The sequence below is a fragment of the Williamsia sterculiae genome, assembly GCF_900156495.1.
GTDB classification, from domain to species: domain Bacteria; phylum Actinomycetota; class Actinomycetes; order Mycobacteriales; family Mycobacteriaceae; genus Williamsia_B; species Williamsia_B sterculiae.
The window spans coordinates 1-230,686 of sequence record NZ_FTNT01000002.1; the positions used below are offsets into that span (position 1 = coordinate 1).

216 protein-coding genes and 2 tRNA genes (1 of these 218 cut by a window edge) are annotated in these 230,686 nt (G+C 67.3%); 126 read left to right on the forward strand and 92 right to left on the reverse strand.

Annotation, left to right across the window (positions count from 1 at the left end; genetic code table 11):
- Window positions 1–180: 180 nt before the first annotated feature.
- Window positions 181–1,059 (reverse strand): 5-oxoprolinase subunit C family protein, encoded by an 879-nt coding sequence (locus tag BW971_RS02795; protein ID WP_076476461.1) that lies wholly within the window; start codon window positions 1,057–1,059, stop codon window positions 181–183.
- On the reverse strand, window positions 1,056–1,727 hold the full coding sequence (locus tag BW971_RS02800; protein WP_076476463.1) for a 5-oxoprolinase subunit B family protein: 672 nt from the start codon (window positions 1,725–1,727) through the stop codon (window positions 1,056–1,058). The genes BW971_RS02795 and BW971_RS02800 overlap by 4 nt, the downstream gene beginning before the upstream one ends.
- A 29-nt stretch (window positions 1,728–1,756) precedes the next feature.
- Here BW971_RS02800 and BW971_RS02805 point away from each other — a divergent pair, with 29 nt between their 5' ends.
- The 4 genes from BW971_RS02805 to BW971_RS02820 all read left to right on the forward strand — a co-directional run bounded on the left by BW971_RS02805 (window position 1,757) and on the right by BW971_RS02820 (window position 5,533).
- On the forward strand, window positions 1,757–2,707 hold the full coding sequence (locus tag BW971_RS02805; RefSeq protein ID WP_083709225.1) for an aldose 1-epimerase family protein: 951 nt from the start codon (window positions 1,757–1,759) through the stop codon (window positions 2,705–2,707).
- Window positions 2,708–2,711: 4 nt separating this feature from the next.
- Window positions 2,712–3,671, forward strand: a complete 960-nt coding sequence (locus tag BW971_RS02810; RefSeq protein ID WP_076476465.1) for a carbohydrate kinase family protein — start codon at window positions 2,712–2,714, stop codon at window positions 3,669–3,671.
- 103 nt (window positions 3,672–3,774) lie between these two features.
- Window positions 3,775–5,106: a citrate synthase gene (locus tag BW971_RS02815; RefSeq protein WP_076476467.1), complete on the forward strand. Its 1,332-nt coding sequence runs from the start codon at window positions 3,775–3,777 to the stop codon at window positions 5,104–5,106.
- Between the two features lie 52 nt (window positions 5,107–5,158).
- A complete protein-coding gene (locus BW971_RS02820) occupies window positions 5,159–5,533 on the forward strand; it encodes an FKBP-type peptidyl-prolyl cis-trans isomerase (RefSeq protein WP_076476469.1) in 375 nt (124 codons plus the stop codon).
- A 40-nt stretch (window positions 5,534–5,573) separates the two neighbouring features.
- Here BW971_RS02820 and BW971_RS02825 read toward each other — a convergent pair whose 3' ends face one another.
- From BW971_RS02825 to BW971_RS02845, 5 genes are all read right to left on the reverse strand, one after another.
- On the reverse strand, window positions 5,574–6,149 hold the full coding sequence (locus BW971_RS02825) for a TetR/AcrR family transcriptional regulator (RefSeq protein WP_076476471.1): 576 nt from the start codon (window positions 6,147–6,149) through the stop codon (window positions 5,574–5,576).
- A gap of 119 nt (window positions 6,150–6,268) precedes the next feature.
- Window positions 6,269–9,064, reverse strand: a complete 2,796-nt coding sequence (locus tag BW971_RS02830; protein WP_076477262.1) for an MMPL/RND family transporter — start codon at window positions 9,062–9,064, stop codon at window positions 6,269–6,271.
- Between the two features lie 77 nt (window positions 9,065–9,141).
- The gene (locus BW971_RS02835; RefSeq protein WP_143690180.1) at window positions 9,142–9,591 is read right to left on the reverse strand and encodes an MmpS family transport accessory protein; all 450 of its coding nucleotides are present in this window, start codon (window positions 9,589–9,591) and stop codon (window positions 9,142–9,144) included.
- A 105-nt stretch (window positions 9,592–9,696) separates the two neighbouring features.
- Window positions 9,697–11,046 (reverse strand): sensor histidine kinase, encoded by a 1,350-nt coding sequence (locus BW971_RS02840; RefSeq protein WP_083709228.1) that lies wholly within the window; start codon window positions 11,044–11,046, stop codon window positions 9,697–9,699.
- Window positions 11,043–11,762 carry a response regulator transcription factor gene (locus BW971_RS02845; RefSeq protein WP_076476475.1) on the reverse strand — a complete coding sequence of 240 codons (720 nt, stop codon included), beginning with the start codon at window positions 11,760–11,762 and terminating at the stop codon, window positions 11,043–11,045. The genes BW971_RS02840 and BW971_RS02845 overlap by 4 nt, the downstream gene beginning before the upstream one ends.
- 157 nt (window positions 11,763–11,919) lie before the next feature.
- On the opposite strand from BW971_RS02845, the gene BW971_RS02850 reads away from it, so the two are divergent.
- Complete coding sequence (locus tag BW971_RS02850) at window positions 11,920–13,281, forward strand: cryptochrome/photolyase family protein (protein WP_076476477.1); 1,362 nt, start codon at window positions 11,920–11,922, stop codon at window positions 13,279–13,281.
- A 102-nt stretch (window positions 13,282–13,383) separates the two neighbouring features.
- Window positions 13,384–14,652 carry an Nramp family divalent metal transporter gene (locus BW971_RS02855; RefSeq protein WP_076476479.1) on the forward strand — a complete coding sequence of 423 codons (1,269 nt, stop codon included), beginning with the start codon at window positions 13,384–13,386 and terminating at the stop codon, window positions 14,650–14,652.
- Window positions 14,653–14,659: 7 nt separating this feature from the next.
- Here BW971_RS02855 and BW971_RS02860 read toward each other — a convergent pair whose 3' ends face one another.
- From BW971_RS02860 to BW971_RS02900, 9 genes are all read right to left on the reverse strand, one after another.
- Window positions 14,660–15,718 (reverse strand): ABC transporter substrate-binding protein, encoded by a 1,059-nt coding sequence (locus tag BW971_RS02860; RefSeq protein ID WP_076476481.1) that lies wholly within the window; start codon window positions 15,716–15,718, stop codon window positions 14,660–14,662.
- A gap of 71 nt (window positions 15,719–15,789) precedes the next feature.
- Window positions 15,790–16,572, reverse strand: coding sequence for an ABC transporter permease (locus BW971_RS02865; protein ID WP_076476483.1), 783 nt, complete (start codon window positions 16,570–16,572; stop codon window positions 15,790–15,792).
- Window positions 16,569–17,351 (reverse strand): ABC transporter permease, encoded by a 783-nt coding sequence (locus tag BW971_RS02870; protein WP_076476485.1) that lies wholly within the window; start codon window positions 17,349–17,351, stop codon window positions 16,569–16,571. Before BW971_RS02870 ends, BW971_RS02865 begins: the two co-directional genes overlap by 4 nt.
- Complete coding sequence (locus BW971_RS02875; protein ID WP_076476487.1) at window positions 17,348–18,196, reverse strand: ABC transporter ATP-binding protein; 849 nt, start codon at window positions 18,194–18,196, stop codon at window positions 17,348–17,350. The genes BW971_RS02870 and BW971_RS02875 overlap by 4 nt, the downstream gene beginning before the upstream one ends.
- Before the next feature lie 56 nt (window positions 18,197–18,252).
- Entirely contained in the window at window positions 18,253–19,494 is a 1,242-nt protein-coding gene (locus BW971_RS02880; RefSeq protein ID WP_076476489.1) for an ABC transporter permease, read from the reverse strand.
- Window positions 19,491–20,408, reverse strand: a complete 918-nt coding sequence (locus BW971_RS02885) for an ABC transporter ATP-binding protein (protein WP_076476491.1) — start codon at window positions 20,406–20,408, stop codon at window positions 19,491–19,493. The genes BW971_RS02880 and BW971_RS02885 overlap by 4 nt, the downstream gene beginning before the upstream one ends.
- A 35-nt stretch (window positions 20,409–20,443) precedes the next feature.
- The gene (locus BW971_RS02890; RefSeq protein ID WP_076476493.1) at window positions 20,444–21,079 is read right to left on the reverse strand and encodes a hypothetical protein; all 636 of its coding nucleotides are present in this window, start codon (window positions 21,077–21,079) and stop codon (window positions 20,444–20,446) included.
- Window positions 21,079–21,369, reverse strand: a complete 291-nt coding sequence (locus BW971_RS02895; RefSeq protein WP_076476495.1) for a helix-turn-helix transcriptional regulator — start codon at window positions 21,367–21,369, stop codon at window positions 21,079–21,081. Before BW971_RS02895 ends, BW971_RS02890 begins: the two co-directional genes overlap by 1 nt.
- 64 nt (window positions 21,370–21,433) lie before the next feature.
- Window positions 21,434–22,531 carry an NAD(P)-binding domain-containing protein gene (locus tag BW971_RS02900; protein ID WP_076477266.1) on the reverse strand — a complete coding sequence of 366 codons (1,098 nt, stop codon included), beginning with the start codon at window positions 22,529–22,531 and terminating at the stop codon, window positions 21,434–21,436.
- Window positions 22,532–22,580: 49 nt separating this feature from the next.
- On the opposite strand from BW971_RS02900, the gene BW971_RS02905 reads away from it, so the two are divergent.
- A complete protein-coding gene (locus BW971_RS02905; RefSeq protein WP_076476497.1) occupies window positions 22,581–23,312 on the forward strand; it encodes an enoyl-CoA hydratase in 732 nt (243 codons plus the stop codon).
- Window positions 23,313–23,456: 144 nt separating this feature from the next.
- A complete protein-coding gene (locus BW971_RS02910; protein WP_076476499.1) occupies window positions 23,457–25,148 on the forward strand; it encodes a purine-cytosine permease family protein in 1,692 nt (563 codons plus the stop codon).
- A 294-nt stretch (window positions 25,149–25,442) separates the two neighbouring features.
- Here BW971_RS02910 and BW971_RS21440 read toward each other — a convergent pair whose 3' ends face one another.
- Window positions 25,443–25,643, reverse strand: coding sequence for a hypothetical protein (locus BW971_RS21440; RefSeq protein ID WP_159441824.1), 201 nt, complete (start codon window positions 25,641–25,643; stop codon window positions 25,443–25,445).
- Between the two features lie 10 nt (window positions 25,644–25,653).
- Here BW971_RS21440 and BW971_RS02915 point away from each other — a divergent pair, with 10 nt between their 5' ends.
- Together BW971_RS02915 and BW971_RS22210 are read left to right on the forward strand one after the other, a co-directional pair.
- On the forward strand, window positions 25,654–26,505 hold the full coding sequence (locus tag BW971_RS02915; protein ID WP_159441825.1) for a DUF222 domain-containing protein: 852 nt from the start codon (window positions 25,654–25,656) through the stop codon (window positions 26,503–26,505).
- Window positions 26,506–26,515: 10 nt separating this feature from the next.
- Window positions 26,516–26,785, forward strand: a complete 270-nt coding sequence (locus tag BW971_RS22210) for an HNH endonuclease (RefSeq protein WP_407701185.1) — start codon at window positions 26,516–26,518, stop codon at window positions 26,783–26,785.
- 65 nt (window positions 26,786–26,850) lie between these two features.
- On the opposite strand, the gene BW971_RS02925 is transcribed toward BW971_RS22210, so the two are convergent.
- Together BW971_RS02925 and BW971_RS02930 are read right to left on the reverse strand one after the other, a co-directional pair.
- The gene (locus BW971_RS02925; protein ID WP_076476505.1) at window positions 26,851–27,711 is read right to left on the reverse strand and encodes an exodeoxyribonuclease III; all 861 of its coding nucleotides are present in this window, start codon (window positions 27,709–27,711) and stop codon (window positions 26,851–26,853) included.
- Window positions 27,712–27,734: 23 nt separating this feature from the next.
- On the reverse strand, window positions 27,735–28,802 hold the full coding sequence (locus tag BW971_RS02930; RefSeq protein WP_143690208.1) for an XdhC family protein: 1,068 nt from the start codon (window positions 28,800–28,802) through the stop codon (window positions 27,735–27,737).
- 152 nt (window positions 28,803–28,954) lie between these two features.
- Here BW971_RS02930 and BW971_RS02935 point away from each other — a divergent pair, with 152 nt between their 5' ends.
- The 5 genes from BW971_RS02935 to BW971_RS02955 all read left to right on the forward strand — a co-directional run bounded on the left by BW971_RS02935 (window position 28,955) and on the right by BW971_RS02955 (window position 34,974).
- Entirely contained in the window at window positions 28,955–29,413 is a 459-nt protein-coding gene (locus BW971_RS02935) for a MarR family winged helix-turn-helix transcriptional regulator (RefSeq protein ID WP_076476509.1), read from the forward strand.
- Between the two features lie 50 nt (window positions 29,414–29,463).
- Window positions 29,464–30,267, forward strand: coding sequence for a carboxypeptidase-like regulatory domain-containing protein (locus tag BW971_RS02940; protein ID WP_076477267.1), 804 nt, complete (start codon window positions 29,464–29,466; stop codon window positions 30,265–30,267).
- A gap of 195 nt (window positions 30,268–30,462) precedes the next feature.
- A complete protein-coding gene (locus tag BW971_RS22120) occupies window positions 30,463–32,970 on the forward strand; it encodes an MFS transporter (protein WP_327200571.1) in 2,508 nt (835 codons plus the stop codon).
- Window positions 32,971–33,032: 62 nt separating this feature from the next.
- The gene (locus tag BW971_RS02950; RefSeq protein WP_076476511.1) at window positions 33,033–34,526 is read left to right on the forward strand and encodes a carboxyl transferase domain-containing protein; all 1,494 of its coding nucleotides are present in this window, start codon (window positions 33,033–33,035) and stop codon (window positions 34,524–34,526) included.
- On the forward strand, window positions 34,513–34,974 hold the full coding sequence (locus BW971_RS02955; RefSeq protein ID WP_076476513.1) for an NUDIX hydrolase: 462 nt from the start codon (window positions 34,513–34,515) through the stop codon (window positions 34,972–34,974). Before BW971_RS02950 ends, BW971_RS02955 begins: the two co-directional genes overlap by 14 nt.
- A 10-nt stretch (window positions 34,975–34,984) precedes the next feature.
- Here BW971_RS02955 and BW971_RS22310 read toward each other — a convergent pair whose 3' ends face one another.
- The 3 genes from BW971_RS22310 to BW971_RS02970 form a co-directional block, all read right to left on the reverse strand.
- Complete coding sequence (locus BW971_RS22310; RefSeq protein WP_076477269.1) at window positions 34,985–35,179, reverse strand: WhiB family transcriptional regulator; 195 nt, start codon at window positions 35,177–35,179, stop codon at window positions 34,985–34,987.
- A 163-nt stretch (window positions 35,180–35,342) separates the two neighbouring features.
- Complete coding sequence (locus tag BW971_RS02965; RefSeq protein ID WP_083709234.1) at window positions 35,343–36,029, reverse strand: hypothetical protein; 687 nt, start codon at window positions 36,027–36,029, stop codon at window positions 35,343–35,345.
- A complete protein-coding gene (locus BW971_RS02970) occupies window positions 36,026–36,583 on the reverse strand; it encodes a TetR/AcrR family transcriptional regulator (RefSeq protein WP_076476515.1) in 558 nt (185 codons plus the stop codon). Before BW971_RS02970 ends, BW971_RS02965 begins: the two co-directional genes overlap by 4 nt.
- A gap of 140 nt (window positions 36,584–36,723) precedes the next feature.
- On the opposite strand from BW971_RS02970, the gene BW971_RS02975 reads away from it, so the two are divergent.
- From BW971_RS02975 to BW971_RS02985, 3 genes are read left to right on the forward strand one after another with little or no spacing between them, the layout of a single operon-like run.
- Window positions 36,724–37,542, forward strand: a complete 819-nt coding sequence (locus BW971_RS02975; protein ID WP_076476517.1) for an SDR family oxidoreductase — start codon at window positions 36,724–36,726, stop codon at window positions 37,540–37,542.
- Window positions 37,539–38,786, forward strand: coding sequence for an acyl-CoA dehydrogenase family protein (locus BW971_RS02980; protein ID WP_234974209.1), 1,248 nt, complete (start codon window positions 37,539–37,541; stop codon window positions 38,784–38,786). The genes BW971_RS02975 and BW971_RS02980 overlap by 4 nt, the downstream gene beginning before the upstream one ends.
- Window positions 38,779–39,834: a phosphotransferase family protein gene (locus BW971_RS02985; protein WP_076476522.1), complete on the forward strand. Its 1,056-nt coding sequence runs from the start codon at window positions 38,779–38,781 to the stop codon at window positions 39,832–39,834. The genes BW971_RS02980 and BW971_RS02985 overlap by 8 nt, the downstream gene beginning before the upstream one ends.
- A 20-nt stretch (window positions 39,835–39,854) precedes the next feature.
- Here the strand turns inward: BW971_RS02985 and BW971_RS02990 are convergent, their stop codons facing one another.
- Entirely contained in the window at window positions 39,855–40,958 is a 1,104-nt protein-coding gene (locus BW971_RS02990; RefSeq protein ID WP_076477272.1) for a zinc-binding dehydrogenase, read from the reverse strand.
- A gap of 94 nt (window positions 40,959–41,052) precedes the next feature.
- Between BW971_RS02990 and BW971_RS02995 the strand changes: the two genes are divergently transcribed.
- The gene (locus BW971_RS02995) at window positions 41,053–41,511 is read left to right on the forward strand and encodes an acyl-CoA thioesterase (protein ID WP_076476524.1); all 459 of its coding nucleotides are present in this window, start codon (window positions 41,053–41,055) and stop codon (window positions 41,509–41,511) included.
- Here the strand turns inward: BW971_RS02995 and BW971_RS03000 are convergent.
- The 4 genes from BW971_RS03000 to BW971_RS03015 all read right to left on the reverse strand — a co-directional run bounded on the left by BW971_RS03000 (window position 41,493) and on the right by BW971_RS03015 (window position 45,949).
- Window positions 41,493–41,702, reverse strand: coding sequence for a YbdD/YjiX family protein (locus tag BW971_RS03000; RefSeq protein WP_076476526.1), 210 nt, complete (start codon window positions 41,700–41,702; stop codon window positions 41,493–41,495). The genes BW971_RS02995 and BW971_RS03000 overlap by 19 nt on opposite strands.
- On the reverse strand, window positions 41,699–43,972 hold the full coding sequence (locus BW971_RS03005) for a carbon starvation CstA family protein (RefSeq protein WP_076477274.1): 2,274 nt from the start codon (window positions 43,970–43,972) through the stop codon (window positions 41,699–41,701). Before BW971_RS03005 ends, BW971_RS03000 begins: the two co-directional genes overlap by 4 nt.
- A 97-nt stretch (window positions 43,973–44,069) precedes the next feature.
- On the reverse strand, window positions 44,070–44,915 hold the full coding sequence (locus BW971_RS03010) for a patatin-like phospholipase family protein (protein WP_076476527.1): 846 nt from the start codon (window positions 44,913–44,915) through the stop codon (window positions 44,070–44,072).
- 68 nt (window positions 44,916–44,983) lie between these two features.
- Window positions 44,984–45,949, reverse strand: coding sequence for an aldo/keto reductase (locus BW971_RS03015; RefSeq protein ID WP_076476529.1), 966 nt, complete (start codon window positions 45,947–45,949; stop codon window positions 44,984–44,986).
- 53 nt (window positions 45,950–46,002) lie between these two features.
- On the opposite strand from BW971_RS03015, the gene BW971_RS03020 reads away from it, so the two are divergent.
- The 3 genes from BW971_RS03020 (at window position 46,003) to BW971_RS03030 (ending at window position 48,500) form a co-directional block, all read left to right on the forward strand.
- The gene (locus BW971_RS03020) at window positions 46,003–46,779 is read left to right on the forward strand and encodes an SDR family oxidoreductase (RefSeq protein WP_076476530.1); all 777 of its coding nucleotides are present in this window, start codon (window positions 46,003–46,005) and stop codon (window positions 46,777–46,779) included.
- Window positions 46,780–46,965: 186 nt separating this feature from the next.
- Window positions 46,966–47,409 carry a hypothetical protein gene (locus BW971_RS03025; protein ID WP_076477276.1) on the forward strand — a complete coding sequence of 148 codons (444 nt, stop codon included), beginning with the start codon at window positions 46,966–46,968 and terminating at the stop codon, window positions 47,407–47,409.
- Window positions 47,410–47,513: 104 nt separating this feature from the next.
- Window positions 47,514–48,500: a cation diffusion facilitator family transporter gene (locus BW971_RS03030; protein WP_083709290.1), complete on the forward strand. Its 987-nt coding sequence runs from the start codon at window positions 47,514–47,516 to the stop codon at window positions 48,498–48,500.
- A 315-nt stretch (window positions 48,501–48,815) separates the two neighbouring features.
- Here the strand turns inward: BW971_RS03030 and BW971_RS03035 are convergent, their stop codons facing one another.
- The 4 genes from BW971_RS03035 to BW971_RS03050 all read right to left on the reverse strand — a co-directional run bounded on the left by BW971_RS03035 (window position 48,816) and on the right by BW971_RS03050 (window position 52,225).
- Window positions 48,816–49,676, reverse strand: a complete 861-nt coding sequence (locus tag BW971_RS03035; protein WP_076476532.1) for an aldo/keto reductase — start codon at window positions 49,674–49,676, stop codon at window positions 48,816–48,818.
- Window positions 49,677–49,722: 46 nt separating this feature from the next.
- Window positions 49,723–50,217, reverse strand: a complete 495-nt coding sequence (locus tag BW971_RS03040) for an NADPH-dependent FMN reductase (RefSeq protein WP_200799356.1) — start codon at window positions 50,215–50,217, stop codon at window positions 49,723–49,725.
- 140 nt (window positions 50,218–50,357) lie between these two features.
- A complete protein-coding gene (locus tag BW971_RS03045) occupies window positions 50,358–51,050 on the reverse strand; it encodes a phosphonatase-like hydrolase (protein ID WP_076477280.1) in 693 nt (230 codons plus the stop codon).
- A 47-nt stretch (window positions 51,051–51,097) separates the two neighbouring features.
- Complete coding sequence (locus BW971_RS03050) at window positions 51,098–52,225, reverse strand: TIGR03364 family FAD-dependent oxidoreductase (protein WP_076476534.1); 1,128 nt, start codon at window positions 52,223–52,225, stop codon at window positions 51,098–51,100.
- 96 nt (window positions 52,226–52,321) lie between these two features.
- On the opposite strand from BW971_RS03050, the gene BW971_RS03055 reads away from it, so the two are divergent.
- The 11 genes from BW971_RS03055 (at window position 52,322) to BW971_RS03105 (ending at window position 61,982) form a co-directional block, all read left to right on the forward strand.
- Window positions 52,322–52,840, forward strand: coding sequence for an HD family phosphohydrolase (locus tag BW971_RS03055; RefSeq protein ID WP_076476536.1), 519 nt, complete (start codon window positions 52,322–52,324; stop codon window positions 52,838–52,840).
- A 62-nt stretch (window positions 52,841–52,902) separates the two neighbouring features.
- On the forward strand, window positions 52,903–53,544 hold the full coding sequence (locus tag BW971_RS03060) for a GntR family transcriptional regulator (protein ID WP_143690209.1): 642 nt from the start codon (window positions 52,903–52,905) through the stop codon (window positions 53,542–53,544).
- Window positions 53,545–53,628: 84 nt separating this feature from the next.
- Window positions 53,629–54,015: a DUF6188 family protein gene (locus tag BW971_RS03065; protein ID WP_143690181.1), complete on the forward strand. Its 387-nt coding sequence runs from the start codon at window positions 53,629–53,631 to the stop codon at window positions 54,013–54,015.
- On the forward strand, window positions 54,012–54,536 hold the full coding sequence (locus tag BW971_RS03070; RefSeq protein WP_076476540.1) for an O-acetyl-ADP-ribose deacetylase: 525 nt from the start codon (window positions 54,012–54,014) through the stop codon (window positions 54,534–54,536). Before BW971_RS03065 ends, BW971_RS03070 begins: the two co-directional genes overlap by 4 nt.
- A 102-nt stretch (window positions 54,537–54,638) precedes the next feature.
- Window positions 54,639–56,345 carry a metallophosphoesterase gene (locus BW971_RS03075; RefSeq protein ID WP_076476542.1) on the forward strand — a complete coding sequence of 569 codons (1,707 nt, stop codon included), beginning with the start codon at window positions 54,639–54,641 and terminating at the stop codon, window positions 56,343–56,345.
- 25 nt (window positions 56,346–56,370) lie between these two features.
- Window positions 56,371–56,994, forward strand: coding sequence for a nitroreductase family protein (locus tag BW971_RS03080; RefSeq protein WP_076476543.1), 624 nt, complete (start codon window positions 56,371–56,373; stop codon window positions 56,992–56,994).
- Window positions 56,995–57,062: 68 nt separating this feature from the next.
- On the forward strand, window positions 57,063–58,196 hold the full coding sequence (locus tag BW971_RS03085) for an MBL fold metallo-hydrolase (protein ID WP_234974210.1): 1,134 nt from the start codon (window positions 57,063–57,065) through the stop codon (window positions 58,194–58,196).
- Window positions 58,197–58,290: 94 nt separating this feature from the next.
- The gene (locus tag BW971_RS21040) at window positions 58,291–58,506 is read left to right on the forward strand and encodes an antitoxin (RefSeq protein WP_076476546.1); all 216 of its coding nucleotides are present in this window, start codon (window positions 58,291–58,293) and stop codon (window positions 58,504–58,506) included.
- 17 nt (window positions 58,507–58,523) lie between these two features.
- Window positions 58,524–59,723 (forward strand): alpha/beta hydrolase family protein, encoded by a 1,200-nt coding sequence (locus tag BW971_RS03095; protein WP_143690182.1) that lies wholly within the window; start codon window positions 58,524–58,526, stop codon window positions 59,721–59,723.
- Between the two features lie 52 nt (window positions 59,724–59,775).
- Window positions 59,776–60,213, forward strand: a complete 438-nt coding sequence (locus tag BW971_RS03100; RefSeq protein WP_076476548.1) for a type II toxin-antitoxin system Rv0910 family toxin — start codon at window positions 59,776–59,778, stop codon at window positions 60,211–60,213.
- A gap of 71 nt (window positions 60,214–60,284) precedes the next feature.
- Window positions 60,285–61,982: a substrate-binding domain-containing protein gene (locus BW971_RS03105; protein ID WP_234974211.1), complete on the forward strand. Its 1,698-nt coding sequence runs from the start codon at window positions 60,285–60,287 to the stop codon at window positions 61,980–61,982.
- Window positions 61,983–61,999: 17 nt separating this feature from the next.
- On the opposite strand, the gene BW971_RS03110 is transcribed toward BW971_RS03105, so the two are convergent.
- Window positions 62,000–62,947 carry a proline dehydrogenase family protein gene (locus BW971_RS03110; protein ID WP_076476549.1) on the reverse strand — a complete coding sequence of 316 codons (948 nt, stop codon included), beginning with the start codon at window positions 62,945–62,947 and terminating at the stop codon, window positions 62,000–62,002.
- A gap of 1 nt (window position 62,948) precedes the next feature.
- Window positions 62,949–64,583: an L-glutamate gamma-semialdehyde dehydrogenase gene (gene pruA, locus BW971_RS03115; protein WP_076476551.1), complete on the reverse strand. Its 1,635-nt coding sequence runs from the start codon at window positions 64,581–64,583 to the stop codon at window positions 62,949–62,951.
- Between the two features lie 75 nt (window positions 64,584–64,658).
- On the opposite strand from pruA, the gene BW971_RS03120 reads away from it, so the two are divergent.
- Entirely contained in the window at window positions 64,659–66,284 is a 1,626-nt protein-coding gene (locus BW971_RS03120; RefSeq protein WP_076476553.1) for a PucR family transcriptional regulator, read from the forward strand.
- 27 nt (window positions 66,285–66,311) lie between these two features.
- Here BW971_RS03120 and BW971_RS03125 read toward each other — a convergent pair whose 3' ends face one another.
- Both BW971_RS03125 and BW971_RS03130 read right to left on the reverse strand, forming a co-directional pair.
- A complete protein-coding gene (locus tag BW971_RS03125) occupies window positions 66,312–67,679 on the reverse strand; it encodes a lipase family protein (RefSeq protein WP_234974212.1) in 1,368 nt (455 codons plus the stop codon).
- Between the two features lie 183 nt (window positions 67,680–67,862).
- Complete coding sequence (locus tag BW971_RS03130; RefSeq protein WP_143690183.1) at window positions 67,863–70,034, reverse strand: glutamine synthetase III family protein; 2,172 nt, start codon at window positions 70,032–70,034, stop codon at window positions 67,863–67,865.
- A 177-nt stretch (window positions 70,035–70,211) separates the two neighbouring features.
- Between BW971_RS03130 and BW971_RS03135 the strand changes: the two genes are divergently transcribed.
- Together BW971_RS03135 and BW971_RS03140 are read left to right on the forward strand one after the other, a co-directional pair.
- Window positions 70,212–70,284 (forward strand) — tRNA-Arg (locus BW971_RS03135).
- Window positions 70,285–70,429: 145 nt separating this feature from the next.
- Window positions 70,430–71,251 carry a DUF1707 SHOCT-like domain-containing protein gene (locus BW971_RS03140; RefSeq protein ID WP_076476558.1) on the forward strand — a complete coding sequence of 274 codons (822 nt, stop codon included), beginning with the start codon at window positions 70,430–70,432 and terminating at the stop codon, window positions 71,249–71,251.
- Between the two features lie 25 nt (window positions 71,252–71,276).
- Here BW971_RS03140 and BW971_RS03145 read toward each other — a convergent pair whose 3' ends face one another.
- Window positions 71,277–72,296 carry a hypothetical protein gene (locus tag BW971_RS03145; protein WP_076476560.1) on the reverse strand — a complete coding sequence of 340 codons (1,020 nt, stop codon included), beginning with the start codon at window positions 72,294–72,296 and terminating at the stop codon, window positions 71,277–71,279.
- A 202-nt stretch (window positions 72,297–72,498) separates the two neighbouring features.
- Here BW971_RS03145 and cobF point away from each other — a divergent pair, with 202 nt between their 5' ends.
- A complete protein-coding gene (gene cobF, locus BW971_RS03150) occupies window positions 72,499–73,260 on the forward strand; it encodes a precorrin-6A synthase (deacetylating) (RefSeq protein ID WP_076476561.1) in 762 nt (253 codons plus the stop codon).
- Window positions 73,261–73,311: 51 nt separating this feature from the next.
- On the opposite strand, the gene BW971_RS03155 is transcribed toward cobF, so the two are convergent.
- Window positions 73,312–74,079: a 3'(2'),5'-bisphosphate nucleotidase CysQ gene (locus BW971_RS03155; RefSeq protein ID WP_200799349.1), complete on the reverse strand. Its 768-nt coding sequence runs from the start codon at window positions 74,077–74,079 to the stop codon at window positions 73,312–73,314.
- Between the two features lie 110 nt (window positions 74,080–74,189).
- Here BW971_RS03155 and BW971_RS03160 point away from each other — a divergent pair, with 110 nt between their 5' ends.
- From BW971_RS03160 to BW971_RS03170, 3 genes are read left to right on the forward strand one after another with little or no spacing between them, the layout of a single operon-like run.
- A complete protein-coding gene (locus tag BW971_RS03160) occupies window positions 74,190–75,074 on the forward strand; it encodes a DNA-formamidopyrimidine glycosylase family protein (protein WP_076477288.1) in 885 nt (294 codons plus the stop codon).
- 55 nt (window positions 75,075–75,129) lie between these two features.
- Entirely contained in the window at window positions 75,130–76,107 is a 978-nt protein-coding gene (locus BW971_RS03165) for an ABC transporter substrate-binding protein (RefSeq protein WP_076476563.1), read from the forward strand.
- Between the two features lie 30 nt (window positions 76,108–76,137).
- Entirely contained in the window at window positions 76,138–77,040 is a 903-nt protein-coding gene (locus BW971_RS03170; RefSeq protein ID WP_076476565.1) for a siderophore-interacting protein, read from the forward strand.
- An 11-nt stretch (window positions 77,041–77,051) separates the two neighbouring features.
- On the opposite strand, the gene BW971_RS03175 is transcribed toward BW971_RS03170, so the two are convergent.
- The 4 genes from BW971_RS03175 to BW971_RS03190 form a co-directional block, all read right to left on the reverse strand.
- On the reverse strand, window positions 77,052–77,747 hold the full coding sequence (locus tag BW971_RS03175; RefSeq protein WP_234974213.1) for a hypothetical protein: 696 nt from the start codon (window positions 77,745–77,747) through the stop codon (window positions 77,052–77,054).
- A 55-nt stretch (window positions 77,748–77,802) separates the two neighbouring features.
- Window positions 77,803–79,086, reverse strand: a complete 1,284-nt coding sequence (locus BW971_RS03180) for a hypothetical protein (RefSeq protein ID WP_076476567.1) — start codon at window positions 79,084–79,086, stop codon at window positions 77,803–77,805.
- 3 nt (window positions 79,087–79,089) lie between these two features.
- Window positions 79,090–80,790, reverse strand: a complete 1,701-nt coding sequence (gene pgi, locus BW971_RS03185; protein ID WP_076476569.1) for a glucose-6-phosphate isomerase — start codon at window positions 80,788–80,790, stop codon at window positions 79,090–79,092.
- A 117-nt stretch (window positions 80,791–80,907) separates the two neighbouring features.
- Window positions 80,908–81,210 carry a chorismate mutase gene (locus tag BW971_RS03190; RefSeq protein ID WP_234974247.1) on the reverse strand — a complete coding sequence of 101 codons (303 nt, stop codon included), beginning with the start codon at window positions 81,208–81,210 and terminating at the stop codon, window positions 80,908–80,910.
- 35 nt (window positions 81,211–81,245) lie between these two features.
- On the opposite strand from BW971_RS03190, the gene BW971_RS03195 reads away from it, so the two are divergent.
- Together BW971_RS03195 and BW971_RS03200 are read left to right on the forward strand one after the other, a co-directional pair.
- Window positions 81,246–83,036 carry a hypothetical protein gene (locus BW971_RS03195; protein WP_076477292.1) on the forward strand — a complete coding sequence of 597 codons (1,791 nt, stop codon included), beginning with the start codon at window positions 81,246–81,248 and terminating at the stop codon, window positions 83,034–83,036.
- A gap of 91 nt (window positions 83,037–83,127) precedes the next feature.
- Complete coding sequence (locus BW971_RS03200; protein WP_143690184.1) at window positions 83,128–85,653, forward strand: UvrD-helicase domain-containing protein; 2,526 nt, start codon at window positions 83,128–83,130, stop codon at window positions 85,651–85,653.
- A 25-nt stretch (window positions 85,654–85,678) separates the two neighbouring features.
- Here BW971_RS03200 and BW971_RS03205 read toward each other — a convergent pair whose 3' ends face one another.
- Window positions 85,679–86,734: a M23 family metallopeptidase gene (locus tag BW971_RS03205; protein ID WP_083709239.1), complete on the reverse strand. Its 1,056-nt coding sequence runs from the start codon at window positions 86,732–86,734 to the stop codon at window positions 85,679–85,681.
- A gap of 424 nt (window positions 86,735–87,158) precedes the next feature.
- On the opposite strand from BW971_RS03205, the gene sucC reads away from it, so the two are divergent.
- The 5 genes from sucC to BW971_RS03230 all read left to right on the forward strand — a co-directional run bounded on the left by sucC (window position 87,159) and on the right by BW971_RS03230 (window position 91,602).
- Window positions 87,159–88,322 (forward strand): ADP-forming succinate--CoA ligase subunit beta, encoded by a 1,164-nt coding sequence (gene sucC, locus BW971_RS03210; protein ID WP_076476573.1) that lies wholly within the window; start codon window positions 87,159–87,161, stop codon window positions 88,320–88,322.
- Window positions 88,323–88,337: 15 nt separating this feature from the next.
- Window positions 88,338–89,240: a succinate--CoA ligase subunit alpha gene (gene sucD / locus BW971_RS03215; protein ID WP_076476575.1), complete on the forward strand. Its 903-nt coding sequence runs from the start codon at window positions 88,338–88,340 to the stop codon at window positions 89,238–89,240.
- A 108-nt stretch (window positions 89,241–89,348) separates the two neighbouring features.
- Window positions 89,349–89,972: a TetR/AcrR family transcriptional regulator gene (locus BW971_RS03220; RefSeq protein ID WP_076476576.1), complete on the forward strand. Its 624-nt coding sequence runs from the start codon at window positions 89,349–89,351 to the stop codon at window positions 89,970–89,972.
- A gap of 218 nt (window positions 89,973–90,190) precedes the next feature.
- Window positions 90,191–90,883, forward strand: coding sequence for an MspA family porin (locus BW971_RS03225; RefSeq protein WP_076476578.1), 693 nt, complete (start codon window positions 90,191–90,193; stop codon window positions 90,881–90,883).
- A 32-nt stretch (window positions 90,884–90,915) separates the two neighbouring features.
- On the forward strand, window positions 90,916–91,602 hold the full coding sequence (locus BW971_RS03230; protein WP_076476579.1) for an MspA family porin: 687 nt from the start codon (window positions 90,916–90,918) through the stop codon (window positions 91,600–91,602).
- 86 nt (window positions 91,603–91,688) lie between these two features.
- Here the strand turns inward: BW971_RS03230 and BW971_RS03235 are convergent, their stop codons facing one another.
- Window positions 91,689–95,264, reverse strand: coding sequence for an indolepyruvate ferredoxin oxidoreductase family protein (locus BW971_RS03235; protein ID WP_076476581.1), 3,576 nt, complete (start codon window positions 95,262–95,264; stop codon window positions 91,689–91,691).
- Window positions 95,265–95,502: 238 nt separating this feature from the next.
- Here BW971_RS03235 and BW971_RS03240 point away from each other — a divergent pair, with 238 nt between their 5' ends.
- The 13 genes from BW971_RS03240 to BW971_RS03300 all read left to right on the forward strand — a co-directional run bounded on the left by BW971_RS03240 (window position 95,503) and on the right by BW971_RS03300 (window position 112,773).
- A complete protein-coding gene (locus BW971_RS03240; protein WP_407701186.1) occupies window positions 95,503–97,134 on the forward strand; it encodes a carboxyl transferase domain-containing protein in 1,632 nt (543 codons plus the stop codon).
- A 6-nt stretch (window positions 97,135–97,140) separates the two neighbouring features.
- Window positions 97,141–99,213, forward strand: a complete 2,073-nt coding sequence (locus BW971_RS03245; protein WP_076476582.1) for an acetyl/propionyl/methylcrotonyl-CoA carboxylase subunit alpha — start codon at window positions 97,141–97,143, stop codon at window positions 99,211–99,213.
- Complete coding sequence (locus tag BW971_RS03250) at window positions 99,210–100,367, forward strand: acyl-CoA dehydrogenase family protein (protein ID WP_076476584.1); 1,158 nt, start codon at window positions 99,210–99,212, stop codon at window positions 100,365–100,367. The genes BW971_RS03245 and BW971_RS03250 overlap by 4 nt, the downstream gene beginning before the upstream one ends.
- Complete coding sequence (locus tag BW971_RS03255; RefSeq protein ID WP_076476586.1) at window positions 100,364–100,882, forward strand: MaoC family dehydratase; 519 nt, start codon at window positions 100,364–100,366, stop codon at window positions 100,880–100,882. The genes BW971_RS03250 and BW971_RS03255 overlap by 4 nt, the downstream gene beginning before the upstream one ends.
- Window positions 100,879–101,784: an HpcH/HpaI aldolase/citrate lyase family protein gene (locus tag BW971_RS03260; RefSeq protein WP_083709240.1), complete on the forward strand. Its 906-nt coding sequence runs from the start codon at window positions 100,879–100,881 to the stop codon at window positions 101,782–101,784. The genes BW971_RS03255 and BW971_RS03260 overlap by 4 nt, the downstream gene beginning before the upstream one ends.
- Window positions 101,781–103,433 (forward strand): AMP-binding protein, encoded by a 1,653-nt coding sequence (locus BW971_RS03265; protein ID WP_076476587.1) that lies wholly within the window; start codon window positions 101,781–101,783, stop codon window positions 103,431–103,433. Before BW971_RS03260 ends, BW971_RS03265 begins: the two co-directional genes overlap by 4 nt.
- Before the next feature lie 20 nt (window positions 103,434–103,453).
- Window positions 103,454–105,343, forward strand: coding sequence for an acetoacetate--CoA ligase (locus BW971_RS03270; protein WP_076477298.1), 1,890 nt, complete (start codon window positions 103,454–103,456; stop codon window positions 105,341–105,343).
- Between the two features lie 136 nt (window positions 105,344–105,479).
- Complete coding sequence (locus tag BW971_RS22070; protein WP_143690185.1) at window positions 105,480–107,186, forward strand: DUF5336 domain-containing protein; 1,707 nt, start codon at window positions 105,480–105,482, stop codon at window positions 107,184–107,186.
- A gap of 74 nt (window positions 107,187–107,260) precedes the next feature.
- Window positions 107,261–108,697 (forward strand): cell division protein PerM, encoded by a 1,437-nt coding sequence (locus tag BW971_RS03280; RefSeq protein ID WP_143690186.1) that lies wholly within the window; start codon window positions 107,261–107,263, stop codon window positions 108,695–108,697.
- A 137-nt stretch (window positions 108,698–108,834) separates the two neighbouring features.
- Entirely contained in the window at window positions 108,835–109,503 is a 669-nt protein-coding gene (purN, locus tag BW971_RS03285; RefSeq protein WP_407701187.1) for a phosphoribosylglycinamide formyltransferase, read from the forward strand.
- Window positions 109,500–111,080, forward strand: a complete 1,581-nt coding sequence (gene purH / locus BW971_RS03290; protein ID WP_076476592.1) for a bifunctional phosphoribosylaminoimidazolecarboxamide formyltransferase/IMP cyclohydrolase — start codon at window positions 109,500–109,502, stop codon at window positions 111,078–111,080. The genes purN and purH overlap by 4 nt, the downstream gene beginning before the upstream one ends.
- A gap of 77 nt (window positions 111,081–111,157) precedes the next feature.
- Complete coding sequence (locus tag BW971_RS03295) at window positions 111,158–111,811, forward strand: TetR/AcrR family transcriptional regulator (protein ID WP_076477302.1); 654 nt, start codon at window positions 111,158–111,160, stop codon at window positions 111,809–111,811.
- Window positions 111,812–111,906: 95 nt separating this feature from the next.
- On the forward strand, window positions 111,907–112,773 hold the full coding sequence (locus BW971_RS03300; RefSeq protein ID WP_076476594.1) for an LLM class flavin-dependent oxidoreductase: 867 nt from the start codon (window positions 111,907–111,909) through the stop codon (window positions 112,771–112,773).
- 25 nt (window positions 112,774–112,798) lie between these two features.
- Here BW971_RS03300 and BW971_RS03305 read toward each other — a convergent pair whose 3' ends face one another.
- Both BW971_RS03305 and BW971_RS03310 read right to left on the reverse strand, forming a co-directional pair.
- Entirely contained in the window at window positions 112,799–115,054 is a 2,256-nt protein-coding gene (locus BW971_RS03305; RefSeq protein ID WP_076476595.1) for an ArnT family glycosyltransferase, read from the reverse strand.
- A 61-nt stretch (window positions 115,055–115,115) separates the two neighbouring features.
- The gene (locus BW971_RS03310) at window positions 115,116–115,604 is read right to left on the reverse strand and encodes an SLOG cluster 4 domain-containing protein (RefSeq protein WP_076476597.1); all 489 of its coding nucleotides are present in this window, start codon (window positions 115,602–115,604) and stop codon (window positions 115,116–115,118) included.
- A 98-nt stretch (window positions 115,605–115,702) separates the two neighbouring features.
- Between BW971_RS03310 and BW971_RS03315 the strand changes: the two genes are divergently transcribed.
- From BW971_RS03315 to BW971_RS03325, 3 genes are all read left to right on the forward strand, one after another.
- Complete coding sequence (locus BW971_RS03315; RefSeq protein ID WP_076476598.1) at window positions 115,703–117,139, forward strand: sigma 54-interacting transcriptional regulator; 1,437 nt, start codon at window positions 115,703–115,705, stop codon at window positions 117,137–117,139.
- An 80-nt stretch (window positions 117,140–117,219) separates the two neighbouring features.
- Window positions 117,220–119,211: a vWA domain-containing protein gene (locus BW971_RS03320; protein WP_076476600.1), complete on the forward strand. Its 1,992-nt coding sequence runs from the start codon at window positions 117,220–117,222 to the stop codon at window positions 119,209–119,211.
- Between the two features lie 10 nt (window positions 119,212–119,221).
- The gene (locus tag BW971_RS03325) at window positions 119,222–120,028 is read left to right on the forward strand and encodes a DUF72 domain-containing protein (protein ID WP_076477306.1); all 807 of its coding nucleotides are present in this window, start codon (window positions 119,222–119,224) and stop codon (window positions 120,026–120,028) included.
- A gap of 5 nt (window positions 120,029–120,033) precedes the next feature.
- On the opposite strand, the gene BW971_RS03330 is transcribed toward BW971_RS03325, so the two are convergent.
- On the reverse strand, window positions 120,034–120,603 hold the full coding sequence (locus BW971_RS03330; protein ID WP_076477304.1) for a TetR/AcrR family transcriptional regulator: 570 nt from the start codon (window positions 120,601–120,603) through the stop codon (window positions 120,034–120,036).
- Window positions 120,604–120,700: 97 nt separating this feature from the next.
- Between BW971_RS03330 and BW971_RS03335 the strand changes: the two genes are divergently transcribed.
- Window positions 120,701–121,150 (forward strand): DUF4267 domain-containing protein, encoded by a 450-nt coding sequence (locus tag BW971_RS03335; protein WP_083709244.1) that lies wholly within the window; start codon window positions 120,701–120,703, stop codon window positions 121,148–121,150.
- A 37-nt stretch (window positions 121,151–121,187) separates the two neighbouring features.
- Here BW971_RS03335 and BW971_RS03340 read toward each other — a convergent pair whose 3' ends face one another.
- The 10 genes from BW971_RS03340 to rpmB form a co-directional block, all read right to left on the reverse strand.
- Window positions 121,188–123,281: an MMPL family transporter gene (locus BW971_RS03340; protein WP_076476601.1), complete on the reverse strand. Its 2,094-nt coding sequence runs from the start codon at window positions 123,279–123,281 to the stop codon at window positions 121,188–121,190.
- Between the two features lie 45 nt (window positions 123,282–123,326).
- Window positions 123,327–123,776 (reverse strand): MarR family winged helix-turn-helix transcriptional regulator, encoded by a 450-nt coding sequence (locus BW971_RS03345; RefSeq protein WP_076476603.1) that lies wholly within the window; start codon window positions 123,774–123,776, stop codon window positions 123,327–123,329.
- Between the two features lie 48 nt (window positions 123,777–123,824).
- Window positions 123,825–124,760, reverse strand: coding sequence for an AEC family transporter (locus BW971_RS03350; protein ID WP_076476604.1), 936 nt, complete (start codon window positions 124,758–124,760; stop codon window positions 123,825–123,827).
- A gap of 88 nt (window positions 124,761–124,848) precedes the next feature.
- Window positions 124,849–125,760 carry a MetQ/NlpA family ABC transporter substrate-binding protein gene (locus BW971_RS03355; RefSeq protein WP_076476606.1) on the reverse strand — a complete coding sequence of 304 codons (912 nt, stop codon included), beginning with the start codon at window positions 125,758–125,760 and terminating at the stop codon, window positions 124,849–124,851.
- Window positions 125,761–125,832: 72 nt separating this feature from the next.
- On the reverse strand, window positions 125,833–126,549 hold the full coding sequence (locus BW971_RS03360) for a methionine ABC transporter permease (protein WP_076476608.1): 717 nt from the start codon (window positions 126,547–126,549) through the stop codon (window positions 125,833–125,835).
- Window positions 126,546–127,547, reverse strand: coding sequence for a methionine ABC transporter ATP-binding protein (locus tag BW971_RS03365; protein ID WP_076476610.1), 1,002 nt, complete (start codon window positions 127,545–127,547; stop codon window positions 126,546–126,548). The genes BW971_RS03360 and BW971_RS03365 overlap by 4 nt, the downstream gene beginning before the upstream one ends.
- 79 nt (window positions 127,548–127,626) lie before the next feature.
- Window positions 127,627–127,896: a 30S ribosomal protein S18 gene (gene rpsR / locus BW971_RS03370; RefSeq protein WP_076476612.1), complete on the reverse strand. Its 270-nt coding sequence runs from the start codon at window positions 127,894–127,896 to the stop codon at window positions 127,627–127,629.
- Window positions 127,897–127,908: 12 nt separating this feature from the next.
- Window positions 127,909–128,214: a 30S ribosomal protein S14 gene (gene rpsN / locus BW971_RS03375; RefSeq protein ID WP_076476614.1), complete on the reverse strand. Its 306-nt coding sequence runs from the start codon at window positions 128,212–128,214 to the stop codon at window positions 127,909–127,911.
- Window positions 128,214–128,378 carry a 50S ribosomal protein L33 gene (gene rpmG / locus BW971_RS03380; RefSeq protein ID WP_076476616.1) on the reverse strand — a complete coding sequence of 55 codons (165 nt, stop codon included), beginning with the start codon at window positions 128,376–128,378 and terminating at the stop codon, window positions 128,214–128,216. Before rpmG ends, rpsN begins: the two co-directional genes overlap by 1 nt.
- Window positions 128,378–128,614, reverse strand: coding sequence for a 50S ribosomal protein L28 (gene rpmB, locus BW971_RS03385; RefSeq protein WP_076476619.1), 237 nt, complete (start codon window positions 128,612–128,614; stop codon window positions 128,378–128,380). The genes rpmG and rpmB overlap by 1 nt, the downstream gene beginning before the upstream one ends.
- 118 nt (window positions 128,615–128,732) lie before the next feature.
- Between rpmB and mrf the strand changes: the two genes are divergently transcribed.
- From mrf to BW971_RS03435, 9 genes are all read left to right on the forward strand, one after another.
- A complete protein-coding gene (gene mrf / locus BW971_RS03390) occupies window positions 128,733–130,034 on the forward strand; it encodes a ribosome hibernation factor-recruiting GTPase MRF (protein ID WP_076476621.1) in 1,302 nt (433 codons plus the stop codon).
- A 16-nt stretch (window positions 130,035–130,050) separates the two neighbouring features.
- Window positions 130,051–130,314 (forward strand): type B 50S ribosomal protein L31, encoded by a 264-nt coding sequence (locus tag BW971_RS03395; RefSeq protein WP_076476623.1) that lies wholly within the window; start codon window positions 130,051–130,053, stop codon window positions 130,312–130,314.
- A gap of 64 nt (window positions 130,315–130,378) precedes the next feature.
- Entirely contained in the window at window positions 130,379–130,552 is a 174-nt protein-coding gene (gene rpmF, locus BW971_RS03400) for a 50S ribosomal protein L32 (protein ID WP_076476625.1), read from the forward strand.
- Between the two features lie 150 nt (window positions 130,553–130,702).
- Complete coding sequence (locus BW971_RS03405; protein WP_076476627.1) at window positions 130,703–131,389, forward strand: response regulator transcription factor; 687 nt, start codon at window positions 130,703–130,705, stop codon at window positions 131,387–131,389.
- Between the two features lie 125 nt (window positions 131,390–131,514).
- Window positions 131,515–132,927, forward strand: a complete 1,413-nt coding sequence (locus BW971_RS03410) for a HAMP domain-containing sensor histidine kinase (protein ID WP_083709293.1) — start codon at window positions 131,515–131,517, stop codon at window positions 132,925–132,927.
- A 165-nt stretch (window positions 132,928–133,092) separates the two neighbouring features.
- Window positions 133,093–134,742 (forward strand): S1C family serine protease, encoded by a 1,650-nt coding sequence (locus BW971_RS03415; RefSeq protein ID WP_076476629.1) that lies wholly within the window; start codon window positions 133,093–133,095, stop codon window positions 134,740–134,742.
- 15 nt (window positions 134,743–134,757) lie between these two features.
- Window positions 134,758–135,393 carry a MogA/MoaB family molybdenum cofactor biosynthesis protein gene (locus tag BW971_RS03420; protein WP_076476631.1) on the forward strand — a complete coding sequence of 212 codons (636 nt, stop codon included), beginning with the start codon at window positions 134,758–134,760 and terminating at the stop codon, window positions 135,391–135,393.
- Between the two features lie 656 nt (window positions 135,394–136,049).
- Entirely contained in the window at window positions 136,050–136,655 is a 606-nt protein-coding gene (locus BW971_RS03430; protein WP_076476633.1) for an MspA family porin, read from the forward strand.
- A 70-nt stretch (window positions 136,656–136,725) separates the two neighbouring features.
- Window positions 136,726–137,394, forward strand: a complete 669-nt coding sequence (locus BW971_RS03435; protein WP_076477314.1) for an MspA family porin — start codon at window positions 136,726–136,728, stop codon at window positions 137,392–137,394.
- 357 nt (window positions 137,395–137,751) lie between these two features.
- On the opposite strand, the gene BW971_RS03440 is transcribed toward BW971_RS03435, so the two are convergent.
- A complete protein-coding gene (locus tag BW971_RS03440) occupies window positions 137,752–138,414 on the reverse strand; it encodes a TetR/AcrR family transcriptional regulator (protein WP_076476635.1) in 663 nt (220 codons plus the stop codon).
- A 246-nt stretch (window positions 138,415–138,660) separates the two neighbouring features.
- Between BW971_RS03440 and BW971_RS03445 the strand changes: the two genes are divergently transcribed.
- A complete protein-coding gene (locus BW971_RS03445) occupies window positions 138,661–140,037 on the forward strand; it encodes a lipase family protein (RefSeq protein WP_076476636.1) in 1,377 nt (458 codons plus the stop codon).
- Here BW971_RS03445 and BW971_RS03450 read toward each other — a convergent pair.
- Window positions 140,030–140,566: a hypothetical protein gene (locus BW971_RS03450; protein WP_234974215.1), complete on the reverse strand. Its 537-nt coding sequence runs from the start codon at window positions 140,564–140,566 to the stop codon at window positions 140,030–140,032. The two genes, BW971_RS03445 and BW971_RS03450, sit on opposite strands and share 8 nt — an antisense overlap.
- Before the next feature lie 67 nt (window positions 140,567–140,633).
- The gene (locus BW971_RS03455; protein WP_143690187.1) at window positions 140,634–142,076 is read right to left on the reverse strand and encodes an alpha/beta hydrolase; all 1,443 of its coding nucleotides are present in this window, start codon (window positions 142,074–142,076) and stop codon (window positions 140,634–140,636) included.
- 111 nt (window positions 142,077–142,187) lie between these two features.
- Between BW971_RS03455 and BW971_RS03460 the strand changes: the two genes are divergently transcribed.
- From BW971_RS03460 to BW971_RS03470, 3 genes are read left to right on the forward strand one after another with little or no spacing between them, the layout of a single operon-like run.
- Entirely contained in the window at window positions 142,188–142,559 is a 372-nt protein-coding gene (locus tag BW971_RS03460; RefSeq protein WP_076476638.1) for a gamma-glutamylcyclotransferase family protein, read from the forward strand.
- A 35-nt stretch (window positions 142,560–142,594) separates the two neighbouring features.
- Window positions 142,595–143,260, forward strand: a complete 666-nt coding sequence (locus tag BW971_RS03465) for an HAD family hydrolase (RefSeq protein WP_076476639.1) — start codon at window positions 142,595–142,597, stop codon at window positions 143,258–143,260.
- A gap of 19 nt (window positions 143,261–143,279) precedes the next feature.
- Window positions 143,280–143,495: a hypothetical protein gene (locus BW971_RS03470; protein ID WP_076477319.1), complete on the forward strand. Its 216-nt coding sequence runs from the start codon at window positions 143,280–143,282 to the stop codon at window positions 143,493–143,495.
- 15 nt (window positions 143,496–143,510) lie between these two features.
- Here the strand turns inward: BW971_RS03470 and BW971_RS03475 are convergent, their stop codons facing one another.
- Window positions 143,511–144,242, reverse strand: a complete 732-nt coding sequence (locus BW971_RS03475) for a Clp protease N-terminal domain-containing protein (RefSeq protein WP_076476641.1) — start codon at window positions 144,240–144,242, stop codon at window positions 143,511–143,513.
- A 135-nt stretch (window positions 144,243–144,377) separates the two neighbouring features.
- Between BW971_RS03475 and BW971_RS03480 the strand changes: the two genes are divergently transcribed.
- The 7 genes from BW971_RS03480 to BW971_RS03510 all read left to right on the forward strand — a co-directional run bounded on the left by BW971_RS03480 (window position 144,378) and on the right by BW971_RS03510 (window position 154,386).
- Window positions 144,378–146,012: a sigma-54-dependent Fis family transcriptional regulator gene (locus tag BW971_RS03480; RefSeq protein ID WP_076476642.1), complete on the forward strand. Its 1,635-nt coding sequence runs from the start codon at window positions 144,378–144,380 to the stop codon at window positions 146,010–146,012.
- A 158-nt stretch (window positions 146,013–146,170) separates the two neighbouring features.
- A complete protein-coding gene (locus BW971_RS03485) occupies window positions 146,171–147,613 on the forward strand; it encodes an aldehyde dehydrogenase family protein (RefSeq protein ID WP_076476644.1) in 1,443 nt (480 codons plus the stop codon).
- Between the two features lie 7 nt (window positions 147,614–147,620).
- On the forward strand, window positions 147,621–149,159 hold the full coding sequence (locus BW971_RS03490) for a class I adenylate-forming enzyme family protein (RefSeq protein WP_076476646.1): 1,539 nt from the start codon (window positions 147,621–147,623) through the stop codon (window positions 149,157–149,159).
- Window positions 149,160–149,291: 132 nt separating this feature from the next.
- The gene (locus BW971_RS03495) at window positions 149,292–149,705 is read left to right on the forward strand and encodes a PEP-utilizing enzyme (RefSeq protein ID WP_076476648.1); all 414 of its coding nucleotides are present in this window, start codon (window positions 149,292–149,294) and stop codon (window positions 149,703–149,705) included.
- A 19-nt stretch (window positions 149,706–149,724) separates the two neighbouring features.
- Window positions 149,725–151,161: a hypothetical protein gene (locus BW971_RS03500; protein ID WP_076476650.1), complete on the forward strand. Its 1,437-nt coding sequence runs from the start codon at window positions 149,725–149,727 to the stop codon at window positions 151,159–151,161.
- A gap of 97 nt (window positions 151,162–151,258) precedes the next feature.
- A complete protein-coding gene (locus tag BW971_RS03505; protein ID WP_076476652.1) occupies window positions 151,259–151,879 on the forward strand; it encodes a hypothetical protein in 621 nt (206 codons plus the stop codon).
- 5 nt (window positions 151,880–151,884) lie between these two features.
- Window positions 151,885–154,386: a pyruvate, phosphate dikinase gene (locus tag BW971_RS03510; protein WP_083709294.1), complete on the forward strand. Its 2,502-nt coding sequence runs from the start codon at window positions 151,885–151,887 to the stop codon at window positions 154,384–154,386.
- A 60-nt stretch (window positions 154,387–154,446) separates the two neighbouring features.
- On the opposite strand, the gene BW971_RS03515 is transcribed toward BW971_RS03510, so the two are convergent.
- Genes BW971_RS03515 through BW971_RS03525 form a run of 3 tightly spaced genes read right to left on the reverse strand, consistent with a single transcriptional unit; the run spans window position 154,447 to window position 156,717 of the window.
- A complete protein-coding gene (locus BW971_RS03515; RefSeq protein WP_143690188.1) occupies window positions 154,447–154,728 on the reverse strand; it encodes a BMC domain-containing protein in 282 nt (93 codons plus the stop codon).
- A 13-nt stretch (window positions 154,729–154,741) separates the two neighbouring features.
- Window positions 154,742–155,677, reverse strand: a complete 936-nt coding sequence (locus BW971_RS03520; protein WP_076476655.1) for an HAD family hydrolase — start codon at window positions 155,675–155,677, stop codon at window positions 154,742–154,744.
- Between the two features lie 11 nt (window positions 155,678–155,688).
- Window positions 155,689–156,717 (reverse strand): DUF7064 domain-containing protein, encoded by a 1,029-nt coding sequence (locus BW971_RS03525; RefSeq protein ID WP_076476656.1) that lies wholly within the window; start codon window positions 156,715–156,717, stop codon window positions 155,689–155,691.
- Window positions 156,718–156,941: 224 nt separating this feature from the next.
- Between BW971_RS03525 and BW971_RS03530 the strand changes: the two genes are divergently transcribed.
- The 6 genes from BW971_RS03530 (at window position 156,942) to BW971_RS03555 (ending at window position 162,111) form a co-directional block, all read left to right on the forward strand.
- Window positions 156,942–157,238 (forward strand): EutN/CcmL family microcompartment protein, encoded by a 297-nt coding sequence (locus tag BW971_RS03530; RefSeq protein ID WP_076476658.1) that lies wholly within the window; start codon window positions 156,942–156,944, stop codon window positions 157,236–157,238.
- An 86-nt stretch (window positions 157,239–157,324) separates the two neighbouring features.
- Window positions 157,325–157,642 carry a BMC domain-containing protein gene (locus tag BW971_RS03535; RefSeq protein WP_076477323.1) on the forward strand — a complete coding sequence of 106 codons (318 nt, stop codon included), beginning with the start codon at window positions 157,325–157,327 and terminating at the stop codon, window positions 157,640–157,642.
- A 66-nt stretch (window positions 157,643–157,708) separates the two neighbouring features.
- Window positions 157,709–159,085, forward strand: coding sequence for an aldehyde dehydrogenase family protein (locus tag BW971_RS03540; RefSeq protein ID WP_076477325.1), 1,377 nt, complete (start codon window positions 157,709–157,711; stop codon window positions 159,083–159,085).
- Between the two features lie 70 nt (window positions 159,086–159,155).
- Window positions 159,156–159,791 carry a hypothetical protein gene (locus BW971_RS03545; RefSeq protein ID WP_076476660.1) on the forward strand — a complete coding sequence of 212 codons (636 nt, stop codon included), beginning with the start codon at window positions 159,156–159,158 and terminating at the stop codon, window positions 159,789–159,791.
- Complete coding sequence (locus tag BW971_RS03550; protein WP_076476662.1) at window positions 159,788–161,077, forward strand: malate dehydrogenase; 1,290 nt, start codon at window positions 159,788–159,790, stop codon at window positions 161,075–161,077. The genes BW971_RS03545 and BW971_RS03550 overlap by 4 nt, the downstream gene beginning before the upstream one ends.
- Window positions 161,074–162,111, forward strand: coding sequence for an alcohol dehydrogenase catalytic domain-containing protein (locus BW971_RS03555; RefSeq protein ID WP_076476664.1), 1,038 nt, complete (start codon window positions 161,074–161,076; stop codon window positions 162,109–162,111). Before BW971_RS03550 ends, BW971_RS03555 begins: the two co-directional genes overlap by 4 nt.
- Before the next feature lie 7 nt (window positions 162,112–162,118).
- Here the strand turns inward: BW971_RS03555 and BW971_RS03560 are convergent, their stop codons facing one another.
- From BW971_RS03560 to BW971_RS03580, 5 genes are all read right to left on the reverse strand, one after another.
- Complete coding sequence (locus BW971_RS03560) at window positions 162,119–164,299, reverse strand: helix-turn-helix domain-containing protein (protein WP_076476666.1); 2,181 nt, start codon at window positions 164,297–164,299, stop codon at window positions 162,119–162,121.
- Window positions 164,300–164,330: 31 nt separating this feature from the next.
- Window positions 164,331–165,191, reverse strand: coding sequence for an ethanolamine utilization protein EutJ (eutJ, locus tag BW971_RS03565; RefSeq protein ID WP_076476668.1), 861 nt, complete (start codon window positions 165,189–165,191; stop codon window positions 164,331–164,333).
- A gap of 101 nt (window positions 165,192–165,292) precedes the next feature.
- Window positions 165,293–166,399: an NAD(P)-dependent alcohol dehydrogenase gene (locus tag BW971_RS03570; RefSeq protein ID WP_076476670.1), complete on the reverse strand. Its 1,107-nt coding sequence runs from the start codon at window positions 166,397–166,399 to the stop codon at window positions 165,293–165,295.
- Window positions 166,400–166,684: 285 nt separating this feature from the next.
- Window positions 166,685–167,368, reverse strand: a complete 684-nt coding sequence (locus BW971_RS03575) for a haloacid dehalogenase type II (protein ID WP_076477327.1) — start codon at window positions 167,366–167,368, stop codon at window positions 166,685–166,687.
- 50 nt (window positions 167,369–167,418) lie between these two features.
- Window positions 167,419–168,150, reverse strand: a complete 732-nt coding sequence (locus BW971_RS03580) for a trypsin-like serine peptidase (protein ID WP_083709247.1) — start codon at window positions 168,148–168,150, stop codon at window positions 167,419–167,421.
- A gap of 65 nt (window positions 168,151–168,215) precedes the next feature.
- Between BW971_RS03580 and BW971_RS03585 the strand changes: the two genes are divergently transcribed.
- From BW971_RS03585 to BW971_RS03595, 3 genes are all read left to right on the forward strand, one after another.
- The gene (locus BW971_RS03585) at window positions 168,216–168,923 is read left to right on the forward strand and encodes a hypothetical protein (RefSeq protein ID WP_076477331.1); all 708 of its coding nucleotides are present in this window, start codon (window positions 168,216–168,218) and stop codon (window positions 168,921–168,923) included.
- A 63-nt stretch (window positions 168,924–168,986) separates the two neighbouring features.
- Window positions 168,987–170,522 (forward strand): flavin-containing monooxygenase, encoded by a 1,536-nt coding sequence (locus BW971_RS03590; protein ID WP_076476672.1) that lies wholly within the window; start codon window positions 168,987–168,989, stop codon window positions 170,520–170,522.
- Window positions 170,519–171,109: a TetR/AcrR family transcriptional regulator gene (locus BW971_RS03595; protein ID WP_076476674.1), complete on the forward strand. Its 591-nt coding sequence runs from the start codon at window positions 170,519–170,521 to the stop codon at window positions 171,107–171,109. Before BW971_RS03590 ends, BW971_RS03595 begins: the two co-directional genes overlap by 4 nt.
- Before the next feature lie 68 nt (window positions 171,110–171,177).
- On the opposite strand, the gene mscL is transcribed toward BW971_RS03595, so the two are convergent.
- From mscL to BW971_RS03615, 4 genes are all read right to left on the reverse strand, one after another.
- Entirely contained in the window at window positions 171,178–172,128 is a 951-nt protein-coding gene (gene mscL / locus BW971_RS03600; protein WP_076476676.1) for a large conductance mechanosensitive channel protein MscL, read from the reverse strand.
- 194 nt (window positions 172,129–172,322) lie between these two features.
- Window positions 172,323–172,994 carry an SAF domain-containing protein gene (locus tag BW971_RS03605; RefSeq protein ID WP_076476678.1) on the reverse strand — a complete coding sequence of 224 codons (672 nt, stop codon included), beginning with the start codon at window positions 172,992–172,994 and terminating at the stop codon, window positions 172,323–172,325.
- A gap of 96 nt (window positions 172,995–173,090) precedes the next feature.
- Entirely contained in the window at window positions 173,091–173,459 is a 369-nt protein-coding gene (locus BW971_RS03610; RefSeq protein WP_083709248.1) for an FmdB family zinc ribbon protein, read from the reverse strand.
- Between the two features lie 149 nt (window positions 173,460–173,608).
- Complete coding sequence (locus BW971_RS03615; protein WP_327200370.1) at window positions 173,609–174,211, reverse strand: 5-formyltetrahydrofolate cyclo-ligase; 603 nt, start codon at window positions 174,209–174,211, stop codon at window positions 173,609–173,611.
- Window positions 174,212–174,319: 108 nt separating this feature from the next.
- Here BW971_RS03615 and BW971_RS03620 point away from each other — a divergent pair, with 108 nt between their 5' ends.
- From BW971_RS03620 to BW971_RS03645, 6 genes are all read left to right on the forward strand, one after another.
- Window positions 174,320–175,297 (forward strand): UTP--glucose-1-phosphate uridylyltransferase, encoded by a 978-nt coding sequence (locus BW971_RS03620; RefSeq protein ID WP_234974217.1) that lies wholly within the window; start codon window positions 174,320–174,322, stop codon window positions 175,295–175,297.
- Window positions 175,298–175,422: 125 nt separating this feature from the next.
- Entirely contained in the window at window positions 175,423–176,694 is a 1,272-nt protein-coding gene (gene glp / locus BW971_RS03625) for a molybdotransferase-like divisome protein Glp (RefSeq protein ID WP_076476681.1), read from the forward strand.
- A 65-nt stretch (window positions 176,695–176,759) separates the two neighbouring features.
- Entirely contained in the window at window positions 176,760–177,413 is a 654-nt protein-coding gene (locus BW971_RS03630) for a GNAT family N-acetyltransferase (RefSeq protein WP_407701188.1), read from the forward strand.
- A 199-nt stretch (window positions 177,414–177,612) separates the two neighbouring features.
- Window positions 177,613–178,827, forward strand: coding sequence for a divisome protein SepX/GlpR (sepX, locus tag BW971_RS03635; RefSeq protein ID WP_076477335.1), 1,215 nt, complete (start codon window positions 177,613–177,615; stop codon window positions 178,825–178,827).
- Window positions 178,828–178,882: 55 nt separating this feature from the next.
- A tRNA-Ala gene (locus BW971_RS03640) sits at window positions 178,883–178,958 on the forward strand.
- 313 nt (window positions 178,959–179,271) lie between these two features.
- Window positions 179,272–179,844, forward strand: a complete 573-nt coding sequence (locus tag BW971_RS03645; protein ID WP_234974218.1) for a DUF6328 family protein — start codon at window positions 179,272–179,274, stop codon at window positions 179,842–179,844.
- 43 nt (window positions 179,845–179,887) lie between these two features.
- Here BW971_RS03645 and BW971_RS03650 read toward each other — a convergent pair whose 3' ends face one another.
- On the reverse strand, window positions 179,888–180,274 hold the full coding sequence (locus tag BW971_RS03650; protein ID WP_407701189.1) for a hypothetical protein: 387 nt from the start codon (window positions 180,272–180,274) through the stop codon (window positions 179,888–179,890).
- Window positions 180,275–180,419: 145 nt separating this feature from the next.
- On the opposite strand from BW971_RS03650, the gene BW971_RS22125 reads away from it, so the two are divergent.
- The 6 genes from BW971_RS22125 (at window position 180,420) to BW971_RS03680 (ending at window position 185,225) form a co-directional block, all read left to right on the forward strand.
- Window positions 180,420–181,244, forward strand: coding sequence for a cytochrome b/b6 domain-containing protein (locus tag BW971_RS22125; RefSeq protein WP_200799350.1), 825 nt, complete (start codon window positions 180,420–180,422; stop codon window positions 181,242–181,244).
- Window positions 181,241–181,972 carry a molybdopterin-dependent oxidoreductase gene (locus BW971_RS03660; protein WP_076476687.1) on the forward strand — a complete coding sequence of 244 codons (732 nt, stop codon included), beginning with the start codon at window positions 181,241–181,243 and terminating at the stop codon, window positions 181,970–181,972. Before BW971_RS22125 ends, BW971_RS03660 begins: the two co-directional genes overlap by 4 nt.
- A complete protein-coding gene (locus BW971_RS03665) occupies window positions 181,969–182,394 on the forward strand; it encodes a hypothetical protein (RefSeq protein ID WP_076476689.1) in 426 nt (141 codons plus the stop codon). The genes BW971_RS03660 and BW971_RS03665 overlap by 4 nt, the downstream gene beginning before the upstream one ends.
- 59 nt (window positions 182,395–182,453) lie before the next feature.
- A complete protein-coding gene (locus tag BW971_RS03670; RefSeq protein WP_076476691.1) occupies window positions 182,454–183,620 on the forward strand; it encodes a MalY/PatB family protein in 1,167 nt (388 codons plus the stop codon).
- A 426-nt stretch (window positions 183,621–184,046) separates the two neighbouring features.
- Window positions 184,047–184,262 carry an HNH endonuclease gene (locus BW971_RS22130; protein ID WP_327200577.1) on the forward strand — a complete coding sequence of 72 codons (216 nt, stop codon included), beginning with the start codon at window positions 184,047–184,049 and terminating at the stop codon, window positions 184,260–184,262.
- Between the two features lie 183 nt (window positions 184,263–184,445).
- Entirely contained in the window at window positions 184,446–185,225 is a 780-nt protein-coding gene (locus tag BW971_RS03680) for a thioesterase family protein (protein ID WP_076476695.1), read from the forward strand.
- A 36-nt stretch (window positions 185,226–185,261) separates the two neighbouring features.
- Here the strand turns inward: BW971_RS03680 and BW971_RS03685 are convergent, their stop codons facing one another.
- Window positions 185,262–186,407, reverse strand: coding sequence for a GmrSD restriction endonuclease domain-containing protein (locus BW971_RS03685; RefSeq protein WP_076476697.1), 1,146 nt, complete (start codon window positions 186,405–186,407; stop codon window positions 185,262–185,264).
- A gap of 233 nt (window positions 186,408–186,640) precedes the next feature.
- Between BW971_RS03685 and BW971_RS03690 the strand changes: the two genes are divergently transcribed.
- Entirely contained in the window at window positions 186,641–187,744 is a 1,104-nt protein-coding gene (locus BW971_RS03690; RefSeq protein ID WP_076476699.1) for a glycosyltransferase, read from the forward strand.
- Window positions 187,745–187,749: 5 nt separating this feature from the next.
- Here the strand turns inward: BW971_RS03690 and BW971_RS03695 are convergent, their stop codons facing one another.
- Window positions 187,750–188,691 carry a DMT family transporter gene (locus BW971_RS03695; protein WP_076476701.1) on the reverse strand — a complete coding sequence of 314 codons (942 nt, stop codon included), beginning with the start codon at window positions 188,689–188,691 and terminating at the stop codon, window positions 187,750–187,752.
- Here BW971_RS03695 and BW971_RS03700 point away from each other — a divergent pair.
- Complete coding sequence (locus BW971_RS03700) at window positions 188,690–190,096, forward strand: aminotransferase-like domain-containing protein (RefSeq protein WP_076476703.1); 1,407 nt, start codon at window positions 188,690–188,692, stop codon at window positions 190,094–190,096. The genes BW971_RS03695 and BW971_RS03700 overlap by 2 nt on opposite strands.
- Window positions 190,097–190,102: 6 nt before the next feature.
- On the opposite strand, the gene BW971_RS03705 is transcribed toward BW971_RS03700, so the two are convergent.
- Window positions 190,103–190,399, reverse strand: a complete 297-nt coding sequence (locus BW971_RS03705; protein WP_083709250.1) for a hypothetical protein — start codon at window positions 190,397–190,399, stop codon at window positions 190,103–190,105.
- A gap of 215 nt (window positions 190,400–190,614) precedes the next feature.
- On the opposite strand from BW971_RS03705, the gene BW971_RS03710 reads away from it, so the two are divergent.
- Together BW971_RS03710 and BW971_RS03715 are read left to right on the forward strand one after the other, a co-directional pair.
- Window positions 190,615–191,502: a universal stress protein gene (locus BW971_RS03710; RefSeq protein WP_076476705.1), complete on the forward strand. Its 888-nt coding sequence runs from the start codon at window positions 190,615–190,617 to the stop codon at window positions 191,500–191,502.
- A 66-nt stretch (window positions 191,503–191,568) separates the two neighbouring features.
- Window positions 191,569–192,111, forward strand: coding sequence for a hypothetical protein (locus tag BW971_RS03715; RefSeq protein ID WP_076476707.1), 543 nt, complete (start codon window positions 191,569–191,571; stop codon window positions 192,109–192,111).
- 10 nt (window positions 192,112–192,121) lie between these two features.
- Here BW971_RS03715 and BW971_RS03720 read toward each other — a convergent pair whose 3' ends face one another.
- The 10 genes from BW971_RS03720 to BW971_RS03765 all read right to left on the reverse strand — a co-directional run bounded on the left by BW971_RS03720 (window position 192,122) and on the right by BW971_RS03765 (window position 202,278).
- Window positions 192,122–192,598 carry a VOC family protein gene (locus BW971_RS03720; protein WP_076476709.1) on the reverse strand — a complete coding sequence of 159 codons (477 nt, stop codon included), beginning with the start codon at window positions 192,596–192,598 and terminating at the stop codon, window positions 192,122–192,124.
- 76 nt (window positions 192,599–192,674) lie between these two features.
- Entirely contained in the window at window positions 192,675–193,571 is an 897-nt protein-coding gene (locus BW971_RS03725) for a glycosyltransferase family 2 protein (RefSeq protein ID WP_076476711.1), read from the reverse strand.
- 51 nt (window positions 193,572–193,622) lie between these two features.
- Complete coding sequence (locus tag BW971_RS03730) at window positions 193,623–194,990, reverse strand: MFS transporter (RefSeq protein WP_076476713.1); 1,368 nt, start codon at window positions 194,988–194,990, stop codon at window positions 193,623–193,625.
- A gap of 181 nt (window positions 194,991–195,171) precedes the next feature.
- Window positions 195,172–196,344, reverse strand: coding sequence for an ABC transporter substrate-binding protein (locus BW971_RS03735; protein WP_234974219.1), 1,173 nt, complete (start codon window positions 196,342–196,344; stop codon window positions 195,172–195,174).
- Window positions 196,345–196,417: 73 nt separating this feature from the next.
- Window positions 196,418–197,242, reverse strand: a complete 825-nt coding sequence (locus tag BW971_RS03740) for an ABC transporter permease (RefSeq protein ID WP_083709251.1) — start codon at window positions 197,240–197,242, stop codon at window positions 196,418–196,420.
- Window positions 197,239–198,021, reverse strand: a complete 783-nt coding sequence (locus BW971_RS03745; protein ID WP_083709252.1) for an ABC transporter ATP-binding protein — start codon at window positions 198,019–198,021, stop codon at window positions 197,239–197,241. The genes BW971_RS03740 and BW971_RS03745 overlap by 4 nt, the downstream gene beginning before the upstream one ends.
- A gap of 26 nt (window positions 198,022–198,047) precedes the next feature.
- Window positions 198,048–198,923, reverse strand: a complete 876-nt coding sequence (locus BW971_RS03750) for an ABC transporter permease (protein WP_076476716.1) — start codon at window positions 198,921–198,923, stop codon at window positions 198,048–198,050.
- Complete coding sequence (locus BW971_RS03755) at window positions 198,920–199,951, reverse strand: TIGR03842 family LLM class F420-dependent oxidoreductase (RefSeq protein WP_076476718.1); 1,032 nt, start codon at window positions 199,949–199,951, stop codon at window positions 198,920–198,922. The genes BW971_RS03750 and BW971_RS03755 overlap by 4 nt, the downstream gene beginning before the upstream one ends.
- 12 nt (window positions 199,952–199,963) lie before the next feature.
- A complete protein-coding gene (gene hydA / locus BW971_RS03760) occupies window positions 199,964–201,385 on the reverse strand; it encodes a dihydropyrimidinase (protein WP_076476720.1) in 1,422 nt (473 codons plus the stop codon).
- A gap of 53 nt (window positions 201,386–201,438) precedes the next feature.
- The gene (locus BW971_RS03765; RefSeq protein WP_076476721.1) at window positions 201,439–202,278 is read right to left on the reverse strand and encodes a nitrilase-related carbon-nitrogen hydrolase; all 840 of its coding nucleotides are present in this window, start codon (window positions 202,276–202,278) and stop codon (window positions 201,439–201,441) included.
- 233 nt (window positions 202,279–202,511) lie between these two features.
- Between BW971_RS03765 and BW971_RS03770 the strand changes: the two genes are divergently transcribed.
- Both BW971_RS03770 and BW971_RS03775 read left to right on the forward strand, forming a co-directional pair.
- Window positions 202,512–203,876: an aminotransferase-like domain-containing protein gene (locus tag BW971_RS03770; RefSeq protein WP_076476723.1), complete on the forward strand. Its 1,365-nt coding sequence runs from the start codon at window positions 202,512–202,514 to the stop codon at window positions 203,874–203,876.
- 64 nt (window positions 203,877–203,940) lie between these two features.
- Window positions 203,941–204,294: a hypothetical protein gene (locus tag BW971_RS03775; protein ID WP_076476725.1), complete on the forward strand. Its 354-nt coding sequence runs from the start codon at window positions 203,941–203,943 to the stop codon at window positions 204,292–204,294.
- Between the two features lie 24 nt (window positions 204,295–204,318).
- On the opposite strand, the gene BW971_RS03780 is transcribed toward BW971_RS03775, so the two are convergent.
- A complete protein-coding gene (locus tag BW971_RS03780) occupies window positions 204,319–204,939 on the reverse strand; it encodes a LysE family translocator (protein ID WP_076476727.1) in 621 nt (206 codons plus the stop codon).
- 40 nt (window positions 204,940–204,979) lie between these two features.
- The gene (locus tag BW971_RS03785) at window positions 204,980–205,732 is read right to left on the reverse strand and encodes a DUF429 domain-containing protein (protein ID WP_076476729.1); all 753 of its coding nucleotides are present in this window, start codon (window positions 205,730–205,732) and stop codon (window positions 204,980–204,982) included.
- Window positions 205,733–205,793: 61 nt separating this feature from the next.
- Between BW971_RS03785 and BW971_RS03790 the strand changes: the two genes are divergently transcribed.
- From BW971_RS03790 to BW971_RS03805, 4 genes are read left to right on the forward strand one after another with little or no spacing between them, the layout of a single operon-like run.
- Window positions 205,794–207,176 (forward strand): acyl-CoA synthetase, encoded by a 1,383-nt coding sequence (locus BW971_RS03790; protein WP_076476731.1) that lies wholly within the window; start codon window positions 205,794–205,796, stop codon window positions 207,174–207,176.
- Window positions 207,173–208,156: a patatin-like phospholipase family protein gene (locus tag BW971_RS03795; protein WP_076476733.1), complete on the forward strand. Its 984-nt coding sequence runs from the start codon at window positions 207,173–207,175 to the stop codon at window positions 208,154–208,156. The genes BW971_RS03790 and BW971_RS03795 overlap by 4 nt, the downstream gene beginning before the upstream one ends.
- Window positions 208,156–209,379: an MFS transporter gene (locus tag BW971_RS03800; RefSeq protein ID WP_076476735.1), complete on the forward strand. Its 1,224-nt coding sequence runs from the start codon at window positions 208,156–208,158 to the stop codon at window positions 209,377–209,379. The genes BW971_RS03795 and BW971_RS03800 overlap by 1 nt, the downstream gene beginning before the upstream one ends.
- A 46-nt stretch (window positions 209,380–209,425) precedes the next feature.
- The gene (locus BW971_RS03805; protein WP_143690189.1) at window positions 209,426–213,637 is read left to right on the forward strand and encodes a bifunctional nitrate reductase/sulfite reductase flavoprotein subunit alpha; all 4,212 of its coding nucleotides are present in this window, start codon (window positions 209,426–209,428) and stop codon (window positions 213,635–213,637) included.
- Window positions 213,638–213,699: 62 nt separating this feature from the next.
- Here BW971_RS03805 and BW971_RS03810 read toward each other — a convergent pair whose 3' ends face one another.
- Complete coding sequence (locus tag BW971_RS03810) at window positions 213,700–214,860, reverse strand: GNAT family N-acetyltransferase (RefSeq protein ID WP_076476736.1); 1,161 nt, start codon at window positions 214,858–214,860, stop codon at window positions 213,700–213,702.
- Between the two features lie 155 nt (window positions 214,861–215,015).
- Here BW971_RS03810 and arcA point away from each other — a divergent pair, with 155 nt between their 5' ends.
- From arcA to BW971_RS03825, 3 genes are read left to right on the forward strand one after another with little or no spacing between them, the layout of a single operon-like run.
- Window positions 215,016–216,230: an arginine deiminase gene (gene arcA, locus BW971_RS03815; RefSeq protein ID WP_076477346.1), complete on the forward strand. Its 1,215-nt coding sequence runs from the start codon at window positions 215,016–215,018 to the stop codon at window positions 216,228–216,230.
- Window positions 216,231–216,261: 31 nt separating this feature from the next.
- Window positions 216,262–216,624, forward strand: a complete 363-nt coding sequence (locus BW971_RS03820; protein WP_234974220.1) for a GntR family transcriptional regulator — start codon at window positions 216,262–216,264, stop codon at window positions 216,622–216,624.
- A 30-nt stretch (window positions 216,625–216,654) separates the two neighbouring features.
- Window positions 216,655–218,391 (forward strand): BCCT family transporter, encoded by a 1,737-nt coding sequence (locus BW971_RS03825; protein ID WP_083709298.1) that lies wholly within the window; start codon window positions 216,655–216,657, stop codon window positions 218,389–218,391.
- A 27-nt stretch (window positions 218,392–218,418) separates the two neighbouring features.
- Here BW971_RS03825 and BW971_RS03830 read toward each other — a convergent pair whose 3' ends face one another.
- Window positions 218,419–219,972 carry a dolichyl-phosphate-mannose--protein mannosyltransferase gene (locus tag BW971_RS03830; protein ID WP_076477348.1) on the reverse strand — a complete coding sequence of 518 codons (1,554 nt, stop codon included), beginning with the start codon at window positions 219,970–219,972 and terminating at the stop codon, window positions 218,419–218,421.
- Between the two features lie 100 nt (window positions 219,973–220,072).
- Between BW971_RS03830 and rsmI the strand changes: the two genes are divergently transcribed.
- Entirely contained in the window at window positions 220,073–220,954 is an 882-nt protein-coding gene (gene rsmI / locus BW971_RS03835; RefSeq protein ID WP_076476742.1) for a 16S rRNA (cytidine(1402)-2'-O)-methyltransferase, read from the forward strand.
- On the opposite strand, the gene BW971_RS03840 is transcribed toward rsmI, so the two are convergent.
- Together BW971_RS03840 and metG are read right to left on the reverse strand one after the other, a co-directional pair.
- Complete coding sequence (locus BW971_RS03840; protein ID WP_076477350.1) at window positions 220,924–222,150, reverse strand: aminodeoxychorismate synthase component I; 1,227 nt, start codon at window positions 222,148–222,150, stop codon at window positions 220,924–220,926. The two genes, rsmI and BW971_RS03840, sit on opposite strands and share 31 nt — an antisense overlap.
- A gap of 5 nt (window positions 222,151–222,155) precedes the next feature.
- Window positions 222,156–223,706 (reverse strand): methionine--tRNA ligase, encoded by a 1,551-nt coding sequence (metG, locus tag BW971_RS03845; RefSeq protein ID WP_076476744.1) that lies wholly within the window; start codon window positions 223,704–223,706, stop codon window positions 222,156–222,158.
- 86 nt (window positions 223,707–223,792) lie between these two features.
- Here metG and BW971_RS03850 point away from each other — a divergent pair, with 86 nt between their 5' ends.
- The 7 genes from BW971_RS03850 to BW971_RS03880 all read left to right on the forward strand — a co-directional run.
- Window positions 223,793–224,629, forward strand: a complete 837-nt coding sequence (locus BW971_RS03850; RefSeq protein WP_076476746.1) for a PhzF family phenazine biosynthesis protein — start codon at window positions 223,793–223,795, stop codon at window positions 224,627–224,629.
- Window positions 224,626–225,468, forward strand: coding sequence for a TatD family hydrolase (locus tag BW971_RS03855; protein WP_234974222.1), 843 nt, complete (start codon window positions 224,626–224,628; stop codon window positions 225,466–225,468). The genes BW971_RS03850 and BW971_RS03855 overlap by 4 nt, the downstream gene beginning before the upstream one ends.
- Before the next feature lie 159 nt (window positions 225,469–225,627).
- Window positions 225,628–226,749: a resuscitation-promoting factor gene (locus tag BW971_RS03860; RefSeq protein WP_200799351.1), complete on the forward strand. Its 1,122-nt coding sequence runs from the start codon at window positions 225,628–225,630 to the stop codon at window positions 226,747–226,749.
- Window positions 226,713–227,621, forward strand: coding sequence for a 16S rRNA (adenine(1518)-N(6)/adenine(1519)-N(6))-dimethyltransferase RsmA (gene rsmA, locus BW971_RS03865; RefSeq protein ID WP_076476748.1), 909 nt, complete (start codon window positions 226,713–226,715; stop codon window positions 227,619–227,621). The genes BW971_RS03860 and rsmA overlap by 37 nt, the downstream gene beginning before the upstream one ends.
- Window positions 227,622–227,643: 22 nt before the next feature.
- On the forward strand, window positions 227,644–228,585 hold the full coding sequence (locus tag BW971_RS03870; protein ID WP_076476750.1) for a 4-(cytidine 5'-diphospho)-2-C-methyl-D-erythritol kinase: 942 nt from the start codon (window positions 227,644–227,646) through the stop codon (window positions 228,583–228,585).
- Window positions 228,582–230,387, forward strand: a complete 1,806-nt coding sequence (locus tag BW971_RS03875) for an ABC-F family ATP-binding cassette domain-containing protein (protein WP_076476752.1) — start codon at window positions 228,582–228,584, stop codon at window positions 230,385–230,387. Before BW971_RS03870 ends, BW971_RS03875 begins: the two co-directional genes overlap by 4 nt.
- A gap of 132 nt (window positions 230,388–230,519) precedes the next feature.
- Window positions 230,520–230,686 carry the beginning of a GGDEF domain-containing protein gene (locus BW971_RS03880; RefSeq protein WP_076476754.1) on the forward strand. 832 nt of this gene lie beyond the right edge of the window, so 167 of the gene's 999 nt are visible here — the first part of the coding sequence; its start codon is at window positions 230,520–230,522; the stop codon falls past the right edge of the window.

Consider the following 230,686-nt stretch of genomic DNA (forward strand, 5'->3'; position numbering starts at 1 on the left):
ACGCGAAAAACTCGTCACGCACCTCGTCGGCAAACAACTTCGGCAACGCCACACTCCCTATCAGTCAGCGTTGCTACGACCGATAGAACCCGCCCAGCGGGAGATCACGAAAACTGCGGGAAAAGGGATTTCCCGCAGTTTTCGGACAGCCCAACCCGAACTAGCCCAACCAACCGCCCCTCAGGGCTTGATGAACCGCACCGTGCGACCGGGCGCGAGCTGAGCGGCGCGATCCACCGAGTCGGCGCGGAGCACGGCGATCACCGGGTAGCCACCGGTCACCGGATGGTCGGCGAGGAACACGACCGGTTGGCCCGACGGTGGGATCTGCACCGAGCCGTAGGCGATGCCCTCGGACGGGATCGCGTCCAGTCCGTCCCGATGACGCAACTGCGGGCCGTCGTCGATCCGGTCGAGGCGGACGCCCACCCGGTCGCTGTGCGGGTTGACCGTCCACTCACCGCGGAACAGCAGCTCGGCGTCGACCACGCGGTCGGTGCGCGGGCCGAGCTCGGCGTAGAGGAACACCGTCTGGTCCGGGTCGGAACCCTCTCGTGGGGCGTCGGTGGTCGACGGCCACGCCTCGTTCTCCGTCCCGATGGCCAACACGGTGCCGCCGACGACCGGTTCCGGACCGAGACCCGACAGCACGTCGGTCGATCGTGAACCCAGCACCGGCGTGACGTCGATGCCGCCGCGCACGGCGAGGTAGCTGCGCACGCCGTCGGTCGGCGCATCCACCGTCAACATCTGCCCGTGCTGCACGGCCGTCGCCGAGGAATGGCCGACCGGGGTGCCGTCCACCCGGACGATGCCGGAGGCGCCGGTGACCACCACGAACAACAGGCCGCGGGCCTCTGCCCGCAGACCGCCGAGGGTGATCTCCAGTGCCGCGGCCGTCTCCCGGTTCCCGACCAACCGGTTGGCGAGCCGCAGCGACGACCGGTCGGCGGCCCCGGACAGCGGCACACCGAGGTGCGCGTACCCGGGACGACCCAGATCCTGCACGGTGACACCCGGCCCGGTCGCCGACACCGACAGCGCGCGCGTGCCGGTCATCCGGCCGCCTCGAACCGGACCGCCGTGCCTGCGGTCAGTACCGCCGGGTCGGCCCACCCCACATCCCACATCCGCATGTCGGTGTGTCCGATCAGTTGCCATCCGCCGGGGCTCTGCCGGGGGTAGACGGCGGTGTACCCGGCCGCGACCGCGACCGACCCCGCAGGCACCCGAGGCCGGGAACGTCTCCGCCTCGGAATCGACACCAGTTGCGCGGCAGGCGAATCGGGATCGCACGTCAGATAACCGAACCCCGGGGCGAATCCCATGAACTGCACCCGCCAGGCGGTTTCGGTGTGCGCGGCGATCACCTCGTCGACACCCACGGCCAGTTTCTCGGCGACCTCGGCGAGATCCTCACCGTCGTAGACGGTAGGCACCACCACCGTGTCTTCCGTCGAAGTGGTTGTTGCACTGACCTTCTGGTCGCCGTCGTCGGCGAGGGTCCGGGTCACCCGGCGTAGGGCGAGCGTGTCCAACCCGGATCCCGGCGTGGCCTGCACCAGCAACGACTGCGCGGTCGGGATCAGGTCGTCCACCCCGGCGAGGTCACCGTGGCGCATCCGGGTCCGCAACACCGCCTCGGCGTGGAGTGTTGCCGTGGCCGGATCCGCCTCGTCGGCGAAGTCCAGCAACACCGCGTCCCGACCGGCCCAAAGCGCACGCATGTCTCAAAACTAATGGCAGACTGACCGACGTGGGCGGCTATGGCATCTCGGTCGGTGGGTATCGCGTAGAAGTGGCAACGGCGGGGGCGGGCCTCCGCGGGGTCTGGTTCGACGACAAGTTGCTCACCGAGACCTGGGAGATCGAACCGGGCCAGAAGCCGCCGCTGTCGGCCGGGTTGGTTCTCTCGCCATGGCCCAACCGCACGGCCGACGGTCGGTACACGTTCGACGGGCAGGACCATCAGCTCGAGATCACCGAGACGTCGCGGAACAACGCCAACCACGGGTTCGTCCGCACCGTCGACTGGGCGGTCTCGGAGCAGGATCCCGCGTCGATCACCCTGGTCACCCCGGTGGGCGAACACCCCGGATACCCGTTCGACATCGCCATCGGCGTCACCTACGCCCTCGACGCCGACACCGGGTTGACCGTCACCCACACCGCCACCAACGTCGGCACCCGCCGTGCGCCCTACGCACTCGGCCAGCACACCTTCGTCCGGGTCGGTGACGCGCCCATCGACGACTGCACGTTGCAGCTCGCGGCCACCGAGTACCTACCCCTCGATCCGGAACGACAGTTGCCTGCCGGCGCACCCGCCGAGGTGGCGGGCACCGACCTCGACTTCCGCGCCGAACGACGTCTCGACGGCATCTGGATGGACACCCCGTTCACCGACATGGTCGCCGACGCCGGGGACGGGAGGGCGAGGCACCGGGTGACCGGTCCCGACGACGACGTCACCGAGCTGTGGACCGATGCGGCGTTCGGCTGGGCGCAGGTGTTCACCGCCGATCCGGCCCACGATCAGCCCTATCCGGGTCGTGGTCGCGCACTCGCGATAGAACCGATGACCGGCCCACCCAACGCGCTGGCCAGCGGGGACGACCTGATCGTCCTCGAGCCCGGTCAGCGATGGTCGGGGAGCTGGGGTCTGCGATACCACCCCGCACCGGGCGATCGTCGATCTCAGGACTGAGCCGTTGCGCGAGATAGTGGTCTGCGGCGAGGCGCTCGTCGACGTGGTCACCGACCCCCGCCGCGCCGGTACCCCCGAACGCCCGGGGGTGATGGCACCCATGCATCCAGCCCTGGGTGGCGGCCCGTTCAACGTCGCCGTCGCACTCGGACGACTCGGTTCGGCGGTCTCCTTCTGTTCACGCGTCTCCACCGACGGACTGGGCGAGCAGTTGGTCGCCGCGTTGACCGCGGCCGGGGTGGACCTGACACTGCTGCAACGCGGTCCGGAGCCGACGTCGTTGGCGTTGGCCTCCATCGGCGAGTCCGGGGCCGCCGAGTACACCTTCTACGTCGACGGCACCGCCGATCGGTTGGTCACCGACCCCGGTGAACTGCCCCGATCGGTCGCGGCGCTGTGCTTCGGCACGTTGTCGTTGGTGTTGGAACCCGGGGCAGGCGTCTACGAAGGGCTGATGATCCGCGCCCATCGGGAGGGTCGAGCAGTGTTGCTGGACCCCAACATCCGCGCCGCGGTCATCGGTGAGGCCGGTGCGGACGCCTACCGCGCGCGTTTCCGCAGCTGGCTGGGGTCGGTCGACGTGCTCAAGGTGTCCGACGATGACGCCGAGTGGCTGGCCGAGGGTCCACAGGGATCCGGTCCCCGGGACTGGTTGGCCGCGGGCGTGGGTGTGGTGGTCATCACCGCGGGAGGTGCGGGTCTCACGGTGCTGACCGCGCACGGTGCGGTGACCGTGACCCCACCGACGGTCGAGGTCGCCGACACCATCGGGGCGGGCGACACCGTGGCCGCGGCACTGCTGCACTGGTTGGGCGACCACGGCGCGCTCGGTCAGGCCGAGGTCCGTGCGCTGGACGAGGAGCAATGGACCCGCGCCCTGACCCACGCGGCCCGTGCCGCCGCGGTGACGGTGTCACGCCCTGGGGCCGACCCTCCCTGGGCAGGCGAGCTGTCGAGCGACTAGGTTTGGACGATGGGTGGGTCCACCGGAACCTGCCCGCATGTTGACTGTGAGATCAACTGGGCTGTCGGTCCCGATCGAGTCCAGCAGCTGGGAAGGGGCCCGCGTGTCCGCAGAAACAGTGTCCGAGTCGTCCAAACCCTCGAGCGAGGGGCAGCAGGAGACGACGTTCACCTATCCCGGCGGTTCACTGGAGTTGCCCATCGTGCGGGCGACCGAGGGATCCGACGGCGTCGGGTTGGGCAAGTTCCTCTCCGAGACCGGCCTGACCACCTTCGACGGCGGTTTCGTCAACACCTCGGCATGTAAGTCCGCCATCACCTACATCGACGGTGAGGCGGGGATCCTTCGGTATCGCGGTATCCCCATCGAGCAGCTCGCCGAGCGATCCAACTTCATCGAGGTCAGCTACCTGCTCATCTACGGGGAGCTGCCCACCGCATCCGAACTCGACGCCTTCACCGACCGCATCCGTCGACACACCCTGCTGCACGAGGACCTCAAGCGGTTCTTCGACGGGTTCCCGCGCAACGCGCACCCGATGCCGGTGCTGTCGAGCGCGGTGAACGCGCTGAGCGCCTACTACCAGGACTCGCTGGACCCCAAGGATCCCGAGCAGGTCGAGCTGTCCACGGTGCGTCTGCTGGCCAAGCTGCCCACCATCGCCGCCTACGCCTACAAGAAGTCGGTGGGACAACCGTTCCTGTATCCCGACAACTCGCTGAGCCTGGTGGAGAACTTCCTGCGGATGACCTTCGGGTTCCCGGCGGAGCCGTACGACATGAACCCGGAGATCGTGAAGGCGCTGGACATGCTGTTCGTCCTGCACGCCGATCACGAGCAGAACTGTTCGACCTCCACCGTCCGACTGGTCGGGTCGTCGCAGGCGAATCTGTTCACCTCGATCTCCGGTGGCATCAATGCCCTGTGGGGCCCTTTGCACGGAGGTGCCAACCAGGCGGTGCTCGAGATGCTCGACAAGATCAAGGAAGGCGGTGGCGACACCACCGACTTCATGAATCGGGTCAAGAACAAGGAGCCCGGGGTGAAGCTCATGGGCTTCGGCCACCGGGTCTACAAGAACTACGACCCCCGCGCGGCGATCGTGAAGAAGACCGCGGACACCGTGCTCGAATCTCTCGGTGTGAACGACGACCTGCTCGACATCGCGAAGGGGTTGGAGGAGGTCGCACTGAACGACGACTACTTCATCTCCCGCAAGCTGTACCCGAATGTGGATTTCTACACCGGACTCATCTACCGGGCGATGGGATTCCCCACCCGGATGTTCACGGTGCTGTTCGCGCTCGGACGGTTGCCGGGTTGGATCGCACACTGGCAGGAGATGAACGCCGACCCGTCCACCAAGATCGGGCGACCCCGCCAGGTCTACACGGGTTACACCGAGCGGGATTTCGCCCCGCTCGACCAGCGCTGAGACCCGTTCTCACGACTCACGCTGGGACGCAGACGACTCGAAGGAGAGCCGAATGACCAGTTCCGCCAACGAAAAGCCGCTGATCGAGTTCCAGGAGGGTCCGCCGCCGGCGGAACTGCAGATCGTCGATCTGGTGATCGGAGACGGACCGGAAGCGGTTCCCCACGGGGTCGTCGACGTGCACTACGTGGGTGTCGAGTTCGACACCGGGGAGGAGTTCGACTCCTCCTGGGATCGCGGTCAATCCGCGAACTTCCCCCTCGACCGGTTGATCCCCGGCTGGCAGGAAGGCATCCCGGGGATGCGTGTCGGCGGTCGTCGGCAGCTGACGGTGCCGCCGGAGCTCGCCTACGGACCCGCAGGTGCGGGCCATCAGTTGTCCGGCAAGACCCTCGTGTTCGTCATCGATCTGCTCGGCGTCGGCTGACATCGAGTGGGGGTCGCGGCCCGGGACGATGGTCGCGACCTCACTGCTCGGAGGGTGTCGCCCCCGTCGCGGGCAGATGCATGGCGATCAGCTCGTTGAGGTGCGTGGCGGTGTCCGTCAGTGGCGCGGTCGATCGTCGGGCCTGTGAGATCACGATCGCTCCCTCCACACCCGCCACCACCGTGGTCGCCAACGATGTCGCGGTGTCGTCGTCCACACCGTCCGCGGACAACCGCTCCGCGATGATGTGCACCCACTCGCCGAAGGCGTCGTTCGCCGCGTCGGCCGCCTCAGGGGCCGTCGGCCGCGCCAGGGCGGCCGCGATCAACGGGCATCCTGCCTGGAAATCACTGGCACGCAACGCGGAGATCCAGCTGTCGACCACGACGCGAGGGCTCGGCCCGCTCATGAGTTCGCGAAGCGCAGTGGCGATCTGTCTACCGGCCGATCGGGTGGCCTCCGCCACGAGTTCACCCTTCCCCGACGGGAAGTTCAGGTAGATGGAACGCCGGGCGACACCGCTGTGCTCCAGGATGTCGGAGACTCCCGTCCCCTCGACACCGTGTCTGCGGATCAGGTCGGTGGTGGCCTCGACGAGCCGTTCTCGTACCGACATCGGTGGGCGCCCCCTCTCAGCGGGGAGACGTTCCCCGTTCGCCGCTGGCTGCCGACTCGAATACTACTGGCGTGGAGGCCGCGACTTGAGTGGTTGGTGCGCAGACATCCGCTCAGCTGTCATCGACGTCGGTGCGTCCGGAGACTCACGAACCCCGACGGTGTGGAGGGCCACCAGAACCACCGGCCGAGAAGTGTGGCGATGGCGGGTATCACGAACGATCGAACCAGCAACGTGTCGAGCAAGAGCCCGATGCCGACCACGGTCCCGATCTGTCCCACGTTTCGCGCCTCCCCGGCGAGCATCCCGAACATGGTGAAGCCGAACACCAACCCAGCCGCGGTGACCACCGAACCGGTGTTCGCCATCGAGCGGATGATCCCGGTGCGCGCTCCGGCACCCCATTCCTCTCTCATCCGCGCAGACAGCAGCAGGTTGTAATCGGCCCCGACGGCGACCAGGAAGATGAACGCGATCGGGGCCACCGACCAGTGCAGCGGGGTGTGCAGGAAGTACTGCCACACCAGGATCGACATGCCCAGCGCGGACAGGTACGACAAAGCGACCGTACCGATCACCGTGATGGCCGCGATGACGCTGCGCAACAAGATCAGGACCACACACAATACGAAGGCGATCGCCGCCACGATGCTGGTGATGAAGTCCTCCCGGGTGTAGGCCGCGATGTTGAGTTCTGTTCCTCCCGGTCCACCGACGCTGACCGTGCTCCCGGCGAGGGACGTCCTGGTGGCCGCCTGGACGGCGGCGGGCACGATGTCGGCACTGACCGTCATGGCCTCGGCGCTGAAACCGTTGACCCGGGGCGTGACCACCATCCGGGTGATCTTGCCGTCCGGACTGAAGAACAGCGGAAGGGCACGAGCGAACTGGTGGCTCTGGAACGCCTCACGCGGGATGAAGTAGAAATCGTTGGGAGTCGCCTGTCCGAATGTCGTGCGGACCTGATCGGCGAAGTCGGCGATCTCCGACAATTCCGGTGACAAACCCTGTAGAGCGCTTTGCAGGGGCAGGACGACGTCGGAGACCGAGTCGATGATCTGATCCGCTGAGGACAGCGTCGCCGACAACTCCGTCAGCGTGCCAGAGGCGCGGTGGGCACCTGCGGAGATGCCTTGCAGCGGCGAATCGAATCGGTGGATGTCGTCGAAGAGGCTGAACCCGGTGAGTGCCGCTCGGCAGGCCTGGGACTGTTCGCATCTGGGGATGGACCGAACGAAATCCTCGGCCGGCTCGGCGGTTTCACGCAGAGTGTCCACCTTCGTGACCACTGCGGCGTAGTCGCGGGTGAGTGCATCGGTCGAGCGGCCGACGTCGTCGATACCCGCCGAACCCTGGGCGAGTTGTGCGCGTGCCGTTGCCACGGTTGTTCGTAGACGGTCGAGGGAGTCGGACACGGATCGCAGGTCGTCGATACGTTGGGTGACCAACGACGACGCCTGGTCGACGCGGCTTCCGATGTATCCCAGCTGTGACGGCAGGGTGGCCTGTGGGAGCGGCACGCCCAGCGGCCGCGTGATGCCCTGGACGTTGTTGACGTCCGGGACCGCCAGGATCGCGTTGGTCACCTTGGACAGCGAGAGCAGATCGGTGGGGTTGCGCATGTCGTGGTCCGCCTCGACGATCACGATGCTGGGCGCCATGATGTTCGGCGGAAAGTGGCGGTCCGCCGCGGCGATCCCCTGCCGTGATTGTGTGTCCGCGGGTTGAGTGCCGATCTCGTCGTAACTCACCCGCATCGTGGGCACCAGCAGGATGATCACCACCAGAACGGTCATCGACGCCGCGAGCACCGCAACGGGCCACCGCACCACCGCTGTGCCGATCCGGCGCCAGCGGCGAACGGATTTCTGCGGTTTCGGTTCGAACAGGCCGCGAGAACTGCCGAAGGCCAGCAATGCGGGACCCAGTGTGAGCGCGGCGGCGAGGGTCACCAGGATGCCGACCGTGCACGGCAACCCCGAGGTGCTGAAGATCGACAGCCGGGTGAAACACATGCACGCGGTCGCGCCGGCGACGGTGACACCCGAGGCGATGATGATGTGCTGGGTTCCGCGCATCGCTGTGTGATAGGAGGACTCGGGATCCAGGCCCGACCGCCTCGCCTCCTGGTACCGCCCGAGCAGGAACACCCCGTAATCGGCACCCGCGCCGAGCACGATCACCGACATGAGCGCCGAGGCGAAGATGGAGACGCCGATGATGTCGTGCATGCCCAGCAGGGCCACCACCGGTCGAGCCACCGCCAGGCCGATACCCACGGTCAACAGCGGTAAGGCGATGGTGGTCAGTGAGCGGTAGACCACGATCAACACCACCGCCACCAGCAGGGTGCACATGGCCAGGACGAGCAGGATCGAGCTGCCCACCGTGAGGAGCTCGTCGTTGACGACGGCCGACGGTCCGGTGATGTGGACGCTGACGCCATCCGGGGGATGTATGTCTCGCACCACCTCCCGCACCGCCTTGGTGGAGGCCATCGCCTGCGCGGTTCCCATGTTGCCGGTGAGATTGAGCAGCGTGTACGCCGCCTTCCCGTCGACACTCTGGTTGGCGGCCGCGAGATCGGGGTCGCCCCAGAGGTTCATCGTCGAGATCACGTGTGCCTTGTCGGATCCCAGGCGCGCGATGACGGCGTTGTTGTAGTCGCGTGCGGACTGGTTGAGCGGGGTGTCGGAGTCGAGAACCAGGTAGGCGAAGTTGTTGGTCCCCCTGTCGCCGAAGGCCCGACCCATCTTCGCGATCGCCTGGACCGACGGGGCCGAATCCGGCAGGAAGGACTGTGCGTGTTGTCCGATCACGGTCTCGAGCTGCGGCACGAAGATGTTCAACAGTCCTGCCCCGACGATCCAGCACAGGATCAGGGGTATGGCGGCGACGCGTATCACTGCGGCCATCGCCGATCGTGGCGCGTCGTGGGGCGCGTCCGTCGGGGCACGGTGATTGCCGGTACCGGCACGGCGGGGACGAAGGTTCATGACACGGGTACCTGACAGTTGACGGTGGGAAAGGCTTGTCGCGACGAGACCGTCGAGCGGATGACCTCGTCGATGAGGACGCGACATTCGAGCGTGGGCTTGGTTGCCTGGGCCATCAGGCCGGCGGCGACGGTCAACGATCGTGACTGCACCCGGGTGGTCCACGGCAGGGCCACCTCTGCCTGGACCGGCTTCCCGTCGGCGGCGAGGAACGACACCTGTGCGGTGTCACCCGGTTGACCGTCCAGGCGGTAGTCGATGGTGCGTGTGGCCGCGGACGCGATCATCGGCGGAGCAGGCACCGTCGCGATCGACGGATCGTGGATCTGGCTCAGCCGCAGGCTGGCGATGAAACCGCCGGCCACGGTCAGGATGACGACCGATGCCAGTACGGGCCACTGACGCCGCATGAGCGCCAGTACACCGATCGTTCTACGTTGGGGCACGAACGGAGGCTAAAGGGCCCGCGAACTATGTGTCAATAGTCAATGGCACATTTACCGATGGCAGTGTTGCGGGGGCTGGTCGCGTGAGCTCGACCTCGAGCGCGCTCAGCCCAGCCGGACCACCAACCGTGCTCCACCGAGTGGGCTGTCGGTCAGTTCTGCTGTTCCACCGTGCAATTCGGCCTGCTGAGCCACCAACGACAACCCGAGACCCGACCCGGCACTGATCGGTGCCGCCCCGCGGACGAACCGGCCGAACACGCTGCTGCGTTCCTCCTGCGGCACGCCCCGGCCGTTGTCGTCCACCGTCAGCCACACCGGCCCGTCACTCGTCGGGTGCACGCCCACCATCACCCGGGTGGCCCGCCCGTGGCGGATCGCGTTGGTGATGGCGTTGCTCACGATGAGTCGGATCCCCGCCGGGTTCGCCGACGCGGGGACCGCCGTCGGCCCGTCCAATTCGATGGTGACCTCGGGGTGACGACGGTGTGCCTCGCTGGCCGCGTGGTCGCAGAGGTCAACCAGATCGACCCGCTCCATCGGCTGCCCGCCGAGATTGCCCTGGGCCAACGCCTCGAGCGCGGCGAGGGTCTCACCGACACGCAGCTGGGCGCGCTGCAGATCGGCGACGATCTCCGCGCGATCCCGTGGGCCGGGGTTCATGGTTGCCAGCACCTCGAGATCGGTGCGCATCGCGGTCAGCGGAGTACGCAGTTCGTGGGCCGACACCGATGCGAAATCGCGGGCGGTGACCAGGGCGTCGTGGGTGCGGGCTCGTTCGGTGTCGATGCGCCCGAGCAGCTCGTTGATCGCGGCCGCCAACTCCTCGGCTTCCCGCGCCCCGTGTACGTCGAGCAGCGCGGCCCGCTCCGGTGCCGCGGCGCCGGCATCCGAGGGCAGGGCGTGGGTGCGGTCGGCGAGCCGTCGCAACGGACGGATTGCCAGCCCCGCCAGCAGCCACCCGAGGATCGCCGACGCCACGACAGAACCACCCGAGGCCAGCAGCAGCGTGCGGCGTTGTCCGCTGATCCGGTCCAGGGTGGGCTGCAGGGGAACGGCGACCGACACCGTGGCCAGCCCGGACAACCCCTGGCCGGACAACACCGACGACGTCTTCACGCGATACCGCGTGTCGTCGATGGTCAGGTCGGTCACGCCATCGGCCTGCTGAGGGATGGTGGTCGTGGTACCCAGCACCTTGACCCCGGCCAGCCGGACCGTGGTCAACACCCCCTGCGACGTGCTCTGGGTGATCGTCTGGGAGTTGGACGCGGATATCGACGGCTGCACCGCCGCGGACACCGTGTTCACCTGACCGTCCAGTTCGCGGTAGGCCGAACTCGACAGCTGCGACCAGAGCGCACCGCCGATCACCACCACTATCGCGGTGGTGACCGCCGCGGCGGCAAGTGTCACGCGTAGCCGCAACGACGGCGACCGGCGCCGCCTGGTCATCGTCGTGATTCGGTGCGGAGTACGAAACCCACCCCACGCACGGTCTGGATGATGCGCGGCTGGTCGTGCGCTTCGAGCTTGCGCCGGAGATACCCGACGAACACGTCCACGACGTTGGTCTCGGTGGCGAAGTCGTAACCCCAGACCTGGCTCAACAGTTGCTCGCGGCTCAGCACCAACCCGGGGTGTTCGGCGAAGGTGTTCAGCAGTTCGAACTCGCGACGGGTCAGGTCGACGGGATGACCGTCGCTCCACACCCGCCGGGAGGCGGTGTCCACCCGCAGATGCTCGACCACGGCGGTGGCCGGCTCGACAGTGTTGGCACGCCTGCGCAGAAGGGCGTGCAACCGCGCGACGAGTTCGCCGAGCTCGAACGGCTTGGTGAGGTAGTCGTCGGCACCGGCCTCCAGACCGGTGATCCTGTCGTCTACCGTGGCGCGCGCCGACAGGACACAGATCGGGATCTCGTCGCCGAGGGCGCGCAACGCCGTGATGACGCTGACCCCGTCGAGATCGGGCATGTTGACGTCGAGCACCAATGCGGCGGGGCGACGCTCCTTCATCGTCCGCAGGGCTACGGAACCACCCTCGGCGGTGGCCACCTGGAAGCCGGCGAGGCGAAGGCCGCGACTCAGTGAACCGAGCACATCGGGGTCGTCGTCGACGACCAGAACGGGAACTCCGGATGGGTCGGGGGTGTTGGTTTCGCTCACCATGATGACGGGTCCGAACGCGCTGGCGCGTCGGTGGTGTCAGTCGGCGACGCCGATGACGACCACGGTGACGGGGCCGAGGCGTTGCTCACGGGTGGACGGTCTCATGCCCACACTGTAGTCGGCGGGGCAGGGGTCGGACTTTTGGCAGACTGGGCAGATGGCCTCCTCGACCACCGCCCTGCTCTGGTTCCGTCGTGATCTCCGGTTGGCGGATCTCCCGCCGCTGGCCGATGCGGCCGACGCCGCCGATCAGGTGTTGGCCGTCTTCGTGCTGGACCCGACGCTGACGAAGTCGTCCGGCGCCCGACGACTGCAGTTTCTGCACGATGCGCTGCGCGCCCTCGACGATGACCTCGGAGGTCGACTGCTGGTGGTCCGCGGCAAACCCGAGAACCAGATCCCGCGTATCGCCAAGGCGGTGTCGGCTACGTCGGTACACGTGTCCGAGGACTTCCTGCCCTACGGTCGCCGCCGCGACGAGAAGGTGTCCGACGCTCTGGGCGACACCGAGCTGGTCGGCCACGGTTCGCCGTACGCGGTGTCGCCCGGGCAGGTGACGAAGAACGACGGCACCCCGTACAAGGTCTTCACGCCCTACTTCCGTGCCTGGCAGGAGCGCGGCTGGCATTCGCCCGCGACGACATCGGCGAAGACCGCCACGTGGCTGGACCCGGACGATGTCTCCGGGGTGAGCCGGGCGTCGATACCCGATGAGGGTGTCGAGCTGATCCTGCCCGCGGGAGAGAAAGCGGCGCGGAAGCGGTGGTCGGAGTTCCTGGACGAGGGCATCACCGGGTACGCCGACGACCGCGATCGCCCCGACCTGGACGCCGGCAGTCGCATGTCGTCGTACCTGAAGTACGGCAACATCCACCCTCGTACCCTGCTCGCCGATCTCGCCGGGCGTCGCGGTGAGGGTGCCAAGGCCTACGCGCGTGAGTTGGCGTTCCGCGACTTCTATGCCGACGTGGTCTACCACTGGCCACGCAGTACGTGGCACAACTGGAACCGCAATTTCGACGACATCCCGCTCGACGACGGGGCCGACGCGAAGAAGCGATTCGAGGCGTGGACGAAGGGCGAGACCGGGTACCCGATCGTCGATGCCGGGATGCGGCAGCTCAGCGAAACGGGATTCATGCACAACAGGGTGCGGATGGTCGTCGCGTCGTTTCTGGTCAAGGATCTGCACTTGCCGTGGTGGTGGGGCGCGCAGTACTTCCTCGACCAACTCATCGACGGTGACATGGCCAGCAACCAGCACGGTTGGCAGTGGGCGGCGGGCACCGGCACCGACGCGGCCCCCTACTTCCGGGTGTTCAACCCCACCACACAAGGGCAGCGGTTCGACCCGCAGGGCGACTACGTGCGGCGATGGGTGCCCGAGCTCGCTGAGATCGCGGGCAAGTCGGTGCATGATCCCGGCGACGACCGGCCTTCGGATTATCCGGCGCCGATGGTCGACCACAAAGCCGAGCGGCGGGAGGCGCTCGACCGGTACGGCACGGTTTCCGGCTGACGCAGGCACCTGGTCTGACCAGCACAGCGAAAGAATTCGGTCACCCGAATATTTTTATTCGCCCGACTTGAAACACTCGTGAGGCTGTGTGAAGGTTGAGCGATGTCGCTGTTGCGTTCCGCCGACCCCGAAGGCTCGCCGCGCGCCCGTGGGTCGGGGCGCGGGCGGATGCGCAATGCGGCGCTGCTCGGACCCGCCTTCGTCGCGTCCATCGCCTACGTGGATCCCGGCAACGTCGCCGCCAACATCACCGCGGGGGCGCAGTACGGCTTCCTGCTGGTGTGGGTGCTGGTGATGGCCAACGCGATCGCGATGGTCATCCAGTACCAGTCGGCGAAGCTCGGGATCGTGACCGGCCGCAGCCTGCCCGGACTGCTCGGTACCCGACTGCGCAGGCGCTCCCGGATCGCGTTCTGGGCGCAGGCGGAGATCGTCGCCGCCGCCACCGATCTGGCCGAGGTGGTGGGCGGTGCGATCGCGCTGAACCTGTTGTTCGACCTACCGCTGGTGGTCGGTGGACTCATCGTGGGCGCGTTGTCGATGGCCATGCTGGCGTTTCAGTCCCGCAGCAGGCAGCGAGTGTTCGAATCGATCATCGGCACTTTGCTGTTGGTCATCGTGGTCGGGTTCCTGACCGGTCTGCTGATCAACCCGCCATCGGCGGGCAACGTCCTGTCAGGACTGGTGCCCCGCCTGCACGGTGTGGACACCGTGTTGCTCTCGGCGAGCATGCTGGGCGCCACCGTGATGCCGCACGCGATCTATCTGCATTCGTCCCTGGTGGTCGACCGGCACGGAAGCGGTCACGGCCCGGTGCAGATGCGACGGCTGGTCCGGGTGACACGGTGGGATGTGGTGGTGGCCTTGCTGATCGCGGGTGTGGTCAACATCGCGCTGCTGCTGCTGGCCGCCCAGAACCTCCTCGGGATACAGGGCACTGACACCATCGAGGGCGCCTACGGAGCGGTGCAGGGCGCGCTCGGACACAGCGTCGCGGTGGTGTTCGCCATCGGTCTGTTGGGTTCGGGATTGGCCTCCACGGCAGTCGGATCGTATGCGGGAGCGACCATCATGCAGGGGTTGCTCCGCATCCGGATCCCGATCGTGGTGCGTCGCGTCGTCGTGCTGATCCCCGCCCTGGCGGTGCTGTCAGCAGGGGTGGAACCCACCTGGGTGCTGGTCATCAGCCAGGTGGTGCTCAGCTTCGGTATCCCGTTCGCCATCATCCCCCTGGGGCGGCTGACGGCCAATCGGGAGTTGATGGGGCAGTTCGCCGATTCCTGGCCGTTGCGTTCGGTCGCAGGGCTCGCCTCGGCCGCCATCGTAGGGCTCAACGTGGCCCTCATCGTGCTGATGGTGCTGGGGGAGTAGCGGCGTATCACGCCTTCTTCAGGTCGGGGTTCTCCTGGTAGACCTCCTTGATCAACGACATGTCGAAGATCTGGTCGGCCTTGATCGTGTAGCCGGCCTTGGCGAGTGCCTCGATGTTCTGCGCGATCAGTTCGTCGGTCATGGTCAACAGGCCGTTGGACTTGGTGTCGGCGGAGACCACCAGGTTGTTCTGTGCCACCGCCTCGGCCTGCTGTTCGGCGAGTTTCAGACCCAGGTCCTTGCCGTATTTCTCCACCGCGAGCTGGGCCGACTTGGCGGGATCGGCGACCGCGTCGTACCAACCCTGGATGTCGGCCTTGATGAACGCCTTCACCTTGTCGCGTTCTTTGTCGATGGTCTCCTGGCGCACCACGAGGGTCTCGGCGACCAGCGGCAGGTTGAAATCTGCGAACAGGAAGTTGACGTTGTCGAAATTCGACTCCATCTTCAGGGTGATCGGCTCGTTGGTCACGTAGCTGAGCCAGCCGTCGACCTCGCCCTTGGTCAGCGGCGTGGGGTCGAACTGCACGGTGATCTTCTGAACGTCGCTCTCCGACATCCCATTCGCGGCCAACAACGCCTTGAACACGTTCTCGTTGGACGACTGCACCCCGATCTTCCTGCCCTTCATGTCCTGTGGGGTGCGGATCGGCTTCGCCGCCGACGACACTATGCAGAAAGGGTTCTTCTGGTACGTAGCGGCGACCGTCTTGAGTTTGGCGCCCTGCAGGATGACCGGTGCGGTGAGTTGCGGTGCGGTCATGCCGATCCAGATCTTGTTGGACGTCAAGCCGGTCTCGACCCCGGTCGCCGCGCTGCCACCGGTGATGAGTTGGGGGGTACCCACACCCGCCTTGGTGAAGTAGCCGTTCTCCAGCGCGTGGTACTCGCCGGCGAACTCGACGTTCTTCTGCCACGACAGTTGCACCTTGGGGTCGCTGGAGCCACCCCCTCCGCTCGACGACTTTCCGCTGCTACAGGCGCCCAACACGGAGACACCCCCAACGGCGCCTCCGGCGATCAGACCGTAACGCAGAAAGGAACGGCGGTCGAATGTGTTTGTCATGGTGGGCCTCTCGGTGATGGTGGAGCCGGATGGTGCGAGCTGCGAGGGGGTTGTGTGTGCACCCTCAGGGGTCAGGTCTGTGTCATACCCATGCGTTCCAGGACCAGGGTCTCCACGACGCCGACCACCGCGTAGATCAGGATCGACGCCACGGTGATGGCCACCACCGACGACCAGAGTTCGTCGTAGGCGGCGGCGGGCAGGGCCTGCTGCAGGGTGGACCCGAGACCGGAGTTGGTGCCGAGCCACTCGGCCACCGTTGCTCCGATCATCGCGCCGGGGACCGAAACCTTCGCCGCGCTGAACAGGGCAGGCACCGCCGACGGGAGCGCGGACAACCGCATCGCCGTCCAGCGGTCCCCGCCGTAGGCCACGATCACGTCGTTGATCTGTCGCGGGGCATTGTTCAGCCCGGTCATGATCATCACCAGCGCGGGGAAGAAGACGACGATGCCACCCATCACCGCGACCACCGCGGGTCCGCGGCCCACGATGATGGTGATCAGCGGGGTCATCGCGACCAACGGGACCGATCGCAGCAACATGGCGATGGGCATGAAGGTCTGCGCCACCGGCCGCGACATCACGAAGATCGCGGCCACGAGCAGCGCGGCGATCATGCCGCACAGGAAGGCGATCCCGGCGTCGGACAGGGTGATCCACAGGTTGTCGAGTATCGCTCCGCGCTGGCTACCCGAGTCGGTGCCTGCGAACAGGTAGCCGAACACGTCGACGGGCGTGCGACCGATGATGGGCCCGATGTCGGGGAAGGCAAGGAGGAACAGCCACCAGATCCCCAGGATCAGAACCAGACTGAGCAGCAGAGAGCCGAGAAATCGCAACACCTGGGTCATCGGGCCACCGCCATCCCGCCCGACGACCAGCGCACCACCACAGTCGAGACGACGGAGATGATCGCGTAACCGGCACCGGCGATGAGCCCGGCCACCAACGCGATCGCCCACACCGCGGGGATGTCACCGCGTTGCTGAGCCGCGATCATCGCCGGCCCCGCCCCGGTCTCGGGCATGGAGAGGAACTCGCCGAGTACCGCGCCCAGTACGGCCGCCGGAGCGGCGATCTTCAACGCGGCCAGCGTGTTCGGCAGTGCGGCGATGATCCGGACCCGGAGGAGCTGGGACAGTCGGCCACCCCCGTAGACACGTACCAGATCCAGGCTCGCACGATGCGGAGACCGCAGTCCCGACAGGGTCCCGATCATGGTGGTGAAGAACACGGAGATCGCCGCGAGGAACACGATCATCGTCTGCACCTCGGCGAAGGCGACCTGGATGATCGGCGCCACGGCGATGATCGGGGTGCAGTAACTGATGATCGCGAGCTGGGTGGCCAGCCCCTCGGTCAGCGGGACCACGATCACCAGCAGCGCCAGCGCGATCGCCAGCAGGTTGCCCCAGATGAACCCGCGCAACGCCAACTCCACCGTGGAGCCGAAATTGGTGGAGTAGAAGCCCTGACCCTGTTGACCGATTGCGCGGATCACGGCCACCGGCGTCGGGATGGTGCCCTTGAACCACTCGAACGCGCCGCCAATCCACCACAGGGCGATCAGGCACACGATGCCGACGGCACCCGCACCCCACCACTGTCCGACGAATTGCAGTCGGTTCACCCGCGCGAGTCCTTCGCGGTGCGGGTGTCGCCGAACAGCAGCGATGACAGGTGGTCGTGGATCGCGTGGAACTCCGGCGTTCGCATCATCTCCGGGACGCGGGGGCGCGGCAGGTCGATGGTGACGTTCTCGATCACCCGACCGGGACGAGGGCTCATCACCGCGACCACGTCGGACAGGAACACCGCCTCGGCGATGCCGTGGGTGACCATCAGGGTGGTCGCGGGTTTCTCCGTCCAGATCCGCAGCAACTCGATGTTCAGTCGCTGTCGGGTCATGTCGTCGAGGGCACCGAACGGTTCGTCGAGCAACAGTGCGCTGGGTCTGACCACCAGCGCACGGGCGATGGACACCCGTTGGCGCATACCGCCGGACAGGGTGGCCGGTTTGGCCTTCTCGAAACCCGCCAATCCCACCAGCTCGATCAGTTCGGTGACGAGTCCGCTGTCGGGTTTGAGGCCCGCCACTTGCAGCGGCAGTCGGATGTTGGACTCCACGCTGCGCCACGGCAACAACGCCGAGTCCTGGAAGGCGATACCGAGACCGTGATCGGATTGCAGCTCCCGCGGCGAGCGACCGTTCATCAGGACCGATCCCTCGGTGGCGGTCTCCAGACCGGCGAGAATCCGCAACACCGTGGACTTTCCGCAACCGCTGGGGCCGAGTAGCGAGAGGAAGGAACCCTCCGGAGTCTGCAGCGTGACGTCGTCGAGCGCCGTCACCGACGTCCGCTTGCCCAACGATCCGGTGGTGAACACCTTGGTCAGCGCGGAGATGTCGATGCCGGTACCCGACGGTCTGGTGCGCACCGGGTGCGCACCAGACGAGGTGTCGACTGCATTCATGGAATCGGACGTTAAGCGTCGTGCGTTGCTGAGGCGTTACGCACGTGTAACGGGGGTCATGCCCGATTCAGGCGGACCGCGTCCTTCCAGGACATCTTGGATCCGGTGCGGAGGATGGACCGCTGGTAGATCCGTGCGGCCAGCCAGATGGCCGCCACACAGGTGACGATCATGATGGCGATGGTCGCGATGACCTGGACCGCGTTGGTGTCCCCGGTGGCGATCCGAATCGGCATCAGCGACGCGGAGAACGGGGGAATCCAGCTGATCACCTGCATGAAGGTCGAGTCCAGTGAACTGATCCCGAAGTAGCCGGCGTACAGGACGGCCATGGCGAGGATGGTCAGCGGTGCCGAGGTCGAGTTGAGTTCCTCGGTGCGCGAGGCCATGGCGCCCGTCGCCGCGTAGAGGGTGGCGAAGAACAGGAACCCGAGCAGGAACCAGACCAGAGTCGCCAGGAACATCGACACCGCGGTCCCGGCGATGGATATCAGTCCGGTCGCCGTGGCCGTGATCAACGCCGCGGCACCGAGCACCACCACCTGCGCGAACGCAATGGTCCCGATGCCGAGGATCTTGCCCCAGAGCAGGTGCAGCGGACGGACCGCCGCGAGCAACAGTTCGACCACCCGTGACGACTTCTCCTCGACCACACCGGCGGCGACCATCGAACCGCCCTGGATGACGGCGAACATCAGCAGCGACATACCGACGAGTGCGACGGCGATGCGTTGACCCTCGTTGGGCTTGTCGGCTTTCAGTTGTTCGGTGGTCAGCGTGGTGGTGCCGGTGACGGACGACAGATCGACCCCGCGGGCGGCCAGCGACTGTTGCAATCCGTAGCTGCTCACCGCGGATTGCAGCACCCCCTGGATCTCGGGCTCGAGATCCTTGTCGCTCAGGGCCTGGAAGCGGCCGTTGCCCTGGTCGATCAGGGCAGTCTTCACATCGTCGCCCGACACCTTGTCGCGGGCGGTGTTCGCGTCGGCAATGGGGACGAGTTGGATGTCGGTGCCGGTTGCCTTCGCCGTGTCGGTGAGGGTTTGCGAGAGGGTGGGACCGCCTCCGACCACACCGATCTTGGTGGCCTTGTCACCGCCGCTGACGGCGGACCAGATGATGATGCCACCCACGATGACCACCAGCAACAGGCCGGTCACGATGAGAAACGAACGGGTGCGGGCGCGCGTGCTGATCTCGCGTCGGGCGACGAGACCGACGGCCCGTGCGGCACCGAGGCTTGGGCCGTCATGGGCGCTGCCGCTGGGGGATACGTGAGGGGAGACGGACGAGCTCATGCGGAGACCACCTCTCGGAACAGTTCGGTCAGGTCGGGGCGGCTCGGGGAGAAGCCGTGGACGGCGCCCGTGGACAGCGCCGCGTGCAGGATCTGTTGGTCGTCGGCGGTGGCGTCGAGGGTGAGCGCCGCGCCACCGGGTCGGTATGCGGCCTCGACCACCCCGGGCAGGCCATCGGCCCAGCCGGGAGGTTGGGTGCCCGCGACCTCGAGTCGTACGTTGCCGCGAGCGCGGAGGTCGTCGACGGTGCCGATGGCCCGCATCTCGCCGCGGGCGATGATCCCCACCCGGTGGCAGATGCGTTGCACCAGGTCCAACTGGTGACTGGAGAACATCACCGGAACACCGTCGGCTGCCTTCTCCTTGAGCACATCGCTCATCACGTCCACAGCCACCGGGTCGAGACCCGAGAACGGCTCGTCGAGGACCAGTACCGCGGGGTCGGCGACGAGGGCGGCCGCGAGCTGGACGCGTTGCTGGTTGCCGAGGCTGAGATCGCCGACGGCATCGTCGATGCGTTCGCCGACGCCGAGACGGGACACCCAGTGCTGCACCCGGTCATGGGCCTCGGCGCGGCTCATGCCATGTAGTTCGGCGAGGTATTCGAGCTGTTGGCCGACTTTCATCTTGGGGTAGAGCCCGCGCTCCTCCGGCATGTATCCGATGCGTCTACGGATCGCCAGGTCGACCGGCTTGTCGTCGAGCAGGACGCGGCCGGTGTCGGCGGCCAACACACCGAGGATGATGCGCATCGTGGTGGACTTGCCCGCGCCGTTGCTGCCGACGAAACCGAAGATCTCACCGGGCTGGATGTGAAAGGTCATGTCGTGCAACGCGACCTTGTCGCCGTAGCGCTTGCCGAGACCGTCGACGGACAGTCCCCCCGACGGTGGCCGGGCTATGGGTGCTGACATGGGAGTGCTCCTTCGTGCTTCGGTGGTTTCCGAATTCAGTCGGATGGACGGCTGGGCTCGGCTTCGCGGATTTGTGTCGGCGATTCCGCGACCGCGGCCGGCGGGTCGATGAAGTCCTCTGGATCCGGGTCGGCGAGCCACCAGGCCGTCAGGACGACCGGCGTCGAACCCCCGGTCAGCAGCAGGGTGACCAGCAGGATGGCCGTCGCGTAGACGGTGTGACCATCCACCAGGTCATCCTTGGAGCCGAAGAAGATGAGGACGATGTACGGGATGAACATCAGCGAGAAGACGACCAGATAGCCGATCGACCGCGCCGAATTGCGCTTGGCCAGCTGGATCTCGTCGAGTGCGGACGGCGGCGCGTCGCCGACCGAACCGGTGATGACGCGCAGAACCGCCAGCAGCGCGACGGTGAGTCCGACGCCGAACAGCCACGGGATGAAGAACCACTGGGAGAAAAAAGCCGTGACGGCGCCCGCCAGCGTGACCAGTAGCGCGGACATCAGCGCGACACATGTGCGGTGGAAGCCGCGTTGGTTGCGCAACCGAGCGAACTTGTGTGCGTGTCGGGCCATGAACTGCTCATGCCGCCGACCGCGCCACTGTTCGTAACGCCGCCAGATTCGTGGCTTGGCGGTCTCGGGAATGGCCGAGTTGGGGTCGGTCATCATCGCCGGAACTCCTTCGTGGCGGTCGACTCTCGGGTGTACAGCTCGGTGGACATCGCTCCGAATTCGGTTCGGCTGAACACCGCCTCGACCGGGAGGTCGAAGATGTCACAGATCCGGAAGGCGAGATCGAGGCTGGGGTAGTTGTCGCCCCGCTCCAGCGCGCCGACGGACTGCACGTTCACCCCCACGAGGTCTGCGAGCTTCGCGCGCGACATCCCGCGCTCCGCGCGGAGTACCGCTATCCGGTTGTAGATGGGGAGCTTGTCACCCCGCCGTACTGGACTCACCTGATCAAGTGTTAGGAAAACACAACATAATGTCAACCCTTGAGATGAGATCGTTTGATCTGGATCAGCTCGAGACCTGGTCGACCACCAGTCGTGCCGCCTCACGTCCGGCCCGGTTGGCGCCGATCGTGGAGGCGGACGGTCCGTAACCCAGGAGTTGTATCCGCGGGTCCGCTGCGACGGTCGTGGCCAGTCGTCCCGTCATCACGATGCCGCCCCCGGGTCCGCGCAGATGCAGCGGTGCCAGGTGATCGAGGCTGTAGCGAAATCCCGTGCACCACAGAATCACATCGACGGCGAGGTTCGGCGTGTCGTCGTCCCAGCGAACGCCGTCGGGAGCGATCGCATCGAACATCGGTCGCCAGTCGAGGATTCCGGCCCTGCGCGCCTCGGTGATCGACGACGTGACCGGCAGGCCGGTCACCGACACCACCGACCCCGGTGGCAGACCGGCGCGTACCCGCTCGTCGACCCGCGCCACGGCGGCGCGGCCCTGCACGGGGGTGAACGGCTTCTCGCTGAACCGGGGCCGGGTGCGACTACACCAGAAGGTGGTCGCGCCCTCGGCGCGGCGGGCGATCTCGATGAGTAGTTGCACCGCGGAGATGCCTGCGCCCACCACCAGGACGCGTTGCCCACGAAAATGTTCGGGGCCTCGATAGTCGTGGGTGTGGAGTTGGCGTCCGGTGAAGGTCCCCGCGCCCGGCACGAACGGGATGAAGGGGCGGTCCCAGGTGCCGGTGGCGTTCACGATCGTGCGGGAGGTGATCGTGGAGCCGTCGGCACGGGTGGCCACGAAGCCGTCTGACGTGTCGTCGTCGATACGGCGTACCGCGGTGATGTCGACCGCACGCTCGACGTCGATGCCGAAACGCATTTCGTAGCGGCGGAAGTAGTCGGCGACCGCGGTGGAGGCCGGGAACTCGTCGCAGTCGACGCCCAGCGCCTCGATGAGCCCGAATCCCGGGAGATCGTGTACGTGGTTGGCCGCGGCCAGGGTGAGGGAGGGCCAGCGGAACTGCCACGCACCGCCCGGTGATGGTGCGTGGTCCACGATGCGGAAGCGGTCCGCGAATCCGAACCGTTGCAGGAAGTAGGCCGCGGACAGACCGGCCTGTCCGGCGCCGATCACCAACACGTCGGTGTCGGTCGGGGTGCCCACACCCGCACTGTACGGCGCGTTCGGACTGGGTCGTGAGTAGGGTGAGGCGATGATCGGGACCTCGCGTGACGGAGCCGTGACGACCATCGAGCTGCAGCGTGACGACAAACGGAACGCGTTGGACGGTCGGGTGGTCGACGGCCTCGCCGCGGCGTTCGCCGCGGCCGTCGAGGACGGGACGCGCGCGGTGGTGCTCACCGGACGTGGACCGGTGTTCTGCGCCGGTGCCGACCTGTCCGGCCCGGTGTACGACCAGTCGTTCCTGCACGAGCTACAGCGCGTGTTGGCGCTCATCGAGGTGGTACCGGTGCCGGTCATCGCCGCTCTGAACGGCTCTGCCCTGGGCGCGGGTCTGCAGTTGGCCATGGCAGCGGACCTGCGGGTGATGGCACCGGGTGCGTTCGTCGGCATCCCGGCCGCGAAGATCGGGGTGGCTGTGGACGAGTGGACCGTGCGCCGGCTCATCTCCTTGGTAGGTGCGGGAACGGCGCGCGGCATGACCATCGGCTGCGATCTGTTGTCCGCCGAGCGCGCCTTCGAGATCGGGTTCGCCAACCGCCTCGGAACGGTGGCCGATGCCCAGGCGTGGGCCGCCACGATCGCCGAGCTGGCGCCGCTGACCCTGCAGCACTACAAGCTGGTCTTCAACGGCGACGGGGCTCGGGGCCCTGCTCCCGCTGACCACGAGGCGGCCATGCTCCGGGCCTGGACCAGTGCGGACCTCGACGAGGGGCGGATGGCGCGCAGTGAGAAGCGCGTGGCCCGCTTCCAAGGGCGCTGACCTGCGCTGTCGACGGACCGCGGCAGCGGTACCGACTTGGGGCAATTTACGTCCGTGAAACATTGCCGAAGTCGGACGGATACCGGCCGACCATAGTGTCGCGACATTGCTCGGCATACGAGCTCACGTGACGAAAGGTTGTCGATGTCGCACGAGTTACCGCAGGTGGCCGACCCGGCCGCAGAAGATCATCATCTGACCGGCCCGGCCGCCGCAGCCACGCGAGAGACCCTGGAGGACTACACACTCCGCTTCGCACCGCGCAGTTACCGCAAGTGGGGGCCCGGTGTGGTCGCGATCTCGGCGCTCGGCGGCATCGCCTATCTCGCCGACTTCGCCATCGGCGCGAACATCGGAATCGCCAACGGTACCGGAAACGCGCTGTGGGGCATCTTGTTCTTCGCCGTGGTGATCGTGTTGACCGGCTACCCGCTGGCCTACTACGCCGCGCGGTACAACATCGATCTCGACCTCATCACGCGGGGAAGCGGCTTCGGCTATTACGGGTCGGTGGTCACCAACGTCATCTTCGCGTCGTTCACCTTCATCTTCTTCGCGCTCGAGGGTTCGATCATGGCGCAGGGGCTCAAACTGGGCCTGCACATACCGGTATGGCTCGGTTATCTGGTCTCGTCGGTGCTCATCATCCCGTTGGTCATCTACGGCATGAACACCCTTGCCAAGCTGCAGGTCTGGACCACGCCGCTGTGGTTGGTGATGATGGTGCTGCCGTTCTTGTACCTGCTGATCTCGCATCCCGACGCGGTCGGTGACTTCCTGGCCTTCAGCGGCGGCACCGACGGCAAGGGCGGACAGCACGTGTCGTTCGCCGGCACGATGCTGGCCGCAGGTGTGTGTCTGTCATTGATCGCCCAGATCGCCGAGCAGATCGACTATCTGCGGTTCATGCCACCGAAAACTGCTGAGAACAAGACCAAGTGGTGGACCGCAGTGATCACCGCCGGTCCGGGCTGGGTGTTCTTCGGTGCCATCAAGCAGGTGGTCGGATTGTTCCTGGCGGTGTACATCATCCTGAACCTCACCGAGCAGGCCGGCGTGGCCAATCAGCCGGTGGAGCAGTTCCTGGCCATCTACGAGGACTTCATGCCGCACTGGCTCGCGTTGACGCTGGCCGTGATCCTGGTGGTGATCAGCCAGATCAAGATCAACGTCACCAACGCGTACTCCGGTTCGCTGGCCTGGACCAACAGCTTCACCCGGGTGTCGAAGACCTACCCCGGTCGCATCGTCTTCCTGGTGTTCAACGTGGCCATCGCCATCGTGCTGATGGAGGCCAACATGTTCAGCTTCCTCAACAATCTGCTGAACTTCTACGCCAACTGTGGCATCGCATGGATCGTCGCGGTCGCCTCCGACATCGCCATCAACAAGTACCTCCTGGGGCTGTCACCCAAGCAACCGGAGTTCCGTCGCGGCATGCTGTACAACGTCAACCCGGTCGGCTTCGTGTCGCTGATCGTTGCCGCGGGTGCATCGATCCTGGTGTACTTCCACGTGTTCGGCGACGCCATTCAGCCGTACTCGCCGATCGTCGCGCTGGTGCTGGCGCTGGTCTTGCCGCCGATCATCGCAGTGGCCACCCAGGGCAAGTACTACCTGCGTCGCACCGACGACGGAATCGACCTGCCGATGCTGGACGCCGACGGGAACCCGACCGACACCAAACTCATGTGCTGCGTGACCGGCATCGAATTCGAGCGCCCCGACATGATCGCGTCCAATGTTCCCGGGCCCAACGGAGAGAAGCAATACATCTCCTCGCTGGCCCTGTCGTGCGACAAGAGCGGCGAGCACGTGTTGCCCGCCCAGCGGTAGGCCGTTCGTCACCGCGCACCCTTGATCCGTGTCCCACCCCTGAAGCCGGGGTGTGGGGTGCGGAGACGGGGTGCGCAGTGCGTTCCGGGACGCTGTCAGTGACCTGTTCCGGTGTCGGTGGCTGCTGAGCCCACGGCATCCACTCCCTCAACTCCGGGAGCGATGTTCGCACGGCGGTCGTCGGCATCGGTCGGGTGAACGGCGGTCAATGCCAAGGTCGAGCTCGATGGGGTGGCCGTCAGCTGTCGGTGGGTGGGGATACGGTGAAGGTGGTGACCTCCGCGCGATACCGAATTAGGTTGGGGAGCAACGGGTGACGCGCGGAAAGTGCTTGCCGACGCGTTCGAACACCTGTACGATGGAGGCATGAATCGGGGGATGTTCACGGAGTTCGGCGACCTGCTCGTCGATCAGCTGGGGGTTGATAGCAGGGTGGTCGATGATGTGGATGCCGACATCATTGACGCGATCGGCGGTGCGGTTGCGGGCGGTCACCGATCATGTGTTGACGGTACTGAGCGCGCAGGCGGAACGAGTCGGGATCGCCAAGCGGTCCGGGATGCGGACGCGGGAACTGTTGATGGCCAACGGGATGGCACCAGTCGTTGCGGACAGGTGTCTGCGAGTGGGACGCGCGTTGAGTGAACTGCCCACCCTGCATCGGCACAGCAGCAACGGGTTCCTCTCCGGTGAACACGTCGACGCCATCGTCCGGGGCGTGGCCCGCGTCAGCACACGTACCCGTGAGCCCATCGGCTCGGAGACGATCACGGAATTACAGAGCACGTTGGTCGGTCAGGCCATCTCCGGTGCCAGCCCCGCCGAGGTGATGAAGGCGGCGCGGGCGGTAGCCATCGAAGCCACACCCGACGATGCGAACACTGTGCCTGCTGCCGAGGATGCCACCCTGAACGAGATGGGCTGGCATCAAGGCAACGACGGACGCCTGCAGGGCAGCTTCGACCTCGATGTCCTCACCGGGGAACGCCTGATCTGCGCGGTCGACACCGCATCACGACCACGACCCCTACCCGACGGCACACCCGACCCACGATCCGCGGGCAGGCGTCGCGCCGACGCCTTCGGGCAACTCCTGGAATGCGCGGCCCGCGCCACCGCCGACGACGCGATGGTGGGAGCACCCAGGACCGAAGTCGTGGTCACCGTGCCAGTCGCCGACAGAAGCACCGCACGGCTGGGATGGTTGGGGTCCATCTCCGACCCGGGCAGCCATGCTGGCCGGGTGCGACGCCGGGGTCACCCGGGTCGACCTCGACCAGCACGGCGTACCCACCGCGGTGTCAGCCACGAAACGCTTGTTCACCGGGGCGGTGCGGAAAGCGGTCATCGTGCGTGATCAGTGCTGTGTGAAATGCGGTGCACCCGCGTCGTGGACGGACTGCCACCACATCATCCACCACGCCGACGGCGGCCCGACCATCCTCGACAACGGATGCCTACTCTGCCGGTCCTGCCACACCGCCGTCCACCACCAGGGATGGGAAGTGATCATCGGCCACGACCGCCACCCCTGGCTCATCCCACCCGCAACCCTCGACCCGAAACGACGACCACTGCCCGCCCACAACCGACGAACCATGAGACTCGACGATGTACCGCTCAGTGCAGCAGCGTGACCCTGCGGCCGCACCGCGGCCGTGTGTGAACTTTGAGAACTGAACAGTGTTGGGCGACCAGCCGCTCAGTCCTTCGACTGGGGCAGCTTTCCGGTGCCGCCCGGTTTCGCCGATGGAGGCGGCACCATGGGGCCGATGTCACCGTCGGGAGCTTCGTCCAGGTCGACCATCACCGGCGCGTGGTCGCTGGGGCGGGTGCCCTTGCGCGCCAAACGATCTATCCACGCCGCCCGCATCCGTTGCGCGACGGGTGCGGCGGCCAGGATGAGGTCGATACGCATGCCCAGATCCTTGTGGAACATGCCCGCGCGGTAGTCCCAGTACGAGAACACCCGGTCGTCGGGCCAGCGTTCGCGCACCACGTCGTGCAGACCGAGGTCCTCGAGATGTTGCAGCGCAGTGCGTTCCGGCTCGGTCACGTGTGTGTGGCCTTCGTACGCGCGGGGATCGAACACGTCGGCGTCGGTCGGGGCGATGTTCATGTCACCGCACAGCATCACCTCCACGGGTCCGGCCTTCACCGAGTCGCGCAACGCAGCCAGCCAGGCCAGCTTGTAGTGGTAATGGTCCGAGTCGGGTTCCCGCCCGTTCGGCACGTACAACGAATGGACTCGCACCCCCGCGCAGGTCGCGGCGACGGCACGCGCCTCGGGTTCCGGGTACCCCGGGCCATCGGGAATGCCCACGGTCACGTCGTCGAGCCCGACTCGCGACAGGATCGCGACGCCATTCCATTGTCCCTGTCCGGCGTGTGCATATCGGTAACCGCGTTCGGTCAGGTCGGAGTCGAGGAGGTCGGCGAATGCCTCATCGGACAGTTTCGTCTCCTGCAGACAGACCACGTCGGGTGCGCGCTGGTCGAGCCACGGCAACAACCGCGGCACCCGTTGTTTGACCGAGTTGACGTTCCAGGTCGCGACGCGCATTCCACCACCGTATCGGCAGCAGATCAGCGGTGGATCGGCCCGTCGAGGTCGCGTAGCGCGCCACCCGATGACGGCCCGCGGTCGGCGATGATCTGGGCCAGGATCGACACTGCGGTCTCCTCGGGGGAGTGGGCCCCGATGTCGAGTCCCACCGGTGAGTTCAGGCGTTCCAACTGGGCGTCGGTCACCCCGGTCTCGCGCAGTCGCGTGAGTCGGTCGGCGTGGGTCCGGCGCGACCCGAGTGCGCCGACGAACCCGACATGCATCGCGAGCGCGGCCGCCAACACGGGTACGTCGAACTTCGTGTCGTGGGTCATCACGCAGACCGCGGTGCGACCGTCGATCCTGCCCGCCTCCTGTTCCGCCCGGAGGTACCGATGTGGCCAGTCGACCACCACATCGTCCGCCTGCGGAAAGCGTGCACGGGTCGCGAAGACGGGCCGGGCGTCGACCACGGTCACCCGGTAGCCGAGTGGTCCGGCCGCCGCGGCCATGGCCCGCACGAAATCGTTGGCACCGGCGAGAATCATCCGCGGAGGGGCCGCGAAGGTGTGGACGAAGGTTCGCTGACGCGGGGCGTGGTCGGGTGTCTCGCACTCATCGGTGCCGATCACGCCGCTGACCCCCGCGGTGAGCAGGGCGCGGGCGTCGGCGTCGAGCATGTCGGGCTGCGGCGCCGGGTCCGCGGTCTGCACGCGTCGCCGCGGCACTGCCTGCAGACCGGTCAACAGAGCTACCGGGCGACCGGTCTCGCGCGCCTCGACGAGTTCGGCGATCACCTCCGATGACGACCTGTCGAACCGCTCGACGAACACCTCCACCTCACCGCCGCACGTGAGACCGATGGCGATCGCGTCGTCGGCCGCGTACCCGAAGTGTTCGATCGCCGATTCACCGGTGTCGATCACGTGCAGTGCGGTCTCGATGACGGCTGCCTCCACGCAGCCCGCCGACAGCGAACCGATCGGTCGACCATCGGTGGTGATCAGCATCGTGGCACCGACACCGCGCGGACCCGCGCCGGACGTGGAGATCACGCGGGCGACCGCGATCGGACCCACGGCGATCAGCGTCGCGATCTCGTCGAGCATGTCGTACACCGGTCACCTCCGTTCGGTCCACTCATTCTCCGCTCGCCAAGGCCGCTCCGCAGTCCGACTGTCCGTCGGAGCCGACCACCGGTGTGGTCGGGAACACACGGCTCGACGGACAATAGTTAGCACTCATCAACTAACGTATTCATGTGTCCGCTTCACCTGTGCCCGTCTCGTCGGCCGCCGTCTCCTCCGCGGTGGACGTCTACCACGACCTCATCCGGATCAACCGCGCGCTGCGCGCACAGTCCGATAGGGGATCGCTGTCGGCGGGGTCGGTGTCCGCACTGTGGACGGTGGTCAATCACGCGCCGCTGCGGACCACGGAGCTCGCCGCCCGCGAGAACGTCGCCACGCCGACCATGTCGCGGATCATCGCCGCACTGGAGAAGCAGGACCTGGTGGAGCGGACCGCCGACCCCGATGACGGTCGGGTGTGTCTGATCCGCGCCACCCCGCAGGGTGACGAGTACATCCGCGGCGCGACGTCGCGCCGGGCGCAGCTCTTCGAACAGGCCCTCGACCGCCTGGGCCCCGAGGACCGGGTGGTGACGGAGCAGGCCATCCGAGGCCTCGCCGACGCCTTCACCGCGCTCGACGATCAGTGAACCGGCCTCACCGAACACCCGACACACCGCACCCTCAGGAGGAGCTGCTCGTGGAATCCGCGACCAACGGCCATCACGCCGACCTGACGTCGGCGATCCGAGGTGTGGTGCGCCATGCCGACGGACACGGGGTGTCGGCCCCCGTCGTGACCGTCATCGACCAGCACGGACATCAGATCGGCCGCACCACGGGCGATGGGGACGGACGTTTCACCGTCACCGTCTCCGGGGCGCATCCGCGGCCGTTGGTGGTCATCGCGACCGCCGATGGTCACGACCCGACGGCGGTCTCCGCGGCATCTCCCGGCGTCACCGACACCGAGATCGTGTTGTCTGCCATCGCGCGGTTACGGGGCATCGTCACCGAGGCCGACGGCACCCGCCCGGTCGTGGGGGCGACCGTCGCCGTCGCCGACTCCCGTGGCGACGTGACGACGGCCCGTCGCACCGGTGTCGACGGGGCGTTCGAGTTCCGCGGTCTGACGGCGGCCACATACACCCTGGTGGTCACCGCGACCGGTCATGACCCCAGCGCCCAGTCCATCACCGTGTCCGACACCGCTGTCGCCGACATCGCCGTGGATCTGCGCGCCACTGCCGACCTGACCGGCACCGTGGTCGACGGAATCGATGCACACCCGGTGTCGCACAGTCAGATCGTCCTGCTCGACGCGACGGGTGAGACGGTCGCGACCACCGCCACCGACACCGACGGCCACTACCGGTTCGGCGGAGTGGGCGCCGGCGAACACACGGTCATCGCCAACGGCTACGCACCTGCGGCGACCACCGTGGACATCGCAGGCGGGCGAGTGCTGACCCACGACTTCGTACTCGGCGCCCCCGCGACCTGACGGCCGCGACCCACGGGACCGCCACCCACACCTTGACCATCATTCTCCGAAGGGGCACCAATGCCTAGTCATGCAGCCACCGAGGTGGGCACACCCGTCGAAGCGACGAAGCGGCCGCGCCGCGACCGCACCCGCTCGATCGACGAGCTCGGCCCGCACTACAAGTGGATCGCATTGTCCAACACCACCCTGGGCATGTTGATCGCCACCATCAACTCGTCGATCGTGCTGATCGCCCTGCCCGACATCTTCAAGGGCATCCATCTGAACCCGTTGCAGCCGGAGAACACCAGCTATCTGTTGTGGATGATGATGGGGTTCCTCGTCGTCACCGCCGTCTTGGTGGTCAGCTTCGGTCGTCTCGGCGACATGTTCGGCCGAGCCCGCATGTACAACATGGGATTCGCGGTGTTCACCGTCTCGTCGGTGTTCCTGGCGATCACCTGGTTCGACGGCAGCGAGGCAGCCATCTGGCTGATCTTCTGGCGCATCGTCCAGGGTGTCGGTGGCGCGTTCCTGATGGCCAACTCGTCCGCGATCCTCACCGACGCCTTCCCGGCCAATCAGCGTGGTCTGGCGATGGGGATCAACGGTGTCGCCGCCATCGCCGGATCGTTCCTCGGTCTGTTGATCGGCGGTCTGCTGGCCCCGATCCAGTGGCACTACATCTTCCTCGTCTCGGTTCCGTTCGGTGTCATCGGCACCATCTGGGCCTACCTGAAGTTGCACGACACCGGAACCCGGCAGCACGCCAAGATGGACTGGTGGGGCAACATCACCTTCGCCGTCGGTCTGGTGGCCATCCTGGTCGGCATCACCTACGGCATCCAGCCCTACGGTTCGTCGAACATGGGATGGGGCAACCCGTGGGTGCTGGCCGCGCTCATCGGCGGTCTGATCGTCTTGGTCGTCTTCGCCGTCATCGAGACCCGAGTGGCCAACCCGCTGTTCGCCCTGGGGTTGTTCAAGGACCGATCGTTCGCCTTCGGTAACCTCGCCAACCTGATGGCCTCCATCGGTCGTGGTGGGCTGCAGTTCATCCTGATCATCTGGTTGCAGGGGATCTGGTTGCCGCAGCACGGATACGACTACTCCAAGACGCCGCTCTGGGCGGGTATCTACATGGTGCCGATGACCATCGGTTTCCTGCTCAGCGCGCCGATCTCCGGTGCCCTGTCCGACCGCATCGGCACCAAGTGGTTCACCACCAGCGGCCTCGCCCTGACCGCGGTGACCTTCGGTCTGCTCATCGCCATCCCGGTCGACTTCAACTACTGGGCGTTCGCGGCGATCCTGCTGCTGAACGGAATCGCGATGGGACTGTTCGCATCCCCCAACCGCGCCGAGGTGATGAACAGCTTGCCGATCAACGCCCGCGGTTCGGGTGCGGGCATGATGACGACGTTCCAGAACGCGGCGATGGTGCTCTCGATCGGACTGTTCTTCTCGCTGATGATCGCCGGCCTGAGCGCGCACCTGCCGTCGTCCATGTACGACGGTCTGACCAGCAACGGGGTGTCGCCGACGGCGGCCAACGGGGTCGCCAACCTGCCCACGGTGGGGGTGCTGTTCGCGGCCTTCCTCGGTTACAACCCCATCAAGGAACTACTGGGCGGACACGTCGGCAACCTTCCGCAGGCCAATCAGGACCACCTCTTCGGTCTCGACTTCTTCCCGCACCTGATCTCGAATCCGTTCTCCGACGGCCTGACCGCGGCGTTCACCTTCGCGCTCATCTGCTGTGTGATCGGTGCCATCGCATCGCTGTTCACCGGATCGAAGAAGGCCCTGGTCTCCACCCCCACCGAGTCGGCAGGCGCGGAACTGGCCGCGGTGTCCGGGGATGCGACCATGACCGCCCCGGCCCGCGCGGTCGAGGACGCGGAGTATTACGCACCGCTCCCCGCGCGCACCGGTGCGGCCGCCGACTCGTTGAACGGTCGCGTGGTGCTGGCCGACGGTGCGCCGGTCGGTCGCGCGACTGTCACCGTCACCGACGCGATGGGTGCCCAGGTGGCGCGCACCGTGGTCGGAGCCGACGGTGACTACGCCATCGGGGATCTCGCTGCGGGCGCCTATACCGCCATCGCCACCGCTCCCGGACATCCGCCGCAGGCGGCATCGGTACGCGTCACCACCGGAGCCGCGACTCATCGCGACTTCCAGGTCGGTGCGGGGCACGCACGAGGTGGCAGCGGTCTCGAGGGTGTGGTCCGCGACGCAGGCGGCCCGGTGAGCGCGGGAGTGGTGGTCACCGATCAGTCCGGTGCGGTCATCGCCAGAGCGCAGACCGCCGCAGACGGTGTGTTCCACCTCGCCGATCTGCAGCCCGGCACCGTCGCGGTGACCGCCACTGCGACGGGATACCAACCGTCGAGTCAACTCGTCGCGATCGGCAGCGATGCGCAGCATCTCCAGATCGAACTGTCGGCCATCGGCGGTGTCGAGGGACACGTTCGGACCGCGGAGGGGTTTCCCCTTGCCGGTGCCACCGTGTCGGCGTTCGGAGCCGATCGAGCCGTGGTCGCGTCGGTGACCACGGACGACGACGGTCACTACCGCCTCGAGGGATTGCCGGATGCGCGATTCACCGTGGTCGCCGACATGTACGAACCGTCGGCCGTGCAGGTCACGCTGATCCCCGGTGAGCGCAACGTCGCCGACATCGAGCTCGGTGCGGTGGGGGATCCCGCGATCAGGTGACGCGGAATCGCCGATGACCGCGTGCGTGGGCCCCGCACCCGGCTGATGTGACAATCGACGTCATGGTTGGGCATCCGGACGCGTGCGAGTTGATCGACCTCGTCGTCGACCAGGGGAGCTGGGAATCCTGGGACTCCGGCGTCGACTACGGCTCAGACCCCGACGGTGACTACGCGGCCGCACTCCAGCGAGCCCGCGAACGCGCCGGGGTCGACGAGTCGGTGATCACCGGTCGGGGTGTGGTCGACGGCACCCCGGTGGCTCTGCTGGTCAGCGAATTCGGTTTCCTGGCCGGTTCGATCGGGGTCGCCTCGGGTCGCCGGGTGGTGGCCGCCGTGCGCCGCGCAACCGCCGAAGGCCTTGCCCTGCTGGCTTTCCCGGCCTCCGGTGGCACCCGGATGCAGGAGGGCACAAGGGCGTTTCTGCAGATGGCCGACATCGCCGCCGCGGTCACCGCCCACAAGGCGGCCCACCTGCCGTACCTCGTCTATCTGCGGCACCCGACCACCGGTGGTGTCTTCGCCTCGTGGGGTTCGCTGGGACAGTTGACCCTTGCCGAGCCGGATGCGCTCATCGGATTCCTGGGTCCTCGGGTGTACGAGGGTCTGTACGGTCGGCCATTTCCCGGCGGTGTCCAATGCGCGCAGAACCTCCGCGACCATGGATGGGTCGACCTGGTGGTCGCCCCCGCCGACCTGCGTACCGACCTGCGTCGGATTCTGCACTGCCTGCGGCCACCGGATCCGCCGACGGTGGCGCTGCCATCAGAACCCGTCGAATCCGCCGAACTCGACGCCTGGGTCTCGGTGCAGGCCACCCGCGCCGACGATCGGCCGGGTGTCCGTGACCTGCTCGCAGAACTCGACGACGTGGTGATGCTCGACGGTGCGGGTGAGCGGGACTACCGCGGTGCGGTGGTACTGGCGCTGGCTCGCTGCGGTGGTCGCGCGGTGGTGGTCGTCGGCCAGGATCGTGCCACTCAACGTCGAGGGTCGGCGCTCGGCCCCGACGGCCTGCGGATGGCGCGGCGCGGGATGCGGCTCGCGGCCGAGCTGGACGTCGCGGTGGTGACCGTGATCGACACCCCCGGCGCGGACCTGTCCGCCGAGGCGGAGAACGGCGGTCTGGCCGCCGAGATCGCCAACTGTCTGGCCACCATGATGTCGTCACCGGTGCCCACGGTGTCGGTGCTGCTCGGTGAGGGGACGGGTGGCGCCGCGCTGGCCCTGCTGCCCGCGGACCGGGTGATCGCCGCCGAGCACTCCTGGCTGGCGCCGCTGCCGCCCGAGGGAGCCAGCGTCATCGTGCACCGCGACACCACCCACGCCGCCGACATGGCCCGGGACCAGGGGATCGGCGTCGTCGACCTCCATCGGACCGGTGTCGTCGACCAGGTGATCGGGGAGGAAGCGGCCGGTGACGACCCGTCGGTGTTCTGCCGTCGCGTCGGCGACGCCGTCGGGGTGGCACTGGCCCAGGTCGCGGACATCCCCGTCGCCACGTTGGCGGTTCGTCGGGCCGCTCGGATGGACGGAGTCGGGCGTGGCGAAACGTAGTGCGGGACTGCTGCTGCACCGCGACCGCGGTGACGGTCCCGAGCTGCTCATCGCGCATCCCGGTGGACCCTTATGGGCGCGGAAGGACGACGGGGCATGGTCGATACCGAAGGGCGAGTACGGCCCCGATGAGGACGCGCTGACCGCCGCGCGACGCGAATTCGCCGAGGAGGTGGGATTGGCGGTGCCCGCGGGTCCGGTCGTCCCGCTCGGCGAGGAGCGACAACGCAGCGGCAAGATCGTCACGGTCTTCGCGTTGGCCGCCGACCTCGACATCACCGACGCGCACAGCAACACCTTCGAGATGGAATGGCCACGCGGATCCGGCCGCCTGGGTGAATTCCCGGAGGTCGACCGCGTCGCCTGGACGGCCGCGGACACCGCAACCGCCAAACTGGTCAGCGGACAGCGTGTCTTCGTGGAGCGACTCCTGGCCACACTCGGCTGACCGGAGGCGCTCAGCAGCGCGTGCGTGGACGACCGCGGCCGCGCTTGTGTGCGACCCGCACCCCGTCGACGAAGATCTCGCCTCCCCACACGCCGTGCGGTTCGCGGCGTTCGAGAGCGCCGGCAAGACAGGTGGTCAGCACCGGACACCCCCGGCACAGCTGTTGTGCGCGACGCAGCTGATGCGGATGTTCAGCGAACCACAGGTCGGGATCACCCGCGAGGCAGGGGAGTTCGGTGGGTACGGGGCGCCGCGTGGTGCCGGGACACCGGTGTTGGAGGACACGGGACTGAAGGGAACGGGCTGGGGGCGGGGTCGGCATGCGCCGAACCTAGCGACACCCTCCGACAACTCCGGATAAGCAGTGGTCAGACGGAGTTCTCGAGCGTCGGCAGCACCAGCGCCCACGGTCGGCGCCACCCACCAGCGATCGACACGTCGTCGGCAAGGAACTCCGACCGCGGCAGCGACACCACACGGCCCGACGAGGGCTCGTAGACCGCACAGGCGTCGTCGTCCACCCCCACCGCCAGCACGATGTGCCGGGGCAGGAGGTCGGTGCCAATGAACAACGCCACCGGGCGGTCACTCGACGCCGTCACCGACAGGTCGTGCCAGGCCCGGTCGAGATGATCGGGGTGCACCAGTCTGGTGCGGTACCGGGTGGTCGGGACGATGCGGTCGAGTTCGCCGGACATGCCTTCCGGCGAGGTGCCCAGTCGCCGCGGCCATCCCCACTGTCCGCGCAGCGGGGCAACCGCGTTGGTGCGCCGGTGGGTCGCGGTCAGCGCATCGGCGAACCGTTGTCGGGTCGCCGTGGGGTCCGGTCCCCAGATGCCGCGCCGGAACGACGGCTCGACCAGCATCCTGGCGACCACGAGGGCGGCGGACCCGCACGCGGTCTCGTCCGGCAACTGTGTCAACCGCAGCCGACCGTCCCGGAGTGACTCGACGAGCAGGTCGGACCTCTCGGGCGAGATCGACGGGTCGGGACGAAGTGAACGGTGCGGGACGCGATCGGCGAGCACCGCCCGGGGAACCGGCAACCGCGTCATCGGCGGGCCCCCAGCAGCACCGCGACCAGGTCCAGCGCGGTCTCGATCTCGGCGTGGTCACCGCCCAGCAGAGGCGCGTACAGGTGCACGTCGGAGATGCGGACGATGGCCCCGGCCAACGGTTCCGGGTCCATCGGCAGTTGTAGACCGGACCGTGCCTGCTCGTCGCGGAGCATCTCCGCGCAGACCCGGGACGCGGTGGACTGGATGGCGCCCGGGAGCAGAGCCAGTCGGATGAACAGCAGTGGCTCACGCGCGGTGAGGACTCGCAGCGGACGGGAGCGGTCAACGGCCCGCATCATCGCCTCCTGTACCGACAGCACCCGATCCACTCCGGTGCCACGAGCGTGTCTCACCGCGTGCCGGTAGGTCTGCTCGGTCGCGGTGGCCAGGACCGCGGCGAGCAGGTCCTCGCGGTTGCCCACATGTCGGTACAGCGTGGCCCGGCCGACGCCGAGCCGATCGGCCAGTGCCGACATGTCGAGCGGTCGGCCGGCGAGGTACAACTCCGTCGCGGCGTCGAGCGCCTGGGCACGCGGGTTGCTCAACGACATCGCTCGCTCCTTCCGGCATCACCGATGGTCGCCTGATCACACCACCGGGCACTTGACAGCACCCACGGTGCGAGACACACTCAGGAAGTGTCTCACAGAGTGATCTGTGTCACCACCCGATCAGGATCAGGAGGTCCCCTATGGACATCGAGAGACGGGTCGCCATCGTGACCGGTGGCGGTTCCGGCATCGGAGCGGCCGTCGCGCGGCACCTCGCCGACGCGGGCGCCCGAGTGGTGGTGGCCGACCTCGACGGTGCGGCCGCCGACGCGGTGGCGCAATCGATCAGTGCCGGTCACGCCGACGCAGCGATCGGGGTGCGCGCCGATGCCGCGGACACCGCCGACATCACCGCGTTGATCGAGCTGGCCGGCACCGAATTCGGACCCGTGGACATCTACGTCGCCAACGCGGGAATCGCCGGGGCGCCGGGCCTCGACGTCTCCGAGGCCGAATGGGATCTCTCCTTCGGGATCAACCTGCGGGCCCACATCCGCGCCGCGCAGCTGCTCGTGCCCGATTGGATCGACCGCGGCGCAGGCTATTTCCTGTCCACCGCCTCGGCGGCGGGTCTGCTCACGCAGATCAACTCGGCAACGTACAGCGTCACCAAACACGCAGCGGTGGGATTCGCCGAATGGTTGTCGGTGACCTACGGCGACCGGGGGGTGCGCGTCAGCTGCCTGTGCCCGATGGGTGTGGACACCCCACTCCTGCGGGCCGGTCAGCGCTCCGCCGACCCGGCCGCCAATGCCGCGATGCGTGCGGTGACCACCGCAGGCGCGGTGTTGACGGCGGATGCGGTCGCCGAGTCGGTGATCACCGCGATCGGGGACGAGCGGTTCCTGGTCCTCCCGCACCCCGAGGTGCTGGAGATGTACCGGCAGAAGGGCGCCGATTACGACCGATGGCTCGCCGGGATGCGCCGGTATCAGCGCATCGTCACCGAGGGGGCATGATGCACGACTTCTTCGACACGTCCGAACGCGCCGCGCGCTATCGGGATGACCTGCTGGACTTCATGGCGACGTCGGTCTACCCCGCGGAGTCGATCTACCACGAGCAGCTCGCGGCCGCAGGTGACCCGCACACCCAGCCGCAGGTCCTCGAGGATCTCAAGGCGGAGGCGCGATCTCGCGGCCTGTGGAACCTGTTCCACCCCGATCCGCAGTGGGGTCCGGGACTGACCAACCTCGAGTACGCGCCGCTCGCGGAGATCATGGGTCGCAGCCATCTCGGATCCGAGGCCTGCAATTGCAACGCCCCCGACACCGGCAACATCGAGGTACTCAGCCTGTTCGGCTCCGACGAACACAAGGAGCGCTACCTGGTTCCGCTGTTGGACGGCACGATGGCGTCGGCCTTCGCGATGACCGAACCGCAGGTCGCCAGCTCGGACGCCACCAACATCGAGATGTCCATGGTGCGCGACGGCGACCACTATGTGCTCAACGGCCGTAAATGGTGGACGTCCAACGCACTGCATCCGCTGTGCCGGGTGATGATCGTCATGGGCAAGACGGATCCGGTGGCGGCGGCCCATCGGCAGCAGTCGATGCTGGTCGTCCCCATCGACGCGCCGGGGGTCACCGTCCTGCGCGGGCTGCCGGTGTTCGGTTACCAGGACCGCGAGGGTCACGCCGAGGTGGTCTTCGACGACGTCCGGGTTCCCGTCTCCGACGTGTTGGCCGGTGAGGGTGCGGGTTTCGCGATCAGTCAGGCCCGGTTGGGTCCCGGCCGGATCCACCACTGCATGCGGGCCATCGGGATGGCCGAACGCGCACTGGAACTCATGTGCGACCGGGCCCGGGCACGGGTCACCTTCGGTGCGCCGATCGCCGACCGCGCCAACATCCAGGACTGGATCGCCGAGGCACGTATCGACATCGAGGCCACCCGACTGCTCACGCTCAAGGCCGCGTACATGATGGACACGGTCGGCAACAAGGAGGCCCGCACCGAGATCGCGGCCATCAAGGTCGCGGCCCCGGCCATGGCCCTGCGGATCGTCGACCGGGCGATCCAGGTGCACGGTGGCGCGGGAGTGTCCGACGACTTCCCGTTGGCCTCGTTCTGGGCTCACCTGCGCACCCTGCGGTTGGCCGATGGTCCCGACGAGGTGCACAAGCGGTCCATCGCCCGCCACGAGCTGCGCAGGTCGCAGCGGCGGGAAGACGCCGCGCGCGAGGGCTCCGATGCCTGATCGCGACAGGCGCGATCAGGTGGCAGGCGTCGACCCCGCCACCCTGAACCGCTGGCTCGACGAAATCGGTGTCCGCACACCGGTGCAGATCGAGCGAATCGGTCTCGGACAGTCCAATCTGACCTATGCGATCACCGACGGCGACGGTCGTCGCCGGGTGCTGCGCCGACCACCGGTGGGGACGTTGCTCGCCTCCGCGCACGACGTACTACGCGAGGCGCGGATCATGACGGCGTTGCGCGACAGCGCGGTTCCGGTGCCGGAGGTGATCGCGGTCGCCGAGGCGGGGGAACTCACCGATGTACCGGTGGTGCTGATGGAATTCGTCGACGGGGTGGTGCTGGACCGGATGGACGTGGCCACCGAACTCGGTGACGACCAGCGCCGGGCGGTGGGCCTGGCCATGCCGATGACGCTGGCGCGCATCAACGGGGTGGATCTCGACGCCGTCGGCCTGGCCGATCTGGCCGGTCGCAAACCGTATGCGACACGGCAGCTCGATCGGTGGTCCGCGCAGTGGCAGAAGTCCCGCTGGCAGAATACCGAGACCGACGACGTACCGCTGATGGATCAACTGGCGCAACGGCTGCGGGCGGCGATCCCCGAACAGACCGAGGTGACCCTGGTGCACGGGGACTTCCACCTGCGCAACGTGATCGTCGCGGAACACGGCGGTGACATCCGGGCCGTGGTCGACTGGGAACTGTCCACCCTCGGTGACCCTCTCGCCGACATCGGCAGCATGCTGGCCTACTGGGCCGAGCCGGGAGACGCACTGGGCGCGAGCTTCTCGATGTCGGCGCTACCGGGCTTCCCCGGTCGTGACGAGCTGGCCGAGGAGTATCTCGCCATCACCGGTCGCAGCCGCGAGTCGATGCAGTACTGGCATGCGCTGGGGGTGTGGAAGATCGCGGTCATCGTCGCCGGGGTGGTCGCACGGACGACCGCCCGACCCGAGAATCGGGCGCAGGCCGACACTCCGTCGGGCGGTCTGGTGTCGCAGTTGGCCGCCGAGGCGGACGTGGTGGCCACCCGATACGGCATCTGACCGGCGAGACAGCCACCGCGTCAGAACATGATGACCTGGCGGATGGCACGGCCGTCGGCGAGTTGGTCCATTGCCGAGTTGATGTCGGACAACGCGATCCGCGAGGAGATCAGTCTCTCGACCGGCAACCTGCCGTCCCGCCACATCTGCGAGTACCGGGGGATGTCACGACGGGGGACCGCCGAACCGAGATAGCTGCCGACGATGGTCCGGGCCTCCGCCGTGATGATCAGCGGCGAGATCTCCGCGCGGGCCGACGGCGCGGGGAGCCCGACCGTGACGGTGGTGCCGCCTGCCGCCGTCGCGGTCACCGCCGTCTCGAAAGCCCTTGCGTTACCCGCGCACTCGATCACGCGGTCGGCTCGGATGCCATCGTCGAGCACCTGCCGGGGAGTGTAGGTCTCATGTGCGCCGAGGGCGGTCGCCTCGCGGAGCTTCTCCTCGAGAGTGTCGACGGCCACGATGCGCGACGCGCCTTCGGCGACAGCGACCAGCAACGCCGCCATACCCACCCCGCCGAGCCCGACGATCATGACCGAATCCCGCGGACCGGGGCGGGCCGCGTTGAGGACGGCACCCCCACCGGTGAGCACGGCGCAGCCGAGCACCGCGGCCACCTCGGGAGGGATGTCGGCGCCGACCACGACCGCCGATGCCGCGTCCACCACCGCGTGGGTGGCGAATCCGGAGACGCCGAGGTGGTGGTGCACCGACCCGTCGTCGTCGGTCAACCGGAAACCGCCGGAGAGCATCTCACCGGCGTTGTTGGCCGCGGTGCCGGGCACACACGGCAACCGACCGTCGGCGGCACAGCCGCTGCAGTCCTCACACCGCGGCAGGAACGACATCACCACCCGGTCGCCGACGCCGATATCGCGGACATCGGCGCCGCGGTCGGTGACGATCCCGGCAGCCTCGTGCCCGATCAGCATGGGCACCGGACGCACCCGGTTGCCGTCGACCACGCTGAGATCGGAGTGACACACGCCTGCCGCCTCCATCCGTACCAGGATCTCGGTGGGCCCGGGCGGGGAGAGTTCGAGATCGCGGACGACGATGGGTCGGGATTCCCGGTACGGCCGCGGGCGACCGATCTCCTCCAGGACGGCGCCGGTGATGTGCAACGATCTCTCCTTCTGTGCCGCGCTCTCGTACGCGTCCACTATGCCGCCTGCCCCGGAACCAGGGGCAGACACACGACGACTAGGTTGACACACCATGAGCGACTCTCACGACGAGGTGGATCCGGCCGGCTTCGGGGTGCTGTGGCCGGTGGGCACTCGGTGGGATGACAACGACCACTACGGTCACGTCAACAACGTCACCTACTACGCCTTCTTCGACACGGCGGTGAACGCGTGGCTGATCGCCGTCACCGGGGTCGACATCCGCACCCTGCCTGCGATCGGGGTGGTCGCCGAGACGTCGTGCCGGTATCTGCGCGAGTTGTCGTTCCCTGACCAGCTGGCCGTCGGCATCGCCGTCGAGCGCCTGGGCAGCCGCAGCGTCACCTACCGCCTGGCCATCTTCCGGCGAGACGGCGATGCGCTGCAGCCGGCCGCGACGGGTCGTTTCGTGCACGTGTACGTCGACGCCGAGACCCGGCGGTCGGTCGCGATCCCCGAGCAGATCCGTTCCGCAGTGGCCGAACTCGAGGCTCAGCAGCAGCGGCCCTGAGGGTTGCGGTCCTGGTGGTCCCAGCGGGTACGCCAGTACTGCCGTTCCGACATCGGTGGCTCACCCGGGTGGGCGGCCGCCTGATGCGCGACGTAGTGGCCGTAGTCTCCGTCGCCCATCACGCTGCCCACGTACCACCGGACTGCTGCCCAGCCGCGTCGCAGAGCGCCTCCGGCGGTCGCGCGGGTCATCGGTGCACCGTGGTGTGGTCGCCAGCCGATGCCTGCCGATGGTCCAGCCATTGCTGCTCCACGGCCTTCTCCGTGCGGCTGGCGATCAGGCCACTCGGTGCGAAACGCCGTGAGGGCACCGACTCGGCCTCGCTCGTGGGGAGACCACCACTGCGAATCGAGCGGATACACATCCAGATACCGGCCAGCGCGACGATGAGCACCAGCACCGCGAACACGATCGACAGCGTCCCCTGGATGAAGGTGTTGCGGATGACGGCATCGATCTCGCCTGCCGACTTCGCGGTCTTGTAGGTGGTCAGCCCCCTGTCCTTGGCATCCGAGAACGCCGAATGCTGGGCCCAGTAACCGATCGCCGCGTCGGAGGAGAAGATCTTCTGCCACGAGGCGGTCATCGTGACCACCAGGTCCCAGGCCAGCGGTAGCCCGGGGATCCATGCCCACCGGAGGAGTCCGCGTTTCACCACGACCACCAGCACCACGGTCAGCGCGACCGCCGCGAGCAGTTGGTTGGCGATACCGAACAGCGGGAACAGCGTGTTGATGCCACCCAACGGATCGGTGACCCCCATCAGCAGGATGGAGCCCCAGCCGGCCACCACCAGGATTGTGCAGATCCACGCACCCAGTCGCCAGGAGGGATCCTTCAGTCGGCTGGCCCCGGGTAGGTTGCTCAGCCCGTCGGACAGCATGAACCGGGCGACCCGGGTACCGGCGTCGACGGTGGTGAGGATGAACAGCGCCTCGAACATGATCGCGAAGTGATACCAGAAAGATCGCAACGCTTCTCCGCCGAACCCCCGCTGCAAGGTCTCGGCCATGCCCATCGCGAGGGTGGGGGCGCCACCGGTCTTGGAGATGATCGTCTTCTCCTCGACGCCCTGTGCGGCCTGGGTGAAGTACTGGGCGTCGACGTTGCCGCCGCCGAGACCCAGCCCGTTGACGTACTTCGCCGCACCGTCGGGGGTGCCCTGGGTCAGCGCCTTGGGTGCGTTCATCCCGAAGTACAGATGCTGGTCGAGGATGCAGGCGGTGATCAGCGCCATGATCGCCACGAACGACTCGGTGAGCATGCCGCCGTAGCCGATGACGCGCGCCTGGCTCTCCTTCTCCAGGAGTTTCGGCGTGGTGCCCGATGCGATCAGCGCGTGGAAACCGGACAGGGCACCGCAGGCGATGGTGATGAACAGGAATGGGAACAACGCCCCGGCGAACGCCGGGCCCTTACCGTTCCACGCGAAATCGCTGACCGCCGGGGCCGCCATCACCGGTCGGACCACCAGGATGCCGATGGCCAACAGTGCGATGGTGCCGACCTTCATGAACGTGGACAGATAATCGCGCGGTGCTAGCAACAGCCACACCGGCAGCACGGCCGCGGCGACTCCGTAGACGATGATCGCCCAGCTGAGGAACACCGGCGACAGCGAGAACCAGTCCTTGCCCCAACTGCTTTCACCGACGTAGCGTCCGGCGACGATCGCCAACAGCAGCAGTACCACACCGATCAGCGACACCTCGCTGACCCGTCCCGGCCGGAGGTACCGCAGGTACACACCCATGAAGACCGCGATCGGGATGGTCAGCGCGATGGAGAAGACGCCCCACGGGCTGTCGGCGAGGGCGTTGACCACCACCAGGGCCAGGACCGCGATGAGGATGATCATGATGACGAACACCGCCAGGATGGCCGCTGTCCCACCGACATTGCCGAGTTCGTCGCGAGCCATCTGTCCGAGGCTACGACCGCGGCGACGGGTGGCTATGGTGAGCACCAGGTAGTCCTGCACGCAGCCGGCGAACAGTGCGCCGATGATGATCCAGATGGTCCCGGGCAGGTATCCCATCTGCGCTGCGAGTACCGGACCGACCAGCGGTCCGGCACCGGCGATGGCGGCGAAATGATGCCCGAACAGGACTCGACGATCCGTCGGCATGTAGTCCCTGGCGTTGTCGAATTCCTCGGCGGGAGTGGCGCGGTCGTCGCGCGGGCGCACCACCTTGGCCTCGATGAGTCGCGCGTAGAAGCGGTAACCGATCACGTAGGTGCACGCCGCGGCGATCACGAACCAGAACGCGTTCACTGACTCGCCGCGCAGGAACGCCACGATCGCCCAGGCCACGGCGCCGAGAATCGCGATCACGGCGAAGAGCACGCGTTTGCCGAGAGTCATCGGGGAGCGGTCGATGACCGCCACCGGAGGTAGGTCGGGATCTGTTGTCACCAACTCGACGGCCGGGTCGAGTGGACGGTCAGTCGTCGCGGTCATCGCGATCCTCCGATCATCGAGCGGTGTGGCGGAGGTCACGCTACTCGGTGGGGTCGTCGACCATCACCGGTCGGGTGGGTTTGCCCGACTCAGACGCTCAGTTCCACATGCTCGCAAAACGTTCGGCGTCGGCGTCGGCCTGGCGGACACCTGCGGTGGCCGCCGCTCCCCGGCGTGAGTGGTCGAGGTAATCGCGGCCGATGGCCCGGCGGGACGCGCGGTCCGGTGTGGCCATCGAGTCGGTGGTGGCACCGATGCGACGCAGCTGTCTGACGATGGTCTGGGAGAACGGTATCGGCGCGTCGATGGGGGCCAGGACCACGACCCGATCGTGGCCGCGGGCCAGGTCGGCATTGGCCGATGACCGCGCGCCGCCGTCGACGTACCGGTGTCCGTCGATCTCCACCGGCGTGTAGGCGCCCGGGATCGCGCAGCTCGCGGCGACCGCACGGTGCAGCGGTACGCCGTCGTCACGGGTGAACACCCGCAGCGCACCGCTCTGCGCGTCCACCGCGGCGACGTGCAGAGCGCCGTCGGGCCAGAAGTCGGGGACCCGTCGGGCACGCATGGCCGCGAACCTGGCCTGCGCGGTCGGTACGTCGGGGTGGACGGCGCGATCCAGCGCCCACCGGCCGAGGCGTCGGCCACGCAGCTCCTCGTCGCGCCCCGAGCGCAGCAGTTCCACCGCCAGACGCAGGGTGGTGAGCAGGGACATGTGCACGTCCATGGTGTCCAGCGGGGGTCGCTGCTGCATGTCGTACAGCTCTTCCACGCCGATGCCGCTGCGTAGCAGGGCTCCGGTGACCGATCCGGCGGAGGTTCCGACGATGAGATCGGCTTCGGTCAGGTCGACGCCGCGTTTGGCCAGCCCGCAGAGCATTCCCGCCTGCCACGCCGTCCCGGTGATGCCGCCGCCGCCGAGCACGAGCGCACGAGTCGTCATGGCGCAACCCTATGCGGCGTGACGGGTTGACGACGACGTGGTGCGCGGGTTCAACCGACGTTGACGGTTCAGCCGATACCGACCACGGGGTGCGGTTCATACAGCTCCTCCAGGTAGGTCACCTCGTCGTCGCTCAGCGTGATCTCCGTCGCGGTGACGGCGTCGCGCAGGTGCTCGTCCCTGGTGACCCCGACGATGGGGGCGGTGGTCCGGGAGCCGACCCATGCCAGTGCGATCACGGCGGGTGGGAGGTCGCGTCGTGCGGCGACCTCGAGCACGCGCGCCACCACGTGCTGGTCGGCGTCGCGGTAGAGCGACCTGCCGAACTCGTCGGTGTCGGCGCGGGCGGTGGCCTGATCCCACGGCCGGGTCAACCGACCGCGGGCCAACGGGCTCCACGGGATGACTCCGATGCCCTGGTCTGCGCACAGCGGCAGCATCTCTCGCTCCTCCTCACGGTAGAGGAGGTTGTAGTGGTCCTGCATGGAGACGAATCGCGTCCACCCACCTGTCTCGGCGACGTGCTGGGCCTTGGCGAACTGCCACGCGTACATCGATGACGCACCGAGATAACGCGCCTTTCCCGCCCGCACGACGTAGTGCAACGCCTCCATCGTCTCCTCGATCGGCGTGTCCGGATCCCACCGGTGGATCTGATAGAGGTCCACGTGGTCGGTGCCGAGGCGTCGCAGGCTGTTGTCGATCTCGGCGAGGATGGCCTTACGCGACAGACCCCCGCCGTAGGGCCCGGGACGCATCCGTTGGAACACCTTGGTGGCGATCACCACGTCGTCACGGTCGGCCATGTCGGCCAGGGCTCGGCCGACGATCTCCTCACTGCTGCCCAGCGAGTACATGTTCGCGGTGTCGAATGTGGTGACACCCGCGTCGAGTGCGGCGGCGATGATCCGGCGGCTCTCGTCCTCGGGGAGCGTCCACGCGTGGGTACCGCGCCCCGACTCACCGAAACTCATACATCCCAGGATGATCCGGGAGACCTTCAGACCGCTGGCACCGAGATTCACGTAGCGCATACGATCCACGCTAGTCCGCACCGACACTCGCGCCGTCGACGTAGGCTGCGGCCATGGACATCGACAAGGCCAGTGCGATCGTCACCGGTGGGGCGTCGGGTATCGGCGCGGCCGTGGCCCGGCGACTCGCCGCGCGGGGCGCCCGCGTGGTGGTCGCCGATCTGCAGGCCGACAAGGGGTGGGCGCTCGCCGAGGAGATCGGCGGCACGTTCGTGCCGGTGGACGTGACAGACACCGTGCAGATCGAGGCGGCGGTGACCGCCGCGCTGCAACTCGGGCCGCTGCGGGTGCTGGTCAACTCGGCGGGAATCGGATCCGCGCAGCGCACCATCGGCCGGGACGGTGAGTTCGCGTCGGCCCATGACATCGACCAGTTCACCAAGGTCATCAAGGTGAACCTGATCGGCAGCTTCGATGCCATCCGGTTGGCCGCGACCGCCATGACACGCGGTGAACCCACGGCCACCGGGGAGAAGGGTGCCATCGTGTCGATGGCCAGCGTCGCCGCCTTCGACGGGCAGATCGGTCAGGCGGCGTATTCGGCCTCCAAGGGCGGGATCGTCGGGATGACCCTGCCGGTGGCCCGTGACCTCGCGGCCGCGGGGATACGCGTCAACACCGTCGCTCCCGGCCTCATCGACACCCCCATCTACGGCGAGGGTGAGGCGTCGGAGGCATTCAAGGCGAAACTCGGCGAGAACGTGCTGTACCCGCGTCGCCTCGGCGATCCGGACGAACTCGCGTCGATGGTGATCGAGTTGCTCACCAACTCGTATGTGAACGCGGAGGTCGTGCGGGTCGACGGCGGCATCCGCATGCCTCCGAAGTGATCGGGTTCGACGTCGGAGGGTGCCGGACACCGAACGTCGCGGGGAAGTAACGGATCGGGCCGACGCAGCGAATCACTGCTTGACGACCGCGCACGCGCGCCTGCTCGTCGCATTGGACCGCCTGCCGGGGGCGCCGTGGGTTCGACGACGAACTCGCCGCGAACGGCTTCGCTGAAGGACACGCTCATGGCAGGACACACCGCCGACTCCGCACGTACCGAACCCAAGAACTGGGATGGCCTGTCGGCCTGGCTGGTCGAGGGGTTCTCGACCCTCCCGACCGCCGCGATCCTCGATCTGTTCGTCGATCTGGCCCCGTCGGGACAATCACCTGCCGCTCAGGTACAGATCTTCGAGAACGGTGCACTCCTGCTGCGTCAATCGTCGGCCTGCCTGACCCACCTGCTGTTCGCGTCCTATGCCGCCGACCACGTCACCCACGACGTCTGGCAACACGACACCCGATTCCCCGACTGCACGGACGGTTACCTGATCAGCACCGATGCTCAGCTCGTGGCCGACGCGTGTGTCGCCTGGTTCCGTGACCGGCACGGGGTCGACGTCGCCGACGAGGTGCAGTTCGACTACCGGTTGCCCGACGATCTGCCCTTCATGGCCCCGACGAACTGAGCGAGTACGCCTCGCCGGTTCGCTCTGGTCCCGCGCTCCTCATAGGGTGCGGGAGCGGGCCGGTGATGCGTCGGACCGTCGTCAGTCGAGTGTTCGGAGGTCAGATGTCGTCGCCGGATGTGTCGAAGGTGGAGATCGCGGGGGCCGGCGCCGCATCGGCACCGGGGGAGAACGACAGCCTGATCACGGTGGCGTTGGCCTTCACGTCCAATCTCGTCATCGCGATCGCGAAGACGGTGGTCGCGGTCATCACCGGGTCGGCGTCGATGCTCGCCGAATCCGCCCACTCCTGGGCTGACACCGGCAACGAGATCTTCCTGGTGGTCGCCGACCGTCGCGGTCGCGCCGGTCGCGACGCCGAACACCCCCGTGGCTACGGCGCGGAGGCATACATCTGGTCGATGATCGCGGCGTTCGGCCTGTTCACCGTGGGCGCCGTCGTGTCGATCATGCACGGCATCAGCGAACTGCGATCCCCTGAACCGGGTGGCGACTTCCTGCTGAGTTATCTCGTGCTGGTCCTGTCGTTCGTGTTCGAGGGCATTTCGTTCCTGCGGTCGTACCAGCAGTCGCGCCGTGCCGGGAAACGACGCGACCTCGGCACCATCGATCAGGTGTTGACCGGTTCGGACCCGACCGTGCGCGCGGTGTTCGCCGAAGACGCCGCGGCCCTTCTCGGTCTGATCATCGCCTTCGTCGGCATCCTGCTCCACCAACTCACCGGATCGCCGATGTGGGACGCGATCGGGTCCATCGTGGTGGGACTGTTGTTGGCCGTGGTGGCCATCCTGTTGATCGACCGCAACCGGCGATTCCTGGTGGGAGAGTCGGTCGATCCGGTCACCCGCGGTCGGGTGCTCGCCCTCCTCGTCGGCAACCCTGACGTCGACAGGGTGACCTACCTGCACGTCGAGTGGGTCGGGCCGATGCAGATCTTCCTGGTCGCCGCCGTCGACGTCCGCGGTAACCAGGACGAGGAACACGTCGCGGTCCTGCTGCGCCGCGTGGAGGCCGAGATCGAGAAGAACCCACGGATCGTCGAGGCCGTGCTGACGCTGTCGGCACCGGGCGATCCCGAACTGACCGGCTGAGCGCGGCTCAGCGGCGATGCCGCGCCTGCGAGGCGTGTACAACGGGGTACTGGTAGTGGTGCCAGTCGAAGGCGCGACGCGGGCATCCGATCGGGCCGGGTGACCAACGGTCGGCGGCGCGCCAGGTCGCGCGCAGCCACGCGCCGCACCGTGAATCCGACACCCTGGAGGGCGATGTCGACGTCGTCACGGATGCGTGCGGTGAGGTCGGACGCGAGATGTCAACCGCGGGTGGAGCTCTGGTAGGCGATCTCGTTGATCCAGGCCAATCCAGGCGATCGGTGAGGGTGCGGTGATTGCTCGCGCGACCGTCGCTCAGGCGACCGCGTCGTCGAGAGCCCGCACGTCCGCCTCGGACAGTTCGATGTCGGCGGCGGCCAGGTTGTCCTCGAGGTGCGCCACGCTGGACGTACCGGGGATCGGGAGCATCGCCGGTGAGCGGGCGAGCAGCCAGGCCAGCGCCAACTGCGACGGGCTGGCGTTCTTGTCCGCGGCGAGTGCACCGAGTTTGCTCCCCGCCCCGGCGAGTTCGCCGGTGGCCAGCGGGAACCACGGGATGAAGCCGATGTTCTCGGCAGTGGCGTAGTCGAGTAGGTCCTCTGCGGATCGATCGGCCAGGTTGTAGAGGTTCTGCACGCTCGCGATGTCGACGATGTCGCGGGCCGCCTTCACCTCGTCGACCGACACCTCGGACAACCCGATCAGATTGATCTTGCCTTCATCCTGCAGCTTCTTGAGCTCACCGACCTGATCGTCGAGCGGCACCTGCGGGTCGATGCGGTGCAATTGGAACAGCGGGATCTGCTCGACGCCCAGGTGGCGCAGACTCATCTCGGCCTGCTGACGGAGATACTCCGGTCGTCCGACGGGTCGCCAGTCGCCGGGCCCGGCACGGGTCAGTCCCGCCTTGGTGGCGATGACCAGACCATCGGGATACGGGTGCAGTGCCTCCCGGATGAGCGGTTCGGCGACGACCGGGCCATAGGAATCCGCGGTGTCGATGAAGTTCACCCCGAGTTCGACGGCGCGACGGAGAACCCGGACCGCCTCGTCGTGGTCGCGAGGTGGGCCCCACACACCGTCACCGGTCAACTGCATCGTTCCGTAGCCGAGGCGCTGGACGGTCAGGGCGTTGCCGAGGGTGAACTCACCGGATTTCTGGGTGGTGGACGTCATGCACCCGACGGTACGCGTGGTGCATGCGGCCCCCACCGGACCGAGGTCAGCCGGTGGTCGGGATCAGACGCTCGAGCACCGGCCCCCATTGCTCAACCCAGCTGTCTCGGGAACCGTCATCGATGTATGTGGAATCGAGTTGGTACAGGCCCTGTGCGGGGCAGGTCGCACCGAGTTCCACCAGCACCGGCTTGAGCAGCAGTTCCGGTGCCAACGCATGCGCGGGACCGGCACCCAGCATCAGAGGTAGGCCCACCACCCCGGCCAGCCCGGTGCGGTTGCCGAACTGGTCGAGGAAGAGCTTGAGCAAGCCGGTGTAGGTCGCTTTGAACGTCGGGGAGGCGGTGATGATGACGTCGGCCTGCTGGGCCCTGGCCACCGCCTCGGCAGCGGCCGGATCGCCCCAACCCAGCAGTGCCGGACCGAGTTCGGCGAGTTCGATGGTCTGGTGGTCGTAACCGAGGGCAGTGGCGAGCCGCTCGCCGGCGTCGCGGGTCCGCGAGGCCGGCTTCGGATTACCCACCACTATCAGCGCAGTCACAGAGCTCATCGCAGCAGTCCACCAGGTCGCGGCAGATGCGTCGAGGGTTCGGCCCAGCAGCGTCGGAAACCCTTCGACGAGTGCTCTGCGGCCCCGGGTGCGCAGCGGTGTAGTCGCCCGGATCGGCACGTCGACGGGCGTCAGACCGTTCTGCCGAGCAGCAGGTCGGCGAAATCTCCCACCGTGTCGACGATGTCGGTGGCGCCCGCGGCGCGCAAGCGGTCGGCGTCGTGCGCGCCGGTGAGAGTGCCCGCCACGATCGCGGCACCGGCCCGCCGCCCGGTGAGGATGTCGTTGGCGGTGTCACCGAGGACCGCGACGTGCCGCACGTCGTCCACGTCGAGGCGCATCAGGGCGGTGAGGACCAGGTCGGGGTGGGGACGACCGCGCACGCCCGGTGATGGTGCGAGAACCAGATCGGTGAGGTGTTGCCAGCCGAGGAAGTCGACCAACCGCTGTTGGGTGTCGGTGCTGAAACCGGTGGTGAGAGCAACCTTGACTCCGGCCGAGCGCAGCTTCTCGATGGCGATCTCCGCGCCGTCGACGGGTACGGCGCGTCCGGTGTCGATGAGGTCGTCATAGGTTCGCTCGAAGGCGGCGTTGGCCGCTTGTGCGCGGTCCTCGTCATCGTCGAGCAGGGCGCGGAATACCACGATCTTGGACTGTCCCATGGTGTCGATGACGTACTGGACGGCCCGATCGTGGTCGGGTCCCTGGGCGGGGATGTCGGCGGCTGCGCAGGCCGCGTCGAAGGCGGCGAAGACCAGTCCGTCGTCGGCGACGGTGGTGCCCGCCATGTCGAGAACAGCCAGGGCGATCGGTGTATCGGTCATCGGATCTCCAATTCGCTGGGACAGGATCGGCTGTGCGCGAAGCTCGTTCATGCGTCGAGCAGGGCCAGGGTCTGTTCGGCGATGGCCGGGCCCAACGTCATCCCCCGACCACCGGGGCCGGTGACCACCGTGACAGTCGGGTCGGGGCTGCCGCGGTAGACGATGGCGTCGGGGTCGAGGCACTGGGAGTAGACACCGGCCCACCGCCGGACGATGGGTGGGAGGTCGCGTCCGAGCAGCGTGCTCACCACCTCCCGTAGGTGGTCATAGGGCGCCTCGTCCACGTCGAAGGTGAACGGTTCGTCGTATTCGTGGGTGTCACCGATGGTCAGTCCGCCGTGCAGGCGTTGCACGCACAGCAACTGCATACGGTGCAGTTCGGCCGTCTCGGTCTGCGGTTGCCGATTTCTCAGTTGTTCCAGGGCAGCACCGGCGAAACCCGGGTAGTAGCGGAAACTGTCGCCGTCGGCGATCGCGGTGGTCAGCGGTTCGCCCAGCGGTGCTGTCTGCATCATCTGCAGACGCACCCGCCGAACGGGCATGTGGCCGAGCAGTTCCCGGGCAAGACCCGAGTGCGTGGCACCCGGACACACGATCACGTGGTCGGCGTCGTGGTGGCCACCACGGGTGTCCGTCACCCGAACCCCGGTGGCGGTCGGCGTCACCGCGCGCACGTCGGTGTCGTTGTGGAATGCGTATCGCCCGCTGCGCTCGAGATGGTCGCGGATGGCAGGCAGGGCCACCCGTGATTCCACGACCGCGTCCCGGTCGCAGTGGAGGCCGCCGAGGTAGGTGCCACGAAGGGCCGGATTGTGCAGTCGTACCTGCTCGGCGTCGAGGAGTCGGAATCCGCGCAGTGCGGCGTCCGGTCGTGCCAACACGGCCTCGGCGACGGCGACCTCGTCCGGTGTCCGCAACAGGGTGATCGATCCCGCCGCCCGGAACCCGACCCCCGGGACCGCGGCACCTATCTGTTGCCAGAGCTCGCGTGATCGCAAGCTGAGGTCGAGCTCGAGGGATGAACGTCCCGACACCCATACGAGCCCGAAATTGCGCACCGTCGCACCGCGGGCCTCGATCTCCCGTTCCAGTTGGGTCACGCGGTGTCCACGCGCGATCGCGGTCCATGCGTGGGTGGTGCCGAGGATCCCGCCGCCGATCACCGTGACGTCCATGCCGACCATTGTGCCTCATTGGTCTAGACCAAAGTGCACCGGCTTGTTGCCGGCCGTTGAACGATTGGTATAGACCAACTCCGCTAGCCTGGCGGTATGGGCTCGATCGCGGAAGTGCGTCGTGTGCTGACCTCGTTGCGCGGGGTGTGGGACGAGGTGGCGGTGGACGAGTACGACCACGCGCTGCAGTGTGGGCACCTGGCCCGCCTCGACGGCGCCGATGACGAATTGCTGCTCGCCTGTGTCCTGCATGATGTGGCGCACAGCCCGGTCATCGCGGGCCCGCACGCCCGGGCACACGAGGAGCTGGCCAGGGAATGGCTGACCCCGCGGTTCGGCGAGCGGGTGGGTTGGTTGGCCGGATCGCATGTCGCTGCCAAGCAGTACCTCGTCGCCGCCGACGCCGACTACGCCCGGTCGCTCACCGCAACCTCGATGGTGTCGCTGGGTCGGCAGGGAGGGGCGGGCGTGGATCCGCGCGTCGTCGATCATCGGTGGTTTCCGGATGCATTGCGGCTGAGGCGTTTCGACGACGCAGCCAAGACCCCTGGTGCACCCACGATGGACATCGAGGAGGTACTGGCCGTGGCGGCAGCCGTCCGGGTGCGGGTGTGAGCGCCCCCACCCCGCCACCCAAGTACTACCGGGTGCGCACCGCGGTGGACGAGCTCATCGCGATGTCGGAGGTGGGCGACGCGGTCCCACCTGAGCGCGAACTGGCCGAGCGCTTCACCGTCTCCCGGGAGACGGTGCGCCAGGCGTTGCACGAGCTGCTGGTGGAGGGCCGGATCGAGCGCCGCGGGCGGGGCACGGTGGTCGCCGCACCGAAACTTGTCCAGCCACTCTCGTTGCGCTCGTACACCGAGGGTGCGCAGAGTCACGGTCGTGAACCCGGCCGTCTCTTGGTGACCTGGGAGAACATCGAGGGCACGGCCGATCTACGGGCCGACCTCGAGGTCCCCGACGGGGCGGAGGTGATACACCTCGAGCGGGTTCTGCTCGCCGACGGCGCCCGTCTGGGCCTGGAGAGCACGTATCTGTCCGCGTCGCGATTCGAGGTCCTCACGAGGACCTTCGATCCGTCCACGTCGCTGTACGCCGCGATCCGCGCCCAGGGAGTGGTGTTCGGACACGCGCGGGAGCGCGTCGAGACCGTCCTCGCCTCCCCGCGTGAGGCGGGTCTGCTGGAGTCGACCACTGCCATGCCGATGCTGCTGTTGCATAGGCACACCTTCGACGACGACGGCCGACCGGTCGAGAGGGTGCGCTCCCTGTACCGCGGTGACCGGGTCGCCTTCGAGGCACTGCTGCGCGAATAGCGAAGCGGACTTTGCGTCGTTCTGTGGCCTCGGTTAATCTCAGGCGAACTTCACGATAATGAACCGCAGACGCCGAGGTTGTCGTTGACGCTTGATCCGTTACAGGTCGGGATGATGGTTCACGAGGTCACCCGCAATGCGTTCCAGCTGGAGATCGGGTTCAGCGACGACATAGCCGTGATCGCCGAGGCCGGTCTGCGACTGGTCACCTCCGACGGTGATGTGCATCATTACGCCGGCGACGTGACGGAACTGGAATCGCTGGAATCGCTGGTCGGCACGTTGCTCAGCTCGGTGCAGCTGTCACCGCGCGGGTTGCTGACCCTGAACTTCGACAGCGGCGACAGTGTCGCGGTGTCCCCGCATCCGGACGCCGAGGGCTGGAACATCTGCGACGCCGAAGGAGTCCGGGTGGTCTGCCTCCCCGGCGGGGCACCGGTTCAGGTCAACACACCGGAGTACGAGTCGTGACGGGCGATTCCACGACCACCGTCGAGGTGATCGAGGGTGATATCACCGCCCTCGACGTCGACGTGATCGTCAACGCAGCCAACTCGTCGTTGCTCGGTGGTGGCGGGGTCGACGGTGCCATCCATCGGACCGGTGGTCCGGCAATTCTCGACGCCTGCCGGTTGTTGCGGGCGACGACCCTGCCCGGCGGGCTGGAGGTCGGCGCCGCGGTGGCCACCACCGCGGGTGGGCTGCCCGCGCGCTGGGTCGTCCACACCGTCGGGCCGCGGTATTCGCGTTCGGAGGATCGGTCGGCCGCGCTGCGGTGGTGCTACACCCGTTCGCTGACGTTGGCGGCGTCACTGGGGGCGGAGTCGGTGGCGTTCCCGTTGATCTCCGGCGGCGCCTACGGTTGGCCCGTCGACGACGCGGTCGCACAGCAGGTGCGGGCGGTACGGGCGGCGGAACCGGGTGTGCCCCGCGTCGTGCTGGTCGCCTTCTCTGGTCAGATCGCCGATCTGACCCGCCGCCTGCTGCGCTGACCGGAGCCCTGGAGAACCCGACGTTTCTCGTTGGGTGACCATTCACCCGCCGTACACGGCCTGGTTCGCCTGTCGTCAGCGGCGCGCAGTGGTCTTCCATGCATGCCCGTGAATCCCGCCGGTGAAACCGTCGACACCGGAATCCCCGCCAGCGCAGCCGCCGACATGACCATGGCCGAGCGTTTCGACTGGCATCAGAGCTTCATGCGCAGGCATCCGGTCAGTCGCCGGAACTTCCTCGCCGGGAGCGCGGCGACCGCGGCGACGCTCGGCGTGGGCAACGCGGCCTTCGCCGGACGGGCGTATGCCAAGGATGCCCCGTTGGCGGCCGCGGGCAGGCATGTGTCCTTCGGTGCCGACGCGGCGACGCAGTTGCGCTTCTCCGCGCAGCTCTCGCGCAATCCCGGTGCTGACAAGGTGTTTCTCGACCACGGACCGACCCCGGCCCTGGGGGCCACGGACGTGGCCGAGGTGCGCAATCTGATCAGCCACGTCCCGGTGGCCGATGGCACGGCCCTGCTCAATGCCGAACAGTTCTACGCCCACGTGTCGGTGAACCGGTTGCTGCCGCGTATCCCACACTTCTACCGATGGCGCACCTCCGATGGTTTCACCAGCGACATACGTTCCGCTGCTACCGCATTACCGCCGGGTCGGTTGGGTCGATTCACCTTCACGATGATGGGCGACCAGGGTGTCGACGAGACCCCGAGCAAGCCGGCGGGTCTCGTCCCCGGTGACTACGACGACCTCTACTACAAGGCCGACAACGACCCGTCGGTGAAACATGCCGCCAACATCGTCAACCAGATCGCCTCGCGCTCACCGGTCTTCCATGTGCTCGCCGGTGACATCGCCTACGCCGACCCGTCGGGATCGGGTAAGCCGCTGACGTTCGTGCAGAAAGGCGACGCTCCCAACGGGTTCGACAAGTACAACCCGTTCGTCTGGGACGGGTACTTCGCGGCCATCGAGAAGAGCGCATCCCGGGCGCCGTGGCTCTTCGCCACCGGCAACCACGACATGGAGGCGCTGTACAGCCCACACGGTTACGGCGGTCACGCCGCACGACTCGAGCAACCGCACAACGGTCCCAAGGGGTGCCCGTCGGTGTACTCCTTCACCTACGGCAACGTCGCGGTGCTGTCGCTGGACGCCAACGACGTCTCCTACGAGATCACCGCCAACACCGGATACAGCGGTGGGGCGCAGAACTCCTGGACCGAAGGAACCCTGGCGCGCTACCGCGCGGATCCGCACATCGATTTCATCGTCTGCTTCTTCCACCACTGCGCGTACTCGACCACCGAGTCTCACGCCAGTGACGGCGGCGTGCGCGACGCCTGGACCACACTGTTCGACAAGTATCAGGTGGACGTGGTGTTGCAGGGTCACAACCACGTCTTCGAGCGCACCGATCCGATCCGCGCGGGTCGCCCCACGCGGGCGGCACTGGATGGATCGACGGTGCGTCCGGCAACCGACGGCACCGTGTACTACACCGTCGGTGGCGGCGGCAGGCCGCGCTACACGTTCCAGGACGGTGAGAAGGACTCGTACCGCGGCAACGTGGTCGGCGACAACGGCGTTCCCAACAGCTACGTGTGGACACCGGACGGTGAGAAGAAGACCGAGTCGGTCGAGTGGTCGCGTGTACGCTTCCGCAACTACTCCTTCATCGCGCTGGAGGTGGTCCCCGGTATCCCCGGGATCATCGACTCCGAGATGCACGTGTCGGCCGTCGACGAGTACGGAAGGGAATTCGACCGGGTGACCTACAAGCGCCCGGTCCCACTCGGATCGAGCTGAGCCGCCGCTGCCGTATGTTGCGTGTATGACCGAACTGCTTCCGTTGAACCCCGATGAACTGCTGTCGACCACCCGCGCGGTCCGCAAACGACTCGACCTGGAACGCCCCGTCGACCTGTCGGTGGTGCGTGAGGCGCTGGACATCGCCATGCAGGCTCCCACGGGCAGCAACTCTCAGGGTTGGCACTGGATCGTGTTGACCGATCCCGACAAGCGCCGAGCGGTGGCCGAGCTCTACAAGAAGTCGTTCGACACCTACGCCGCGGCGCGTCCCGAGACATCCGACGAGACGATGATCAGGGTGAGTGCGAGCTCGCGTCACCTCGCAGACCACATGGCCGAGGTACCGGTGCTGGTCCTCGGCGCCATCCACGCGGGCAAGAGCCTGCCGGAGGGCAACCAGGCTCCGCTGTGGGGCTCTCTGCTCCCCGCGGCGTGGAGCCTGCAGTTGGCGCTGCGCGCCCGCGGCCTGGGCAGCACCTGGACCACCCTGCACCTGACCTACGAGCAGGAGACCGCCGACCTGCTGGGCATACCGTCGAATGTGCGGCAGGGTGTTCTGCTACCCGTCGCCTACACCAAGGGGACCGACTTCCAGCCCGGCCCGCGTCGCGACAACGACGCCACGATCCACATCAACGGCTGGTGAGCAGGGTGCCGCGCGGCGCGGGGATCACGCGCGAATGAGTGCCCGAGCCGCCCGCTAGGCTGGCGATGATGCGCACATCGATATCCGAACTCACCGGCCCCGGGCGCAACGCGTGGACGTCGCTACGTCAGCGGACGATGGCGCTGCCACCACTGCAGGCGGTCGGAGCGTCGCGGGAGACCATCGCCGACCACGTGCGGGACTCACCGCACCTGCACGACGGTGTCTTCGCCAATGTGGAACCGACGACGGAGCTGACCGAATCACAGAGCAGAGCGGCGATGGAGATGTTCCGCCGCGGCAAGGTCGGCACCCCCGGTGCGCCGGTCGCGGTGACCACGCCGGAGTTCGTCGACGTACCCGCCCAACTCGCCGCCACCTGGTTGGGACACGCGACCGTACTGGTCGAGATCGATGGTGTCCGGGTGCTGACCGACCCGGTGTTCAGCAGGCGATGTTCGCCGTCCCAGTTGGTCGGACCCGCGCGCATGCACCGCGCTCCGTGCAGGGTCGCCGATCTGCCTCGGATCGACGTGGTGTTGCTCAGTCACGACCATTACGACCACCTCGACGTCGAGAGCGTTGTCGCCCTGTCCGCGCAGTCGCCGGATGCCGTGTTCGTCGCACCCATAGGGGTGGGCGCACACCTGCAGGGTTGGGGCGTCGCCCCCACCCGGATACGCGAGGCGGATTGGGGCGAATCCGTCGATGCTGCCGGTTTGACGTTCAACTGTTGTTACGCCCGGCATTTCAGTGGTCGTGGTCTGGTCCGCAACCTGACCCTGTGGGCCAGTTGGGCGGTGCAGGGCCGCTCGGCGAACTTCTTCTTCAGTGGTGACAGCGGCCCCAGCGACCGTTTCGCCGAGGTGGGGGAGCTGTTCGGCCCGTTCGGGTTGACCCTGATCGCGATCGGCGCCTACGACCGGCTCTGGCCGGACATCCATCTCGATCCCGAACAGGCGGTGTCCACACACCAGATGGTGTCCCGCGGCGAGGTCACCGACACCGTCATGCTGCCCATCCACTGGGCCACGTTCAACCTCGCGCTGCATCCGTGGGCCGACCCGGTGCAGCGGTTGCTCACGGCAGCCGACGAACGACTGGTCCCGGTGGTGACCCCGCCGCCGGGCGCTCGATTCGACGTCGTCGCAGGTACCGGCCCGGGTATCGCCGAACAGACGTGGTGGGAGGCGTCGGTCTGAGAGCAGGTGACTCCCGGTGCGCGCAACACCGATGTGTACCAATCGGTCTGGGCGCAGACCCACCCGCCCACCATGCGACGGGTACCCTTGGACCATGGATTTCACACAACTGACCGAGAAGGCCAAGGTCATCGTCGGCAAGAACAAACAGTACATAGACAAGGGCGCCGACGCGATCGACAAGGCGACCAAGGGGAAGTACAAGTCGCAGGTCGACAAGGGTCGGGAGGCAGCCAAGAGCGCCGCCGACAAGTTCGCCGACGACACCAACCCCCCGAAAGACGGCGGCACCACGCCGCCCACCTCCTGATACCCAACCCCTCGCACTTGCTGCGCGGAGTCCGCAGGTCGATCACCCTGGTAGGCGCGTCGACGCTGGGTGTGGTGCTGGTCGGCTGCGGCGGAGTTGCGCCCGAACCACCACACACCTCCTCGACCAGCGCAGCTGCCGTCTCCACGCCGTCGACACCCGCCCCCACGACCGCGGAACGCGGCACCATCCGATCCCGCACCGCGTTCGAGGCTGCACCGGACACCCAGCTGAGTCGACACCGGGTGACGCGGATCGTGTATCGGTCCACGATCGGCTACGTCGACCGGGGTGCCGACGTCTCCGGAATCGTCGCGGTACCCGACGGTGACCCGCCGACGGGTGGATGGCCGATCGTCGCCCTCGGTCACGGCACCACCGGCACCGACCGCAGTTGTGGTCCCTCCGACAGTCCCGACCTGCTCGGTCAGTCCGGTGAGGTGGAGGCGCTGTTGCGAGCCGGCTTCGTGGTCGCGGCCACCGACTATCAGGGTCTCGGTCACGAATCGCGGCTTCCCCATCCGTACCTGGAGCCCGCCAGCGCGGCGTACAACATGATCGACGCTGTACGCGCGGCCCGCCTCGTGGTCCCCGACACCTCCACCCGGTGGGTGGCTCTGGGTGCCTCGCAGGGCGGTCAAGCAGCCTGGGCTGCAGCGGAATTCGCGCCATCGTACGGACAAGGACTCGACCTGCGGGGGGCCGTCGCGCTGGCGCCCGCAGCCGATCTGTCACCGATCACCGACGGCAGGGCGCAACCCGACTACACGTACGTGCAACGAGCGCTGGTACCCGACGTGGTGGCCGGGCTACGGGTGCTGCAGCCCGATCTGCCGGTGTCGCAGTACATGCGCGGTGCACTGGCCACTGGTGCGCCTGTTCTGACCTCGTGCACCCCGGCCGCGCGAGCGGAGAAGTTCTCGGCGCTCTCGGCGGTCCAACCCACCGACTCGGAGGTGCCCGATCCGGCCGCCCGCCTGGAGCTGACCCGACTGCTGAGCAGGGTCGCCCTTCCTCAGCGGGCCGCTCGATCACCGATCTTGGTGGTGAACGGATCCGACGATCTCGTCGTGCGGGCACCCTGGACCGATCGCGCGGTGGCGCGGGCTCGTGCGCTCGGCGAGACCATCGAGCACCGGGTCATCCCCGGCCGTGGGCACACCAATCTCGGTGCGACCGACGATGCCATCCGGTGGCTGACCGATCGGGTGGGGTGATGAACCGGGCGTTCTGTCCGGCCGACATCGGTGTCCCCCTAGACTGACGTCCATGGCCAAAGTCAGTGACACCGTCGAGATCGAGCTCGGCCCCGACGACGCGTTCACCTGCGTTTCCGATCTCAGTCGATACGAGGACTGGTTGACGATTCATGACGGCTGGCGCAGCCCCCTGCCCGCCGAGGACGAGATCGGCAAGGGCACCAGCGTCGACTCGGTGATCAAGGTCAAGGGGACCCGGGTGCGGTTCGCCTGGACGGTGACCACCTTCGACCCGCCGCGTCGGGTGGAGCTCAAAGGTTCGGGCAAAGGCGGTGTGAAGGCCGAGTTGACGTTGTCGGTCGCACCGAAAGACGCGGGGTCCACCGTGACGTTCGAGATCAACCTCGGCGGGTTGGCACTGATGGGACCCGCGGGTAAGGCCGCGGCGAAGGCGCTGCAGAAAGATCTGCGGGAATCGCTCCAGAAGTTCCACAGCGTCTTCAGCTGATCCCTTGCGGGCCGTCGACCGACCGATCCGGCGCGGTCGGGTGCTGATGACGACGGTTACACTTCGCCGCCATGGGACGCCATCACGCGGGTGCCGAGACCCCGAACACCCCCGGGAACGACGCGGACGACTTCGGTTTCAGCGATCGTGGCGTCAAGCGTCGGGCGTCGAGTCTGTGGGCGACGATGACGGTGATGCTCGTCGTGGTCGTGGTGGCTGTCGGGTTGATCGCGTGGAAGGTGTTCGGGTCCGACGGTTCGGACTGCGGCTCGCGGCGTCCGATCGAGGTCGCCGCCGAGCCGGCGATGGCCGCGGCGCTCAAACAGGTCGCCACCGACGCCTCGACGGTGGGTTGCCACGACTTCACCGTCACCGCGGCACCGGCATCGGTGATTCCGGGGTTGCTGAGCCGAGGTGATGGCGGCCCGGATCTGTGGATCGCCGACACCCGTGCCCGAGCGGAGCAATCGACCCGACAGGTGCGAATACCCACCGACATCGTGAACGTGTCGGTGGCGAGCACGCCCGCACTGGTCGCGGGTGCGCGTGTCGGCGGTCTCGACAACTGGGTGGACGTGATGAAGACGCCGAACCTGCGGATGGGGAGTCCGCTGGCCACCAGCACCGGTGACGCACCCGTCATCGGGGCATTGGCTGCGGTACAGGACGGCCGGATGAAGCAGTCCGAACTGACCGACGCGATGACCGTGCTGGCCATCCAGCAGGGCAACATCCGCACGTCCGACGACTCGGAATCGGCCCGCCTCGGTGTTGCGGACTCGACCGGCGATCCGGTGGTCACCGATGAGCAGAGCTTTCTGCAGTACCAGCGGTCGCATCCCCGGACCGTACTGAAGGCTGTCGTCCCCCGGCAGGGGACCGTCTTCCTCGAACACCCGCTGGTGAACGTGTCTCCGGCCGCGCGGCACCGGGACACCGCAACGGCTGCGCGGGAGTTGCTCGGACGAATCGAGTCGGGAGAAGGCCAGAAGGCCCTACGGGAAGCAGGATTTCGTCCCTCCGATCGGTCGCCGATCGACGGGCGGGGAGTGGGGGCGGTGCCGCAGATCACGGTGCGGGATCCATCGCAGGTGGACAAGACTTTGCGACAGTGGTCGGTGCTGGGGGTGCCGATTCGCACCTTGGTCACCGCCGACGTCTCGGGATCGATGAACGATACGGTGGCAGGCGGGGAGTCGCGTGCCGACCTGCTCTCGCGCGCGATGCTGCAGGGCAACTCGTTGTTTCCCGACAACACCGAGGCAGGGGTGTGGTTTTTCTCCACCGATCGTGGTCCCGGTGGACGACCGTGGGAGCAGAAAGCGGCGATCGAGCGGGAGAACGCGACCGTGTCGGGCGGCAGGAAGCAGCGCGACGTCCTCAACGATCTCGCGCGTGGGTATCCCGGCGCCATCGGCGGTGGCACCGGCCTCTACGACACCGTGCTCGCAGCGTTCACCAAGGTGCAGGACGGGTACGACCCGAACTACTCGAACAGTGTGATCGTGCTCACCGATGGTCGAAACGACGACGCGCCCAACAGTATCGGGCTGTCGACGTTGCTGTCCCGGCTCGCCGAGCGCAACGATCCCGCCCGGCCGGTCATGATCATCACCATCGGGATCTCCGCAGACGCCGATGCCGACGCGCTACGGCAGATCGCCGACGCGACCCCTGGTGGGAGCAGCTACGTCGCGAGAACCCCCGAGGACATCTCATCGGTGTTCGTCAAGGCCATCCAGGGTCGGGTGACGGCCGCGGGTCGGTGACCGCGGCCGCCCGGTCGTCACCGACCGACGAGGGCGCGGGCGAAGAAGGTGAGATTCGCCGGGCGCTCGGCCAGTCTGCGCACGAAGTAGCCGTACCACTCGGCGCCGAACGGAAGGTAGACGCGGACGGCACCACCCGCCTCGGCCAGCCGTCGTTGCTCGTCGGTCCGGATCCCGTAGAGCATCTGGTGTTCCCAGCTGTCGGGCAGCCGACGGGTCTCGGTCGCCAGCACGCGGGCCGACTCGATCATCACCGGATCATGGGACGCGATCATCGGATAGCCACTGCCGCACATCAAGATTCGCAGACACCGCTGGTAGGCCTCGTCCACCGCGGCCCGATCGGTGAACGCGACGGCCGGTGACTCGGCGTAGGCGCCCTTGCACAGTCGGATGCGCGATCCCGGACCGGAGAACTCGGTGCAGTCGTCCTCGGTCCGACGCAGGTAAGCCTGCAGCACCGTGCCCAGTGTGGGGAAGTCCGTGCGGACGGTCCGGACGATGTCCAGGCGTTCGGCGGTGCTCGCGTGGTCCTCGGCGTCGACGGTGACCAGCACCCCGTGTCGTTGTGCGTCGTCGCAGATCGCCATCGCGTTCTCGGTGGCGATCTTGGTGCCGTGCCGGGGCAGGGCCTGACCGAGGGCCGACAGCTTCAGTGACACCTCGAGGCTGTTGGGTGCGGCGCCGAGGGTGCCCAGTGCACCGATCAGGTGGTGGTACGCCTCGGTGGTCGCGGTGGCCTGACGTTCGTCGGTGGTGTCCTCGCCCAGGTGATCGATGGAGACCATCAACCCCTGGCCGAGCAGCTTCTCGGTTGCGGCCAGGACATCGGCCTCGGTTTCACCGGGGACGAACCGTTCCACGACGTTTCGGGTCATCGAGGTCCGCGACGACGCCACCTTGAGACGATCGCTGCGGCCGGCGGCGAGGATGCCCGGTCGCAGGGCGGTGTCGAAGAATCCCATGTCACTCGGCCTCCATGTGCGGGTACGACGACGACGTCGGCGGGTCGAACGTCTCCTTGACGGTGCGGGGGGAGGTCCAGCGCAGCAGGTTCACCGGGGAGCCTGCCTTGTCGTTGGTCCCCGAGGCACGGGCTCCGCCGAACGGTTGCTGACCGACCACCGCGCCGGTCGGTTTGTCGTTGATGTAGAAGTTGCCCGCCGCATTGCGGAGCGCGGTGTTGGCCCGACGGACGGCGGCGATGTCGTCGGCGATGATCGACCCGGTCAGCGCATAGGTGGCGGTCGAGTCCACGAGCGCCAGCATCTCCTCGAAGTCGTCGTCAGGATAGATGTAGACCGAGAGGATCGGACCGAAGTACTCGGTGGAGAACGCCTCGTCGTGAGGATCGTCGGAGAGCAACACCGTCGGACGGACGAAGAACCCGTCCCGGTCGTCGTACTCGCCGCCGGCCGCGACCGTCAGCGACGACACGGACTTGCCGCGTTCGATGGCGGCGGCATTCTTGTCGAAGGAGCGACGATCGATCACCGCGCCGCCGAAGTTGGAGAGGTCCCGTACGTCGCCGTACGTCAGCTCCGATGCCTCGGTGAGGAAGTCGTCACCCATCTTCTCCCACACCGAACGCGGGATGTACGCGCGCGATGCCGCCGAACACTTCTGGCCCTGATACTCGAAGGCCCCCCTGATCAGTGCCGTGCGCAGGACGTCGGGATCGGCGGACGAGTGGGCGATCACGAAGTCCTTGCCACCGGTCTCGCCGACGAGTCGCGGGTAGGTGCGGTACCGGTCGATGTTGTCGCCGACCTGTCGCCAGAGGCGATGGAACGTCGCGGTCGAGCCGGTGAAGTGGATGCCGGCCAGATGCGGGTCGGCGAGAGCGACGTCGGACACCGCGATGCCGTCTCCGGTCACCAGGTTGATCACACCGTCCGGCAATCCCGCGGCTTCCAACAGTTGCATGGTCTGGAAGGCGGCGTAGGTCTGGGTGGGTGACGGTTTCCAGATCACGGTGTTACCCATGAGCATCGGCGCGGTGGGTAGATTGCCCGCGATGGCACTGAAGTTGAACGGGGTGATGGCGTAGACGAACCCCTCCAGCGGCCGGTGATCGAGGCGGTTCCACACACCCGGGCTGGAGACCGGTTGTTCGGCGAGGATGTCGCGGGCGAAGCCGACGTTGAACCGCCAGAAGTCGATCAGTTCACAGGGGGCGTCGATCTCGGCCTGCTGCACCGTCTTCGACTGTCCGAGCATGGTGGCGGCGGCGATCCGTTCGCGCCACGGACCCGACAACAGGTCGGCTGCCCGCAACAAGACGGCGGCTCGTTCGTCGAACGAGGTGTCGGCCCACGCGGACGCGGCGGCCAGCGACGCATCCACCGCGGCGCGGGCGTCGTCGTGCGTGGCGTTGCCGAGAGTACCGAGGACCTCCCGATGTGCGTGCGGTTGGATCACGTCGGTCCGGTCGCCACCACCCATGCGATGTGCGCCGCCGATGACGTTGGGTAGGTCGATGGGGTCGCGACGCGCCTGATCGTCGAGTTGCCCGCGGATCCGCTCGCGTTCCGCACTGCCCGGTGCATAGGTGTGTACGGGCTCGTTGCGGGCTGTCGGGGGAGTCGTGATCGCATCCATGTCCTCTACCTCAGCGCAGGCCGACGGTGCGGAACATGTTCGATCAGACGAGGTATCGGACTAGTATTTGTCCGCATGGACAACATGGGTGGAGGTGTCCCACTCGGGCGCCTGCTGCTGGCCCTCGACCGCATGGTGGTGTCGCTGGTCGATGCCCCACGCGGACTCGACGTGACGGTGTCGTCGGTGGCGCTCCTCGACCCCGACGACCTGCACCTCGGTCTCGGGACCGCGGCTCGCAGCGCCGAGATGTTCATGCTCGTCGGCGCCACCGACGCCGAGGTCGTGGGGTGGTTGGGCTCGCTGGGGGGTCAGGTGCCGGTTGCGGTGATGGTGAAGACGCCGTCGTCAGAGGTGGTCGCGCAGGCGGCGGCGGTCGGCTCCGCCGTGGTGGCGGTGGATCACGGTGCTCGCTGGGAGCGGCTCTACAACCTGGTGGGGCGGGTCATCGGTCAGAGCGGGCCGGTGGCGGGCGAGGGCGACGTGGCGGAGTCGATGTCGACCGGGACGTCGGGTGACATGTTCGCCCTGGCGCAGGCGGTCGCGGCCCGGACCGGCGGGCTGGTCAGCATCGAGGACGCCCGTTCGCATGTGCTCGCCTACAGCGCCGCGGGTGACGAGGCCGACGAGTTGCGCAGGTTGTCGATCCTCGGCCGCGAGGGACCTCCGGCCATGCTCGCCTGGTTGCGGCAGTGGGGGGTCATGGACGCGCTGCGCAACGGTGTGGACGTGGTGTCGGTGGAGGCTCGTGACGATCTGGGTCTGCGTGCGCGATTGGCGGTCGGTATCCGTCGTCCGGGGGCAGGGGCCCGGGGCCGCGACGAATACCTGGGCACCATCTGGCTACAACGAGCGACATCCGACTTCAGTGCCGACGCGGGCGAGGTGATCGCCGGTGCCGCGTCGGTCGCGGCGCGGATCATCGGTCGGGCGGCTTCGGTCCCGTCGGCCCACACCGACCAGGTGCGTCGATTGCTCGGCCTGCGCGGTTCGGTGGTCGACGTGAGTTATCTCGCGGAGGCGCTGAATCTCTCGCGACAGGGGCCGGTGACGGTGGTGGGTTTCGCGGCAGGCGATCCTGCGCACGGCGCCACACCGGCCCTGGCCGGTTACCTCCCGGCGCTCACCCTGCACGCCAGCGCGTTCCGGCCCGAGTCGGTGACCACGACGGTGGGCGGTCGTGCGTATGTGGTGTTACCGCGTACGGAAGCCGAACCGGCTGTGCGATGGGCTCGATCGGCCGTCGACGCTGCCGCCCGCCAGTTCGGTGCCCGCGTGCGTGCGGTGATCGGTGATTCGGCGATCGGACTGGCAGCGGTCCCGGACGTGCGGGTCGCGGTGGACCGGGTGCTCGATGCTGCCCAGCACACCGCCGACCTGACCGACGACGTGGTCACCGTGGAGATGTCGCGCACCAGTGTCCTCCTCGGCGAGATCGTGGCTCACCTCGGGGCGAATCCCGACCTGCAGGACCCACGGGTACAGGCGTTACGTGATCACGATGCCGAACGCGGAACCGAGCTGATCGCCTCGGTGCGTGCGTATCTCGACGCCTTCGGGGATGTCCGCTCGGCAGCGCAGTCGCTACACGTACACCCGAACACGTTGCGGTACCGGATCCGACGAGCGCAGGTGACCAGCGGTATCGACCTCACCGACCCGGCCACCCGCCTGGTGGTCGCGCTGGCGTTGCGGGTGTAGGCGGGATACGTCGAGGCCGCCGAAGCGCTAGGCGCACCCGTTGGGCGCGGGTATCCCGTTCAATCGTCGTTCCAGCCAATTCCATTGCGCGGGATAACCTGTCAGCGCTCCGATCGCATGCTCGCCGGGTACCAGGGTGAACGACGAGTTCGCACCCAGTCGGCACTGCTCGACATGCAGGTTGATCGCACCCTGGACGGGGATCCACCATTCGTTGACACCCTGGTAGATGAACAACGGCGTACCCGCCTTGATGTTCTTGAGGCCCGTCTCCTTGTAGACCATGTCGGCCACCGGCGAGTGATAGGGATCCGGATCGCTGGAGAACACCTGCGTGGGAACCGGGATCGCGATCCGCCCCGCCTGTACACCGCAGAAGTCCTTGACCGGTGACGTGGAGAGCCACTTGCCCGCATTGTTCATGATGGTGAGCATCTCGGGATGTTCGCGGGCGATGCCCAGCTCCGCGGCCAGGAAGATCCCCGCCGCGAGATTGCCGTTCATGCTGTTGACCAGCATGTGGAAGTCGGCGGGCACGCCACCCAGAGCGGCGCCCACCAGCTGCGGCTTCAACTCCGGAGCATACGAGTCGATCTCCTTGACCGTCCCGTGTACGGCGATGGCGCCGCCGGAGTACCCGGTGAGGGCGGTCCGGCGTTTGGCGAAGTCCTTGGGTTCGACCTGTCCCATCGCCCGCAGCGAGTCCAGGGTGATCCGGCCGGCGACCGTCGGCTCACCGTAGGCCATCCGCGGTCCCTCGTGGTCGGGCAGGATCACCTCGTACCCGTTGAGCAGGGCATTGATCGTGTCCGGTGGGATGAAGTTGAACGTGCTCGTCTTGGTGCTGTAGCCGTGGGCGAACGAATACCCCGGGCTGCATTGCGCACCCAATGACACGATCGGGATGTCGTTGACCAGGATCGGGCGTGCGCCGGGTCCCTTCCAGACGTTGGCCGGGGTGATGATCGTGGCCGTGCCGAAGGACGGTGCATCATGAGAGTCGGTGGTGCGGAACTTGATCTGGGTGACCTTGGCCGTCGGCACGATGGACAGCAAGCGTCCGACCGGCGTGACGTCGCGCTTCTCCAGGAGTTGGCCCGGCTTCTTGGTGTCGAGACCGGACGGCCATTGGTCGAAGAAGCGATCGCCGGTGTAGGCGGGCAACAGTGCCGCACGGGTCTCCAGCGTCGCCTGGTCGAATCCGGCGTTGTAGGCCCGCGGCGGAATGGTTGCGAGGTGCGGGATCGGTGCCGGCGGAATCGCTTTGTCGATGCCCTGGACCACCGGCAACGGCAGCGGATCGTCGGGTGCGGCGGTCGCCTGTGCGGCCGGACCGAGACCGAGTACCAGCACTGCGGCACAAGCAGCCTGCAAGAAGCGTGTGGACGAACGCAATGGCTCTCCCCGAGAATGACCCCGACCGACGTGATGACGTGCGCGCCACCCGCGGATACGGGTCGAGCGCTCTGTGATCGTAAGCCATGTCGCGGAGAGTGGTGTCCGAACGGCGCCCGACGATCGACGGGTACCGAATGGGCCCGGGCCCGGTGACCCCGAACCCATTCGGTACCTCGTTGATCAGAGGATGGTCAGCATCTCGTTGTAGGTGGGCAACGGCCAGAGGTCGTCGGCAACCAGTCCCTCGAGCGCGTCGGCGGCGGCGCGCACCTCGAGCATCGCCGGGATCAGGGTGTCGAGCGCGTACTTCGACTCGTCGTATTCCGAGTCGCCGTGGAAGTTCTTGATGCCCTCCTCGAGAGTGGTCAGCGAACTCAGCAACTCGGCCAGGTGAGCGGTGATCTCCTCCAATACGGGGTTGGCCGACTCGATCCCGGCGGCTTTGAGGTTGGCGCTCACACCGCTGAGCTCACCCTGGTAACGGAACGTCGCGGGCAGGATCATCGTCTTGGCTATCTCGGCGGTCTCCTTGGCCTCCACCAAAATGGTCAGTGCGTACTGCTCGAAGATGACGTCCTCTCGCGCCTCGAGCTCGCGGGCGGACAGCACGCCGTACTTCTCGAACGCGGTGACGACGTCGGCATCCCCCAATTCGGTGACCGCGTCGACGGTGGTTCGCAGATTCTTCAGTCCGCGCGACCGGGCCTCGTCCTGCCATACGTCGGCGTAGCCGTCGCCGTTGAAGATCACCGCGCCGTGCTCGGTGATGATCTCCTGCAGCACCTGCTGGCAGGCGTCGGCGAAGGTGGTGCCGTCCGCCGTGAGCTTCTCGAGCTCCGTCGCGATGTGGTCGATGGAGTCGGCGAGCAGCACGTTGATCGCGACCATCGGGTCGGAGATCGACTGGTTGGAGCCCGGTGCGCGGTACTCGAATCGGTTACCGGTGAACGCGAACGGGCTGGTGCGGTTGCGGTCGCCGGGATCGGCTTTCAGCGGCGGCAACGTGTCCACACCCAGTTCGAGAACACCGGCTTCCTTGGACGCGGTGGCGCCGCCCTTGGCGATCTGGTCGAAGACATCCATCAGCTGACTGCCGAGAAAGATCGAGATGATTGCCGGAGGTGCCTCGTTGGCGCCGAGGCGATGATCGTTGGAGGCGGAGGCGACCACGGCCCGCAACAACCCGCCGAACTTGTGGACCCCCCGGATGATGGCTCCGCAGAAGACCAGGAACTGCATGTTGTCGTGCGGGGTGTCACCGGGGTTGAGCAGGTTCCCCTGATGCGAGTTACCCAACGAGAAGTTGACGTGTTTGCCCGACCCGTTGACGCCGGCGAACGGCTTCTCGTGCAGTAGACAGATCATGCCGTAGCGTTCGGCGACCTTCTTCATCGTCGTCATCATCAGCTGCTGATGATCGTGGGCGATGACCGACCGCTCGAACACCGGGGCCAGCTCGAACTGACCGGGTGCGACCTCGTTGTGCCGCGTCTTGGCGGGGATGCCCTGCTTGAACAGCTCGCGATCGAGTTCGATCATGAACGCGAGAACGCGGTCCGGGATCGCGCCGAAGTAGTGGTCGTCGAACTCCTGGCCCTTCGACGGTGGCGCGCCGAAGAGCGTACGTCCCGACGTCATCAGGTCGGGTCGGGCGTAGTAGAAGTTCTCGTCGATGAGGAAGTACTCCTGCTCGGCACCGGCGTAGGAGACCACCGTGTCGACGTCGGTGTGCCCGAACAGCTTCAGCAGGCGCATTGCCTGCTTGCTCATCGCCTGCTGACTGCGCAGCAGAGGTGTCTTCTTGTCCAGCGCCTCACCGGTCCAGGAGATGAAGATGGTGGGGATGCAGAGTGTGTTGCCGTTCGGGTTCTCCAGGATGTACGCCGGACTGGTGGCATCCCAACCGGTGTAACCGCGGGCTTCGAATGTGCCCCGCAGTCCGCCGTTGGGAAAGCTCGACGCGTCGGGCTCACCCTGCAGCAGCGTCTTTCCCTGGAACTCGGCCAGCGACAGACCGCTGGCGTCGGGCTCCAGGAACGAGTCGTGCTTCTCCGCAGTGAATCCGGTCAGGGGATAGAAGACGTGCGCGTAGTGCGACGCGCCCTTCTCGATGGCCCAGTCCTTCATCGCGGATGCGACGACGTCGGCGACGGTGGGGTCGAGGGGGGCGCCGTTGTCGATGGTCGCCATGATCTTCTTGTAGACCGTCTTGGGCAACCGGGCCTTCATCACCGACGGGCTGAACACCAGCTCCCCGAACATGTCGGCGATGTAGGTGTCGGTGTCACAGTGCGGGGTGCTGTGGCCGATCACTGCGTTGATGGCTTGACGGCGGGACTGGCTGCCACTCACGGCGTCCTCCTGGGGTGTCGGTCCCGTCGTGCGACGGAAGGTTTCAACGATGGGACGGTAGGAGAGCGAGATCGCCAGGGCGTTTCCGGTGCGTGACGGCCATGAAACGCGTGGTCGGTCTCCCGGACCGGTCTCCACGAGGCGGTACTCACCGGTGCCGTAGACTCCCCGAGCAGCGCTCTCGTAGCTCAGGGGATAGAGCACGGCTCTCCTAAAGCCGGTGTCGCAGGTTCGAATCCTGCCGGGAGCACCGAGGTATCTCTGCCACCCTCGGGGCGGCGTGCGCCCACTGTGTGTGAACGCGATCTGTGGGGGCGCACTCCGGCGCGGTAACAGCGCGGCGCCCACCGGCGACCACCCCGATGAGGGATCGCGACCGCAGAGCAGGTGGGCGCATGGTGGATTCCGACGACGGCGATATGCGGGCGGGCGATGTCGACCGAGCGTCGGCACTTGCCGATCTCGATCTGGCCTTCGTCGCCGGGCAACTCGACGTCACCGAACACGTGGAGCGCCTCGAACGGGCCAGGTCCGCCAGGACACTGGCCGAGCTGGCGTCATTGACCAGTGATCTCCGGATCCCACGCGCACCGGTGCCACCGCCGCCGCGACATCCTCTGGTGGCCTCCCCGTGGGCACTTGCCCTCGCCGGTGCACTGATGGTGGTCGCGATCTGCATTGCCGCCGGTGTGTTCACCACCGACGTCGAGAACCGCCGACCGGACAGACCGGTGGATCCGATGGTCGCGGGCGAACTCTTCACCGCCCACGGGATCGCAGAAGTGGTTCAGCGCACCAGGGAACGCTTCCACACCACCGTCGTCGAGGGGATCCACCTGTACCGCGACGAGGCCGAGCTACACGTCATCGATCCGTCGTCACCCACCGGCGGCGTGCACTACCAGTACTCACCGGGCGGCGACTTCCACAGCCCGGAGGTCTACAGCGGGCTCGCGGTCGATTCCGGTCTCCCGAACGAGTCGGTGGATCTCGCCGACGTCGACACCGAGCGCGTGGCGGACGTGATCGCATCGGCCCCCGAACGGCTGGGGATCGGCACGCCACAGGATGCCGGTCCCGCGTTCCGGGTGACGATCGGTGGCGATGACGGGGGCGAGATCTGGATCGGGGTCAACGGCGTCAGCATCGACTCGCATATGGTCACCCGGTTGGACGGGACGGTCAAGGGAGTCCACCGATGTGGATGGGGGTGTTGAGGGCGTCGGCTCGGTCGCCCGCGGTTCAGCAGTCGCTGTCGACGAAACTGCGTGGACCGGTGGCCACGTGCCCGACATCGCGGTGTGAGTCCGCATCATGCTCGGACCGCTGGGGGAGCACGTGCGGTTTGTGCAACGCCACCGGCGGTAGATGTACCTCGTTCTGCTCCGCCGATCGTTGCGCCTCACCCGATCCGAACAACGCGACCAGGACCGCACCGACCACGGCCAAGCCGAAGCCGGTCACACCCAACCATTCACGGCCGGCAACGGTGCTGTCCCCGAGTAGGACCACCCCGACGATTCCGGGCAGCGCCGTCTCCCCGACGACCATCGCCGCCGTCGAACCGTTCACCGCGCCCAGCTGCAGTGCGACGGTGTGCAGGTAGAAGCCGAACGCCCCTGCGATCGCGATGGTCCAGGCCGCGGGGTCGACGATCAGATGCGACAGCGAGAACGGCGACACCCCGTCGAGCACGCGAACCGCGATGGCGATCGCACCGAACAGCACACCCGCGGCCGCGCCTGCGGCCACCGACCCGCCCTTGCCCAGGCGCCGCACCGTCAGCAACGAGATCGCGACGACTCCCACGGTCGCGATCAACAGACCGGTGCGGAACGGCAGGCTGACGTGGGTGGTACCGCCCGCGTGCGCGGCGGTTCCGAGCATGCAGAGCGCCAGGAGAACCAGTCCGATGGCGGCCCAGTCACGCGTGTGCAGGTGAATGCCCAGGACCGTGGTGCCCAGCACCGCGGTCACCACCAGATTGCCTGCGACGATGGTCTGTGACAGGAACAACGGCAGCATCCGCGCCGCGCCCGCTCCGGCGGCGAAACCCAACACGTCCATGATGGCCCCGAGGACGAACACCCCCGTGAGCGCGGCGGCGATGGTGGACTTGAGCGTCGGGTGACCACTGGTGGTGGTCAACGCATTGCTGCCGTCCGCTTCGGCAGTCGCCTGGCGCGCCCCCATCGTCTGCATGACCGACGACAGGCCGTACCCGATCGCTGCGAGGACACCCAGCCCGATTCCGACGACCACCGATCAGCTCCTCCCGGACGGCCCTGGGGCGCGACCACGCGGTTTTCTCATCTGCTTCTCAGGATTGAGAACCTGCACACCGTCCCAGATATTTCCTGAGTGGCGCAAACCTTTTTGCCCGCCGAACAGGGTCGGGGCAGCGCGGCGCATGGTCAGTACGGTGAGCGCATGCCCGGGCACTCGACTGATGTGAATTCTTCCGATGCGTGAGTTACGCGTCATCGGCATCGGACCCGGCGATCCCCGTCTGCTCACCCTCGCGGCCGTCGACGCGATGCAGGGCGTCGACGCGTTCTTCGTGCTCGACAAGACCGAGACCACCCCGGGTGCGGAGTCGCTGGTCGACCTTCGACGGCAGATCTGTGAGCAGCACATTCGCGGCGACCATCGGTTCGTCGAGATCGCCGACCCGCCTCGAGATCGCCGACCCGACGACTACCGCGCCGAGGTGTTGCGCTGGCATGCGGCCCGCACCGAGGTGATCGAGGTGGCGCTGCTCCGCGAGCTCGGTGACGACGGGGTGGGTGCGATCCTCGTCTGGGGCGACCCGGCGCTGTACGACAGCACCCTGCGGATCGTGGACGCCATCGTCGCCCGCGAGCGGCTGCCGCTGCGGGTCATCGTGATTCCCGGTGTGACCAGCGTCTCAGTGTTGACCGCCGCTCACCGCGTCGTCGCTCATCGGGTCGGTGAGCCGGTACACATCACCACCGGACGGCGCCTCGCGTCCACCCCGCCCGACGACGACCGCAATCAGATCGTCATGCTCGACGCGGCGTGCACGTTCATGCAGACGGCTGCGGCCGAGGACGAGATCTGGTGGGGTGCCTACCTCGGCACCCCGGACGAGCTGTTGATCGCCGGGACGGTGGGTGAGGTGGGGGAGCGGATCGTCCGGACCCGGCTGGCCGCGCGTGAACGCCACGGCTGGATCATGGACATCTATCTGCTGCGCAAGCCGTGAGCGGGACAACGGCGAGCGCCGTCGCCCGGCGCCGTCGCCGACCGGGCTGCGTCACCAGATCTGGGCGAGCGACTCGAGCACGCGGTCGCGGATCTCCATCCGACAGATGACGAAGTCCGGCAAATACGGGTCCGGCCGGTTGTAGAGCAGCGCGGAACCGTCCAGTCGGCTGCAGTGCAGTCCGGCCGCCTCGGCCACCCCGACCGGCGCACAGTTGTCCCATTCGTACTGGCCGCCGCCGTGGACATAGGCGTCGGCGGCGCCACGCACCACCGCCATCGCCTTGGCGCCCGCCGACCCGACGGCGAACATCCGCAGACCCAGCGCGCGTGCCACCCATGCCGATTCGTACCCGGCGCCGTACAGCGAGGTCACCATTCGCCCTGACAACTCGTCGGGCAGGGGGTCCACCACATCGGTGCGGTACAACTCGCCGCGCCCGGGCAACGAGACCGCGCAGGCGTCGGGGCGGCCGTCGACGGTGAGCGCGATGTGCACGGCCCAATCGTCGGTGCCCCGGGAGAACTCGCTGGTCCCGTCCAGCGGGTCGATGACCCACACGCGGCGGGACCGCAGCCGAACCGGATCGTCGGGCGCCTCCTCCGACAGCACCGCGTCGTCGGGGCGATGGGTGCGCAACACGGCGGCGATCCATTGCTGGGCCATCGCGTCACCCACGTCACCGAGGGCGCGACCGGTCAGCAGTCGCTGATGGCGCACGCCGAGCAGGATCCGCCCCGCGCCCTCGGCGATGTGTGCGGCGAGGTCGAGATCGCTGTGGCGCGGAACGTTCGAGCGCAGACGTCGGCCGGCATCCATCGTGCGTGCCTCCTCCCGCCGCGGTCTGGGTCTGCGTGAACCCTAGATCGCATCACCCCGACGACGTCATGCAGGCACCGCACGTCGAGGGTGGGTGGCAAACTGAGACCATGCCCGAACTACCCGAGGTGCAGGCCATCGCCGACTATGTCGACGGCCGCGCCGCGGGGTTGCCCATCAGGCGGGTGGACGTGGCCTCGTTGGCGGTGTTGAAGACGGCCGACCCGCCGTACAGCGCGCTCGCCGGTCGCATCGTCGACAGGGTGTGGCGCATCGGGAAGTACCTCATCGTCACCACCACCGACCCCGCGGTCGGCGGTGTCGATGAGATCCATCTGATCATCCATCTGTCCCGAGCCGGATGGCTGCGCTGGTCCGATCACCTGTCGCAGACCCCGCCGCGGCCCGGGGGCAAGGGGCCGATCGCGTTGCGGGTGCACTGTGGGCTCCCCGGCGAGGGCTTCGACGTCACCGAGGCCGGGACGCAGAAGCGCCTCGCGGTGTGGATCACCCGCGACCCCGCCACCGTCGATCGCATCAACACCCTGGGTCCCGATGTCCTGGGCCTGTCCCGCGACGAGCTCGCCGCAGTTTTCGCCGATACCGCCGGCCGGATCAAGAACGTCCTCACCGACCAGCGGACGGTGGCAGGTGTGGGCAACGCGTACAGCGACGAGATCCTGCACACCGCGAAGCTGTCCCCCTTCGCCTCCGCGAGATCTCTCGACGACGACCAGCTCACCCGCCTGCACGGTGCGATCGGTGAGGTCCTCACCGGCGCGATCGCCCGACTCGAAGGCCAGGAGGTCGCGAAGCTCAAGGGCGAGAAGAGATCCGGCCTGCGGGTGCACGCCAGGACAGGTATGCCCTGTCCGGTGTGTGGCGATACCGTGCGCGAGGTCTCGTTCGCCGACCGTTCCTTCCAGTACTGCCCGACCTGCCAGACCGGGGGTCGAGTGCTCGCCGACCGGAGGATGTCGCGCCTGCTCAAGTGACGCGGGCTCGCACGCCCCTTGCCGCGTCGGCACAGATAAAGTTAGCCTAACCTTCATGACGACGACACGGCGGTGTGCCGGTGCTCTGCTCTCCGTGGCCCTCCTGGTGGGGGTGGCCGGCTGCACCTCACCGTCGCCGACCGGTGATGCGGTCTCGACGTCGGCGGCTCCCGTCGTCGTCGACCACCAATTCGGTTCGACGACGATCCCGGCCAACCCGCGCAGGGTGGTGACCATCGGGTCGGGTTGGTCGGACACCCTGGTCGAGCTGGGGGTCCCGATCACCGCCGAATTCGTCGTGCAGGGATATGCAGGCCCTGACAACCGCTTCGCCTGGACTCCGCGTCACGACTCGACCGTCATCCCGTATGCGGCTTCCGCGGGAGCACCGGGCGTCGCCGACGTCGCGAGATTCGCCCCTGACGTCATCCTCGCCGGGTACCTGCCCGATCAGGGTGTCTACGAACAACTGTCCAAGATCGCCCCCACCGTGCCGGTGATGGCCAAGGGTGCGGTGAACGACTCGTGGCAGGACCTGACCATCGTGGCGGGCAAGATCTTCGGCAAGCAGCAACGAGCACGACAGGCCGTCGACGATGTGGACACCCGGGTCGCGGCGGTGGCCGCCGAATACCCCGCCGCGCGGCGCAAGACCTTCAGCTTCGGTCAGCTCACCGCGGACCGACAGTTCGGTGTGGTGGCCTCCAGCGGCGATCCGTCGTCGCGGTTGCTCGAACAGGTCGGTCTGACCCTCGATCCCGCGGTCCGGAACACCGGGGCCAACGGTCAGCGGGTCATCGTGTCGGCCGAGCGCATCGACCTGTTGCGCTCCGACCTGCTCATCTTCTGGCCGCTGGTCGGGGGACCGGAGACCTTTGCCGCCATCCCGGGCTGGAACGACCTGCCCGCGGTGCGGTCCGGGGCCACGGTCTTCCTGACCAACGACGATGCCAGTGGATTCGGGGCGCCGTCGGTGCTGTCGGTGCCCTGGGCCGTCGAGAAACTGCGCCCCGCGCTGGCGAGACTGCGATGAGGCGGGCATCAGCAATCACATGGGAGTGACATGACGACAGGCACCGACGCGACGCGGACCATCAAGGCGGCGATTCGCCGCCGGGCTCAACGCACCGAGCTGCGCACCGCGCGGACGACCGTCGTCGACACCGTGATCTTGACGCGGGACTTCACCCGGTTGACGCTGCGCACCGACGATCTGGGTGACTACCACCCCGAGCCCGCCGATGCGTTCAAGCTCATGTTGCCGATCGACGACGGTGCCCGAACCGACCATCCGAGACGTGGTGACGACGGTCTGCCCCGATGGCCGGAGGGGGCGACTCAGCCCGTACTGCGGGCTCTCACCGTACGGCACTTCGACCCCGCACGCGGTCTCCTGACCGTTGATGTCGCGAGACATCAGACCGGTCCGCTGATGTCGTGGCTGGCCACGGTGCGGCCCGGTGATGCCGTCGACCTTGCCGGAATGCGCGCGGAATGGCATCTGCCGCAGGAGATTCGGGATGTGATCCTGATGGTCGACGGCAGCGGGTTGCCCGGTGCGGCCGGCATCGTGGAGCGACTACCCGACCACGTCACGGTCATCGTCTACGTGATCGACTGCCCTCGAGACGATCTGGTCCTGATACCGGCACACCCGCGACTGTCGGTGATCCGGGTCGGTGCCGCGCATGACATCGGTCATCAGACACCGCGGGCGGTCCGCGCGCAACGGCGGGTGCAGGTGTGGATCGCCGCGGAGACCGGCGACGTGCGGGTGCTGCGGAGCGTCGTCACCCGCCGGTGGCACGTTCCCGGCGACGACATCCTGGCTCGCGCCTACTGGACGTCGGGACGCAGCAGCACCGACGTGGACGCGACCAACCTGGTGCGTTACCAACACGCGATCGCGGGTGGGGCGGACGTGCACGACCCGGTGCTGGCCGAGAACATCGACCTGGACACCTAGCAGAGCGACGCCTATCCCGTGGGTGTCGCCACGGGGCTCGACGCCGGTGCGGGCGCAGGGCTCGACCAGACCACCGGTGATGCCTTGTAGTTCAACGACGAATCACCGGTGGTGTCGGCCCAGTAGATGACCTTGTCGGGGACCGTCCCGGGATCCACCACTGCCACCACGCAGGTGGCGATCGAATCGCCGCGTTTCGCGGTTTTGGGCGTCGGGTTGGCCACGCATCGGGAGAAGTTGTCGGGCGGCGCGACGGTTCGGGTGGGTGTGCGACCGTCGCTGCTGGCGGAGAAACCCTCGGTGGATGGTGCGGGCACAGCCTTGTCGGCGAGTTGGCTGATGGTCAGGTGCACGTAGAAGGGGTCACCGCCTTTGGTCAGGCTGCTCGGCAGTTCCGACCGCGAACCCGGCTCGACCCCGGTCACCGTGAACATCGCCAGCTGACCGGTTGCTCGGAACGCGTCGGCAGGCAGATAGGCGCTCTGCCCCCAGGTCAGCGTTGTGCCCGGTGGGGTGCGATCGGGGGCGCCCGTGGGAACCGTCACGTCGGCGGAGACGGGCACCGGCACGGTGCGCAGCGACGAACTCGGTGCGGGGGAGTTGGTGGTACCGGCACACCCCGCCACCGCGAGCGACGCGATCGCGCCGACCACGCCGAGTCGCAGGACGCGACCGTGAACCGAGGCCGGAGCGCGCAACGAAGACATGCCGGAATCGTATGCGTAGAGCGCCCGCGAAGCGGGTAGGTGGACGATCGGGGCGTCACCAGCGACGGACGGTGAGTCCGCGGGCGGCGCAGACGCCTGCGAGCAGACCGTCCAGGACACCGCGGTCGCGAATGGTGACATCCGGGGCGACCACTGACAGGGTCACCGTGTCGGCGGACCGGATCAGCCACATGTCGGCGGTGGTCCTGCGCGCGCTCGCGTGAGCCGGGGTCGACGACGGCCGCATGGCGCGGACGGCGACACCGTCGGCACCCAGCGAGGACAATCCGGCCGGGACGTCGCCGAGGATCGATACCATCGCGTCGGCGGCACCCGGTTCCGGAACGAGTCGACGCGACAACCGGGGACCGATCAACTGCAAGATCTCCGGGGGAACATCGGCAGGCGCCCCGACCGATTGACCCGCGAGCATGCATCCGTGCACAGCGGTGGGATCCGCCCAGTCTTCGGGTCCGCGCAGGCGCACCGCATCGGTGCTGACCGCGTTGGCGCCGACACCCCCGGCCCGCGCGACTCGGGGGACGAACACGTCCAGGGGACCCGGTTCGCCGCGCACCCGGGTGACCAGGTCGGCGATCAGCACGACGGCCAGGTCGGCATCGGAGCCGGCACCGGTCGCGCGGTCCCACGCGACGGCGTCGATGTCGATCACCGTCGTCGCCTCGCGCCACGTCGGGTCCACCGCGGTGGTGTTACCTGCGGTCTGCGTCGAACCCCGCGACGCGCGCATCTCCGCCACCAGCTGTGTGCGTTGCGCCCGCGGTGCCCGGATGAGTTGTCGAGCGGTGCGGGTCACACCACCGACGACCAGCCGGGCGAGGGTGACGGCATCTCGCAGATCGTCTCCGGCGGTAGGCGTGCGGATCGCCGGGGCGCGCGTCTCGGACGTCAATGCGTCGGCCGCCGCCGCCAGCATGCTCATCCCATCGGCCACGGCGTGGGCGCAGACCAGGCTGAGTATCGAACCCCCACCGGCGACGTGACCGATACGCAGTTCCCACACCGGGCCCTTCTCGACATCGAGTGGGGTGCGAGCACAGTCATCGGCCCAGGTCACCACGTTCGCCACGTCGTCGACCAGCAGTGGGCTGACGATGACATCGCGGTGGAACCAATTGCGCGCGAGCGGGACACGCGACCGAGAAATACCCGACGACAGCGGTCCGCCGGCGAGTGACGCGTACGCGTCCGCGAGGTCCTCGGGAGTGACCCGATGGGGGACACGGGCCAGGCCCTGCATCACCACCGGGGTGCCACCGCCGGTGTGTTCGCGGTAGAAGATCTCGTCCACCACGCCGAGACGGCGGACCCCGGTCATCGATCAGACGCTGCGCCCGCGGTGCGTCCGATACCAGCGGACCAGCGCGTCGGTCGACGAATCAGACTGTGGCGACGGCGAATCAGAGGACGTGATGACACTGAGCAACTCCTTGGCCTGGGTCTTGCCGAGCTCCACGCCCCACTGGTCGAAGGAATTGATCCCCCAGATGGCCCCCTCGACGAAAACCTGGTGTTCGTACAGGGCGATGAGTTGCCCGATGACCGACGGGGTCAACTCCGGGGCCAGGATCGACGTCGACGGGCGGTTGCCGGGCATCACCTTGTGCGCGACGACCGCCGGGTCCACGCCCTCGGCTGCGACCTCGTCGGCGGTCTTGCCGAAGGCCAGCACCTTTGTCTGTGCGAAGTAGTTGCTCATCAGCAGGTCGTGCATCGACCCGGAGCCATCGGCCTCGGGCAGATCGTCCGTGGGGCTGGCGAATCCGATGAAATCGCTGGGGATCATGCGGGTGCCCTGGTGTAGCAACTGGTAGAACGCGTGCTGGCCGTTGGTGCCGGGTTCGCCCCAGAACACCGCGCCGGTGTCGGTGGTGACGTGATGACCTTCAGAGGTGACCGACTTGCCGTTGGACTCCATCGTCAGCTGCTGGAGATACGCCGCGAAGCGGGCCATGTCCTGCGAGTAGGGCAGCACCGCGCGCGAGGTGGTGTTCCAGAAGTTGTTGTACCAGACGCCGATCAACCCCAGGATGACCGGCGCGTTCTGCTCCATCGGCGCGGTGCGGAAGTGTCGGTCCACCAGATTGAACCCGTGCAGGAACTCCGCGAACTGCTCCTTGCCGATGGCCGCCATCACCGACAGGCCGATTGCCGAGTCCACCGAGTAGCGACCGCCGACCCAGTCCCAGAAGCCGAACATGTTGTCGGTGTCGATACCGAACTCGGCGACCTTCTCGGCGTTGGTGCTCACCGCGACGAAGTGTTTCGCGACGGCGTCGGCGTAGGCGGAACCTTCACCGCTGTCGGAGTCGTCGATGCCGAGACCGTCGAGCAACCAGCGACGAGCCGCGACGGCGTTGGTGATGGTCTCCAGGGTGGTGAATGTCTTGGACGCGACGACGAACAGGGTGGTGGCCGGGTCGAGGTCGGCCACGGTGGCCACCAGATCGGCAGGGTCGACGTTGGAGATGAAACGGCACTGGATGTCGGCGTCGACGTAATGGCGCAGTGAGCCGTACACCATCGCGGGTCCGAGGTCGGATCCACCGATGCCGATGTTCACCACGGTGCGGATCCGCTCGCCGCTGTGGCCCTTCCAGTCACCGCTGCGCAGCTCGTCGGTGAACGCACCCATCTTGTCGAGGACCTCGTGCACGTCGGTCACCACGTTCTGGCCGTCCACGGTCAGGGTGGCGTCCGCGGGCAGCCGCAGCGCGGTGTGCAGGACGGCGCGGTCCTCGGAGGTGTTGATGTGTTCACCCCAGAACATCGCGTCACGTTTGGTCTCGAGGTCGGCCGCGCGGGCCAGGTCGAACAGCAGGCTGAGCGTCTCGCGCAGCACCCGGTGTTTGGAGTAGTCGATGTGCAGATCGCCGACGTCGACGGTCAGTTCCTCGCCGCGTTGCGGGTCCACTGCGAACACCTCGCGCAGATGCATCGCGAACACGTGCGGCTGATGGGCCGACAGCTCCTGCCAGGCGTGGCTACCGGTGATGTCGGTCTCGATGGTCTCGCTGCTCATGACGTCGTACGACCCCTTGTACGTGGTGCCCGGCTGTCCCGGACAGAAATGGGCTGGCTCACCGTCGAGCCTAGTCGGCCCGCCCCGGCGCTCACCGGGGATGACCCCGAACCGCGTTCAGCGTCCCAGTGGGCCACGGCCGAGACGTAGCAGCGTCATCGCCAGGGTGTGCCCCTCCTGGCCGAGCTCGGCGAATCGGTCGAGCACCTTGACCTCGCGGCTGTGCACCAGCCGGGGGCCGCCGGACGCCATCCGTGCCCTACCGACCTTCTTGGACACCGCGGTGCGTCGTTTGACCGCGGCCAGGATGATGGCGTCGAGGCGGTCGATCTCCTTGCGTAGGTCGTCGATGTCGTCGGGGATGTGGTCGACGTTCAGATCCAGTCCCACAGCCGACAGGTCGAGATCGGGATTGCTCACGAAGGGTGATCTTGCCACGCTGCCACACTGTGGGTGTGACGGTCACTGTTCGCGGGCGCCCCGCAGTAGTCGCCGCGGTCTTGGTGGTCTGCTTCGTGGTGGTACGTGTCTGGCTGGCCGCGCACGGTGGCTTCTACTGGGACGACCTCCGCTTCATCGCCCGCGCCGGGGCGCAGCAGTGGTGGTCGCCGTCGTATCTGTTCGCCGATCAGGACGGCCACCTCATGCCGGGCGCATTCCTGGTGGCCGGCCTGTCGACCCGAGCGGCCCCGTTGAGTTGGGTGATCCCGGCGACCACGCTGGTGGTGCTGGCCGCGCTCGCCGCGGCTGCGGTCTGGCGGATGCTGACGATCCTGCTGCGCGCGGGGGGTCGGGAGCCCGGTTGGGCGGGGCCGATGTCGCTGGCGGCGTTCCTGTTCACGCCGTTGGCGGTGCCCGCGTCCCTGTGGTGGTCGGCGGCCCTCAACGCCCTGCCCCTGCAGGCCGCGCTGGCCTGGGTGATCGGGGATGCGGTGTTGATGGCCGGAGGGACCGTCGATCGCCGCCGGCTGGTGATCCGCGCGGTGCTGGTCTATCTGATGGGGCTGGCGTTCTTCGAGAAGTCAATGGTGATCCCGTTCGCGGCGGCGGCCGTGGTGGTGGTGTCCGCGGCCACCGTCGGGGTGTCGGTGCGTACTGCGCTACGCCGGACGGCCACGTTGTGGGGATCGTTGATCGCGGTGACGGTGGTCTGGCTGGGGATCTACTGGGCGGTCGCCGGACCCGGCGCCGGTGAACACACGGCGGCCCAGACGTGGACCCTGTGGTGGCGCACGGTCGAGCGTGGGCTGATCCCGTCGCTCGTCGGTGGTCCGTGGCGGTGGGAGCGGTGGGTGCCCAGTCCACCGTTCGCGCAGCCCGCCGGGTGGATGATCGCGGCCGGCTGGGTGATACTCGCCGCCGCTGTCGGGTGGTTGCTGGTCCGGCGGGTCCACGGGTGGACGCTGCCGGTGCTGCTGGTGGGTTATCTGGTGGTGTCCCAGGTCCCGCCGCTGTGGTTCCGGTCGAGTGCCGACACCGCGCCCGAACTGGCCCAGACCATGCGGTACCTGCCCGATGTCGCGGTGCTGCTGGCGGCGCTCATCGCGGTGGCGTCGGCGGGCCGATCCCGGTCGGTCGGTCGAGGGTTCGGTCGTGTTCCCCGGGCGGCGGTCACCGGGTTGATGTGCTGTCTGGTCGTATCGGGACTGGTCTCGACGATCGGGTTCGCGCGGTCATGGGATCGGAACCCGACCGCCGACTATCTGTCGACCGCCCGTACGTCGCTGGCCGACGCCGACGTACCGCGGATCCTCGACCAGCCGCTGCCGTTGGAGGTGTTGTTGCCGGTCGCCTACCCCGACAACCAGGCCGGCAGGGTGTTCGCCGCCCTCGACCGCCGTCCGCACATCGGCGACTGGGCCGACGCGCCGTTGCGCGTCCTCGACACCCGCGGACATCTCGCGCCGGGCACGGTCACCCCAGCCCGCACGTTTGGCGCCGGTCAGGGCACCTGCGACCGACCGGAGGTCACCACGCCCACCACCGTCGCCCTGTCCGGCCCGCTGCTGCGGTGGCGATGGACCGTCGAGATCCCGTACTGCGCGACCATCGCGGGTCGGATGGACGTGGGTCTGACCTCCTCGCGGACGGTGTCGGTGCCCGTGCGACCGGGTCTGCACGTGGTCTACGTCCAGATGGACGGGGAGGGAATCGACCTGCGGATACATCCGGTGACCGCGGGACTGGCGCTCCATCTCGGCGGTGGCACGGTCGGGGAGGTCGCGCAAGCGTCGCTGGTGCCCTGAACGGGTCGGTCGGATGATCGACGGTCGATCGAACGAGTGTTCGGGGCGTCGCAGTGGTGCTGTCGCCCCGCCGGGGTAGCCTGGACAACTGATGACTTCAGCACCGAACCCCGCTCTGCCCGGCCTCGCCCGGGGCAATCTGGAGTTCGACGACTCCGCCGACCGCGGCCTCAGCGCCCCGGGTCGCGAGGTCCTCGAGGGACTCAATCCGCAGCAGCGTGCCGCGGTGGTGCACACCGGCGTGCCGTTGCTGATCGTCGCGGGCGCCGGCTCGGGCAAGACCGCGGTGCTGACCCGGCGGATCGCCTTCCTGCTGGCCGAACGCGACGTCTCGCCGGGCCAGATCCTGGCCATCACCTTCACCAACAAGGCGGCCGCGGAGATGCGCGAGCGGATCGTCGGGTTGGTGGGTCCCCGAGCCAACCGGATGTGGGTGTCGACCTTCCACGCCACGTGTGTGCGCATTCTGCGCGCGCAGTCCGGTCTGCTCGGCAACCGCAACTCGAATTTCTCCATCTACGACGCCGACGACTCGCGCCGACTGCTCGGGATGATCGTCCGCGACCTCGAACTCGACCCCAAGAAGTTCAGCCCCCGCGGCACCTCGGTGCACATCTCCAACTTCAAGAACGAACTCGTCGATCCGGAGACCGCCACCGCACAGGCGGCCGAGAAGGACGACGAGACGCTGAAGACACTCGCGCGCATCTACACGCTCTATCAGCAGCGACTGCAGGCGGCCAACGCCTTCGACTTCGACGACCTGATCGGTGCGACGGTCACGCTGCTACAAACTCATCCACAGGTCGCGGAGTACTACCGCCGACGGTTCCGTCACGTTCTCGTCGACGAGTACCAGGACACCAACCACGCCCAGTACGTCCTGGTGCGCGAGCTCGTCGGCACCGACGTCGGAACCGGGGTCGCCGTCGCGCCGTCGGAGCTGTGCGTGGTCGGCGACGCCGACCAGTCGATCTACGCCTTCCGCGGCGCCACCATCCGCAACATCGAGGAATTCGAACGCGATTTCCCGAACGCGGAGACGATCCTGCTGGAACAGAACTACCGGTCCACCCAGACCATCCTGTCGGCGGCCAACGCGGTCATCGCGCGCAACGCCGGTCGGCGGGACAAGCGGCTGTGGACCGATTCCGGTGACGGCGAGCTCATCGTCGGGTACGTCGCCGACACCGAACACGACGAGGCGACCTTCATCGCGGGTGAGATCGACTCACTCAGCGACTCCGGCGAGTTCGGCTACGCCGACGTGGCCGTGTTCTACCGGACCAACAACAGCTCGCGTTCGTTGGAGGAGATCTTCATCCGCCACGGCATCCCGTACAAGGTGGTCGGCGGGGTCCGGTTCTACGAGCGCAGAGAGGTCCGCGACGTCGTCGCCTACCTGCGGGTGGTGGCCAATCCGGATGACACGGTCAGTCTGCGTCGTATCCTCAACACCCCCCGCCGCGGGATCGGCGACCGCGCCGAAGCCTGCGTCGCGGTGCACTCGGAGAACACGGGGGTGTCGTTCTATCAGGCTCTGCTCGACGGCGCCGAAGGCAAGGTGCCGCTGCTGAACACTCGCGCGGTCAAACAGATTGCCCGGTTCGTCGAGCTGATCGAGGGATTGCGTTCGGACTTCCTGGTCGCCTTCGGCGCCGCGGGATCGCCCGAATCCGATGTCGCGGTGATCGACGCCGGCACCGAGTCCGCCGACATCGGTGACCTGACGGAGGCCATCGTCGCGCGTACCGGTTATCGCGACGAGCTCGAGGCCTCCAACGACCCACAGGACGGGGCCCGGCTCGACAACCTCAACGAGTTGATCTCGGTGTCGCGCGAGTTCAGCGCCGACGCCGCGGGCATCGACCCCGACGATCGTCCGGAACCCGCCGACGGTGAACCCGAACCCGGTTCGCTCGCGGCGTTCCTGGAGAAGGTGTCTTTGGTCGCCGATGCCGATCAGGTGCCCGACGAGGGCTCCGGCGTGGTCACCCTGATGACACTGCACACCGCCAAGGGGTTGGAGTTCCCGGTGGTGTTCGTGACCGGTTGGGAGGACGGGCAGTTCCCGCACATGCGCGCCCTCGGCGACCCCGCCGAACTCAGTGAGGAGCGCCGCCTGGCCTACGTCGGGATCACCCGTGCCCGGCAGCGGTTGTACGTGACCCGCTCGGTGGTGCGCTCGGCCTGGGGGCAGCCGGTGCAGAACCCCGAATCACGCTTCCTGCAGGAGATCCCGCAACACCTGGTGGACTGGCGGCGCACCGAACCGCGCCGCGACAGCAGTCGGTACGGCAGCCGTGGAGGGGTGTTCGGTGGGGGGTCGTTCGGTGCCGGCGGTCGCGGGGGGGACGCGATCGGTTCCGGGCGCCGCCCCGACTCCCGAGGGCCCGATTTCCGTGGACGCAGCTCGTACTCTGCCGACCCCACCCGAGGTCGCAACAAGCGCGTCGATGTCGCGGTGGGCGACCGGGTGACCCATCCCAAGTACGGGATGGGAAAGGTGGTCGGGAAAGAGGGGAACGGGCCCACCGAGCGGGTGACCTTCGATTTCGGGACCGCGGGACGCATCACGCTGATGGCGCTGGGCGGGCTGCCCGTGGAGAAGCTCTGACCCGGACGACGCCGGATCCGGTGTCTCAGCCGGTGTAGCCGGCGAGTACCACGCCGTGCTGCGCCAGCCACGGGGCCGGATCGATCTTGGTGACGCCGTTCTTCCACACCTCGAAGTGACAGTGGGGGCCGGTCGACTGACCGTCGCTGCCGACATGTCCGATCACGTCGCCGGCGGTGACATGCTGGCCCTTGCTGACGTTCACACCGTCGCTGAACATGTGGCCGTAGACGGTGATCGTGCCGTCGGGGGCCTTCACCTGGATCCAGTTGCCGAAGCCGGACGCCGGCCCGGCCTCGACAACCACGCCGTCGGTGGCGGCGTGGATAGGGGTGCCCAGCGGCGCGGCCATGTCGATGCCTGCGTGGAACGAGCCCCAACGGCCGCAGTAGCACGAGGTGAAGTCATAGGCCCCCAGCGCGACCGGGGAGACGTAGAAGGGCCGACGCGACGCCGCGTCCTTGGCCGCGTTGTCCTTGGCCAGCGCCTCACCCGCAGCGAGTTGGTCGGCGAAATTCCGTAGATCCTTCGACGGCGTCCCGGCGACCACACCGGGGCCGGTGTCGGGGACGACCGCGGCCCGCGCAGGCTGGTCGGACGCCTTGTCCTCGGTCTGGTGCGCGGTGAACTGTCCGGTGGCCGCTGCGACGGCGGCACCGGCAGCCATCGCGATCAGGGCGGCGCGGCCGCCCTTGAGGCCGCTGGGGGGTGCGGCGAGGCGGTGCCTGCCGCCCCGGCGCGGACGGGCGGGGGAGGCAGCCGGAACGTAGACGTAGTCGTCGTATTCGGCGCCGTCGACGTCGAACGGGTCGTGGTGGGTGTCCTCGTCGAACTCGTACTCGGGGAGCAGTATGTCCTGCGTGGTCTCGGCAGGCGACGGGATGCTGGGCCGGCGGGGCGGCGACCAGGGCTCGGTGATGCTGTCCGCGTAGGCGCGGTAGGCGGTCTCGTACCGGTCGAACTCATCGATCGGGATGATCGAGGTGATCTCCTCGGCGCCAAACCCATCTGCGCTACGTTGAAGTGATGGATTACCATCGTGAAAGTCGGACTCCGCTGGTCTGGATTGCGTGGTGGCCACACCCGACGGTCCACGTGATGCCAAAACTCACAACCCTTCTACAGCAGACTCCGCGAGTGACTTCCCCCGCGATCACGAAGTGACGAAACCTGTGACGGTCCCGTGACCCGTGGCCCCGCCGACGGTAACGAAACGATTGCGGCCAGTGCAACCGCAAGGCATGCAATACTGCCGTATGTGACCTGCTTCACAGTCGGCGGGGGTCGACGAATCCGAGACCCGCAATTGCGCATCCACCGCACTGCGGGTGACCGCGTCGTCGACCGACCGAGTGATCTGTCGCACATGGTGCGGAGGTCCTCACAATGTGGCTGAACGGCAGGATTACAGTCCGATGTGGCCCGCATGACTATGGCCCCGCGGGGCACGAACGACAGCGACAACGACTCTATTGGGCGGGCGAATCTACGAGATGGTGAGCTGAATGGATCTCTTCGAATACCAGGCGAAGGAACTGTTCGCCGACCACGGAGTACCCACCACACCCGGGCGTGTCACCGACACCGCCGAGGGCGCCAAGGCCATCGCCGAGGAGATCGGCAAGCCGGTGATGATCAAGGCGCAGGTGAAGGTCGGTGGCCGCGGCAAGGCCGGCGGCGTGAAGTACTCCGAGGACGCCGCTGCTGCGGAGGCGAACGCCGAGGCCATCCTGGGCCTGGACATCAAGGGCCACGTGGTGAAGAACCTGCTCGTTGCGGAAGCGGCCGACATCGCGGAGGAGTACTACATCTCCTTCCTGCTCGACCGCACCAACCGCACCTACCTCGCCATGTGCTCGGTCGAGGGTGGCGTGGAGATCGAGGTCACCGCCGAGGAGAACCCGGATGCGCTGGCCCGCATCCCGGTCGACGCGGTCACCGGTGTCGACCTCGCCTTCGCCCGCACGATCGCCGAGGCGGGCAAGCTGCCCGCCGAGGTGCTCGACGCCGCGGCCAACACCATTCAGAAGCTGTGGGAGGTCTTCGTGAAGGAAGACGCCCTGCTGGTCGAGGTGAACCCGCTGGTCCGTACCCCGGACGACCAGATCCTGGCCCTCGACGGCAAGGTCACGCTGGACGCGAACGCCGACTTCCGGCACCCGAACCATTCCGCGTTCGAGGACCGCGACGCGACGGATCCCCTCGAGTTGAAGGCCAAGGAGAACGACCTCAACTACGTCAAGCTCGACGGCGAGGTCGGCATCATCGGGAACGGCGCCGGGTTGGTCATGTCCACCCTCGACGTGGTCGCGTACGCGGGTGAGGACCACGGCGGGGTCAAGCCGGCGAACTTCCTGGACATCGGCGGCGGCGCATCCGCTGAGGTGATGGCCGCGGGTCTCGACGTGATCCTCGGTGACGACCAGGTCAAGAGCGTCTTCGTCAACGTCTTCGGCGGCATCACCGCCTGCGACGCGGTCGCCAACGGCATCGTCGGCGCGCTGGACAAACTCGGTGCGGATGCCAACAAGCCGTTGGTCGTGCGTCTGGACGGCAACAAGGTCGAGGAGGGTCGTCAGATCCTCGCCGACGCCGACCACCCGCTGGTGACGCTGGCCGACACCATGGACTCCGGCGCTGACAAAGCTGCCGAACTGGCGAGCAAGTAAGGGAGCGGCGGATACATGTCTATCTTCTTGAACAAGGACAACAAGGTCATCGTCCAGGGCATCACCGGTGGCGAGGGGACCAAGCACACCGCGCTGATGCTCAAGGCGGGGACCCAGGTGGTCGGCGGGGTGAACGCGCGGAAGGCGGGCACCACCGTCAGCCACACCGCACAAGACGGTGCCGACGTGGAACTGCCGGTCTTCGGCAGCGTGTCGGAAGCGATCGACAAGACCGGGGCCGATGTCTCGATAGCCTTCGTGCCGCCGAAGTTCGCCAAGGACGCCATCATCGAGGCGATCGACGCCGAGATCCCGTTGCTGGTGGTCATCACCGAGGGCATCCCGGTGCAGGATGCCGCCTACGCCTGGGCCTACAACACCTCGAAGGGTCAGAAGACCCGCATCATCGGGCCGAACTGCCCCGGGATCATCACCCCGGAAGAGGCGCTTGTCGGCATCACGCCCAACAACATCACCGGTAGCGGGCCGATCGGCTTGGTGTCCAAGTCGGGCACGCTGACCTATCAGATGATGTACGAGCTGCGCGATCTCGGCTTCTCCACCGCCATCGGCATCGGCGGCGACCCGGTCATCGGCACCACTCACATCGACGCCATCGAGGCGTTCGAGAAGGACCCCGACACCAAGGTCATCGTGATGATCGGTGAGATCGGCGGTGACGCCGAGGAACGCGCCGCCGACTACATCAAGGCCAACGTGTCCAAGCCGGTCGTCGGCTACGTCGCGGGCTTCACCGCGCCGGAGGGTAAGACCATGGGTCACGCGGGCGCCATCGTATCCGGCAGTTCCGGTACGGCCGCCGCCAAGAAGGAAGCCCTCGAGGCCGCGGGTGTCAAGGTGGGCAAGACGCCGACCGAGACGGCCGAGCTGGCCCGCGAACTCTACAACGCGCTGTAAGAATCTCGCGATCACGCCCGTGGGGCGCACCGGACGTCCGGTGCGCCCCACGGGCGTTGTGGTCGTCCCGATCCGAGTGGACACCGCTCGGGTAGACTCCCGTCGATCATGACCGCACCGGTGAACCGCCCCGCACCCGCGACACAGCGGGGTCGGGCGAAGGCCGCGCGAAGGCAGGAGTTGCTCACCGCCGCGGCGCATCTGATGGCCGAGCGTGGGTTCTCCGCGGTTCGGTTGGAGGACATCGGCGCCGCCGTGGGAATCAGCGGTCCGGCGATGTACCGACACTTCGCAGGCAAGGACGACGTGCTCGCCGAGATCCTGGTCGACATCTCCGAGCGGTTGCACGACGGGGGAGTCGCGGTGGTCGATGCCGCACCGGACGCACGAACCGCGCTCGACGGGCTGATCGATTTCCACATCCGTTTCGTACTCACCGAACCCGATCTCATCCGGGTGCAGGACCGCGATCTGAGCTCGTTGCAACCCGTCGCGAACAAGACGGTGCGGTCGCTGCAGCGCCGCTACGTCGAACTGTGGACCGACACACTGCTGGTGGTGACCGGGGTGCAACCGGTCAGCGAGGCGCGGCTGCGGGTGCAGGCCGTCTTCGGGCTGCTGAACTCCTCACCCCGGTTACCCGACGTCCCCCGTCAGCGGGCGGGCCAGCTGCTCGCGAACATGGCACTCGCGGCCCTTGCGGTGGGTAACCGAGTTCCTGAGCCTGAGTAACAACTCGGTGCGTAATGAAATCTTTTGAATCGCAAGTTATTTCAAATGATGATCGTTCGACGCACAACTAGGTGCCACCGTTCGGTTGTTGTTCACCTGGCTCGGTCAAGATTCGCGCGTTCCACTGATTTCGCCCGCGGGATCGCGAGGTCAGACAACCGATTTCGATCGACCACCGTTACGACGGTGACGATCACGAGTCTTCGAAAGAGGATCAGATGAGCAGGATTCACCGGGCGCTGCGCCGAGCAGCTACGCTCAGTGCGATGACCGCGGCGGGTGTCGCAGCGGTGGGTTTGGTCACGCAGGGCGCGGCATCGGCCGATGCGTTCGTGAAACTGCCCAACGGTCAGCAGCAGGGTGACGGGCTGACCCTCACCCGGACCAACGAGTCGGCGCAGATCTCACCGTCGTTGGCCGCGAACGGCATCGGGCGCACCGCGTGGGTATCCGCGGACATCACCCTGGTGGCCAAGGGTCTGACCGCGTCCCCGACCAAGCCCAACAACGGCCCCAGTGGCGAGACAGCCCTCCCGGGCTCCAACGGAGCATCCAACGACGGTTCGGCGGCGACTCTGTCGACCGGTTACATCGTCGGCTGCCAGGTGGCCATCGGCAGCCTGACCCTGGGTGGCGGCGGTGCGCTGAGTGGGCTCGGCGGCGTGACGCCGTCGCTGAACCTGACGGGTTCTCTTGCTGTTCCCATCACCCCGGGATCGGTGACGTTCGCTCCGATCGGTTACAAGGACATCTCCAAGTCGGGCACATACCACTACGGCTACAGCCGGTTCCAGCTCGCGATCCAGGGTTGCGGTGGTTACGCGCAGGCCCGGGCCTACACCGTGGTCGAGACCACCGGTGACGACCATCAGAAGGTGACCCTGTACGGCAAGCCCTTCTCCATCGGCTGATCCCACCCCTTCACACGAGCTCAGAGGAACCAATGAAACTGTCAGACAAGTCGATTCGCAGAATCGTCCAGGTCGCGGGTACTGCCGCAGCGGCCACCAGCATCGCTCTGCTCGCACAGGGGCCGGCGTCGGCTGACGTGTTCGTCAACCTGCCCTCGCAGACCGACGCCAAGACCCTCGCCGACGGCACCAAGGTGACCGTGGTGCGCAGCAACGAGCGGGCCACCATCAGCCCGTCGCTCGGCGGAACCCCGCTGCACCGCAACGCGCAGGTCTCGGCCAAGTACGACGTGACCACCAGCACCAAGGCCAAGATCAAGGTGCAGGCCGGATACATCGTCGGATGCCAGGTGTCGGTCAATCAGCTGACCTCGACCAACAACGACAACATCTCCAACAGTTACAACACCGGAACCGGAGCCTTCGGTGTGGCCACCGGGGGCACCGGGCTGAGCGAGAGCCTGACGCTCGGGCCGGGCCAGGCCTCCACCTACTACGTCAACGACTCGGAGAAGGCGGACGACTTCGGTGCCGACAACCACTCGACCAAAGTCGGCTTCAACACCAAGCACGCCAAGCTGAGCTACGTCGGGACCACGTTGAACCTGACCGGTTGCGCCGGATACGCACAAGCCCGGTCGATCGCGAACATCTTCATCTCCACCCCCACGACTGACCAGGTGATCACCACCTACGGCAGGCCGTTCAGTCTGGGCTGAGCCAACTGTCCCTCTCACAGGTCGCACCCGGCGTCGATGACGCCGGGTGCGACTGCTTTGCGGTGGCTGTCGGCCGGTTTCGCGCGTCAGACTCCGGCCGAGGTCAGTTGCTCGCGCAGTGCCGTGCGGTACCGCTCCACGTTGCCGAGCTTGACGGACTCGTAACCGCGCACCATGTCGGGCAGGTCCGCGATACGGACCGCGACCGCCTGGTCGAGACGGCCGGTGGCGACCGCTCTCGTGAGCCGGGCGACCACGTCGCGGTATTCGGTGATCAGACCGCGTTCCACCCGGCGGACCTCGGCATGGCCGAACGGATCGAGCGGCGTACCCCGCAGGCGTTTCATCTTCGCCAGTGACGTCAGCACCGGTCGAGCCCGCGTGCCCAGGGCCAGCTTGTTCTTCATGCCGAGCGCTCGCAGCGTCGGGGGGTGAAGGCGCACCGCAACGTCGGCATCGGCACCGTAGTCGCGCGCGATCCGCGCCGCGAACGCGGTGTCACCGGTCAGTCGGGCCACCTCGTACTCATCCTTGTATGCCATCAGCGTGAACAGATTCCTGGCCACCGACAGGGCCAGGGCATCCTCGTTGTCGACACTGACATCGTCCATCTCGAGTACGGATTCCACGTCGTCGAGGTACCGCTGCGCATACGCCCGGTCCTGATAGGCGATCAGCTCGTCGGTACGACGCAGCAGGACCGATCGCAGTTCGGCGCCGGTGTGACCGAGCCGAGCCACCATGGCCAGCGCGTCGGCACTGGGTTCCACCACCGGTTCCGCCGGCGTCAACCGTTCGACTGCGGTGGCGACCGCACCCGGGTCGGCGACGAGCTGCCTGCCGCGGCGGAACGCCTGCAGGTTGCGGTCCACAGCCACACCGTTCAGCGCGATCGCTCGTTCCACCGCGCCCGACGACATCGGCATCACACCGGTCTGGAATGCGGCGCCGACCATCAGCATGTTCGCGTACTGCTCGTCGCCGAACAGCGCGGTGGCCACCGCACCGGGGTCGAGATACACCGAGCGGCGGCAACTCCGGTCGATCCGCTCGTGCACCGAGGTGTCCGACGGGTAGCCGATGGTGGTGTCCACGACCATCGACCCCGTCGGGATGCGGGTGGTGGAGACGACCGCCGTGGTGCGATCGGCCGCGGCGACCCTGAGGTTGACCTGGTCGGTGCCGACCAGCGCATCGCAGGACAGGTAGAGGTCGCAGTCGCAGTCGGCGACCTTCGCGGCCTGCTCCACCGGTGCGGAATCGACCTTGAGGTCGCTGACCACTGCACCGCCCTTCTGGGCCAGCCCGGTCATGTCGACGGTGCGGGCATCGAAGCCGTCGAGGACCGCCGCGGTGGCCAGTACCTGCGAGACGGTGACCACCCCGGTACCCCCGATTCCGGTGGTGCGCATCCGGAACCGACTGTGCGACAGCGTGGACGGGACGGGAGCCGGCACGTCGTCCGGTCCGATTTCCGGAGCCGCCGGGCGTTCGGCACGGGCACCGGGCGTGACGGTCACGAACGATGGACAATCGCCGTTGAGGCAGGAGAAGTCGAGGTTGCAGGAGCTCTGGTCGATACGGGTCTTTCGTCCGAACTCGGTGTCCACCGGGTGTACCGACAGACAATTCGACTTCTCGCCACAGTCGCCGCAGCCCTCACAGATGCGCTCGTTGATGACCACCCGCTGAGCCGGGGTCGGATAGGTACCACGCTTGCGTTTGCGCCGTTTCTCGGCGGCACAGTGTTGGTCGTGGACCAGTACCGTCGCCCCCGGTGTCGCGGCGAGTTCACGCTGTACGTCGAGGGTGTCGTCACGATGACGCACGCGCACACCGCCGGGAAGCCCAAGGGCACGGGTGCGTTTCGGATCGTCGGAGGTGACCACCACCCGCTGCACACCCTCGGCGATGAGCAACGACGTGAGCATCGGCAGCGACATCGCACCCACGGCATCCTGGCCACCGGTCATCGCCACGGTGCCGTTGTAGAGCAACTTGTAGGTCATGTTCTCACCCGAGGCGATCGCCGCGCGTAACGCCAGAGAGGCGGAGTGCATGAAGGTGCCGTCACCGACGTTCTGCACGAAATGCTGCTCGCCGACGAACGGCGCCATCCCCAGCCACTGGGCACCCTCGCCGCCCATCTGGGTGACCCCGGCGATGTCACCGACCTGCTGCGGGTCCATCAGCAACACCATGGCGTGGCAACCTATCCCGGCACCCACCAGGGTGCCGTCGCTCACCTTGGTGGAACTGTTGTGTGGGCAGCCCGAGCAGAAATACGGGGTTCGGGTGGCCAACGGCAGTTCGATTCGGGTACGTCGTCGGGACCGACGGTCCACCCAATCGCGTGCCGCGGGCACTCTGTGGTGCGCGGCGAGGCGGAGCGCGAGTCCGCGGGTGACCGCGTCGACGTCGAGCTCGCCGAAGCGGGAGAACAGGGTCGAGCCGTCCTCGTTGACCTTGCCGACGATCCTCGGGGCTCGCGGGCTGCGGTAGAGGATGTCGCGCATCATCGTCTCGATGAAGTCCCGCTTCTCCTCCACCACGATCACCTCGTCGAGGCCGTCGACGAAGTCGCGCAACACCTCCCGCTCGAACGGGTAGATCATCCCGAGTTTGAGGATCCGGATGCCCAGGCGGCCCAACTCGGAGTCGTCGATACCGATCAGGCGCAACGCCTCCCGGACGTCGAGATAGGTCTTACCCGCTGCGACGATGCCGATGCGATCGTCTCCCGTACGCGCGACCATCCGGTTGAGGCCGTTGAGCCGTGCGTATTCCAGTGCGCGGGGCTTGCGGATGGTGAGTTGGTTCTGTTCCAACTCCATCAGGTTGGTCCCGAGCAGCCGGCCGCTCGGGACATGTGGGCTGACCCCCAGGTCGCCGTATCGCGGGTGGAGGCGGTCGGGGGCGACAACGGCGGTGGACGCACCGTCGGCCACATGAGCGGAGATCTTGAGCGCGGTCCAGAGCCCGGAGACGCGTGACATCACCGCCGCATGGACGCCGAAGTCGAGGATGTCCTGGGAGTCCGCGGGGTACAGGGTGGGCAGGTAGAGATCGGCGAGTGCCATCTCCGAGGCGCACGGCACGGTGGAACTCTTGGCACCGGGATCGTCACCGACGAGGGCCACGGCGCCACCGCGCGCGTGCGTTCCGATGATGTTCGCGTGGCGCAGAGCGTCGGATGCCCGGTCGAGGCCGGGCGCCTTGCCGTACCAGTAGCCGACCACACCGTCGCGCGAGAGGCCGTCGGGGGTCGGGGCGAGCTCGGTGACCTCGGCGGCGAGCTGTGAGCCCATCACCGAGGTGGCGGCGAGCTCCTCGTTGAGGCCCGGTCGATACACGATGTCGTAGGGGGAGAGCAGTGCGGTGCGGCGGGCGATCTCCAGGTCGTAACCGGCCAACGGTGATCCCTCGTATCCCGAGATGAAGGAGGCCGTCCGCAATCCCTCGCGGCGGTCCAGCACCGCGCGGTCGCGGACCATCCGGACCAGGGCCTGGATGCCGGTGAGGTAGATGGTCCCGGACTCGCGGGAGTATCGGTCGTCGAGGGAGAAGCTCTCGGGCGATGTCTCGGCTGAGACGCTCGAACGCGATGCGGAGTCGGGGTTCGCGGCGACGGACGATCGCCGCTCCTCAGGAGCGAGGGTCATGGATCACACAGCCTTCGTGGGTGTAGCGGCTCCCCCGGGGGTGGTGGGTGACCCGCAGTGGTTGGGTGCCACCACTGTAACTCGACGTGTGACCCAGCTCACGAGTGCGGCGGTGCATGTTCGTCTCGGATGGCCGGAACCCGTGGTCGCGATCGCGTGACAACAGTGGTCCGGATCACTTACACTGACTTCAGTTAATGAAAACTAACTGAGATCGTGACCGAGAGGCGGGTACCGCGTGACCCCGATCCAGACGACCCCGATCCAGACCGGGCCGGTCGGGTCGGCGACCGACGAGCCGACTGCGACGAGCGGCCGCGAGGCCCATCTGCGAAACGTGACCGCACTCCGGGATCGGATGGCTCGCGCCGCGCGGGGCGGCGGAGACAAGGCTCGCGAGCGCCACTTGTCCCGCGGCAAGCTGCTACCTCGTGACCGCATCGACACGTTGCTCGACGCCGGGTCTCCGTTCCTGGAGATCGCACCCCTTGCCGCGGAGGACATGTACGACGGCAAGGCGCCCGCCGCCGGGGTGATCGCCGGTATCGGCCGGGTCAGTGGCCGCGAGTGCGTCATCGTCGCCAACGACGCGACGGTGTCCGGCGGCACCTACTACCCGATGACCGTCAAGAAGCACCTTCGTGCACAGGAGGTCGCCGCGGCCAACCGGTTGCCGTGCATCTATCTCGTCGATTCCGGTGGGGCCATGTTGCTCGCCCAGGACGAGGTGTTTCCCGACCGTGAACATTTCGGCCGCATCTTCTACAACCAGGCCACCATGAGTGCGGCCGGGATCCCACAGATCTCGGCGGTGCTCGGTTCGTCCACCGCCGGCGGCGCTTACGTCCCGGCGATGAGTGACGAGACCGTCATCGTCCGGGATCAGGGGACCATCTTCCTGGCCGGCCCACCGTTGGTGAAGGCGGCCACCGGCGAGGACGTCACCGCCGAGGAACTCGGTGGTGGGCAGATGCATTCGTCCGTCTCCGGGGTCACCGACCACCTCGCCGCCGACGACGAGGACGCGCTGCTGAGGGTGCGGCGCATCGTCGCGACCCTGGCTCCCCGCGAACCGTCCCAGTGGGACGTCACCCCCTCGACCACGCCGGCGCGGGACCAGACCGACCTCTACGATGTGGTGCCCACCGATCCGCGCACCCCCTACGACGTGCGTACGGTCATCGAGATCATCTGCGACGGCGGCGTCTACGACGAGTTCAAGCACGACTACGGGGTCTCGCTGGTGACCGCCTTCGCGCACATCGAGGGACACCCGGTGGGCATCGTCGCCAACAACGGTGTGTTGTTCAGCGAATCGGCACTCAAGGGCGCCCACTTCATCGAGCTGTGCGATCAGCGGCGCATCCCCCTGGTGTTCCTGCAGAACATCACCGGGTTCATGGTCGGCAAAGCATATGAGCAGGGTGGCATCGCGAAGAACGGTGCCAAGATGGTGAACGCCGTGGCCTGTGCCCGGGTGCCCAAGTTCACCGTGATGATCGGTGGATCCTTCGGTGCGGGCAACTACTCGATGTGTGGCCGTGCGTATTCGCCGCGTTTCCTGTGGATGTGGCCCAACGCCCGTATCTCGGTGATGGGTGGTCCACAGGCAGCCGACACCCTGGCCACCGTGCGCCGCAACCAGATCGAACGCGGCGGCAGCACCTGGTCCGACGCCGACGCGGAAGAGTTCAAACAACCCATTCGCGATCAGTTCGCCCACCAATCCGACGCCTACTACTCCACGGCCCGCCTGTGGGATGACGGGGTCATCGACCCCGCGCAGACCCGCACAGTTCTCGCCCTCGCCCTGGAGGCCGCGCGGTACGCCCCGCTGGCCCCTGTGGGCTACGGCGTCTTCCGGATGTGATGTGAGATGACCACCACCCCTTCTGATCCGCAGGCCCGTCGCAGCGTCGACACCGTATTGGTGGCCAACCGCGGTGAGATCGCGTGTCGGGTGATCGAGACTCTGCGCGCCATGGGCATCCGCAGTGTCGCGGTGTACTCCGACCCCGATGCCGACGCCCGGCACGTTCGCTTGGCCGACACCGCGGTCCGCATCGGCCCGGCGTCGGCAGCGCAGAGCTACCTGTCCATTCCCACCCTGGTGGCCGCGGCGCGCGCCACCGGTGCCGATGCCGTACACCCCGGGTACGGGTTCTTGTCGGAGAACGCGGGATTCGCCGACGCGCTGGCTCAGGCGGACATCGTGTTCGTCGGGCCACCCGCCGAGGCGATCCGCACCATGGGTGACAAGATCACCGCCCGGGATGCGGTGTCGGCCAACGGTGTCCCGGTGGTACCCGGCGTCTCCAGACCGGGCCTGTCCGACGACGACCTGATCGCCGCGTCCACCGACATCGGGTATCCGCTGCTCATCAAACCCAGTGCGGGTGGTGGCGGCAAGGGAATGCATCGGGTCGACGACGCGGCGGACCTGCCCTCGGCACTGGCCACCGCCCGCCGTGAGGCGGGGGCGGCTTTCGGTGACGACACCCTGTTCCTGGAGCGTTTCGTCGACACCCCTCGCCACATCGAGGTGCAGGTCATCGCCGACACCCACGGTTCGGTGATCCACCTCGGCGAACGCGAATGCTCGCTGCAACGACGTCACCAGAAAGTGATCGAGGAGGCGCCATCGGTGTTACTCGATGCCGCAACCCGGGCACGGATCGGCGACGCGGCCTGCGACGCGGCTCGCAGTGTCGGGTACGTCGGTGCGGGCACCGTCGAATTCATCGTCTCCGCCAACCACCCCGACGAGTTCTTCTTCATGGAGATGAACACCCGCCTGCAGGTGGAACACCCGGTCACCGAGAAGGTCACCGGACTCGACCTGGTGGACCTGCAGGTCCGGGTGGCACGGGGAGAACGCCTGCCGCTGAGCCAATCCGACGTGCACCTCGACGGCCACGCCGTGGAGGCTCGCGTCTACGCCGAGGACCCCGCCAACGGGTTCCTGCCCACCGGCGGGACCGTCCTGTCCGTCACTCACCCGACCGGACCCGGGGTGCGGGCCGACTCCGCCCTCTATGACGGCATGGTCGTCGGCACCGACTACGACCCGATGCTGGCCAAGGTCATCGCGCACGGCATCGACCGTGAGGACGCCCTGCGCAGGCTCGATCGCGCGCTCGCCGACACCCGGGTGCTCGGGTTGCGCACCAACATCGACTTCTGTCGCACCGTGCTCCACGACCCACGCGTCCGCAGTGGGGACCTGCACACCGAACTCCTCGACGAGATGGTGCTGGACTACCGCGCCCCAGCGCCACCCCCGGAGGCGCTGGCGCTGCTCGGCCTCGTCCGCGTCCCCGAGCCGGGCGACGGTGCCTGGCAACGACACGTCGGCTGGCGGCTCGGCGACCGCGCACCCGTGGTCACTCGTGTACACACCGACGCGGGGATCGCCACCGTCGCGGTGATCGGTGATCGCGACGGTGGCGATGTCACCGTCACCGTCGCGGCCGGTGATGTCGAGGACGAGGACAACGATGCGCCGCGGTCCTGGCACGCCCGATGCGGGTGGGACGGTGACCGACTGACGGTCGACGGCGTCGGTAGCGGTTGGTCGCTCGCCGAGGACCCCGATTCCGCAGCGAACGAACGTCTCTGGATCGCGGGACCGGGCGGCACGTGGGAACTGACACTGGCGCGCACACAGGCGGACGCCCTCACCGACGACCACTCCGACGAGATCACCAGCCCCATGCCCGGCACTGTCGTCGCGGTGGGAACCGCTGACGGGCCGGTCACGTCGGGGAGCACCGTCGTCGTCATCGAGGCGATGAAGATGGAACACGCCCTACGGGCACCCGCCGACGGTGACGTGACCGTGCGGGTCGCGGTCGGCGACAAGGTCACCGCCGGTCAGATTCTTGCCGTCCTCGAGTTCACCCACCGATCCGACACGTCCAACACCACAGAGGAGACCGCGACAGTATGACCATCACCGACGATCTCACCGACGAATACGACGCGCTGCGGACCACCGTCCGTGACTTCGCACAGTCGGTGGTCGCACCGGTCGCCGCGCGACACGACGCCGACCACACCTTTCCCTACGAGGTGATCGCGCAGATGGGGGAGATGGGCTTGTTCGGGTTGCCCTTCCCCGAGGAGTACGGCGGCGGTGGCGGCGACTACTTCGCGCTGTCGTTGGCATTGGAGGAACTCGGCAAGGTGGACCAGTCGGTGGCCATCACCCTCGAGGCCGGTGTCGGCCTCGGTGCCATGCCCATCTACCGATTCGGCAACGAGGAGCAGAAGCGGACCTGGTTACCCGCGTTGGCCGAGGGTCGGGCGCTCGCCGGATTCGGGTTGACCGAACCGGGAGCCGGGTCCGACGCCGGGGCCACGGCCACCACCGCACGCCTGGACGGTGAGGAGTGGGTGATCAACGGGGCCAAGCAGTTCATCACCAACTCCGGCACCGACATCACCAGCCTGGTGACCGTCACCGCGGTCACCGGGACCACCGAGAACGGCCGCAAACAGATCTCCACCATCGTCGTACCCTCGGGCACCTCCGGATTCGAGGTCGGGAAGGCGTACGACAAGGTCGGATGGAACGCCTCGGACACCCATCCGCTGTCGTTCACCGACGCCCGCGTGCCGCGCGACAACCTGCTCGGTGAACGGGGCCGTGGTTACGCGAACTTCCTCTCCATCCTCGACGAGGGGCGTATCGCCATCGCCGCCCTGTCGACCGGGGTGGCGCAGGGGTGCGTCGACGAGAGCGTCAGATACGCGAAGGAACGGCAGTCGTTCGGCAAACCCATCGGTGACTACCAATCGGTCTCGTTCGCCATCGCCCGGATGGAATTACGTGCGCACACCGCACGTACCGCGTACTACGACGCCGCGGCGAGGATGCTGGCAGGCAAACCGTTCAAGAAGGAGGCGGCCATCGCGAAGGTCGTCGCGAGCGAGGCGGCGATGGACAACGCCCGGGTGGCCACCCAGATCCACGGCGGATACGGGTACATGAACGAATACCCCGTGGCCCGGCACTACCGCGATTCCAAGATCCTGGAGATCGGGGAGGGCACCACCGAGGTCCAGCTGATGCTGATTGCCCGTGAGTTGGGTTTCCGGTGAGTGACAGCCGATTCGCGGACGGCGACGAGTTTCCCCGGGTCGTCCAGCGGGGCCTCTGGTTCGAGGAGTTCGCCGAGGGCACGATCTACGAGCACCGGCCCGGTCGAACGGTGACCGAGGCCGACAACGTCCTGTTCACCACGCTCACCATGAACGCGCAGGCCCTCCACCTCGATGCCGCCTGGGCGGCCGAGCAACCCGGCTTCGGTGGCCGACGGCTGGTCAACTCGATGTTCACCCTGTCGACGTTGGTCGGGCTGTCGGTCGCACAGCTCACCCAGGGCACGCTGGTGGCCAACCTGGGCTTCTCCGAGATCGCCTTTCCCGCGCCGATGTTCCACGGCGACACTCTCCACGCCGAGACGCGATGCACCGGAAAGCGTCGATCCAGATCGCGACCCGGCGAAGGTGTGGTCAACTTGGAGCACGTCGGACGAAACCAGCACGGCGAGGTGGTGGCCAGGGCGGTGCGGGCCACGCTGGTGCGTGCGACACCCGAGGACGGTGACCGATGAGCAACTGGACGCCCGGCGGGCCGGCGTTGCTGTTCTGCCCGGCCGATCGGCCCGATCGATACCGGAAGGCCGCGGACCGCGCGGATGTGGTCATCCTCGACCTCGAGGACGCCGTCACCCCCGCTGATCGAGAGGCGGCCCGGCAGGCGCTCGTCGACAACCCGCTGGACCCCGATCGGACCATCGTCCGGGTCAATGGCGCCGACACCGGCGACCACGCGCGTGACCTGCGTGCCATCGCCCGGACCGACTACCGGGTACTGATGCTCGCCAAGGCGGAATCGGCGCGCCATGTCGTCGCCACCGGTCATCAGGTGATCGCGTTGATCGAGACACCGACAGGGGCGGTCAACGCCCTCGACGTCGCCTCCGCGGCCAACTGTATCGGGCTGATGTGGGGCGCCGAGGATCTCGTCGCCGGACTCGGTGGTCGCTCCAGCCGGTTCGGTCCCGGCGAGGCCGATCCGGGTGCCTACCGCCATCTGGCGCGCCACGTCCGGTCACAGGTGCGGCTCGCCGCGGCCGCCCACGACCGGTTCGCCGTGGACTCCGTGCACCTCGACATCGGTGACGTCGACGGGTTGCGTGCGGAGGTGCTCGACGCGGTCGCACTGGGGTATCAGGCGACCGCCTGTATCCACCCCTCTCAGGTCGACGTCGTCCGAGCCGGATATCAACCGTCGGACGACGAGTACCGATGGGCCACCGAGGTGGTGGCCGAAGCCGCGGCGAGCGGTGGTGTCTTCACCTTCGACGGCCGCATGATCGACGGCCCGGTGATCCGACAGGCCGAGGCGATCATCAGCAGGCGCCAGGCCGCCGACCTGACCGGTGCGTCGCACGACGACGCCGCGACGTCATCGGTCGAATCGACCACACCGAACGGAAGACGCCCATCGTGACCGACCTGTCGTATGCGCGCGGTGAGACCGAACCGCCGCTCCTGGAGCAGACAATCCCGCAGTCGCTGGCGCAGACCGCCGAGCGATACCCGCATCACGACGCCCTGATCGACGTGGCGGCAGGTCGTTCGTGGACGTACACCGAATTCCTCGGCGATGTGCGGCGCCTTGCCGCGGGGCTCGTGCGTCTCGGGTTGGGACCAGGTGACCGATTGGGACTGTGGTCACCGAACCGATGGGAGTGGGTGATCACGCAGTACGCCTCCGCCGAGATCGGTGTGCTGTTGGTCAATCTGAATCCGTCCTACCGCCAACGTGAGATCGAGTTCGCCCTCAACCACGCGCAGGTGAGTTGCGTGCTGGCCGCCAGGAGCCACCGCGACCTCGAGTACCAGAACATGTTGCACATCGCCCGGCCGAACTGCCCTGCGCTGCAGCGAGTGGTGTTCTTCGAGTCCGAGGAATGGGCCGACCTGCTCAGTGTGCCCGCTCCCGAACTCGCCGACGAGGTCGCCCGTCTGCGTGACGGATTGAGTGTCGGTGACGACATCAACATCCAGTTCACCTCGGGTACCACCGGTTTCCCCAAGGGCGCGACGCTGTCACATCGGAACATCCTGAACAATGGCTACCTCGTCGGAGAACTGTGTCACTACACCGCCGACGACCGGATCTGCATCCCGGTGCCCTTCTACCATTGCTTCGGGATGGTGATGGGGAATCTGGCCGCCACCACCCACGGTGCGGCGATGGTGATCCCCGCCGCCGGGTTCGACCCGGCCGCGACGCTGCGCGCGGTGGTCGGGCAGCGGTGCACCAGCCTGTACGGGGTGCCGACGATGTTCATCGCCGAACTGGCCCTGTTGGATTCGGGTGACCTCGGCGACGTCGACCTGTCATCGCTGCGGACGGGGATCATGGCGGGTTCACCGTGTCCGGAACACGTGATGCGCCGGGTGATCGACGAGATGCACATGGCCGAGGTGTCGATCTGTTACGGTATGACCGAGACCTCGCCGGTGTCCACCCAGACCCGCAGTGACGACAGCCTCGAACGCCGGGTGGGAACCGTCGGTCGGGTGGGCCCGCATCTGGAGATCAGGATCGTCGACCCGGGCACCGGTGAGTCCGTCGACCGCGGTGCGAGTGGGGAGTTCTGCACCCGCGGCTACAGCGTGATGTCGGGATATTGGAACGAACCCGAGAAGACCGCACAGGTCATCGACGCCGACGGCTGGATGCACACCGGTGACCTGGGAGTGATGGACGACACCGGTTATGTCCAGATCACCGGGCGCATCAAGGACATGGTCATCCGCGGTGGTGAGAACATCTACCCCCGCGAGGTCGAGGAGTTCCTCTACACCCACCCCGACATCCTGGATGCCCAGGTGATCGGTGTGCCCGACGACAGGTACGGCGAGGAGCTGATGGCGTGGGTGCGTCTCCGCGACGGCGCCGGAGACCTCACTGCAGACGACGTGCGTGCCTTCGCCGACGGAGTGATCGCGAAGCACAAGATCCCCCGTTATGTGCATGTGGTGGAGGAATTCCCGATGACGGTGACCGGCAAGATCCGGAAGGTGCAGATGCGCGAGGACGCTGTCGACATACTCGGGCTGCCCGCCTCATCAGAGGGATCGCGGTGACCGCGACGGTACGTCCTGGGCTGACCGGACGGATCGGCGAGTTCGCCGACGTCGTCGCCGCACGAACCGGGAAAGAATTCGCCGACTACACCGCGCTCTGGCAATGGTCGGTGGAATACCCGGCGCAGTTCTGGCGTGCCGTGTGGGAGTTCTTCGACCTGGGACCACTGGGCTCGTCCGACGACTCGGCGGTGCTCGCCGACCCCACGATGCCCGCCGCCCGGTGGTTTCCCGACGTGACGCTGAACTATGTCGACCAGGTTCTGCGACATCGTGATCAGTCAGGTGCGGCGATCGTCGCGCTCGACGAGGAGGGTCGGCGCGTCGTGGTCGAGTGGACGGAACTGCCCGGTCGGATCGCCGATGTCATGACCCGGCTGCAGGACGCCGGTGTCACCCGCGGCGACGTGGTCGCGGCCTACCTTCCCGACACGGCAGAGGCGGTGGTGGCGTTCCTGGCGACGGCCGCGCTGGGAGCGACCTGGTCGAGCTGCGGCCAGGACTACGCACCCTCGGGTGCGGCGGGCCGACTCGCGCAGCTGCGCCCCGTCGTGCTCGTGTCCGGTGACGGATACCGCCATGGCGGCAAGGTCATCGACAAGACGGCCGATACGCGGGAGTTGCTGGAGATGCTGCCCGGGGCGACACTGCTACGCACCGAGGACTTCACCACCGGTCAGCCGGGTGCTCAGGTCGTGACCGAGCAGGTACCCGCCGATCATCCGCTGTGGGTGCTGTTCAGTTCCGGCACCACCGGACGACCCAAGGGTCTGGTCCAGGGCCACGGTGGGATCCTGGTGGAACATCTGAAGGCCGCTGCACTGCACGGCGACCTGGGGCCGGGTGACGTCTTCTTCTGGCAGACCGCGTTGAGCTGGATGATGTGGAACTATCAGCTCGCCGGCTTGCTCTGCGGCTCCACCATCGTCTGCTACAGCGGCAGTCCGCTCTTTCCCACCGCCGACCGGCTCTGGCAGGTGCTCGCCGACGAGCGCGTCACCTACTTCGGTACCAGCCCGGGCCAGCTGCAGGCCTCGCGTAAGGCGGGGTTGCACCCCGGCGCCGATCACGACCTCTCGGCATTGCGCACCCTGGGCAGCACCGGGTCGTCACTGGCCCCGGACCTCTTCGACTGGGTGGATGCGGAGGTGGCCGCCGGGTTGCCGGTGTCGTCGATCAGCGGCGGCACCGACGTGTGCACCGCCTTCGCCGGTGGATCCACCGGGGTGACGGTGGTGCCCGGCGAGCTGTCGGTGCGCTATCTCGCTGTCGCCGTGCACAGTTGGTCATCCGAGCGCCGCCCGCTCATCGACGAGGTGGGGGAGATGGTGATCACCGCGCCGATGCCGTCCATGCCGGTGCGGTTCTGGGACGATCCCGACGGAGATCGGTACCGGGCGGCGTATTTCAGCCACGAGTGGGCCGACGGTCCCGACCCGCACATCTGGCGCCATGGTGACTGGGTCACGGTCACCGATCGTGGATCGTTGATCATCCACGGCCGGAGTGACGCCACCCTGAACCGTCACGGGATCCGAATGGGATCGGCGGACATCTACGAGGTGGTGGAGTCGGTGGACGAGGTCGCGGAGGCCTTCGTCCTCGGTGTCGACCTACCCGACGGGCGTTATTGGATGCCGCTTTTCGTGACCTTGGTCGCCGGCGCGACGTTCGACGACTCGCTCGTGGCACATCTGCGCACCGCGATCCGAAACCGGTTGTCACCACGCCACGTACCCGACGAGGTGATCCTCGCGCCGGGTGTGCCGCACACCCGGACAGGCAAGAAACTCGAGGTGCCGGTGACCGCGATCCTCGCGGGCCGACCCGACGTCTCAGTGGATCTCAAGTCCGTGGACGACCCGGAGCTCATCGACTGGTACCGCGGGCAGCATCCCCCGGAACGGTGAGACGTCTGGCGGTCGGCTGACGGTCCGCAGTCGAACGCATGACGTGTGGTGGCGGTGCTCAGAGCATTCTCATGGTGCTGTCAATCGCGTGTACTAGCGTGGGCAGGCGACCACGACGTCAATCACAGGAGTGACGATGAGCTACCAATCCGGCGGACCCGGCTACGGCGGGCAGTACTCCGGTCAGCCCGAGGGTGGCCGACAGGAGCAGGAACGACAAGGATCCGGCGAGGAATCCACCGCACACGAGTCGACCGGCCGCGATTCCGCGGGGCAGACCCAGTCGTCGGGCGGACAGACCGGTTCCGATCCATATGGTGCCGATCGCTACGGGTCCGGGCAGTACGGCTACGGGCAGCCGGCCGGCGGTTACGGACAACAAGGTTACGGGCAGCAGGGGTACGGGGCCTGGGGCCAACAGCCTCAGGGTTCCGGTCAGTCGTCCGCCGGCCAGGGCTCGCCTGCGCAGGGTTACGGCCAGGCCGGATACGGCCAGCAGTCGGGGTACGGGCAGTCCTACGGCCAGCCGGCCGCCGGACAGTCCTACGGCGGTCAGGGCTACTCCGGCCAGGGTTATGCAGGCCAGGGATACGGGCAGGCCGGATACGGCCGCTCATCCGATCAGCCTGCGTCGTCTCCATCGCAGAGTTCGGGACAGCAGGGGTATTCGGGCCAGTCCCCGAGCGGTCAGTATGCCGGCGCGCAGGGTTACGGGCAGTCGGGTTACGGTGCGCCAGGCGCCGGCCAGGCGGGCGGATACGGTCAATCGGGTTACGGACAGTCGTACAACCCGTCCGGTTACGGCCAACAGGACTACAGCCAGGCGCAATACGCCCAGCAGACGACCGGCCAACCGGGGTACTCGCAGCAGGTTGCGCCGCCGAAGCCGAAGGGTGCGGGTCTGCCGGCGGTGACCAGGCGACTCGTTCTCGCCGGTGTGGGTCTGCTCGGTCTGGTCAATCTGTTCCTGGGATTCGCCCCGGCTTTCACCGCCTACTTCTCCAGCCCGCTGACCGACGGAAGTCGCGTCAGCACCGAGGTGTTCCAGTCGGTCGCCGCTGTGAGCCTCTTCGGTTTCGCGGTCGCCGGGGTGTTGGCCCTGACAGGATTGGTACCCGCCAATCGGAGCAAGCCGCTGCTCACCGCCGCGCCGATCGCCCTCGTGTCCTTTCTCGTGGGTCTGTTCGTGGTCTTCACCAGGGGTGATGTCAGCGTCGGCATCGGGCTGATCCTGTTGCTCGTGTTCGGCGCCGTCGAGGCCGCGTTGGCCATCGTGGGATTCCTGATCGAGGCCGATGTGCTGAAGACCGCGGCGCCCGCGGACGCCGGCGACGCTGTGGGGTCGGAGTCGCAGCCCGCGCAAGCCGCGGCGACCACGCAGTCCGCTGCACAGGACTCGCCGAGCACCAGCACCTTCGGCCAGGCCGGTGGTTACGGCTACGGACAGTCGACCGCGCAGACGGAGGCCACGTCACGGCCGTCGGCGGACACCACCGACTCCGGTGCGTCGGTGCGTCGAGAGTCGGGCCGCGCGGAGAGCACCGGCGGCGACAGCCAGGTGTCCTATGGCCAGTCGCAGAGCGCGTCGAGCTCGTACACCCCACCGAACCCGTACACCCAGACCGGGTCGGGACAGACAGCCGCCCCGGCACCGTCGGCGAGAGCGTCCTCGGGCACCGGTGGTCATCACCAGGAGTCCACAGGGACCGGGTCGAGTCCGTACGTACGGCAGGGTGAGTCCGAGTCGTCCCCGGGCGCATCGTCCCCGGGGCAGTCGAGTGCTGATCCGTACGGCGATCAGACCACCGCATTCGGGAACCCGGAACGCAACCAGGGGCACTGACCCGGACGTCGGGCGCACCGGCACACCGGCGCGCCTGACGGTCCGTGGCCGCAGGGTTTGAGATTCTCGAGGAGATGTCTGAACCAACTGCGCGCTCCACGATCGGGGATTCCCTGGTCACCCGTCTGCGAGCCACGCGCCGTGCGCGTCGCACCCAGGCGGTGACCGGGACGCAGTCGACCCGTGAGTTGTTCGTCATCGCCTTCGCGGTGCCCATCGCGCTGATCCTGTTGCTGGGACTGCTCACCGTCATCACTCTGCTCGCGGCAGGCGATTCGTTCACCGGCATGGTGTCGACGGTCTTCGCGATGTGGCTCGTGGTCCATCACGTCCCGATCAGCGTCAACGAGCTCGCCATCGGTGTGCTGCCGTTGATGCCGACGATGGTGCTCGTCGTCGCGGTCGCCGCGGTGATCGGGCGGGTGGCGACCCCGGGCCGTACGCGCGCCGAACTCATCTCGCTGGTGCTCGCCGCCCTCGGCGGGCCGCTCGTCATCACCGCGCTGGGACTGGCGGTGGTCATGGACGCCTCCACTGCGTTGCCGGTGCAGGCGCCGGATCCGCTGACCGCATTCTGCTGGACCGCGGGGGTGCACGGGGTCGGTGTCGGCCTCGGTCTCGGACGCGGCCGTTGGGCGCAGGTGGGGGGCGTGCTCGGGATCACCTGGTGGGGACGACAGGCGGTGCGGACCGGTCTGGCCGGGGTGCTCGGGCTGTTCGTCGCGGCCGCACTGATGGTCGCCGTGCGGTTGGTCGTCAACTTCGACGTCACCGGGGAACTGATCCGCGCTGGCCACACCTGGTCGGGAATGCTCGGCCTGGTGGTGTTGTCGGTGCTGTACCTGCCCAACGTCATCATCGGTGCGGCGGGCTTCCTGGTGGGTGCCGACGTCCATGTCGGCACCGCGGCCGGTGACATCGTGAGCAGCCACGGTGGGTCGCTGCCCGGATTGCCGGTGTTGGCCGTGTTGCCCGACGGCGGGGCCGGTCACTGGATGGCCGTGCTGTTCGTCGTGCCCGCAGTGGTCGCCGTCGTGGTCGGTCGACGGTCTCTCGACATCGATCCGGTGCGCAACGCTCAGCGGGTCGCCGTCGCCGCGGCGATCACCGCCACCGTGATGGTCGTCGCCACCGCGCTCGCCGGGGGCGACCTCGGGGCATTGGGTTCCGCGGGAATCAACGTTCCCGCGGCCGGGGTTTTCGCATTCGGGTGGATCGCGGTGGTGGGAATGGTGATGGCACTCCTGGTCGGGTGTCTGCCTGCGTCGCTGCGGGAGCGACTCACCCCTGCCCACCCGTATGTGGTCACCGAATCCGGGTCCGACGACCGAGACGACTTCGTCACCGCCGATCATCACGGCGCGGATCGCGAGGGTGGCGACGACGTACGGACCGTCGAGGACGACGACACGGTGGAGATCCCGGACCGCGCCGACGCGATCGACGTCGAGACGCCCGGAGAGGGCGAGGACCTGATAGCCGCGGACGACTTCGGTAACCGACGACACTGACCGAGGGTCACCGGGCGGTCGGGACACGGCCCGAGTCCGGGCTGGCACCGGCTGGGAACTAGGCTCGCATGCGGCACGGAGACCGGGCGAACCCGGCCCGAACACCCGGTGTGGTTCCGGGTGCGACCGCTGGGGATGTGTCCCGTGGTCCTGCCCACCGATACGACCATTCCGAGGAGCCGGTCCTGAACGTCTCACCCGACCCTGCCGCACCCATCGTGGTGCTCGCTTCGGGTACCGGGACGTTGCTGAGTGCGCTCCTCGACGCCGGCGACGGCCCGGACAGTCCCTTCCGAGTGGTCGCTGTGGTCACCGACCGCGACTGTCCGGCCGCGGCTATCGCGGTGAGACGCGACCTCCCCGTCCACGTGCTGCCGATCGGGACCCACGCCTCCCGTGTCGAGTGGGACGTCGGGATGACCGCCGCCGTCGCGGGGTATCGGCCCCGGGTCGTGGTGACCGCGGGTTTCATGAAGATCCTCGGCTCCGCGTTCCTCGACGAGTTCGCCGGGCGGATCATCAACTCACACCCGGCGTTGCTGCCCGCGTTCCCGGGAGCTCACGCCGTGGCCGACGCACTCGCGCACGGCGTCAAGGTCAGCGGTTGTACCGTCCACCTGGTCGACGCCGGAGTCGACACCGGTCCGATCCTGGCCCAGGCCCCGGTGTTCGTCGAACCAGAGGACGACGAGATCACCCTGCACGAACGGATCAAAGCCGTGGAACGCGGACTCTTGGCGACCGTGGTCGCCGCGGTGATCCGCACCGGAGTCGACATCGACGGACGAAAGGCGCACATACGGTGAGCGACCAGACAGCTCGACTTCCCATCCGCCGGGCACTGGTGAGTGTCTACGACAAGACCGGTCTGACCGACCTGGCCCGCGGCCTCGCGGCAGCCGGTGTCGAGATCGTCTCCACTGGTTCGACGGCCAGGGTGATCGCCGAGTCCGGAGCCGAGGTCACCGAGGTCGCCGAGCTGACCGGCTTCCCGGAATGCCTGGACGGGCGGGTGAAGACCCTGCATCCGCGGGTGCACGCGGGCATCCTCGCCGACCGGCGCAAGGAGGATCACGTCGCGCAACTGGCCGAACTCGATGTGGCACCGTTCGACCTGGTGGTGGTCAATCTGTACCCGTTTGTCGAAACCGTCGCCTCCGGTGCGGAGTTCGATGCGGTGGTCGAGCAGATCGACATCGGCGGACCGTCGATGGTGCGCGCCGCGGCCAAGAACCACCCATCGGTGGCGGTGGTGGTCGACCCCGCCGACTACGCCCGGGTGCTGGAAGCGGTGGCGGATGGTGGCTTCGATCTGCGCGAGCGCACCGCCCTGGCCGCATCGGCCTTTCGCCACACCGCCGACTACGACGTCGCGGTGGCGACCTGGCTGTCGGCTCAACTCTCCGACGAGGGGTCCGACGGTGAGACCACCGACGAACTACCGGTTTGGGTGGGTGCGATCTGGCAGCGCAGCGCCGTGCTGCGGTACGGCGAGAACCCGCATCAGCGCGCCGCGCTGTACCGCAACGAGTCCGGGGCGCCGGGGCTCGCGCAGGCCGAGCAGCTGCACGGCAAGGAGATGAGCTACAACAACTTCACCGACGCCGACGCGGCGTGGCGATCTGCCCACGACTTCGACGAGCCCGCGGTCGCGATCATCAAACACGCCAACCCGTGCGGCATCGCCGTCGGCGCCGACGTGGCCGAGGCACACCGTAAGGCACATGCCTGCGACCCGGTCAGTGCGTACGGCGGTGTCATCGCGGCGAATCGCCCGGTCAGTGTGGCGATGGCCGAGCAGGTGGCCGAGATCTTCACCGAGGTGATCATCGCGCCCGCCTTCGACGACGGTGCGCTGAGTGTGCTGACCCGCAAGAAGAACATCCGGGTGTTGCTGGCCGAGCCGTTCCCACGGACGGGTACCGAGATGCGCCCCATCTCCGGTGGGCTGCTGGTGCAGGAGCGTGATGTCCTCGACGCCGACGGTGACGATTCGTCGTCGTGGCAGTTGGTCAGCGGCGAACCGGTCGACGCGGCCACCCTCGCCGACCTCGACTTCGCCTGGCGCGCGTGCCGCGCGGTCAAGTCGAACGCGATCCTGCTCGCCGCGGACGGCGCCTCGGTCGGTGTGGGAATGGGTCAGGTGAACCGGGTCGACTCGGCTCACCTCGCGGTGCAACGGGCAGGCGACCGAGCGGCAGGTTCCGTCGCCGCATCGGACGCGTTCTTCCCGTTCCCCGACGGCCTGCAGGTGTTGACCGCGGCCGGGGTGACGGCCATCGTGCAGCCGGGTGGGTCCATACGCGACAACGAGGTGATCGCCGCCGCGCAGGACGCCGGGATCGCCCTGTACCTGACCGGATCACGGCACTTCGCCCACTGACGCCGCCGCGAGCGTGACCCGCGCGATGTCGTCGTATGCACTTTGCGCTACGCGGTGCAGTGTTCTTGGATGATCGCATGAACGTCGGTGAACCGCGCTCGGTCGGCCCGCCGCGCGGCCCGCGTCCGGACAAACGTCTCGCGATCCTCGCCGCCGCGCGTGCGGTGTTTGCGGGCAACGGCTACCCGCGGACCAGTATGGAGGCGATCGCGTCGCGCGCCGGCGTGTCGAACAAGACCCTCTACAACCATTTCCGCGACAAGGCCGACCTCTTCGCGATCGTCATCGAACGGAGTGCCACCGAGGTCGCAGAGGCGCAACTGGCCATCGTCGAGGACTGTCTATCGGAAGTGCCCACCGACCTGGCCGGTGCCGCAGAGTCTCTGATCGATTTCAGCAGCCGGTGGACCGCATCGATGCGCGACTTCGCCGAGCATCAGGCGTTGGTGGAGGCCCTCCGCTTCGAGGTCGGTCGCGCACCCGCCGGTGCGGTCGAGCGGTGGCAGTTGTCGGGACCCGCGCGGGTGCGGACGGCGGTTGCCGAGGTCTTCGCCAGGTGGACCGAGCACGGGCTGCTCTGCGACGTCGACCCGGATCTTGCGGCCGTCCAGTTCGCGCGACTCATCGCCCCGGTGGACCCGCTCAATCCCCTCAAACCGGCCGACGGTGAGCAGGCCGAGATCTTGGTCGAGTCCGGGGTGCGCGTCTTCCTGCGCGGATACGGCCGCTGAGCCGCCCGTGCGGCATGCCGACCGGCGTTCGACACCGCAGCTCTCGCCACCTATATTGCATTACATCGTGCAATGTAGTTAGTGGGAGGACGACGATGGCGAGAGACACGGTCCGCATCGGTGTCGTGGCCGACGGATATCACCGGTTCACCGTCGGCGAGGATGGTTCCGGCGACGGCGTGCGATTGGCCGCGGAAGCCCGCGAGGCGGAGGAACTCGGATACGAGCTGTTCGCACTGAGCGATCATCTGCACGGGTCGCGTCCCACGTTCGACCCGTGGACCGCACTCACCTGGGTGGCGGCGTCGACGACGACGCTGACCGTTGTCACCGACGTCCTCGGGCTTCCCTACCGGCACCCGGCGGTACTCGCCAAGATGGCCGAGTCCCTCGATCGGCTCAGTGCATCGCGTCTCGTGCTGGGGATCGGGAACGGCGGCTACGACCCCGAATTCACCGCCTTCGGACTTGCGTCGAGGACACCGCGTGAGAAGGTCGATGCGCTCGCCGAGGGTATCGAGATGATGCAAGCGCTGTGGGGTCAGACGTCGGCGTCGCTGTCCGGCGACTACTACCGAATCGATGCGGCACAGCTGAGTCCTCCTGCGGCGCGCCGTGTTCCGGTATGGGTGGGGGGTTACGGTCCCCGGTCATTGGACACCATCGGGCGACTCGCCGATGGGTGGTTGCCTTCCTACGCACGACTCGGTCCGGACGGTAGCCGCGACGCGATCGCCCGGGTCAGATCGGCTGCGACCGAGGCCGGGCGAGACGCCGAGGCGCTGTCCCTGGTCACCAACATCAGTGTCGACCCGGGTTCGCGCAGTGCGGTCCGGACCGCCGACACACTGCGTGATGTCAGCGATCTCGGTTTCGACACGTTGTTGGTGTCCGGATTGCACACGTCGGGGGAACGCCGCTGGTTCGCCGAGGAGGTCGCACCGAAGGTGCGCGAATACTAGCGACCGGTGACGGACCAGGACCCGTTCACGCGGTACGTCGGTGTCGCGATCTGGTCGTGGTGGCGCCCTGCGCCGTCGTCTTCTTCTCCCCGGATGCGGTCGTCCCGCCGGTGGGTGTGCTCGTCTTCGGCTGTGGGGTAGGCGCTTTGCCGAGGTCATAGACCTGGTACCCGCCGACGGTGGTCGCACTGAAATTATCGGCCACCCACTGTTCGATCTGCGCGTTGACCGATCCGGCACGGCTACCGCCGAACATCCGCATCAGGTCGGCCGCGGCGGATCCGGTGATGCCGGAACCGCCGGACGACCTCGTCGTACCAGACCGGCCGAATCCGGTACTCGACACCAGGTAGTAACCGATCTGCTTGTCGGTCACGTACTTCTGGAACTGCGCCAGCGATGGCGCAGGGTCGTTGGAGAAGCCGCCGATGGCCATCACCGGAACCCTCGCCGACAACTCCAGGGATGCGGCTGTCGACGATCGGTCCACCGCCGCGGCCCACCGATCGTGGTTCTGTCGCAACAGGGTGTCCAGGGCGGGCGATGCGGTTGCGCCGCCGAATCCACCGCCGCCGAATCCACCACCTGCACCGCCACCGAATCGACCACCAGCACCACCACGGCTGGGTGAATGAGTGGTACCGGCATGCGCCGGGGTCACGCTGGGGCTTCCACCGGTGTGCGCGGAGGCATCGACGTCGATGGCGTAGGCCGCGGGCGCTCCGAGCCCGCACAGCGCGGCTACGGCCGCTGCGGTGATCGCCACCCGGCGTCCGACCCCACCCTTCGACGCTGCGGATTCGTCCGCACGCGAGCGGATTGCGGTAAACACCACGGCGACGACCGCGATGCCGCCGATCAAGACCACCCACTTGATCCACGACTGCCAGGCGGGTATCCGGTCGAGGAGGACGAAACCCCAGACGGTGGCGGCCAACACGATGCCGGAGAAGCCGATGCGCCCGACCACCCGTTCGCGTCCGACGGTCTGCCCTGCCCGCCAGGTCTCCCGCGCGCCGAGGCCGATCAATCCGGCTATCGGGGGAGCGATGGCCAGCGAATAGTACGGATGCGCGGTGCCGTTCATGTATGACAGCACCAACACGTCCAACAGCATCCACACCCCGAAGAGCAGTGCACCCGCGCGCACCGTATCCGTCCGCGGAGCCCGACCGCGCAGCACCAGTACGACGACGAGTGCGACCAGCGCCGCGGGCAGCAGGAAGGAGATCTCGATTCCGAACTCGCCGGTGAACAGGCGGGTGATACCCGGTGCGTTGCCGAACATGCCACCGCCGCCGCCGCGAAGTGCACGGGGGTTCTGACGTTGCACCTCATCGATGAGTCGTTGGGCGTCGGCCATCGACGGCATGCCGTTGCCGCGGCCCCCCGAGCCGCTACGCCCCTCGATGCGAGCCAGGCCGTTGTAGCCGAGCACCAGGTTCATGAAGTTGTTGTCGGTGGACCCGGCCAGATACGGCCGCGACGACGCCGGCCACAACAGCGTCAGCACCACGTACCAGCCCGCCGAGGCGACCATCACCACGGTGGCGACCACCAGGTGCCAGATCCGCTTGCTCACCACAGTGGGCGCAGCGACCAGATAGACCAGACCCAGCGCGGGCAGGACCATGACGCCTTCGAGCATCTTGGCCAGGAAGGCGAGTCCCACCGCGACGCCGGCCAGCGACAACCAGCGCAGGGAAGCGGTCGCGGTGGCCCGGATGGTGGCGTAGGCCGCGGCGGTCATCAGCAGCACCATCGCCGCATCCGGGTTGTTGAACCGGAACATCAGCGCCGCAACCGGGGTCAGGGCGAGCGCCGCGCCGGCGATCAGCCCCGCGGTTCGACCCCCCACGCGGGTGACTGCCGCGTACATCAGTGCGACGGACGCGACGCCCATCAACGCCTCCGGGATCAGCATGCTGGCCGACGAGTACCCGAAGATCTGTCCGGACAACCCCATGATCCACTGCGACACCGGCGGCTTGTCCACGGTGATGAAGTTGGACGGGTCGACGGATCCGAACAGCAAGGCTTCCCAATTCTGTGAACCCGCCCAGGCGGCGCCTGCGTAGAAACTATTCGCAGACCCGTTGACGGTGATGTTCCACAGGTAGAGCACAGCCGTCGCCACCAGCAGCGCCATGACCGACAACCGATCGCGACGAGTGGGCGGTGTCAGCGTCGTCGCTGGTGAGAGGGCTGTGGCGACGGATCTGACATCGGTGGACGGGGTTCTGGGCTCGAACTGTGCATCGGTCACGCCGCAGATGATCATCACGCTTGCTGCGGGTCGGTTGGCAGCTCCCTGTCAGTTGCCTGTGGATGAGCACGATCTCTCAGCGCCCGAGTGCACCCCGTATGGCATCGACGGCTTCGGTCACACCGGTAACCCGGTGCACCCCGGGCTGCGGCGGACTGATGGACCAGCCGTTCAACACAAAGGTCGGCCGGCCCAGGCGTGCCGCCAGCGCAACCTCGCTGAGAGTGCCCCAGTTGCAGCCCACCGCGACGACTGCGTCGCTGGCGGTCACCACCAGGCCGTTGCGCAATTGGCCGAGTCCGGTGGGGAGCGCAATGCTGAGGTGGGGTGCAGCACCTGTCCGGTCGTCACCGGGTAATAAGCCGACGCTGACGCCGCCGACTCTTGCGGCACCCGCGGCCGCGGCCGCCATGACACCGCTGAGCCCACCACAGACGATGACAGCCGACAGGCGAGTGACCAGCGCTTGTGCCAACTGATCGGCCAACAGGCAGATGTCGTCATCGGCGTCACCAGGTCCGACAACGGCAACGTGAATGGGGTTGACTGGAGTACTGGCAGACATTGCTTTCAGTGTCCCATCAGGATCGCTCGACCTCCTTCACGCACCCTCCGCACCAGTGGTCGAATGCACGTCCGGCAAAACACTCGTAGCGTGGAAGGGTGACGGTTGCTTCCACACAGGGCCCCGACGAGGGCCAGATCTCCACCCCACGACCAACCACCCGAACTCTCGGCGAGCTTCGTGCCGCCGGACACGTGCAGCGCGGCGTCAAGGACGAGCTGCGCAACAACCTGCTGATCAAACTCCGCTCCGGTGAGGATCCGTGGCCCGGTATCCAGGGCTTCGAGTCGACGGTGATCCCGCAGCTCGAGCGTGCGCTGCTGGCCGGACACGACGTGGTCCTGCTCGGCGAACGCGGTCAGGGCAAGACGCGCCTGCTGCGCACCATGATCGGCCTGCTCGACGAATGGACCCCCGTCATCGCGGAGTCCGAACTCGACGAGCACCCCTACGAGCCGATCACCCCGGCGTCCATCCGCAAGGCGGCGAACCTGCTCGACGACCTGCCCATCGAATGGCGACACCGCACCGAGCGGTACAGCGAGAAGCTGGCCACCCCGGACACCTCAGTGGGCGACCTGGTCGGCGACGTGGATCCGATGAAGGTGGCCGAGGGCCGCAGCCTCGGCGACCCCGAGACCATCCATTTCGGTCTGATCCCGCGAGCACATCGTGGGATCGTCGCCATCAACGAGCTGCCCGATCTCGCCGAGCGCATCCAGGTGTCGATGCTCAACGTGATGGAGGAACGCGACATCCAGGTTCGCGGTTACACCCTGCGCTTGCCGTTGGACGTCCTACTCATGGCCAGCGCAAACCCCGAGGACTACACGAACCGCGGCCGCATCATCACACCGCTGAAAGACCGCTTCGGCGCGGAGATCCGCACGCACTACCCATTGGAACTCGATGACGAGATCGCGGTGATCGACCAGGAGGCCGACCTCACCGCGACGGTCCCGGGCTTCATCGTCGAGATCCTTGCCCGGTTCACCCGACTGGTCCGCGATCACCCCGCCGTCGACCAACGATCCGGTGTTTCGGCGCGGTTCGCCATTGCGGGTGCCGAGACGGTGGCCGCAGCCGCGCTGTTGCGGGCGACGCTGCTCGGCGAGGAGGTGCCGGTCGCTCGCGTCGTCGATCTCGAGTCGGTGATCGAGGTGTTGCGCGGCAAGGTCGAGTTCGAGTCCGGGGAGGAGGGTCGCGAACTCGAGATCCTCGAGCACCTGTTGCGCAAGGCCACCGCCGACACCGTCCGTGACAACCTCGCGGGCATCGATATGGCCCGGCTGGTCGCCGCGCTGGACTCGGGTGAGCCGGTGGTCACCGGCGATCGGGTGACCGCCAAGGAACTGCTGGCGTCCATCCCGTCTCCCGACACCACCGGGCCGGTGCTCGATGAGATCGCGGCGCGCTTCGACGCGACCGTCGACGGTGAACGAGCCAGCGCGCTCGAGCTCGCGCTGGAGGGGCTCTTCCTGGCCCGACGGATCGGCAAGGAGGCCGACGAGTCCGGTCAGACCGTCTATGGCTGATGCCCCACCGTCATCCGCCCGTACGCACCGCCGTCATCAGCCCGCGCGGCGGAGCCGTCATCAGCCCATGAGGACCTCACATGGCACGTAAGACATTTCATCGTTCCCGTTACCATCGCTACACCGGTGGGCCGGATCCGTTGGCCCCACCGGTCGACCTCCGTGCCGCTCTCGACGAGATCGGTGAGGACGTGATGGCGGGGACGTCGCCGCAACGTGCGCTGCGAGAATACCTACGGCGCGGCAGCGAGCAGATGCGCGGTCTCGACAAACTGCGGGAGATGGCCAACCGTCGTCGTCGGGAGTTGCTGAAGAAGCACAACCTCGACGGCACCTTCGAAGAGATCCGCGAACTGCTCGACCGCGCGGTGCTGGAGGAACGCAAACAGCTCGCGCGCGACCTCGACGACGACGCTCGGTTCGCCGAGATGCAGATCGGGAACCTGCCACCTTCAACTGCGGACGCGGTGCAGGAGCTCTCGGACTACCCGTGGCGTAGCCCGGAGGCTCGTGCGGATTACCAGAAGATTCAGGATCTGCTGGGCCGGGAGATGCTGGATCAGCGGTTCGAGGGGATGAAGCAGGCGCTCGAGGGCGCCACCGACGCCGACCGACAGCAGATCTCCGAGATGCTCGGTGATCTCAACGAGTTGCTCGCCGCGCACAACCGCGGCGAGGACACCACCGCACAGTTCCAGCAGTTCATGGAGCGGCACGGTCAGTACTTCCCGGACAATCCCCAGAACACCGAAGAACTGATCGACGCACTGGCGAAACGGGCCGCGGCGGCCCAGCAGTTCTACAACTCGCTGTCGGACGAACAACGCGCCGAACTCGATCAGCTGGCGCAGCAGGCCTTCGGCTCGCCGGATCTGATGGCACAGCTCGTGCAGATGGATTCTCAACTGCGCGACGCCCGGCCGGGGCTGGACTGGGACAATGCCCAGAATTTCGAGGGCGACCAGGGGATGGGTATGGGTCAGGGGGCGGGTGCGCTGCGTGACCTCGCCGAACTGGAGTCGTTGTCCGAGCAGCTGTCACAGCAGTATGCCGGGGCGCAGATGGACGACATCGACCTCGATGCCGTGGCCAGGCAACTCGGCGACCAAGCAGCCGTCGACGCACGGACCTTGGCCGAGCTGGAGAAGGCGCTCAACGAACAGGGATTCTTCGAACGGACCTCGGACGGTCAGTTCACCCTGTCGCCGAAGGCGATGCGACAGCTCGGGCAATCCATCTTCAGGGACATCGCCGAGCGGTTGACGGGACGTCGCGGGGACCGGCAGACCCGCCGACAGGGTGCGCTCGGCGAGCCGAGCGGATCGTCACGGGAGTGGGAGTTCGGCGACACCGAACCGTGGGACGTGACGAGGACGATCGGCAACGCGGTGTTGCGCACGGTGTCCGAGGAGCCCGATCACACACGTGGTACGGGCCGGGGGATACGCATCGACGTCCGGGATGTGGAGGTCGCCGAGACCGAGTCGCGCACGCAGGCAGCTGTCGCGCTGCTCGTCGACACGTCGTTCTCGATGGAGATGGAGGGGCGCTGGCTTCCGATGAAGCGCACAGCGGTCGCGCTGAATCACCTCATCAGCACCCGGTTCCGCTCCGACGAACTCGAGATCATCGCGTTCGGGCGGCAGGCCCGGACCATCGACATCAACCAGCTGACCGGCCTGCAACCGCGGATGGAGCAGGGGACCAACCTGCACCACGCGCTGATGTTGGCCGGCAGGCACCTGCGCAGGCACCCGAATGCTCAGTCGGTGGTGCTCATCGTCACCGACGGTGAGCCGACCGCCCACCTCGAGGCCGATGGCGGGTCGTTCTTCGACTACCCGCCGCATCCGGCGACCATCGGGCTCACCGTGCGTGAACTCGACCACTTGTCCAGGTACGGCGCGCAGGTCACCTTCTTCCGCCTCGGTGACGACCCGAGCCTGGAGCGGTTCATCGATCAGATCGCGCGGCGGATCGGGGGACGGGTCGTCGCTCCGGACCTCGACGGTCTCGGGGCGGCCGTCGTGGGCGACTATCTCAGTGCGCGCAGAGGGCGGCGTCGCGGGTGATTTCGCGCCGATGACCGTTCGGGTCGGGACGTCCGGGTGGGTCTACCCACCATGGCGGGGGACCTTCTATCCGAAGGGCCTGGTACAACGGCGCGAGCTCGAATACCTCTCCCACACACTGAACTCGGTGGAGATCAACGGGACGTTCTACTCCCTGCAACGTCCGGAGAGCTTCCGCCGGTGGGCCGAGCAGGTGCCCGACGACTTCGCGTTCGCGGTCAAGGGACCACGGTTCATCACCCACATGAAGAAGCTGGTGGACGTGGACGTGCCGCTGGCGAACTTCTTCGCGTCCGGTGTGCTGGCGTTGGGCCGGCGGCTCGGACCCGTGTTGTGGCAACTCCCTGCGACCACGCGCTTCGATCCGGCCGTGCTGGCGGACTTCGTCGGACGCCTGCCCACCACGACCACCGCGGCGGCGGATTTGGCGACCCACCACGACAACCGGCTCGACGGTCGGGCGTTGACCAGTGTCGACACGGACCGGCCACTCCGGTACGCCCTCGAGGTCCGCAATCCCGAATTCGCCGATCCGGCCGCCTACCGCATTCTGCGTGAGGCGAATGTCGCACTGGTGCTCGCTGATTCAGCAGGTCGGTTCCCGGTGATCAACGAGGATACCGCCGATTTCGGGTACCTCCGTCTGCACGGGGACAGCGAGCTCTACGTCAGCGGCTACACCGACGAGGCGTTGGACAGGTGGGCGACGACGGTGCGCGCACGGGCACGAGGCGGTGACGTGTACGTCTACTTCGACAACGACACCAAGGTGCGCGCACCGATTGATGCCCGGGGGTTGCTCGGTCGGCTGGCGTGACCCGGTCACACCAGTGATCGCACCGCCATGGTCAGCCGCTCGACGGTGAGGTCGGGGCGCAACCGCGTTGCGCGGCCGAGGATCACCTGGCCGTGGACCGCGCTCCAGAAGACCTCGGTGAGCAGTTCGGGATCACGGCCGTCTGCCAGTGCTGTGACCGCCGAACGTATCTCGGCGAAGGCGTCGAGCAATGGAGTCGGCGTGGTCTCGTCGGCGAATCGCAGAACCGATGGTGCCGAGAACATCGCGTCGAACACCGCTGGGTGCTCGGCGGAGAACTCTGCATAAGCCTGCGCCACCGCCAACACCGATGCCCGCGCATCGTCCGTCGACGTACGTGCGGTCCGCAGCCGGGTGGCCATCTCCGCGAAACCCTGTACCGCGACCGCGGCGACGATCGCATCCTTGCCCGCGAAATGGCTGTACAGCACTGGCTGGCTGTAGGAGATGGTGTCGGCGAGGCGTCGGGTGGTGACCGCATCCCAACCGTCACTCTCGGCGATCGATCGCGCGGTGTCGATGATCAACCGATGTCGTTCCGCGCGATCGTGTGCACGGCGTTCTCTGGTGGCCACGATGAAGAATTCTAGCATTGCTAGACAGCGCCAGCCTTGCGGGTTATCGTTGTCGGCAGAAGATCTAGCGCCGCTAGATCTCGACCGAGGAGACACTATGAGCAGCTTTCGGCAGTTGTCCGTTCCGTCCCGTGTGGGTATCGCACTGGCCGTCGCCGGCGGGGGATTCATCAGCTACATCGGGTTGAGTTACCTGGCCGCACCGCAGTCCATCGCACCGGGTTTCGGCTTCCGGCAGTGGCCCGCGGGCGACGCAGACGGGTTCTACGCCATCAAGGGCATTCGCGATGTGGCGACCGGGTTGGTGCTGTTCGTGTTGTTGGCGATGGGCCAGCGCCGTGCCGCGGCCATCGTCATGGCGGTACTCACGGTGATCCCGCTCGGAGACGCGATGAATGTTGTCGCGCACGACGGCAGCGTCGCCACCGCACTCGGGGTGCACACGTTGACGGCAGCGATGATGATGGTCTCGAGTGCTCTCATGCTCGGCGGTCTGCGGGCCGAACAGTCGCACCCCGTGGTCGATCGTCTCCCGGTGGCTGTCTGACCTCGCGCTCACTCCCGGGAACGGTCGTCCAACACGATCAGGGGCTGATGTCGTGGGGGTAACCCCTTTCGCGGGAAACGTCGTTCCGCGACCCGCGTCCGCCACTCGGCCACCAGTTGGCTCGGCCCAGACCTGCCACCAACGCGGGGGCCAGCACCCCGCGGACGATGGTGGCGTCGATGATGATTCCCAGGGCAAGTGCGGTGGCCAGGATCTTCACGTCGGTGGTGGGCACGCGCGACAACGAGATGAACGCCAGGAACAGCACCAACGCGGCCGACGTGACCAACCGGCCGGTGCGGGCGATGCCGTGTACCGTCGCGGTGTCGGTGTCGGCACCGCCGTCGTATTCCTCGCGGATCCGGCTGAGCAGGAACACCTCGTAGTCCATCGACAGCCCGAACAGAAACGCGAACACCGCGATCGGGATCCACACGGTGATGGCGCCCGACGACCGCTGATCGAACAACAACTCGGTACCCACCCCGTGTTGCCAAATCAGCACCGTCACCCCGTAGGCCGCGGCCAGCGAGATCACGTTGAGCAGTAGGGCCTTCAGCGGCAGCACCACCGATCGCAATGCCCGGGCCAACAGCACGAAGGTGAGCACCACGATGATGAGGATGATCCACCAGGCGTTGCCGTACACCGCGTCGATGAAGTCGGCGTTCTGCGCGGCCGCACCACCGACCTGTGCCCCGGCGCCTTCGGCGACGTCGCGGACCGTAGCCGCGGCGTCCGAACCACCGGTGGCGACGTCGGCTCTCGTCCACACGTCGACGACCGACCTCCCGTTCGCCGTCCAGCCCTGGGGTGCGATCGCGGCCGCGACCCCGTCCACACGGGCCAACCGGTCGCGTAGCGCTGACGGGTCGCCGGTCACCACCTCCACCGGCTTGGTGAGTCCCGCCCCCAGGCCGGCGTCCTCGATCTGGGTGATCGCGCGTCCCGCCGGGCCGCTGGTTGAGGCCAGCGAGTCGTTCGTCGGGTCGGACAACCGGAGCCCGAGAACCGGGTAGGCGAGCGCCAGCAGCACGATCACGGCCAGCGCCGCCGCCACCCACCGTCGTCGCACCACCACTGCGCCCACCCGACGCCAGAGCGTGCTCTCCGGGTCGGTGGTCCGTCGATGCGGCCACTCCAGATGGCGTCCGACGGCCAACAGCAGCGCCGGTAACAAGGTCAGTGATGCGGCCACGCTGACCAGCGGTATCAACAATCCGGTGAATCCGATGCTGCGCAGGAACGGTACGGGCAGCGCCACCAACGCTGCCAGGCTGATGGCGACCGTGATGCCGGAGAACAACACCGACCGACCGGCCGTGGTCAACGCCGCGCGTACCGCCGCGGCATCGTCGCGCCCCGCGCCGCGTTCCTCCCGCCACCGGGTGACGATGAGCAGGGAGTAGTCGATGGCCACGCCGAGCCCGATCAGAGCCAGCAGGTACTGCACGATGAACGACACATCGGTGACGGCAGTGAGTCCCCACAACAGCAGGAACGTCGTGAGGATGGACGCCGCGGCGACGATCAGCGGCATCAGGGCAAGGAACGACCCGAAGACCAGGGCCAACACCACCAGGGCCCCGATGCCGCCGAACAGCGTCTCGGCCAACACGTCGACACCCCCGCCGCCACCCTCTTGGAGCGCGTCGACACCCGTCACGGTGACCGGCGTCCGTGTCTGAGACGCCGTGGTGGCGGCGAGCTTCTGCAGGGCGGGCAATGTCCGAACGTACGGTGACGGGCCCGGTGCGGGTTGGGGGTAGACCATCACCACGCCGGTGGTCCGATCCGCGGACAACAGTGCCGGGTCGTCGGCGAACGAGGCCACCCGCGCACCGGGCACCTCGGCGGTGACCGCCTTCGCGATCGCCGAACCGACAGACGTCGGCGCGGGTGTCGATCGGTCACCCACCACCAGCAGGATCGGGGGGCTGTTGCCCCCCGAGCCGAATTGCTCGGTGATCCGCTTGTTGGTCTCGTATCCCGGCTGCCCGGGCAGGCTGAAGTCGTAGGAGAGGGCGGATGTCGCCTGGGACGCGCCGAATCCGCCGACGACGGCGATCAGCAACCACGCGGCGATCACCCAACGACGATGCCGGATGACGATGTCGGCCAGCGTGTGCATGCGAGGTCCTTCCGCGGGGGAGGGGTCGGCGGTGACCTGACACCGTCACCAGTGCTTGGATGCGTTGATCACCTTGTGCAGCAGGGTGTTCAGCGTGGACGCTTCCGACTCGGTGAGCCCGAGGCGGTCGGTGGTGTTGAAGTCGACGACCGCGGCTCCCGCTCGTTGCAGCGCCTGGCGGCCTTCGGCGGTCAGATGCAGCGGGACGCTTCGACCATGTCGGTTCTCGATGTCACGGGTGAGCAACCCCCGTTCGGTCAACGCGCTCAACAGCTCGGCCATGCTCTGCTGACGGACGAGGATCGTGCGAGCCAGGTCTGCTTGACTCACGCCGGGATTGGCCGAAAGCTGGACCAGGACACCGAACTGGACCGGAGTCAGCTGTTCGGCGGCGAAGATCTCGTGGAACCGTCGGGCCACAGGGTGGTATGCCTGCACCAGGGTCCAGGCCGGGAGCGCGGCGATGTCGGCATCGGTCCACCGCCGTTCGCACACAGAGCTAGCGTAACAGGTACCTGTGAAAGGAACCAGGGATGTGTCGGATCAAGCCAACAGCCCGGCCACCACGGCGATCACCGGGATCGATGCCAGCGTGGTGACCAGTGCACTGTCCCGGGCCAGCACCTCGCCGCGGTGATATCGGGTGGCGTAGACCAACACGTTCTGGGCAGTGGGCAACGCGGCGATCACCGTCTGGGCGAACAGTGCATGCCCCGTCTCACCGAAGACGAAACGGCTGACCACATACACCAGCACAGGTTGGACGATCATCTTGAGCACCGACGCCAATGCGACGTCGCGCCGGGGACTGTCACCCTTCTGCAGTACCCGCACACCGTTCAGCGACAGTCCGAACGCCAGCAGGGCTCCCGGCACCGAGACGTTGCCCAACAACCGGATCGGTTCGATCACCGCCGACGGCAGCGTGACGTCCGCTGCGGACAGGGCCAGTCCCGCCAGGCCACCCAGCACGATCGGATTGGTGATCGGGGCGGCCACCAGTTCGCGCACCGAGACTCGTTCGGCCGACGACCGCAAGGCGGTCAGATCGAGGGCGGTCAGGGCCAGCGGGGAGTAGACGACAATCTGGAACAACAACAGCGGTGCCACGAAGGACGCGTCATGCAGGACGAAGATCGCGATGGGTATACCGAGATTGGCGCTGTTGACGTACGACGACGACAGTGCGCCGATCACCGCCTCGGGAACCTGACGGTGCAGCAACACCCGCGCGACGAGGAAATACAGTGCGCCGACGGCGAGGGCACTGCCACCGGCGATGACGAGAGTCGTGGAGAACACCGTCGCCAGATCGGTGTCGGCGAGCGAGGTGAACAGCAACGCGGGGGTGCAGACGAAGAACACCAGCCTCGACAGCACCGATTGGGCGTCGCGGCCCAACACGTCGCGACGGCCGAGCAGGTAACCGACGGTGATCACCACGAAGATGACCAGGAAGCCCTGGAAGACGCCGGACACCCGGAGAAGTGTAGTGGTGATCGGAGAACGCACACGCGGCCGGACACCGGGGAGGGAATCCCGACGTCCGGCCGCGTCCTGTCGGCGATCAGATCGGCAGCAGGATGTTCTTCACCGACGGATCGGTGCGCAGGAAGTCCTGCACTCCGGGGTCTTTGAAGACCTGTACCAGCTTCTTGATGTTGTCGGTGTTCTGCCAGCGACTGCCGATGGTGAGCTGTCCGGCGAACTCGTCGGGCGCGGGCGGTGCGAAGATCTGCTTGGCGATGGGGATCCCGGCCGCCAGGTAGTACTCCGTGTAGCCCACCGCGGCGTCGAGGTCGGGCAGCGCACGGGACTGCGCGGCGAAGTCCAGCAACGTGAACTTCAGGTGCCTCGGGTTGGTGGCGATGTCGTTCTGCGTCGCCTTCCACTTGTCCACCCCGGGCTTGAGGGTGATCAGTCCGGACCGCTCGAGCAACCACAGCCCCTGCGCCTCGTTGGCCGGATCGGAGTAGAGGGACACCGTGGCGCCGTCGGGCAGCTGGCGGGGGTCGGCGTACTTGTTCGACCAGATGCCGAAGCCCCAGCGGAACACAGGGGTGGCGGCCACCTCCTTGAAGTCCGGGTTGGCCTGCAGGACCTGCGACAGCCACAGCTTGTGCTGGTAGATGGTGCCTGCGACCTCACCGTCGGAGACCGCGCGGTTCAGGGTGGTGCTGTCGGCCAATCCCTTGAATTTGATCTTCAGTCCGTACTTCGGCGCGATGTCGGCGGCGATGTGGTCGACGAGGGCTTCCTCGGCGGCGTTGCTCTCGGCCGTCACCACTGTGAGCGTGGCGCCGGCCACCTCGTTGGGTGACTTGCTGTCCGACCCGGTGAACCGCCAGGCGATGAGTGCGGCGACGATCACCAGCACGATCACCACCGCGGCGATGATCAGGGGTGTGCGGCGCCGTTCTCGGACCTCGAACCCACCGGAACCGTCGTCTCGGGTGGTGGGACTGCTGGTCTGCGTCATGGGTTTCTCCTCGGGTGCGCAGGGTTGATCGCGACGGCACTTCTCGTGTGCGCCGGACGGGGTAGTGGTCGGTCAGACGCGAGCGGTGGCGCGCACGTTCTGTTCGGGCGTGAGGTAGCGCACCAGCGCGTCGCCGATGAGCTGGATCAGGGCGACGGTGATGACCAGCGTGATGATGGTGGCGATCATCACCTGATGGTCGAAGCGCTGATAGCCGTAGGTGACGGCGATGTAACCGAGGCCACCGGCACCGATCGTGCCCGCGATCGCCGAGTACTCGATCATCGCGATGGTGTTGATGGTCAGTCCGCCGACGATGTTCGGCAGTGCTTCGGAAATCTGTGCGCTCCAGATGATCTGGGTGTTGGAGCCGCCGGCAGCCTTGGCCGCGGCCACCACCGACGTGGGCACGGCCCGTAGTGAGTTCTCCACTATGCGGGTGAAGAAGGCGATGCCGGCGATCGACATCGGTACCACCGCGGCGGGGATGCCGATGTTGGTGCCGGTGATGAGTCGGGTGAACGGGATGATCGCGGTCATCAACACCAGGAAGGGCAGCGACCGGCCGATGCTGATGATCCAGGACAACGGTGTGTGCAGTGCCCGGTTCTCGAACAACCCGCCTGGAGCGAGATTGTGTATCACGGCACCGAGCGGCACCCCGACCACCAGGACGATGACCATCACGACGACGACCATGATCACGGTGTCGCGGAACGCGGGGATGAGCAGCCCGGGGATCTCGTTGGTGGGAACGGTGATCGCCGCCAACACCGACGGCGCGCTCATGCCGCCACCGTTGTGTCGGTGTCCACCGGACGTGCGTACAGTCCCAGAGGGGTGGCGGCACTGGTGAAATCGTGCACACGGTCGGGCGCGATGGCTATCGTCCACTGACCGACGGAGACGCCGTCGACGTCCTGCACGTTGCCACCGAGAACGGAGATCGGTGTCCCGAGTTGCCCGGTGATACGGCTGAGCCAATCCGCGGGGACGGCAACGGAATTGTGCGTCACCAGAAGTTGTTCGAGCCCGACCGGGGCGGCGGAGCTGCTGCCCGACGGCCGCAGGGCCGCACCGAGCTCGGACCCGGGATCGAGCAAGAGGTCGACCACCGAACCCTGCTCGGCGATGCGCCCGCGGTCGAGCCGGCCGACCCGGTCGGCAATCTTGACGATCGTGTCCATCTCGTGGGTGATGAACACGACCGCGAGGTCGAGTTCGTCGCGGACCTCGCGGAGCAGGCTCAGGAAGCTGTCGGTGGCCCGCGGGTCGAGGCCGGAGGTGGCCTCGTCGGACAGCAGCACCGATGGTCGAAGAGCAAGTGCGCGGGCGATTCCCACCCTCTGGCGTTGGCCGCCGGACAGTTGGTGCGGATACTTGGATGCCTGGTCGGCGAGACCGACCCGGTCGAGCAGTTCGGCGACTCGTGCCCTGGTCTGGGCTTTGGTCACCCCCAGATAGTCGAGTGGGAGGGCGACGTTCTCGGCCGCGGTACGCCTGCTGAGCAGGTTCGCCGATTGGAACACGGTGCCGATGCGGCGGCGCGCGCGGCGCAACGCCGCCGCATCCAGGCGGGTCAGGGACTCGCCGTTGACGATCACCTCACCGGAGGTGGGGCGCTCCAAGAGGTTGATGCACTGGGCGAGTGTCGACTTGCCCGCACCCGACGGGCCGACGACTGCAAAGATCTCCCCGGCAGGCACCGCGAAGTCGACATCGTCGAGCACGGTCGTCGCGGCGTCGCCCGAGCCGAAGACCTTCGTGAGGTTGCTGATCTCGATCACCAGGGCATCATGGCCAGCGCCGGTGTTCGCGACCAGCCTTGCGATCAACCTGATTCGGACATCGCGGGCATCACCGGCGTCAGCGACCGCCGGAAACGAACGGCAGCAGCGCCATCTCGCGAGCGTTGCGGATGGCGGTCGCCACCTGGCGCTGCTGCTGGGGACGCAACCCGGTCACCCGGCGGCTGCGGATCTTGCCGCGGTCGCTGAGAAACTGACGGAGCAGGGCGACGTTCTTGTAATCGACGTCGGTGATGCCCTGCTGGTCGAGCACATTCGGCCGCGACGACCGGACCGGGGCCTCGGGGCGACGGCGAGTGGGTTTGCGAGACGTGGACTTTCCTGCCATGGCTCTGAACTCCTACCAGCTCGACTTGTGGATACCCGGGAGTTCACCACGATGCGCCATCTCACGGAAGCGCACGCGGGAGATCCCGGCCTTACCGACGTAACCACGCGGCCTGCCGTCGACCGCATCCCGGTTGCGCACCCGGGTGGGGCTGGCGTCGCGCGGCAGTCGTTGCAACGCGGCCTGTGCCTCCGCGCGCTGTTCCGGCGTGCTCTGCACGCTCTTGACGATGCCCTTCAGCTCGGCGCGGCGGGGCGCGTACCGGGCGACCACCTCGCGACGATGGTCGTTGCGATTGATCTTGGACTTCTTGGCCATCAGCGGTCCTCTCGGAAGTCGACGTGCCGTCGGGCCACCGGATCGAATTTGCGGATCACCATGCGGTCCGGATCGTTGCGGCGGTTCTTGCGGGTCACATAGGTGTACCCCGTTCCCGCCGTCGACTTCAGCTTGATGATCGGACGGATGTCGTTACGCGCCATCAGATTTTTTCTCCTCGTGCATGAATGCGGGCGATCACGGCGTCGATGCCGTCGCGGTCGATGGTCTTCAATCCCTTCGCCGAGACGCGGAGGGTGACGGTCCGACCGAGGCTGGGAACCCAGAACTTCTTGCGTTGGATGTTCGGGTTCCACCGCCGGGAGGTGCGGACGTGGGAGTGCGACACCTGTTTGCCGAAACCCGGGTGACGGCCGGTGACCTGGCAGTGGGCGGACATGGTTCTCCTCGTGGTCGACGGCCGGGTGATAGCTGTTGGGAACGATTCGCAATAACGCGCCCGCTCACGGTACCGTCAACATCCCAGAGATGGAAATCATTCCCGATAAGGAGGCTGGATGGTCACCACAGCTGGCGACCGCACCCCCGTGATCCTGGTGGCGGGGCTCGATCTGCAGGCGGTGGCGCGCGCCGCATCCGCGTTGCTGGTGCCGGGCTCGGTCGTCGTACATCACGACCTGCGAGGTGGGGCCCCCGGACCCGACGACCCGATCGTTCGCACCGCCAGAACCGTCGGTGTCGACGGCATGCCGGTGGTGCACACCGAGGCGGTCCACCTGGACCACGCCTGCGTGTCCTGCGCGCTGCGCGAAGACCTGCTGCCGTTGCTGCGGGCCCTGCACCGCCGCGACGGGGTGGACCGCATCGTGCTGCACCTCGATCCGTTGATCGAGCCGGAGCCCCTCGTCTGGGCGATCGACAATGTCGTCGTCGCCGGCGCGCCCGGGTACATCGATGGGCCGGCGGGTCGGGACGTCCGAATCGAGGCGACGGTCGGCTGTGTGGACATCGGCAGCTGGCTCGACGCGGCGGGTGGCGACGTCACCCTCGCCGAATCTGGACACAGCACCGTCGAAGACGAACGCACGCTGGCCCAACTGGCCGTCGGAGCCGTGGGATTCGCGGATGCCCTGGTCGTCGGAGGCCGCAACGACGACGGATGGTCGTCGGCCCGCACCTTCGCCGTACTCGCCCGGCTGGCGCCCAACGTGCCGGTGCTGATGGAGTTGCCGCATCGCCCGCTGACACCGCTGGTGATGGCCGGTCACCTCGCCGCCATCCCGTCGGATGCACGCCGCGGCCGCATCGACGGTGCGCATGACCCGTTGCTCTGCGGTCGGCCGCCGCTCGAGGAGGACTGCGGCGTGCAGATCGTCGAGTTCGAGTCCGCGCGACCGTTTCACCCCGAGCGTCTGCACGATGCTCTCGACGTGCTGCTCGACGGTGTCATCGCGTCACGGGGTCGGCTGTGGCTGGCCACCCAACCCGACGAGGCGTTGTGGTTGGAGAGCGCGGGCGGCGGTCTGCGGGTCGCGACCGGGGGCCCGTGGTTGGCGTCGATGAGCCCCACCGAACAGGACGCGATGGATCCGGAACGCCGCGCGATGGCCGCGCTGCGGTGGCACCCCGAATTCGGTGACCGCAACACCAGCCTGGTGATCGTGGCGCACCGCGCGGACACCGTCACCATCCGCAACGCATTCGCCCAGGCCTGCCTCACCGACGCGGAGATGACCGAGGGTCAACGGGCCTGGTCACAGCTGACCGACCCGTTCGGGGATTATCACGCCGATCCATGCGTTGAGAACGACGTCGACGTGGTCGAACTCAGCGAGAGCACCCGAACCGACGAGAACTGACGAGAGGACCCACATCATGAAAAAGGGAATCCACCCCGACTACCACCCGGTGATCTTCCAGGATGCCTCCACCGGCAAGAAATTCCTGACCCGGTCGACCATCACCTCGGAGTCCACTTTGGAATGGGAGGACGGTAACCGGTATCCTCTTGTGGTCGTCGATGTCACGTCCGACTCGCATCCTTTCTGGACCGGTGCGCAGCGGGTGTTGGACACGGCAGGGCGAGTCCAGAAGTTCGAGCAGCGCTACGGCAAGCGGACACGCCCCACGCAGGACTGAGCCCACCAGGGACCGAAGCGGAGACCCGTCTTCGCGTACCACCGCCGAAGAGAAGGACACGATCATGGCTGTACCCAAGCGCCGGATGTCGCGGGCCAACACCCGTAGCCGTCGTTCGCAGTGGAAAGCGGACAACCCCGCGCTGCAGGAAGTGAAGGTCGGCGGCGTCGCCCACCGCGTGCCGCGTCGTCTGGTCAAGGCCGTCAAGGCCGGGCTGGTCGATCTCGACCGCCGCTGATCAGGTCTTTCCGACTCTTTGATCGATCGCCACCGCTCCGCTGTCGTTGCCGACAGCGGAGCGTTTGGTGTGTCCGGACGTGGGTGGTCCCGGCGGGTGTCGTCGGCGGGTACTCAGCACGTTCTCAGCCACTGACGTAACACTGGACTGATGCGCATCCTGGTTGTCGACGACGATCGCGCGGTCCGTGAGTCCCTGCGCCGATCTCTGACGTTCAACGGCTACACCGTGAACACGGCGAACGACGGTGTCGAGGCGTTGGAGGCCATCGTGGCCGACCGCCCCGACGCGGTGGTCCTCGATGTGATGATGCCCCGCCTCGACGGCCTCGAGGTGTGCCGTCGCCTCCGCAGCACCGGTGACGACCTGCCCATCCTCGTGCTCACCGCCCGCGACAGTGTCTCCGAGCGGGTGTCGGGTCTCGACGCCGGAGCCGACGACTACCTGCCCAAGCCGTTCGCGCTCGAGGAACTGCTGGCCCGGTTGCGCGCCCTGATTCGTCGTGCCGGGGCCGATGCCGATGTCGACTCCGAGGCGATGACCTTCTCGGACCTGAGCATGGACCTGGTGACCCGCGACGTCAGTCGTGGCGATCGTCCCATCAGCCTCACCCGCACCGAATTCGCGTTGTTGGAGATGCTCATGGCCAACCCGCGCCGGGTGCTCACCCGCAGTCGGATCCTGGAGGAGGTGTGGGGGTATGACTTCCCGACCTCGGGTAACGCCCTGGAGGTCTATGTGGGCTACCTGCGTCGCAAGACCGAGGCCGGTGGCGAACCTCGGCTGATCCACACCGTGCGCGGCGTGGGTTACGTATTGCGCGAAACCGCGCCGTGAACTTCGGGCTGACCTCGCGGCGGCACCAGCAGGTCGTGCACCCTGCGCCACTGTCGACATCGGGACCGGTACCGCGGGCGCAGCCGTCGACCGAGCAACCGGTACCCGAGCGGGCACCCGGGCAGATGCGCGACCCGATACCGCTGACCAGGTCCGTCTCGCTGCGGGTGCGGGTGACGCTACTGGCCGCCACGGTGGTCGGTGTCGCGGTCGCGGTGATGGCCGCGGCCGCATACGGCGTGATCTACCGGGCGATGTACTCCGACGTCGACGCCCAGCTGTCCAGCCGGGCGGACGGGATGACCACGCTGTCGCAGATGGGGATACTCGGCGACAGTCCGGAGTCGCTCATCGCCGGCACGTTCTTCTCCAACGACGTCTCCGCGGCCCTGGTCCTGCCCGGCAACCAGGCCTTCCAGGTGGGGTCGGTCCCGATCGGGACCGTGGAGCGGAAGGTCATCGACTCCCAGGCCGGGCAGGACATGTCCACCCTGCGCACGGTGAACAACCGTCGGGTGCTCGCCCGCAAACTCGACGACGGCACCACGCTGATCCTCGCGCAGGACCTGGCGCGCACCGACGACGTGTTGCACCGGTTGGCCTGGGTGTTGGCGATCGTCGGCGGTTGCGGGGTGATCCTGGCGGCCGTCGCGGGCACCACCGTGGCTCGGGCCGGTCTGCGGCCGGTGGCCCGATTGACCCAGGCCGCCGACCGGGTGGCCCGCACCGACGACCTGCGCCCGATCCCGGTGACGGGCAGCGACGAACTCGCCAGGCTGACCGAGAGCTTCAACCTGATGCTGCGCGCACTGGCCGAGTCGCGCGATCGGCAGAGTCGCCTGGTCGCCGACGCCGGTCATGAGCTGCGCACACCGCTGACCTCGCTGCGCACCAACCTCGAACTACTCATCGCGAGCAGCGAACCGGGGGCACCGCCGGTACCGCCGGAGGACATGGCCGAGCTGCGGGTGGACGTGATCGCGCAGATCGAGGAGCTGTCCACCCTGGTGGGTGACCTGGTGGACCTCGCCCGCGAAGACGCCCCCGAGGTGGTCCACGAGGAGGTCGACCTGTCGGAGGTACTCGACCGTTCCCTCGAGCGGGTGCGCCGCCGCCGCAGTGACGTGGACTTCTGGGTGCAGGCCGCTCCCTGGTACGTCTTCGGTGAGTCGGCCGGATTGTCGCGCGCGGTGCTGAACATCCTCGACAACGCCGCGAAGTGGAGCCCGCCGGGCAGTCCGGTACAGGTGGTTCTGCGCCAGCTCGACCCCACCCGCGCCGAGCTGACCGTCGCCGACAGCGGGCCGGGTATCCCGCAGGAGGAGCGCGATCTCATCTTCGAGCGCTTCTATCGGTCGACCGCGTCGCGCTCGATGCCCGGTTCGGGCCTCGGGTTGGCGATCGTCCGACAGGTGGTGACCCTGCACGGGGGGACGGTGTCGGCCGAACAGTCGGAATCCGGGGGTGCACTGATCCGGTTGACGCTTCCCGGGCGTCCGATGCCGATGGAACCGCCGCCCCGGATCGTGTCGCAGTGAATTCGGGACTGTCCGTGGGACGCGCGATGACGGCCCGCAACGGCCACGCGAGGATCAATGCAGGCAAACTTATAAATTCGTCTCAGTCGCCTCTCAGGCGTCGGGGTGAAGGTGTGTAGGACGAGATAGCGGCGACTCGACGCCGCGCGACGACGGAGGGCGTTCATGAGCGACAGAGGATCCAACCCAGGGGGATCTCACCCCGAGGGGGCCAATCCCGGGGAGTCCGCCGGACACGGGTCGGGTGGCGAGCGCGCCGACGAGGCCACCGGTTCTTCGCGCGGCGAGTCGCAACATCCGTACACGCCCCACTCGGGCAACGACGAGGCGCGCCCGACCTACGATCAGGCCACCCACGAGCAGCCGCCCTACGGCCAGGGGTCATACGAACAGGGCGGCTTCCAGCAGGGGGGTTACCAACAGGGCGGGGGCTACGGACAGCCGACCTATGGACAGACGCCCCACGATCCGTACGCCCAGGATCCTCACCAGGGTGCTCAGCAGAGCGGATGGGGGCACGACGAGCGGGGTGGGGCCCAGCAGTTCGGCGGGCACCACACCCAACAGTTCGGTACCGGCCAACAGGGGACGGGCCAGTTCGGCCAGCAGTACGGGACCGGGCAGTGGGGCACGTTCGAGCAGCAGGGTGCGCAGCCGTCCTACGGCAACGCTCCGTACGGTGCGGGTCCCCAACAGATCGGCGCGCAACCCAAGAAGAAGGGCCGCGGCGGCCTGATCACCGGTGTCGCGCTGGCCGCGGTCGCGCTCTGCGCGCTGGCCGGGTTGGTCGGTGGGGTGATCGGGGCGTCGGTCAGCGACGGATCGGGATCCAACGACGTGGTCCTCGGTGGCGATCGCGACACTTCGCAGCCGGCCGCCGCGACCCCCGGATCCACCCAGCAGGTGGCGTCCAAGGTGTTGCCGTCGGTGGTGTCCATCGACGTCCGGGTGGGCAACCAGGAGGGGGAGGGTTCCGGGGTCGTGCTCTCCCAGGACGGTCTGATCCTCACCAACAACCACGTGGTCAGTGCCGACAACGCGGGCACGGCCAACAGCCTGGTGGTGACCTTCAACGACGGCTCGACGGCCAAGGCGACGGTCAAGGGCACCGATCCGATCTCCGACATCGCGGTCATCAAGACCGACAAGAGCGGCCTCACTCCGATCACCGTGGGCACGTCCAAGAATCTGGCCGTCGGCCAGAACGTGGTCGCGGTGGGTGCGCCACTCGGGCTGGCGGGCACGGTGACCACCGGCATCATCAGCGCACTGAACCGCCCGGTGTCCACGCAGGGGCCGAGTGACAGCACCGCGTCGGTCATCGACGCGATCCAGACCGACGCCGCGATCAATCCGGGCAACTCCGGTGGTGCGCTGGTCAATGCGAACGGGGCGCTGATCGGGGTGAACACCGCGATCGCCAGCCTCGGTGGCTCGTCGGAGAGCCAGCAGTCGGGCAGCATCGGACTCGGCTTCGCCATCCCGGTCGACCAGGCGATGCGCACAGCTCAGCAGCTCGAGTCCACCGGTAAGGCCACGCAGGCGGGCCTCGGCGTCTCCGTGCGACCCACCAGCTCCGCTGACCAACCCGGCGCGCTGATCAGCGAGGTGCAGCGCGGCGGTGCCGCGGGCAAGGCGGGGATACCCCGCGGTGCCCTGGTGACCAAGGTCGACGATCGCACCATCGCCAGTGGGGACGCACTGGTCGCCGCGATCCGTTCCCATGCACCGGGCGATCAGGTGACGATCACCTACACAACCGGCGGGCAGACCAAGACCGCTCAGGTGACCCTCGATACGCTCAGCGTGAACTGACAGGAGTGCTCAGAGATGATCGAGAGTGAGCGCCCGGGTCTGGTGATCGCCACCGCCGAGGGTGGCGGTGTGGCCACGGCGGTGAGTCCGCAGGATGTGGCCGCGGCGGACAGGGCTGCCATCGTGATGGCCGCCCGCGACGACGGAGGTGCGCAAGTGACGAGCGATGTGACCGCGGAGATCGGCCGGGCATTGGTGGTGGTCATCGACGACCGGGCGGCCCACGGTGAGGACACCAGCCTGATCGGCCCTCTGGTCGGCGAGTTGCTGACCGAGGCCGGCTTCCACGTCGACGCGACCATCGCGGTGAGTTCCGACGAGGTGGAGATCCGCAACGCACTGAACACCGCGGTCATCGGTGGGGTGGATCTGGTGGTCTCGGTGGGTGGTGTGGGTGTCGGCGCGCGGGATGTGACCCCGGAGGCAACCGCCGGTCTGCTCGATCGCACGATTCCCGGCATCGAAGAGGCCGTTCGGAGCTCGGGCCTCGCGGCCGGGTCGGCCGACGCCGGTCTGTCGCGCGGCCTGGCGGGTATGTCGGGCCAGACGCTGGTGGTCAACCTGGCCAACTCCCGCGCGGCGGTGCGTGACGGTATGGCGACCGTCACCCCGCTGGCCAAGCACGTCATCGAGTCGATCAGCGAATTCTGACCGACCGCGAGCAATCTTCCGCGAGCGGAGAACCCGTATGGTGGGTTCTCCGCTCGCGGCGTTTCGAGGAGTGATGGTGACCGGCGATGGGACCCCCGAGAAGGGGAGTGACCAGTGGCGACGGCGTCGTCGGCTGGCGGACGTGTTCGGCGACGACCTTCCCGACACGTCCAGCGACGAAGTCGATCCGAGTGGCCAAGGTCACATAGGTGACGCTAAGTCGCGCGAGCGCTGGTTGAGGGACAACAGACCGCCCCATCACGGGTGATCGCTGCCCGGATTTTGTCGTCGCTAGCTGTGAGTTTTGCTTCCGTTCACCTGACGCGACCAAAAATCGGACATGCGCGACGGCGAATAGCCCGATCAGTCCGATTATCGTCACAACGATCGTGGTGTTGTCGCGCCCGCTTGCTACGGCTAATGTTCCGCGAGACACATCATGTGTCCGTGCGGGCTGCGGGTGCATGTGTCCGAGCGGCGCAGTAGAGGGTGGCGTTCGTGGTTTTTGTAGTCGGATTTGCGGAATTGACGTATCGGTAACACTTCGCAATGCGCGGTTAACCACGTCGATGCAAGATTTCGCAGAACCGTCAGGTCACTCCGAGCTTTCACCTCGGTGGAAATCGGATAACGGAGCATCCTGTGAGAGGGAACGAATGAGCAAGTTCAGTGTGTTTGGTCTGCGCCGCACTGTCGGCGTCGCCGCCATCGCGGCGGTCGCCGGTGTCGGGCTGGCAAGCATGGGGGCGGGCGAGGCTGCGGCCGGCAAGCTGCCGAACGGTTACAAGAAGACGGTCGGCGCCGACGGCACCGTCGCCGAGATCATCCGCACCGGTGACGCCGTGTACCCGGTTCCCTCCGTGTCGAACAACGGTGCGGGTCGCGCGGCCGAGGTTTTCGGCAACATCGTCGGCAAGGTGTCCGGCAACGGTGACGGATCGCTGGAGACCGGTTACCTCGTCGGTTGCCAGGTGGACGTCAGCGATCTCACCGTCGGTCTCGACGGTACTGCTGACTTCGTGGCCGGGACCGCGGGTCTCACCGGGTCGCTGAACATCCCGATCAAGCCGGGCCAGGTCGTGTCCACAAGCCTGGGTTCGAAGGACTTCAAGGGTGTGGGCGCCATCCAGTACCAGGCGCTGCAGATCGGTACCGAAGGGTGTGGCGGATTCGCCCAGGCACGTGCCTACAGCACGCTGACCGTGGCCGGCGACAACTACATCAAGACCACCCTGTACGGGAAGCCCTTCAGCATCAACTGACCGGCAGAAGTAATCCACCGACTCGACACACCTTCTGCCGCAAGCAGATTTGATTCCTATGAGGGGAACCATGAAGAAGTTCAATGCGCGTAGCGCAACCGTGGTCGCCGGTGCCGCCGGTGCCGCCGTCATCACTTTGGCCGGCCTCGGCGCCGGCAACGCCGCGGCCTTCCCGGTGGCCGGCGGCAAGGCCGTGCAGAAGCTCGCCGACGGCAGCGTGGTGAGCCTGTCGCTGACCAACGCGTCCGTCACTCTCGGCAACACCATCGCCAACAACCCCGCCAGCCGCCACGCCTGGGCGACCGGCACCTACAAGGTGAACGTGAGCGGACCCGCCAAGGGCGGCGAGTTCACCGCGGCCGGGTTCCTGGTCGGCTGCCAGCTCGACTTCGGCAGTGACGGCTCCACCAGCCAGGGGGGTGGGACCGTCGGCCTGGACGGAACCGTCACCCCCAGCGCCACCACCGGCGCGGGGTTCTCCCTGGGGCCGGGCAAGGTCAGCACGCAGTACATCATCAACAACACCAATGGTGATCTGTCGCCCGATGCGGGGAACTACAGCGACACCACCAACGCGTTCAAGGGCAACAGCGGTTCCATCACCTACTCCGGTGAGGACGTCAACCGCGAGACCTGCGCCGGTTACGCGTCGGCGAAGCCGTTCGCGACCGTCAAGGTAGAGACCGACGCCGTGACCGGGTATGTGACCGTGTACGGAAAGCCTTTCAGCCTCGGCTGACAGCTGACGTCAAATCACAAGAGGGAAGGCGTGTTACGCCTTCCCTCTTGTGCTGTCTGCATCACGCGCGCCTGTCAGCGGCGGCCACCGCGTCTCAGCTCGCGCTCTTCAGCAAGCCCAGGATCTTCAGCAGCAGGATGATGTTGTCGAGCATGTCGCCCTCCCGTCGTCGTCTCGTCATCGATACTCGTCGGGTTCCCATGCGAGACGACGCTGTTGCGCGCCGCCGGCCACTGGATTCCCCAACCCGATATGCGGACGGTCGACCACCCCGCCAGCACTGAACACTCTAGAGCCCCGTGATGCGACCCGATCGCTTCCCCAACCGAACGACGAGATTGATGCCGGCGTGCGGATTCACGCGCGGATGAACGCGACCAGGAGGTCCGTGAGAGTGTCGACGATGGCGGTGATGTCGGGACGAGGCGCGGGGGCAGTACTCCATCGGTGGACGATGGCTGTCAGCGCTCCGATGAACCCGATGGCGACATAGCGGTCGGTGAACTCGTCGCGCGGCGGGCGGCCACCGAATTGTTCTGCGCTGACCAGGAAGACGTCGACCCACGTCTCTCGACTGGTCAGCCGAAACTGCTCGGCGTCGGCGCTCACCCCGACGATCTGAACGAATGAGACCTCTGCCCGCCGGGGGTCGGTCCCGACCGAGGCCATGTATTCCTGCATCGACACGCGGGCCAACTCGCCCAGGTCTGTCGAACGCGTACGGGCGAGACCCGCTGCGACGGAGGCCTGAGCATCTCGTTGAATCGTTTCGTACACAGCCAGGAGCAGTGCTTCCCGATCGGCGAACTGCTCGTAGAACTGGCGGCGTGACAGTCCTGCCGCCGCGCACAACTGGCTGACCGAACTGTGGGCATAACCCGTGGTTCCGAACACCTGCAGGCCGGCCTCGATGAACTGCTCCCGCCGTAACTCGCGTCGGTCGTCCAGCGGCATACCGCCGTAAGCACGCTGAGTCGCCGCACCACCTCCTGCTGACTCCGATGTCTGATCGCGCGCCATCCCATCACCCCCAACGCACGTAGCAGAACACCTCACATGTCTGCTACTGATTGTGCCCACTCCGGGTGATGACGTCAGGCAGGCCGGTCGACGGTGAGTCGCGCGTACTCGTGCACGGCGAGCGGCATTGCCAGGACCGGCGATCTTGGCACTTCCCCTGACCGAGTGGTGTGTGTAGGGTCACAGTGTCCAATGTGAGACGACGGTGTCTCACATTTACCCGAGGCGCTGTAGAGGTGGCATGACGTGCGGAATTCTGTCCGAGCACTGGTGAGTGCGGTTCTGATCTGCGCCTCGGTCGCGCTGACACCCGCGGTGAGCGGGTGGGCCCGGCCCGCCGTGCACGACGGTTTCTATTCCTTCACCGATGGGGGTCGGTCGCTGGCGTCCTTTGCCCCGGGTGACGTGCTGAGGACTCGGGAACTGCCGTATCACCTCGCCGGAGTGGCGACTCCGCTCCACGCCGTGCAGATCCTGTACCGCAGTACCAGCGCAACCGGAACCCCTACTGCGAACGTGACGTCGGTTCTGTCGATGCCCGGCAAGCGAAACGCCGGGGTGGTGTCGTACCAGTCGGCCTACGATTCGCTCAATCCCGAAGACAGCCCGTCGCGGGCAGTTGCCGGCGACTTCAGTCTGTTCGGGCGCACTCCGGTCGGGCGCAACATCGCCGTCGGCAACGTGTTCTCCAACGCGGAGAACGCGATATTGCCTGCCGTGCTCGGACTCGGGTATGTGGTCAACATCCCCGACACCGAGGGGCAGCGCGCGGATTTCGCCGCGGGGCCCGAGTACGGGATGAACACCCTCGACTCACTTCGCGCGGTGTCCCAGGTGGCGGCGACGGGTGCGGGTGCCGACTCCCGGATCGGTCTCGTCGGGTACTCGGGTGGAGCGATCGCATCCAACTGGGCCGCGAGTCTCGCACCCGGATACGCCCCGGACATCAACCGGCGTCTCGCGGGAGTCGCCGAGGGCGGTGTGCTGGTGAATCCGGCACGGAATCTGCGCTACGTGTCCGGGAGTCTCGGCTGGGGTGGCGTCATCGGCATGGCCGTCAACGGTGTCGCTCGCGCTTACGGCTTCGGGCTGGACAAGTACACCAGCAGTTACGGCAAGCAAGTGCTCCGTCAACTGTCAGACGCATCCATACTGAACTTCTTCTACCCGGGTCTGACGTGGGCCAGGTTGATGAGGCCGCAGTACGCCGATCCCAACACCGTGCCCGAATACGTCGATGCCGTGAACAAGTTGAACATGGGCACGGCACCGGTCCCGACCGCACCCATGTTCATCGCCCAGGCCGCCAACGGCATCCTCGAGGGCACCGGGATCACTCCCGGTACAGGGCCGGTTCGCGGGATCGGACCCGGTGACGGAGTGATGATCGCCGGAGACGTCGAGGCGTTGGCCCATCGTTACTGTGGCGCGGGCACGCGGGTCCAATACCACCAGTACGGGCCGCTGAGTCACACGCTGGGTACCGACATCTGGGGTCCGGAGGCGGCTCTGTGGTTGATCGGCAGGATGCGGGGTGAGCTGGCACCCACCAACTGCCGAGACATCGGTGCGGGCAACTCCGACGCCTTCGCCGTCCAGAGGCATGCGCCGGGAGTCAGGTGATGACCTTCCGGGCCTCGGGCCAGAAGGCATACCCGGTGATGCCGAGCCCGCCGAGCCCGATGATCATCACCGCTGCGTCGACACTCGTCCGTCCCTGTTTGGCCCAGTAGACGTCCTCCAGGTCGAGGAGAAGGGCCAACTCGTCGACGATCAGTGCCGTTCCCAGTCCGTAACTCAGAGCGGTGGCGGGATGTTTGTGGTGGCGTTCGGAGCCCCGGATGGCGGTGGCGCCCACGGCACCGAGAAGGGCGATACCGATGTTGTAGTGGTGGAAGTGTTGACCGCCCACGCTCATCCCACCGCCCGCCGGGCCGTGGCCGGCTCTGATCCAATGCGTGAGCGCGCGAACGGCGCCGAAGGTGGTGGTGAATGCCGCCCACGACAACACCGCCGACTGCGCACCCGGATCCAGTGTCTTGTGCCACGTTCTACGAAGTTGCGTCCCGCGACCGGGAGTCGGCGGATCGGCGTCGCGGCGCGAGTCGATCACGGTCGACTGTGGTGCGGACTGCGCCGTTGCATCATCCATTCGTCCACCATGCACCCTGGTCGGCTCGTGAGGCTGTGAAAAGACCAAGTGTTGGCGACGCCACGGATCAGACCCTCAACTCCTGGGAGAACCAGCCGAGCGCGTCGGAGAACGCGGCCGCCGCGAATTGCCAGGAATGAGTACCCGGCTGTGTGTGCACGTCACACCGTATTCCCACGGTCTTCCCGGTCGCACACAGCTGTTGGGCTGCGGCGAGTTCGGTTCCGGGCGGGGTGTGGGTCTGGTCGCGACCGCCCAGGCCGGTCCCACCGGACTGTCCGGATTTCCATCGGTGCTGTGGGCCACCCTGCCCGGGCGGCCGCGGTCGACCCGACGGTCGACCCTGACCGGGCCACTGCCCACCGCCGAAGTGACCCGGTCCGCGATCGCCGCCGCTGCTGTCGTCGAACCATCCGGTGGTGCGCGCGTACGCACCCGGTGTCTTCGCGGCGGTGGCCTTCATGACGGTCGTGGGGTCGAAGGCATCCCACTGGGCGGCGTCACCGCCGAAGAGCCGGCTGATGGTCTGGGACTTGTCGCCGGACGACGGTGCCGCGTCGCCCGCGATGTCCTCGAACGCGGAGAACAGGTCCGGATGCATCACGGCGAGGTCCACGGCGCACGTTCCGCCCATCGACCATCCGACGACACCCCACTGCGCCGCACCGTCGGCCGCGCCGAAGTGCGAGATCACATAGGGTCGCACCTCTGTCACCAGGTGGTCGGCAACGTTGCCGCGCGAACCGTTGACGCATTCGGTGTCGTTGTTGAAACTGCCGCCGACATCCGGGAACACCAGGATCGGAGCCGCGCCGCCGTGAGCCTCGGCGTAGGTGTCGATGGTCCGCACCGCGTTTCCGGTCCGGATCCAGTCGGCGGGGGTGTTGAACTCGCCGGCGATCATCATGATCACGGGCAATCGGGCGGCGGTCGAACCGACGAACCACTGCGGTGGCAGGTACACGTACTCGGTGCGGTGGCTGAAATGACTACTCGAGTCGGGCGTGGTGATGGCGACGACCTTGCCGGTGGTCTGTTGATGCCCGCGCAGCCCGGCCAGCGCCGACGCGTCCACCTGGTCGGGGAGCGGTCCCGCGGTCGTCTGTGCCCATGCCTCCTGCACGGTGGTGAAATATCCGACCCACTGGTTCAGCACGATGCCGGTGGCCAGAGCGGTGACCACGATCGCCACCACCGAGAGCACTCGGCGCCACCATCGGGTGCGTAGGAACCCGACGACGGCCGCCGCGACGGCGAAGCCGGTCATCGCAACCCACCACCACAGCAACTGCGGTGGCGGATCGGAGGAGAGGCCCTCGGATCGGTTCACCGACCAGGCGATGCCGAATGCCGCAGCACCCACCGCCACGCAGACGGGGATCCAGATCAGCCACCAGCGACGCGACCGACGCGCCACGACGGCCAGCAGGACGACCGCCGCCAGCACCTGCACCACGATGGGTAGCCAACCGCCCAGGAGGGACAACCCGTGTTCCGCACCACCACGCACGGCACGCAGTATGCACGCGGTGGCTGTCAGTTCTCTGTGAGTGTCCGGCCATACCGAGGAGTCGACGGGTCGCGCACGACACGCGACACCGACAGCGGGCAAGCTGAACCCATGCACCGACTGTTCTCCTACGGAACTCTGCGCGATCCCGCAGTACAGCAGGGTGTGTTCGGCCGTGACGTGGTCACCGTCGACGCCGCACTGCGCGGTTTCCGGTTGGGATGGGTGACGATCACCGATCCCGGGGTGATTGCGATGAGCGGCACCGACCGCCACCGGATAGTGCGGCCCGGAGACCCGTCCGACGTCGTCGACGGTGCATACCTGGAGCTGACCGACGACGAGCTGCGCGCAGCGGACGACTACGAGGTGGACGATTACGTCCGGGTGGCAGCGGCGCTGGCATCGGGTGAGCGTGTCTGGGTGTACGTCGCGGCGACCGATGCGGCGCACGCAGCGACAACCACGGCCGACCGGGAATGACGTGGCGTCCGGTGCATCGGCGATACAGTCGCGGTATGCCGATCCCCACCGTGGTCGAGGCGGTCGTATTCGACTGCGACGGACTGCTGCTCGACACCGAGACATGTTGGTCCCGGGCCGAGGCGGCACTGTTCGCCGAATACGGTCACGAATTCGGCCCTCCGGAGAAGGACCTCCTCATAGGCCGGACGCTGGGAGCTGCCTGTGCCAATATGGCGGAGTATTTCGGGCTACCCGGCCAGGGGCCTGCGCTGCAGCGGGAGCTGATGCCCCTGGTCGAGGCAGAACTCGGTGCCGACGTCCAACCCATGCCGGGTGCGGTCGCCCTACTCGAACTCCTCGCCGGCCGCGTGCCACTGGGCATTGCCACCAACAGCACCCGGAGCCAGTTGACCGCCGCGTTGCAGGCCTCAGGTCTGGGGGCCTACTTCGACATCTCGGTCACTGCCGACGACGTGACCAACCCCAAACCCGATCCCGACCTCTATCTCCGGGCGTTCGAGCTGCTGTCGGCATCAGCGAACCGCGTTGTCGCGCTGGAGGATTCGGTCACCGGAGCGACTGCGGCCCGCGCATCCGGTGCTTTCCTCATCACCGTTCCGTCGCAAGTGGGCAAGTGTGTGGAGGCCGATCACCTGGTGCCGCGACTCGACGATCCCTCGCTCACGCGGTGGGCTTCAGCAGTGGTCGGTGTTCGATGAAGTCAGCGGAGGTGACCGGGTGAAACGCACAGTGGTCGAGTGCTCCCAGGGGGCGCGCTACGCGACGCTGTGGTGGCCGTTGGGGTCGTTCAATGCCGTCCGTCTCGGTGGCGTACGCATCCAACGGTGCCCGGTACACCACCGCTGGGAACGGACCCGACGCGTGGACCCCGCTGCGCTCAGCCTCGCCGAGCGCCGGGCCGCCGAGTCCATCCGCGACATCGGGATCATCTGACACGCGGGACGGCACTCAGCGGTCGATGAACTGCTGGAGTTGTTCCACCACGGCATGTTCGAACGCCTCCGCGGTGACGCCGGACTCGGTGAAGACCGGCCCGACCGACAGGTCGGCGAACAAAGCGATCAGCAGGTGTTCGGTTCCGACGTAGTTGTGCCCCAGCCGCAGGGCGATCTGAACGGTGTCCTCCAGCACCACCTTGGCGGCGTCGTCGTAGGGAACGAACGCCGTGGCCTCCCGGTCGTCATCCTGTCCGCCGGTCGATCCCGCCAACCGTTGTGTCATCGCGTCGACGTCCACACCCAGTTGGGCCAACGTGGTCACGCCGAGTGACCTGTTCTCCGCGAGTACACCCCGTGCCACCAAGGCCGATGTGACGTGTGATGACCCCTCGGCAATGGCCAGGTTGTGCGCGCTGATGACCGCATTGCGTGCCCGAGGGGTGAAGCGGGCGAACGGATTCGACTCGCCGCTCTCGGGTGGCTGGGGCGCCTGCCCGACAAATCGCTTCTGAGCGGCCTGCTTGCTGACACCCATGCTCTGACCGATCGCGGTCCAGGATGCGCCTGCACGACGTGCCTGGTCGACGAAGTGGCCGATCAACGCATCGGCGAGATCGCCGAGGTACTCACCCGCGGCCACTGCCTCGGACAGTTGCTGGAGTGGGTCGAAGTCGGTGTCACCGATGGCGTCGATGAGATCTCCGAGTCGGATGGTGGACGAGAACGTCTTGTCTGATGGCATGCGTCAACCGTAGGTTGACGCAGCGACGTCGTCAACCGTGGGTTGACACTCGTCTCGATCGGCCACGGTCGTTGTCGTCGATGTCTACGATCGTCAGGATGACGCGTGGTTCGGTGATCCGACAGCGGTGATGTGATGGAGGATCCCGTGGTTGGAGAGTTGCGCCCCGAGATCGCACTCGGATGGCGCCGCTCGCAGATGAGCGGTCTCGACCCGGGAATGGAGGTCAGGGAACCGCGCCTGTTCGAGGTGGACCGGCACAGTCGGTTGATCCACGCGGCGAAACCCGTGTTGACCAGCATGGTTCGGGAGCTGGACGACACCCGTTTCTCGATCCTGTTGGCCGATCACTCGGCGCGGATCGTCGATCGTCGGCTGAGCAACCGGACACTGCACCGTCACCTCGATCGGGTGAAGGCCATTCCCGGGGCCCAGTACATCGAGGAACTCAGCGGGACCAACTCCCTGTCCACCGCCTTCGAATTGCGAAAGCCCATTTCCGTAGCGGGTGACGAGCATTTTCTCGAGGCGCTGCGGGTGTTCTGTTGTTACGGGGCGCCCATCATCCACCCGATCACCCGCAGGCTGGAAGGTGTCCTCGATGTCACCGGTCCCGTCGCCGATCAGAGCAATCTGCTCGGGCCATTCCTCATGCGTGCCGTCCGGGACATCGAGCAACGCCTACACGAGGGATCCCGGCTGAGCGAACAACGGCTGTTCGCCGATTTCCAGTCCGAGTCGGCGCGCAACAAGAACGCCTTGGTCCTGTTCGGCGAGAACCTCGCCTTGAGCAACGCGGCAGCGATGGATCTCATCAGCAGCGACGACAACCCACTCTTGCAGGCGATCGCCGCCGAGGTCGACGGGAGCAGCCGCTTGACCCGATCGGTGTCGCTGACGTCCGGTCGTGACGTCGACATCCATGCGCGATTGGTCGCGGACAGCCGTGACGGTGTGATCATGGAGGTCGTCCCCCGGCAGAGACAACCCGCGAGGCGGGCGATACGTGACGTCGACACCGGCCGGCCCACCCGACGCTGCGTTCTCGTCACCGGGCCGCCCGGCAGCGGCCGGTCGACAAGGGCTCGCGAGATGGCCGGAAACAGCGCCGTCGCGGTCGATCTGGCGGATGATGACGGACATCTGCGTGAGCAACTCGTCAGCGTGTTCGCCGATTCCGCGGTTCTGATCCTCGACAACGTGCACGCCGCCGACGCCTCGACCGTCACGTACGTGCGGCACGCGTTGAGTTCGGCCCGACCTACCGTGATCATCGTGTGCGGATCGGTAGAGGAGCTCTCCGAAGAACATCAGGCACTCGCCGCGACGGCCGACGAGACCGTCGAATTGCCCCACCTTCGGGACATCGGTCACACCTTCGCCACGACCGTGCAGGCGATGGTGTCGGAAGTCGCCGCATCGAATCTCGCGGAGCCCGCTTCCCGAACCGGTTCGCAGTTGCGGATGACTCCCTCGGCGCTGGCGGTTCTCGCCGAACAGGATTGGCCGGGAAACCTCGCCGAGCTGGCGCGTGTCGTCCGTGTCGCGGCCCGTGGCCGGTCGTGTGGTGACATCACCGCGGATGATCTGCCCGAGTCACACCGACGACGACCCGCGCGTGGACTCACCCCGCTGGAGCGGGCCGAACGGGCGACGATCTCGGCCGCGATGGCGGAGCACGGCGGCAACAAGGTCGCGGTGGCCCACGCCCTGGGAATCGGGCGCAACACCCTCTACCAGCGACTCCGCTACTACCGGCTCGTCAACTGATCGTCAGGACACCTCAGCAGCCGGCTCGTACTCCCTCGGAGAGTGTTCAAAACCAGGACACTTCCGCTTCCGTCACCCGGTGGACAGTGATGGGAGTCATAGTTCAGGGCCGATGTCGCAGCATTGACGACTACATCGGTCCTCCGAGAGGAGTTGCCATGAGTACGCCCACCGATGTCAGATACGCCAACGTCATCAACGGCGAGACCCGATCATCGGCGGAGTCGGCACCCGTCTACAACCCCGCCACCGGTCAGGTGTTCGCGGAGGTACCGGTCGCAACCCGGGCCGACCTCGACGACGCCGTGACGGCCGCCGCGGCGGCATACCCAGGATGGTCGGCGACATCGGCGGCCGAACGCGCCGCGGCGGTGTCCGCCATCGGCGACCGACTGGAGGCGCACGCCGAGGAGTTCATCACCCTGCTCACCGCCGAACAGGGCAAACCGCGGTCGATGGCCGAGTGGGAGGTGTACGGAAGCGTCGCGTGGTTCCGCGAGATCGCCAAACAACAGCTGCCCGACGAGGTCGTCGAGGACACCCCTGAACGCAGGGTGATCAGCCGGTACACGCCGCTGGGTGTGGTGGGCGCCATCGTCCCGTGGAACTTCCCCATCCTGCTCGCGGTCTGGAAGATCGCCCCGGCCTTGGTGACCGGCAACACGATCATCGTCAAACCTTCACCTTTCACCCCACTGTGCGATCTGAAATTGGTCGAACTCGTGCAGGATCTGCTGCCGCCGGGTGTGCTGAGTGCGCTTTCCGGTGACGACGATCTGGGCAAGTGGATGACAGTGCACCCCGGTATCGCCAAGATCGCGTTCACCGGCAGCACGGAGACCGGACGTCACGTGATGGCCTCGGCGGCGGGCACGCTCAAACGGGTGACGCTGGAGCTCGGCGGCAACGACCCTGCGATCGTCTTGCGAGACGTGGACCCGCAGAAGGTGGCGCCGCAGATCTTCTGGGCCGCCTTCCAGAACAACGCGCAGTTCTGCAACGCCGCCAAGCGGATCTACATCCACGACGACGTCTACGACGCAGTTCGCGACGAGCTGGTCGAATACGCGAGGTCTGTGGTGGTCGGCGACGGGTCGCACCCGGACACACAGCTCGGCCCGATCCAGAACAGGCCACAGCTGGCCAAGGTGACCGAGTACTTCGACGACTGCCGAAAGAACGGGTACACCTTCGCGCTCGGTGGGGAGATCGACACCGAATCCGAAGGGTGGTTTGTGCCGGTCACCCTGGTGGACAACCCGCCCGAGGACTCCCGGTTGGTCGCCGAGGAACCGTTCGGCCCCATCCTCCCGTTGCTGAAGTGGTCCGAGGAAGACGATGTGGTCGCTCGCGCCAACGACACCGTGTGGGGTCTCGGCGCCACGGTGTGGGGAGACGACCTCGAGGCCGTCGAGCGGATCGGACGACGTATCGAGGCTGGAACCGTGTGGCTCAACGAGGTGCACCAGTACTCGCCGCACCAGGTGTTCGGTGGCCACAAACAGTCCGGCATCGGCGCCGAGAACTCGCTACACGGTTTGGCCGAGTACACCAATTATCAGACCGTCTGCCTCAACCGCGCGCCGGGAACAGTTGCCTGACAGCGCGATGACCCATTCTCGACCCACCACCAGCATTGCCGAGGTCTTGCCCTGGCGCGCGCGCATCCATCCGGACAAGCCCGCGCTGATCGTCGGAGATCGGTCGTTCTCCTACGTCGACCTCGACACTCTTTCCAACAGGGTTGCGGCCGGGATGCGTTCGTCGGGGGTGCGCCCGGGTGAGGTGGTGTCGCTCTTCGGTCAGAACAGTTGGCAGTGGATCGTGGCCTATCACGGCATCCTCAAGGCGGGTGCGGTGGTCAATCCGGTGAACGTGATGCTGACCGGATCGGAATTGCGGTACGTGTTGCAGGACTGCGGAGCACGGGCCCTGTTCATCGGCGCGACCGAGTACGAGCGGGTCGCGGGCGAGCTCGAGGGGTTGCCGCTGTTGGCCTGTGTCACGCTCGACGCGGAATTCGACACCCTGCTCGACGGTGCCGACCCGGGCTCGGTGCCGCCGGTCGACTGCCGGCCCAAGGCGCTGGGCAGCATCGGCTACACGTCGGGGACCACCGGACATCCCAAGGGGGCCATGCAGTCTCTGGAGTCGGTCCTCCTCAACTGCGCCCACACGGCCGCCATGCATGGCAAGAACGCCGACGACGTCATCCTGTCGGCGCTACCTGCGGCGCACGTCTACGGCAACGTTGCGATCAACGGCACCTTCCTGGCGGGTGGCACCGTCGTGCTGATGGAGCGGTTCGACCCGGTCGCCGCACTGCATCTCATGCAGTTGCATCGGGTCACGGTGTTCGAGGGTGTCCCGGCGATGTACTCGATGTTGCTGGCCACCGATGACCTGTCCGCGGTGGATCTCAGCGCCATCAGGGTGTCGACCGTCGGCGGCCAGACGTTCTCGCCGTTGATCATCGAGAAGTGGGAGAAACGCACGGGCGCACCATTACTCGAACTCTGGGGTATGACGGAGCTGTCCGGACTGGGCACCACGCATTCGGTGTACGGGCCGCCGTGCCCGGGGTCCATCGGCGTGTCCTTACCCGGTACGGAGATCTCGCTGGCCCCCATGGACGGCCAGAGTGGAGAGGTGTCCGCGGGTGAGCCGGGCGAGCTCATGATCCGTGGTCCGTTGGTCATGCTCGGATATTTCGGTAATCCCGCGGGGACCGCGGAGGTCCTGGGTGCAGACGGTTGGCTGCGCACCGGTGATGTGGCCTACCTCGACCAGTCCGGACATGCGTTCATCGTCGACCGCCTCAAGGACATGATCATCACCGCCGGATACAACGTGTATCCAGCCGAGATCGAACGCGTGGTCGCCACCCATCCGGATGTCGCGATGGTTGCGGTCGGGCGTCGTCCCGATCCGATCAAGGGTGAGATCGCCGTCGCCTACATCGTGCCGCGACGCGACGCACGACCGGATGTCGCCGACATCCTGCAATTCTGTTCCGAGCGGTTGGCCGCCTACAAGCGGCCAAGGGATGTGGTCCTGGTTGATCACCTTCCGACCACGTCGTCGGGAAAGTTACTGCGCCGCAAGCTCGATGAACTTGGTCCACACGCTCCAGCGCAGGTCGGCTGACGGTTATCCCACAGGGATAGACGGTCACGCCGATGTCTGTCCCGGAGGTGAGTGCGCCAGCACACAGTCGGCGGGCAGTGTGACCTACACGACATACAGCCGGCAAGCCGGCACAGGCACAAGGGAGAACCCATGACAGTAGTGGCCGAGGGATACAACGCCTTCGAAACATCCAAATCGCCGGTCGGAGAGGTGAAGTACCTCGACTCGCCCCAGGATGTCATCGAGATCGTCCAGTCCGGCCGGCTCGGCGAGTACATCCTGCTGGTCCGGGGTGGCACCACCACCTTTCTGACGCCGGCCCTGAGCATGGGCGCCATCGGAGTCATCACGATGTCCGGTGCACCCGAATCGCACCTGGGCATCCTGTCCAGAGAGTTCCAGATCCCGTGCGTGATGACCGCACACCTGACCGACAGCGACTCCCGGTACGAGGTCGGCAACACCGGCAACGCACATTTCGTCGCCATCACCGACGCACTCGAGGGCAAGAAAGTGCAACTGCACTGCGACGACGCCGACACCGGCCGCGTGAGCCTCGTCTGAACCACCGAAGGGACAACGAATGACCATCAACGCCGAAGCCGGATCCACAGCAACCTTCAAACAGCGATATGAGCCGTCGGACGACGGTCTGCGATTTCAGGAACTGACCTTCGAGGGCAACTTCGTCGGGCAAGAACCGGTCACCGACGGAATCCTCGGAGACAAGACGATGCGTTCACGCGCCAAGAGCGCCGTGCTGGAGAGGGTCTCCAAGGAGGACGTTCTGCGCGATCAGTTCACCCTCGATGAACTGAACGACCTGAACAACTACCTGGCCTGGAACATCTGGGACACCCTGGTGATGCGGGCCACCGAGGGCGTCTCGGGGATGATCCCCCGCCAGGAGTACGAGATCCTCGCCTTCATGCACGAGTTCTACCGGTGGCCGGAGTTCCTGCGGTTGGCGACCGACGCGGTCGGCCCCCAGGGCCTTCTCGACATCGGCGCCACCGCGCGCCGCGAGGTCGGCACCAAGATCAACTCCGTGCACGATTGGGCCATCGGTGCGGTCGGATTCGGCATGGGCCGATGCAGTCTGCTGGCGTTGGAGGCGATCGGTCCCGACGACTACGTCGACGAGTCCAACACCATGCTGAAGTTCATGCAGCGCATCTTGTGGGGCAAGCGCCAGGACGGCTACATCCTCAACTCGCAGGACCGGTACCGCTGCACCATCCACGACGACGACTTCCTGCAGACACTGGTCGATCAGTTGATCCCTCTCGAAGACGGCGGTCCGGATCACAGTGCGCTGACCCGGTTCAACGCCGCGGCCGAGCTGTTGGCCTTCCTGCAGCATTTCGACAACCGCCTCGGCCTCGGCGACACGGGGCCCTATGAGCTCCCCAACGGCAATCTGCTGATCCTGCGTGACCTGTTCGTCAACGAGCCGATCTACCACTGGTCCGATGTGTGTGAGGACGCCGGTCTGCCGTATTCGTACACCGTTGCGCTCGAGATCGATCCGAACGCGATGGGCTTGCAGGAGATCCGGGTGAACGACATCTCCACCACGTTCACCCGGCCGAAGAACTACATTCCCGCCATCGTGGGTGGGGCCGTGTTCGCGCGGGGCAAGCACGACAGTCCGATGAGCGAATTGCGAGCGTTGTCGATCGGTGAGTTGGCCGACGAACTGCCCAAGGTGCAGGACGCGACCCTCAAGCTGTACCGCAAGATCTCGCGGATGCCGCGTCGGGACCTGATCTGGTCGGGCCAATACGTCTATTACGTCGACATGATCCTGCCGTATCTCCGAGGCGCGGGAGTCTACGACAAATGCTGTCGAGACCTGCAACTGTGGGAGATCGACCAGCGCGTGGCGAACTACTACTACGACATCACCAAGCGCGGGTTCGCGCAGGAGACCGTCCCGCACAAGATCTTCTCCGGGCGTGGGTACCTGCCGTTCGGTGAGAACGCCGATCTACGCGCCTCCAAGTACCGGTGGCTCTGACCCCACCCGGCCCGCACTCCGCACGACTGGGTGCGCGGTACGCGACCCCGAGACGGGCCGGGTACCGCGCACACGGTACGCGAACCCAAGGAACCTCATGCCCTCCACCCTGCTGGACAAGGACCTGTACGACGCGCTGAACGCCGTCGCACTGAAGAAGATGACGACGGTCGCCGGCGTCACGACCGTCACCACACTCGAATCCGACACGGCCAGACGTGCCCTCGATGATCTCGCCGACCGGAAGTTGATAGTGCTCGTCGGCGACAACGCGTTGCCCACCGACGACAGTGCACAGGCACTATACGAGTCCGCAGCCGCCATCTACGCCCCGTTACGTGACGATCCGGCCGTGCTGACGGTCGCGGACAAGTTCGAGGACGTCAACAGCCGTTTCCTGACGGCGATGTCGGCCTGGCAACAGGTCGAGGTCGGAGGGCGCAAGATCGCCAACGATCATTCCGACGAGGAGTACGACAGCAAGATCATCACGCAGATCGATCGCCTGGTGTCGCGGCTGAGCGGCCTGTTGGAGACGTTGGGGGAGCGCGACCCTCGATTCGGTTTGTACATCACTCGCTTCCGGCAGGCGCTGGATGCCGTCGACTCGGGCGACCCGGGAGCCGTCTCAGATCCCACCCGCGACTCCGTGCACAACATCTGGTTCGAATTTCACGAGGACCTGCTCCGCACATTGGGTCGAAAGCGAAAGGAATGACCACCATGGGTGTGGCACCAGCGACTCGTGCGGACACCACGCGCGCCTTCACCGATCCCGGGGACGTGGACGTCGACGACGTCGGCGGCAAGGGTTTCGGGCTCATCGAGATGACGCGGGGCGGGTTGCGGGTACCACCGGGTTTCGTCATCTCCACCACCGAGTGTCACCGATTCCTCGACACGGGCGAGTTGGCACCGGAACTGCTCTCCCGGCTGCGCTCTCGGCTCACCGACCTCGAGGCCACCACCGGGAAATCCTTCGGCGGCGGCCCCCTGCCATTGCTGCTGTCGGTGCGCTCCGGTGCCCCGATATCGATGCCGGGGATGATGGACACGGTGCTCGACCTGGGCATCAGCAGAACCTCCGCTGTTGCGCTGGCCGAGGTGACCGGAGACAACCGCTTCATGGCCGACGTGGTCTTCCGTTTCCACGGTATGTACGCCGAGACGGTGCTCGACGCCTTCGACATCCCCGACCACGAGCGGCTCACCGACGTCCTCGCAGAGCTTGCCGACGACACGTCAGCCGAGGACGTCTTCGACGCGGTCTGGTCGTACTGCGCGGACCAGCTCGCCACCGACGGTGACGCTCGGGTGCCCACCGACCCGATGGACCAGTTGGTCGGCGCGATCGAGGCTGTGTTCCGGTCGTGGAACACCCGGCGAGCAGTCACCTATCGTGAGCTCCACGAGATCCCTCACGACATCGGTACCGCGGTGGTCATCCAGTCGATGGCTTTCGGCAACCTCGACGCCAACAGTGGCGCCGGCGTGGTTTTCACCCGTAATCCGGCGACCGGTGAACCCGGCATGTTCGGTGAGTACCTCGAGGCCAGCCAGGGCGAGGACGTGGTCGCGGGGGTACGGACTCCCGACCCGGTGCACACGATGTCGGACAAGGTCCCGCAGGCGTATGCCGAACTGGTGGAGACATGTGCGGAGATGGAGCACAAGCGCAAGGACATGCTCGACATCGAGTTCACGGTGGAGCGTGGCACGTTGTACCTGCTGCAGGTGCGCAGTGCCAAACGTACTGCGCGCGCGGCGATCCGCATCGCCGCGGACATGTACGACGAGAACATCCTCGATGCACGGGCTGCGGTGACCTCGGTGTCTCCGGAGCAGATACGCAATGTGCAGCGACCGGGTTTCGAACCAGGCGAGCTCGCCACCGCCAGAGCGGACGGGCGGGTGGTCGCCTGCGGTGTGGGTGCCTCACCCGGCCAGGTGGTCGGTGAGTTGTACCTCGACTCCGAGGCTGCGCAGTCGGCGGCACAGGACGGTCGACGGGTCATCCTGGCCCGCCCGGTGACCAGCCCGACCGACCTGCACGGGATGATCGCCGCGGACGGAATCGTCACCGCCACCGGCGGTTCGACATCCCACGCAGCAGTTGTGGCTCGCGCCCTGGGAACCACGTGCATCGTGGGATGTGCCGCACTGCAGATCGATCCGTCCATGGGGACCATGACCGTCGGCGACCGGACGTGGAAGTCCGGGGACACGGTGAGTCTCGACGGCTCGACCGGGGAGGTGATCGACGGTGCGATCGGTCTGGTCGACGGAGCCGCCGGGGACGGTGGAGATCTGGCCCGGCTGTTGGACATCGCCGCGCGCACGGCCGCCGACGAGAGGATCCTCGGCCGCGCACACACCGTCGACCAGGTGGCGGAGGTGCTCGAGCGCGGTGCTGACGGTGTGGTGTCGGCGGTCGACGACGTCCTGATCACCGTGGGGCAGATGGAGTCCGTCATCACCGATCTGGAGCAGGGGCAGGAGTTGGCGACCGCGGCCGCGACGCTGGAGACGGCCATCGCGGAGACCTTCGCTCCGCTGTTCACTGCGGCCGGCGACACCGAATTCGATGTTCGTGGGCTCGATTTCCATGCCGACGACGTCGCTGAGGTGTTCGCGGTCACCAACCTGCTCGCGATCCACCCGCAAGTGGCCATGCCGCTGGGATCGACGGAGCTGGTGACGGCGCAACTGCGTGGCCTGGCGCGCGCCGCCGAGGGCACGGCCGTCAGGGTGTGCTTCGTCAGCCCGCGCACCAGCGGTCCGTTGGAGGCGCGTGCTCTCCGAGAACTTCGTGATCGGCTTGGTGTAGCGATCTCCGTCGGCTGCTATGTGACCAACACCCAGGGCGTGTTGAGCCTATCCGACATCGCCGCCGAGGTGGACCACGTCTGGCTCGAACTGCAACGTCTGCAGGCAGCGACCTACGGGATACAGCCGAGGCATCTACTGTCCGCTGAGCCATTGGACGGGTACGTACGCGACAACCTGATCGACATCGACCCCCGCAAACAGATCAGCCCATTCGTCGAGCACCTCATCGATGATGCTCTGACGCAGTTGGAGAACCCGGCACACCTCCGTATCCGGTTGGCCGGACGCGTCTCCGAGGCCACGATCGGCGCGTTGCGGGACAAGGGCGTCCGGACCTACGCGGTGGCCTCGGATGAGATCCGGCCCGCACGAGTCCTCTCGGTGCGTCGACCATGAGAGACGAGTCGGGGCCTGACACCGCGATGGTGTCAGGCCCCGCCTCGTTGCCGGCCCGGCTCAGGACGAGAACGCGTCGCCGATGACCGCGTCGGACTCGACGTGCGGGCGCGGTATGACTCGCCACCCGTAGAGCTCGCCGACGTTCTCGGCCGCCGACCGCCCGGCGTCCACGGCCGCCTGCACCGCGCCGACGTCACCGCGCACCAGGACCGACACCTGCCCGTTGCGGAGCGTGCGACATCCGATCAGGATGACATCGGCCGCCTTCACCATGGCGTCACCCGCCTCGAGGGCACCGACGAGCCCCCGACACTCGATCATGCCCACTGCGCTGGTCATACCCATTCCTCTCTCATCGCATGGTCCTGATGATCGCTTCCGCGAGAACGGGGTCCGTCAGAAGGCCGGAAAGGGCCCCACCGTCGTCCGTCTCCGATGGTGGTGGCGTCCGCACCGCGTCGGACCTCTCGGTGCCTCGGCGGCGTCGTTCGCGACGTCGCCGGGCCGCGGCGGCCACCACCGAGTCTGTTCCGCGATCCGCAGCGTGTTGCGTTGTCGCGCAGGGGCAGTGATCATCGGGTCGACCGTAGAGATGGGCGAGGAGCTCCTGCGGCCAGATCGCCACGAATTCGGCGCCGGCGGCGAGCAGCTGTTCCTCGGTGTGCATCCCCCATGCCACCCCGACCGCGCGGATGCCCGACCGTACCGCGGCCTCGACGTCTCCCACCGTGTCGGTGATCAGCACGACCGCGCGGGGGTCTGTCTTAGCCCGGTCGGGTATCGTGTCAGCGATCGGCGGCTCGTCGTAGTACGCCCGGCACAACCGTCCGGACCCGGAGGCGGCATCGGAGAGAAATCTCGCGATCCCCACCGCCTTGTCGGGTTCCACATCCCCGCCGAACACGTGGGCGAAACAGTAGTGGAGGTCGTTCGCGCGCAGGACTCGTCGCACCACCACCGTGGTGTTGGACGAGAGCACCGCCAGCGTCGAATACGGGACCATCGCCTTCACCACGTCGATGAGGCCGGGCACCATCGCGGGGGAGTAGTACTCGTCCAGTGCGGTCATGAACTCTGAGGTCACGATGTCGGCGACGTCGGCGTTCGGGCAGGCGGCGCGAAGTGACGCGAAGAAGTTCTCGGCGAACAGTTGATAGAACTGTTCGGCGGCGTCGATCCCCAGACCGTGTCGCCTGCTGATGGGGGCGAAGACCTGCCACGACGCCTCACGCGTCTGCACGAGTGTTCCGTCGAGATCGAAGATGACCGCCGTCGGCGGCGAGCACATGATCGCGCGCCTCAACGACCGGAACCCGCTGCGCGGTGAGGCGCACCGTCGTAGATCCTGCACAGGTGCTGCGGGCCGATGAAATCCTGGATCTCACCCCAACCCTGTGCGGTCGGGTCACCGTCGTACCGCCATTCCGCCAGCACGTTGTAACCCACCGTCCCCGGCCCCGCCTGCCACGGGAACGACGTCCGCCCCAGGCCGGTCAGCCGGTGCGTCCGTCCCCGGCTGTCCGTCACCTCGAGCTCCACCGACGTGGCGAAGAATCCGTGCCGGATTGTCCGGCCGGTGGCGTGCGACAGTCCGTAGAGTCGGCCGTGGTCCAGTACGTATCCGTGCGACAGCGTCAACTCGGTGGCCGCATCGGGGCCATTGTCCGGGTCGAAGTCGAGGATGGCGTGCACGGCGAAGTCCTCGGAGAAGTGGGCGTGCAACCAGCTCATGGTGTGGCCCTGATGTTCTGACCGCAGACCCCAGCTGTGGTCCATGGTCGAGACACAGTCGACGGGGTAACGGCGTCCGCGGACATTTACCTCGCCCTCGAATTTCCCGGTCTGATCGAAATGCCCCGCGTAGGCCTCACCCCAGGCGAAGGTGTCGTCGTCGTCCGCCTGCGCCAAGGCCGCTGCCACGACGGGATCCTGTGCGGGGTCGTGGATGTCGAAGGCCTCGGCGAGAGCCGTGTACCGGAACGACAACGACACGTCGTCACCGTTGTCGAACTGCACATCCCACACCCGGTTCGGTTCGGGTGAGGTGACCGAGACACCGTTGGCGAGCCGGTAGTCGCGCAGGTTCTGTGGCTGCGGGATCGCGAGGTGGTGTTGGGCATCCCAATACTCGGCCTGCCAGGGTGCCTCGACGAACTTCGAGTTGATCGCGACGGTCGAGATCACCACGCCGACATTGGGACGGAACAGGGCGTACACGCCGACGTTCAGGAGTGCCTCGGGTACGTAGAAGCCGAAGAAGTTCGTCTCTGCCCAGGTCGGGTCGTCGCTGGTCGGCGTATGGAAATCGGCGTCGTGGTCGTTGATCATCGGTGGTCCTCGATCACTGGTACTCCTCGGTGTGGCTTGCGGGTGCTTCCTACATCTCCCTGGCCAAGCGTGCCGGTGATCGGCGACGAGCGTCACCTCCCCGATGGACAAGCCGGGCGCCCAACATTGTCCATCGGTGATAGGAGCCGGACCGGTAGCCGCTGCTTACTGTGTGCCCGGACCGGGATGACCCCGTGTCTCCCGACGAACCGACAGGAGTTCCCATGCGGATCGCGCGGGTGGTCGGCCAGGTGGTCTCGACCGCCAAACCCGACTCCATCTCGGGACGGATCATCCTGTTGGTCCGCGACATCGACCCGGGCGACCCCGCCGATTCCGAGGACGACGGCGGAAGGCCTTATGCCGCTGTCGACCTGACCGGTGCCGGTCGCGGGGAGGTGGTGCTGGTGGTCAAGGGTACGGCCGCACGTGCCGCGGCCGACGAGGCCCCACTCGACGCCGCGGCAATAGGGATCGTCGACAGTCTGGTCGTCGAGGGAAAGGTCACCTACGAGAAATGAACACCGCCGCAACCGAAACCCGGCACGACACGCAATCAACAGAGACCCCTGTCCAGGGACAGGAATCCGAGAAGAAGGGCACGACAATGGCACCTCAGAACACCTCGACCCGCGGTCTGGGCGCGTTGGGACTGATCGAGACCAGGGGGTTGGTCGCCTCGATCGAAGCGGCCGATGCCATGGTCAAAGCCGCCAACGTCCAACTCGTCGGGCACCGTGAGATCGGCGGCGGCCTCGTCACGGTCATGGTGCGCGGTGATGTGGGTGCGGTGAAGGCCGCCACCGACGCCGGCGCCGTGGCCGCGGGCAAGGCCGGCGACGTGGTGTCGGTGCACGTGATCCCGCGTCCCCACGAGGAGACCGAGACCGTGCTCACGGTGCTGACCCGCCCCAAGGGTGCCTGAGACACTCCGCTTCCGGTCCTGCGGTGCACGCCGCGATGAGGACCGCGACCAGAAAGGCAGATGGAGATGACAGCAGTCCTCGATGCTGATCTCGCGGCGTTGGCTGATGTCCGCGCGCAGGTGGCGGCGTCCAAGGCTGCCTTCGACGCGATCGACGGCGCCGACCAGGCGTTCTTGGACAACATAGTTCGTGCGATGGCCGCGGCCGGTTACGCCGCCGCCGAGGAACTCGCCCGGCTCGCGGCCGACGAGACCGGGTACGGGGTGTTCGAAGACAAGATCATCAAGAACCGATTCAACACCGGATTCGTGGCCGACTGGATGCTCGAGCGGCGTGCGGTGGGTGTGCTCTGGGCGGACGAGGTCAACAAGGTGACGGCCATCGGCGCGCCGATGGGCCTGATCGCTGCGATCATCCCGGTGACCAACCCCACGGCGACGGTGTTGTTCAAGAGTCTGGCGGCGGTCAAGGCGGGCAACGCCGTGGTACATGCCCCTCATCCGAGGGCCGCGCGGTGTTCTATCCGTGCTGCGGAGATCATGGCCGAGGCAGCGGTGCGTGCCGGCGCGCCGGAACATCTGGTGTCGTGCCTGCATGATCCGACACTGGCCGCGACCCGGGAACTCATGTCGCATCGTGATGTGCGGCTGGTACTCGCGACCGGTGGGCCCGCGATGGTGGCTGCGGCCTACTCCAGCGGCAAGCCGACCATCGCGGTGGGCGCGGGCAACGTGCCCGCCTACGTGGATCGTTCCGCGGCCGACATCACCGAGGTCGCCGCGATGCTGGTCGCCTCCAAGTCATTCGACAACGGAACCGCCTGTGTGGCAGAACAGTCGGTGGTCATCGACGCACCGGTCGCGGATCGGCTGGTCGCCGCCATGTCGCAGGCAGGCACCGCGTGGCTGACCCCCCAACAGCAGTCCGCGCTCGCGGCGACCCTGTTCGACGAGCGGGGAGGACTGCGTCCCAACGCGGTGGGGCAGTCGGCGATCGAGCTGGCCCGACTGGGCGGATTCACCGTTCCGCCGAACACCACGGTGTTGGGTGCCGAGCTGGATGCGGTGGGTCCCGAGATCCTGCTGTCCCGGGAGATCCTCGGTCCGGTGCTCACCATCTACCGGGAACCCGACGCCCAGGCCGGTAGACGGCGTGCGCGCGAGATCCTGGCGCTCGGCGGCGAGGGGCACACGGTCGCCGTGCACGCCACCGACCCGTCGGTCATAGCCTCGTTCAGCACCCTGCCTGCCGGTCGCATCATCGTCAACAGCCCGGCGTTGTTCGGTGGCATGGGTTACTCGTGCAACGTCGACCCGTCGTTCCAACTCGGTACCGGGACGTGGAGTGGGTCGATCTGCTCCGACAACGTCACCCCGCTGCACCTGGTGAACATCAAGCGGGTGGCACATCTCGCCCGACCGTGGCGCGGAGTCTATGAATGAGCCGGTCGAGGAGTTGGATTCGCGCCATGTCCCAGCCCGACGACCGGCGACCCACCCGAAGGATCTGCTCATGAGCCACCAGGCGACGTTGCGTACCTATGCGTTCATCGACCGTATGCAGCCCCAGTGCGCGGCGCACGTTGCCGCCACGAGTCCCGGCGACCCGCCGCTGGCGGGGATGGCGGAACTGTTCGTCGAGATGGCACCGGGCAACGAGGTCTTCAAAGCGGCGGACATCGCATTGAAAGCGGCAGGCGTGCGTCCGGCGCTGCAGATCATCGAGCGGGAATTCGGCTTGCTGGAGTTGCATTCCGAGCAGCAGGCCGAGGTCCTCGCCGCAGGAGACGCGCTCCTCGCCGAACTGGGCATGGCCGAGTCCGACCGCATCAAACCGAAGATCGCGTCGACCCAGTTCATCACCAACGTCCACGGATACCAGGCCCAACTGCTCAACAAATGGCGCAAGGGTTCACTTCTCATGCCCGGTGACAGCCTCTTCGTGCTCGAGGTCGCGCCGGCCGCCTACGTGGCCTTGGCGGCGAACGAGGCGGAGAAGGCCGCCGACATCAGCGTGATCGAGATCCGTGCGGTCGGTCGCTTCGGACGGCTCTTCCTCTCGGGAGGCGAGAGCGAGGTCGCCACGGCGCGCGATGCCGCAGTGGCGGCGCTCGAGCAACTCGACGGTGTGGACGAGGTCAGACGATGAAAGTGCACGGTGCCGACGAGGTCGACGCGGTGGTCGCAGGCGGCGGCTCACGGTTGGTGGTCGGTGCCCGCGACCTGGTCACGCCGTTGGCTCGGGAACGGGCTCGCGACATCGGTGTCGTCATCGTCGTGGACGGCGCCGACACCGGCCCGGCGCCCGCGGAGGTCAGCACACCGAGATCGGCGCCCACCGTGGCCGTCCGGAAACCGTTGTCACAGGAACTCTCGGCGCCCCCGCCGTTGAGCCCACCGTCACCGGCACTGTACCGCCGCGGCGCCCCGCTCCCGGACGGCGTGCGGGTCGGGCTGCCGCGGCGAAACGGAGTCGTCCGAGGTCCCGCGCAGCGCGTCGGACGGGTGACCGTCGTCGGCGCGGGCAACGTCGGCATGATCGCGGCCATGCGACTGGCCGAGTCGGACCTCATCGACGAGGTGGTGTTGGTGGACATCGCCGGCCAACGTGCCGCGGGGATCGCCCTGGACATCTCCCACGCATCCCCGCTCCTGGGGTTCTCCACCAGAGTGCGCGGGGTGACGACCGTGGCCGAGGCCGGTCGTTCGGAATACGTGGTGATCACCGCCGGACGGGCGCGCACACCGGGTATGAGTCGCTCCGACCTCGTCGACACCAACGCCGCGATCGTGGGTGCCCTGACCGCCGACGCGGTGGCCGTGTCACCGGACGCGGTGTTGTTGGTGGTGACCAACCCGCTCGACGAGATGACCCAACACGCCTGGCAGGTGTCGGGATTGCCGACCGAACGGGTCATCGGGATGGCCGGGGTGCTGGACTCGTCCCGTTTCCGTGCACTCACCGCGCTTGCGGCCGACACGTCACCCCGGCAGGTCTCCGCGTTCGCGCTCGGGAGCCACGGCGACGAGATGGTGTTGCCGCTGTCGCAGGTGACCGTCGACGGTGGGCCGATCACCGAGTCGTTGCCGGCATCGGAGGTGGACGGTTTGGTCGACCGGACCCGCAACTCCGGTGCCGAGGTGGTGGGTCTGTTGGAGTCGGGTAGTGCGTTCTTCGCCCCAGGGTTGTCGGCGGCGCGGATGGTCTCGGCGATGATCCGAGAGACAGGCGAGGTGCTCGCCGCCACGGTTGCTCCCCGCGGCGAGTACGGGATTCGTTCCGGTTACGTCGGTCTGCCGGTGCGGCTCGGTCGAGGTGGGCTCGCCGAGATCGTCGAATTGCCACTGACCGATGTCGAGCTCCGAGATCTGCGTACCGCCGCCGAGCGCATCGCCGAGCGGGTGGGGGCGCTCGAGGCGGTCGGTGCACGGTGAGGGCGGTCGTGTACTCCGATCCCGGTGCGGTGTCGGTCACCGCGGTGACCGACGCCGCCGTGGTCGACCCGACGGACGCGGTGGTCGAGGTGGCGCGGGCGGGGATCTGCGGAACAGACCTGCACCTCGTCGCCGACGGGCACGGACTGCTCCCCGGGAACGTCATGGGACACGAGTTCGTCGGGGTGGTGGTGGATGTCGGGTCCGCGGTACGTGACGTGCACAGAGGTGATCGGATCGCGGGCACGGATTTCACCGCGTGCGGTTCGTGCTGGTGGTGCCGCGGCGGCAATCAGTGGGAGTGCGAGCAGCGGGCGTTCTTCGGCAGCGGTACCACATTCGGCGCCCGCCTCGACGGCGCGCAGGCCGAGTACGTCCGGGTCCCGTTCGCCGATGTCGCATTGCAGCGGCTGCCGGAGGAGCTCGACTGGGAGTCGGCGCTCTTCCTCGGAGACATCCTCGCCACCGGATACGGCGCCGTGCGACGCGCGCACTTCCGCCCCGGCGCGACGGTCGCGGTGGTCGGTGGTGGCCCGGTCGGACAGATGACCAGCCAAGCGGCGCAGGCGTGTTCAGCGGGTCCGGTGGTCGTCGTCGAGCCGGTGTCGGAGCGTCGGGAGCTGGCCGCGGACTGCGGAGCGGTCACCGCAACCCCGGAGACCGCCGTCGAGGTGCTCGCGGAGCTGACGGATGGTCGCGGGGCGGACGTGGTGATTGAGGCGGTGGGAGGCAGTCGCGGTCTGGAGACCGCGATGTCACTGGTCCGTCGCCGCGGGACCGTGGTCTCGGTGGGTGTGCACTCGGATCCCGCGTGGTCGCTTCCCGTCGCCCGCGCCTTCGCCGACGAGGTGACGCTCTCGTTCGCCATCGGCAACGCGATCCGCGATCGCGACGAGATCGTGTCGCTGCTGGCGGCCGGAGTCATCGACCCCACGGTCGTGATAGACAACCGGGTCGGGATCGAGGAGGCGCCGGAGGGTTACAGCGCCATGGCGGCCCGGCGCAGCGTGAAGACGGTCGTGGTGTTCGATTGACGGCACATCATCGACCACCGCCCGATCGGTCCGCCTGTTCGGACACCTCCAACAACCGCAGGGCCAGATCGGCGCGCATCCGGTCGGAATGCTGAGAGAGGTCCAGCCCGGTCAACTTGCGGATGCGGTCGAGTCGGTAGGCAAGCGTCTTGTGGTGGATGTAGAGGATGTCCGCGGCATCCTTCTGCGAGCAGTTCGCATCGAAGTAGGCGCGGAGCGTCTTCATCAACGACCCGTCGCTGGCCTCGTCGTAATGTTGGAGTGGTCCGGTGATCTCGCGGACGAACGACTGGAAGTCCGCGTCCTCGTGGCCGAGCAACAGGCGCACGATGCCGAGGTCGTCGTACAACGACACCGATCCGAGTCGGCGTGCGGCAGCAAGTGCGGTACGCGCCTCGGAGAACGCCTCCGGGTACTCACCGGGATGCTCGCGGGCGGTGGACAGCCCCCAGGCCATCGAGATCTCCGGGTATTCCGCGCCCAGTCGAACATTGAGGTTGCGCAGGAAGTCTCGCGATCGGTCGCGGTCCCTGACGGGGATCAGTGCGACCAGCCAGTTCCCCCTGACGCTGGCCAGGGTCGGTTGCACGGGGGTGGTGATCGCACGCACGGATTCCAGTATCGACCGGCGGGTCCGATCGGAGGTCGACAGGCTCCACTCCTCATGCTGTGCGACACTCTCGAGATTCTCCAGCGATCCGTAGAGCACCCGGTGCCAGCCCCGCAACCAGACCCCCATCTGTTGCGCGCGGCCGCGCGCACCGGATCGTTGTTCGGGTGACCCGTCCATGAGATCCCACAACACCTGATCAAGGGCCTCGGCGCGGGCGAGGCTGGCCGCCCGCTGCTGCAGATGGAACAGGGCGCACGCCAGAGCGGCCTGCGCACAGGCGACCTGGGTGCGTCCGGAGGTGATGCCCGCACCGAGGGCGCAGACCGCACCGAACTGGTCGTCGCCGAGCTCGATGGGGTGGATCCAGACGGGTTCGCCACCGGGCGTGTGGACCATCCCGGTGTCGCGACTCAACGACTCGCGCTGTGCGGCATAAGCGGCCTCGATGTCGACGTGTGCGGCGTCCCGCGGATACACCGCGTCGACGGCACCGTCGGCGGTCACGATCGCGACGGTGCATCCCGATTGTTCGGCCAGGGTCCGGGTCACGCGCGCGAACACCGCTCCGTTCTCCAGCACGATGTCGATCAGCGACTTCTGCAGTCGCGCGGTCTCGTCGAGTAAGGCGACCTGTGCCCGCAGGGTGGCCTGGGTGGCCTCGAGATCGTGCAACGCCGACCGTTGTGAGTCGTAGAGGCGTGCGTTGTCGATCGCGATCGTGGCGAGGTCGGCCAAGGACTCCAGACGCCGCACGTCGCGTTCGGTGAAGCTGGAGTACCGGCGACGCCACACCTCCAGAACGCCCACGAGATCGTCGCCCAGCAACAACGGGACCGCCAGCGCCGACCGTGTCTCCTCCTGTTCGGCCAAGGACATGAAGTCGTTGCTGATCCGCAGATCCTGGAGGTAACTGTCGATCCGCGCCGCCGAGCGGTTCTGGAACACCATGCCGGCGACACCCTGGCCACGTACCATGCGTAAACGGGAGGTCTCCACCAATCGGTGACCCACACACGATTTCATCCGCAGTTCGTCCCCCTCGCGGAGGAACACGCCGCAGATGTCGGACTCACTCATCCGGAGGGTCTCGGTGGTGATGGTCAACAACACCTGGTCGAGATCGCTCACGCTCAACACCTGCTTGGCCAGATCGCCGACCACCCGCGATTCGACCCGGTAGTCCTCCACCTCGACCCGAGCGGCGTGCAGAGCCCGGATCAACCCGAGCCAGACGCACATGCGGGTCAGCAGTGCGAGGTCCACCGGACCGCGGTGAACGGTCGACGGCGACGACGGCGGGGGATCAGTAGGCAGGACGATCGCGTAATCACCCGCGCAGACACCACGTCTGACCAGGATCCCGCTACCGCACTCCAGTGCGGTCAGGGCCGACTGGTCCGGTTCGTATCCCGAATACCTGCGAACCGGGGTCCAGGTGAGATCGTCGCGTCGGACGATCACCGTCCCGTCGTCTCCGAACACACCGGTCGCCGCCGACTCGGCCTGGTGCGGGTCCTCGGGGACGGTCGCGAGCAGGCGCTCGAGCCGTGACCGGATGTCGTTGTCGGGCATCATCGTCCGCGATCGTCGATGGTCGTTCGAGCCGTCATGTCGAGGACTGCGCGATGCCGAGCGGTGTGATCAGCTGCGCGTGGGGGTAGGTGTGGACCGGCCTGTGGAGGTAGGCGGAGATGATCTGTGCGGCACCGGGGTACATCAGCGCACCACCCGCGAGATGGACCTCGAGGTCGTCCGCGCCCCGGGTGAGATCGGCGATGTTGTGGGCTATTCGTTCGAATCCGGGGTGGAGGATCGCCGCGAAGGCGTCGTCAGGCTCTTCTCGTTTGCGTTGTTCGGCCTCCGCGATGTCCACGCCGAGTGCACCGGACAGGATCAGATCGAGGTGGTGTCCGCCCCCGGGACGATCATCGAGTTCGGTCAGATCACCGCCACGGAAGATGCCGACCCCGGTCGACCCGCCGCCCACGTCGACGACCACCCCGTCGATCACCTGCAGGGCATGGTTTGCCGCGCTCACCTCGTCCAGCAGAGTCACCTCATCGAATCCGGCGGACTCCAGAACGAATCGGCAGGCGCGGCTCTCTGCTTCTCCGACGCACGGAGGGTATGCGGTTGCCGCGGTGGACAACTCGACACCCAGAACATCCTCGGCCCGCTGTCTCAGCGTCGTCGCTGCCGCGGATGCCGCGGCGAAGTCGACGACCACCCCGTCGCGGACCGCGGCGGTCCGGATGGCGTCGATCCACACGGGTAGTCCGGTCGCATCGACCACGGTGACAACGCAGGTCGCGGTGCCCAGATCGACACCGGTGCGCAGGTCGGCACCGTCGGGAGAGCGAGGGTGACCGAACACCGAACCGGCCAGCTCCAGCACCTCATGAACACCGCGATGCGGCGCGTGCGCTGTCATGGTCATGTCCTCGGTGACGGTCGGCGGGTGACTCACGTCGAGGACGATACGCCCGCTCGGGTGATGGCAGGTTGTCATCGGTGGATAGTCGGGACCGGGGTGGCTGTCTCAGAAGGACAACGACCGGCACACAGTGCTCAGGGTGTGGGGAAGGTCAGGACGGCCTTGGTGACATCGCCGCGGTGGACGGCGTCGAGCGCGGTGTTGATGTCGGCGAAGTCGAAGGTGGTGATCAGCCGGTCGAACGGAAACCGCCCCTCGCGATGGAGTTCGATCATTCGCGGCACGAAGGCGCCCGGGATCGCGTCACCTTCGACGACACCCACGAGAGTCCGGCCAAACAGGAGGTGTCCCTGGTCGACCGTGACATCGTTGGGCATACCCTGGAATCCGACGGTCGCGCAGACACCTGGGGTCTGTAGGCATTCGAGGGCGGCACGGACGACGTCGGAGAACCCGATGCAGTCCACCGAGTAGTTCACACCCAACCCGCCGGTGATCTCCTGGATACGGGCTACGGGATCGGTGGTCGCCGAGTTGATGGCGTGCGTGGCACCCAGATCGCTTGCGGTGTCGAGCCGCGCATCCGACACGTCGACCGCGATGATCGTGTCGCAGCCCGCGACGATCGCGGCCAACAGTGCCGACAGCCCCACCGATCCCATCGCGAAAATCGCGATCGTCGAACCGGGCTCCGGGTCGAGGGTGTTCAGCACGGCCCCGGCACCGGTCTGGATGCCGCAACCGAGCGGGCCGAGGATGTCCAGCGGGATGTCGTCATCCACCCTGATGGCGTTGTTCTCGGCGACGACCGCGTGCTGCGCCCACGACGACTGCCCGAACCACGCGCCGAGGACCGGGGTACCGTCGCGATGCAGCGGCGTGGAACCGTCGGTCCGCGCACCGACCAGATTCAACGGCACGAACGCGCGACAGTGCTGCGGGAGATCGGCTGTGCAGTGGTCGCACTCACCGCAATGCGCGTAGGAGAGAACCACCGGGTCACCCACCGACAGCAGCGTCACCCCCGCGCCGATCCGTTCGACGACACCGGATCCCTCGTGTCCGAGCACGATCGGTGTCTGACCAGGTGCCGGTGCGGCGATCACCCCCAGATCCGTGTGGCAGATACCGACTCCGACCATGCGCACCAGTACCTCGTGGGGTCGAAGGTCGTCGACATCGACGTCGGTGACCTCCAACTCGGTGTTCGCGTGGTTGAGAATTGCGGCGGTGGTCTTCATCGTGGATGTCCCTCGGTACGTCGTCTGTTGCGCGGCGCGGAGAGGTCTGCGCCGTTCGGAGATCCGGTCCCGCCGGACGGGACGCCGAAACCACGTCACATCGTCGTGTTCCGATGATCTCGAGCTGTGTGTCTCTCCGCACGTGGCGACGCTAGTCATCGAGAACCCCGCCGACACACCGATCACCGCACTGCTATCCGATCCGGATAGCACCACGCCGGGGTCGTGGTCGACCAGGGATAGCCGCTCGACGCCGCGGGTGCCTTCGGGAGGCCGATGGCGGCCTCAACAGCCCAACAGGTCGGCCAACTCACCCAGATCAGTGACGTGGAACAGGTTCGCCGGGTCGCGCGCCTCTTCTTTGCGCTCCGGACCCCATTCGTGCGGGCGTTCGACGTAGGCGGTCTGCAGTCCGTACGAGCGGGCCGCGTCGAGGTCCCAGGAGTGGGTCGCGACCATCAGCACCTCGTCCGGCGCGACGTCGAGAATCCGTGTGATCCCCAGATAGGTGTCGGCCGCGGGCTTGTAGTGACCCCAGATGTCGGCGCCACCGATGAAATCCCAAGCGAGGTCACTGTGTTTCGCCATCTCGACCAGCAGCGCGACGTTGCCGTTGCTCAATGTGCCGACGATGTAGCGGCTCCGCAGCCGTCGCAGGGCCGCCGAGACATCGGGCCATCCGGGGATCACATGCCAGGCGTGAACCGCCGCATCCAGTTGTCCGTCGGTGGGGGTGACACCACGATCGTGGAGCAACACGGTCAGCGATTCCCGATGCAGGTCGTCGAGCAGGGCCCACGGCCGCCGGCCCGCCTCCACGTCGCGCAGGGCCGGGCTGTAGGCGCGTCGCCAATCGCGGGTCAGTGCGTGCGCATCGACCTCGGGAAAGATGCCCGCCATCGCGTCGCCGACACCGGTGTGCCAGTCGGTGACGGTGCCGAAGGTGTCGAAGGCGAGAACCTTGATCATGGTGGTGGCCTCACGGTTGCGGACGAGGTGCACCGCCGACTCTAGAGCGGTCAGCAGTCCGACTGTGGCTCCGGCGCGACGTCGCTCGGTCCGTGGGCTTCGGCACGGGCGATCACCTCGTGTAGATCGCTCCCGAACACGGGTGAATGCGACACGTCGGTGATGCAACCACCCTGGTGATATCCACCGACGATGCCGATCGCGCTGCGTCCGGCGATCCACGGTGACCCGCTGGTGCCGTCGACGAGTCCACGACAGCTGATCGTCGGGACGCCGCGGACGGTACGCGTCCGTCCACGGCATCCCACCGGGTCGTCGGCCACCCCGCCGTACCCCACCACGCGGACTCGGGAACCCGGTGTGGTGGAACCCACGGTGAATCCGCGACCCGTCACGGTCTCGAGAGGGTGCTGCGGCGATCCCGGGTCTGGTGCCACGCGCATCACCGCGAAGTCGTCGTCGACGTTCAGCCCACGCACCCACGATGAGGCCAGGTACACGGCGGTCACCCGCCAGATCCCGTAGGGCTTGATCCGGTCGTGATAGCCGGGAGCGAAGCGGATGTCGTCGGCGGCGCCGGTCACGCAGTGCGCGGCCGTGAGAAGCAGGTCTCCGGTCCGGCTGTGGATCACCGTCGCCGTGCAGTCGTGCTCGTCGGACGTCCCGATGAACAGTGGTCCCACCCGTCGGTCGGCCAACACACTCGGCTGCGGGGTCGAGGCGCTGCCGCCCACGAGTGAAGCACCGACCACCACCGCGAGGAACATCAGGACCTGACGCACGCCCTGACTGTAGAAGCGAAACCTGGACGCCGAGCGACCGGCGGAGTGCAGGGCACACTGTTGTGATGGCCGACGAGACCGACCGCGCGGTAGGGCCCACCGACGACGCCGCGGTGCCCGCGTGGCGGCGGCACACCGTGGCAGAGCAGCGGTGGCCTGCGGCGCTCGCGGTGTTGGTGGTCATCGGACTGCAGATCTCCCTGCCCGACCATCTCAACCTCTCGTCGCGGTACCTGTTGCCGATCATCGAACTGGCCCTGTTGGTGGTGCTCGTGGCGGCCAATCCGCGGCGGATGGAGAGCACCTCCGCGCCGCTGCGACTGTGCGGACTCGCCCTCATCGCGCTGGCCAGCCTGGCCAATGCGTACTCGGCAGTCCGGATCGTCATCGACATCGTCACCAGTTCGTCGCGGGCAGGCGCCGGCGAACTGCTGCTGTCGGGCGCCACCGTCTACCTGACCAACGTCATCATCTTCGGACTCTGGTACTGGGAGCTCGACCGCGGTGGACCCGTCGACCGCGCCTGCGGTGTCGCGCAGTACCCGGACCTGCTGTTCCCGCAGATGACGTCGCCCCCGGAGTTGTCACCGCCCGAGTGGGAACCCCGGTTGATCGACTACCTGTACGTCGCCTACACCAACGCCACCGCGTTCAGCCCCACCGACACCATGCCGATGACCCGCTGGGCCAAGGCGGCGATGGCCCTGCAGTCGGCGGTCGCGCTGATCACCGTGGCCATGGTGCTCGCCCGGGCCATCAACATCCTCAAATAGGCGCTGGGGCCAGCCTTCCCGAACGGGCCCGAGGAGGCGCGTGACGGAGACTATGGTCACTACATGGAGGATGAGAATCGGGTCGGTGGCACCACCGCACTGCCCGAGGCCGTCGACATCCTGGTCGTCGGCGCAGGCTTCGGTGGACTGGCCGCAGTCCACCGGCTGCGCCGCGAACACCCCGGACTCAGCCTGCACGTGATCGACCGCGGACCCACGGCCGGCGGGGTGTGGCGGGACAACACCTACCCCGGCTGTGCCTGCGATGTGCCGACTGCCTTGTACTCGCTCTCGTTCGCCGACAACCCGGGGTGGTCGCATTCCTACGGTCGTCAGCCCGAGATCCGCGACTACCTCGAGGGCGTCGCCGGCGCGATCGGCGGACCGACCACTTACGACTGCGCGCTGACCGGTGCACGCTGGGACCCCGGCCGCTCGGTCTGGGTGGTGCGGACCGACCACGGATCCGTCGAGTGTCGGTTCCTGGTGCTGGCCACCGGAACGCTGTCGACACCGGAACTGCCCGACGTCCCTGGCCTTGATCGGTTCCGTGGTCACGTTTTCCACAGTGCGAGCTGGGATCATGATCGCGACCTCACCGGCAGGCGGGTCGCCGCGATCGGTACCGGCGCGTCCGCGATCCAGTTCGTCCCGGAGATCGTCGACCGAGTCGCACATCTGACGGTGTTCCAGCGGACCCCCGCGTGGGTCATTCCCCGGGTTGACCGGGTCATCTCGGCGTCGGAACGGCGCCTGTATCGTCGAATCCCGTTCGCCCACAAACTGATGCGCGCCCTGATCTACGCCTACCGCGAGGTGTACGTGGTGCTGATGGCGCTGCGACCGGGATTGCTGCCGATCGCCGCGGCGATGGGACGGCTGCACCTGCGCCGTCAGGTACGCGACCCCGGGCTCCGCCGTCGGTTGACCCCGACCTTCACCATCGGCTGTAAGCGGATGCTGCTCAGCAACGCGTGGTTCCCGGCCCTGCAGCGGCCGAACGTCGAGCTGGTCGGTGGTCTGCGCGAGCTCACCGAATCCGGCGCGGTGGACGACGACGGAACAGAACACGAGGTGGACACCGTCATCTTCGGCACCGGTTTCACCCCGACGGAGCCACCGGTCGCACGACTGGTCGTCGGGCGCGACGGCCGGACTCTGGCCGCACGTTGGGACGGGTCGCCGAGCGCCTACCGCGGGGTCAGTGTCAGTGGCTTCCCCAACATGTTCCTGATGTACGGACCCAACACCAATCTCGGTCACAGCTCGATCGTGTTGATGCTGGAGGCGCAGGCCGGATATCTCAGCCGGATGCTCGACCATCTCCATTGCCACGGGTATGGCGAAGCCGACGTCCGCATCGCGGCAGAGAAGCGGTATCGCGACGAGGTGGACACCCGATTGCGTGGCACGGTCTGGAACATCGGCGGGTGTTCGAGTTGGTACATCGACTCCGCGGGCCGCAACTCCGTGATGTGGCCGACCTTCACCTGGCGGTACAAGCAGATGATGGGCGAATTCAACCCGGCGGCATACGACTTCGACTCGGCGCCCGATGTCGACCGACCAGCCCACGATCGGTTGGAGCGGACGGGATGACCGGTCGCGCGCAGCTCGGGCGCGGCAGCGAGACGCGCGCTCGCATCCTCGACGCCACCATCGACGTGTTGGTGCAGGCGGGGTATGCGCGAACCACCACACAGGAGGTGACCCGGCGATCCGGTGTGTCGCGCGGTGCGCAACTGCACCACTTCCCGACGCGGGAGTCGTTGGTGATTGCCGCGGTGAGCAGACTGGTGGACCGCCGATTGGCCGAGCTGGTGGCGTCCGCCCCGGAGCTGTCGGGCCTGGACGTACTGCTCGAAGCATTCTCCGGGCCACTGTTCGATGCCACCCTCGAAGTGTGGGTGGCGGCTCGGACCGACTCGGTGTTGCGGGCGGCGATGGTTCCGCTGGAACAGACTGTCGCCGACAAGGTGCGTGCGGGCTGCCACGAGTTGTTCGGGGAACAGCTGACGGCGGAGCAGATGGAGTTGAGCGTGGAGATCGCTCGCGGTCTTGCTGTGTCCCGCATCTTCCGCGACGAGGCGGGTGAGCGAGCCATCCGGGCACGGTTGCTCCCGGCCTGGGAATCGATGGTCGGGCTGTCCGGATCCGGTTCGTCGACGCCGATGGCAGACGACTGACACCGCCCGGTAGGGGAGACGAATCCGGGCGTGGTGATCACCACGCCCGGATTCGTGCCCCGATCAGGTCACTGACTGTGACGGCCGTGCTCACCCTGCGGCGGCGGGGGCTGGCGGTACCCCGATCCCGGCGGCGGGGTCGGGGGGTAACCCTCGGGCGCTGATCCCGGCGGGTAACCCTCGTAACCGGGTCCCTGCGGGAAACCGCCCTGGCCCGACGGGTTGGGCGAACCGGGCTGCTGACCCCCCTGGTAGGGCGGGTACCCGGGAGGCGGACCTGCCGGTCGGCCCTGCTGCGGCGGCGCACCCTGACCCGACGACTGCGGGGCAGGTCCGCCATAACCGCCACCCTGCGCGGGCGGGAAACCACGCGGATCCGTGGTCGAACCGGCGGGCCGGTTCACTGCGGATGACGAACCCGAACCGGGTTGGTCGGAGAACGTCGTCGGTGGTGCGGTCGAACCCGCGGACGAGCCGGCCGTCGACGCCGCACCCGATCCGGTACCGCCCGCGACGCCCGCCGCAGCGAGGTTGCGGGTTCCCGGGGTGTCACCACCGGTGTAGTCCGGCTTGCGATCGAGATCGGGCTGGTCGGGCTTGCCTGCCTTGGGGTCCTTACCCGCCAACAGGTCGCGGATCTCCTCGAGGAGTTCGGCCTCGGTGAGGCCCTCGGCGTCGTCACCGCTCTGGGCACGCAGCTTCTTCAACTTCTCGAAAGGCAGAACGATGATGAAGTACACGACCGCGGCGACGATGAGGAAGTTGATCAGCGCCGTGATGATGCTGCCGAAGTCCACGAACGTGCTGTTCTTGCCGTTGATGATGAAGTTGGGAGACTTGCGGATCGCGAAGCCCAGTCCCGCGGCGGCGTTGCTCGAACCGACCGAATTGACCAACGGTTGGATGATGTTGTCGGTGAATGCTTTGACGATCGCGGTGAACGCGGCGCCGACGACGACCGCGGTCGCCAAGTCGATCACGTTCCCACGAAGAAGGAATTCCTTGAAACCCTTGAGCACTGCTCGGGTGTCCTCTCCGGTCGGGGATAAACGGCGTTCCGGTACACCGAGTGTGCTGATCGTAGCCAGACCACCTGGGTAACCGGCAGGTTTGACCACCACTTCGGGTGTTCGGGTGTGTCGTATTCAACAGGGGAATGGTCCCCGGCGCATCCGCTGATCGAGCGGGTGCAGGACCCGTCGGTGGGCCGGTGTCAGTGCAGGACCACGGTGACCGCCTCGGTGAGGTTGGCCGCTGCCACGCGGTGGGCGTCGGTTTCGGGCATCGCGAGAAGGACGACGCCGGGGTCGGGTGAGGTGCGCAACGAGGCGGCCGCGCGGGTGGACACCACAGCGACCACCGCGCCCCGGACCAGCACCGACGGTGGTGCCGAATCGTCACTGTCGTGCTGCGCGGCCAGCACATCCACCAGGTCACCTTCGCGGAGCAGAGCGGGGACTCCGGCGTCACCGATGTGTACGGGCACCAACCGTGCGTCCGGTCGCCGCAACAGTGCCGTGGGAAGACGCGGGGACAGCAGTCGGACGTCGGTCAGGACCTCGCCGCCCCGAATGGCCGCGGTGACCGTGCGCGTCTCGGTGTCGGCTCGGCGGCGCAGCGCACCGTCGGGTGCGGTACCGGTGGGGAGTTCGCGCGTTGCCACGTCGGCGGCGGTCAGCGGTGCACCGGGGGTCAGGTCGTGCGCGGCGACCAGCACGGTGTCCGTGCGGTCGGCGCGGTGTGCGGCGAGGGCCGACACCAGGGCCGCCACCACGAACGCACCGGCGATGAGTCGACGGACCAGCAGTGTGCGCGCCCATCCGGGTCTGGCCAGCTCGCGCAGGCGATCGGTGAGGGTGGGGACGAGACGGCGGTCGGCGGGCATGCCACAGACGCTAGAAGGCTCCCGCGCTCGTCATGACCGGCCCGCAGGTGTCTGTGGACACCGATGCGATCTGTGCAGAGATGTCGTCGATGCAGGTCAGGACGCAGCTGCGGCCTTCGAATTCGAACCGGACCCGGACGAACCGGACCCGCTCGACGTCGAACCGCTCGACGTGGAGTCACCCGACGACGAGGTGCTGGCGCCGCCCGCGCTCGTCGACTTCGACGGTGCGGACGAGTCGGACTTCTCGCTGCTCGACGACGAACTGTCGGATCCCTTGTCGGCTCCGGTGCGACTGTCGGTGCGGTAGAAACCGCTGCCCTTGAACACGATGCCGACGGTGTTGAACAGCTTGCGCAGCCGGCCCGAGCATGCGGGGCATTCGGTCAGCGAGTCGTCGCTGAACGACTGCACGATGTCGAACTTGTTGTCGCACTGCGTGCAGGCGTACGAGTAGGTGGGCACGGATACCTCCGAAGACACGGGTCTGACGACCGGGGATGCGAGAAGATCGTAGCGCCGGCCTGGCACTCCGTGTATTCGAGTGCCAGATGATGTTCTGCTCAACCACGCAGAAGCCTCGAATATGCCCGGGTTCCGTCTCACTGGCAATGTCAGGTCAGCGGGGTGAAGCCTGTTCCGGGTCGCAGAACCCAGCCGACCCGGACGTCCAGCGGATCCTCGGGCAACTCGTCGAACAGTTCGTCGTCGTAGACCACCGCCACCAGTGCGGCGTCGGCAGCCGCGCCGAGGGTGCGGTCGTAGTACCCGGCTCCGCGGCCGAGCCGTACCCCGCGGCGGTCCACTCCGAGGGCCGGCACCAGAACCACGTCGGCTCCGCCCACGGCGTCGATTCCCACCGCAGCTCCTGCAGGCTCCCGTAGTCCGAAACGGGCGACGACGAGCTGCCCGGCGTCCTCATATCGCGCCCAGTCCAGCGGTGCGGGCGGCCCGGGTGCGACCTTCGGGACGATCACCGTTGCGCCCGTGGCGACCAGCGCGTCGAGCATGCCGGTGTCGCCGGGTTCGGGTGGCTGGGGTAGGTAGGCCGCGATGGTCGCCGTGCGCAGCGGCCGCCCGAGGGGTCCCGACTCGATCTCGCCGATCAGTGCGGTCAGGCGGACCGCCGCGGATGCCTGCTCGTCGCCGGTCCTGGCGATCCGGCGTGTCGTCAGCCGTTCACGCCACTGCGCCTTGCCGTGTCCCATGCGCTCCATCGTCGTTCATCCTGGCTCTCCCGCGATCGATCAGGTCGATCGGAAGTGTCGGGGTGGTCACAGCATTCGGCCAGCGGATTGTCGGTTCGTCGCCCTAGGCTGATCCTCATGAATCAGGCTGTCCCCAGTACCGAGGCCGGACCGACCTCCGGCGCTGCTTCGTTCCCCGGCGCCGAGTACGAGTTCGTGCCCAACACCCCGCCCATCCCGCGGACCGCGATCGTCCCCGCCGCCGGCCTCGGTACCCGGTTCCTGCCCGCGACCAAGACGGTGCCCAAAGAGTTGTTGCCCGTGGTCGACACCCCGGGGATCGAGCTGGTTGCCGAGGAGGCGAAGGCGGCCGGCGCCGAGCGATTGTTGATCATCACCTCGCCCGGCAAAGACGGTGTCGTCGCCCACTTCGTCGACGACCTCGTGCTGGAGAACACGCTGGAGAAGCGGGGCAAGGACGCGATGTTGGCGAAGGTCCGCAAGGCGCCGAACCTCATGCAGGTGGAGTCGGTGGTCCAGGACAAACCGCTGGGTCTCGGTCATGCGGTGGGCTGTGTGGAGTCCGAGCTCGCCGACGACGAAGACGCCATCGCGGTACTGCTGCCCGACGACCTGGTGTTGCCGGGCGGGGTGCTCGAGGTGATGGCCCGCACCCGCGCCAAGCGGGGTGGCACGGTGCTGTGCGCCATCGAGGTGCCCGGCGACAAGATCTCCGCCTACGGCGTCTTCGACGTCGAACCGCTGCCGGACGCCGTGAACCCCAACGTCATGCGGCTCAAGGGCATGGTCGAGAAACCGGACGCCGAGGATGCGCCGTCGAATCTGGCCGCCGCGGGCCGGTACATCCTCGACCGTGCGATCTTCGACGCGCTGCGCCGCATCGAACCGGGCGCCGGTGGAGAACTACAGCTCACCGACGCGATCGCGTTGTTGATCGCGGAGGGTCATCCCGTCCATGTGGTGGTCCACCGCGGCAGTCGGCACGACCTCGGTAACCCGGGCGGATACCTCAAGGCGTGCGTCGACTTCGCGCTCGATCGGAAGGACTACGGGCCGGAGCTGCGCGCATGGCTGCAGGATCGGTTGAAACAGTAGGGGCCGCGCTCCTACCGCGGTATTCGCCGCGGTCGGCCGCGTGGTGCCGCCGTGGCGGGCTCGGCAAACGATAACGTCGTCGCAGGACCCGGGACCGTGGTCCGGGGATACGGCGAGGAGGCTTGATGCGGTCGGTCGAGGAGCAGTTGACGCGGGTGACCGCGGCCGCGGTGGCGCCACGACCGGTTCGGGTCGCCATCTCGGAGGCCCAGGGCCTGCTGTGTGCCGAGGAGGTGATCGCCGAGCGACCACTGCCCGGATTCGACCAGGCGGCCATCGATGGGTACGCCGTCCGCAGCGTCGACGTGATCGACGCCGGTGAGATCGTCGACGACCCCGAGGAGGGTGACGCCGACGAACGCATCGTGGTGGTGCTGCCGGTGGTCGGGGAGGTCCGATCCGGTTCGCGGACACCCACCCGTTTGCAGCCGCGTCAGGCGGTGCGGGTGGAGACCGGTGCGCCGTTGCCCACCCTCGCCGACGCGGTGGTCCCGCTGCGCTGGACCGACGGTGGACTGTCGAAGGTCCGCGTGGGACACGGCGTCGACACCGGTGAGTACGTGCGCCGCGCGGGCGACGACGTGCAGCCCGGTGACGTCGCGGTGCGCGCCGGAACGGTCATCGGTGCCGCTCAGGTGGGTTTGCTGGCCGCGGTCGGCCGTACGCGGGTGCTGGTGCATCCGCGCCCCCGGTTGTCGGTGATCACGGTCGGATCCGAACTCGTCGACATCGACCGCAACCCCGGCCCGGGGCAGGTGTACGACGTGAACAGTTATGCGCTCGCGGCGGCCGCCCGCGACGCCGGTGCCGACGTCAACCGCGTCGGCATCGTCGACCGCGAGCCGTCGGCGCTGCGTGAGGTGGTCGAGGGGCAGCTCATCCGCTCCGAGATAGTGGTGATCTGCGGTGCGCTGGGCGGAGCGGCATCCGAGGCCATGGGGGAGGCGTTGACGGATCTGGGTGAGCTGACCATCGAGCGCATCGCCATGCACCCCGGATCGGTACAGGGGTTCGGGAAGCTGGGCCGCGACGAGGTCCCGACGTTCCTGCTGCCCGCCAATCCGGTGAGCGCGCTGGTGGCCTTCGAGGTGATGGTTCGGCCGTTGATCCGTATCGCGCTGGGCAAGCGGCAGCCGATGCGCCGCATCATCCGCGCCCGCACGGTGGGTCCGATCGCGTCGGTGGAGGGTCGTCGCGGTTACCTCCGCGGACAGTTGATGCGTGACGAGCAGACCGGCGAGTACCTGGTTCAGGTGCTGGGTAGTTCCGAGACCGGCACGTCGCATCTGCTGGCCGGGTTGGCCGAGGCGAATTGCCTGGTCATGGTGGATCCGGAGGATGTGGATCTGCGCACCGGCGACGAGGTCGACGTGGCGTTCCTGGCGCAGCGTGGGTGAGCATCCAAGTGATCGGACGGCACCCGTGCTGGTGTTCCTGGTGTCGCCGGTGTTGAGTATCTGAGGTGCGAATGTGGGCGTCCGGATCGTCGCGGCATCCGGGGTGGCCGGCGAAACTGGGCCCGTTGCGGACCTCGGCGGGAACGGTCACCCTGCGGCCGGTGCGTCTCCGCGACGCCCGGGTGTGGAGTTCGCTGCGCATCAAGAACCAGAACACGTTGATGCCGTGGGAACCGACCGGCAGCGACTACTGGGCGGAACGGCATCACTCGTCGTCGTGGCCCGCCCTGCATGCGGTGCTGAGGTCCGAGGCCAAGTCGGGGTCGATGCTGCCGATGGTCATCGAGGTGAACGGTGACTACGCGGGTCAGTTGACGGTGGGGAACATCCAACGCGGCGCGTTGCGCAACGGGTGGATCGGATACTGGCTCGACGAGGACCTGTTCAACAGGGGCGTCGCGACGGCGGCGGTCGCCCTGGGGGTGGACCACTGCTTCGGGTCGGTGGGCCTGCACCGGCTGGAGGCCACCGTGCAACCCAGCAACCTGCCGTCCAAGGCGGTGCTGACCAAACTCGGGTTCCGGGAAGAGGGCCTGCTGCGCCGGTACATGGATGTCAACCACGCCTGGCGCGATCACCTGCTGTTCGCGCTGACCGCCGAAGAGGTGGTCGGGAGCGCGGTGGAAACGTTGGTGCGGTCCGGTCGCGCGTCGTACTGACTGCCGGCGTATCACCCCGCCGAGCGTGCCGTCGTTCCCGTCGAGTGGGCCGTTGTCGACGTCGGCGGGCCGAAACCCCTCCCCGCTTCGTGTCCCGATGTGCACAGCGCTCGGCGCGTCTGCGCAGGCCCGGGCCCGTCGCGCCATAGCCTGGTCACGGCACGTGTGACGGATGTGACCGGGAGGAGTGTTGCCAGCCATGCCCAATTCGGTGTTGTGGGTCATCCTGGTGGTGATCTGGTTGTTCGTCCTGGTCCCCATGGTGATCAAGCGGCGTCCGGAGGTCCGTAAGACCACCGACACCACCCTCGCGACCCGGGTGTTGCACAAGGGTGGTCGGGCGATGCGCTCGGCGCGCGGCGGGATGGCGTCCGGACGACACCCACACGATGCCGACTGGGAGCCGCCGGTACGCGAGCGACGCAAGGCCGCTGATCTGATCAACGCCGACGACGATCACAAGGATGCGAAGGCACCGGTCGCGACCGACGTCGCCGACGACCTTCATGAGTCCGACGAAGCCGTTGAGGACACCGAGCAGACCTCGTCGGGGGATGACGCCTCGTCGGAGAACACGGCCGTGGAGGTGGCGGACGGGGCTGGCGTCGAGGAGTCCACGACCGGGACAACCGGCCCGGCCGTGGAGACCGTCGCGATCGGCACCACGGTTGCCGCGCGGGCGTTCAGCACCGACGACACGACCGAGATGCCCAAGGTGGATCCGGACGTCGATCCGGCGGACCTGCTGCGTGATGCGGAGTCCCAGCTGTCGGTCGAGAAGTCGGTGCCGGTGGCGACCGGCGTCGACAGCGACGACGACGCGACGGACGCCGCCGACGACGACCTCGACGACGATGCGTACGACGTCGACGACCCCGAGGACGAATACGACGACCTCGACGATGAGTACGACGACGATGCGTACGACGACGACTTCGACGACGAGCCGGGCAATGCGGACGTCGGTCGTCGCGGGCGTGGTGGTTACGACCCGGACGCCGATCTCCGGCGTAGCCAGAAGCGGTACCAGCGTCGTCGACGGGTGATGGCGCTGCTCGCGGCTGTGACCGTGCTCGCCGTGGTGCTCGGCCTGCTTCTCGGGACCATCGGGTGGATCGTCACCGGTGTCGCAGGCGTGGCATTGGTCGGCTACCTGATGTACCTCCGTCGCACCGTGCGGATCGAGACGCGGATCCGTAGGCGGCGGATGACACGACTGGCCAGGGAGCGCCGCGCGGCTCAGGAACGTGCGCAGCGGACCGAACCGGAGATGGTGCCACGGCGGTTGCGTCGACCTGGCGCCGTGGTGCTGGAGATCGACGACGAGGATCCGGTCTTCGACCACCTCCCGACCTACCGTCGTGAGTGGGTCGAGCGCGATGACCTGGACCTTCGCCGGGCGGTAGGGCAGTAGAGAGTGCGATTTTCTGCCCCGGGACGCCCGGTGTAGAGTCGCAGAAGTTCGATCTGGGGCTATGGCGCAGTTGGTAGCGCGACTCGTTCGCATCGAGTAGGTCGGGAGTTCGATTCTCCCTAGCTCCACCAGAAGGTCAGCGGCCATTCTTGCTGATGCGGAGAGACTCTCCATGCGTCTCGGCTGTGGCCATGTCGCTGAGACAACGAAACTCGTGGTGGCAGTACGCATAGCGGACGACCGGTGTCCGCGTTCGCGACTACGTACCCCGGATGACAGCAGTTTTCGGCCCGCGCGGCGCACCTCGCAGCGCAGCGGCCGTCACGTGCAATTTGCGGATGAACGGTCGGCGCCGTGTCATGCTGCGTTCAGCATTGTCCGACGTCTGGAGCTTGTCATGTGTGATGCCCGATGTGATTCACGACGGCTCATCAGCGGGCGACAGTGAGCCGTCGCGACCGAGAGAGCGTCAGCTTCCACCCGACCGAATCGAGCGCGGGTCCGGAGCAGAGTGATGCGGTCGACCTCGACGGTCGCGACCAACGTGAACGCCGCGAGACACCCACCGAGCGTTTGGATCGCAACTGGGGCGATCTGATTCAGGAATTGCGCGTGGTGCAGACGGGCGTGCAGTTCCTCACCGGGTTCTTGCTCACGCTGCCGTTTCAACAACAATTCGGACGACTCGACAGTGTCGACATCGATATCTACCTGACAACCATCTGTGCCTCCATCGCGGCGACCGTCTTCCTGCAGACTCCGGTGAGCGTGCACCGCGCCCTCTTCCGGCGCCATCAACGTCGCGAAGCGGTGGCGTTGGCTCATCGCATGGCGGTGGTCGGGCTGTTGCTCTTGTCGGTAGCGATCACGGGCGTCGCGGCGCTCATCTTCGACGTCGTCGTGAACCGCGTGAGCGGTGTCATCGCCGCGGTCATCACGGTGGGCACCGTCGCTGTCCTCTGGGTCGTGGTCCCGCTGGGTGTCCGCGGGCGGCCAACCAACACATCCGACATCTGAATGTCGTCGCGCGGAACCGCGACACACCGATCACTCCGTTTGGTCACGGGTCGCTCTCGTGTCCCGGACGACCATGTGTGCGTCGCTTCTCTTTCATCCGAGCTTCGTGTGGGTGACGTGCCCCACCCACCAGATCCGTGCGGATCCGTGATTCGATCTCACGAAAAGGCGTCCAGTAAGAGTCATCGAATTCCTCCACCACCTGGAAAGTCCACCTGCCCCGGAGGACGTTGCGTCCGACCATCTCGCCGTCCAGTACGTCGGCGGTGGTCACGTGACCGGCGTCGCGCAACGCCGTGACAGCGTCCCCCAAGGTGAGGTCGGCGTGGCCGATCAACTGGTGAAACGCGTACAGGTGCCCACGTGCGCGCTCCACGAACTCCAGAGCTTCGGATACCTTGCCCACGGCGGCAACGGTGGAATCGGCCATGCGATCACGGTCATCGGTCATGAGTCACGAATACACCTCCGGTGCCGGCGTCGACGGCGTTACCGGCATCCGACGACGACCGCTCTGGCGTCGTTCGCGGATCTGTGCACCCACCCGATCGCAGCTCCGGTACGAATGACTGGACATGGACATCGCACCGAGGCCGGACGACGAGCCGGATGAACCGGTGGTCGACAAGGTCGGCGAGATGGCCAGTTCACCCGCGGACTCCGGCGGCGCACCGGTGCGGTGGATCGACCGTGTCAACGATGCGACCGGGCGCGGAATCGTTCTGGTCCGTCGGACGATGGGCGTCACCGTCCGCGAGGTCGCTGTCCCACGCCATCCACGACTCGCCGACCGGGGGCGCGAACTGGCCGACATCGGCCTGGCGATCGCGTTCCGCCCGAGTTCACCCCGACGCGACACCACCGTTCGCAGCCCACGCCTGACGGCCCGCGTGGGGCTGATGCTCGGGGCGTGCGTGGTGGTGTGCTTCGCCACCGGACTGCTGAGCCACTGGATTCAGCACCCGCCGAGTTGGTTCTACTTCCCGTCGGATCCGCCGTGGCTGTACCGACTCAGCCAGGGCGTGCACGTCATCACCGGGACGATGGCGATACCGTTGTTGCTGATCAAACTGCAGATCGTCTACCCGCGCCTGTTCGCCCGACCCGTGGTGGGTACCCCGCTGCGTGCACTGGAGCGCCTGTCGATCGCGGTGTTGGTGAGTTCGATGATCTTCCAGCTCTTCACCGGGTTGATGAACACCGCGCAGTTCTATCCCTGGAAGTTCTTCTTCACCACCACCCACTACGCGATGTCGTTCGTGATCGTGGCGGCCCTGATGATCCACATCGCCGTGAAACTGCCGGTCATCCAGCAGGCGTTCACCACACCACTGGAGTCGACCGAGCCGATCGACAACGAGCTCCACCACGACCACGTCCCCAACGAGGCGACGCGATGACCGATTCGTCGGCCGGTGATCCGACGCCGGATCCCGATGTGGCTACCCACGACCAGCCCGATGACGGTGCGGTGCCCCGTGATCCACCGCCACCGCGATACGCGGCGTTCGCCCGACCCGACGAACCGGGACCGTCTCGCGGGGTGTCCCGTCGGGCCGTGCTGCTCTCCGCGGTGGGGGCGGCAGGCCTTGCGGGTCTCGCATTCGCCGGCCAGAGCGTGTCGTTCCTGCGCTGGATCTCGTTCCTCGCGCCGCGATCGGGTCACGGCCCACAGGGCGTCCCGGTGAATCGCACCGCGGCTGCCGCCGGGGTCGTCACCATGGCCCACGCCCCCGACTACCGGCTGACCGTGGTGGCCGGTCGCACGACCCGTGTGTTGTCGCTCGACGATCTGCGTCGTCTGCCGCAGCACACCAGTGAGCTCCCCATCGCCTGTGTGGAGGGGTGGAGTGCGCAGGCGACCTGGAGTGGCGTCCGGGTGCGTGACCTGGTGGAGCTGGTCGACGGTGACCCCGACCGTGATGTTCGCTTCACGTCGCTGGAACGCGGGCTGTACGGAGTCAGCACCTTGCCCGCGAATTTCGCGCGCAACACGTCGTCGCTGGTCGCACTGGAGTTGCACGGGCAGACACTGACCACCGACCACGGGTACCCCTGCCGGCTCATCACTCCCAACCGACCGGGCGTCTTGCAGACCAAGTGGTTGTCGCGAATCGAGGTGCTATGACGATCCGTGCCATCAGGCTCCTGCTGGTCCTCGGTGCGCTGCCCATCGGCTGGTACGGGGTGTCGCTGATCTGGGAGATGAACACCATCGACAAGACGTCCATCGGGATCTGGCTGATCGGCGGTCTCATCGCTCACGACGCCATTTTCGCACCGTTGTGCATCGCCGCCGGGTTCGGCGCCCGCCGATTCCTTCCGCAACGATGGTGGCCACCCGTATTGGCCGCGTCGGCGGCGACCCTGCTGCTGGTCCTGCTCGCCGGTCCCGTGCTATGGCCCCGCAGCGCCGCGACGGCAGCACCCGGAAACAATGAGAGTGCAACCCTTCTCGACCGACCGTACGGTCTCGCTCTGGCCATCGCGGTTCTGGTGATCTGGGCTCTCGTGGTGGTCACGATCGCGCGGGGACGGCGGTCCCGATAGCCAGAGCGGCAGAATGGCGCGTGGGACCACCACACCCCGCCGACGAAGGGCTCCCGCGCATGTCCACACCTCGGACCGGCCGACCGACCACCGCCGACCCCATCGCCACACTGCGCCGCCGGTCCAGTGAGAAGTGGGTCGCGTATCCGTCTGAGGTGTTGCCGATGTTCGTCGCCGAGACCGATTTTCCGCTGGCACCCGCCATCCGGGCGGCGCTGATCGAGGCGGTCGAGATCGGGGACACCGGCTACGTCGACTCGCACGACCGCGGCGCGGCGGCGGCGTTCGCCGCGTATGCTGCCGACACCTGGGGCTGGGCCGCCGACCCCGACCGGATGCGCTGTACCACCGACGTGAGCGTGGTGATCGTGGAGGCGTTGCGTCGACTGATCGAACCCGGTGACGGCGTGGTCGTCACCCCACCCGTCTATCCACCGTTCTTCGACTTCATCCCGGAGGCAGGTGGGAGGGTCGTCGAGGTCCCGCTCCGTGACGACGGTCGCGAGTTCTCCCTCGACCTGATTGGCATCGACGCCGCGCTGGCGGATGGTGCCCGCGCGGTGCTGCTGTGCAACCCGCACAACCCCGTCGGCACCGTGCATTCCCGCGAGACGCTCATCGAGCTGGCGCGTATCGTCGCCGCGCACGACGGGGTGGTCGTCAGCGATGAGATCCACGCCCCGCTCACACATCACGCCACCATCTTCACGCCGTATCTGAGTGTGTCGGACGCTGCGCGCGAACACGGTATTACTGCTGAGTCCGGTAGCAAGGCGTTCAATCTCGCGGGCCTGAAATGCGCGATGTTCGCCACGGCCTCCGACCGGATGACCCAGGTGATGCGGTCGATGCCCGAGGAGGTCACCGTCCGCACCGGGCTGTTCGGTGTCATCGCGACCCGTGCGGGTTTCGACGACAGTCGAGGCTGGTTGGACGACACCGTCACCGCGATCGAGGACAACGTCGCGGTGTTGGAACAGCAGCTCGCGACGAAGCTCCCGCAGGTCGTCCTGCGCCGTCCGGCGGCGAGTTATCTCGCGTGGTTGGACATGACCGCACTGGGATGGGGTGACGATCCCGCGGACCACGCGTTGCGCCATGCGAAGGTGGCCCTGGTCCGCGGACTCGACTTCGGCGAACCGGGACGGGGATTCGCAAGGATGAATATCGGCTGTGCTCCGGAGACGATCGTCGAGGCGGTGGATCGGTTGGCATCGGTGCGCTGATGATCGACCACCATCTGCACCGCGGGTGATCCCTCACCTGTGTTGGGGCGGTCCACACCGACCGCGACGCTGTTCGCTTCTCGCGGTTGTGGCGCCGGCGCACTCGGGTCTCGGACACGCTGAGGCCGCGCTCTCGGGTCGGTCCCGACCGACCCGTACCCGTGAGCTGACCGCGTGGCCGTGAGAAGCGGTGTCAGTCGATCGACCGACGTCGATGTCGGACAAGGAGGGTAGTTCTTGAGCGGGGTGTATCGAGAAGTATCGAAAGATGCTGTGAGATAACGCTATTAGTATCATGCACCGTTCGTCGATGTCGACGACGCGGCCGTGGCTGCAGCCAGGACCGAAGTCGTGGTGACCGTGCCGGTCGCAGATCGGAACACCGAGCGCCTGGGCTGGTCGGGCGCCGTCTCCGATCGGGCGGCAATGTTGGCTGCGGGGCACCGGCGTCGTAAACGGATTGTCCACCACGCCGACGGCGGCCCGGCGATCGTCGACAACGGGTGCCCGCTCTGTCGGTCGTGCCACACCGCGGTGCATCACCAGGGGTGGGAGGCGATCATCGGCCACGACCGACACCCCTGGCTCATCCCACCCGCAACGGTGGACCCACGACGCCGACCCCAACCCGCCCACACATGATGGGAACCGCCGCGTGAGCTGAGCCGTCACATCACCAGAAGGACCTCGAACCCCCGCGGCCGTACGAGCCGGACGCACAAGTACTTTGACAACTTCACAGTGTGTGATGTTCACAACGAGGGGCTCGGCCACGCCCGTAGCGGGGTGGGCGTGGCTCTAGCCGGCGCGAGTACCGTGCGTCCGATGGCCTACTTCACGCGACTCGGACCGGGTACGTTTCGTCCGTCGGTACACGTCGGTGGTGCGTGGAACACCGATGAGCAGCACATCGCGCCGGCATTGGGCTTGCTGGTCCACGCCGTCGAACAGGACCGTGATCGGCGACGTGACGATGGCCTGCTGATCGGACGATTGTCCTACGACATCCTGGGCACGGTGCCCATGGACGTCTGTGAAGTCGGCGTATCGGTGCTGCGAGCTGGCCGCACCATCGAATTGGTCGAGGCGGTGCTCCAGCACGGCGGGGGCGCGGCGGTGCGACTTCGGGCGTGGCTGATGCAGGACCATGACACCGACGCTCTGGTGGCTTCGGCGCTGCCGTCCATCGATCCACCCGATGCGATGGAGCAGTGGGATCCGACGTCGGTATGGCCGGGTGGCTTCATCGCATCGGCCGAAGTTCGCCGTTCGCAACGGGAACCGGGACGGGCCACGTTCTGGGTGCGACCGACGGTCCCGCTGGTCGAAGGGGAAGAGGTGAGCACGCTCGCGAGTGCGGCAGGGGTCTTCGACATCGCGAACGGCATGACGGTGCGGGCCGACCCGCGACGTGTCGCCTTCCCCAACATCGACCTCACCGCGCATCTGTTCGCCCAACCTGGCAGCGCCTGGGTCGGTTTCGACACAACGGTCTCGTTCGGCGCCGGTGGTTTCGGACTGACCAGCACCACGCTCCACGACCTGTACGGGCCCATCGGTACGCAGGCCCAGATCCTGAGTGTGCGGCCGTTGCCGCCCGCCTGACGTTGTCTGCAAGGCATTGGCCGGACACCGCCCGGGTCACGTCTCGCAGGCGATCCCGTCATCATCGTGGTCCAGGGCGGAACGATAACCCGGCTGTCCGGCGTAGATCGGTGCAGCGCCTGCGGCTCGAGCAGCCGTGCAGTTGGCGTAGTACACGGACGATCCACCGTTGTCGGCGACCGGCGGCGTCTGGGTGGGTGCGTACCGCTTCGTAGTCGGCGGCGGCGTGTACGGCGGGGTGGATGTGCGGCTGGTCGTCGTCGGTACGGGCGATGACGTGGACGGGGTGGTGTCCGGGGCGGTGCCGCCGCATCCGGTCAGCACTCGGGTCATCGCCTCCTTCTCGGCCGGAGTCACCCACAGCGAGTACGCGGCCTTCACGTCGATCTGACGGGACACGTAGGTGCAGCGGTAGGCCGTGTTCGGCGGTAGCCAGGTGGCGGCGTCACCGTCACCTTTCTGCTCGTTCGTGGGTCCGTCCGTCGCCTGCAGGTTGATCGGATCGTTGGCGAGCGCCTGGCGCTGCTGCGTCGAGATCTGCTGCGCACCCTTCTGCCAGGCGTCCGACAACGCGACCACGTGATCGATCTGTACCGCAGACGATGTGGTCTCGCCCCGTGCGAACGAGATACTCGTGTCGGTGTATGGATCGGCGAGGGTTCCCGTCAGCACTGTGCACCCGTGCGTCCCCGCATTCAGTGTGACATCGGTGAGATCGCGACGAAGGATGTCGTTGCGGGTGTCGCAGCCGTTGTGACCCGACTCCACATCGACGTCATCGGTCCAGGACGGGCCGAACTGCGCTCGGCTGTAACCGGTCTTGGGTGCGCGACCCTTCACCGCCAACGTGTCCAACATGGCCAGAGCGGCGTCGGCTGGACCGGGCGCTTCCACGGTCCGCGCGACGGGTGCCACGGCCAACGCTGTCTCGGACGGCGTTGCAGCGGCGGTCGCGTCACGGGTGACGCTGACGGCCGGGCTGGTGGCAGACGCGAGCGCGGTCCTGGTGCTGGTATCGGGCGTGGTGTGCTCGGGCATCGCCAGGACGGCGACGGCGCCCGCGATGAGCGTGGCACCCGCGACGTACGGCCATTTCCTGCGTGTTCGACGGGGTGGGGTGCCGGGAGGTCCGGAAGGGCGTTCGAACTCGAAACCGGAGAGGTCGGGTGATGGATACGACACGTGAGTCTCTGAGCTCCCTCATGATGTGGTCGGCGGCACGGTCACGCACCGTCACATGTATACGTGGCGCGGATCACGGTGTTACAGGGGGAACCACCCGAACTCCCCGAACGTCGGCGATGACCGCTGCCACAACGGCGCCGACGGCGTCGCCGCTGGATTATCGTGATCTGTTCATCGACTGTTCCGTCGCCGATCGATGCCCGGTCATCGGTCACCGGCAACACTGACGAGTGCGTATCGTGCAACTGGCGAATTTCTACGGCTCCCGGTCCGGTGGTCTGCGTACGGCGATCGATCGCTGGGGTGCCGGTTACGTGGCCGCGGGCCACGAGGTGGTGTTGGTGGTCCCCGGGTCGGGGTCCACCCACGGGACACTCGCGAGCGGTGTCGACCTGATCACCGTTCCCGCACCGCTGTTGCCTGCGACCGGCGGCTACCGGGTCATCCCACCAGGTCGGGTGACCGACGTACTCGCCGGCCTACGACCCGACGCGGTCGAGGTCTCCGACCGGATCACCCTGCGCACCATCGGTCGTTGGGCGCGTGAACACGACGTGCACTCGACGATGGTGTCGCACGAACGGTTGGATCGGCTGCTCGGGATGGCCATGCCGGTCCCGGCCGCCCGCCGGCTCGCCGATGTCGCCAACGCCGACACCGCGGCCACCTTCGACACGGTGGTGTGCACCACCGCCTTCGCCGCGGTGGAGTTCACGCGGGTGGGCGCGCAGAACCTACGCAGGGCCCCGCTCGGTGTCGACCTCGCGATGTTCGCACCCGAACACGCCGACCCCGGACGGTTCCGCGCGGCCGGCGAGATCCTGATGGTCCACTGCGGTCGGCTGTCGGTCGAGAAGCGTTCGGGCCGCAGTGTTGCCGCGCTGCGACGGTTGCGCCGGTCGGGTGCACCGGTGCGACTGGTCATCGCGGGTGACGGCCCCCGACGCCCAGCCCTGGAGCGAGCCGCCCGCGGTCTGCCGGTCACCTTCCTGGGTCATGTCCCCGACCGCCGGACGATCGCGTCGCTGTTGGCCACCGCCGACGTGAGTATGGCTCCCGGACCGCATGAGACTTTCTGTCTGTCGGCATTGGAGTCGCTGGCATCCGGGACTCCTGTGGTCGGTTCTCGGACCTCGGCGGTGGGAGGGGTCATCGGCGACGAAGGCGGCACCGTGGCCGACAACGACGACGCCCAGTTCGCCGCGGCGGTGTCGCGGGTGCTCGACGTCCCGCGCGCATCGCGGGAGACCGCCGCGAGGAGTCGCGCGGCGCGATACTCGTGGTCGGCCTCGGTGGACACGATGATCGACGTACACGCCGGAGCGGCCGGCTGACCCGATCAGCCGACGGGTTCCAGGGCCGGCGCGGGTGCCCGACGCACCCGTCCACGCACCGCCACGGTCGCACAACCGATCACCGCGGCGGCGCCCACCGCCAGCGCGACGGTGAGGTGTTCGCCGAGGATCAGCGTCGACCAGATCACGGTCAGCACCGGTTGGACCAGCTGTGTCTGGCCGACGGTGGTGATCGGTCCGAGAGCGAGACCGCGGTACCAGGCGAAGAACCCCAGGAACGCGCTCACCACACACAGGTAGCCGAAAGCCGACCACTGCCCGACGGTCGCATGCGGGGGATGGGCGAGGTATGCGACGCCACTGATCGTGGCCATCAACGGGGATGACAGCACCAGCGCCCAACTGACCGTCTGCCAGGCCCCGATGTCGCGCGCGACCAACGCGCCCTGGGCATAACCGACCGCCCCGAGTGCGACCGCGCCCAGCAGATACAGATCACCGAATCCCGGCGTCACCGCGCGACCGTGGCCGAACACCGCGAACAGCACCACCGCGATCGCACCGCCGCAGGCGCCGATCCAGAACATCCGCCCGGGCCGTTCCCTGGTGAGGACCACCGCGACCACCGCGGTACCGGCGGGCAACAACCCGATGGTCACCGCCGAATGCGCGGAGTCGGTGTGCTGCAGGGCCAACGAGGTGAGCACCGGGAACCCGACCACCACACCAGCGGCCACGGGGATCAGTCGCAGAGCATCGCGCCGAGACGGACGTGGCACACGACAGGCGGCCAACGCCACGGCCGCCAGCACCGCGGCCACCACCGCTCGGCCGCAGCCCACGATCCACGGGTCGATCCCGTGCACGGCGATGCGCGTGAACGGCACGGTAAACGAGAACGCCGATACTCCCACGAAGCCCCAGCCGATGCCGGAGCCCGATAGCGAATGCGCCAGTGGACCGGTAGCGCTATTGTCTGAACTCATGTCCGACGATAGCAGTGCGCGCATTGCGAGTCACCTGCGTTCCCTGGTCGCCACCGCTCCACCCGGTACCCGGTTGCCGTCCACGCGTTCGCTGGCAACCGACTTCGGCGCGGGTCCGGTCACCGTGCAACGTGCGGTGACGCAGGTGGTGGCCGAGGGGCTGATCGAGACGCGACCAGGCTTGGGCACTTTTGTCCGCACCCGCGACGCGGTGGCCGCACCCGTCGACGTTGGTTGGCAGACAACGGCTCTGGGTCCATGGCGCGCATCGGGTGTGCGGATCGGCACCACACTGCGCCAGGTCACGCCCGACACCATCGCCCTGCACGGGGGGTACCCCGGACCCGACCTGATGCCGATGCGCGAGGTTCGGGCCGCCGTGTCGCGAGCGGCCAAGAACGCGGACGCATTCGTACGACCTCCGGTGGCGGGTGTGCCCGAACTGCGGCAGTGGTTCGTCACCGACCTGGGCGCCGACGGCTGGTTCGACGCCGACACGCTGATCACCTCCGGAGGCCAGGCCGCGTTGTCGGCCACCTTCCGGGCACTCGCCGCGGCGGGGGACACGATCGTGATGGAATCACCGACCTACTGGGGTGCGATCGCCGCTGCCCGGCAGGCCGGGCTCGTCATCGCACCCATCACCCGGACCGACGGTGCCCCTGCGGCCGTCGATCTCGACCACACCCTGGCTGCCACCGGGGCGCGGTTGGTCTACGTGCAGCCGAACTTCGCCAACCCGACCGGCGATGTGTGGTCCACGCGGCAGCGAACGGAGGTGCTCGAGGTGGCCACAGCACACGGCGCCTTCGTGGTGGAGGACGACTGGGCGCATGACCTCGGCATCGACAGCCATCCGCTACCGCTGGCCGCGGCCGACTCCGGCGGACATGTCGTCTACATCCGGTCGCTGACCAAGAGTCTGTCGTTGACGCTGCGGGTGGCGGCCGTGCTGGCGCGGGGTCCGGCGCGGCGGCGGATCGAGGAGGCGTTGGCCGTCTCCGACCTGTACGTCTCGCCGCTGTTGCAGACCGCGACGCTCGATGTGGTGAGCCGACCCGGATGGCGGACTCATCTGCAACGGCTGCAACGGGATCTGCGTATCCGGCGTGATGCGTTGCTCGCCGCGCTGGCGGCGGAGGCACCGATGATCCGGGTGACGGCCACACCGCCCGGAGGGCTCAATCTGTGGGCTCAGCTACCCGAACGTCATCCCGACGGTCGGATGACCGACCCGGACGTGGTGACCGCACAGGCGCTGGCGGCCGGGGTCTCGATATCGGCCGGGTCCGAATGGTTTCCGGCAGAACCCACCGGTCCGCACATCCGACTCAACTTCGGTGCGGCCGGCCCGGACCGGTATCCCGAGGCAGCGCGAACCCTGGCCGAGGTGCTCGCGCGCTGATCCTCGTCATCCGCCGGTGAGCAACCCGAACGTGCTGCCGAGTGCGACCAGGAACAACACCAGCAAGAACCACATGGCGCCCTGCCACACCTGCCAGGCGCGCCCCTGCTGGTAGGCGCGGTAGGCGCGCAACCCTGCGCCCAGCGCCCCACCGAGGATCGCCAGCGGCCCGACGACACCGAAGATGGTGCGGATCCACCCGACCGACACGGCACCGGCCACCAACACGATCACCGCGGCGACCACCACGATCCCGGCGTACCTCGCGGCCACCGGGAACTCGGGACCCTCGAACCCGGTCATCGCCCACCTCTCGTTCGCGCTCGTCGTTCGCTGTTGTCGCTTCCCACGTTCACCCCCATGTCAGACGCCGTCAACCCGGTTCCGCAGCGTGACCGATCCGACCGAAGGTGTGGCCGAACAGATAGCACCCGACCATTGACCGACGGCACGGGCGAGCGAAACGTGGAAGGTGATGAGCGACCTCGACGGGGTCGCCGGACAGAGAGGACGCCGAGATGAACACAGCGGTCGTCGTGGCCGTCGACGGTTCCGAATCCGCGAACGAGGCGGTGCGCTGGGCAGCGCAGACAGCCGGACGCGAGAAGCGCCCGCTGACCGTGGTCAGCACGTTCCGCACCGAGCCGAGTGAGTTCGCGCCCGGGTTGGCGATCCCGCAGGACGTCGTCGACGCGGTGCGCCGCGAAGCCGCCGACGTGGTTGCCACCGCCACACAGTTGGCCCGTGAGACGGTCTCCGACCTCGACGTGACCGGCGAGACCTACGAGGGTCGCCCGACCACTGTGTTGCGCGAGTTGTCTCGATCCGCTCATCTCGTGGTGGTCGGGACACGCGGACTGGGCGGGGTGAGAAGCGTGCTCCTCGGCTCGGTGAGCACCGACGTCGCCGCACACTCCCACTGTCCGGTCGTCGTGGTCGCCGGGGCGGGAACGCCCGGAGGCCCGGTGGTCGTCGGAGTGGACGGTTCGGCGGTCAGCCAGACCGCGGTGGCGGAGGCGTTCGACCACGCGGATCAACTCGGCGTGCCGCTGATCGCGGTGCACACATACTCCGACCTGGCCATCGACGCCATGTACGGCTATGGCGTCGACGAGCAGCGCGCCCAGCGGATGTCGGTGGAGGCCGAGGAGGCACTGGCTGAACAGCTTGCGGGTTTCGGTGAGAAGCACCCCGATGTGCGGGTCCACAGGATCGTTGCCCCGGACGGGCCCGCCGACCGCCTGCTCGATGCCGCCCGCGATGCTCAGCTGATCGTGCTCGGTACCCGCGGACGAGGTGGCTTCCGCGGTCTGTTGCTGGGATCGACCAGTCAGGCGGTGCTGCACGGGGCGCGGTGTCCGGTGTTGGTGGCCCGCTCCGACACCGACGTCGAGACGAACGTTTGACACCGAACTGATCAAAACGCCGAAGTCGGTGGACCGCGGCCGGGTCGCAACCTATCTTCGTGAATTGTGCAGGTCATTTTCCGACGCATCGCGCTGGACCGTCATGTCACCGAGATCCGACTCGGCGGTCCGGCGGAGAGACGTGTCGAACTGTCCACCGTCGTCGTCGGCGGTCCGGTCGATGACGACCTCGAACAGTTGCTGCCGGGCGACATGCTGCAACTGATCGTCGAGATGAACTGGTCCCTGGGGGACGGCGTCTACGGTGCGGTTGCGTTCGGTCGCGATCCGCGCACCGAACGACCCCTCGATCGGGCCTTCCGATCACACACCGCCCCGACGTCGCGGTCCGGCCGGACGGTACGTCACGTGGGCGGTCGGGATCTGGCACGTTCGTTGCAACTGGTCGACATCATCGACACCCGTTGGCGCCAGAGGCATGCCGGACATCTCCCGGTCTTGTACTCCGACGACGTCCTGGAGGCCGGGGGAGCGACCGAAAACGAGATCCAGACGTGCCTGCGGGCGGCTGATCTGGCCGCTGCGCGATGGCGCGAGGCCGGCGTCGGCGGCACGGTGAGCTATCACTGGCCCGCGCTGATTGCCTGACCTCGTGCCGTCAGACCCGGTCCGCGGCACCCTCGAGTTCACTGACCACCAATCGGCGCATGCCGAGCATCGCCTGCATGGTGCGGTTGGCGCGCTCGCGGTCGGGATCGGACAGCAGTTCCATCAACCGGCGAGGGACCACCTGCCAGCTCAGCCCGAAGCGATCCTTGAGCCACCCGCACTGTGACTCCACGCCGCCGTCGAGCAGTGCGTACCAGTAGTGGTCCACCTCGTCCTGGTCGGCACAGTCGAGCCGGAACGACACGGCTTCCGTGAACGGGAATTGTGGCCCGCCGTTGATCGCGTTGAACCGCGCACCGAGCAGTTCGAAGTCCGCGGCGAGCACGCTGCCCGGTTCACCACCTGGACTGTCCTCGGTATGACGGTGTACTTGGTGGACCGTGGTGTCGGGGAAGACGGACCGGTAGAAGTCGATCGCGTCTTCGAGGTCGTTGTCGAACCACAGGCTCGGGGTGATGGTCGCCATGATGTCTCCTGCCGTCGGTGATCGGTCACCGGTATGGACCGTCGATGGCGGGAGAAGTCATCGGTGCCGACTGCGATCAGCCGCTGGCGGGTCCCCCCGGAGCGGGTCGATCCTGCCGACGACGCAGCAGACGCCGCACCGAGAACTCGTGATTATCCGGATCGTAGGTACGGAACGGAATCCACATCACGAAGTAGAAAGGCAGGGCCACCAGCAACATCTGCGCGATCGCCTGTCCTCGCTCAGTGGGCCGACCGTGGAGTGCGAAGGTGCGTTGGTCGCGCAGGCAGTACCGCAGATACGACGTGGGTGAACTCAGATAGCGTCGCCCGGAGATGGTGGCTTCGGCGTCGGGCATCAACCCCATCGGCACGCCCTCCTCGTGCAGAGTGAGGGTCAGATCGAGGTCCTCGAAGATGTCGGTGCGATGAGAGCGGCTCTGGCGCACTTTGTTCCAGGCGTCTCTGGTGATGGCCATGTTCGAGCCGAACAGTCGGGTGGCGTCGGCACCACGCCGGTCGCCCCCGGCCAGCGCGGCGCGGGCGTTTTCGGTCAGTCGTCTCTTGGTGCCACTGAACCGGTCCTGGAACGGGAGATCGTGACATGAGCACAGCCCTGTGGCGGCGCCGTAGTGTTTGCCGTGTTGGGCAAAGAAGTGAATCACGCTCTCCGCCCAACCGGGCGGTACGTGCGAATCCGCATCGATACGGGCCAGCACGTCGCCGGTGGCCGCATCGAGACCCGCCGAACGTGCATTGATCACTCCTTGCTCCTCGACTCGGAGAAGTCGCACCCGTTCATCTCGTAGGGCGATCTCCTCGACGATGAGCACGGTCTCGTCGGTGGAGTTGTTGTCTGCCACCACGATCTCGTCCACGGGTCGAGTCTGGGTGAGCAGATTTTCGAGACAGCTCCGGATGTCTTCGGCCTCGTTGTAGGCGGGCACCACCACCGAAAGCGTGAGATCGGACATAAAAGAACGACAACACACCCCACACGCGTCCGCAAATCGGTCCACGTGAGGTCAGACCGTCGCATCCGCCGATCGGCCGGTGCTGCGGTGCCCGAGGGTCGCGACATCGACGATCAGCAGGCTCATCGCCACCGCGACCACCCCGAACACCGGACCCGAACCGTGGTCATCGAGCACCGGCAGCAGCAGGAACGGCAGCAATCCGGTCGCCAGCTTCGACAGCGAGTACGCCGCACCGGCGGCCGTCCCCCGCAAGCCGGTGGGATACGAGTCGGCGAGATAGACGTGGTACGCGTTGGAGAACAGATTGCTCACCATCGTGTACAGCACCCCGGCGACCACGATGGAGACCGCGTCGCCGGCCAATCCGAACCACAGCCCGAACGCCGCCATCGCCGCCGCGGACCCCATCACCAGGTACTTGCGTTCCACCCGTTCGACGATCGGGATGGCCAGCAACGACCCGACCGGGTAACCGACATAGGTCGCCGCGAGGAACCCCAGCGAGGTGACCAGGTCGAACCCCTTGGCATGCAGCACCAGTGGTGCCAACGTCCCGAACCCGTAATAACCGAACACCTCCAGTACCGACAAAATCCACAACATCACCGTGCGCCTGCGGAACGGGGTGTGGAACAGGGTGGCAGGCGAGAAGGTGCTCGCCGGGATGACCCGCAGCTCAGGATCGGGGTCGGCGAGGGTGTGGCCCGCCGCCAGCGCATGTTCCTCGAACCGGCGGCAGATGGTGTCGGCCTCCTCCTGTCGGCCCTGTGTCTCCAACCAGCGTGGCGACTCCGGCAGACCTCGTCGCACCACCCAGATGACGAATGACCCGATCCCGCCGAGCAGGAACAACCATCGCCACCCGTCGAAACCCAGTGGTTGCAGCGGTACCAACCAGTGCGCCAACAACCCGACCGTCGGCACCCCGAGGAAGGCGACGGTGTACGCCCAGGAGATGAACTTGCCGCGTGCGTGTTTGGGCAGCAGGTCGGAGAGATAGGAGTCGGCGAGCGCGAACTCCGCACCGATCCCGACACCCGCGATGAAACGGGTGATGATCAGCACGGTGGCGTTGGGACTGAACGCACCGAGCACCGAGAACAGCGAGTAGATGGCCAGGTTGATCATGAACGCACGACGTCGGCCGACCCGGTCGGCGAACCGCCCCATCACCAGCGCACCGAGGAACTGGCCCAGGAACGCCGAACCCAGCAGCAGATTCAGTCCCGTCCGCGACAGGTCGAGCTCATTCTTCAGCACCGAGGAGATGGTGGCGGCGAGGAAGTTCTCGTACAGATCGAAGAACAGTCCGAGGCCGATGACTGCGGTGGCCACCCAGTGCAGCCGTACGACCGGGAGCCGGTCGAGTCGGGCCGCGACACTGACCGGTGATGCGACGGGCGCGGGGTCGTTCATCCGGCCGACTATAGGTGGGTTGCGATTGGCGTGATCCGGCGCGTGGTCACCCGTCGCACGAAAACTGCGGGAGAATCGACTTTCCCGCTCTTTCGATGATCTGCCGCAGATGCATCATCGGGAACACACGAAAACTGCGGGAAATCGGTCTTCCCGCAGTTTTCGTGGAGCGAGCCAGGCGTCAGTTACCGCCCTCCGACAGGGTGACCGTGGTGGGCGCGAAACCGGCGCCCACCAGGTCGACACCTTGCTTCTTCAGCAGATCCTGGGCCGCGGTCACATAGGTGCCGGTCGTGGCATCGGCGTCGGGGGCCTTGGTCAGGACGGTCTTGCCGTCCTGGTTCTTGGTGCCGGTGGCGATGGCCACGGTCTGGTCGAAGGAAGACTTGTCGATGGTGCCGATTCCCGCGGACGGCGACGGCCAGATCAGTTTGTTCACCTCGTTGATCTGCCACAGTTGGTGACTGGCTCCCAGTTTGGATCCGGCCTTGACCGTCACGTCCCGACACTCGGTCAGATGATCGCGGCAGTAGACCCAGCCCTTCAGTGACGCGGCGACGAACTTGGTCGTCTGATCCTGGTACGCCTTGTCGCTCGCGAGCTTGTCACTGTTGGCCCAGAGCGCATCCTGCAGCATCCCCACACCGGCGTCCTGCCACTTGATGACATTGAAGTCGGCCGGTTGGTACAGCTGACCGGTGGCCGGGTTCTTCGCCTCCAGCACCTGCGCGTACTCGTTGTAGGTCATCGCCTGTGCGGCATCGATGTCGCCGTTGAGCAAGGCGTTCATGTCGAACTGTTGCTGCACCAGGGAGATGTCACCACCGGGGTTCACCCCGGCCCTGGTCATGCCCGCGAACAGCTCGAACTCGTTGCCGAACCCCCAGCTACCGATCTTCCTGCCCTTGAACTGCGCCGCGTCGGTGATGTTCTTGTCCTTGAACGACACCTGCGTGGTGCCGGACCGCTGGAAGACCTGGGCTATCTCGGTGATCTTGGCTCCCTGCTCGCGAGACTGCAGGGCCTTGGGGACCCAGGCGACGGCGTAGTCGGCCTGCCCCTGGGCGAGCACCGTCTGCGGCACGATGTCGGTGCCGCCGTCCTTCAGGGTGACGTCGAGCCCCTGCTCATTGTAGAACCCCTTGTCGACCGCGGCGATGTACCCGGCGAACTGCCCCTGCTTGAACCATTGCAACTGCAGGGTCACCTTGCCGCCGCTCGCCCCACCACCGCTGTCGGTCGTGGTGGTGCATGCCGTGGCGGTGGCGAGCGCTGCGGCCACCGCGAGCCCGACCACCGCGGCACGCCGGACCTTGCGGGTGTTCCCGTTGCCCATACCTCTGATACCTCTCATGCGAACCTCTCTGGGGTGATGGCGGACGTCGGGGTGTCCGCACGTGTGACGAGTCGCCGGCAAACCGTGTCGTTCATCGCGAGGGCCGGTGGGGTGCCACCACCGTCTCGAGGACCACCACGGCGACGAAGAACACCAGACCGAGCACGATCGAGGCGACCACGTAGCTCCACGCCGACGCGTAGTCGGTCGCGGCCGCCGCCGAGGTGATCCGGTAGCCCAACCCGTTCTGCAGGCCGCCGAAGTATTCGGCGACGATCTCGGCGATGACGGCGTTGGGGGCGGCGATGCGTAGGCCGGTGAACACGAAGCCGAGCGCTGCGGGTATGCGCACGGTCCGGGTCTCGGCCCACTTGCCGATTGCGTAGGACCGCATCAGATCCGCGTGGACGGCGGAGATGTCGCGAAGCCCGCGTGCGGCACTGACATAGATCGGGAAGAAGACGATCAGGGCGACGGTGAGAATCCGGGGCATCTCCTGGGTGGCGGAGTACATGCCGTAGAAGACCGGAGCGGTGGCGACGATGGGGATCGCGGCGGCCGCGGTCGCGAGGGGACCGAGGAGTTCGTCGAACGGGCGGATCCACACCGCGAGCATGGCGGCGGCGAGACCGGTGAGGATGCCGACGAGCAGACCGATCAGCGCGTTCCGCCCGGTGACCAGGGTCGAGTCGACCATGACCGAGACGTTGTCACCCGCCGCGGCCAGGATCGCCGACGGTGCGGGCAACAGGAAGGTCGGGATCCCGCCGACACGGCACAACAGTTGCCAGAGCAGCACCAGACCGACGCCGAAGGCGATGGGTGGCAACCAGGTTCGCGCCGACGGAGTCCTGCGGCGAGACGAGTCGGCAGGTGCCCGCGGGGCTGCGGTGGTGGCCGGGTCGATGACGGTCATACCGGGGACCCCTGGCTGCGCAGGGCCTCCCGGACCCGGGTGATGGCGGTGAAGAACTCGGGACTCTCCCGGGTGTCGGGCAGGTCCCTGAGGGTGGAGTCGATGTCGACGATCTCGGTGATCCTCCCCGGACGTGGGCTCATGACCACCACGCGATCGGACAGGTACACCGCCTCGCCGATGGAGTGGGTGACGAACACCACCGCGGCACCCGTCTCCGACACGATGTTCAGGAGTTCGGTCTGCATCTTCTCGCGCGTCATCTCGTCGAGCGCGCCGAACGGCTCGTCCATCAGCAACAACTTCGGTCGAGGGGCCAACGCGCGGGCGATGGCCACCCGCTGCTGCATACCCCCCGACAACTCCGCCGGTCGATGGTCGGCGAAGTCGCGCAGTCCGATCATGTCCAGCAATTCGTCGCCGCGGGACCGACGCTCGGCCTTGGGGACCCGGTGCAACTGCAACGGCAGTTCGATGTTCTGGCGCACCGTGCGCCAGTCCAACAGCCCCGCCTGCTGGAAGGCGATCCCGTAGCCCTGATCCCTGCGGGCCGCGGCAGCGGGTTTGCCGCGCACCGTGACCGACCCCGCGCTGGGTGGTTCGAGGTCGGCGATCAACCGCAACAACGTCGACTTCCCGCATCCCGACGGTCCGATGAGCGAGACGAACTCGCCATCGGCGATGCTCAACGAGACATCCTGCAGCGCCAGGGTGTTGGGGTACTCCTTGGCCACGTCACGCAGGTCCACCACAGCACCGGTCTGCTCGGAACGGGTCATCGTCGTCGCTCTCCGTCTCGCATCGGTCACCGGGTGTTCCCCCGGAATCGCTTCAGCGCCAGCGACAGCAGCATCACCAGCACGGTCATCAGCAGTCCGACCGCCGCGGCGCCGATGACCGCACAGAACAACTTGCCCGCGTTCCCGGTGGACTGCTGGGCGTATTCGACGATCAGTCGTCCGACCCCGCCGCTGGTCGCCGTCGAGATCTCGGCGACGATGCCACCGACCACCGCGGCGGCCGCAGCCAACCGCAGGGCGGGTAGCAGGTAGCCGATCGCCACCGGCAGGCGAAGACGCAACAATGTGGGCAGCCACCCGGCGTCATAGCAGTGCATGAGTTCCACCGCCTGGCGGCTGGGTGCGTGCAGTCCCCGCAGCATGCCGAGGGTCACCGGGAAGAACGCCAGGTACGCCGAGATGGCGATCACCGACGTCGTGGTGGTCCACGGTTGTCCGGCGATGGCGATCTTCCCGCTCCAGCCGTTGACCAGCGGGGCCAATGCCACCAGCGGAACCGTCTGGGAGGCGATGACATACGGGGTCAGGGCTCGCTCGGCGAAGATGAATCGCTGCATCAGCACCGCCAACAGGACGCCCACCACCGTCCCGACGATCAGGCCGACGAGGGCGAGCCGGAAACTGAACCACCCGGCCGACAGCACGCCCGCCAGCACGGTCCGCGATCCCGGCACCGCGACCTCGGGATCACCGAAGGTGGTGAACACGGTCCAGACATGGGGTAGTGCGCCGTTGGTGGTGCGTGGCAGTACCCGCACCCCGGCGATGCTCACCCCGTCGGCCGGGACCACCGCCTTGACCAGTTCCCAGACGGCCAGGAACGCCACCAGCGACAACACCGCCATGGCCGGCGCGCGCAGAGGGATACGGTGACGCGTCATCCGATTGCCGTCACCGGGGGCCGCAGAGCCGGGATGATGTTCTCGCCGTACTCCTCGAGCGTCGCGCTCTTCGCGTTGTGCTGGAGGTACACCGCGAACTGGTCCACCCCCACCGAGCGCAGTTGCTCCAGCTTGGCGAGGTGGTCGGCGGCGGTGCCGATGATGCAGAAGCGGTCGACGATCTCGTCCGGGACGAAGTCGGTGTGCGAGTTGCCCACCCGACCGTGCTCGTTGTAGTCGTAACCGGCGCGACCTTCGACGTAGTCGGTCAGTGCCTGCGGTACCTCACCGGCGGAACCGTACCGCGACACGATGTCTGCGACGTGGTTGCCGACCATGCCGCCGAACCACCGGCACTGATCGCGGGCCGCGGCGAGCGCCTCCGGTGAATCGTCCGCGGTCACGTAGGCGGGCGCGGCGACACAGAACGTCACCGACTCCGGATCGCGTCCGGCTGCTGCCGCCGCCGATCGCACCCGGTCGATCATCCACGCGGCGATCTCCGGATCACCGAGCTGCAGGATGAAGCCGTCACCGATCTCCCCGGTGAGCTGCAGTGCTTTCGGTCCGTAGGCCGCCACCCACACCTCCAGCGACGAACCCTCGCTCCACGGGAACCGCAGACTGCGTCCGTCGTGATGGGCGACGCGGGAGTTCGCCAGATCGCGGATCACCTCGACGGATTCACGCAGGGTGGCCAGGGTCGTCGGCGCCCCGTTGAGCGTCCGCACCGCGGAGTCGCCGCGGCCGATCCCGCAGACGGTGCGGTTACCGTACATCTCGTTGAGCGTGGCGAAGGTCGACGCGGTCACCGTCCAGTCCCTGGTCGCCGGATTGGTCACCATCGGTCCCACGACCACCTTGCGGGTCGCGGCGAGGATGGCCGAGTAGATGACGTAGGGCTCCTGCCACAACAGGTGCGAGTCGAAGGTCCAGACGTGCGAGAACCCCAGATTCTCGGCCCGCACCGCCAGCTCGACGACCCGTGATGCGGGTGGGTTGCACTGCAGCACCACACCGATGTCCATGCGCGCAGCCCTTCAGATCAGATTCTGCGCGAGCCCGCGCTTGACGAATTCGCCGTGACCCCTGCTGCCCAGGTAGGTGTTGTCGTCGACGATGACGCGGCCGCGCGACAGCACGGTGTCGACGTGACCGTCGATCTCGAATCCCTCGTACGCCGAGTAGTCCAGGTTCATGTGGTGGGTCTTGTCGATTCCGATGCTGGTGTGCCCGTTCGGGTCGTAGACGACGATGTCGGCGTCGGCACCGGGGGAGATGGTCCCCTTGCGCGGGTACATCCCGAACGTCCTGGCCGGATTGGTGCAACAGATGTCCACCCAGCTCTCCTTGGAGATCTTGCCCTCGACCACGCCCTGGAACATCAGGTCCATCCGGTGCTCGACCGAGCCGATGCCGTTGGGGATCTTGCTGAAATCGCCGATACCCATCTCCTTCTGGTCGGTCATGCAGAAGGGACAGTGGTCGGTGGCGACCGACGCGACGTCACCGGTGCGGATGTAGCGCCACAGCTCGTCCTGATGCCCTTCGGCCCGCGCCCGCAACGGCGTCGAACACACCCACTTGGCGCCCTCGAACCCCGGGGCGCCGAGTTGCTCCTCCAGCGACAGGTACAGATATTGCGGGCAGGTCTCGGCGAACACGTTCTGATCCCGGCCGCGCGCCTCGGCGATCTGGGCCAACGCCTGCTTCGCCGACACGTGCACCACGTACAACGGCGCCTTGGTCAGATCGGCGAGCATGATCGCACGATGGGTTGCCTCCTCCTCGAGCTGCCACGGACGACTGGTGCCGTGGTAGTACGGCGACGTGTGACCCTGGGCGAGAGCCTGTTCCACCAGCACGTCGATGGCGATGCCGTTCTCGGCGTGCATCATCAGCAGGGCGCCGAGATCGGCGGCTTCCTGCATGGCCCGCAGGATCTGCCCGTCGGTGGAGTAGAAGACACCCGGGTAGGCCATGAAGAGTTTGAAGCTGGTGATGCCCTCGGACACCAGTTCGGCCATCCCCTTGAGGGATTCGTCATCCACCCCGCCGATGATCTGATGGAAGCCGTAGTCGATGGCGCAGTTGCCGCGGGCCTTGTCGTGCCATCGGGCAACCGTGTCCTGCACCCGCATCCCCGGGTTCTGGACCACGAAGTCGACGATGGTGGTGGTGCCCCCGTGGGCGGCCGCTCGTGTGCCGGTCTCGAAGGTGTCGGAGGCGAAAGTGCCGCCGAAGGGCATCTCCATGTGCGTGTGGCCGTCCACACCGCCGGGGATGACGTACTTGCCGGTCGCGTCGATGGTGACGTCGGCATCCGCCGCGAGGTCGGCGCCCAATGCGGTCGACCCGGGTGTGAGGAGCGCGGCGATCGTGCCACCGTCGACCAGCACGTCGAGCTGCTGGCTGCCGGTGGGGCAGATGACGGTGCCCCCATGGATGAAGGTGGTCGACACTGTGATGTCTCCTCGTCGGGAGGTGGGTCAGGTACGGATGCGCCCTGGTGCGGTCACGGTGCGACCAGCGGCCCGTACGCGTCGGGTCGACGATCGCGGTAGAAGGCCCACCGGTCACGGACGGTGCCGATGAGGGCCAGGTCGAGATCGCGGACCACGAGCTCGGGTGCGGAGTCGGACGCGACCTCGCCGACGAACTTGCCCTCGGGGTCGACGAAGTAGCTGGTGCCGTAGAAGTCGTCGTCGCCGTACTCGGCTTCCACGCCGACCCGGTTGATCGCGGCGATGTAGTACTCGTTGGCCACCGCGGCCGCCGGCTGCTCCAGCTTCCACAGGTAGCTCGACAGTCCGCGACTGGTCGCCGACGGGTTGTAGACGATCTGCGCGCCCGCGAGGCCGAGAGCGCGCCAGCCCTCGGGAAAATGTCGGTCGTAGCAGATGTACACCCCCACCTTGCCGACCGCGGTGTCGAAGACCGGCCACCCGAGGTTGCCGGGGCGGAAGTAGTACTTCTCCCAGAACCCGTTGGTGTGCGGGATGTGGTGCTTGCGGTACTTGCCCAGAAGTGTTCCGTCCGCGTCGATCACGACCGCCGTGTTGTACAGGACGCCTTCCTGCTCCTTCTCGTAGATCGGCAGGACGATGACGATGTTCAACTCGGCGGCGAGTGCGCAGAAGGTGTTCGTTGTCGGTCCGGGGATGGATTCGGCGAAAGCGTAGAACTCGGAGTCCTGTTGCTGGCAGAAGTACGGGCCGTCGAAGATCTCCTGGAACCCGATGATCTGTGCCCCCTGCGATGCGGCCTCACGGGTGTACTCGACGTGGGCCTTGATCATCGACTCTCGATCACCCGTCCACTCCGCCTGCACCAATGCCGCCTTCACCACGGTCACGGTCGACCACCACCTTCATTCGGGTTCTCGTGCGATCCGGCCATCGCACCGGGGATCTTTGTGATCCTGCTACGAGAATCGTTCCGGTGGTGTTACATCTGACGGGAAACAGTTTCGGCGTTGTAAACACTTCCGCCCGGCCCTGGCATGCTTCACCGTGCGACACACAATCATCCTGTGCCGCAACTGGATCGAGATCGTTCACCACGGTGTCGTGGCGCGGCCGGTACGCGATGAGCACGGACTGGTCGCTCGGATACGACCTCACCGACCGCAGTGCCGTCGGCATCGCGGCGGCCATCACCCGTCGAATCGGCGCCGGTGAACTCGGCGTGGGTGACCGACTGCCGACGGTACGCACCATCGCCCGCGAACTCCGGGTCTCGGCCGCCACCGTCAGTCAGGCGTGGCAGGCGCTGGCGGCGAGCGGGGTGATCGTGTCCCGGGGGAGGGCGGGCACGTTCGTCGCCGAGGGAGCGGTCCGCCAGCCGATGCCGTCGTCCCGGTACTGGAGGGTGCATCCCGCCGATGGGCCCGCGTTCGGCCTCGACCTCTCGCGGGGGACCCCCGACCCCGCATTGTTGCCCGCGATCCGCCCGGCGCTGCAGCGTCTTTCCGATGCGGCACTGGACTCCGACTACCTCGGTGAGACGACCATCCCCGAGCTCGAGGAGTTGCTACGGGCATCGTTCCCGGTGCCGGCGGAACGGATGGTGGTCCTCGACGGGGCGATGGACGCGGTGGATCGCGTTGTTCGCGAACGGGTCCGATTCGGCGATCGGGTCCTGATGGAGGACCCCGGCTTCCCGCCGTTCCTCGACCTGCTCAGTCGCGCGGGTGCGCAGGTGGTGCCCGTGGCGGTGGACACACACGGACCGGTGGTCGCGGAGGTGGCCGCCGGTCTGGAGCTGGACCCGACGATGTTAGTGCTGCAGCCGCGGGCACACAACCCGACCGGTGCGTCGATGACGGTACGGCGATCCGGTGAGTTGGCCGACCTGCTGAGCGCGTCGTCGGTGCTGGTGGTGGAAGACGACCACTCGGGGCCGGTGGCGTCCGCACCCGACGTCACCCTCGCCGGTCGGTTGCCGGATCACGTGGTGCACATCCGGTCGTATTCGAAGTCGCACGGCGCGGACCTGCGGTTGTCGATGGTTGCCGGCCCTGCGGCCGTGCTCGACCCCGTCGTCGACGGCCGCATGCTCGGTCCGGGCTGGACGAGCCGGTTGTTGCAACGACTGCTGCTGTTGATGCTCACCGACCGACGTGCCGTGTCCGCGGTCGACCGAGCGCGCCTCACCTACGCCCGGCGTGCGCAAGCGTTGCGGATAGCCTTGGCCGACAACGGGATCGATATAGCGCCCGCGGATGGCATCAATGTGTGGGTGCCGGTACGTGATGAGGCGGCCGCCCTGGTGTCGTTGGCCGCCGCCGGTATCACCGCGGCCCCCGGCACCCCCTTTCGGGTGGACGATGTCGATGCCCAGCACCTCCGCATCACCATCGCCTGTCTCCGAGAGGATGACGCCGCACGGGTGGGCGCGGAACTCGCCGCCGCGGCGGGCGCCGAACCGTTGTATCCGCGGCGCCGCGGATGATCCCCGGCCGGCTGAGTAATTCTGCGGTGTCACAGGCGCCGGTGGCGGACCTAGCGTCTCCGCTATGACAACCACACAGCATTCGTCTCGTAGTCTCCTGCGGTCGCTCGATCGCGTCGCCACCTCGGTGCTCGTCGTGCTGCACGCACTCGTCTTCGTCCGTTGCGTCCAGTTCAGCGGTTTCTTCGTGATGGCGACCGACAGTTGCGACTCATCCTGCGACACCGGCACTCTGACGGTCGCCTACATCATCGCTGACGGTGGTGGACTGGTGGTTCTGCTCGTCGGAGCCATCGCGGCGGCACGCCGTGCACGTCGCGGTGACACCGCATGGTGGGTGCCCTCGACGGGCATCGTCGTGCAGATTCTGTTGCTCGTGGCCGGCGGAGCCATGGCGAACAGCATCATGGCGTCGTGATCGGGCCGAACGAGTGGTGATGACCTACTCGGCGACCAACCGGGCGCCGAAGCCGAGCAGGGCGATGCCGGTGATCGAGTCCATGACCCTGCGCACCCGTCTGCGGGCGAATACGGCGCGAGCCCGATCGACCCCGGTCACCAGCACCATCAGGTACAGCGACCCGAACACCGGCAGGCTGACGGCGTACAGCGCCGCGCCGGCCGGGGTGGGGTCGGAACCGAGGAACTGCGGCAGCACGGCCAGATAGAACGCGATGATCTTCGGGTTGGTGATGTTGCAGAGGAACCCCTGACGCATACCCGTCATCACCGAGGGACGACCCCCGGCCGCGTCGGACGAGGTGGCGACGTCACCACGCCATGCGCTGCGCAGTGCCTGGAAGGCGAGGTAGCAGAGGTAGGCGGCACCGACCCATTTGATGGCGAGGAACACCGGCTCGGCCCTGGTCACCAACACCGACAGGCCGGTCGCGGCGGCGGTGCTCTGCACCAGGCTGGCGATCGCGATCCCGACGATCGCCGCCGCACCCTGACGCCGACCACCCACCAGGGTGTTCTTGATGGTGACCGCGACGTCCGGGCCGGGGATCAGGATGATGATCGACACGAACGCGACGAATGCTCCGTAGGTACCCCAGTCCATGGCGCGACGCTAACCTGCGGCGAACCCGCCCGACAAACGCTTATCGACCGACCAGATCGTCGAGCGACCCGGTAGGCACGTGGATCCATCCCTCGACCCGCGCGGTCTCGGCGAGCTCGTCGTCCGGCCACGACGTGAGACCGAGGGCGACGGCCCGCGCGATCATCGCGGTGATGACCGCGTCCGCTGCGTCGTCGCTGTGCAGGCAGGCCGCGCGGTGATCTCCCAGCCGCAGCCACGGTGCCCGCGTGGTCAGATCGTCGATCAGTGCCGACCTGGCGTCCGCCTTGTCGGCACCTTTGTATCCGCGTGAGGTGAGCCCCCAGGTGTGCAGTGCCGCCGCGGGGTAGGCCTCGACGGCGAATCCGTCGACTCGGTCGGTGTGGAAACCGCGGATCTCGAGTTCGGCGAGCAGACCGGCCGACCGGAAGGCGACGTGTGCGATCCGGTCGGCGGACACACTCAGCGGGATCAGTCCCGTGCGCAACCGGATCTGTTCGTCGGTGATGCGGTAGGCGAGTGACCGTCGGTTAGCGCGATCGTCGAGGCGGAGTCCGGCGGGGGTCCGATGTCGTCGATGGCGGGTCACGAAGTCCACGAAGGCGCTCGGCCATCCGATGGGCGCGTCGATCCCGCAGCGATCGGCGTGGCCGACCACGCGCAGCACCGCGTCGTCGTCCGCCGGGGTGACGAGTTCCTCGACCGTGGCGGTGCCGTCGTCGTGCCAGGCGATCAGTACGACGGCGGTCTTGTCGGGGGCGGCGGCGAGATCCACACCGGCGGTGAGCACCATGCGAGCCTAGGCGGGTGACGGCCGGTGGAGCGGCGCCACGGCCTCGTGACACAGTGAACGGGTGCTGTTTCCCCGGCTCACCCCGTCTGCTCCCGAGCGTCCTGACCTTGTCGTGGTCGGGGACGACGCCCTGTCCGGTGGCGATCTCGTCGGCGCGGCGACGGCGGTCGCCGAGCGTATCGCCGGGGCTCGGGTGGTCGCGGTCTGGGCAGCCCCCTCGGTCGAGACCGTCATCGCGGTGGTCGGTGCGTTGCGTGCCGGGGTGGCCGTGGTGCCGGTCCCCCCCGACTCCGGTCCCCGAGAGCTCGAGCACATCCTCGCCGACTCCGGCGCGCAGGCCTGGCTGGGTGCCGCGCCGAGTGAGTCGACGCTACCGGTCATCCCGGTCCGTCGTTACGCGCGGTCGTGGCACAGCCATCCCGAACCGCATCCCGACGCAGTGGCATTGATCATGTACACCTCCGGGACCACCGGTCTGCCCAAGGGCGTCCCGATCACCCGGAGGGCGGTCGCGGCGGGACTCGACGCCCTGTCCGCCGCCTGGGGGTGGACCGCCGACGACGTGCTCGCCCACGGTCTGCCGCTGTTCCACGTGCACGGATTGATCCTCGGGGTGCTCGGTCCGCTGCGGGTGGGCGGACGATTGATCCACACGCTGCGTCCGACCCCTGCGGCCTATGCCGCCGCAGGCGCATCGCTGTACTTCGGGGTGCCGACCGTCTGGAACCGGGTCGCGGCCGACCCGTCGGCGGCGCGGGCGCTGAGCGGTGCCCGGTTGCTGGTGTCCGGCAGCGCGCCGTTACCGGTACCGGTCTTCGAGCAGATCCGCGATCTGTCCGGACATCAACTCGTCGAGAGATACGGGATGACCGAGACCCTGATCACGGTGAGTACCCGGGCCGACGGAGAACGCCGCCCCGGGTGGGTGGGATTCCCCCTCGACGGTGTGCAGACACGGCTGGAAGAGGCCGGCGAGCCGGTCGCCCACGACGGTGAATCGGTCGGTGACCTGCACGTGCGCGGACCGATGGTGGGCAGCGGTTACCTCAACCGGCCCGAGGCGACCGCGGAGTCCTGGTCGTCGGACGGATGGTTCGCCACCGGTGACGTCGCGGTGATCGATCCGGCGGGTATGCACCGGATCGTCGGCCGTCGGGCCACCGACCTCATCAAATCCGGCGGATATCGCATCGGCGCGGGAGAGATCGAGACCGTGCTGTCGGCCCACCCCGCGGTGGACGAGGTCGCGGTCGTCGGTGTCCCCGACGACGACCTGGGCCAGCGCATCGTCGCCTACGTCGTCGGGGACGGACGTGACGAACAGGCACTCATCGACCTCGTCGCCCGCGAACTGTCGAATCACAAACGTCCACGCGAGATCAGGTTCGTCGACACCTTGCCCCGCAACGCCATGGGCAAGGTCCAGAAGAAGTTGCTGGGATGAGGGTGCGGGCACGGGTGGCGGTCGCGCTGGGCAGCGGCGGAGCGCGGGGATACGCCCACATCGGCGCGGTGCAGGTCCTGCAGGAACGCGGTCACGAGATCGTCGCGGTGGCCGGTTCGTCGATGGGGGCGCTGGTCGGTGGCCTCGCGTGCGCGGACAAACTCGACGACTACGTGGCCTGGGTGCTGACGCTCAAACAACTCGACGTCATGCGGTTGATGGACGTGTCACTCACCGCACCGGGCGTCATCCACGCCGACAAGATTCTCGACAAGGTGCGCGAGATCGTCGGCGACACCCGCATCGAAGACCTGCCCATCCCGTTCACCGCAGTGGCCACCGACCTCACCGCCGGACGTCCGCTGTGGTTTCAGCGGGGTCCGTTGGACACCGCGATCCGTGCCTCCATCGCCATCCCCGGGGTCATCACCCCATTCGAGATGGACGACCGGGTGCTGGTCGACGGCGGGATACTGGATCCGTTGCCGGTGGCGCCGACCGCGGCGTCGTTGGCCGACTTCACCATCGGGGTGAGCATCGGCACCGGGAGCGGCGACGACCTCGACACCGAGAGTCACGCCGCCGACGGGCCGATCCGCAGGCTCCGTCGCACCGCGGGCCCGTTGCTGGAGAGCGACTTCGTCCGGTCGGTGGTCGACAGGTTCGCCGCCGATCCGCCGCGGACCACCACCGAGGCGGCGGTGGTGGAGGCCGCGGCGGACCTGACCGGTGAACTGCCTCCGGGCAAACAGTCGGTGGAGGTGGCCAAACGGTTGGGCCGGTTCGCGGTGATGAACCGGTCGCTGGATGTGATGCAGGAGGCGCTGGCCCGGCATCAACTGGCCGCCTACCCGCCGGACGTGCTGGTCCGGGTACCGCGAAACGCCTGCCGAAGCATGGACTTCCATCGGGCGGGGGAGATGATCGCGTTGGGGCGCAGACTGACCGCCGAGGCGCTGGACACCCAGCTCCCTTCCTGATGAGGCAGATTCCCCGGGAGATCTGGGTTCTGTTGGCCGCCAACGTGGTCATCGCCCTGGGTTACGGTTTCATCGCACCCGCCCTGCCGTCCTTCGCCCGCAGTTTCGACGTCGGAATCGGTGCCGCGTCGGTGATCATCTCCGCGTTCGCGGTGATGCGACTGGTGTTCGCGCCGGTGGGTGGTCAGCTGGTTCGTCGGCTGGGGGAGCGGCGCATCTATCTGACCGGTCTGCTGATCGTGGCCGCATCGACCCTGGCCTGCGCATTCGCGCAGTCGTACTGGCAACTGCTGGTGTTCCGTGCTCTGGGTGGGATCGGTTCGACGATGTTCACCGTGTCCGCGCTGGGTCTGCTGATCCGATTGGCGCCCAGCGACATCCGTGGGCGGGTGTCCGGCTTCTTCAGCGCCGGCTTCCTGATCGGCAACATCACCGGGCCGTTGATCGGATCGGCGTTGGTCGGCGCGGGCCTGCGGATGCCGTTCATCGTCTACGCCGCGGCCCTGCTGGTGGCCACCGCGGTGGTCGCGACGCAGTTGCGTGGAGTCGGTGGTCGCCCGGTCGCCGACGTCGAGGCCGAGCCGGCCATCGGTTTCCGGGCCGCCTTGCACGACCGCACCTATCGGGCCATCCTCGCCTCCAGCCTGACGCAGGGGTGGGTGTCGATGGGTGTACGGGTGGCCCTGGTTCCGCAACTCATCGTCGACCAGTTGCATCGTGGCGCGGCCTGGGCGGGTGTGGTTTTGGCCATCTACGCGGCGGGCAACGTGCTGGCCATCGCGGCGGCCGGACGGCTCTCGGACCGGGTCGGTCGCAAACCGTTGATGCTGCCCGGGCTGGTACTCGCCGCGGCGTCGACGCTGGTCCTGGGATACAGCACCACGATCTGGGTGGCGGCGGTGCTGACCTTCGTGGGTGGTGTGGGTTCCGGGCTGTTCGCACCGACGCACCAGGCCGCGCTGGCCGACGTCCTCGCCGGACGGGGTGGCAACGGGCCGCGCAGGCAGGGCGGCACCGCGTTGGCCGCGTTCCAGATGAGTTCGGATGTCGGCGCGGTGAGCGGGCCCATCGTCGCCGGGTTCGTCGCCGGACGCTTCGGTTTCGGTCCGGCATTCGTACTCACGGGCCTCGTGGCTGTGATCGCCGTCATATTGTGGGTGTTCGCCGCGGAGACCGCACCCGCCCGCGTCGGAATCGGTGAGGAGAAAGTGACGCGTCCCTAACGCCGGCACAAACAGTCTTCAACAGGGCGTGGCCACCCTGGTCGGTGTGGTTCCCGAAGCAGCAGCACCCGCCGATACCCGGGTGACACGTACGGCGTGTTCGTACTGCGGTGTCGGCTGCGGTATCGAGGTGACCACACGTGTCGAACCCGGTCGCGGCCCGGTGATCGCGAAAGTGTCCGGGGACAAACTGCACCCCACCAATCACGGTCGACTCTGCACCAAGGGCGCCACCCACGCGGAACTGATGCGCGCCGACGAGCAGCGGATGCGTAGCGCCTACCTGCGTCCGGCCCGTGGGCGCCCCGCCCAGGCCGTCGCCGTGGACACCGCTGTCGGCGAGGTCGCGACCAGGATGCGGGCGATCATCGATGAACACGGGCCCAACGCGGTGGCGGTGTACGTGTCCGGTCAGATGTCCACGGAAGCGCAGTACCTGGCCACCAAGCTGGCGAAGGGATATCTGCGCACCACCCACATCGAGTCCAACTCCCGACTGTGTATGGCCAGTGCCGGTACCGGTTACAAGCAGTCGTTCGGGTCCGACGGTCCGCCCGGGTCGTATCAGGACTTCGACAAGGCCGATCTGTTCCTGGTCATCGGGTCGAACATGGCCGACTGTCATCCGATCCTGTATCTGCGGATGGTCGACCGACTCAAACAAGGCGCCAAGCTGATCGTCGTCGACCCGCGCCGCACCACCACCGCCGACCGCGCCGACCTGTATCTGCCGGTTCGGCCGGGCAGCGACCTGGCGTTGCTGAACGGATTGCTGCACCTGTTGGTCGAGTCGGGTGACATCGATGAGGAGTTCATCGCGGCCCATACCGAGGGCTGGGAGCAGATGCCGGGATTCCTGGCCGACTACCCGCCTGAGCGGGTCGCCGAGCTCACCGGACTGTCCTGTGACGACATCCGCACCGCGGCCGGGATGATCGCCGACGCGGGTGAGTGGATGAGCTGTTGGACCATGGGGCTGAATCAGTCCACCCACGGCACGTGGAACACCAACGCGATCAACAACCTGCACATGGCCACCGGCGCGCTCTGCCGGCCGGGTTCGGGACCGTTGTCGCTGACGGGTCAACCGAATGCGATGGGTGGCCGAGAGATGGGCTACATGGGACCGGGATTGCCCGGCCAGCGAGTGGTGACGTCGGAGGACGATCGCCGGTTCTGCGAACAGCGGTGGGGATTGGACGCTGGCACCATCCGCTCCGACGTCGGGCCCGGTACCATCGAGATGTTCTCGCAGATGGCATCCGGTGACATCAAGGCGTGTTGGATCATCTGCACCAATCCGGTGGCGTCGGTGGCCAACCGCCGCACCGTGATCGCCGGTCTGGAGGCGGCCGAACTGGTGGTGGTGCAGGACGCCTACACCGACACGGCCACCGCCGAGTACGCCGACGTACTGCTACCCGCCGCGCTGTGGGCCGAGTCGGATCAGGTGATGATCAACTCCGAGCGGAACGTGACCCTGTTGCAGCAGTCGACGCAACCGCTCGGCGAGGCGAAACCGGACTGGCAACTGATCGCCGAGGTGGCCACCGCGCTCGGCTTCGGCGAGGCGTTCGCACACACGTCCGCATCCGAGGTGTTCGACGAGATCACCGAGTTCTGGAACCCCCGCACCGGGTGGGATCTGCGCGGCGTCGATCACGATCGGCTGCGCTCCACGCCCCTGCAGTGGCCGTGCCCGCCGCCGGGCGAACCGGGCGGTGACGACGATCGGCACCCGATCCGTTACCTCAACGACGGGGTGAGCCAGACCCTGTTCACCGACGACGACGGCACGGTCCCGGAGTTGGCCTTCGCGACGCCGAGCCGCAGGGCACAGTTCTTGCCGCGGCCGCACATGGACCCCGCAGAGCTTCCCGACGACGAGTACCCGATGGTGCTGAACACCGGTCGGCTGCAACACCAGTGGCACACCATGACCAAGACCGGCAAGGTGGCCAAGCTCAACAAACTCAATCCGTCACCGTTCGTGGAGATACACCCGGACGACGCCGAACGTCTCGGGATCCGCGACGAGCACGAGGTGGAGATCGCCTCGCGACGCGGCCGCGCGGTCTTTCCCGCGGTCATCACCGACCGCGTGCGGCCGGGCAACTGTTTCACCCCGTTCCACTGGAACGACGAACACGGTGAATACCTGACCGTCAACGCCGTGACCAACGACGCCGTGGACCCGGTGTCGCTGCAGCCCGAGTTCAAGGCCTGCGCGGTGTCGTTGCGGCCGGTCGCCGCGCGGCCCGAACCGGAGGTGACAGACGTGGATGCTCATCCGTTGGCGGCAGCTCTCGGTGTGCCGCAGACCGTTCCGGAGCTCGACGAGGGTGAGAAGGCCTATGTGGGCGGATTCCTGGCCGGCGTTCAATCGCGCGGTGGTCAGGTCTCGGACGGCACCGTCGCGACGGTGCCGGTGTTGCCGCCGTCGGCGCCGGTACGCGGTGTGGTGCGGATGTGGGTCGACGGCATGTTGGCGGGTATGTACAGCGGTGCGGCCGGCGCGGTCGACGATCCGGTGGTCGAGAAGGGTGCCGGACAGGGGGCCGACGGTTCACTGATCGTCCTGTGGGCGTCGCAGACCGGGGGTGCCGAGGAGTTCGCCGGGACGGTCGAGGGTGCGTTGACTGCTGCGGGGTACGCGCCTCGACTGGTGGAGATGGATGGGTGCGGACTCGACCAACTGGCGGCCGCATCGCGGGTCGTGGTGGTGACGAGCACTTTCGGCGACGGGGGGCCGCCCGACGATGCTGCCGACTTCTGGGAACGACTGTCGTCGGCGACCCCCGACCTGGGTGGCGTGTCCTTCGCCGTGCTGGGGATGGGTGACTCGTCCTACGACGACTTCTGCGGGTTCGCCGCGAAGGTCGACGACCGGTTCGCCGAACTGGGCGCCCGGCGGTTGACGGACATCGTGCGGTGTGAACCCGATGAGACCGACCGAGCCGACGAGTGGCTGCAGCGGCTCACGCCGCTCGTGGACGGTGGTGAAGGCGTCTCATCGTCGGGTGATCGGGACCGGGATGATGCGGTGTCACCGGAGGTCGCACCTCCCCACCCCGGTGGGGGCGGTGGTGGTTCTGTCACCGTGACCGAACCACGCGTGCAGACCGCTGGTGTCGAGGCGCCTGCGTCGGTCTTCACCCGGGCGAATCCTGTGCATGCCCTGCTGGTCCGCAACACGGTGCTCACCGGTGCGGGGTCGCAGAAAGAGGTGCGCACCTTCGGGTTCGACCTGGCCGACCACGATGTCGAGTACGAGGCCGGGGACTCGTTGGGGGTGATGCCCACGAATTCGACCCAGCATGTCGACGCGTTCCTGGTGGCGGCAGGGCTGGACGGTGACGTCGCCGTGGACGGGACCACGTCGATGCGGGAGGCCCTGCGCACCCGGCACGACATCTGTCGGCTCACGCCCGGATTGTTGAAGTTCGTCGCCGAACGGTCCGGGAACGGGCAGTTGGCGACCTTGCTGCGTCGAGACAACAAGAACGAACTCGCCAAGTGGATGTGGGGTCGACACGCCGTGGATCTGTTGCGCGCCTTTCCGATCGAGGCGACCCCGACGGAATGGACCGAGACACTCGGCGGTCTGCAACCGCGCCAGTACTCGATCTCGTCCTCGCCGAGGGAGTCGCCACAGGAGGTGCAGTTGACCGTGTCGGTGGTGCGATACGACGGGGACGACGGGACGCCTCGTGGAGGCGTCTGCTCGACCTTTCTGGCCGACCGTGCCGACGATGCCGGTGTGCCGATCTTCCTGAACCGATCGCCGCATTTCCGTCCGCCAGCCGACCCCGGAACCCCGATGATCATGATCGGGCCGGGCACCGGTATCGCCCCGTTCCGGGGATTCCTCCACGAGCGTCGTGCGCTCGGTCATCGCGGCGACAACTGGTTGTTCTTCGGTGACCAGCACGCCGCGGACAACTTCTACTACCGGAGCGAGCTGGAAGACATGTTCCGCGACGGGTTCCTCACCCGTCTCGACGTCGCGTTCTCCCGAGACCAGCGTGAACGCATCTACGTACAGGACCGTATGGTGGAACACGGTGCTCTGCTGTGGCGTTGGCTCGAATCGGGTGCCCACTTCTACGTCTGCGGTGACGCAACCCGAATGGCCAGGGACGTCGACGAGACGCTGCTCGGCATCATCTCCCACCACGGCAGGATGGGCGAGGACGAGGCCAAGGCCTACCGGAAGGAACTGGTCGCCACGAAGCGGTACGTCCGCGACGTCTACTGAGGTGGCGCCCACCACGAATGCTCGCCCCAGAGGGGGCGCCCCGGCTTCGACGGTCGGCACCCCTACAGCGTGATCACACGCACGAAGCAGCGGGCGAACTCGACCCGATCGGCGTCGTAGCCCTCCCACTTCGCGGCGGGCACGTCCCGCTGTTCGACCTCATCGAATCCGCGCCTGACGAAGAAGTCGGCAGCTTGAGGACTGACGGTCACCGCGAAGAGGTTCGCTATACCCCGCGCGCGGCACATCTCCAGCAGTCCGTCGATCAACAGACCACCCGCGCCGAGCCCGGAGAACTCGGCGACCGTGATCAGCCCCGACACCTCAGCGAAACCGGTTCCCGCGTATCGGTACACCTCGAGTCCGACGATGCCCGCGAGGTGTCCTGTACGTAGGACCCGCGCGCCCAGTCCACCCGCCGCCATGCGGGCGATCTCGGTCCGGCTGCGCGGCTTCAGAACTCCTTCCCGCACTCCCTGGGTGACCAGTGCCTCGATCGCGGGGAAGTCGTCCACCCGAAGCGGGGCCGAGTGCAGGTATCGCCCCTGGGTGAGGACGGTTCCGCGGCCATCGAACGTCAGCAGCTCGAACTCGAGATCCTCGGCACAGCAGAGGTTGACGCTGTATGCGCCGCCCGCAAGCGCCTCCTGTGCGGCGGGCGCGAAGTCGTCGAGGCCACGGTCGGTCAGGTGCGTTTCCAGATGGACGCGGTGGATGTCGATGTCTGCGAAGCTCCGCGCCGGAGTGCCCCAACCACCACCGGGGTCGGTGAGCACCATTTTCGATGCGCGGAGGCTCGCAGAGACGGCACCGGCGGTGCGGGCGACCGCTGACGGCCGAGCCGCGACCACCACACAACGGGAATCCACCGCTGACAGCCACAACGTGGTGACCGTCTCGTCGTCACACATCGTCGAACCGTCCACGATCAGGCCATCGATCACGGCAACCGCCATCGGGACCGAGTCGGCCGCCACGACGAAGACGAACCGGGTGTCTCCTGTTCGGAACTCATCGACGGTGCGTTTCGCCGCCGCCAGAGCAGCGGCACCCAGTACGGGAAGGGCGACGACAATGGTGACGCCACGGAATTCCTCGACGAAGAAGTCGCGCTCGGTGAGAGGCACCCCGCCTGGGGTCAGCGGGACCGCCGCCTCGGATGACACCGCAGTTCTCGGCCCCGGTTCGCGTGGCCTCGCCGGCGGGTGGTCGTCTGCCGTCATGTGTTGAGTCTGGCCTACTCCTCGGCATGTGTGTGGTGTCGGCCCATCGTGATCGACGTCCGCAGCGTGACCGTCGTCCCCTGCCGGAGCGTCGCGCCGAGGGTGCGACAACTCGATCGTTGGCCGCCTCCGCCGACAAGCCATATTGTCGGAACATGACGGTGACACTGGGGTCGAACTCCGAAGTCGGCACGCTGCGATCGGTGATGTTGCATCGCCCGGGGGAAGAGTTGCGTCGCCTCACCCCGCGCAACAGCGACCAGTTGCTGTTCGACGGACTGCCCTGGGTGGATCGAGCCCAGGACGAGCACGACGCCTTCGCCGAGGTGATGCGCGACCGCGGTGTGGAGGTGCTGCTACTCGGCGACCTGCTCGCGGAATCGTTGCAGTCCAGTGGGGCCGCGCGGATGCAGGGCGTCGCCGCGTCGGTCAGCGCCAAACAGCTCGGTATCGCGCTGGCCGACGACCTGACCGCCCACCTGCGTGCGCTGCCCGGCGACGAGTTGGCGACGGTGCTGATGGCGGGGATGACGTTCGACGAGCTCCCCGAGAGCTTGGCCGCCGCACGATCCTCCCTGGTCCGACGTATGCATCACGGCACCGACTTCGCCATCTCGCCGCTACCCAACCTGCTGTTCACCCGGGACAGTTCGTTCTGGATCGGGCCGCGCTTCGCGATCACCTCGCTGGCCTTGCCCGCTCGTGTGCGAGAGACGTCGCTGACCGACATCATCTACGCCCACCACCCGCGGTTCCGCGGCGCGCGGCGCGCATACGAATCACACACCGCTCCGGTCGAGGGCGGCGACGTGTTGCTCCTCGCCCCGGGTGTGGTCGCTGTCGGGGTCGGCGAACGGACCACACCTGCGGGTGCGGAAGCATTGGCGCGCAGCTTGTTCGACGACGACCTCGCCCACACCGTACTCGCCGTACCCATCGCGCAGGAGCGCGCATCGATGCACCTCGACACCGTCTGCACGATGGTCGACACCGACGCCGTGGTGATGTATCCGGCCATCCGCGACTCGCTGTCGGCCTATACCCTGCGCCGGCAGGACGGTGTCGTACGGGTCGCCGGACCGGCACCGTTCGTCGAGGCCGCCGCAGAGGCGATGCAGATCGAGAAACTGCGGGTCATCGACACCGGACTCCTCGACGCGGTCACTGCCGAACGCGAGCAGTGGGACGACGGCAACAACACCCTCGCACTGGAACCCGGTGTGGTGATCGCCTACGACCGCAACGTCGAGACCAACCGTCGACTGGAGGACTCGGGTATCGAGGTCCTCACCATCGCGGGCAGCGAACTCGGTTCCGGGCGCGGCGGTCCACGGTGCATGTCGTGTCCGCTGTCGCGCGATCTGTTGTGAGTCGGGTGTGATGGCCGGAGATGGCGATGCCGTGACATCGTGGTCACGCATTGATCGCGACGCGGAAGTGCCCCCCTACGAGCAGGTCCGGCTCGGCATCATCGAGAAGATCACCGCCGGAGAGTTGTTGGTCGGTTCGAAGCTGCCGACCGTACGAGCCCTGGCCGCCACCATGGGGCTCGCGGTCAACACGGTGGCCCGCGTCTACCGGGAGTTGGAGGCCGATCACTTCGTCGAGACGCGCGGCAGGCAAGGAACTTTCATCATCGCAGACAGTGGTTCCGCGACCGGCGCGGCGCAACGGCTCGCCGTCGAGTACATTGCCGCGACCAGGTCGCTCGGTATCGCCGACGAGGCGGCGGTGGCGTTCGTCGAGAAGTCCGTCGGGTTGTAGCCCGCCGCCACTACTGCTTTGCTGTACGGCATGGCAGTCAGCACGCATGGGACAGCGGACCAGGATGCGAAGGGTCGTGAGGAGGGCGAACAATCCTCGGCGTCAGGTGTATTGCGTGCCGGACTCGACAAGGTGGTCTTCGGGGTCACTGCCGCCATCGTCATCGCTTTCGTGGTCTGGGGCATCCTCGACAAGGAGTCGCTGAACAGTTCCACCCAGAGCGCGCTGGATTGGATCACCGACAAACTGGGCTGGTTGTTCATCCTGTCGGCGACCGCATTCGTGTTGTTCGCCGTCTACCTGGCGGTCAGCAGGTACGGGAAGATCCCTCTCGGTCGTGACGGTGAGAAACCCGAGTACCGGACGGTCAGCTGGATCGCGATGATGTTCAGCGCCGGTATGGGCATCGGTCTCATGTTCTACGGTGTCAACGAGCCCCTGACCCACTTCGTCACGGCCCCACCGAACACCGACTCGCGCGATGTCTCGATCGCGATGGCGACAACCATGTTCCACTGGGGATTTCACCCGTGGGCCATGTACGCGGTGGTCGGTCTGGCCATCGCCTACAGCACCTATCGCTGCGGTCGGGGGCAGTTGCTCAGCGCAGTCTTCGCGCCACTGCTCGGTGACCGCGCGAACGGCGTGGGCGGGAAGATCATCGACATCCTGGCCATCTTCGCCACCCTGTTCGGCACCGTCGCGTCACTGGGACTCGGTGCCGCGCAGATCGGCTCGGGTTTCGAGGAACTGAACTGGGTGGGCGAGAGCGGCAAGCTGCTGCTGGTCGCCGTCATCGCGGTGCTGACCGCGGCCTTCGTCGCGTCGGCGGTTTCGGGGGTCGCCAAGGGTATCCAGTGGCTGTCCAACATCAACATGGTCCTCGCCGTCATCCTGGCGGTCTTCGTCTTCGCGGTCGGTCCCACCGTGTTCATCATGAACATCATCCCGACCTCCATCGGGTCCTATCTCAACGACATCACCCAGTTCTCGGCACGCTCCGGGGCGACAACCGACGAAGCCGGCAAGGAATGGCTGGCCGGATGGACGATCTTCTACTGGGCGTGGTGGGTGTCCTGGACCCCGTTCGTCGGGATGTTCCTCGCCAAGATCAGCCGGGGTCGCACCATCCGCGAGTTCATCATCGGTGTGATGGTCGTCCCGACCACCGTCTCGCTCGTGTGGTTCGCGGTGTTCGGCGGTACCGCCATCCACCAGCAGTTGACCGGCACCGATCTCGCCGCCAGCGGTGACTCGGAAGCCCAGCTGTTCGACATGCTCGGAAATCTGCCGTGGACCGGCATCGCCTCACTGCTGGTGATGATCCTGGTCGCGATCTTCTTCGTCTCCGGTGCCGACTCGGCGTCGCTGGTGATGGCGACGTTGAGTGAGCGGGGAGCCGAGGAACCAACCCGACGGGTCACGGTGTTCTGGGGTGTGCTGACCGGGGCGGTTGCCGCCCTGCTTCTCTGGGTGTCCGGCGACGACGCACTCAACGGCATCAAGACCATGGCGATCATCGCCGCTCTGCCGTTCGTGGTGGTCATGGTGGCCATGTGCGTGTCGCTGTATCTCGATCTCCGGCGGGACCCGCTGGTGCGCGCGCAACAGCACCTCGCCGACCAGACCGAGGACAGGGTTCGGGCGCACGCGAACACCCTTGCCGCGTCGGGCGGTGACTCCGACGTGGTGCCATCGGACGAGCTGCCGATCGATTCGTCGCTGGTAAACGCGGGGTCGGCGAAGCCGGCTGCATCCGACACGTGACGGGGACCGACAGCTGACGGGTGTACGTCACCGCCAGCTGGGCAGCCAGATCTCCATGTTCCAGTGGGTCGCGGAGATCGGCTGCGCGGTCAGGATGGGCCACAACCAGACGAAATTGGCGATGACGAGACCGACGTAGATGGCCGCCAACACGATGCCCAGGCGTCGTCCTTCCGGCCCACGCGGCGCCCGGAGGGAGGCATGTCGTCTCCGACCCATCCCCAGGACGTCGCCGACGCACAACGCAAGACCCATGATGAGGAACGGCGCCATGGCGGTGGCGTAGAAGAAGTACATCTGCCGATCGAGGTTGGTGAACCAGGGCAGGAACGAAGCACCGTAGGCGACCACCACCACCGCGTACCGCCAGTCGCGGCGCACCAACCAACTCCACAGTCCCCAGAGCAGCATCGGCACGGCCAGCCACCACATGGCCGGCGAACCGATCAACATCTGCACCCGGACGCACTGCTGACCGTCGCACTTGTCCGTCCCGTTGGACACCGCGTACAGCATCGGTCGCAGGCTCATCGGCCAGGTCCACGGTTTGGACTCCCATGGGTGATGGTTGCCCGCGGAGTTGGTGAGTGTCTCGTGGAACTTGAGCACTCCCGCCTCGTAGTACCAGAGCGAGCGCCACGCGTCGGGCAGCCACGACCAGGTCCCACCGGTGCCGATCTTGTCGCCCACCTCGAAGCGATATACCGAGGTCTCACTGCTGAACCAGGGGGCGAACGTGGCCAGGTAGATCAGGACCGGCAGCACCGCCAGACTGAAGCCGGCGGGCACGACGTCGCGCACCAGAGTCCCGACCCAGGGGCGGCGGACCCGGTAGGTCGTGCGGTTGGCGACGTCGAGGCCCAGCGACAACACCAGGAAGAACAGCACGAAATAGATCCCGGACCACTTGGTGCCACACGCGAGCCCCAGCATCACCGCCGCGGCGAAGCGCCACCACCGAAATCCCAGTCGGGGGCCGAACGGCGAGTCATCGATGCGACCGTCGACGAACGCGCGGTGCATGCGCTCGCGCATCTGGTCGCGGTCGGCGATGAGCGCCGCCAACGCACCGACCACCCAGAACGCCTGGAAGATGTCCAACATGCCCATCCGGGACTGGACGAACAACACCCCGTCGCAGATGGCGAACAGGCCGGCAACGGTGCCGAGCAGGGTGGAGCGGGTGAGCCGCCGGGTCATCCGGTAGATGATGACCACCATCAGCGTCCCGACCACCGCGGAGGCGAACCGCCATCCCAGCGGTGTGTACCCGAACAGCCATTCGCCGCCCGCGATCATCCACTTGCCGACGGGCGGGTGCACCACCAGACCGTAGGCAGGGTTGTCCTCGATCCAGTTCCCGCCGGTCAGCACCTGCCATGCCTGCGGCACGTAGTGCTTCTCGTCGAAGATGGGGGTGCCGCTGTCGGTGGGGCTGTTCAGGTCCCAGAATCGGGTGATCGCGGCAAGTGCGAGGAGCACCACGCCGACCAGAAAGCCGCGTCGGCGGTCGGGCGCGCCGAACACCGGAGCCGGTGCGATCGGCGCCGGACTCGGTCCCAGGTCTTCGGTGAGCCCCAGATCGACCGGGGAGTCGGGCTCCGCGGATCGGTGCCGATGAGACCCGTGACGGGAGAGCGGTGGGGCAGATGTCACGACCGCAATCGTAGGCTGTGCGGTGATGAACGAGTTCGGACGATCGCGTGGGACCGACGACCCCGACGGTTCGTCGACCGGGAAACTGCTGGTGGCGGCCACCCCGATGGGTCGGTTCGATGATGCCTCGCCGCGGCTTCGGGAGGCGCTGGCGTGCGCGGATGTGGTCGCCGCCGAGGACACCCGACGCGCCCTGAACCTGGCGGGTGGGCTGGGGGTGACCGTCAGCGGACGGATCGTCAGTTACTACGACCAGGTGGAGGCCGGACGTACGCCGACCCTGGTCGCGGACATCCGCGGGGGTGCGACCGTGCTGTTGATCAGCGACGCCGGTATGCCCTCGGTCAGCGACCCCGGCTACCGGTTGGTCGCGGCCACTGTGGAGGCCGGACTCGCGATCACCTGCCTCCCGGGTCCGTCGGCGGTGACCACCGCGGTCGCGCTGTCCGGGTTGCCGGTGGAGCGGTTCTGTTTCGACGGGTTCGCACCCCGCAAACCCGGTCGTCGGCGGCGATGGCTGCTGACGCTGGTCGCCGAGGAACGGGCGGTGGTCTTCTTCGAGTCCCCGCATCGGATCGCCGACACCCTCACCGAGGCGGTCGAGGTGCTGGGGCCGGATCGTCGTGGGGCGGTGTGTCGGGAACTGACCAAGGTGTACGAGGAGGTGCGTCGCGGCACCCTCGCCGAACTGGCGGAGTGGTCGGCGAACGGACTCCGCGGTGAGGTGACCGTGGTGTTCGCCGGTGCGGATGCGGCTGAGGCCGATCCCGAGGACCTGGTGGACGAGGTGCAGCAACTCGTCGACTCCGGCGAGCGGTTGAAGGACGCGTGTGCTGCGGTCGCCCAGCGGCACGGCGCGTCCAAGCGGGAGCTGTATCAGGCGGTGTTGGCGGCTCGCGACGACTGACCGTCGTACCCGCCTGCGATCAGCCCGACGGTGCTGGCTGCCTTGTCCAGACATTCCTGCCATTCGCGGGCGGGATCGGAATCGACGGTGATGCCGCCGCCCACCCCGAGGGTGCTGCGACCGTCGGCGGTGGTCTGCACGGTGCGGATGGCGACGCTGAGGTCCAGATCGCCCTCTGGGCCCCGCACCCCGATCGCGCCGCAGTAGACGCCGCGCGGATGCGTCTCCCACCCGCGCAGCAGGTCGCGGGCCCGCAGCTTGGGAGTGCCGGTCACCGAAGCCGGTGGAAAGGTGGCCTCGATGAGGGCCGTGGTGTCGACGTCGGGACGAAGTGTCGCGGTCACCGTGGACACCAGATGCCAGACGCCGGGTGCCGGTCGCACGGTCAACAGCTCCGGTACCCGCACGCTGCCCGGCACCGCGACCCGTCCGAGGTCGTTACGCACCAGATCGACGATCATGATGTTCTCGGCGACGTCCTTGGTCGACGCGGTCAGCTCCGCCGGGTCGGCACCGGCGGGGATGGTGCCCTTGATCGGGCTGGACGAGACCCGCGTGCCCCGGCGGTGCAGGAACGTCTCGGGTGAGAACGATGTCACCGCACCCCAGTCACCGGCCAGATAAGCGGCTTTGCGCGGCCGGTGTGCGATCACCCCGTCGGCGAAGAAGTCCACCACCGACCCGGTGATCTCTCCGTCGAACCGCGTGCACACGCACGCCTGGTACACCTCGCCCTCGGTGATGGCGTCCAGGCAGGCGCGCACACCGCGACCGTGGGGATCGGGATCGGGTGCTCGCCACCGTGCCGACCACGACGACCGACGCACCGGCTCACCGCCCATCACCGCGGCTCGCACCCAGTCCGGACAATCCCGCCCATCGGTGTCCCGGTACCACCACCGTCCGTCATCGAGTATCAGTACCCCGGTGGTGTGCCCGCCGACCCGGCCGGGCAGCGCGGCCTCGCTGTCCCGGTCGGGATATCCGAGGTAACCGAACCAGAAACCACTGTCCGCCTCATCGATCTCGACGTCGGGCGTGAGCCGGACCGACGGGGCGATCACCGCGTCCGCGTCCAGCCACCGGCCGATCAGTCCGGCGGGCGGTGGCAGTCGCAGTCTCCGACAGGCGGTCGCCAGGCGCCGCGTCACCTCCGGCGCCGAAGCACCGGTTCCGAGCGCGGTGACCCTCTCGATGACCGTCAGGTCGGGTCCTTGGCCTCGTGGCGCGGGAACACGGGAACGGGCGTGGGCAACTGGTTGCCCGCGTCGAGCCGGTCGCCGAGATGGGCGAAGTCGCGGGCGTGTGCGGGGATCGCCAGCAGATCCAGGATCTTCGCGCACGCGGAGGGCATCACCGGCTGCGTGAGGATGGCCACGATCCGCAATACCTCGGCGCAGACGTACAACACCGTTCCGGTGCGGTCGAGGTCGGTCTTGGCCAGCTTCCACGGTTGTTCGGCGGAGATGTAGCGGTTGGTCTCGCCGAGCACCTCCCACAGCGCTTCCAGGCCGAGATGGATTGCCTCCTGGTCGAAGTGGTAACGCACCCGACCGTGCAACTCGTCGGCGGTGGCCAACAGCGCGGCGTCGGTGTCGGAGATGTCGTCGGGGACGGGGACCACATGGTCGAAGTACTTGCCGATCATCGACAGGGTGCGCTGGGCGAGGTTGCCGAAGTCGTTGGCCAGATCGGCGTTGATCCGCGCGACGATCGCGTCGGGGCTGTACGAACCGTCCTGGCCGTAGGACACCTCACGCAGGAAGAAGTAGCGCACCGGGTCGAGACCGAAGGCCTCGATCAATGCGTACGGGTCCACCACGTTGCCCACCGACTTGCTCATCTTCTCGCCGCGGTTGAACAGGAAACCATGTGCGAAAACACGTTTGGGCACCGCGATGCCGGCGCTCATCAGAAAGGCCGGCCAGTACACGCAGTGGAAGCGGATGATGTCCTTGCCGATGATCTGCAGATCGGCGGGCCAGTACCTCTCGAACATCTCGGTGTCGTCCGGGAATCCGACACCGGTGAGGTAGTTGGTCAGGGCGTCGACCCACACGTACATGACGTGACCGTCGTGTCCGGGTACGGGGATGCCCCAGTCGAAGGTGGTGCGCGACACCGACAGATCGTTCAACCCGCCTTTGACGAAGCTGACCACCTCGTTGCGGCGGACGTCGGGGCCGATGATGTCCGGAGTGGTCTCGTAGAGTTCGAGCAACGGGTCCTGGTACTTCGACAACCGGAAGAACAGGGCGTCCTCCTCGGTCCACACCACCGGATGCCCGGTGTCAGTGGCGACGCGTCCACCGTCGTCGCCGGTGCTCGTGTCCGATTCCGCGTAGAACATCTCGTCGCGGACGTCGTACCAACCGGCATACTTGTCCAGGTAGATGTCACCATTGGCTTCCATCCGTCGCCAGATCTCCTGCGACGCAGCGTGATGGTCGGTGTCGGTGGTGCGGATGAAGCGGTCGAAACTCGACCCGAGGGTCTCCTGCAGCGCGCGGAACGTGGCGGCGTTGCGGTCGGCGAGTGCGCGGGTGTCGATGCCCTCGGCGGCCGCGGTCTGCTGCATCTTCTGCCCGTGCTCGTCGGTACCGGTGAGGAAGAAGACGTCGTATCCGTCGAGACGTTTGAACCGCGCCAACGCGTCCGCGGAGATGTACTCGTAGGCGTGCCCGATATGTGGCACGCCGTTGGGATACGCGATCGCGGTGGTGATGTAGAACGGTGTCTTCTCTGCAGCCATGATGCGCCCAGCTTATAGGGGGTGGACGGTCGATCCCGAGCGGCCGATCGACAAATCCTCACGCCGCGCCTACTACGCTCGGCCGGGTGACCTCCCGACCCTTCGCCCAGGTGGATGTGTTCGTCTCTGGCCCGCTGACCGGCAACCCGGTGGCGGTGGTGCTCGACGCCGCCGGCCTCTCGGACGAACAGATGGCATCTCTCGCGCGCTGGACCAATCTATCGGAGACGACGTTCGTCCTGCCGCCCGACGATCCGCAGGCCGACTACCGACTGCGGATCTTCACCCCGGGCGGCGAACTGCCGTTCGCGGGACACCCCACCCTGGGCTCGGCGCATGCCTGGTTGGCCGCGGGCGGTCGCCCACACGCTCGTGACCTGGTGCAGGAGTGCGGTATCGGGCTGGTCACCATCCGCCGCGACGGGGACCGGCTGGCCTTCGCGGCGCCTCCGTTGCGGCGATCGGGTCCGGTGGACCCCGATGTCCTCCGGAAGGTCGGCGCGGCGCTCGGTCTGCAGCCCGGAGACGTCGTCGCCGCCAGTTGGTGTGACAACGGGCCGGGATGGATGGGTCTGATGTTGTCGTCGGCGCAGCGGGTGCTGGAGGTGCGTCCCGACATGGCTGCGCTGGGGCATCACGAGGTGGGACTCATCGGGGCGTACCGCGGAGAGGACCGTCCGGCCGACTACGAGGTGCGGGCCTTCGCGCCGGGCGACGGGGTCCCCGAGGACCCGGTGACCGGCAGCCTCAACGCCGGATTCGCGGTGTGGTTGCGCGGTGCAGGCGAGTTGCCCGCGTCCTACGTCGTCGCGCAGGGCACCGCGATCGGGCGGGCCGGACGGGTCTTCGTCGACGACGACGGCGAGACCATCTGGGTCGGCGGGCTCAGCCGGACGGTCATCGCCGGGACGATCGACCTGTGAGCCGCAGGAGTCGACCCGCGCCACCCGATCCCGAACCGCTCTCCCCGCTGATCGACGCACACACCCACCTCGCCGCCTGCGGCGGACGCGACCCCGAATCGGTCCGCGCCATCCTGGACCACGCGCAACGGGTGGGGGTCGAGGCGGTGGTGACGGTCGCCGACGACATGGTCGACGCCCGATGGGCGGTCAGCGCCGCGGACTGGGACGACCGCGCCTATGCGGCGGTGGCGCTGCATCCCACCCACGCCGCGGAACTCGATGACGCCGCCAAGTCCGAACTCGAGCAGATGCTGACACACCCGCGGGTGGTGGCGGTGGGGGAGACCGGCCTGGACTGGTACTGGCTCGATCGCTCGGCGGACTGCGCGACGCGTGAACAGCAGATCGAGGCCTTCCGGTGGCACATCGACCTGAGCAAGCGGATCGGCAAGCCGCTGATGATCCACAACCGCGACGCCGACCGCGACCTGCTCGACGTCCTGGCAGACGAAGGGGCTCCGGAGACGGTCATCATGCACTGCTTCTCCGGGGATGCCGGGATCGCCCGTGAATGTGTCGACCGCGGCTATCACCTGAGCTTCTCCGGCACCGTCACCTTCGCCAACGCGACAGCGCTACAGGCGGCCGCACTGGTGGTCCCCGACGAGCAGATCCTGGTGGAGACCGACGCCCCGTTCCTCACCGCGCACCCCTTTCGGGGACACCCGAATCAATCGTATTGCCTGCCGTACACGGCACGGCGACTCGCCGAGCTACGCAGCACCGATGCCGAGTCCTTCGGCCGGATCGTCACCTCGAACGCACGACACGTCTACCGCCTCGCTTTGCCAAACTAAGGCCGTCTCGTTATCGTGCTGTGACATCAAAAGTGGCCGGGCAGGCCCCGACCGGGGGCTCTCGACGCCTGCCGAACGGCTTCGCTGACGAAGCGGTGATCTCCAGAGGGTCACCGACGACGTGCTGCGGGGCCCAGAAACGACCAGGGACGCACCCGAGTGACTGTACTGAAACGCATCAACGACTCGAACTCGACCACGGCGCGCATCGCCATCGCCGCCATCCTCGCCACGCTGGTGGCCGGCGGCATCATGGGCGTGCTGGCGTACAAGAAGGTGACCCTCGAGGTCGACGGCCACATCATCAAGGTCGCGACCATGCGGTCGAGTGTCGACAACATCCTCGACGAGCACGGATACGCGCCGAAGGCGGGCGACTCGGTCACCCCGGGCTCCGGCAACGACGTCGCCGACGGGCAGACCATCCACCTGCATCGGATGAAGAATCTCACCCTCGACGTCGATGGTCAGCAGAAGCAGATCCAGACCACCGCGGTGACCGTGGAGGATGCACTCTCCCAGCACGGTCTCGCCGACGCCGCCAACGACGTCGTCACCCCGCGTAACGCGGTGCTCCCCGTCGCGGGCGGTGACGTCCAGGTGGTGTTGCCCAAGGCCGTCACCCTCAACGACGGCGGCAAGACCGTGAAGCCGAAGATCGCCGCGAAGACCGTCGGCGAACTCGTCGCCGACACCGGCAACCCGCTGCAGTCGACCGACAAGGTGGTTCCCGCCGCCGACACCGCGCTGACGCAGAACATGAAGATCACGGTCACACGCATCCGGACCACGCAGGTCACGGCCAGCGAGCCGGTGACCGCGCCGGACATCACCACCGACGACCCGACCGTGACCAAGGGTGACAAGGTCGTCAAGAAGCCGGGCAAGCCCGGCAAGCAGAACGTCACCTACGAGGTGACCACCGTGAACGGCAAGGAGACCGAGCGCAAGAAGCTCGACGCGCAGGTCATCGACAAGCCCGTCGCGGCGAGTGTCGCCGTGGGAACCAAACCGGGCGCACCGTCGGTGCCGGACGGTTCGGTCTGGGACCGTCTCGCCGGCTGTGAGTCCACCGGCAACTGGGCGATCAACAGCGGTAACGGCTTCTTCGGCGGAATCCAGTTCGACCAGAACACCTGGGACCGCTGGGGCGGTCAGGAGTTCGCGGCGCGTCCCGACCTCGCCAGCCGCGAGGAGCAGATCTCGATCGCCGAGAAGACGCTGGCCGCACAGGGCTGGGGCGCCTGGCCGGCGTGCTCCTCCAGTCTGGGCCTCCGATAGAACCTCGGCTGCTCGGCCCGGCTCAGATCCGTGATCTCGCACAGCGGCTCGGCGTCCGACCGACCAAGACGCTGGGACAGAATTTCGTCCACGACGCGAACACGGTGCGTCGGATCGTCGCCGATGCGGGCATCGGGCCCGACGACGTGGTCCTCGAGGTGGGGCCGGGTCTGGGGTCGTTGACCCTGGCCCTGCTCACCGAGGCCCGTCGTGTGGTGACGGTGGAGATCGACCCCGTTCTCGCCGACCAACTGCCGCGCACCATCGCGGAATACGCCCCGGATCACGCCGAGCGGGTCGATGTCGTCACCGCCGACGCGATGACGGTGACCGTCGCCGACCTGCCGGCCGCTCCCACCGCCCTCGTCGCGAACCTGCCGTACAACGTGGCCGTTCCGGTGCTGCTGCACCTGCTCGCCGAACTCCCGACGCTGCGTACAGCGCTGGTGATGGTGCAGATGGAGGTCGCCGAACGGTTGGCCGCCGGACCTGGTGGCCGCACCTACGGCATACCCAGCGTCAAGGCGCGGTACTTCGGCACCGTCAGCCGCGCGGGCAGTGTCGGCCGATCCGTGTTCTGGCCGGTGCCCAAGGTCGAGTCGGGGTTGGTGCGCATCGAGCGTCATCCGCGGGTCGACCGGCCATCGGCCGAACGGACCACCGTGTTCGCCGTCATCGACGCGGCCTTCGGTCAGCGTCGGAAGACGCTGCGCGCCGCGTTGGCGGGATGGGCAGGTGGTCCGGTGGAGGCCGAGCGCCGGTTGCGTGCCGCGGGTATCGACCCCACCGCTCGCGGCGAGACCCTCGACATCGACGACTACCTGCGTCTCGCCGCCGTCGAGGGGTCCGGGCCGGGCCCCGACCACCCGTGAGTCCCGATTACCCTTGAGCCCCGTGCTCTCCGTCGTCCCCGCGTCTGCCGAGTCGCGTCCCGTCTCGGTGCAGGCCCCCGCGAAGGTCAACCTCTTCCTGGGTGTCGGCGATCTGCGCGTCGATGGCTATCACGAGCTGACCACGGTCTTCCAGGCACTGTCGCTGTCGGAGCGGATTCGGCTCAGCCCGGCGGAGACTCTCACCATCAGTGTGCGCGGTGACAATGCCGCCGCGGTACCCACCGACGACTCCAACCTCGCCGCGCGCGCAGCTCGCGCGCTGGCCGAGCGATGCGACCGTGATCCGGCGGTGCACATCGACATCGACAAGGGCATCCCGGTGGCGGGGGGACTGGCGGGCGGGAGCGCCGACGCCGCGGCGACGATGGTCGGACTCGACCGCCTCTGGGAGACCGAATTGTCGCGCGCCGAACTGTCGGACATCGCCGCGGAACTCGGCAGCGACGTCCCGTTCAGCCTGCACGGTGGAACCGCGTTGGGCACCGGTCGCGGCGAGAACCTGATGAGTGTGCTCTCGCGAGGGGAACTGCACTGGGTGCTCGCGATCTCCCGCGAGGGTCTGTCCACCCCGGCCGTCTACGGCGAACTCGACCGGTTGCGTGCCGGTGGTTCGGCGCCGACCGTCCGGGACCCCGCCGAGTTGTTGCAGGCACTCGCCGCCGGCGACCCGCACCGCCTCGCACCGCTGTTGCACAACGATCTCCAACCCGCCGCGCTGTCGATGCGTCCCACCCTGCGCCGCACCCTGCGCGCGGGCACCGACGCAGGTGCGCTCGCAGGCATCGTCTCCGGGTCCGGTCCCACCTGCGTATTCCTGTGCGCATCCGCACGTTCGGCCGTCGACGTGGCGGCTGAGCTGTCGGGCGCTGGTGTGTGCTCGGCGGTCCGCACGGCCACCGGCCCGGTGTCCGGCGCCCATGTGGTCGAGGAGGCCGAACAGTGACCGCACCCGCAACCTCCCTGGTCAACGCCGAGAAGATCAGCAAGAGCTTCGGCATCAGACCGCTGTTGGACGAGGTCAGTCTCGGCGTCCAGGCCGGCCAACGTATCGGCGTCGTCGGTCTCAACGGCGGTGGCAAGACCACCCTGCTGGAATTGCTGGCGGGGATATCCGAACCCGACTCGGGGCGGGTGTCGCAGGTGGGCGGGCTCCGGATGGCGGTGGTCACCCAACGCGGTGAACTCCCGGTCGGCGCGACCGTCGGGGACGTCGTGTTGGGTCCGCTCGGTGTCGCCGAGCACGAGTGGGCGGGCGATGTGCGTATCCGCGGGGTGCTGACCGGCCTGCACATCGACCGACTGGGGCTCGATCAGACGGTGGACGCATTGTCCGGGGGTGAGCGCCGTCGGGTGGCGTTGGCTGCGGCCCTGGTGCAGGACCTCGACCTGATCATGCTCGACGAACCCACCAACCATCTCGACGTCGAGGGCGTGCAGTGGCTGGCCGATCATCTGGTGAGTCGACGCAGCGCGCTCGTCGTGGTGACCCACGACCGCTGGTTCCTCGACACCGTTGCCGGTCGCACCTGGGAGGTGCACGGCGGTCGTGTCGACGAGTACGAGGGTGGCTACAACGACTGGGTGTTTGCCAGGGCCGAGAGATCGCGGCTGGCCGATGTCGCCGAGGAACGTCGCCAGAACCTGGCCCGTAAGGAACTGGCGTGGCTGCGCCGTGGCCCGCAGGCGCGGACCTCCAAGCCGCGCTATCGGGTGGAGGCCGCCGAACGACTGATCGCCGACGTCCCTCCGCCCCGCGACAGCGTCGCGCTGGCCTCCTTCGCCCGCCGTCGACTCGGCAAGGTGGTCATCGAACTCGAGGACGCCACCGTCCGCGCTCCCGATGACGTGCCCGTGGTCGAGGACCTCACCTGGCGTCTCGCCCCCGGCGAACGCATCGGTCTGGTCGGGGTCAACGGGTCGGGGAAGACCACACTGCTGCGCGCGCTGGCCGGTGCCGTCGACGTGCGGCCCGGCAAGCGGGTGGTCGGGCAGACGGTGTCGCTGGGCTGGTTGCGCCAGGAGCTCGACGACCTGCCGATCTCCATGCGGGTGATCGAGGCAGTGCAGGAGGTCGCCGGACGAGTCATGCTCGGTGACAAGGAGATCTCCGCAGGACAACTGGCCGAACGACTGGGCTTCGCGCCGGCGCGCCAGCAGACCCCGATCGCCGACCTGTCCGGCGGCGAGCGTCGCCGACTACAGCTGACCCGCGTGCTGATGGCCGAACCCAACGTGCTGTTGCTCGACGAACCCACCAACGACCTCGACATCGACACCCTGCAGCAACTCGAGGACCTGCTCGACTCCTGGGCGGGCACGTTGGTGGTGATCAGCCACGACCGATACCTCATCGAGCGCATCTGCGACAGCACGTGGGCGCTGTTCGGGGACGGCGCGCTGACGAACCTGCCGGGCGGGATCGAACAGTACCTGCAGATCCGGGCGACGATGGGCGATCCGGTGTCCGTCGGCCGGGGTGGAGCCACCGGTGCGACACCGGTGATGACGACCGCCGCGCCGGGGCGCGACTCCGCCGCGGAACGCGACGCCCAGAAGAGCATGAAGCGTCTGGAGCGACGCATCGCCAAACTCGACGTGCGTGCGGGTGAACTCCACGAGCAATTGGCGGCGGCGGCCTCGGATACCGGGCGACTGCGCGATCTCGACGCGGAGCTCACCGGGGTGGTCGCGGAGAAGGAGACCGCGGAGATGGAGTGGTTGGAGCTCGCCGACGAATGGGGCTGACCGCCTGCGATCGGAAGTGTGCCAGGTCACCCGCGCGGTGAGCGGGTGTGCGATTCTTGAGCTCGCACGCACACCCGCAGGCACGGTGAACGCAGGGGATTCGGTATCTGGTCGCGTTTGATACGGGCAACCGTGGTCTTGTCCACGTTGAACGTCACGCTGGTGGGCGCGCTCGCGCTGTCGGCACCCGAACGCGGCCCCGACACCCCATGGGAACGCGGGTGGGTGATCGTCTGTATCTCGGTGAACGTGCTGGTCGCACTGGCCTGGCTGTTCACCCGGCGGGCCGATCGGCGGCC

What these genes read in the sequence shown, in the direction of transcription:
- BW971_RS02795 (WP_076476461.1), bottom strand. Translation starts at nt 1,059, where the DNA reads ATGACCGGCACGCGCGCGCTGTCGGTGTCGGCGACCGGGCCGGGTGTC.
- BW971_RS02800 (WP_076476463.1), bottom strand. Translation starts at nt 1,727, where the DNA reads ATGCGTGCGCTTTGGGCCGGTCGGGACGCGGTGTTGCTGGACTTCGCC.
- BW971_RS02820 (WP_076476469.1), top strand. Translation starts at nt 5,159, where the DNA reads ATGACCAGTTCCGCCAACGAAAAGCCGCTGATCGAGTTCCAGGAGGGT.
- BW971_RS02825 (WP_076476471.1), bottom strand. Translation starts at nt 6,149, where the DNA reads ATGTCGGTACGAGAACGGCTCGTCGAGGCCACCACCGACCTGATCCGC.
- BW971_RS02830 (WP_076477262.1), bottom strand. Translation starts at nt 9,064, where the DNA reads ATGGCCGCAGTGATACGCGTCGCCGCCATACCCCTGATCCTGTGCTGG.
- BW971_RS02840 (WP_083709228.1), bottom strand. Translation starts at nt 11,046, where the DNA reads ATGACCAGGCGGCGCCGGTCGCCGTCGTTGCGGCTACGCGTGACACTT.
- BW971_RS02845 (WP_076476475.1), bottom strand. Translation starts at nt 11,762, where the DNA reads ATGGTGAGCGAAACCAACACCCCCGACCCATCCGGAGTTCCCGTTCTG.
- BW971_RS02850 (WP_076476477.1), top strand. Translation starts at nt 11,920, where the DNA reads ATGGCCTCCTCGACCACCGCCCTGCTCTGGTTCCGTCGTGATCTCCGG.
- BW971_RS02855 (WP_076476479.1), top strand. Translation starts at nt 13,384, where the DNA reads ATGTCGCTGTTGCGTTCCGCCGACCCCGAAGGCTCGCCGCGCGCCCGT.
- BW971_RS02860 (WP_076476481.1), bottom strand. Translation starts at nt 15,718, where the DNA reads ATGACAAACACATTCGACCGCCGTTCCTTTCTGCGTTACGGTCTGATC.
- BW971_RS02865 (WP_076476483.1), bottom strand. Translation starts at nt 16,572, where the DNA reads ATGACCCAGGTGTTGCGATTTCTCGGCTCTCTGCTGCTCAGTCTGGTT.
- BW971_RS02875 (WP_076476487.1), bottom strand. Translation starts at nt 18,196, where the DNA reads ATGAATGCAGTCGACACCTCGTCTGGTGCGCACCCGGTGCGCACCAGA.
- BW971_RS02880 (WP_076476489.1), bottom strand. Translation starts at nt 19,494, where the DNA reads ATGAGCTCGTCCGTCTCCCCTCACGTATCCCCCAGCGGCAGCGCCCAT.
- BW971_RS02885 (WP_076476491.1), bottom strand. Translation starts at nt 20,408, where the DNA reads ATGTCAGCACCCATAGCCCGGCCACCGTCGGGGGGACTGTCCGTCGAC.
- BW971_RS02890 (WP_076476493.1), bottom strand. Translation starts at nt 21,079, where the DNA reads ATGACCGACCCCAACTCGGCCATTCCCGAGACCGCCAAGCCACGAATC.
- BW971_RS02905 (WP_076476497.1), top strand. Translation starts at nt 22,581, where the DNA reads ATGATCGGGACCTCGCGTGACGGAGCCGTGACGACCATCGAGCTGCAG.
- BW971_RS02910 (WP_076476499.1), top strand. Translation starts at nt 23,457, where the DNA reads ATGTCGCACGAGTTACCGCAGGTGGCCGACCCGGCCGCAGAAGATCAT.
- BW971_RS02925 (WP_076476505.1), bottom strand. Translation starts at nt 27,711, where the DNA reads ATGCGCGTCGCGACCTGGAACGTCAACTCGGTCAAACAACGGGTGCCG.
- BW971_RS02930 (WP_143690208.1), bottom strand. Translation starts at nt 28,802, where the DNA reads ATGCTCGACGAGATCGCGACGCTGATCGCCGTGGGTCCGATCGCGGTC.
- BW971_RS22120 (WP_327200571.1), top strand. Translation starts at nt 30,463, where the DNA reads ATGTTGATCGCCACCATCAACTCGTCGATCGTGCTGATCGCCCTGCCC.
- BW971_RS02950 (WP_076476511.1), top strand. Translation starts at nt 33,033, where the DNA reads ATGGTTGGGCATCCGGACGCGTGCGAGTTGATCGACCTCGTCGTCGAC.
- BW971_RS02965 (WP_083709234.1), bottom strand. Translation starts at nt 36,029, where the DNA reads ATGACGCGGTTGCCGGTTCCCCGGGCGGTGCTCGCCGATCGCGTCCCG.
- BW971_RS02970 (WP_076476515.1), bottom strand. Translation starts at nt 36,583, where the DNA reads ATGTCGTTGAGCAACCCGCGTGCCCAGGCGCTCGACGCCGCGACGGAG.
- BW971_RS02975 (WP_076476517.1), top strand. Translation starts at nt 36,724, where the DNA reads ATGGACATCGAGAGACGGGTCGCCATCGTGACCGGTGGCGGTTCCGGC.
- BW971_RS02980 (WP_234974209.1), top strand. Translation starts at nt 37,539, where the DNA reads ATGATGCACGACTTCTTCGACACGTCCGAACGCGCCGCGCGCTATCGG.
- BW971_RS02985 (WP_076476522.1), top strand. Translation starts at nt 38,779, where the DNA reads ATGCCTGATCGCGACAGGCGCGATCAGGTGGCAGGCGTCGACCCCGCC.
- BW971_RS02995 (WP_076476524.1), top strand. Translation starts at nt 41,053, where the DNA reads ATGAGCGACTCTCACGACGAGGTGGATCCGGCCGGCTTCGGGGTGCTG.
- BW971_RS03000 (WP_076476526.1), bottom strand. Translation starts at nt 41,702, where the DNA reads ATGACCCGCGCGACCGCCGGAGGCGCTCTGCGACGCGGCTGGGCAGCA.
- BW971_RS03005 (WP_076477274.1), bottom strand. Translation starts at nt 43,972, where the DNA reads ATGACCGCGACGACTGACCGTCCACTCGACCCGGCCGTCGAGTTGGTG.
- BW971_RS03010 (WP_076476527.1), bottom strand. Translation starts at nt 44,915, where the DNA reads ATGACGACTCGTGCGCTCGTGCTCGGCGGCGGCGGCATCACCGGGACG.
- BW971_RS03015 (WP_076476529.1), bottom strand. Translation starts at nt 45,949, where the DNA reads ATGCGCTACGTGAATCTCGGTGCCAGCGGTCTGAAGGTCTCCCGGATC.
- BW971_RS03020 (WP_076476530.1), top strand. Translation starts at nt 46,003, where the DNA reads ATGGACATCGACAAGGCCAGTGCGATCGTCACCGGTGGGGCGTCGGGT.
- BW971_RS03025 (WP_076477276.1), top strand. Translation starts at nt 46,966, where the DNA reads ATGGCAGGACACACCGCCGACTCCGCACGTACCGAACCCAAGAACTGG.
- BW971_RS03030 (WP_083709290.1), top strand. Translation starts at nt 47,514, where the DNA reads ATGTCGTCGCCGGATGTGTCGAAGGTGGAGATCGCGGGGGCCGGCGCC.
- BW971_RS03035 (WP_076476532.1), bottom strand. Translation starts at nt 49,676, where the DNA reads ATGACGTCCACCACCCAGAAATCCGGTGAGTTCACCCTCGGCAACGCC.
- BW971_RS03045 (WP_076477280.1), bottom strand. Translation starts at nt 51,050, where the DNA reads ATGACCGATACACCGATCGCCCTGGCTGTTCTCGACATGGCGGGCACC.
- BW971_RS03050 (WP_076476534.1), bottom strand. Translation starts at nt 52,225, where the DNA reads ATGGACGTCACGGTGATCGGCGGCGGGATCCTCGGCACCACCCACGCA.
- BW971_RS03055 (WP_076476536.1), top strand. Translation starts at nt 52,322, where the DNA reads ATGGGCTCGATCGCGGAAGTGCGTCGTGTGCTGACCTCGTTGCGCGGG.
- BW971_RS03060 (WP_143690209.1), top strand. Translation starts at nt 52,903, where the DNA reads ATGTCGGAGGTGGGCGACGCGGTCCCACCTGAGCGCGAACTGGCCGAG.
- BW971_RS03075 (WP_076476542.1), top strand. Translation starts at nt 54,639, where the DNA reads ATGCCCGTGAATCCCGCCGGTGAAACCGTCGACACCGGAATCCCCGCC.
- BW971_RS03080 (WP_076476543.1), top strand. Translation starts at nt 56,371, where the DNA reads ATGACCGAACTGCTTCCGTTGAACCCCGATGAACTGCTGTCGACCACC.
- BW971_RS03085 (WP_234974210.1), top strand. Translation starts at nt 57,063, where the DNA reads ATGCGCACATCGATATCCGAACTCACCGGCCCCGGGCGCAACGCGTGG.
- BW971_RS21040 (WP_076476546.1), top strand. Translation starts at nt 58,291, where the DNA reads ATGGATTTCACACAACTGACCGAGAAGGCCAAGGTCATCGTCGGCAAG.
- BW971_RS03100 (WP_076476548.1), top strand. Translation starts at nt 59,776, where the DNA reads ATGGCCAAAGTCAGTGACACCGTCGAGATCGAGCTCGGCCCCGACGAC.
- BW971_RS03105 (WP_234974211.1), top strand. Translation starts at nt 60,285, where the DNA reads ATGGGACGCCATCACGCGGGTGCCGAGACCCCGAACACCCCCGGGAAC.
- BW971_RS03110 (WP_076476549.1), bottom strand. Translation starts at nt 62,947, where the DNA reads ATGGGATTCTTCGACACCGCCCTGCGACCGGGCATCCTCGCCGCCGGC.
- pruA (WP_076476551.1), bottom strand. Translation starts at nt 64,583, where the DNA reads ATGGATGCGATCACGACTCCCCCGACAGCCCGCAACGAGCCCGTACAC.
- BW971_RS03120 (WP_076476553.1), top strand. Translation starts at nt 64,659, where the DNA reads ATGGACAACATGGGTGGAGGTGTCCCACTCGGGCGCCTGCTGCTGGCC.
- BW971_RS03140 (WP_076476558.1), top strand. Translation starts at nt 70,430, where the DNA reads ATGGTGGATTCCGACGACGGCGATATGCGGGCGGGCGATGTCGACCGA.
- cobF (WP_076476561.1), top strand. Translation starts at nt 72,499, where the DNA reads ATGCGTGAGTTACGCGTCATCGGCATCGGACCCGGCGATCCCCGTCTG.
- BW971_RS03155 (WP_200799349.1), bottom strand. Translation starts at nt 74,079, where the DNA reads ATGGATGCCGGCCGACGTCTGCGCTCGAACGTTCCGCGCCACAGCGAT.
- BW971_RS03160 (WP_076477288.1), top strand. Translation starts at nt 74,190, where the DNA reads ATGCCCGAACTACCCGAGGTGCAGGCCATCGCCGACTATGTCGACGGC.
- BW971_RS03165 (WP_076476563.1), top strand. Translation starts at nt 75,130, where the DNA reads ATGACGACGACACGGCGGTGTGCCGGTGCTCTGCTCTCCGTGGCCCTC.
- BW971_RS03170 (WP_076476565.1), top strand. Translation starts at nt 76,138, where the DNA reads ATGACGACAGGCACCGACGCGACGCGGACCATCAAGGCGGCGATTCGC.
- BW971_RS03175 (WP_234974213.1), bottom strand. Translation starts at nt 77,747, where the DNA reads ATGTCTTCGTTGCGCGCTCCGGCCTCGGTTCACGGTCGCGTCCTGCGA.
- BW971_RS03180 (WP_076476567.1), bottom strand. Translation starts at nt 79,086, where the DNA reads ATGACCGGGGTCCGCCGTCTCGGCGTGGTGGACGAGATCTTCTACCGC.
- pgi (WP_076476569.1), bottom strand. Translation starts at nt 80,790, where the DNA reads ATGAGCAGCGAGACCATCGAGACCGACATCACCGGTAGCCACGCCTGG.
- BW971_RS03200 (WP_143690184.1), top strand. Translation starts at nt 83,128, where the DNA reads ATGACTTCAGCACCGAACCCCGCTCTGCCCGGCCTCGCCCGGGGCAAT.
- sucC (WP_076476573.1), top strand. Translation starts at nt 87,159, where the DNA reads ATGGATCTCTTCGAATACCAGGCGAAGGAACTGTTCGCCGACCACGGA.
- sucD (WP_076476575.1), top strand. Translation starts at nt 88,338, where the DNA reads ATGTCTATCTTCTTGAACAAGGACAACAAGGTCATCGTCCAGGGCATC.
- BW971_RS03220 (WP_076476576.1), top strand. Translation starts at nt 89,349, where the DNA reads ATGACCGCACCGGTGAACCGCCCCGCACCCGCGACACAGCGGGGTCGG.
- BW971_RS03225 (WP_076476578.1), top strand. Translation starts at nt 90,191, where the DNA reads ATGAGCAGGATTCACCGGGCGCTGCGCCGAGCAGCTACGCTCAGTGCG.
- BW971_RS03230 (WP_076476579.1), top strand. Translation starts at nt 90,916, where the DNA reads ATGAAACTGTCAGACAAGTCGATTCGCAGAATCGTCCAGGTCGCGGGT.
- BW971_RS03235 (WP_076476581.1), bottom strand. Translation starts at nt 95,264, where the DNA reads ATGACCCTCGCTCCTGAGGAGCGGCGATCGTCCGTCGCCGCGAACCCC.
- BW971_RS03245 (WP_076476582.1), top strand. Translation starts at nt 97,141, where the DNA reads ATGACCACCACCCCTTCTGATCCGCAGGCCCGTCGCAGCGTCGACACC.
- BW971_RS03250 (WP_076476584.1), top strand. Translation starts at nt 99,210, where the DNA reads ATGACCATCACCGACGATCTCACCGACGAATACGACGCGCTGCGGACC.
- BW971_RS03260 (WP_083709240.1), top strand. Translation starts at nt 100,879, where the DNA reads ATGAGCAACTGGACGCCCGGCGGGCCGGCGTTGCTGTTCTGCCCGGCC.
- BW971_RS22070 (WP_143690185.1), top strand. Translation starts at nt 105,480, where the DNA reads ATGAGCTACCAATCCGGCGGACCCGGCTACGGCGGGCAGTACTCCGGT.
- BW971_RS03280 (WP_143690186.1), top strand. Translation starts at nt 107,261, where the DNA reads ATGTCTGAACCAACTGCGCGCTCCACGATCGGGGATTCCCTGGTCACC.
- BW971_RS03295 (WP_076477302.1), top strand. Translation starts at nt 111,158, where the DNA reads ATGAACGTCGGTGAACCGCGCTCGGTCGGCCCGCCGCGCGGCCCGCGT.
- BW971_RS03300 (WP_076476594.1), top strand. Translation starts at nt 111,907, where the DNA reads ATGGCGAGAGACACGGTCCGCATCGGTGTCGTGGCCGACGGATATCAC.
- BW971_RS03305 (WP_076476595.1), bottom strand. Translation starts at nt 115,054, where the DNA reads ATGATCATCTGCGGCGTGACCGATGCACAGTTCGAGCCCAGAACCCCG.
- BW971_RS03310 (WP_076476597.1), bottom strand. Translation starts at nt 115,604, where the DNA reads ATGTCTGCCAGTACTCCAGTCAACCCCATTCACGTTGCCGTTGTCGGA.
- BW971_RS03320 (WP_076476600.1), top strand. Translation starts at nt 117,220, where the DNA reads ATGGCACGTAAGACATTTCATCGTTCCCGTTACCATCGCTACACCGGT.
- BW971_RS03325 (WP_076477306.1), top strand. Translation starts at nt 119,222, where the DNA reads ATGACCGTTCGGGTCGGGACGTCCGGGTGGGTCTACCCACCATGGCGG.
- BW971_RS03335 (WP_083709244.1), top strand. Translation starts at nt 120,701, where the DNA reads ATGAGCAGCTTTCGGCAGTTGTCCGTTCCGTCCCGTGTGGGTATCGCA.
- BW971_RS03340 (WP_076476601.1), bottom strand. Translation starts at nt 123,281, where the DNA reads ATGCACACGCTGGCCGACATCGTCATCCGGCATCGTCGTTGGGTGATC.
- BW971_RS03355 (WP_076476606.1), bottom strand. Translation starts at nt 125,760, where the DNA reads ATGACGCAGACCAGCAGTCCCACCACCCGAGACGACGGTTCCGGTGGG.
- BW971_RS03360 (WP_076476608.1), bottom strand. Translation starts at nt 126,549, where the DNA reads ATGAGCGCGCCGTCGGTGTTGGCGGCGATCACCGTTCCCACCAACGAG.
- rpsR (WP_076476612.1), bottom strand. Translation starts at nt 127,896, where the DNA reads ATGGCAGGAAAGTCCACGTCTCGCAAACCCACTCGCCGTCGCCCCGAG.
- rpsN (WP_076476614.1), bottom strand. Translation starts at nt 128,214, where the DNA reads ATGGCCAAGAAGTCCAAGATCAATCGCAACGACCATCGTCGCGAGGTG.
- rpmG (WP_076476616.1), bottom strand. Translation starts at nt 128,378, where the DNA reads ATGGCGCGTAACGACATCCGTCCGATCATCAAGCTGAAGTCGACGGCG.
- rpmB (WP_076476619.1), bottom strand. Translation starts at nt 128,614, where the DNA reads ATGTCCGCCCACTGCCAGGTCACCGGCCGTCACCCGGGTTTCGGCAAA.
- mrf (WP_076476621.1), top strand. Translation starts at nt 128,733, where the DNA reads ATGGTCACCACAGCTGGCGACCGCACCCCCGTGATCCTGGTGGCGGGG.
- BW971_RS03395 (WP_076476623.1), top strand. Translation starts at nt 130,051, where the DNA reads ATGAAAAAGGGAATCCACCCCGACTACCACCCGGTGATCTTCCAGGAT.
- rpmF (WP_076476625.1), top strand. Translation starts at nt 130,379, where the DNA reads ATGGCTGTACCCAAGCGCCGGATGTCGCGGGCCAACACCCGTAGCCGT.
- BW971_RS03405 (WP_076476627.1), top strand. Translation starts at nt 130,703, where the DNA reads ATGCGCATCCTGGTTGTCGACGACGATCGCGCGGTCCGTGAGTCCCTG.
- BW971_RS03410 (WP_083709293.1), top strand. Translation starts at nt 131,515, where the DNA reads ATGCGCGACCCGATACCGCTGACCAGGTCCGTCTCGCTGCGGGTGCGG.
- BW971_RS03415 (WP_076476629.1), top strand. Translation starts at nt 133,093, where the DNA reads ATGAGCGACAGAGGATCCAACCCAGGGGGATCTCACCCCGAGGGGGCC.
- BW971_RS03420 (WP_076476631.1), top strand. Translation starts at nt 134,758, where the DNA reads ATGATCGAGAGTGAGCGCCCGGGTCTGGTGATCGCCACCGCCGAGGGT.
- BW971_RS03430 (WP_076476633.1), top strand. Translation starts at nt 136,050, where the DNA reads ATGAGCAAGTTCAGTGTGTTTGGTCTGCGCCGCACTGTCGGCGTCGCC.
- BW971_RS03435 (WP_076477314.1), top strand. Translation starts at nt 136,726, where the DNA reads ATGAAGAAGTTCAATGCGCGTAGCGCAACCGTGGTCGCCGGTGCCGCC.
- BW971_RS03440 (WP_076476635.1), bottom strand. Translation starts at nt 138,414, where the DNA reads ATGGCGCGCGATCAGACATCGGAGTCAGCAGGAGGTGGTGCGGCGACT.
- BW971_RS03450 (WP_234974215.1), bottom strand. Translation starts at nt 140,566, where the DNA reads ATGGATGATGCAACGGCGCAGTCCGCACCACAGTCGACCGTGATCGAC.
- BW971_RS03460 (WP_076476638.1), top strand. Translation starts at nt 142,188, where the DNA reads ATGCACCGACTGTTCTCCTACGGAACTCTGCGCGATCCCGCAGTACAG.
- BW971_RS03465 (WP_076476639.1), top strand. Translation starts at nt 142,595, where the DNA reads ATGCCGATCCCCACCGTGGTCGAGGCGGTCGTATTCGACTGCGACGGA.
- BW971_RS03475 (WP_076476641.1), bottom strand. Translation starts at nt 144,242, where the DNA reads ATGCCATCAGACAAGACGTTCTCGTCCACCATCCGACTCGGAGATCTC.
- BW971_RS03480 (WP_076476642.1), top strand. Translation starts at nt 144,378, where the DNA reads ATGGAGGATCCCGTGGTTGGAGAGTTGCGCCCCGAGATCGCACTCGGA.
- BW971_RS03485 (WP_076476644.1), top strand. Translation starts at nt 146,171, where the DNA reads ATGAGTACGCCCACCGATGTCAGATACGCCAACGTCATCAACGGCGAG.
- BW971_RS03490 (WP_076476646.1), top strand. Translation starts at nt 147,621, where the DNA reads ATGACCCATTCTCGACCCACCACCAGCATTGCCGAGGTCTTGCCCTGG.
- BW971_RS03495 (WP_076476648.1), top strand. Translation starts at nt 149,292, where the DNA reads ATGACAGTAGTGGCCGAGGGATACAACGCCTTCGAAACATCCAAATCG.
- BW971_RS03500 (WP_076476650.1), top strand. Translation starts at nt 149,725, where the DNA reads ATGACCATCAACGCCGAAGCCGGATCCACAGCAACCTTCAAACAGCGA.
- BW971_RS03505 (WP_076476652.1), top strand. Translation starts at nt 151,259, where the DNA reads ATGCCCTCCACCCTGCTGGACAAGGACCTGTACGACGCGCTGAACGCC.
- BW971_RS03510 (WP_083709294.1), top strand. Translation starts at nt 151,885, where the DNA reads ATGGGTGTGGCACCAGCGACTCGTGCGGACACCACGCGCGCCTTCACC.
- BW971_RS03515 (WP_143690188.1), bottom strand. Translation starts at nt 154,728, where the DNA reads ATGACCAGCGCAGTGGGCATGATCGAGTGTCGGGGGCTCGTCGGTGCC.
- BW971_RS03520 (WP_076476655.1), bottom strand. Translation starts at nt 155,677, where the DNA reads ATGTGCTCGCCGCCGACGGCGGTCATCTTCGATCTCGACGGAACACTC.
- BW971_RS03525 (WP_076476656.1), bottom strand. Translation starts at nt 156,717, where the DNA reads ATGATCAACGACCACGACGCCGATTTCCATACGCCGACCAGCGACGAC.
- BW971_RS03530 (WP_076476658.1), top strand. Translation starts at nt 156,942, where the DNA reads ATGCGGATCGCGCGGGTGGTCGGCCAGGTGGTCTCGACCGCCAAACCC.
- BW971_RS03535 (WP_076477323.1), top strand. Translation starts at nt 157,325, where the DNA reads ATGGCACCTCAGAACACCTCGACCCGCGGTCTGGGCGCGTTGGGACTG.
- BW971_RS03540 (WP_076477325.1), top strand. Translation starts at nt 157,709, where the DNA reads ATGACAGCAGTCCTCGATGCTGATCTCGCGGCGTTGGCTGATGTCCGC.
- BW971_RS03545 (WP_076476660.1), top strand. Translation starts at nt 159,156, where the DNA reads ATGAGCCACCAGGCGACGTTGCGTACCTATGCGTTCATCGACCGTATG.
- BW971_RS03550 (WP_076476662.1), top strand. Translation starts at nt 159,788, where the DNA reads ATGAAAGTGCACGGTGCCGACGAGGTCGACGCGGTGGTCGCAGGCGGC.
- BW971_RS03560 (WP_076476666.1), bottom strand. Translation starts at nt 164,299, where the DNA reads ATGATGCCCGACAACGACATCCGGTCACGGCTCGAGCGCCTGCTCGCG.
- BW971_RS03570 (WP_076476670.1), bottom strand. Translation starts at nt 166,399, where the DNA reads ATGAAGACCACCGCCGCAATTCTCAACCACGCGAACACCGAGTTGGAG.
- BW971_RS03575 (WP_076477327.1), bottom strand. Translation starts at nt 167,368, where the DNA reads ATGATCAAGGTTCTCGCCTTCGACACCTTCGGCACCGTCACCGACTGG.
- BW971_RS03585 (WP_076477331.1), top strand. Translation starts at nt 168,216, where the DNA reads ATGGCCGACGAGACCGACCGCGCGGTAGGGCCCACCGACGACGCCGCG.
- BW971_RS03590 (WP_076476672.1), top strand. Translation starts at nt 168,987, where the DNA reads ATGGAGGATGAGAATCGGGTCGGTGGCACCACCGCACTGCCCGAGGCC.
- BW971_RS03595 (WP_076476674.1), top strand. Translation starts at nt 170,519, where the DNA reads ATGACCGGTCGCGCGCAGCTCGGGCGCGGCAGCGAGACGCGCGCTCGC.
- BW971_RS03605 (WP_076476678.1), bottom strand. Translation starts at nt 172,994, where the DNA reads ATGCCCGCCGACCGCCGTCTCGTCCCCACCCTCACCGATCGCCTGCGC.
- BW971_RS03615 (WP_327200370.1), bottom strand. Translation starts at nt 174,211, where the DNA reads ATGGAGCGCATGGGACACGGCAAGGCGCAGTGGCGTGAACGGCTGACG.
- BW971_RS03620 (WP_234974217.1), top strand. Translation starts at nt 174,320, where the DNA reads ATGAATCAGGCTGTCCCCAGTACCGAGGCCGGACCGACCTCCGGCGCT.
- glp (WP_076476681.1), top strand. Translation starts at nt 175,423, where the DNA reads ATGCGGTCGGTCGAGGAGCAGTTGACGCGGGTGACCGCGGCCGCGGTG.
- sepX (WP_076477335.1), top strand. Translation starts at nt 177,613, where the DNA reads ATGCCCAATTCGGTGTTGTGGGTCATCCTGGTGGTGATCTGGTTGTTC.
- BW971_RS03650 (WP_407701189.1), bottom strand. Translation starts at nt 180,274, where the DNA reads ATGGCCGATTCCACCGTTGCCGCCGTGGGCAAGGTATCCGAAGCTCTG.
- BW971_RS22125 (WP_200799350.1), top strand. Translation starts at nt 180,420, where the DNA reads ATGGACATCGCACCGAGGCCGGACGACGAGCCGGATGAACCGGTGGTC.
- BW971_RS03660 (WP_076476687.1), top strand. Translation starts at nt 181,241, where the DNA reads ATGACCGATTCGTCGGCCGGTGATCCGACGCCGGATCCCGATGTGGCT.
- BW971_RS03665 (WP_076476689.1), top strand. Translation starts at nt 181,969, where the DNA reads ATGACGATCCGTGCCATCAGGCTCCTGCTGGTCCTCGGTGCGCTGCCC.
- BW971_RS03670 (WP_076476691.1), top strand. Translation starts at nt 182,454, where the DNA reads ATGTCCACACCTCGGACCGGCCGACCGACCACCGCCGACCCCATCGCC.
- BW971_RS22130 (WP_327200577.1), top strand. Translation starts at nt 184,047, where the DNA reads ATGTTGGCTGCGGGGCACCGGCGTCGTAAACGGATTGTCCACCACGCC.
- BW971_RS03680 (WP_076476695.1), top strand. Translation starts at nt 184,446, where the DNA reads ATGGCCTACTTCACGCGACTCGGACCGGGTACGTTTCGTCCGTCGGTA.
- BW971_RS03700 (WP_076476703.1), top strand. Translation starts at nt 188,690, where the DNA reads ATGTCCGACGATAGCAGTGCGCGCATTGCGAGTCACCTGCGTTCCCTG.
- BW971_RS03695 (WP_076476701.1), bottom strand. Translation starts at nt 188,691, where the DNA reads ATGAGTTCAGACAATAGCGCTACCGGTCCACTGGCGCATTCGCTATCG.
- BW971_RS03705 (WP_083709250.1), bottom strand. Translation starts at nt 190,399, where the DNA reads ATGACCGGGTTCGAGGGTCCCGAGTTCCCGGTGGCCGCGAGGTACGCC.
- BW971_RS03710 (WP_076476705.1), top strand. Translation starts at nt 190,615, where the DNA reads ATGAACACAGCGGTCGTCGTGGCCGTCGACGGTTCCGAATCCGCGAAC.
- BW971_RS03720 (WP_076476709.1), bottom strand. Translation starts at nt 192,598, where the DNA reads ATGGCGACCATCACCCCGAGCCTGTGGTTCGACAACGACCTCGAAGAC.
- BW971_RS03725 (WP_076476711.1), bottom strand. Translation starts at nt 193,571, where the DNA reads ATGTCCGATCTCACGCTTTCGGTGGTGGTGCCCGCCTACAACGAGGCC.
- BW971_RS03730 (WP_076476713.1), bottom strand. Translation starts at nt 194,990, where the DNA reads ATGAACGACCCCGCGCCCGTCGCATCACCGGTCAGTGTCGCGGCCCGA.
- BW971_RS03735 (WP_234974219.1), bottom strand. Translation starts at nt 196,344, where the DNA reads ATGAGAGGTATCAGAGGTATGGGCAACGGGAACACCCGCAAGGTCCGG.
- BW971_RS03740 (WP_083709251.1), bottom strand. Translation starts at nt 197,242, where the DNA reads ATGACCGTCATCGACCCGGCCACCACCGCAGCCCCGCGGGCACCTGCC.
- BW971_RS03745 (WP_083709252.1), bottom strand. Translation starts at nt 198,021, where the DNA reads ATGACCCGTTCCGAGCAGACCGGTGCTGTGGTGGACCTGCGTGACGTG.
- BW971_RS03750 (WP_076476716.1), bottom strand. Translation starts at nt 198,923, where the DNA reads ATGACGCGTCACCGTATCCCTCTGCGCGCGCCGGCCATGGCGGTGTTG.
- BW971_RS03755 (WP_076476718.1), bottom strand. Translation starts at nt 199,951, where the DNA reads ATGGACATCGGTGTGGTGCTGCAGTGCAACCCACCCGCATCACGGGTC.
- BW971_RS03770 (WP_076476723.1), top strand. Translation starts at nt 202,512, where the DNA reads ATGAGCACGGACTGGTCGCTCGGATACGACCTCACCGACCGCAGTGCC.
- BW971_RS03775 (WP_076476725.1), top strand. Translation starts at nt 203,941, where the DNA reads ATGACAACCACACAGCATTCGTCTCGTAGTCTCCTGCGGTCGCTCGAT.
- BW971_RS03780 (WP_076476727.1), bottom strand. Translation starts at nt 204,939, where the DNA reads ATGGACTGGGGTACCTACGGAGCATTCGTCGCGTTCGTGTCGATCATC.
- BW971_RS03785 (WP_076476729.1), bottom strand. Translation starts at nt 205,732, where the DNA reads ATGGTGCTCACCGCCGGTGTGGATCTCGCCGCCGCCCCCGACAAGACC.
- BW971_RS03795 (WP_076476733.1), top strand. Translation starts at nt 207,173, where the DNA reads ATGAGGGTGCGGGCACGGGTGGCGGTCGCGCTGGGCAGCGGCGGAGCG.
- BW971_RS03800 (WP_076476735.1), top strand. Translation starts at nt 208,156, where the DNA reads ATGAGGCAGATTCCCCGGGAGATCTGGGTTCTGTTGGCCGCCAACGTG.
- BW971_RS03810 (WP_076476736.1), bottom strand. Translation starts at nt 214,860, where the DNA reads ATGACGGCAGACGACCACCCGCCGGCGAGGCCACGCGAACCGGGGCCG.
- arcA (WP_076477346.1), top strand. Translation starts at nt 215,016, where the DNA reads ATGACGGTGACACTGGGGTCGAACTCCGAAGTCGGCACGCTGCGATCG.
- BW971_RS03825 (WP_083709298.1), top strand. Translation starts at nt 216,655, where the DNA reads ATGGCAGTCAGCACGCATGGGACAGCGGACCAGGATGCGAAGGGTCGT.
- rsmI (WP_076476742.1), top strand. Translation starts at nt 220,073, where the DNA reads ATGAACGAGTTCGGACGATCGCGTGGGACCGACGACCCCGACGGTTCG.
- metG (WP_076476744.1), bottom strand. Translation starts at nt 223,706, where the DNA reads ATGGCTGCAGAGAAGACACCGTTCTACATCACCACCGCGATCGCGTAT.